Raw genomic sequence first — 223,057 nt, forward strand, 5'->3', positions numbered from 1 at the left:
CTGGCCGCCTTCCACCGTCACATTCCCATCGGTCATGTCGAGGCTGGCCTGCGCACCGGCAACCTGCAGCAACCCTGGCCCGAGGAAGCCAACCGACGCTTGACCGGCGTGCTCGCCGACCTGCACTTCACCCCCACCCGCGACTCCGACGCCAACCTGATCCGCGAAGGGGTGCCGCCCGAGCACATCGCGGTCACCGGCAACACGGTGATCGACGCCCTGCTGTGGATGCGCGACAAGCTGAACAAGGACAACTGGCGCCCCGCCGACGACTCCCCGCTCAATGTGCTGCGTGACGACCAGCGCATGGTGCTGATCACCGGCCATCGCCGAGAGAACTTCGGCAGCGGCTTCGAACGCATCTGCCTGGCCCTGGCCGAACTGGCCCTGCGCTACCCGGACGTGCAGTTCCTCTACCCGGTGCACCTCAACCCGCAGGTGCAGCACGCGGTGTACAGCGTGCTCTCGGGCCGCGACAACATCCATCTGGTCGCGCCCCAGGACTACCCGCACTTCGTCTGGCTGATGAACCGCGCGCACATCATCCTCACCGACTCCGGCGGCGTGCAGGAAGAGGCCCCCGCGCTGGGCAAGCCGGTGCTGGTGCTGCGCAAGGTCACCGAGCGCCCCGCGGTGCTCAAGGGCGGCACGGTCAAGCTGGTCGGCACGCTCACCGAGCGCATCGTCCAGGAGACCAGCCAGTTGCTCGACGACCCGGTTGCCTATGAGCGCATGGCCCAGGTCTACACCCCGTTCGGCGACGGCCACGCCAGCGAGCGCATCGCCGAACGCCTGAGCCGCTGGTTCGCCGAGCAATCCGCCGCACGGGACAACGCATGAGCCTGGCCTTCATCGATTTCCTCACCTACGTCCTGTTCGGCCTGAAGATCCTTGCCATCATCCTGGCGACACTGATGTTCCTGCTGGGCCTGGACGATCTGTTCATCGACCTGTGCTACTGGGGCCGCAAGCTGATCCGACGTTTCCGCATCTACGACAAGTTCGACAAGGCCGACGAAAAGCGCCTGTTCGAAGTGCCGGAAAAGCCCCTGGCGATCATGGTGCCGGCCTGGAACGAGGTCGGCGTGGTCGGCGAGATGGCGCGCCTGGCGGCCTCGACCATCGACTACGAGAACTACCAGATATTCGTCGGCACCTACCCCAACGACCCACAGACCCAGGCCGACGTCGACGCCGTGTGCCTGCACTACCCCAACGTGCACAAGGTGGTCTGCGCCCGCCCCGGCCCCACCAGCAAGGCCGACTGCCTGAACAACATCATCGACGCCATCCTGCGTTTCCAGCAGGACGCGCGCATCGAGTTCGCCGGGTTCATCCTGCATGACGCCGAGGACGTCATCTCGCCCATGGAACTGCGCCTGTTCAACTACCTGCTGCCGAACAAGGACATGATCCAGATCCCGGTGTACCCCTACGCCCCGGAATGGAAGGGCTTCACCGCCGGCCACTACGTCGACGAGTTCGCCGAGAACCACGGCAAGGACGTCATCGTGCGCGAGGCGCTCACCGGCCAGGTACCCAGCGCCGGGGTCGGCACCTGCTTCAGCCGCCGGGCGATCAGCGCGCTGCTGGAGGACGGTGACGGCATCGCCTTCGATGTGCAGAGCCTCACCGAAGACTACGACATCGGCTTCCGCCTCAAGCAGAAAGGCATGAAGTGCATCTTCGCCCGCTATTCCATCACCGACCCGGCGCTGGCCCTCAAGCAGGAGTGGCGCCCCGGCATGAGCCGCGAGTTCGCCCAGGTGATCTGCGTACGCGAGCATTTCCCCCGTGACTGGCAGCACGCTATCCGCCAGAAATCGCGGTGGATCGTCGGCATCGTGTTCCAGGGCACCAGCAACCTCGGCTGGAGCCGCAAGGGCGCGCTCAACTACTTCCTCTGGCGCGACCGCCGCGGGCTGTTCGCCTACCTGCTGAGCTTCCTGGTCAACCTGTTGCTGCTGGTGCTGCTGGCCATGTGGCTGGTCACGGTGATCGCGCCGGAGTCGTGGCGGTTCATGTCGATTCTCAGCGACAGCACGCTGCTCAGCACCTTGCTGTGGCTCAACGGCCTGCTGCTGTTCAACCGCCTGTTCCAGCGGTTCTGGTTCGTCACCCGCTACTACGGCGTCTTCGAAGGCCTGCTCTCGGCACCACGGATGATGTGGAGCAACTTCGTCAACTTCTTCGCCAACCTGCGCGCCCTGCGCCAGGTGATGGAGATGGGCGATTCGCGGCGGGTGGCCTGGGACAAGACCACCCACGAGTTCCCTGCCCTCGCCGCGCCGGCACGCACCCCGCTGGGCCATCGCCTGGTGGAGAAAGGCCTGATCAGCGAAGAACAGCTGGAGCAGGCCATCACCAGCCCGGTACGCCGGCGCCTCGGCCGCGAGCTGCTGCTGCGCGGCTGGCTCACCAGCGAACAGCTGGTCGAGACCCTGGCCGAGCAACTGGACCTGCCCTGGGCACCGCTCAATCCGTTCAAGATCGCCCCGGCGCTGATCGCCAAGCTGCCGCGCAAGCTCGCCACCCACTACGGCGTGCTGCCGGTGGACGAAGACGGCGACACCCTGGTGCTGGCCAGCGAAAGCCCGGTCAGCCAGGTCTCGCTGGGGGTCATCAGCCGCCAGCTCAAGCGCCCGGTGCGTGCCCGCCTGGCACCGCAGGGGCGCGTGACCCTGGGCCTGCGCTATCACTACCCGAGCCCTTGGCAGAAACCCGAGACCCGGGAAATGCTTGAGGTACTCGAACGCCATCAGGACGATGCCGCGCTGCTGGAGAGGGTCGGTACCCACCAGGTGATGCTCGGTTCGCTGCTGCAGGTGCGCGGCATGGTGCCGGTGACCCTGTTCAACCAGGCCCTGATCGACTTCAACCCTGAGCAGCAGAGCCTGGGCGAACACCTGATCGCCCGCGGCATCATCACCGAGGAGGTGCTGCAGCAAGCCCTCGCCGAGCAGGCCAGCGAACAGCAGGCCGCCTACGACCTGACCCGGGAGGTGGCATGACGCCCCGTCTTTCCCTGACCATCGCCAGCCTGCTGCTGTGTTCCTCCGCCCTGGCCGCGCCGACCAAGCCGATGACCGACTTCCAGCGCTTCACCAGCTACCCGTTCATGGAGCGTGGCTACCGGGAGGCGCAGAAAGACAACTGGGCCGAGGTCGAGCGCCTGACCCGCCACGTACTGGGGCGCGTGCCGAACAACAACGAGGCCCGCGCCCTGCTGGCCGAAGCCCTGGCCCATCAACGGCGGTACAAGGAAGCCCAGGCCATTGCCGAAGACCTCGACGACAACCCCGAACACGCCGATGCCCTGCTGGAGCTGCGCCTGACCTGGATCGAACAGGACCCTCCGGCCGCGAGCCAGGTGGAGGCCTGGCTCGCCGACAGCCAGGGCCAGCAGCGCGTGCGCCTGTGGCAGGCCTACAGCGTCAGCCTGGCCAAGTTCGGCGGCGCGGCCAAGGCCCTGGAGTGGCTGAACCATCTGCCGGTACGCGACGATGGCATGGTGTTGCGCATGACCCGGGCCAACTTCGCCGAGCAGTTGCGCAACTGGGGAGAGACCATCGATCAGTTGCAGCCGCTGGCCGACCAGGGCCAACTGCCCCCGCAGGACTGGCAGCGCCTGGCCAATGCGTATATCCAGCAGGTCGATGAAAAGGGCCTGAACACACTCCTGGCCAGCGCACCTTCCCAGGACGCGGCGACCCGCGCCCGCCTGGCCATGGCCAACCGCGCCATCGCCATGGGCCACAACCAGCAGGCCGAGCGCTGGCTGCAGAGCCTGCCCGCCGAGCAACTGCAACACCCTGAGCAGCGCCAGCAGCTGTGGGAGCTGGCCCGTGAAGGCGATGATGCACCGCTGGTGCGGCAGCTGAGCAATGAACTGCAACGCCCGTGCCTGGAGACCGTCGACTGGCTGTCCCACAAGGACCTGAAGCTGGCCCGCGAGCAACTCGGCCAATGCCAGGCCCGCGACAATCCGCGCAGCTATGCCATCCTCAGGCAACGCCTGTATGGCGACCCCACGCAGCCTGCGCAACCGCGCACCGCGGCGCAGTGGGAGCAACGCTACCGACAGACCGGCGATCTCGCCGCCTTGGAGCAAGCCAGCTTCATGCTGCTCGAAAGCGGCCAGAGCGAGCGCGCCCGGCAGCTGCTCGACAACGCCTACGCGCGTCGCCAAGGCAGGCTGACGCCCTCGCTGCTGCAACGCCTGGGCAATCTCTATGCGCGCAACGACGGCCCGCTGGACGGTCCACGCATGCTTGCCCTGGTGCCACGGGTCGATGCCGTCACCCGTGGCCAGTTACTGGGCCGCCTGGCCGAAGCCGGCCAGTGCGACGCCGTGCGCAAGGCCATCCCGGCCACCCCGGTCGAAGCCGGGCAGTATCGCGCCCTGGGGCGCTGCGCCATGCCTGATCAGCCAGGCGAAGCGGTGGTCTACTACCAGGCCGCCGAACGCCTGGGCGATAGCGGCAGTCGCCTGCCCCTGGCCTACGCCCTGGAAGCCTCCGGCGACTCCCACGCGGCGCTGCCGATCTGGAACAGCCTGCCGGCCAGCGCCTGGACCGACAATGCGCGCCTGACCGCCGCCCGTGGCGCGCTGAACGCCGGTGACGCCGACGCCGCCCGCCGCCACTGGGATGCGGCGGCGCACCAGAGTGCCGACGACTGGGCGCTGGGCGCCGCCATTGCCCAGCGCCAGGGCGACCCGCAGCAGGCACTGGCCTTCCAGCGCGAAGCGCTGCGTCATGCCCCGCGCGCCGATCACTACTACGCCGCCGCCGGCACCGCCCAGCAGGCCGGCGACAGCGCCCAGAGCAGCGCCTGGCTGGCCGAGGCCGTGCGCCTGGCGCCGGACCAGCCGCGTTACCGCGCCGACTACGGCATGCGCCTGGCGGGCTCGGCGGACAAGCAGCAACGCCGCCAGTCCATACCCTACCTGGAGCGTGCCACCCGCGACTTCCCCGAGGACTACCGCCTGGGCGAGACCCTGGCCCTGCGCTATGACGAGGTCGAGGACAGTGCCTCGGCCCGCCGCGAGCTGCGCCGGGTACTGGACGTGGAGCGCAACCTGGTCGACGGCGACGATGAGTACGGCAGCCTGGAGGCGCGCAAGTACCGCCAGCGCCGCGCCCATGAAGCCCTGTCGCGCCGCGACAGCATCACCCTGGCCAGCACCTGGTCGCCCGCCGGCACTTCGACCAACGACAAGTTCCTCGACAGCGGCGAACGCAGCGGCACCTCGCGCCGGGCCCGCTCGCAGAACGTGCAGCTGGCGATGTGGGACCACGCCCTGGGCGAGGAGCCCAGCCGCAATGGCAGCACCCTGTCGGTCTACGGCCGCGTGCTGTTCGGTGGCCAGAGCCGCACCGACTACGCGCAGAGCATGGGCACCGGTGTTGGCCTGCGCTACAAGCCGCTCGGCCAGGCCAACCTCAACCTGTACGCTGAGCTTTATCACCAGCGCCAGATCGACAGCACGCACTACAGCGGCCTGAGCCTGGGCGAACTGCTCAGCCCGGCCAAGGTCGGCGGCAACTGGGGCGACCTGCGTCACAACGCCGAATCGAGCAACGACCTGCTGCTGCGCGCCACGGCTTCGTTCCTGGACCAGGGCAAGTACCGCAACGACTGGCGTATCGACGAGGACGACTGGGACGAGCGCTTCCTCTACCTCGACGCCGCCTGGTGGACCCGTGCCGGCGACCATGCCTGGCTGTCGCGCTTCCAGCAGGGCCATGCGTGGAAACTGCCCAGCCAGTCGCCGCAGACGATCATGCCCTACGGCTTCCTCGAGTTTTCCAGCCAGGACCCGAGCAACGACTGGCGCCAGGACGCCCGCGCCGGGGTCGGCGTGCGCTGGCAGTGGTGGTTCGACGACGACCGCTACAACGCCTATCGCGGCTCGCTGAAAGTACGCGCCGAGTACCAGCAGGCACTGGGCGGCAACCTCTACGAACGCGGCAACGGCGTGCTGCTGGGTGTGGAGATGAACTTCTGATGCGTAGCTTCCTGGCTCTCTGCCTGCTGATCCTGTGGCTACCCGCCCAGGCCGACCAGCGCCTGTTCTACCAGCCGCTCAACCGTGACGCGAACGTTACCCCGGCGCAGTGGCAAAACCTGTGGCGAGCCACCGTGGCCCAGGGCGGCAAGACCCTGATCGTGCAGTGGAGCGCCTACGGCGACAGCGACTTTGGAGGCTCCGAGGGCTGGCTGGCCGGGAGTCTGCGCGAAGCGCGGGCCCAAGGCCTCGAGCTGGTGCTGGGCCTGTACATGGATCCTGCCTACTACCAGCGCCTCGAACAGCTCGACGGCGAAGGCCTGAACAGTTACTTCAAGGCGCAGCTGGGACGCTCGCTCACCCAGTACCAGCAGCTCAAGGCCGAATGGGCGCTGCCGGTGGCCGGCTGGTACCTGCCCATGGAACTGGACGACCTGCACTTTCGCGACCCGGCCAGGCGCGATGCGCTGCACAAGCAATTGCAGGCTTTCAACCGGCAACTGGACAAGCCCCTGCATATCAGCGCGTTCAGTGCCGGTCAGCTGTCGCCACGGGTCAATGGCGCGTGGCTGGAGCAGTTGGCCAGCCTTGGCCTGAACGTCTGGTGGCAGGACGGCGCCGGCACAGGCCGCCTGGCGCCGCTGGTACGCCAAGGCTACGAACAGGCCCTGCCCTGCCGGGTGGGCATCGTGCGCGAGGCGTTTCACCAGGTCAGCAAGCCTGGCCAACCGTTCCGCGCCGAACCTGCGCAGCCGGCGCTGAGCGGAGGCTGCCACGCCGAAGCCGTGTTCGCCCTGCGCTATCGGCCCTGGGCCAGAGGGACGCTTTCCAGGGATTGAAACCAGCCGCCTGAACGGATCTCTTCGCGAGGCCGGCAAGAACAGCACAATAGCCGAGGGCATCCTCCAGCATGTACAAGACCCTCGAAGCCCACATCCGCCAACAGGTCGCCCCCGCCGCCCTGCGCGCCGAGTTCCGCCAGCACGAATTCGAGGCCATGCGCCGTTTCTGCCTGCTGATCTTCTGTATCGGCATCACCATCTGGCTGGTCTTCGACCTGATCGTCAGCTACCTCGGCGGCCAGGGCTTCACCTGGCTGTCCGGAGTATTCATCGCCCTGCTGTGCAGCCTCACCGTGGTCCTGGGTTTCACCCGCAGGAGCCAGCATTTCGACGTGCTCAACCTGCTGTTCGTGGCGGTGATCACCCTGGCCATGCGCCTGGTGATCGAGGGCATCCCCATCGCCCTGCGCCCGGTATGGCTGGTGCTCGGGGTCTCCACCGTGCTGTACACCGTGTCGGTGCTGCCGGTGCGGCGCTGGTCGTTCTTCTGCGCCATGGGCATCACCTGGATCATGCTCAACCCCTTCTTCCACACCCGCATCGAAGCCCTGGAGCTCGAAGGCGCGATGCTGATCAGCTACGCGGTATGCCTAAGCGGCCTGGTGATCTACAGCTACCTGCGTATCCGCCAGGCCAAACTGCACAACTTCTACCTGACCAAGGTACTGCTGGAGCAGGCCTATATCGACGCGTTGACCGACATCCCCAACCGTCGCTCGTTCATGGCCAAGGCCGAAAAGCAGCTGCAACAGGCCGGCGAACAGTACCTGGCGATGATCGACATCGACAATTTCAAGCAGGTCAACGACCGCTTCGGCCATGACATCGGTGACGAGGTGCTCAAGCGCGTGGCAGCGCACATCAAGGCAGCGATGATCGGCTACGAGATCGCCCGGCTGGGCGGCGAGGAATTCGCGATCTTCTTCCAGGGGCTGGATGAAACAGGCGCCGAGCAGCAAGTTGCGAGGCTGTGCCAGCGGGTGCGCGAGGACCTCGGGGCACACCCGGTGACCATCAGTATCGGCCTGGCCCGGATCGATAGCGGCGATACCCTGAGCACGGCGCTGATCCGGGCGGACCAGGCACTGTACGAAGCCAAGCATACGGGCAAGGACCGCGTCGTCCGGTGGACTACCCGGCTGGCAAGCGAATCCTGAACTGCGCCCCGCCCAACGCCGATTGCGCCACCGTCAGCGTGCCGCCCTGCCCTTCGATGGCCCGCCGGCTGATCGCCAAGCCCAAGCCGAAACCACCCGTGTTGCGATCGCGGCTGCGGTCCAGGCGGTAGAACGGCTGGAAGATCCGCTCACGCTCCTCGACCGGAATGCCGATGCCGTCGTCCTCGACCGTCACCAGGCAGGCGCCATCCTCTTCCAGGCGCAGGCGCAGCAGCAGGCTTTCGTCGCAGTAGCGCATGGCGTTGCGCACCAGGTTCTGTACCGCGCGGGCAGTCAGTCGCGGATCGAGGACGAAGCGTGGCAGGTCGGCGTCGCATTGCACCTCCCACTGGATGCCGCGATCGTCGAGTTCTTCGGCGAAACCACCGAGCACGCTGTCCACCAGCTCGAGCAACGACACCTCGACCCGCTCGCGGGCCTGGTCGGCGCTTTCCAGGCGGCTGTAGGACAGCAGCTCAAGCACCAGCTCGTCCAGCTCGCGCACATGGCCCACCAGCCCCAGCAGGCGTTTGCGGCTGGCAGGTGGCACCTCGTCGAACAGCAGCACCAGGCCGAAGTCCAGGCGGGTCAGCGGTGTGCGCAGCTCGTGGGACACCGCGTTGAGCAGTTCACGCTGCTGGTTGACGTGGCGCTCCAGGTCGCTGGCCATGGTGTCGAATACTCCGGCCAGCTCACCAATGTTCGAGCGCGGCGAGATATGCGTGCGCTCGGACATCTCGCCGCGCCCCAGGCGCCGGGCGGTGTCCTTCAGGCGCTCGAGGTCGCGCCAGTGCGGCCATACCCACAGCAGCAGGCAGCCAAGCATGGCCGCGCCGATCAGCACGGTCACGCCCCAGGACAGCACGTTGATGTCCAGCGGGTCGTCCGGCGAGTGCAGGCGCACCAGCCAGTCCTGGTCCAGCGGCGCCAGCGCCGTTTCGTAGTAGCCCCAATCGGCCATGCGCACCACATACAGGCCATGTTCGAGCCGGGCCTTTTCCTCGCTGCTCAGCTCGGCGTCGTCCATGCGCAGCAAGCGCACCTCCAACGGCTTGAACGCCGCGGCCAGTTCCTTTTCCACCGTCGGCCATTGCTCCCGCGGGGCCTGCCGGAACTGACGCACGATCAGGGTCTGCACGCCCTTGGCCTGGTCGAGGTTGTAGGCCATGAAGCGATCGTGGAACAGCCCGACGATGGCGTCCGGGATCAGCAGCAAAGCACCGGCATAGGCGACGATGATCACCAGGTACAACCGCACCAGGATCTTCAGCATGGCGTATCAGTACTCCCACTCGACGCGGCTGAACAGGTAGCCCTTGCCCCATACGGTCTTGATCTTGCGCGCCTCGCCGGCGCTGTCGTCGAAACGTCGGCGCAGCTTGGAGATGGCCACGTCCACCGAACGGTCGGTGCCGTTGAACTCGATACCGCGCAATTGCTGGAGTATGCGGTCACGGCTCATCACCTCGCCGGCGTTGCGCGCCAGCACCACCAGCAGGTTGTACTCGCCGCTGGACAGCTCCACTTCTTCGCCGCGCCAGTTGACCGTGCGCTCGGCCAGGTCGATGCACAGGCCGCCGATCTGGATCAGGTCGCAATCCAGGCGCGGCTCGTTGACGCTGCTGCGGCGCAGCAACGTGCGCACCCTGGCCAGCAGTACGCGGGGTTCGCACGGCTTGGTAACGTAGTCGTCGGCGCCCATCTCCAGCCCCAGCACCTGGTCGTGGCTGTCGTCGCGGGCGGTCAGCATGAGGATCGGCAGGCTCTGCGTCTCCTGGCGCAGCAGGCGGCATACCTGCAGGCCGTCCAGGCCCGGCAGCATCAGGTCGAGGATCACCAGGTCCGGTTTCTGCCGGCGGAATTCGTCCAGCACATGGTCGCCGCGGGCAATCACCCGGACATGGAAATCATTGCGTTGCAGGTAGCTGGCGATCAGTTCGGACAACGCGCTGTCGTCTTCGACCAGGAGAATGTTCGGCATAAGGGGATTTGACGAAAGATTGAAGTAAGGCAGGATATAGAATCCCGGGCGGGCCACCGCCGATTGTTCACACTTTTTCACACACGCCCAACACAGCTTAACAGCCGCCACCCGAACGGCTGCTTTAGCATACGCTGGATCAAACCTGGAAGATCCGTATGTCCACGCTCCGTGCTTTGCGCCTGCGCCCTCTGGCGCTGCTGGCGCTGATGACCCTTTCCCTGGCCGCTTGCAACGACGCCGCCGAGCAGGAAGAAAAGGCCCCGCCCTCCCAGGTCCGGGTCGAAACCCTTGCCGTGCAGCCACTGGCCATCAGCACCGAACTCAGCGGCCGCATCCTTGCCCCACGCACCGCCGAGGTGCGCGCCCGGGTGGCCGGGGTGGTGCTCAAGCGGGTGTACCGCGAAGGCAGCGACGTCAAACAGGGCGATGTGCTGTTCCTGATCGATCCGGCGCCGTTCAAGGCCGACTTCGACAGCGCCCGCGCCACCCTGGCCAAGGCCGAGGCGACGCTGTACCAGGCGCGCCTGCAGGAGCAACGCTACCGCGAACTGGTCGACGACAAGGCCGTCAGCCGCCAGGAGTACGACAACGCCCGGGCCGCCTTCCTCCAGGCCGATGCCGCGGTCGGCGAAGCCAAGGCGGCGCTGGAACGCGCGCGCCTGAACCTGGGCTACGCCACCGTCACCGCACCGATCTCCGGGCGCATCGGCCGCGCCCTGGTGACCGAGGGCGCGCTGGTCGGCCAGAGCGAGACCACGCCGCTGGCCACCATCCAGCAGTTGAACCCGATCCACGCCGACGTCACCCAGTCGACCCGCGAACTCAACGCCCTGCGCCGCTCGCTGCGTGCCGGCGAGCTGCAGCAGGTGGGCCGCGACCAGGTCAAGGCCACGCTGATCCAGGACGATGGCAGCGCCTACCCGCTGGCCGGCAAGCTGTTGTTCTCCGATATCAGCGTCGACCCGAGCACCAACCAGATCACCCTGCGCAGCGAGTTCCCCAACCCGGACCTCGACCTGCTGCCCGGCAGCTATGTGCGCGTGCGCCTGGACCAGGCCGTGCAGCCCCAGGGCATCAGCGTGCCGCAACGCGCCATCCTGCGCGACAGCGCCGGTGTGCCCAAGGTGCTGCTGGTCGACCAGCAGGACCGCATAAGCGAACGCCAGGTGACCCTGGGCAGTGCCCAGGGCGACCGCTGGATCGTCAGCGAGGGCCTGGCCCCGGGTGACCGCGTGGTGGTCGAGGGCCTGCAACACGTGAAGGCCGGCGACCAGGTGCAAGTCGACGAACAACCAGGCGCCACCGCAGTCGCCCAACACAACGGCCAATGAGGGCCTGATCCATGCCGCAGTTCTTCATCGACCGCCCGGTGTTCGCCTGGGTGGTGGCCTTGTTCATCCTCCTGGTCGGCGCCCTGGCCATCCCGCAGTTGCCGGTGGCCCAGTATCCCGACGTGGCCCCGCCGCAGGTGGAAATCTACGCCGTCTACCCCGGCGCTTCGGCGGCGACCATGGACGAGAGCGTGGTCAGCATCATCGAGCAGGAGCTCAACGGTGCCGACAACCTGCTCTATTTCGAATCCCAGAGCAGCCTGGGCAGCGCCACCATCACCGCCAGCTTCCAGCCCGGCACCAACCCGGACATGGCCCAGGTGGACGTGCAGAACCGCCTCAAGGTGATCGAGTCGCGCCTGCCGCGCCCGGTCACCCAGCAAGGCCTGCAGGTCGAGAAGGTGTCCACCGGTTTCCTGTTGCTGGCCACCCTCACCTCCGAGGACGGCAGCCTCGACGAGATCGCCCTGTCGGACATCCTCGCGCGCAACGTGATGAACGAGATCCGTCGCCTCAAGGGTGTCGGCAAGGCGCAGCTGTATGGCTCCGAACGGGCCATGCGCATCTGGATCGACCCGGCCAAGCTGGTTGGCTTCAACCTCACGCCCAACGACGTGGCCGAGGCCATCGCCGCGCAGAACGCCCAGGTCGCCCCCGGCAGCATCGGCGACCTGCCGAGCCGACCGACCCAGGAGATCACCGCCAACGTGGTGGTCAAGGGCCAGCTGAGCACCCCCGAGGAGTTCGCCGCCATCGTCCTGCGCGCCAACACCGACGGCTCCACGGTCACTGTCGGTGACGTGGCGCGGGTCGAGATCGGGGCCCAGGAATACCAGTACGGCACCCGCCTCAATGGCAAGGCCACCAGCGCCTTCAGCGTCAAGCTGTCGCCCGGCGCCAACGCCATGGAAACCGCGACCCTGGTCAAGCAGAAGCTCGACGAGCTGGCGCGCTACTTCCCGGCCGGGGTGAAGTACGACATCCCCTACGACACCTCGCCCTTCGTCAAGGTCTCGATCAAGCAGGTGATCAACACCCTGCTCGAGGCCATGGTGCTGGTGTTCGCGGTGATGTTCCTGTTCCTGCAGAACTTCCGTTACACGCTGATTCCGACCCTGGTGGTGCCGGTGGCGCTGATGGGCACCTTCGCGGTAATGAACGTGCTGGGCTTCTCGGTTAACGTACTGACCCTGTTCGGCATGGTTCTGGCCATCGGTATCCTGGTGGACGACGCCATCGTCGTGGTGGAAAACGTCGAGCGGATCATGGCCGAGGAAGGCCTGCCGCCCAAGGAAGCCACGCGCAAGGCCATGGGCCAGATCAGCGGCGCCATCGTCGGCATCACCCTGGTGCTGGTGGCGGTATTCCTGCCGATGGCCTTCATGCAAGGTTCGGTGGGGGTGATCTACCAGCAGTTCTCGGTGTCGATGGCGGTGTCGATCCTGTTCTCGGCGTTCCTCGCCCTGAGCCTGACCCCGGCCCTGTGCGCCACCCTGCTCAAGCCGCTGGAGAAAGGCGAGCATCATGAGCGCAAGGGCTTCTTCGGCTGGTTCAACCGCCGCTTCGAAGGCATGAGCAACGGCTACCAGCGCTGGGTGACCCACGCCCTGGCCCGCAGCGGTCGCTACCTGCTGGTGTACGCCGCGCTGGTCGGCGTGCTGGTGTACGGCTTCAGCCAGCTGCCCACCGCCTTCCTGCCCACCGAGGACCAGGGCTACACCATCACCGACATCCAGCTGCCGCCGGGCGCCAGCCAGGCACGCACCATCGAGGTCGGGCAGCAGATCGAGGCGCACAACGCCGAAGAGCCCGGCGTGGCCAACACCACGCTGATCCTCGGCTTCAGCTTCTCCGGCAGCGGGCAGAACGCGGCGCTGGCCTTCACCACGCTCAAGGACTGGTCCGAGCGCGGTGGCGACGACAGCGCGCAGTCGATCGCCGAGCGCGCCACCATGGCCTTCACCCAGCTCAAGGACGCCATCGCCTATGCGGTGTTGCCGCCGCCGGTGGACGGCCTGGGCGAGTCGACCGGTTTCGAGTTCCGCCTGCAAGACCGCGGCGGCATGGGGCACGCGGGGCTGATGGAAGCCCGCGACCAACTGCTGGACGCGGCGCGCAAGAGCAAGGTGCTGGTCAACGTGCGCGAAGCCTCGCTGGCGGAAAGCCCTCAGGTCGAGCTGGAAGTGGACCGCCGCCAGGCCAACGCCCTGGGCGTGTCGTTTGCTGATATCGGCGCGGTGCTCGACACCGCGGTGGGCTCGAACTACGTCAACGACTTCCCCAACCAGGGCCGCATGCAGCGGGTGGTGGTGCAGGCCGAAGGCGACCGGCGCAGCCAGGTCGAGGACCTGCTGAAGATCCACGTGCGCAACAGCAGCGGCAAGATGGTGCCCCTGGGCGCCTTCGTCAGTGCCCGCTGGCAGTCCGGCCCGGTGCAGCTGACCCGCTACAACGGCTACCCGGCGGTGTCGATTTCCGGCGAGCCGGCGGCCGGCTATAGCTCGGGCGAGGCCATGGCCGAGATCGAGCGCCTGGTGGCGCAGCTGCCGGCAGGTGCCGGCCTGGAGTGGACCGGCCTGTCGCTGCAGGAACGCCTGTCCGGCAGCCAGGCGCCACTGCTGATGGCACTGTCGCTGCTGGTGGTGTTCCTGTGCCTGGCCGCGCTGTACGAAAGCTGGTCGATCCCCACCGCGGTGCTGCTGGTGGTACCACTGGGCGTGCTCGGCGCGGTGCTCGCGGTGACCCTGCGCGGCCTGCCCAACGACGTGTTCTTCAAGGTCGGCCTGATCACCCTGATCGGCCTGTCGGCGAAGAACGCCATCCTGATCATCGAGTTCGCCAAGGACCTGGTGGACCAGGGCGTCGATGCGGCGGACGCGGCGATCCAGGCCGCGCGTCTGCGCCTGCGCCCGATCGTGATGACTTCGCTGGCGTTCATCCTCGGCGTGGTGCCGCTGGCCATCGCCAGCGGCGCCAGCTCGGCCAGCCAGCAAGCCATCGGCACCGGGGTGATCGGCGGCATGCTCAGCGCCACCTTCGCCGTGGTGTTCGTGCCGGTGTTCTTCGTCGTGGTGATGCGCCTGGCCGGGCGCGGCAAGACCAAGACGGCGCAGGTGGCCAGCCACCAGGCCTGACTGGACAAGCCCTGCGGTAAATGGGAGGGTTCCCGGCATTGACTGCCCGGAACCCTTTTTCATGCCCGACGTTCTTCCCCCCTGCTCCATCCTCATTCTTGCCGGCGGCCGTGGCCAGCGCATGGGCGGACGCGACAAGGGGCTGGTGCCCTGGCGCGGCGAGCCGTTGGTGGCGCATGTGCAACGCGCCGTGCGGGCATTGAGCGATGACCTGGTGATCTCCTGCAACCGCAACCAGACGGCCTACGCGATCTACGCCGACCAGCTCGTCACCGACACCGAAGCCGACTTTCCCGGCCCGCTGGCCGGCGTGATCAGCGGGCTCAGGGCAGCCCGGCACGAGTGGATGGTAGTGCTGGCCTGCGATGCGCCGCGCATCGACCGGGCGCTGGTCGAGGACCTGCTGCGCCTGGCCGTGGCGCATGACAGCGCGGCCATGGTGCGCCAGGGTGGGTATTGGCAGCCGATGTTCAGTGTGTTGCCCCGGCGCGTGCTGTCATTGCTGGAGCAAGCCTGGCAGGCAGGTGAGCGGAGTTTGCAGAAGGCCTTGCTGCAGGCGAATGTGCAGGGGTTGGCGTGTGCCGAGGACGATGCGCGGTTGAGCAACTTCAACAGTCCGGACCTGTTGCGCGATTAACGCTCGCCTGTTCGGGCCCTTCCCCGGGGCAAAAAAAGGCCCCAAGGCAGGGACACCTGGGGCCAAGCGGTTGGATTTCCCAACCAAAGGAGGCATTTCAACCTTGGGCCGGCCAGCCACCGCCCAAGGCACGGAACAGATCGACCAGTGCCAGCTGGCGCTGGGTGCTGGCCTGGATGAACGCCGCTTCGTTGACATAGCCGTTGCGCTGCGCGTCCAGGTAGCGCAGGTGGTTGTCCACCCCGCCCTCATAGCGCGCCTTGGCCAGCGCCACGGTCGCCCGGCTGGTGTCGGCCAGGGCACGCCGCGCGGCTTCCTCGCGACGCAAGGTATCGGTGGCGGCCAGGGCGTCGGCCACTTCGCGGAAGGCGCCCTGGATCGTGCCTTCGTAAGCGGCCACCGCCGAATCCTTGCGCGCCTCGGCCAGGCTCAGGCCGGCCTTGTTGCGCCCCGCGTCGAACAGCGGCAGCGACAGTTGCGGCATGAACGTCCAGCTACGCGAGCCGCCGTCGAACAACCCGGACATCTGCGCGCTGGAGGTGCCGAAACTGCCGGTCAGGCTGATCCGCGGGAAGAACGCCGCCCGCGCCGCGCCGATATCGGCATTGCGCGCCCGCAGCCGGTGCTCGGCGGCGAGGATGTCCGGGCGGCGCTCGATCAGCGCCGACGGCGCGCCTGGGGCGATGTCCTGCAGGACCATCGGCGCCTGCGCCCGCTCGGCGGGAATCGACTTGGCCGCCTCGGCACTGCCCAGCAGCAGTACCAGGGCGTTGTAGGCCTGGCGCTGCTCGCGCACGATGCCTTCCAGCTCGGCCCGTGACTGCTCGACCAGCCCCAACGCTTCCTGGTGGTCCAGCGCCGTGGCCGTGCCGGCGCCTCGTCGCTGGCCGACCAGGGCCAGCGAGTCCTCGCGGCTGGCCAGGGTTTGGCGAGTCAGCGTCAGGCGCCGTTCGGCACCGTCCAGGGTCAGGTAGGCCTGGCTGACATCAGCGATCAGCGCGATGCGCGCGGCACGGCCGACTTCCTCGGTGGCCAGGTACTGCTCCAGCGCCGCATCGCTCAGGCTCTTGACCCGACCGAACAGGTCCACTTCGTACTCTGGCAGCGACAGACCCACCTGGTAACTGCTGCTGACCCCTTCCCTGCCGCTGTTCGACAGGTCCGCCGGCAGGTGCTGGCGGTTACCGGAGGCACCGGCGTTCAGGCCTGGTACCCGATCGGCCCGCTGGATACGGTACTGCGCTCGGGCCTGCTCGATGTCGAGCAGGGTCTGACGCAGGGAGCGGTTGTTGTCCAGTGCCGTGGTGACCAGTTGGCGCAAGGCCGGATCGACGATGAACGCCTGCCAGTCCAGCTGCTCCACCGACTTGCCATGATGGCCGGCGGCATCGCCCCAGGCAGCCGCCACCGGCGCCTCCGGGCGCTGGTAGGTCGGTGCCAGGGAGCAGCCGACCAGGGTAACGGCCAGCGCGAACGGGAGTGCACATTTAGCCATGACCATCACTTCGTCACCTCGACAGCGTGTTGCACAGGCGCCGGCTTGCGCTTGAGCAGCTTCAGCACCCAGACGAAACAGATCGGCACGAACACCACACCCAGCAGGGTGGCGCTGAGCATGCCGCCAATCACCCCGGTACCGATGGCGCGCTGGCTGGCCGCGCCGGCGCCAGTGGCGATGGCCAGTGGCACCACGCCGAGGATGAAGGCCATGGAGGTCATCACGATCGGGCGGAAGCGCAGGCGTGCGGCCTCAATGGCGGCGTCGCTCAAGCTGTAGCCCTTCTCCCACAGTTCCTTGGCGAACTCGACGATCAGGATGGCGTTCTTCGCCGCCAGGCCAATGATGGTGATCAGGCCGACCTTGAAGTACACATCGTTGGGCATGCCGGTGAGCAATACCGCCCAGACCGCGCCCAAGGCGCCGATCGGCACGATCAGCATCACCGTCAGCGGGATCGCCCAGCTCTCGTACAGCGCCACCAGCAGCAGGAACACCACCAGGATGGCCAGGGCGAACAGGCCGGCGGCCTGGCCGCTGGAGACCTTCTCCTGGTAGGACAGGCCAGTCCAGGCATAGCCGATGCCGGGTTGCAGCTCGCCGACCAGGCGCTCCATCTCTGCCATCGCCTGGCCAGTGCTGTAGCCGGGGGCGGCGTCGCCGGCGATACGAATCGACGGGTAGCCGTTGTAGCGCACCAGTTGCACCGGCCCTTCCTCCCACTGAGTAGTGGCGAAGGCACTGAACGGCACTTGCTCGCCGCGGGCGTTAGGTGCATACAGGCGCAGCACGCTTTCCGGGGTCATGCGCTCGCCCTGCTCGGCCTGCACCACCACGCGCTGCTGGCGCCCGGCATTGGTGAAGTCGTTGATCACCGCCGAACCGAAGGCGGTGGCCAGGGTGCTGTTGATCGACTCGAAGTTCACCCCCAGGGCGCGGGCCTTGTCGCGGTCGATCTTGACGCGCAACTGTGGTGCTTCTGCCAGGCCTTCCATCATCGCGTACAGGAACACCGGGTTGCCGTTGGCGCGGGCCAGCAACTGGTCACGGGCCGCCAGCAACGCTTCACGCCCCAGGCCACCACGGTCCATCAAGCGCAGGGCGAAACCGCCTGAGTTGCCCAGGCCGTCGATCGGCGGCGGCATGACCGCGGTGATGGCACCGTCGCCGTTGGCCGCGAAGCGCTCGTTGGTCGCGACGATTTCGTCTGCCGCCGATTGGCCCTTACCACGTTGCGACCAGTCCTTGTAGGTCGGGAAGGCCAGCGCGGCATTCTCTCCCTGGCCCGAGAAACTGAAACCGGTCACCACGATCGAGTTGGCCACTGCCTCGCGAGACATCAGGAACTGCTCGAGCGCTTCGGCGGTATGGTCAGTGCGCACCCGGCTGGCGCCAGGCGGCAGTTGCACGTCGACGATGCCGTAGCCGAGGTCCTCGGCGGGCACGAAGGCCTCCGGGACGCGCAGGTAGGAATAACCCAGCACCACCAGGATGCCGACATAGGCGAGCATCCAGCGCCCGGCACGGGCCACCAGTGCACTGTTCATCAGCGAATAGCGCTCGGTCACACGGGCGAAGCCGCGGTTGAAGGCACCGAAGAAACCGCCTTTCTCGTGGTGCCCATGGGCCACGGGTTTGAGCAGCGTGGCGCACAACGCCGGGGTGAAGGTCAGGGCCAGGAAGCCGGAGAACAGGATCGACACCGCCAGCGACACCGAGAACTGCTGGTAGATCACCCCCACCGAACCGGACATGAACGCCAACGGCAGGAACACCGCCGCCAGCACCATGGTGATACCAATGATCGCCCCGGAAACCTGCCCCATCGCCTTGATGGTCGCTTCCGCCGGCGACAGCCCTTCCTCGGCCATCAAGCGCTCGACGTTCTCCACCACGACGATGGCGTCGTCCACCAGGATACCGATGGCCAGCACCATGCCGAACATGGTCATCATGTTCACCGAGAAACCCAGCAGCTTCATGACCATCAGCGTGCCCAGCAGGCACACCGGCACCACGATCGACGGGATCAGGGTGTAGCGCACGTTCTGCAGGAACAGGAACATCACCAGGAACACCAGCACCATGGCTTCGATCAGGGTGTGGATCACCTTCTCGATGGCCACGTCGACAAAGCGCGAGGTGTCGTAGGGCACCGAGTATTCGACGCCCTCCGGGAAGAACTGCGACAGCTCGGCCAGGCGCTCCTTGACCAGGGTCGCGGTTTCAATGGCGTTGGCGCCCGGTGCCAGCTGCACTGCGGCGACGACTGCGGGCTTGCCGTCCAGGCGTGCCGAGAGGTTGTAGTTCTCGCTGCCGATGGCCAGGCGCGCGACATCGCCAAGGCGCACGCTGGAGCCGTCCGGGTTGGCGCGCAGGACGATGCCGGCGAAGGCCTCGGGGGTTTCCAGGGTGCCCTGCACGGCCAGGGTCGCGGTCAGTTCCTGCTCGCTGGCACCAGGCGTGCTGCCGAAACTGCCGGCGGGTACCTGGACGTTCTGGCCACGAATGGCGTTGCCGATGTCGTCGATGGACAGGCCGTAGCCCACCAGCTTCTGCGGATCGACCCAGACCCGCATCGCCGCCTCGGAGGCGAAGAACTGCAGCTTGCCCACGCCGGTGACGCGCAGCAGCTCGTTGTTGATGTTGCGCGCGGCATAGTCGGCCAGGCTGGTGACGTCGTCACGGCCACCGGTGGCACTGGTCAGGGCGTACATCAGCAGGAAGCCGGAACTGGCCTGCTCGACCTTCAGGCCTTGGGTCAGCACCGCCTGGGGCATGCGTGCCTCGGCCTTCTTCAGGCGGTTCTGCACGTCGACCTGGGCCATGTCCGGGTCAGTACCGGGCTGGAACGTCACCATCACTTCGGCCACGCCGTTGGAGTTGTTGGTGGACTCGTAGTACAGCAGGCCCTTGGCGCCGTTGAGCGACTCCTCGATGATGCTGGTCACCGACTCGACCATCACCTTGGCGGACGCGCCCGGGTAGACGGCATTGATGGAAATCTGTGGCGGCGCCACGCTGGGATACTGGGCCACCGGCAACGCCGGGATCACCAGCAACCCGGCCAGGGATATGAACAGCGCCACGACCCAGGCGAAGTTCGGCCGATTGATGAAGAACTTGGACATCTCGCTACCCTCGCCTTAGTGTGCCGCGGCCTGTTGCGCCTGGGCCGGCTGCACCGGCATGCCCGGGGCAAGGCCGGCCGGGCCGCCGACGATGACCTGGTCACCGGCGCGCAGGCCCTCGGTAATCTGCCAGCGCGAGCCGTGCATCCCGCCGGTGCGCACGCTGCGCGCCTCGGCCAGGTTGCCGGTGCCGACCACCAGTACCCGCGCTTCGCCATCGCTGCCGCGCTGCACCGCGCGCTGCGGCACCAGGATGGCCTGCTGGTCGGTGCCCTGCGGGGTGCGCACGCGCACGTACATGCCCGGCAGCAGGATGCCGTCGGCATTGTCGAAGCGACCGCGCAAGGTGACCTGGCCGGTGCCACGGTCGACCGCCACGTCGGTGAACATCAGCGCGCCCTGGCGCTGGTAGTCGGTGCCTTCCACCTGGGCGGTCAGCGCCTTGTCGTCGCCAGCGCCGAGCGCGCCGTCCTTGAGGGCCTGACGCAGACGCAGGGCTTCGGCGGCGGACTGGGTGAAGTCGACGTAGATCGGATCGAGCTGCTGGATGCGCGCCATCAAGGTGGCGTCGCCCTGCCCGACCAGGGCGCCTTCGGTGGCCAGGGCGCGGCCGATGCGGCCGGAGATCGGCGCGGTGACCGTGGCATAGCCCAGGTTCAGGCGCGCGGTCTGCACGTCGGCCTGGGCCGAGCGCACGGCCGCCTGGGCGCTGCGCAGCTCGGCGCTGGCGGTGTCGAAGTCCTGCTGGCTGACCGCCTCGATCTTGACCAGCGGCTCATAGCGCTTGACCCGTGCCTGGGCCTCCTGCTGCACCGCCTGGGCCCGCGCAAGGTCGGCCTCGACACGCGCCAGGGCGGCCTTGAACGGTGCCGGGTCGATCTGGAACAGCACATCCCCAGCCTTGACGTCGGCGCCTTCCTCGAAACGTTTGTGCAGGACAATGCCGGCCACCCGGGCACGCACCTCGGCCACCCGCATCGGTTCGACCCGGCCCGGCAGGGTCGAGGCCAGGGCCAGCTGTTCGCTGGCCAGCGTCACGGTCTCCACCGGGAATGCCGTTTCAGTCGCGGCCTGCTGTTCTTCAGCCGCTCCGCAGCCGGCCAGTGCTACCGCCACTGCCAGCCAGCTGACCATCCCTATTGCACGCAAATTGCTCATGAACTCACCCGAGCCGTTAACTAAAATTGGCGCGAATGGTACTTATACATTCGATTTGAGTCAATTTAGTCTCATTTGAAGTTTTTGTGAAATATTGTAATCACCCTTCCGGTCGTCGGCTGAGCGCAGCCTGGCCCCATGGCAGGCGTCAAATGAACACAACCAGCTGAGGAGATCCCCATGACCTTCCATGCCGTGGCCAGCCTCGACCAGCTTGATGAACACCGGCCCATGCGCGTCCAGGCCGGCACCGAGGACATCGTTCTGGTACGCCAGGGCGAGCGGGTGCGTGCCTACCAGGCCAACTGCCCGCATGAGGGCGCGCCACTGGAGCAAGGCGCGGTCTGTGGTGGGTTGCTGATCTGCCCCTGGCACAAGGCCGCCTTCGCCGTGGACGACGGCATGGTGTGCGAGCCGCCGGCGCTGGCCGGTCTGCGCCGGCATGCCGTGCAGGTCAGGGACGGCCAGATATGGGTGGACGAGCAGCCACTGCCCGAGGCTGAAGCGCCCCGCCACAGCGACGCGCGCACCTTCGTCGTGGTGGGCGCCGGCGCCGCCGGGGCGGCCGCCATCGCCACCTTGCTCGACCATGGCTTTGCCGGCCGCCTGTTGTGGGTCGACCAGGAACAGCCGAACGCCTACGATCGCACCGCCCTGAGCAAATTCGTCATCGCCGGGCAGATGCCGGTGGACGAAGTAGCCTCACTGCTCGCGCCAGTCGACCTGCACCGAGGCCAGCTGCAGCGCATTCACGGCAAGGTGCGTGCGCTGGATGCCGGCAAGCGCGTGATCAGCCTGGCCGACGGCCAGCAGTTGAAGTACGACGCCGCCCTGCTGGCCACCGGCGGCAAGCCCAACCGCCCCCAGCTCCCCGGCGTGCAACTGCCCGGTATCTGCGTACTGCGCTCGTGCACCGATGCCGCGCAGTTGCTCGACCTGGCCGAGCCGGGCCAGCCGGTGGTGATCGTCGGCGACGGTTTCATCGGCCTGGAGGCCGCCAGCGCCCTGCGCAAGTACGGCCTGCAGGTGCATGTGGTCACGCGCCACGCCATCCCCCTGGCCCGGCAGTTGGGCGAGCGCATCGGCCAGACCCTGCGCGAGCTGCATGAGCGCAAGGGTGTGCAGTTCCACGGGCCGACCGAGGTGATCGGCTTCGACGGCCACGAGCGCGTCGAGGCCGTGCTGCTGGCCAATGGCGAGCGCCTGGAGACCGCGCTGGTGCTGCTGGGCACCGGCGTCACCCCGGCCACCCGTTTCGTCCAGGGCCTGCCCCTGGCCGAAGACCATTCGCTCACGGTGGACGCGCACCTGCAGGCCGCCGACGGCCTGTGGGCGGCCGGCGATATCGCCACCTTCCCCCTGGCCGGCCGCCCGGTGCGCATCGAGCATTGGCGCCTGGCCCAGCAGCACGGCGTGATCGCCGCCGCCAACATGCTCGGCGAGCGGCGCCGCTACGACGACGTGCCGTTCTTCTGGACCTACCAGCACGGGCGCACCTACGAAGTGCTCGGGCATGCCGGCGGCTGGAACCGTATCGAGTACGTCGGCTCACCGGAACACGGCGACTTCATCGCCCTGCAGTGCCTGGACGACCAGGTCGAGGCGGTGATCGCCAAGGGCTGTTCACGGGCCATGGCCGTGCTGTCGCAGCGCATGAAGCGGCCGCTGTCGAGCCGCGAGGCGCGTGAGCTGATCGATGCCTGGCCAGAGGGATGAGCCATTCGCCAGGGCCTGGAAACGGCGCCTGGCCCGCGCTTTCAAAGCAGGACGGAACTGTGTAAAAGAGGGGAACCCCTCTCAGGATGTCAGAAAAGGATTATCTGCAATGATCTACCGCCCCCTTGGCCACTCCGGCCTGCAAGTCTCGGCCCTGACGCTCGGCAGCATGATGTTCGGTGAACAGACCAGCACCGAAGACTCGCTGCGCATCATCGACAAGGCCTGGGACCAGGGCATCAACTTCGTCGACACCGCCGATGTCTACAATGGCGGTCGCTCCGAGGAGATCGTCGGCGAGGCGGTGGCGCGCAACCGTCACGAGTGGATCATCGCCTCCAAGGCCGGCTATGGCCCGGTCGATGGCCTGCCGAACCGCAGCGGCCTGTCGCGCAAACACCTGTTCAATGCCATCGAGGCCACCCTCACGCGCATGGGCACCGACTACCTGGACATCTACTACCTGCACCGCGAGGACCATTCGGTACCGCTGGAAGAAACCGTGCGCGCCATCGGCGACCTGCTGGCGCAAGGCAAGATCCGCTACTGGGGCGTATCCAACTTCCGCGGCTGGCGCATCGCCGAGATCTGCAACGTGGCGCAAAGGCTCGGCGTGGCCAAGCCGGTGGTCAGCCAGCCGCTGTACAACATCGTCAACCGCCAGGCCGAGCCCGAACAACTCACCGCCGCCGCCTACCATGGCCTTGGCGTGGTGCCGTTCAGCCCGCTGGCCCGTGGCGTGCTCAGCGGCAAGTACGCGCCAGGCTCCACTCCCGACGAAGGCAGCCGTGCCGGGCGCCAGGACAAGCGCATCATGGAAGTGGAATGGCGCCAGGAATCGCTGGCCATCGCCCAGAAGATCCATGCCTATACCGAGGCCAAGGGCGTGGGCATCGTCGAGTTCGCCATCGCCTGGGTGCTCAACAACCGCCTGGTCAGCTCGGCCATCGTCGGGCCGCGCACCGAGGCGCAGTGGGACACCTATGCCGGTGCGTTGGAGGTCAAGGTCACGGCGGAGGACGAGGCCTTCATCGATTCGCTGGTGACGCCCGGCCATGCCTCGACCCCGGGCTTCAACGATGTCGCCCACTTCGTCAGCGGGCGCCTGGCGCGCTGAACTGGCCTCGGCAACTTCTCTGGGAGCGGGCAAGCCGCTCCCTCAGCGGTGCCCAATGGCGGTCCGCGCCGATTACTGGCATTGTGTGCCTTTCCCAGCGCAAAGGACGCGCTCCATGGCCCTGCACCTCTGGTTGACCTTCTCCTTCGCCTACCTGCTCACCTCGCTGCTCCCCGGCCCGAATGTCCTGCTCACCGTGCGCAATGCCTTGCGCTATGGCCCGTCCGGCATGGGCATGACCCTGTTCGGCAACCTCACCGCGCAACTGCTGACGATCACCGCCGTGGCCATGGGCGTGGGCGCCCTGCTGATCTCGTTGCCCACGGCGTTCCTGCTGCTGAAGCTGGCCGGCGCCGCTTACCTGATCTACCTCGGCCTGCGCCAGTTGCTGGGTAAAAGCGCTCCTACCGCGTCGACGGCGCAGGTGGCCGCGACGCCGCCCCAGACGCAATGGCGGATCGCCGTGGAAGCCTTCCTGGTCTCGGCGAGCAACCCCAAGACCCTGGTATTTTTCTGCGCCTTCCTGCCGCAGTTCCTAGAGCCCGGGCGGCCGATCTTCGGGCAGTTCGCGGCCATGTACCTGAGCGGCTCGCTGATCGTCTGCCTGGTGCATTCCTTCTACTGCTTCACCGCCTGGCGCTTTGGCCTGCGCCTGAAGGCTTCGCCCCTGGCGGCCTGGTTCAAGCGCGCCAGCGGCGCGCTGTTCATTGGCCTGGGCGTGCGTCTGCTCAACACCCGGGCGGTGTAGGCCTCACTCGCTCACCAGCATGGCCAGGGTGGCGATCATCGCCAGCACGGCGAACCCACACGCCACGTAGCCCAGGGCGCCCAGGCCCAGGACCTGGATCGCCGCGCCGCCCAACGCCGCACCGGCGGCGATACCGGCATTGGCCGCCGACACGTTCAAGGTCCCGGCCAGGGCCTGGGCCTTGGCGCCAGCCTGCATCACCCGCACCTGACAGACCGGGAACAGCGCCGTGTAGGCGATGCCCCACAGCACCAGCGCGCCTCCCAGCAGCCATGCCGTACCGAGCAACGGGGTGACCGCGCCCATGCCCAGCGCCAGCATCGCCAACAGCAGCAGGGTCGCCCGCAACGGGCTGCGATCGACGATGCGCCCGGCCAGGCCGTTGCCGAGCATGCCGACCACGCCGAAGCCCATCAGCCACCAGCCCACTTCGCCGGCCGGCACGGCGGCCAGCTGTTCAAGCGTCTCGGCCAGGTAGGTGTAGGCAGTGAACATGGCGGTGAACACCAGCGCCGAGAGCAGCACATGGGCGATGAAACGGCGGTCCTTGAGGATTACCGTCTGCCGCTCCCCCGGCGCACGGGCGGGTGCCGCCGGCACAGTCGGCAGCCACGCCCACATCAACAGCGCCACCAGCAGGCACAGCCCGGCGAGCAAGGCGAAACTGCCACGCCAGCCGACCAGCCCGGCGGCCAGCGTGCCCAATGGAATGCCGAAGACAAATGCCGCAGTGATGCCCAGGTACACCCGTGACACCGCCCAGCCCTCGCGCCCCGCCCCGGCCAATTGCCCGGCGCTTTCGCTGGCGGTGCCCCAATACACCGGCAAGGCCAGCGCGGCGATAAAGCGTGCCAATGCCAGCACCCAGATGTTCGGCGCCAGCGCCGACAGCGCGTTGGACGCGGCGAACACCAGCAGGATGGCGATGAACAGCCCCTTGCGCGGCATTGCCGACAGCCAGGCGGTCAGCGGCGGCCCGAACAGCATCACGGTCACGGCGAACAGCGTGACCAACTGGCCCGCGCCCGCGACCGACAGGCCAAGGTCGCGGGCCAGCGCCGGCAGCAGGCCGAGAATCAGAAATTCGGTGGTCAGTACCGCGAAGCCGCCGATGGCGAACAGGCCGATGGACAACCCCGTACGCGGCGCTGGGCGCGTGAGGGTGGCGTGGGTCAGGCTGGAAGTGGACATCGGCTGCGATCCTGGTTGAATGGCAGGCCAGCTTAATCTGGAAATATGTTCCTATTACTGGTAGTTATTCCTTTATCAAGTGAATCAGATTCATTAATAAAAGGCCTCGCCATGTCTGCCTCGGAACGCCTCAAGGACATCGACTTCTTCGTCAGCGTGGCCAACGCTGGCAGCTTCATCGCCGCCGCCGAACGCATGAACCTCACCAGTTCCGCCGTGAGCAAGGGCGTCGCGCGCCTGGAGAAACGCCTGCAGGTGCGCCTGTTCGAACGCACCACCCGGCGCCTGGCTCTGACCGACAGCGGCGCCGACTACTACCGCGCGTGCACCCGCGTGCTGGCGGACATCGAGGAAGCCGAGCTGGCCCTCAACGACGAACACCAGACGCCCTGCGGCAAGCTGCGTATCGACCTGCCGGCCACCTTCGGCCGTCTGCACGGGCTCCCCGCGGTACTGGACTTCGCTGCGCGGCATCCACGGCTGCAACCGCACATTACCCTCTCCGATCGCTTCGTCGACCTGGTCGAGGACGCCATCGACATCGTCGTGCGCATCGGCGGACCACAGACCTGGCAGCCAGGCATCGAGCACCGTTACCTGGGCAGCCAACGCCTGGTGTTCTGCGCCGCCCCCGCCTACCTGGCCCGCCACGGCACGCCCCACGACCTGCAGCAACTGCAGGCCCAGGGCTGCGTGCTTTATGCCTGCGCAGACGGCAGCACGCCGGCCCTGCACTTTGCCGGCGCCCGCCCGGGCCTGACGCAGCTGCGCGGCATGCCCGGGCACCTGGCCATCGGCGATGCCGAAGGCCAGGCGCTAGCTGTCAGCGCCGGGCACGGCATCGCCCAGCTGCCGACCTGGCTGGTGCAGCGTCAGCTCGATGAAGGGACGCTGCAGCAGGTACTGCCGGCGTATGCGATGGAGGGATTGCCGATCAATCTGGCCTGGCGCCGCAACCGCGGACACCTGCCCAAGGTGAGCGCGATGGTCCAGGCCCTGGCCGAGCGTCTGGGGCCGCTGATTCAGGGCTGACCCAGGTCAAGCGCCACTGCCGATACTCACAGGAAGGTAAATACCTGCCCCGCCGCCAACCGCGACTTGCTCAGCCCGGCATTGAAATCCTCCTCGCTGCGATAGCCCAGGCTGAGCAGCACCACGCTGGTGTAGCCCTGCTCGCGCAGGCCCAGTTCGGCGTCCAGGGCCTTGGCGTCGAAGCCTTCGATCGGCGTGGCGTCCAAACCGTGGGCGGCGGCGCCCAGCAGCGCGGTGCCCAGGGCCAGGTAGACCTGCTTCTCCATCCAGTGCTGCAGGTCCTTGAAGTCATGGCGGTGCAGGTCAACATAACCGCGGCGGGTCTGGTCCTGGACTTCGCGGGCCTGCTCGTTGCGGAAGCGGCCATCGGCGGCTTCCTGCCCCAGCACCGCCTGCAAGTGGGCTTCGGTCATGTTGGTACGGGCCGCGAACACGATCACATGGGAGGCATCGCGCAGCTTCGGGCTGTTGTAGGCGAATCGCGCATCGGTGGCCTTGGCCAGGCGCGCCTTGCCTTCGGCGCTGTCGGCCACGACGAAGTGCCAGGGCTGCGAATTGACCGAGGACGGGCTGTGGCGCAGCTGCTCGAGCAACGCGTCGATGGTGGCCTGGGGAATTTTGCGGCTGGCGTCGTAGGCCTTGGTGGTGTAACGGCGTTTGGCGAGGGCAACGGTGTCCATCTAGGGCAATTCCTCAAGGGTTCGTGAATGAATGGCATCTTATCTTCCCGACCGCAAAGAAAAACCAGCACAATGCAGCAACACTTTCATCCCTGGAGTGAAAATGCTGCGCATCAACGACCTCGAACTGTTCGCCCGTGCCAGCGCCCTCGGCAGCTTCACCGCCGCAGCCCACGAGGCCGACCTGCTGCCCGGCCAGGTGGCCGCGGCGATCAAGCGCCTGGAACGCGAGCTCGATGTGCGCCTGTTCGCCCGCACCACCCGCAGCCTGCGCCTGACCGCCGAAGGCGAGTTGTACCTACCCACCGCCCAGCGCGTGATCGATGCCCTGCGCCAGGGCCGCGAAGACCTGCATGGCAGCCACAGCTGCCTGCGCGGCGTGTTGCAGGTGGCGGCGCCCTCGGACATGGGCCGCAACCTGCTGCGGCCCTGGCTCAGTGCATTTCGCCGCGAGCACCCGGGGTTGGGCCTGCGCTTCTTCCTCTCCGACCAGTTGGCCGACCTGTACCGCGACCCGGTGGATGTCGCCATCCGCTACGGCCAGAACGAGGACGCCAACTACATCGCCCTGCCCCTGGCGCCGTGGAACCGCCGGGTGCTGGCGGCCTCGCCGGACTACCTGGCACGCCATGGCCGCCCGCTGACCCCCGAGGACCTGCAGCAACACGACTGCCTGCTGTACCTGCAGCAAAGCCGGGTGTACGACAAATGGCGCCTGGGCAACCGCACCGTGCAGGTGCGCGGGCCGCTGTTCAGTGACGATGCCGACGTGGTGCGGCGCTGGGCGCTGGAAGGCGAAGGCATCGTCTACAAGTCGTGGCTGGATGTCAGCGCCGATGTCGCCGCCGGCGAGCTGGAGCTGCTGCTGCCCGAATACCCCGGCGAACTGACCCCGGTGACCCTGGTGTGCCCGCACCGCAAGCAGCTCACCCCCGCCGTGGCCCAGTTGCACCTGTGGCTGCGCGAGCGTTTCGCCGCGCTGCGCCCGGACGACATGTTGCAGCCGTTGTCGCCGGGCGTATAGTGCATCCACCCCCGACCGCAAGGAGCTGTCATTCATGCCGAGCCTGGAATTTCTCGTCACCGCGCTGATCATCGTGCTGATCCCCGGCAGCGGGGTCATCCTCACCGTATCGAGCGCCCTGGTGGCCGGGCGACGCGCCTGCCTGTGGACCGCCACCGGCTGCACCCTGGGCATCGTCCCGCACTTGCTGGCCTCGGTGCTGGGGCTCTCGGCGCTGCTGCACACCAGCGCCCTGGCCTTCCAGGGCCTCAAGTTCGCCGGCGTCGCCTACCTGCTGTACCTGGCCTATGCCACCTGGCGCGACCGTGCGGCCTTCGCCGTGGACGCGCACGCCACCCCCGCCGCCGCCAGCCAACTGGTGATCAAAGCCTGCCTGCTGAATATCCTCAACCCCAAGCTGACGCTGTTCTTCCTCGCCTTCCTGCCGCAGTTCATCGTCCCGCAGGCCGGCTCCGCTACCGTGCAGATGCTCAGCCTCAGCGCGGTGTTCATGGCCATGACGTTCGTCGTCTTCGTCCTCTATGGCCTGCTCGCCCACCTGTTCCGCCGCGCCGTGATCGACTCGCCGAAGATGCAGGCCTGGTTGCGCCGCGGCTTCGCCGCCTCATTTGCCGGGCTTGGCCTCAACCTGGCACTGGCGCAGCGCTGATGGCTGCACAATCGTTCTAAACGCCCGGGCCGTTTGTGCGTTAAGGTCATCCATCGACCACCCACACGGCCCGCCTCCATGAGCAACTGGATCGACCTCAGACAGGACGCCGACACCGGCATCGAGTCGGTCCGCGCCCATTTCACCGGCCACGCCTACGACCCGCACTGGCACGACAGCTTCCTGGTCGGGGTGACCGAACAGGGCGTGCAGCAGTTCAACTGCCGCCGCGAGCGCCACTACAGCACGCCCGGCCAGGTGTTCGTGCTCGAGCCTGGCGACCTGCACGACGGCCATGCGCCGACCGTGGAAGGCTTCACCTATTCGACCCTGTACCTGGACGCCAACTGGCTGGAAACCGAACTGCGCGCCCTGTTCGAGCAGGCCCCCTCAGGCGCCCTGCCCAGCTTCGGCACCCTGCTGCACCAGGATCCGCGCCTGGCCGGCGCGACCGCCCGGGCCTTCGAGACGGTGCACTACAGCGACCTGCGCATCGTCCGCCAGACCGCCCTGGACGATCTGCTGAGCTGTCTCACCGGGCACCTGCACTGGCGCAAACGCCTGGACCCCGATCCACGCCTGCCGCTGTGCGCCCAGGTCGCCCGCGACTATCTGCATGCGCACCTGGACCAGGACATCGGCCTGGCCGAGCTGGCACAGGTGTGCGGCGTCGACCGCTTCCGCCTGACCCGGGCGTTCAAGGCAGCCTTCGGCCTGGCGCCGCATGCCTACCTGATCCAGCTGCGCCTGGCCCGCGCGCGGCGGCTGCTGGCCCTGGGCGAAACGCCGGCCAGCGTCGCCACCGCCCTAGGCTTTGCCGACCAGAGCCACCTGGGCCGCTGGTTCCGCCGCGCCTACCGGCTGACCCCGGCGGACTACCGCAAGCGCTGCTCAAACCTTCCAGACTGAAGCCGCGCTGGCCGCGACCATGGTGCTTCGATCACACGGAGCCATGACCATGTCGCACTCGCTGTTGCCCTTCATCCTGTTTGCCCTGGCCGCCAGCATCAGCCCCGGGCCGACCAACCTGTTGATCCTCGCCCACGGTGCCCGGCGCGGCTTGCGCGCCAGCCTGGCACCGATCGTGGCGGCCTGCTGCGCGGCGGCGGCGGTGGTGTGGCTGGTGGGAATGGGGCTGGGCGCGTTGCTGCTGCGCTATCCCCTGGCGCAGTTGGCCATGAGCTGGGCCAGCGCCCTGTGGCTCAGCTGGCTGGCCTGGAAGATGCTGCGCAGCGCCAGCGCCCCCTTGCTGGCGGGCAGCGACGGTGGCCTTGGCCCACTGAGCGCGGCGACCCTGCAGGTGGTCAACCCCAAGGTTTGGGTGACGGCGGTGGCGATGGTCGGCCTGTTCGCCACCCCGGCACTGCCGATGGGCTGGCTGGCCCTGGTGTTCCTGCTGGTCGCCCTGCCCAGCATGACCGCCTGGGCATTGATGGGCATCGGCAGCGCACGCTGGTTGCGCTCGTCGCGGGCCTTGCGCCTGTTCAACCAGGGTCTGGCAGGGTTGCTGCTGGTGTCGGCCTGGTCGGCCTTGCTGGCATGAACGCCGCTCAGGTGCGCCCGGCGCTGGCGGTGCGCAGGCGCATCCCCAGGCGCGGGCCGAACACGTTGATCAACAGGCCCAGCATCACCAGCAGCGCGCCCCAGCCTTGTGCCTCGCTCAGGCGCTCGCCCAGCAGCAGCGCCGCGGAGCTCAGGCCCACCACCGGCACCAGCAGCGAGAACGGCGCCACCTTGCCCGCCGGGTGGCGCGACAACAGTTTGCTCCACAGGCTGTAGCCGACCATGGTGGCGACGAACGCCAGGTACGCCAGGGCCAGCACCGAACTCCAGCCGATGTTGGCCAGGGCATGGCCAATGCGCTCGGGGCCTTCCAGCCACCACGACAGCACCAGGAACGGCAGCGGCGGAATCAGTCCGCCCCAGATCACCAGGGCGACCAGGTCCACTTGGCCGAAACGCCGGGTGATGATGTTGCCCATGCCCCACATGGCGCCGCCGCACAGGGTCAGCAGCAGCGCGACCAGCGGCACGTGGCCGCTGTCCTCGCTACCGATCACCGCCAGGCCGCTGGCGGCCACCAGCAGGCCGAGCACGCTGGCCAGGCGCAGCCGCTCGCCGAGAAACATGGCGGCGAAGCCCAGGGTGAAGAACGCCTGGGACTGCAGCACCAGCGAGGCCAGCCCAGGCGGCATGCCACTGGCCATGGCCTGGAAGAGGAAGGCGAACTGGCCCAGGGAAATGGTTGCGCCATAGGCGATCAGCCAGCGCCACGGCAGGTTCGGGCGCTTGATCAGGAACACCGCCGGGAAGGCCACCAGCAGGAAACGCAGGGCCCCGAGCAGCATCGGCGGCAGGCCGTCGAGCCCCACCTTGATGACCACGAAGTTGACGCCCCAGGCGATGATCACCACCAGGGCGATCAGCAGGTCCTTGAGTGGCATTGCAGGCATTCCTTCTTCAGGCTTGTTATAGACATATTTGGTTACAGCATACGGGCATCACGTCGCCGCGGACCAGCACAGTTGCGTACCAGCCTTGTGTAACAGTCGGCTGTGATGGCCGGCGAAAGCCCGCGATCACCCTGCGCAAGCTTCACTTGACCAGACTTGTATATACATGCTCATATCGGGCTTCGGCCATCCGCCCTGCGTCCCGCCGATAGCCGCCGCCTTTCACAAAAACAACGAAGCGGAGCCTCCCGATGTCCAGCAAACCCGTGATCGAGCGCCGCTCGATCGACTACATCCCCGAGTCTGAGCGCCATGGACGCGTCTACAGCCAATTCACCCTGTGGCTGGGAGCCAACCTGCAGATTACCGCGATCGTCACCGGCGCCCTGGCCGTGGTGCTGGGCGGCGACGTGTTCTGGTCGTTGATCGGCCTGTTGCTCGGGCAACTGGTCGGCGGCGCGGTGATGGCCCTGCATGCCGCTCAGGGTCCGCGCCTGGGGCTGCCACAGATGATTTCCAGCCGCGTGCAGTTCGGCGTGTACGGCGCGGCCATCCCCATGGCCCTGGTGTGCCTGATGTACCTGGGCTTTACCGCCACCGGCACGGTGCTGTCCGGCCAGGCCATCGGCCAGTTGCTGAGCATCAGCGACAGCGCCGGCATCCTCATCTTCGCCGGGGTGATCGTGCTGGCAACCCTGGCCGGCTACCGGGTGATCCACTGGATCGGCCGGGTGGCCAGCGTGCTGGGGATCATCGCCTTCGTCTACCTGTTCAGCCGCATCCTGATGCTGGCCGATATCGGCCAGCTCCTCGACAACCGCCACTTCAGCTGGGCCAGCTTCCTGCTCGCGGTGTCGCTGGCAGCCTCCTGGCAGATCGCCTTCGGCCCTTACGTGGCCGACTACTCGCGCTACCTGCCCAGCCACACCTCGCCGCTCAAGACCTTCCTCGCCGCCGGCCTGGGCTCGGTGCTCGGCGCCCAGGCCTCGATGATCCTCGGCGTGTTCGCCGCGGCCATCGCCGGTGGCCAGTTCTCCGGCCGCGAGGTGGCCTATATCGTCGGCCTGGGCGGTGCCGGTACCACGGCGGCGCTGCTGTACTTCTGCATCGCCTTCGGCAAGGTGACCATCTCGACCCTCAACAGCTACGGCAGCTTCATGTGCATCGCCACGATCATCAGCGGCTTCCGTGGCCACCTGCAGATCAGCCGCGTGCAGCGCCTGGTGTTCGTGCTCGGCATCGTCGGCGCGGCGACCCTGGTCGCGCTGCTCGGACAGCACTCGTTCCTCAGCGCATTCAAGTCGTTCATCCTGTTCCTGCTGACCTTCTTCGTGCCCTGGAGCGCGGTGAACCTGGTGGACTACTACTTCATCACCAAGGAACGCTATGACATTCCGGCACTGGCCGACCCGGATGGCCGCTACGGGCGCTGGAACTGGCCAGGCATCGGCGTGTACACCTTCGGCGTGCTGGTGCAGATGCCGTTCATCGACACCAAGCTGTACACCGGGCCCATGGTCGCGCACCTGGGCGGCGTGGACGTGTCGTGGCTGATCGGTTTGGTGGTACCCAGCGTGCTGTACTACTGCGTGGCGCGCCGTCGGGCGGCCCAGGCACCGGCAAGCATCATCGTGCCGCAGACCCATTGAGCTGAACGCCCTCAAGCCTGGGAGTGGCGCAGCGCCGCTCCCAGGCTGCATCTGGCCAAAACAGCGCTGTCATCTTTCAGTCAGATCTCTGTCGTAATCTGCGGTGCAACTCTGTGCCACAGGTCTCCGGCATGCCTCGCCTGCTTCCCCTACTGCTGTGCCTGCTTGCAAGCCTGGCTTGCGCCGAGCCGGCGCAACTGCGTATCCAGGGCTCCAACACCATCGGCGCCGCGCTTGGCCCAGCCTTGGTGCGGGGCCTGTTGCAAGCGCAGGGCGCGAGCGCCATCGAGCGCCAGCCTGGTGTCTCCGCCAACGAGACCACGCTTCACGCTGTCGATCGCAACGGCCTGCCCTTGCGCATCGACATCGCCGCCCACGGCACCAGCACCGGCTTCGCCGCGTTGGCCCGGGGCGAAGCGGACCTGGCCGCGGCCTCGCGACCGATCAGTGACAGCGAGGTGCAACAGTTGCAGGCCCTGGGCAACCTGCGCGGCGCGGGCTCTGAGCAGGTCATCGCCCTGGATGGCGTGGCGGTGATCACCCATCCGGACAACCCCCTCGCGCAACTGACCACCGCGCAATTGGCACAGGTGTTTTCCGGGCAGTTGCAGCGCTGGGAACAGCTGGGCGTGCCCGGTGGGGCGATCCACCTGTATGCCCGCGACGACCGCTCCGGCACCTTCGAGACCTTCAAGGCCCTGGTGCTTGCCCCGCACAACCAGGCGCTGGCCCCCCAGGCACGCCGCTTCGAATCCGCCGATGTGCTGGCCGCCCAGGTCATGGCCGACCGCCAGGCCATCGGCTTCAGCGGCCTGGGCACGGTCCACCAGGCCAAGGTGCTGGCGGTGGCCGAGGGTGACGCGCCTGCCCTGCTCCCCAGCCGCGCCTTGGTGGCCAGCGAAGACTACCCGCTGTCGCGTCGCCTGTTCTTCTACCTGCCCGCCCACGCCACGCCCCAGGCCAGGGCCCTGGCGGAGTTCGCCCAGAGCCCCGCCGGACAGGCGATCGTCGCCGACCAGGGGTTCGTCTCCCAGCAGATCAAGCCACAGCCGGTACCGGCCCAGGCCGACATGCCGCCGCGCTACCGGGCACTGGCCAGCGAAGCGCAACGCCTGAGCGTCAACTTCCGTTTCCAGGAAGGCAGCGCCAGCCTCGACAACAAGGCCCTGCGCGATGTGCAACGGGTCGGCGACTACCTGCGCCAGGCCGGCAAGCTGCAGGGCAAGGTGGTGCTGGTGGGCTTCGGCGACCCCAAGGAGACACCCGGCCGCGCCGCCCTGCTGTCGCGGCTGCGGGCCATGGCGGTACGTCGCGAATTGGCCCGGGCCGGGGTCCAGGCCAGGGACGTGACAGGCATGGGCGACGAACTGCCGGTAGCCGACAACGATCTGCAACAGGGGCGCCTGCGCAATCGCCGCGTCGAGGTGTGGGTGTACTGACCCGCTCAGCGCCCATCGGGCAGTTCGACCCGGGCCACCAGCCCGCCGCCCACGCGATTGCGCAGGGTCAGCTCGCCGCCCTGCTCGCGCACGCTGGCACGGGCGGCCGATAGGCCGAGGCCGACGCCGCCGGTGTCGCGGTTGCGCGAGCCCTCCAGTCGGTAGAACGGCTCGAACACCTGCTGTAGGGCCTCCTCGGGAATGCCCGGACCACTGTCGCGCACCTCGATGACGATCAGGTGGGCCGCGCGGCGCAGCGTAACCTGCGGATCACGGGCATACTTCATGGCGTTTTCCAGCAGGTTGACGATAACCCGCTTGGTCGCCAGCGGACGGCCGTCATGCACCAGGTGCGCCGGGCCCGTGAAGGTGACGGCGAGCTGCTGGTCGCGGTAGTCGTCGACCAGGGTCTGCAACAGCTCCGACAGGTCGTAGGCCGTGCGCTGCTCCAGCTGCGTGCCTTCGCGGAAGAACGCCAGGGCTTCGTTGATCATGCTCTGCATTTCTTCGACATCGCGGATCAGCTTGTGCTTGTGGTCCAGGTCTTCCATGAACTCGCTGCGCAGGCGCATGCGTGTCAGCGGGGCGCGCAGGTCGTGGGAGATGGCCGCCAACATGTGGGTACGCTCGCGAATGAAGTGCTGGATCTGCGCCTGCATGGTGTTGAAGGCGATGATCGCCTGACGGATCTCCTCGGGGCCTTCGATGGCGATAGGCGGCGCCTGCAGATCGCCGCCGAAGCGCCGCGCCGCATTCGCGAAGCGTTGCAGCGGCGCGGCCAGCTGCCGGGTGGCAAGCCAGGCCACCAGCAGGGTCGCCACCAGCCCCAGCCCGATGACCACCGCCAGCCGCGCCGGAGCGCCCATGCCCCAACTGCGCTCCGGCGGCACGAACAGCAGCCAACTGTCATCATCCAGCCCGACCAGCGCCACATAGTGCGCATCGGCGCTGCCAGCAGGCCAGTCGCCCGGGTTGTACACTTCGATCGGGCGTGCAGGGCCCAGCAGTTGCGCCATCGCCGGCACCTGCCCGGAATTTAGCGGCACGCCCGGACCGGGCAAGCCGAAGTCTGCCCGTCGTGTGCTCCACCTTACCCGCAACGTCGGCGTGCTCGCCGCCTCGGCCAGTTGCCCACGCAACGCTGGCGGCGCGGTCTCGATCATATGGGCGGTCACGGCGAGCTGATCGAGCAGGCCGGTGCGCTCGATGGGCGGACGCGCCCAGCTGCCGGCAAGCTGGACGAACAAGGCGTTGAACGCCAGCGAGGCCAGCAACGCGACGAAGATGGTCAGGGCGATCCGTTTGCGCAAGGTATCGCGGCCCAGCAGACGACGGATCACGAGCGGGTAACCTTGGCAGTGAACAGGTAGCCGCCATTGCGCACGGTGCGGATCAGCTCCGGGCGCTTGCTGTCGGGCTCGATCTTGCGCCGCAGCCGGCTGACCTGCACATCGATGCTGCGGTCGTAGGCGTCATGGCCGTGGCCACGGGTCAGGTCGATCAACTGCTCGCGGGTAAGGATGCGCTGGGGATGTTCGAGGAACACCACCAGCAGGTCGAACTCCGCGCCGGACAGCGGGATCATCACCTGCTCGGGCGAGCGCAGCTCGCGGCAGGTGACGTCCAGGTGCCAGCCGGCGAAACCGATCACCGGCCTGGCCGCCTCGCCGCGCGGGGCCTGCTCGCCGGCACGGCGCTGCACGGCGCGCAGGCGGGCCAGCAGTTCGCGCGGGTCGAAAGGCTTGGTCAGGTAGTCGTCGGCACCCAGCTCCAGGCCGATGATGCGGTCGCTCAGCTCGGCCATGGCGGTGAGCATGATGATCGGCACCCCGACCTGCGCACGCAGCTTCTGGCACAGGCTCAGGCCGCCCTCGCCCGGCAGCATCAGGTCAAGGATGATCGCGTCCGGGCGCTGGCGCTCGATGGCCGCCCACATCGCCTGGCCTTCGGCGGCCAGGTCCACCTCGTAGCCCTGCTGGACGAAGAACTTTTTCAGCAGGGCAAGGATTTCCACATCGTCATCGACGATCAGCAGTCTACTCACGGTGGTTCAGGTCCGGAAAAAAGGCGTATCTAAAACCATTGCGCCGCCCGGGTCATTTATTTCAATCGGGCAACATTTCGTCACGAGTGACACGATTCGGACATCACCTGGCAAACATTACCCTGCACCCTGCGGGCCTTCCATTCGCCGAGGGCTCCCCATGAAGATAGCCGACAGCCGCAACAACACTGATGTTCAAGAAGGTTCCGCCCCCCTGATCCTCAGCCAGCGCCACACCAGCCGCGGCCAGACGGGCTCACTGATCGTGCAGCAGGAGAGCCTGGGCCTGGCGGACGACCTGGGCTACATCACCCTGCGGCGCTACTTCGAGCATTACGATCCGGGCTGTGGCGAATGGGTCGAATACAGCCATACCGTGCCCATCCGTGAGCTGATCCACTGGCTGATGGCGCATGGCAAGTTGCGGATCCAGGCCTCGCAGGACGCGCCCCCGACCCAAGCCTGGCAAGCCGCCGCGCAAGAGGAGCGCCGCCCATGAGTCGGCGGTATCTGCTGACCGTCATGCTGACCAGCACCCTGAGCCTCTCGGCATGCAGCAGCAACAAGCCGGCACCGGCCGGTTTTCTCAAGGACTACGGCCTGCTCACCCCGCACCAGGCGCCGTCTGGCGGTACCGTACTGAGCTGGGCCGACCCCAAGTGGCCACGGGGGCGCTATATCGAGGTCTACCTGGCGCCCAGCAGCTTCTACCCGACACCCGAACCGAGCCCGCGTATTCCCCAGGCCACCCTCGCCTCGATCAGCCACTACTACGACGCGGTACTGCGCAAGGAAATAGGCAAGGTGATGAAGGTGGTGGATGCCCCCGGCCCGAACACGCTGGTGATCAGGCCAGCCATCACCCGCATCAGCGCCGATGCACAAAGCCTGCGGTTCTACGAATGGCTGCCGATCACCCTGGTCGCGGCGGGGGTGAGCAGCGCCGCGGGGATGCGTGACCGGGACAGCGAGATCGCCACCGAACTGTCGTTCGAAGCCGGCACCAGCGGGCGAGTAGTGGGCGAAGCGATGCTCGCAGGCACTGGCGTGCCGCTTGAGAACGACCGCCAGGTGATGACGGCCGACAACGTCAAGGCCGTGCTCGATGGTTGGGGCGTCGACCTGCGCCAGGCATATGCGGCGCCCCTCAGATAACGTGCCGCGTCGACTCAGGCCTTCAACGTGGCCATGTCGATGACGAAACGGTATTTCACATCGCCCGCGATCATCCGCTCGTAGGCCTGGTTGATGTTGCGGATGTCGAGCATCTCGATATCGCAGCTGATCCCGTGCTCGGCACAGAAGTCGAGCACCTCCTGGGTTTCGGCGATGCCGCCGATCAGCGAGCCTGCCAGGACCCGGCGCTTCATCACCAGGTTGGCCGCATGCAGCGGCGGGTCGAGCGGCTCGATCAAGCCGACCAGGATATGCACACCGTCGAACCTCAACGTCTCGAGGTAGGGGTTGAGGTCGTGCTGGACCGGGATGGTGTCGAGCAGGAAGTCGAAACGGCCGGCCGCGGCGCGCATCTGTTCGGCGTCGGTGGACACGATCACTTCATCGGCACCCTGGCGCCTGGCCTCCTCGGCCTTGGCCGCGGAACGGGTGAACAGCGTGACATGCGCCCCCAGGGCCTTGGCGAACTTGATGCCCATGTGGCCCAGCCCGCCCATGCCCAGCACGCCGACCTTGTGCCCCGGGCCAACGCCATGGTGCTTGAGCGGCGAGTAGGTAGTGATGCCGGCGCAGAGGATCGGCGCCGCGCTGGCCAGGTCGAGGCCTTGGGGAATGCGCAGGACGAAATCCTCGCTGACCACGATGCTGCTCGAGTAGCCGCCCATGGTATTGCTGCCATCGACCCGGTCGGGGGTGGCGTAGGTCATGGTCGGGCCTTCCAGGCAGTATTGCTCGACGCCCTGGCGGCAGGCTTCGCAGTGACGGCAGGCATCGACCATGCAGCCGACACCGACCAGATCGCCCACCTGGTAGCGGCTGACCTGCGCGCCAATCGCAGTGACCCGACCGACGATCTCGTGACCCGGCATCAGCGGATAGACGGCGATGCCCCACTCGTTGCGGGCCTGATGGATATCGGAGTGACACACGCCACAGTAGAGGATCTCGATGGCGACATCGTCGGCCCGCGGGCTGCGACGCTGGAAGCTCATGGGGGCCAGGGGGCTGGTGGGGGACTGGGCGGCGTAGCCGATGGCGGTGTACATGCGGACCTCTCTCAGGTGAAACGGTTCAGGCGGCGCATTTTGCGCAGCCTGGCCCGCCCCGGCCACGGCCGATTCTCCGGCATGCATGCCTGATTCTCCTGACCTGCCCGCTCCCCTCTGGCGCCAGCCAGCTAATCTGCGAAGATGCCAGTGTCCGATTCTCTGCCCGGTTTCGCCATGCACCTGACTTGCCACGTGGATGCCAATGCCAAGCTCTGCTCACTGATCCGCAGCCTCGCCACGCGCCCCGGGTTCGTGCCCACTGCCCTGCCCCAGGTCCAGGTCCTGACCTGGGACCACTACGTGGCCAGCAGCCCGCAGATCTACGAACCCAGCCTGATCATCGTCGCCCAGGGCAGCAAGCTGGCGCGCCTGGGCCCGCGCACCCTGGAGTACGGCGCCGGGCATTACCTGGTGCAGGCGCTGTCGGTGCCCTTTCTCTGCGAAACCTTCGCCACACCCCAGGCGCCGCTGCTGGGCGTGGCGGTGGACATCGATCGCGCCATGCTCGGCGAGCTGGTGCAAGCGATGAACCTGGGGCCGGATGCCGCGGTTCAGGTACAGACCCCGCAGTCGATGACCTCGGCGGCGCTGGACGCGGCCATGCGCGAGAGTGTCGAGCGCCTGCTGCGGTGCCTGCAGGACCCGCTGGACGCCAGGGTGCTGGGGCCGGCGCGAGTGCGCGAGGTGCTCTACACCGCGCTGCGCGGCCCCCAGGCCGGGGTGCTGCGGGCACTGGTCGAACAACAGGGACATTTTGCCCGGATCGCCTCGGCCCTGGCCTACCTGCGCGAGCACTACGCCGAGCCGCTGGGGGTGGATGAACTGGCCGGCCGGGCGAACATGAGCGTGTCGACCTTCCATGAGCACTTCAAGCGCTGCACCGACCTGGCGCCGATGCAGTACCTCAAGCGCCTGCGCCTGCTCAAGGCGCAACAGATGCTGATCGGCGAAGGCCTGGGCGTGGCCCAGGTGGCGCATCGGGTCGGCTACCAGAGCACCTCGCAGTTCAGCCGCGAGTACAAGCGCCAGTTTGCCCGCAGCCCTGGCGAGGAGCAGACGTACCAGAGCCTGCCGGCTTGATTGCTGGCCTGCGCCGCGCCGGCAGTTACTGACGCAGGACCATCGCCTCGATGGTCGCCTGCAATTCGCGCTTGGCGGCCTCGGCGGCCAATTCGCCGGCCGCCGCCGCCAGGGACAGCGCCTCCGCCGCCCCCACCAGCACCCACAGGCCGGCCACGCCGATATCGCCACCCGGTGCGAACGGCGCCAAGGCTTCCCGGCATTTGTCCATGAACGGCCCTTCATAGCCGCGCTTGAGCGCCTCGAGCTCCGGCGAGCCGGCCAATGCCGCACTGACACCGGGGATCTCGCGCCCTTGGGTCGCCACGCAATCCACATAGGCCTCGGCGATTACCCAGGCCCGCCCCGGCAGGTCCGCCGGACAACCGGCCAGGGCCCTGTCGAGCATCGCCGTCTGGCGTGCGTCGTACTCCTGGTACAGCGCCAACAGCAATCCGTTGCGGGTTTCGAAGTGGTCATACACCACCGGCTTGGTCACCCCGGCCTGCTCGGCCAGACGCCCCAGGCTCAGGGCATCGGTGCCTTCTTCGCGCACCAGCTGCCAGGCCACATCCAGCAGCTGTCGGCGACGCTCCTCGCGGGACAGGCGTTTGCGCGGCGCGCTCTTTTCCTCGCTTGACATCGATTACCTACCAAAAGTAACTTACTAAACGTAACTTACTGGGAGTATATAACGCTCCCGAGGCCCTCGCATCCTGATTCTGGAGATTCTGCCATGCATGCCCTGATCGTCATCGGTCACCACGACACCGACTCCCTCACCCATGCCCTTGCCCAACAGGTTGCCGAAGGGTTGCGCGCGGCCGGTCACACCAGCGAGTTCGCCGACCTGGCCCGTGAAGGTTTCGACCCCCGTTTCAGCCTGGCCGACCACGCCGTGCACCGCCGCCTGGGGCCGCCGCCGGCCGATGTGCTGGCCGAGCAGGCGCGCATCGAACGCGCCGACACCGTGGTGCTGGTCTATCCCATCTACTGGTGGTCGCTCCCGGCCCTGCTCAAGGGCTGGGTCGAGCGTGTGTTCAGCAATGGCTGGGCCTTCTACCAGGCCGCGGACGGTAGTACCACAAAGCGCCTGCACGGTTTGACCGCGCACCTGATCGGCGTTGCCGGGGCCGATGCCGGCACCTTCGAGCGCCACGGCTACGGCGAGGCCATGCGCGTGCAGATCGAGCACGGCATCTTCGATTACTGCGGCGCTCAAGTGTTGAGTTCGACGTTGCTGGACGACAGCGAAGGACAGGATCCGGCCCGGCATCTGCGAGCCGCACACGCTTTGGGAGAAGGGTTGTTCACTCGCGAGGAACGGCGCGAACCGGCAAGCGTGGAATGAGGGCGGGAAGGCGCGGGCCAGCCCGCGCCAGGTGACAGCGTGCGGGCAATCAGCCGCAGTTGACGCGGGTCACCACACCCTTGTCATCGACATTCAGGTTCAATCGCTCGGAGCGGTATTCCAGGGTGATCACATCGTGCGGCTTGAGGATGCGTGCCATCTGCGAGCCGCTGGCCTTGCGCGCCTGCTCCAACAGCTCGGCGCTGGCCGGCTTGCCGACGGTGAAATCGGCGCCACTGGCTTCGCAGCGGCCGTCATTGCCGGCCGGGGCGGCAGGGGCGCTGGCGCCCGAAGAGCCACCAGTGCTGCAACCTGCCAGGACGGTAGCCACCAGCAGGGTCGCCAGGGAAGCGCGGGTACGGAACATGAATCCTCCTAAATCGATCCGGGAACTGCCTTATGCGACAGTTTCACCAACGTTTTGTTGCAAAACCAGAGATTCTGCCTGACTCGGCCAGGGGATGCGAAACGCAATCGTCACCGGATTTTGCACCGAACCGCTGGTTCGGCCAAACGCAGGGCTTATGCCTAAGTCGCAGATCCGGTTGCGCAAAGGCATGATTTACTGCAAGAAGTGGAGCATGAAACACCTCCCCTTCGAACGCCAGGACGCGGTATTCGACCTATCACCCAGGCCCAAGCGAGAACCGCCCCATGAGCAGCCACAGCATCGACGCCGATATCAAGGTCAAGTGGGACGAAGGCCAGAGCGCCTACAGCCCGGGAACCCCCGAGGAGCTATTGCTGATCGCCATCGACCTGCTGGTACGTGATCGTGGCAGCGAGGCGGCGCGTAGCTTCATCGACCAGGTGTTCGAGCGCTACGCGCACCACGACACTATTTCAATCGGGCCAGGCGGGCGCTGAGCAGGTCGAAGAAGCCCTGGGCATCGCCCTCCTCGATCCACATCACATTGGCCGGCTGCTTGAGCACGCCGTACCAGTCGGCGATGGTCTGGCCGAAGGTCGGGCCTTCACGGCTGTCGACCACCATGTGCACCTGGCGGCCCTTGAACAGCTCGGGCTTGAGCAGGTAGGCGATGACGCTGGCGTCGTGCACCGGGCCGCCGGGCATGCCGTAGTTGTCCATGTCGAACTTGATGTAGGCGTTGAGGATGTCCACCACCAGCTTGCTGGCATTGTTGTTGACCGCGGCGAGCTGCTTGAGGCGCGCGTCGCTGGTGAGCACCTTGTGGGTGACGTCCAGCGGCAGGTAGGTGAGTTTCACACCACTGGCCAGCACCACCTCGGCGGCATGCGGGTCGGCAAACAGGTTGAATTCCGCCGCCGGGGTGATGTTGCCGCCGTTGAAGTGGGCGCCGCCCATCACCACCACTTCCTTGATGCCGTTGACGATCTCCGGCTTCTGGATCAATGCCAGGGCCAGGTTGGTCTGCGGGCCGAGCATGGCGACGGTGATGCTGTGAGGCTCGGCGGCGCTCAGGGTGTCGATCAGGTACTGCACGGCGTTGCCCTGGGCCAGCGGTTTTTTCGGCTCGTGGACCTGGACGCCGGTTAGGCCTTCCTCGCCGTGCACGTTGGCGGCGTAGATCGGCGTGCGCACCATCGGCCGCCCTGCCCCGGCGTACACCGGGATCTCTTCGCGGCCAGCCCACTCACGGGCCAGGCGGGCGTTGCGCGAGGTCTTCTCCAGGCGCACGTTGCCGGCCACGGTGGTGATGGCGCGGATCTTCAGTTCCTCGGGCGAGGCCATGGCCAGCAGCAGGGCGACGACGTCGTCGGCGCCGGGGTCGGTGTCGATGATCAGGTCGCGGGGCGCGGCCATGAGGGAAGTCGCGGCCAGCGCGGACATGAGGACGGCTCCTTGGAGCAGGTTCTTGAGGGACATTCAGCACTCCTTGTTGCTAGGGGGATGGATTCACAAGGGGCCGCTTCGCGGCCCTTTCGCCGGCAAGCCGGCTCCCACAGCGGCAGCCCGAGGTTGCGCCCGACCTGTGGGAGCCGGCTTGCCGGCGATCGAGGGCGCAAGCCCTCGCATTCGGTCTAGAAAGTGACGCCAGCCACCAGGGCAATATTGCTGTATGGCTTGCACTCCCCGGTGCGCACCACGGCCCGGGCCTGGCGACACAGGGTCTTGAAGTCGGCATGGCTCAGCACCTGGCGCTGGCCCAGCTCACCGCCCGCGTGCAAACGCTCGACCTCGGCCAACCCGGGCGGCAGGGCCTGGAACACTTCATCGGCCAGCACATGCCGTTCGACCTGCATCTCGCTCAGTACCACGCGCAACACGCTGGCAAAATCCGGGATACCCGGCGTCAGCGCCAGGTCGATCAGCTCGACGCCTGGCGGCACCGGCAGGCCGGCGTCGCCGATCACCAGGATGTCGCCATGGCCGAGCCCGGCAATGGTCCGCGACAGGGCGATATTCAGCAGCGGCGTCTTCTTCATGGCGCCAGCTCCTTCAACAGGGGAATGGACGGCTGCGCGCCGACCCGGGTCACCGACAATGCGGCGGCGCGCTGGCCGAAGCTGATCGCCTCGTCTTCCGACAAGCCCCGCGCCAGGCCGGCAGCAAAGCCGCCGACAAAGGTATCGCCGGCCGCCGTGGTGTCCACCGGCTGCACCCGTGGGGCCGGGAAGTGCCGGCTGCCGCTGGCGTCGACCAGCAAGGCGCCATCGCCGCCAAGGGTGACGATCACCTTCCCCGCCCCCAGTTGGCGTAGCCGCTCGGCCGCGCGACGGGCACTTTCCTGGTCGTTGACCCGCACCCCGGCCAGGGCCTCGGCTTCGCTCTCGTTGGGGATCAGGTAATCGATGTAGGCATACCACTCCGCTGGCAGCGGCCCGCTGGCCGGCGCCGGGTTGAGGATCACCGTGCGGCCCAGCTCGCGGCCGCGGGCCAGGGTCCAGGCCACGGTGGTGCTCGGCACCTCCAGCTGGCAGATGATCACTTCGGCGCGCTGCAGCAGTGCATCGAAACGGCTCACCGACTCGGGGCTGAGCAGGCCGTTGCCGCCGGGGATCACGACAATGGCGTTCTGGCTGGCGGCATCCACCACGATCAGCGCCACGCCGCTGGACACACCCGGGCACACGCTCACACCCTGGCAATCGATGCCCTCGGTGAGCAGCGCCTGGCGCAGTTGCTGACCGTAGGCGTCGTCGCCGACGTTGCCGACCATCGCCACGCTGGCGCCCAGTCGGGCCACGGCCACCGCCTGGTTGGCGCCCTTGCCGCCGGGCGCGGTGAAGAAACTGTCGCCGGTCAGGGTCTCGCCTCCCCGGGGCAGGCGCTGGGCGCGGGCCACCAGGTCCATGTTGAGGCTGCCGACCACTACCACCTTGGCATCCATGGGCATTCCTTAACGGTAATCGTTGAACAGGTCCGGGCGTGGCCCGGTGGATTCACGCAACACGATGCGCGGGGCGACGATGCGCTGTTCGGCGGCGCCGTCGCGGCGCGGCGTGACGATGCGCGACAGCAACAGCCCGGCGGCGCTCTCGCCCAGCTCGCGGATCGACTGGCCGACCGTGGTCAGCGCCGGGTACACGTAGCGGCTCAGTTCGATGTCGTCGAAACCGATCACCGACAGCTCGCCGGGCACGTCAATATTGCGTTCGGCGGCGGCACGCAGCACGCCGAAACCGATCATGTCGTTGCCGGCGAAGATCGCCGTGGGCCGCTCGCCATCGAGCAGGCGCGCCGCGGCGGCATGCCCGCCGAGGCTGGTGAAGTCGCTGTGCAGCACATGGCCCGGGGCAACGCGCACGCCGCCCTCGGCCATCGCCCGGCGGAACCCGGCGAGGCGCAGCTGGCTGACCCCGGTGTCCACCGGGCCGCCGATGGTGGCGATCTCGCGATGCCCGAGCTCGAGCAGGTGGCGGGTGGCCAAGTAGGCGCCCTGCTCGTGGTCGATCCGCACCAGGTCGGCCTCGACGCCTTCCAGGGCACGGTCGACGATGACCATCGGCGTGCGCACGCCGCTGAGGCTGTCGAGCAGGTCCTGGTCCTCGCCCACCGAGGCGACGATCAGGCCGTCGATGCGCTTTTCCAGCAGCACGCGCAGGTAGCTGCGCTGCTTCTGCGGGTTGTCATCGGAGTTGCACAGGATCACGCAGTAGCCGTTGCGCTCGCAGGCGTCCTCGATACCCCGGGCCAGCTCGGCGAAATACGGGTTGACGCTGTTGGGCACCAGCAGGCCGATGGTGGCGGTGCTGCGGGCCTTCAGCGAACGGGCCACGGCGCTGGGCACGTAGTCGAGCTCGGCAATCGCCGCCTCGACCTTCAGCCGCACGTGCTCGCTGACCGGGCGAGTCTTGTTCAGTACATGGGACACGGTGGTGTAGGAAATACCCGCAAGTGCCGCGACGTCTTTGATGGTTGCCATGGTTTCAGTTCCGCCGGTTCGCACGCCGGCTGCGATAAGTGTCGAGTACCACGGCGATGACGATGACCGCCCCGGTGATGATGCGTTTGGTCGGCTCAGAGGCGCCGATCTGGGCCAGGCCGGCGGCCAGCACCGAAATGATCAGCACGCCGAAGAAGGTGCTGATGACCGAGCCGCGCCCGCCCATCAGGCTGGTGCCGCCGATCACCACGGCAGCGATCACCTGCAGCTCCATGCCCGAGCCGGCATTGGGGTCGGCGGCCTCCAGGCGCGAAATCTGGAACAGCGCGGCAAGACCGGCGAGCACGCCCATCAGGGCGAACACCAGGATCTTGTAGGGGCGTGGGTCGATGCCGGCCAGGCGCACGGCCTCTTCGTTGGTGCCGATACCGATCAGGTAGCGGCCGAACACGGTACGGGTCAGCACCAGTTGGGCCAGCACGATCACCAGCAAGGCGATGATGAAGGCCGGGGAAATACCGAAGGCGATCGGGTTGGAGAACCAGGCGAAGGCATCGCCGATGTACGCGGTGCGCGAATCGGTGAACTGATACGCCAGGCCACGGGCCATCTCCAGCACGCCCAGCGAGACGATGAACGACGGGATGCGCCAGGCCACGGTGATGCTGCCGGTGACGGTGCCGGCCAAGGCCGCCACGGCCATGCCGAGCAAGGCGGCGGGCAGCACGCCCCAGCCCCAGCCGAGGATCGCCACGCTGACGGCCGAGGCCGCCAGGGCCAGTACCGAGCCGACCGACAGGTCGATGCCGCCGATGATCAGCACGAAGGTCATGCCCACCGCCAGCACCATCAGGTCGGGGATCTGGTTGGCCAGGGTGCTGAAGGTGGCATAGGACAGGAAATGGCTGCTCAGCAACGAGAACAGCACGATCATCGCCAGCAAGGCGCCGGCCAGGCCCAGGTAGGTGCCCAGGCCGAAATAGGTGCCGCTGCGGCGCACTGGCGCGGCGCCCGAGGTATTTGTTGTGGTTTTCATGCGTCCATCCTGGGGGCTGCGTCGTGCAGCAGGGCATCACGTTTCTGGTAGCCGGCGAAGGCGGCGGCAAGCAGTTGGTCCTGGGTCCAATGATCGCGCTCGAAGGTGTCGATCAGGCGGCCGGCGCTGAGCACGGCGATACGGTCGCAGATCAGCATTAGCTCGCGCAGGTCGCTGGACACCACCACCAGGGCCTTGCCCTGGCGGGCGAGCTCGGCGAGCAGGCCGTAGATGTCGAACTTGGCACCGACGTCGATGCCGCGGGTCGGCTCGTCGAACAACAGTACCTGGCAGTCGCGCTCCAGCCAGCGGCCGATCACCACCTTCTGCTGGTTGCCGCCGGACAGCTCGCCCACGGCCTGGGCGGGGCTGGCGCTGCGGATGCGCATGGCGCCGATCTGGCGCTCGGCCAGCTCACGCTCGGCGTCGGCGTCGAGCACGCCGGCACGGGACACGGCGCCGAGGTTGCCCAGGGCAATATTGGCGCTGATCGACTGGCTCAGCAGCAGGCCTTCGCCCTTGCGGTCCTCGGTAATCAGCGCAATGCCAGCCTTGACCGCCGCCTTGGGCGAATCGATGGTCACCGGTACCGGCGGCTGGCCGAGGGCGACCTGGCCGCTGTCGGCGCGGTCGGCGCCGTAGATCAGGCGCAGCAGCTCGGTGCGCCCGGCACCGATCAGGCCTGAGATACCGAAGATCTCCCCTGCCCTGACCTCGAGCGACACCTCGCGGACCTTGTCGCCACGGCTGAGCCTGTCGATCTTGAGCAGCGGCGCACCGATCGTGCGCTGGCCCAGGTCGATATGCTCGCCCAGCTCGCGGCCGACCATCAGGTTGACCAGTTGCTCGCTGTTGTAGCGCTGGATCGGCTCGGCGCACACCAGCTTGCCGTCGCGCAGCACGGCGATGCGCTGGGCCACCTGCTGCAGTTCTTCGAGGCGGTGGGAGATATACACGATGGCCACGCCGCGCTGGCGCAGGCGCTCGATCTGGGTGAACAGCAGTTCCACCTCGCGGGCGGTGAGCATGGCCGTGGGTTCGTCGAAGATCAGTACATGGCAGTCGCCGATCAGGTTGCGGGCGATCTCGACCATCTGCTGGTGGCCGATGCCCAGCTCGCCGACGGGGGTGTCCGGGTCGATGGCATCCAGGCCGACCTGGGCCATGGCCGCGGTGGCCAGCTGGCGCAGGCGCTTCTGGCTGATCCAGCCGAGGCGGCTGGGCAGGTTGTCGAGGAACAGGTTCTCGGCCACGGTCAGCGTCGGCAGCAGGTTGAGTTCCTGCATCACCATGCGCACGCCGAGACGCTCGGCCTCGGCGCGGCTGCCGGGGGCGTAGGGCTGGCCGCGGTAGAGCATCTGCCCGGTGGTGGGGATCTCCAGGCCGCTGATCAGCTTGGACAGGGTCGACTTGCCCGCGCCGTTCTCGCCGGTCAGGGCCAGCACCTCGCCGCCGCGCAGCTCGAGGGTGACATCGCCGAGCACGGGCTGGGCGTAGGTCTTGCCCAGGCCGCTGACGGCTAGCACGGTTTCATTGGCCGGTACTGACATGGCCATTCTCCTAGATAGACATACCCCCCTGTAGGAGCGGCTTCAGCCGCGATCACCCGCGAAGCGGGTGCCAGGCACCGCAGTGCCTGCATCGCGGCTGAAGCCGCTCCTACAGAGACCACTTTGTCACTTGGTAATCAGCTTGACCGGGGTCTGGATGACATTGTCGGCATCCACGCCGGGCTGCTCGCCCTTGAGCATCTTCAGCGCCGCCTGGATGCCGAACACCGCCTGCTCGCTGGCCGCCTGGTCGAGGGTGGCGAGCACGCGCCCGTCCTTGAGCATCGGCTCGATGGCCTTGATGTTGTCGTAACCGACCACCTGCACCTGGCCGGTCTTGCCGGCTGCGCGCACGGCCGAGACGGCGCCCAGGGCCATGCTGTCGTTGCCGGCCAGCAGCGCCTTCAGATCGGGGTATTCGTTGAGCATCGAGGCGGCAACGGCGTTGCCCTTGTCGATCTCCCAGTTGCCGGATTGCACCGAGACGATCTTCATCTGCGCGGCTTCCATGGCGTCCTTGAAACCGGCGGTGCGCTGCTGGGCATTGGTGGTGGTCGGCACGCCTTCGATGATGCCGACCTGGTCACCGGCCTTGAGCTTTTGCTGGGCCAGGTAGTCGCCGACCATACGTGCGCCCTTGCGGTTGTCCGGGCCTACGAACGGCACGCTGATGCCCTTGCTCTTGAGGGTTTCGGGATCGAGGCGATTATCGATGTTGATCACGATCACGCCCTTGTCCATGGCCTTCTTCACCGCCGATACCAGCGCCTTGGAGTCGGCCGGGGCGATGACCAGCGCCTTGGCGCCCGAGTTGACCATCTGCTCGACGATACGGATCTGCTCGCCGGTATCGGTCTCGTTCTTGATGCCGTTGGCGACCAGCTCGAATTCGCTGGCATGGGTTTTCTGATAATCCTTGGCGCCGTCTTCCATGGTGCGGAAGAACTCGTTGGCCAGGGATTTCATCACCAGGGCGACCTTGGGCGCCTCCTCGGCGTGGGCGGCAGGCAGGGAGAACATCAGCGACGACAGAACGGCGAGGGCCAGCGGACGGCCGGAAAACGGCAGCTTCATGGAAATGACTCCGAATCTTGTGGTTTTTATCGGATCGCAAACGTTTGCGGTGACTAACTATGTAAACAGGCCCCGCTTTTGTCAAATCCATTGCGTAGGCAGCCACGGCTACGCCGGTCGGATTATCCGCAATTTGTCCGAAAAACCGAACACATTTCCTTCGCTTGTTCGGTCAGCCGAACACCACGGGATCAGCTTGACCCCATGGTCGCTTCGAGTACCCCCAGTCGCAACAGGGGTTTCCAGATGAAATTCGACGAACGGTAGTTGCTGGTACGAAATCTGCCTTTACCCCAGTGCGACATAACGCACATCTCACCCAGGAAGAGAGAAGCAGTAATGATGAAATCCGCTATCAAGACCTTCGCACCGAGCGCCCTGGCGCTGCTGTTGGTACTGCCGACCGGCGTTTCCGCCAAGGAAGCCGCGCAACAACAGAAACTCGCCAACGTGGTCATCCTCGCCACCGGCGGCACCATCGCCGGCGCTGGCGCCAGCGCCGCCAACAGCGCCACCTACCAGGCCGCCAAGGTAGGCATCGACAAGCTGATCGCCGGCGTGCCAGAGCTGAAGGACCTGGCCAACGTGCGCGGTGAGCAGGTGATGCAGGTCGCCTCGGAAAGCATCGGCAACGACGACCTGCTCAAGCTGGGCAAGCGCGTCGCCGAACTGGCCGACAGCAAGGACGTCGATGGCATCGTCATCACCCACGGCACCGACACCCTCGAAGAAACCGCCTACTTCCTCAACCTGGTGGAGAAGACCGACAAGCCGATCATCGTGGTCGGCTCGATGCGCCCGGGCACCGCGATGTCCGCCGACGGCATGCTCAACCTGTACAACGCCGTGGCCGTGGCCAGCAGCAAGGAAGCCCGCGGCAAGGGCGTGCTGGTAACCATGAACGACGAGATCCAGTCCGGCCGTGACGTGAGCAAGGCGGTCAATATCAAGACCGAAGCCTTCAAGAGCCAGTGGGGCCCGCTGGGCATGGTGGTCGAGGGCAAGTCGTACTTCTTCCGCCTGCCGGCCAAGCGCCACACCGTCAACTCCGAGTTCGACATCAAGACCATCAGCAAGCTGCCAGCCGTGGATATCGCCTACGGCTACGGCAACGTGACCGACACCGCCTACAAGGCGCTGGCCCAGGGTGGCGCCAAGGCGATCATCCACGCCGGCACCGGCAATGGCTCGGTATCGTCGCGCGTGGTGCCGGCGCTGCAGGAGCTGCGCAAGGAAGGCGTGCAGATCATCCGTTCGTCCCACGTCAACCAGGGCGGCTTCGTGCTGCGCAATGCCGAACAGCCTGACGACAAGAACGACTGGGTCGTGGCGCATGACCTGAACCCGCAGAAGGCGCGGATCCTGGCAATGGTCGCAATGACCAAAACCCAGGACAGCAAAGAGCTGCAGCGGATCTTCTGGGAATACTGATCGGCATGCACCTCGGGCTGGTGTGTTGAACATACCGGCCCCTCGCGGGGCCAGCCCGCTCCCACAAAGTCGCCGCAAACTTGTGGGAGCGGGCTGGCCCGGCGATGCCTTCGATGGAACCAATCCCTCTACCACGGTCTTATACGGCTTTCATCCTACCTGCTGTTGCGAAATGGCTTACAGTGAAATACTGTATGTACATACAGCAAAACAAGGAACAGCCCCGTGGCCAAACCCGCCCCAGCGTCGCCAAGCAGTTATGAACTACTGGGTCAGCGCATCCAGAAGATCATCAACAGCCCCACCGCCCAGCGCAGCCGCGCCGCCCTGATCTTCCGCCTGGAGCACGAATCGCCCGACGACTGGGCCACGCTGCTCGAGGAAATCGCCGAGAACGACAACGTCACCCTCGCCCACCGCGACGATGGCGGCGTGCAGGTGTTCTGGACCGTGCCGAAGGAAGACTGATTGCACATGAGAGTTTCGCTTTTCGCTGCCTGCCTGCTGCTGCTCACCCCCCTCGCCCACGCCGACGCCCCGCGCACCTTCCAGGAGGCCAAGAAGGTCGCCTGGAAGCTGTACGCGCCGCAGTCCACCGAGTTTTATTGCGGCTGCAAGTATCAGGGCAACAAGGTCGACCTGGCGTCCTGCGGCTATGCGCCGCGCAAGAACCTCAACCGTGCCTCGCGCATCGAGTGGGAGCACATTGTCCCGGCCTGGCAGATTGGCCATCAGCGCCAATGCTGGCAGGATGGCGGACGCAAGAACTGCTCGCGCAACGACAAGGTCTACCAGCGGGCCGAAGCCGACCTGCACAACCTGGTGCCGAGCATCGGCGAGGTCAACGGTGACCGCAGCAACTTCAGCTTCGGCTGGTTGCCCGAGCAGCATGGCCAGTACGGCAGTTGCCTGACCCAGGTCGACTTCAAGGCCAAGAAGGTCATGCCACGCCCGTCGATCCGCGGGATGATCGCGCGCACCTATTTCTACATGAGCAAGCAGTACGACCTGCGCCTGTCCAAACAGGACCGCCAGTTGTTCGAGGCCTGGAACAAGACCTACCCGCCGCAGGCCTGGGAGCTGCAGCGCAACCAGCAGGTGGCATGCGTGATGGGGCGCGGCAACGCCTTCGTCGGCCCGGTCAACCTCAAGGCCTGCGGCTGAAGGCGCTCAGGCCAGCGTCTGCAGGTAGGCGCTGGCCTGCTGGTACCGGCACAGCCGGGCCACATCGGCCGGGCCTGGGCAAGGGATGCGCGAAAGGTCGCTGTTGTCGGCCAGGTCCGCCAGCTTCACCTGGCGCGCCAAGGGGTCCACACCCAGGCGAATGACGAACGCCTCGTAGCTCTCGCCCTCGCGCCGGCTCAGCGCCAGCAGCGCGGCGAGGATCTTCAGCGGGAAGCCTTCACGGGCGAGGTCGGCCAGGGTCAGCGGCGTGTCTTCCAGCACATCGTGCAACACCGCGACGATGCGCTGCTCGGGGGTGATCACCCGCCCCATCACCCGCAGCGGGTGAAGGATGTAAGCCGCCCCGCCTTTGTCGAACTGCCCTTCGTGTGCCTTGATGGCCATCGCGATGGCCCGCTCCAGCGTCGCCATGAGGCGCTCCCCCACTCAACCCGCGCACTAGACAGCATAGCCGTTGCGCCACGGGCGTGTTCACCCAGCGCCAGCGCGTCATGCCGGCGAGCTTGCGCCCCCCGCCAAAGCTTTTGCCAGCCTTAGGTTTTTTAAGGCTCATGAGCACAAATTTACTAATTTCTCGATACCCGCCCACCCCGCATCATCGCTCCAACAAGAACGCGTCGCCCCTTGCCGGCACGCACCCGGGCCTCCCCCGATGCCCCACCTTGCCTTGGAGTCAGTCATGACCAGTGCAGCCAATTCGGCACCCCTCATCGAGAAACACACGATCGGCTACGTGCCGCCGCAAGACCGCCATGGAAAGGTAAGGGATCTGTTCACACTGTGGTTCGGCGGCAACATCGCGCCGCTGCCCATCGTCACGGGCGCGCTGGGCGTGCAGTTGTTCCACCTCAATCTGGTATGGGGCATCGTCGCCATCCTGGTCGGCCATCTGCTCGGCGGCGTGCTCATGGCCCTGCATTCGGCGCAGGGCCCGCAGATGGGCATCCCGCAGATGATCCAGAGCCGCGCCCAGTTCGGCTCGCTCGGCGCCCTGCTGGTGGTGGTGATCGCCGGGGTGATGTACATCGGCTTCTTCGCCTCCAACATCGTCCTGGCCGGCAAGTCGCTGCATGGCGTGGTCGAGACGGTGCCGGTGTCCGTGGGCATCGTCATCGGTGCATTGGGCTCGGGCATCATCGGTATCATCGGCTACCGCTTCATCCACGTGCTCAACCGCATCGGCACCTGGGTGCTGGGCATCGGTATCGTGGTCGGCTTCGGTTACATCTTCAGCCACGTGCAGAGCGACGATTTCCTCACCCGTGGCGGCTTCAACCTGGCCGGCTGGCTGGCCACCGTGTCCCTGGCGGCGCTGTGGCAGATCGCCTTCGCGCCCTACGTATCGGACTACTCGCGCTACCTGCCGGCCGACGTGAAGGTTTCCTCGACCTTCTGGACCACCTACCTGGGCTCGGCCCTGGGCTCGAGCCTGTCGTTCATCTTCGGCGCGGTGGCGGTGCTGGCGATCCCTGCCGGGATGGACACCATGGACGCGGTCAAGCTTGCCACCGGCACCCTCGGCCCACTGATGCTGGTGCTGTTCCTGCTCAGCGTGATCAGCCACAACGCCCTCAACCTGTACGGCGCGGTGCTGTCGATCATCACCCTGGTACAGACCTTCGCCTACCGCTGGATCCCCACTGCCAAGAGCCGCGCCGTGCTGTCGCTGCTCGTCCTGGCGGCCTGCTGCGTGGTGGCGGTGTTCGCCTCGGCGGACTTCATCGGCCACTTCGTCGACATGGTGCTGGTGTTGCTGGTGGTGCTGGTGCCGTGGACGGCGATCAACCTGATCGACTTCTATGTCATCCACAAGGGCGACTACGACATCGACTCGATCTTCAAGGTCGACGGTGGCATCTACGGTCGCTACAACCCCCAGGCGCTGATCGCCTATGCGGTGGGTATCGTGGTGCAGATCCCGTTCATGAACACGCCGCTGTATGTCGGGCCGGTGTCCGCACACATCAACGGCGCCGACCTGTCGTGGCTGGTGGGGCTGGCGATCACCTCGCCGCTGTACTGGTGGCTGGCCAGTCGCGATAGCGCATATCGTCGTCGGCAGGTGGGTGCGAAGCTGGCGGCGGGCATCTGAAACCGCCGGGCTGACAATTGACAAGAGGACCCGCTGCGGCGGGTCTTTTGCCATTTTCAGGCATACCCACCAACCACCAAGAATCATCCTACATGGCAAGCGGACTCAGCTGACTACTCGAGGCAAAACCCCTTGGCGAGCATACGCACTTCCCACACAAGGAGTGTCCCATGCAAAAAATGTCTGCCCCTGATTTCACGATCCTGCGCAAGAACCGCAAGCTGATCGCCGCTATCGCCATTCCGGTACTAACCCTCGGTACCCTCGCCGCGCTGTTCAATGAAGTGTTCTTCTACAACGAAGCAGGCCAGATGACCCACGTACGCACGATCTTCGGCGAGGAAAAGGTGGTCGAAGACGTTGGCTACGCGACCAAGTGGTTCGGCCGCAGCACGGTCTGGCGCCGTACCATCGGCGTCCAATCCGCCCTGCGGGTGGACAACCAGGAGGACAGCCGCAGCGGGCAACCCTCGGTGATCCTGGAGAACCTGCCGATTGTGTTTCTCGGCAATGTCGATGCCAAGGCCGAATTCAGCACCCAGTTCCGCCTGCCGTCGGGCGATGCCTTCCTGAAGATTGCCCAGGAATACCGCACCCCCGACAACTTTCTGCAACGCGCCCTGCTGCCCGCCGTCAAGGAAACCCTGCAAGCCACGGCCTCGCTGATGAGCGCCGACGACTACTACGCCGGCAACCGCAGCCATTTCGGCGCCGAATTCGAGAATCAGCTGCGCAACGGCCTGTACCTGACCAGCCGCAAGGAGATACGCGTGCAACGCGACAACCTGCCGGCACAGACCGCCATACTCCAGTCGGGCACCGACCAGGGCAGCTTCGGCGACAACTCCGCGACCCGCTTCGTCATCGAGAAAAAACTCGACAAGGACGGCCAGGAACTGCGCAAGCAACAGCAGTTCCGCCTGTTCGGCGTCGAGGTCGTCGATGCCCGGGTGACCCACATCGACCCCAACCCCCAGTACCAGGAACGCATGGTGAGGGTGCAGCAGGCGCTGGCGGAGCTGGCCGTGGCCCGACAGAACCGGCTCAAGGAAGAGGAAGAGAAGGAACTGGTCTCCGCCCGCGGCGCTAAAGACGTCGAGGCCAAGCGCCAGGAGAGCCTGCGCCAGCAGATCGAACGCACCACCGAAGCCGAGACCGAGAAGCAGCTCACGCTGATCAATGCCGAGCGTGAAAAACGCCGGGCCGAGATCGACAAGCAAACGGCCGAGTTGCTCCGTGACAAGGCCAAGGTGAATGCCGAAGCCACCAAGATTACCGCCGACGCGGAAGCCCACGCACGCGAGGCCTCGCTCAAGGCCGACGGTGCCCTGCAGACCAAGCTCGACGCCCTTGTGCAAATCAACCGCGCCTGGGCCAACGCAGCAGCCCAGGCGCCGGTGCCCAGCGTGATGATGGGAGGATCCGACGCGGGCCTCGGTCGCCAGGACGAGATGAGCAAACTGATGAGCGTGCTCGCGACCAAGGCGGCGAAGGATCTGGTGCTCGATCTCAAGACGCCTTGAGTAAACACGCCCCGCATTGGTACCTGGAACTCTACCAATGCTGGGCGCGCTTGTCGGACCGACATGAGCATCTACGATGGGCAACGTTCGCACAACACGGCTAGTACAAGGAGACAATCAGGCGTGCTTGAACTGCACCAGGAGAGCAACGAAAGCCATCCAGATAAAAGCGGTAAGGAGGCAATACATACCCAGCTTCATGCGCCTTTTCAGGTAGACCGGAAAATCACGACTATCCTCCGGGTCCAGCCAACCCTGACGAATGCCTAACGCGGGCCAAAACATCCCGGCCGTCATGGCACTCACTGTCATCAGTCGAAACTTTAACGTCAGCGCGCCACCATTTCTCAGTTCCTCGCGAAGACCTTCACTTCGCTGCAAAGCTTCGCACATCACCCGGAAATGGCGCGAGCCTGCGATATGCAACTCAATTGCAAGCCCGGCCAGCCCAATAACGAATGGAGTGAGTAGCAACGCTATCCTCAGTTCTACAGGCCACCAACTCAAGTCAATCATAATCAACTTCGTATAATAACTCGCCTGCCCCTTCTCCTAGAAATTCCCCAAACTTCCCTGCACCAAGAGAAGAAGCACCGATTACTGCAATGCCACAGGTGGCCCGCCCCCAAGGTCCAAAACCACAGACTGCTTTAATGGCAAGTTTTCCAACAGTTCCGCCGACCATACCTCCCGCGACTCCTCCTAAAAAGCTGCCTGTTTCGGTAAACCGGACACGTTTACACTCTTCAGTTTCTCCCGCACGGCAAGCTTCGTAAATCTTCATGTAAGAGGACGTCGCCCCCAAGCCCACTGCCACATGCCCCCCATACTTCAAATATTTCGACATCTTCGCCACTTCATCCAAATGCGTCGCATACCCCGGTATCGCTCCCGGCGTGCCAGCCTTGGACCAGTGATGGACGAGGCTTTTAGTAGAGATATTCAAGCTCTTACGCAGGCTTTCATGACCACCGAGGTTCAAGTATTTGCCTAGAAATGCACTACGTAGCTGAGCATTCAATTGCTGATAGAGCGCTCGACGTGATTCGAAGAATTGCGGGCTATTGAGATGACCATGCAAGGTGAACTCGCGCTGATGCAGGCTTTCCAGCCCTTTGAGCGTATCTCCCACCTGCCCCAGCCCACGTGACAGCATGTCCTTGCCCACGCCCATGGATTGACTCGCACCATTGAGCACTCCAGCGATCTCGCCAATGTGCTGCATCATGAAGTTGGCCTCCTGCTCGTCGAGCTCGGCCAGTGCTTCCCGCGCCCGCTGCGCCGCAGCCATCAGGTCAGCTTCCTCGCGGGTGCAGGCGTGGTGGTTGTCGGGGTCACCTAGGACAAAGATTTCACCAGCCTTGAAACCTTGGTCGAAGGTAGGGTTCAGGCGCTGGATGCGTGCAATAGGCAGTGTGCTGTCCTGCGCCAACAACTGCGCCAGTACCTGAGGGCCGGACATGCTGCGGGGAACGATATGAAAACCGGGTTCCAACCCGACTTGCGCAGACGCGATGGCGCCAGGCATCTGTGCGTTGGCTTGGGCATGGAGAGTGCGGGCGCCGGGGACCGTCGCCGCGTTTGTCTGCCTGCCATGCATGAGATGACGGCATGGCGCCATTCCACCCAAAGGAGCAACCACCCTGTTACTGCCGTTCGGGCAGCCACAGGCAACCAGTGAACCATCCATCGCCAGTGGCTGACCGTCGGAAATCCACCCGAGGTAACCCTCTACAACGACGCCAGGTTGGCAGCAGAGCGGACATTCGGTAGTCGAGTCCCCGACCCGCAGGACCTTTCGCCCATCACAGATGTAACCCTCACCGCTGGCAATGCAGATTGCACCCGTGGTGGTGACATCGCCATCTACTGCCTGGCCTTTCCCGTCAAGACTGACGCGATACATGAGCAGGTTCCTTTTGCGCTGAAAGCTCAAGAACCTAACAAATGAAGTTCGCCCTGTTACCCGAGAAAAAGTGAAAGAGACATTTCCTACTTTGACTAGAGAAAAGTCTTAAAACCAACCCTGTAACCAGCCTGTTCAGGCGTGCAGCCTAACCTGAGCGGGCTGGTCACAATGCCCTTCAGTGCCCGCTACGCAACATTTCCTTCGGCACATACTTGCCAATTTCATACTTGCCGATCGCCGCCCGGTGCACCTCATCCGGCCCGTCGGCCAGGCGCAGGGTGCGCTGCATCGCGTACATGTAGGCCAGCGGAAAATCACCGCTCACCCCTGCCCCGCCATGGATCTGGATGGCCCGGTCGATCACCTTCAGTGCCACGTTCGGCGCCACCACCTTGATCTGGGCGATTTCGCTGCGGGCCACCTTGTTACCGACAGTGTCCATCATGTAGGCGGCCTTCAGGGTCAGCAGCCGGGCCATGTCGATCTCCATCCGCGAGTCGGCGATCTTGTCGACGTTGCCACCCAGCCGCGCCAGCGGCCGGCCGAACGCGGTGCGCTCGACCGAGCGTTTGCACATCAGTTCCAGGGCGCGTTCGGCCATGCCGATCGAACGCATGCAATGGTGGATGCGCCCAGGCCCGAGGCGGCCCTGGGCGATCTCGAAGCCACGGCCTTCGCCAAGGAGCACGTTTTCGTAAGGCACCCGCACGTTCTCGAACAACACTTCGGCATGGCCGTGTGGCGCGTCGTCGTAACCGAACACCGGCAGTGGGCGGACGATCTTCACGCCGGCCGCGTCGGTGGGCACCAGGATCATCGAGTGCTGTTGATGACGCTGGCCGTCGGGGTTGGACAGGCCCATGAAGATCATCACCTTGCAGCGCGGGTCGCAGGCGCCGGAGGTCCACCACTTGCGGCCGTTGATCACCCACTCGTCACCGTCGCGCACGGCGGTGGCGGCCATGTTGGTGGCATCCGAAGAGGCCACGTCGGGCTCGGTCATGGCGAACGCCGAGCGGATCTCGCCACGCAGCAGCGGCTCGAGCCACTGGCGCTTCTGCGCCTCGCTGCCGTAGCGCACCAGCACTTCCATGTTGCCGGTGTCCGGCGCCGAGCAGTTGAACGGCTCGGGCCCCAGCAGCGAACGGCCCATGATCTCGGCCAACGGCGCGTACTCAAGGTTGCTCAGCCCTGCGCCATATTCGGATTCGGGCAGGAACAGGTTCCACAGCCCTTCCTCGCGGGCCTTGGCCTTGAGCTCCTCCATGATCGCGGTAGGCTGCCAGCGGTCGCCCTCGGCAACCTGGCGCTCGAACACCGGCTCGGCCGGGTAGACGTATGCATCCATGAATGCGCTGACGCGCTCGCGCAGTGCCTGGACCTTGGGCGAATAGGCGAAATCCATCGGGGCTACCTTCCGTCAATGAAGAACATGGACCTGAGCCTAGAACAGCCACCCTTCATCCACCTAGTCTATTTTCTTCGTGTATAAACATTCATAACCAATATATGATCGATCCATAACTCCAACAAAGAGCGGCGCCCATGAACCTCAGCAAGGTCGACCTCAACCTGTTCATCGTCTTCGACGCGATCTACACCGAAGCCAACCTGACCCGCGCCGGGCAGATCGTCGGCATCACCCAGCCGGCGGTGTCCAATGCCCTGTCACGCCTGCGCGAGACGTTCAACGACCCGCTGTTCGTGCGCACCGCCCAGGGCATGGTGCCCACGCCCATGGCCCAGAACATCATCGGCCCGGTACGCAACGCGCTGTCGCTGCTGCGCACCTCGGTACAGGAAAGCCGCATCTTCACCCCGCTGCAGGCGAGCAAAACCTTCCGCATCAGCATGACCGACCTCACCGAGGCGGTGATCCTGCCGCCGCTGTTCCAGCGCCTGCGGCGGCTCGCCCCGGCGCTAGTGATCGAGAGTTTCCTGTGCAAGCGCCGCGAAACTACCAAGGAACTGGCCGCCGGACGCCTGGACTTCGCCGTCGACGCGCCGCTGAACACCGACCCGCAGGTGCGTCACGTCAAGCTCATGCAGGACCGCTACGTCTGCGCCATGCGCCCCGGCCACCCCCAGGCCGACAGCAAGCTGACCCTGGACAACTACCTGGCCATGACCCACATCCATATCTCCAGCCGCCGCAACGGCCTGGGCTATGTGGACCTGGCCCTGGGCAAGATGGGCGTGCAGCGCCGTGTCGCCCTGCGTTCGCAGCACTACCTGATGGCCTCCCAGGTACTGCAGCAGACCGACATGGTCATGACCGTGCCCGAGCGTTTCGCCCGCCGCCACCAGTTGCGCCACCAACCGCTGCCGGTGGAGGTACCGGCGCTGGAGACCCACCTCTATTGGCACGAAAGCACCGACCAGGACCCAGCCAACCGCTGGATGCGCGAGCAGATCATCGAATTGTGCGAGCGGGTGGTGGCCCAGGACGGCCAGGAGCAGGCAAGCCCGGCAATCGCATCGGCCTGAGTCGCCTACACTGTCGGTGATTGCCTCTGAACCCAGGAGCCACTCATGGACGACAGCCAACACGGCAAGCCACCGACCTTCTGGCAGATGCTGCAGAGCATCCTTGCCGCGGCGTTTGGCGTGCAAAGCGGCAAGAACCGCGCCCGCGACTTCACCTACGGCAAGGCCAGCCATTTCATCGTGATGGGAACAGTGTTCACGCTGATCTTCATCTTCGTGCTGATCGGCCTGGTGCAGTTGGCGATGCACCTGACGGCGCGCTGATCGCAGGGTAAATCCGCCAATACTGCTTGCCAAAACGCAATCCGCCCGCGGATATCCCTTCCGCGGGCGGTTCAGGTGTTTCTCACGGTCTTGAGCAGTTATCCGCTATTGATGGCTGACCCAGTACACCGCGGTGACCACCACCAGCACGATCAGACACAGGATCGCCCAGGCATCGACACTGCTGTCAGCTTTGCGGACCTTGGTAGAGTTTCCCATTGCATTGCCTCTTGTAGTGGTTATGGGAATGCACTTCACAAGCAGCAGTTAAGTCCAGCAATGCCCTTCGCTCAAGCAGGGTCTTTCAATACTCGACGGGTGACGTGAGAAACGGGTAGCGGAAATCCGCCGGCCGCCCTTCGGCACTGAAACGGTGGAAGTCGATACCGTGGCCATCCTGCTCCAGCAGCTTGAGCCAGCGCCTGGCCTTGGCCGGGTCGATCAGTTGCAGCGCGGGCGCGCTGTGCTCGCGCTGGCCGTCGCGGTCCACCGCCAGCCCCTGGGCATCGTCATGCAGCATGACCATGGCCCAGCCACCCAAGGTGAAATGCCCACCCATGAGCACGCTCAAACGCCCGTCGATTCGCGCGCGCAGGGCCTCGGGCGAGCTGTTGACCGCGCTGAACAGGGCATCGCGCCCCGGCACCTTGCCCAACGCCTCGAACGCCTGCATGGCACCGAACGCCATCTGGTCGTTGGCCGACCACACCAGGCGGGTGTCGGGGTAGCGCTCGAGCAGCATCTGCGCCTGTTCGAAGGCACGCTGGCGGCTCCAGCCGCCGTACACCACCTGGCGCAGGCGCACCTGGGGGAACTCGGCCAGTGCCCGGCGCATGCCCTGCACGCGCAACTGCGAGGCCGGCGTGGTCTTGACCCCGGCGAAGGCCAGCAGGTCGACCGGCCCGGCTGCGGCGGGCAATTGCGCCGCCAGCGCCTTGAGCATCTGGTAACCCGCCTCCTCGTCGTTGCTGACCAATGTGCCGAGCACTTCAGGATACTTGTCCGGCTGCGCCTGGACGCTGTGTGCCTGGCTGTCGGTGAGGCCGTTGTTGACCAGGAACAGCTTGACCCCGGTCCCCCGCGACAGGCGGATGATCTCGGGGGCGATATACAGTTCGTTGACCAGCACCAGGTAGTCTGGACGCTGCGGTCCTTGCAGCGCCTCCCGAGCCTGGTTCAGCGCAAGGTCGGCGCGACGCTCGCTGTACTGCACGCGCAAGGTCATGCCCAGGTCGCTGGCGGCGGCCTGCATGAAGCGTGAATAGTCGACCCAGAACGTTTCATCGGAATAGCCCGGGTTGAGAAATACCACCGAAGCGGCCTGCGCGCTCGCTGCCAGTGGCAGGCTCAGGCACAGGCTCTGGCACAAGGCCTTGAGCATGCTGTTACATCCCTGCGAAGCAAACCCCGGATTATAGCCCTGCGATGTACCGCAGCGGACAAATGCCAGTCAGTCTCACTTAGTCCAAATGGTTCTTTTCATATGCAAAAACATCACTTTAGCGCATAAACCCACTCTGCTATCGTTCCTCCGCTCCGCCCCGGAGTGCGCGGCCGTGCGCGCGATTAGCTGCATGCAGCCTGAGACAGGACTTATATGTACGTATACGACGAGTACGATCAGCGGATCATCGAGGACCGCGTCAAGCAGTTCCGTGATCAGACCCGCCGCTACCTGGCCGGTGAGCTGAGCGAAGAAGAATTCCGCCCTCTGCGCCTGCAGAACGGCCTGTATATCCAACGTTTCGCGCCGATGTTGCGAGTCGCCGTGCCCTATGGCCAGCTGAACGCACGTCAGACCCGCATGCTGGCGAAGATCGCCCGCGACTACGACAAGGGCTACGCGCACATCAGTACGCGCCAGAACGTGCAGTACAACTGGCCGGCGCTCGAAGACATCCCCGAGATCCTCGCCGAGCTGGCCACCGTGCAGATGCACGCGATCCAGACCAGCGGCAACTGCCTGCGCAACGTCACCACCGACCAGTTCGCCGGTGTCGCCGCCGACGAGTTGGTCGACCCGCGCCCGTGGTGCGAGATCGTCCGCCAGTGGACCACCTTCCACCCGGAATTCGCCTACCTGCCACGCAAGTTCAAGATCGCCGTCAACGGTTCGAGCGACGACCGCGCCGCCATCGAGGTGCACGACATCGGCCTGGAGCCGGTGCGCAACGCCGCAGGCGAACTGGGCTTCCGCGTATTGGTCGGTGGCGGCCTGGGCCGTACCCCGGTGATCGGCGCGTTCATCAACGAGTTCCTGCCCTGGCAGGACCTGCTCAGCTACCTGGACGCCATCCTGCGCGTGTACAACCGTTACGGTCGTCGTGACAACAAGTACAAGGCGCGGATCAAGATCCTGGTCAAGGCCCTCACCCCGGAAGTGTTCGCCGAGAAGGTCGAGGCCGAGATGGTCCACCTGCGTGGCGGCAACACCACCCTGACCGAGGCCGAAGTACAGCGCGTCGCCCGCCACTTCGTCGACCCCGAGTACCTGGCCCTGGACAACACCGACTTCAGCGCGCTGGACGCCGAGCACCCGGGCTTTGCCCGCTGGCGCTCGCGCAACACCCGCGCGCACAAGAAGCCGGGCTATGTTGCCGTGACCCTGTCGCTCAAGCCCACCGGCGTCGCCCCGGGCGACCTGACCGACAAGCAGCTGGACGCGGTAGCCGACCTGGCCGAGCGCTACAGCTTCGGCTACCTGCGCACCTCCCACGAGCAGAACATCATCCTCGCCGACGTCGAGCAGCGTCAGCTGCACGCGCTGTGGCTGGAACTGCGCGAGCAAGGCTTCGCCACCCCGAACATCGGCCTGCTGACCGACATCATCTGCTGCCCGGGCGGTGACTTCTGCTCGCTGGCCAACGCCAAGTCGATCCCGATCGCCGAATCCATCCAGCGCCGCTTCGACGACCTGGACTACCTGTTCGACATCGGCGAGCTCGACCTGAACATCTCCGGCTGCATGAACGCCTGCGGCCACCACCACGTCGGCCACATCGGCATCCTTGGCGTGGACAAGAAGGGTGAGGAGTTCTACCAGGTCTCGCTGGGCGGCAATGCCGCGCGCGACGCCAGCCTGGGCAAGATCCTCGGCCCCTCCTTCGCCCAGGACGACATGGCCGACGTGATCGAGAAGCTGATCAATGTGTACGTCGAGCGGCGCACCGAAGACGAGCGCTTCATCGACACCTACCAGCGGATCGGCATCGACCCCTTCAAGGAACGCGTCTATGCAGCGAATCATTAAGAACAACCAGATCGTCGACGAAACCTGGCACCTGCTGCCCAAGGACGTCTCGATCGACGAACTGACCAACTGCGACGACTACATTGTGCCGCTGCAGCTGTGGCGCGACCATCCGAGCCTGCTCAAGGCCCGCGACGGCGGCCTGGGCATCTGGCTGGACAGCGACGAAGAAGCCGAGGAAATCGGCGAGCACGTCGAGCACTTCCAGGTGATCGCCCTGAACTTCCCGGCCTTCACCGACGGGCGCAGCTACTCCAATGCGCGCCTGCTGCGTGACCGCTACAAGTTCAAGGGCGAGCTGCGCGCCATTGGCGACGTGCTGCGCGACCAGCTGTTCTACATGGCCCGCTGCGGTTTCGACGCGTTCGCCATCCGTCCCGACAAGGACCCGGAAGACGCGCTGCAGAGTCTGAAGGACTTCTCGGTGACCTACCAGGGCGCCACCGACGAACCGCTGCCGCTGTTCCGCCGCCGCTGATCGTCGCCTGCCGCATTGAACGGCCCGCCTTATGGCGGGCCGTTTCATTTGCGGATCGGCTGCGCGCTAGCGCAACGGCACATAGATATCCGTCTGCCACTGCTCCAGCGGCGTCTGCGGGTAGATGCTCAGGTAATGGAAGAACAACGGGTGATCGCGCAGTTCCTCACCACTTCCCGGCAGCCAGTCGCGGTAGATCGGGTAGATCGTCTCGCCGATGTGGTCCGGAGAGCCGACATGGCGCACCACTGCGCAGCGCCCAGCGGGCAGGCTCGACTCGCAGACGCCTTGAGCGTTCGGCGCCACGGCCTCATGGATTTCCCCGCAGATGGCAAAGCGGAAGTCTTCCGGCGCGGTAGTGTCCGGATTGTTGTAGGGGATGCCGAAGCTGCGACTGCTGGCCACGGGCGATTGCCCGCTGCTCATGCGCCAGTCGATGAACCGGCGCACGGATTCGCTGACCTGGCTCGGCGGCCCCCGATGTTCGAGCGCGGCAAGGCGCACGGCGGCGAAATCGACGATTCGTACCTGCATGGTGATGCTCCTGGAAAAATGAGGAATGGCAAACACCGTATTCCATACCTGCCAGTCCGGCCGGCGGCGAAACGCGCTGGGCGCATGCCCGAAGGCCCGCCTGAACGCCCTGCTGAATGCCTCGGGGCTTTCGAACCCAGCCGCCAGGGCCGCGTCCAGCACCGAGTGTTCGGGCTGGCCGAGCAACCGATGCGCGGCACGGCGCAGGCGCATCAGTTGCACATAACGGGCAACCGGGACGCCCACATAGGCACTGAACTGACGATGAAAATGAAACGCCGAAAAATGTGCCACGGCGCTCAAGGTCTCCACCGACAGGTCACCTTCGAGGTTGTCCTCGATATAGGCAAGCACGGTCTCGAACCGCTGCTGGTAAAGGGCATTGACTGACAAATCAGGTTGCTCCTGGAAATACGGCAGGCCACAGCTTCGTCGATCCTGCCATGACCCCGCCTAGCCGGACTTGCTCAATCACAACATTCTCAGGTAGTCCTGGCCTGGCCGCGATCACTAGCAAAGCCGGTGCTATCCAGCGTATCTGCCGCACGCGTGTACGCCATTATTGTCACGCTCTGATCACAACCCAACCTCGCATTCATGACTCCAGCTCAAAGGACCTTGTTTTGCCGAGGCCTTAATCAATCCCGCCGAACCGCGCACACTGCACGCATTCACTCGACAGGAGCACATCCATGAGCATTCCATCCTTTGGCCTGGGTACCTTCCGCCTCACCGGCCAGGCCGTCATCGACTCGGTCAGTGCTGCGCTGGAGCTGGGCTACCGCGCCATCGACACCGCGCAGATCTACAAGAACGAAGCCGAGGTCGGCCAGGCCATCGCCGAGAGCGGCGTGCCGCGCGACGAATTGTTCATCACCACCAAGATCTGGGTCGACAACTACGCCGCCGACAAACTGATCCCCAGCTTGAGCGAGAGCCTGGCCAAGCTGCGCACCGAGCATGTCGACCTGCTGCTGATCCACTGGCCGGCCCCTGGCAATGGCGTCGAGCTGCCCGAATACATGCAGGCCCTGGCCGAGGCCAAGCGCCAGGGCCTGACCCGCCAGATCGGCATCTCCAACTTCAACATCGAACTGACCCGCCAGGCCATCGCCGTGGTCGGCCAGGGCGAGATCGCCACCAACCAGATCGAGCTCAGCCCGTATCTGCAAAACCGCAAGCTCACCGCCTTCCTCGCGGAACAAGGCATCACCACAACCTCCTACATGACCCTGGCCTATGGCAAGGTCCTGAAGGATCCGCTGCTGGCGCAAATCGCCGCCAAGCACAAGGCGACAGTGGCCCAGGTGGCCTTGGCCTGGGCATTGCAACTGGGCTACGCGGTGATCCCTTCATCGACCAAGCGCGAGAACCTGGCCAGCAACCTGCTCGCCCAGAGCCTGCGCCTGGACGCCGACGACATGACGCGCATCGCCACCCTGGAGCGCGACGGCCGTGAAGTCAGCCCGGACGGCCTGGCACCGGCCTGGGACTGATATCCTTCGGGCATGGAGGCCCACCTCCCTGATTTCAACCGCTTTTTCGGAGCTCCCAATGAGCACGCTTTCCCCCGGACGGGTACTGTTCGCCCTGGCCATCGGCGCCTTCGGCATCGGCACCACCGAGTTCACCCCCATGGGCCTGCTGCCGGTGATCGCCGACGGCGTCGGCGCCAGCATTCCCAGCGCCGGCATGCTGATCACCGCCTATGCCATCGGCGTCATGGTCGGCGCGCCGATCATGACCTTGCTGTTCAGCCGCTTCGGCAAGCGTGCCGCGCTGATGATGCTGATGGGCATCTTCACCCTCGGCAACCTGCTGTCGGCGCTGTCGCCGGACTACTACACCCTGCTTGTCTCGCGTCTGATCACCAGCCTCAACCATGGCGCCTTCTTCGGCCTGGGCGCGGTGGTGGCCGCCAGCGTGGTGCCCCGGGACAAGCAGGCCAGCGCCGTGGCCACCATGTTCATGGGCCTGACCATCGCCAACATCGGCGGCGTGCCGGCCGCCACCTGGCTCGGCCAGCAGGTCGGCTGGCGCATGGCCTTTGCCGGCACCGCGGTGCTGGGCCTGATGGCCATCGCCGCCCTGTGGTATGCGCTGCCCAAGGGTGAGCGCGGCAACGTGCCCCATGTCCGCAAGGAGCTGGCGGTAATCGCCCGCCCCAACGTGCTGCTGGCCATGGCCACCACCGTGCTCGGCGCAGGCGCCATGTTCACCCTGTACACCTATGTCGCACCGGTGCTCGCCGAGCTGACCGGCGCCTCCGCCAGTTTCGTCACCCTTGGCCTGGTGCTGATTGGCGTCGGCTTCACCTTGGGCAACAGCCTGGGTGGCAAGCTGGCCGACTGGTCGCTGGACGGTGCCGCACGGATCTTCCTCGGCGCACTGGCGGCGATCATGCTGCTGATGCCGCTGGTACTGGGTAGCCATGTCGGCGCGGCGCTCGCGCTGCTGGTCTGGGGGGTATTCACCTTCGCCGTGGTTCCGCCGCTGCAGATGCGGGTGATGATCGCCGCGGCCGAAGCGCCGGGGCTGGCGTCGTCGATCAACGTCGGCGCGTTCAACCTGGGCAATGCCGTGGGCGCGGCTCTGGGTGGCGCGGTGATCAGACTGGACCTGGGTTACGCGGCGGTGCCGATGGCCGGTGGCCTGCTGGCGGCGGCCGGGTTGCTGCTGGTGTGGCTGGGCGGGCGTGGCAAGGCCACCGACGAGGCCTTGGGCAAGCCGGCCTGAGACAGCCGAAACAAACTAGAACGCCGCCATCCCCAAGGGATGGCGGCGTTCTAGCGTTGCAACCGCAGGCGGTCAGGCCGGGGCCGAAGTGCGGATCAAGTGATCGAAGGCGGCCAGCGAAGCCTTGGCGCCCTCGCCCACGGCAATGACGATCTGCTTGTATGGCACCGTGGTCACGTCACCGGCGGCGAACACACCCGGGATGCTGGTCTGGCCCTTGGCGTCGACGATGATCTCGCCGCGCGGCGACAGCTCCACGGTGCCCTTGAGCCAATCGGTGTTGGGCAGCAAGCCGATCTGCACGAAGATGCCTTCCAGCGCCAGGTCATGCAGCGCCTCGGTGCTGCGGTCCTTGTAGCGCAGGCCGGTGACCTTTTCACCGTCGCCGACCACTTCGGTGGTCAGCGCGCTGGTGATCACCTTGACGTTCGGCAGGCTGTGCAGCTTGCGCTGCAACACGGCGTCGGCACGCAGCTGGCTGTCGAACTCGATCAGGGTCACCTGGGCAACGACACCGGCCAGGTCGATGGCCGCTTCCACGCCGGAGTTGCCGCCACCGATCACCGCCACGCGCTTGCCCTTGAACAGCGGGCCGTCGCAGTGTGGGCAGTAGGCCACGCCGCGAGCGCGGTACTGCTGCTCGCCTGGCACGTTCATTTCACGCCAGCGGGCACCAGTGGCCAGGATCACGGTCTTGGCCTTGAGCGAGGCGCCGCCGGCCAGGCGCACTTCGTGCAGGCCGCCGTCGCTGGCCGGGATCAACGCTTCGCCGCGCTGCAGGTTCATGATGTCGACGTCGTATTGCTTGACGTGCTCTTCCAGCGCCGTGGCCAGCTTCGGCCCTTCGGTTTCCTGCACCGAGATGAAGTTCTCGATGGCCAAGGTGTCGAGCACCTGGCCGCCGAAACGCTCGGCCGCAACACCGGTACGGATGCCTTTGCGCGCGGCGTAGATCGCTGCGGCAGCACCGGCCGGGCCACCGCCGACCACCAGTACGTCGAAGGCGTCCTTGGCGTTGATCTTCTCGGCCTGGCGGGAGCCGGCATTGGTGTCGATCTTGCCAAGAATCTCTTCCAGCCCCATGCGGCCCTGGCCGAACACTTCGCCGTTCAGGTAGATGCTCGGCACGGCCATGACCTTGCGGGCTTCGACTTCATCCTGGAACAACGCGCCGTCGATGGCGACGTGGCGGACATTGGGGTTGAGCACCGCCATCAGGTTCAGCGCCTGGACCACGTCCGGGCAGTTCTGGCACGACAGCGAGAAGTAGGTCTCGAAGGTGAACTCGCCTTCCAGCGCCTGGATCTGCTCGATCACTTCGGCACTGGCCTTGGAGGGATGGCCACCGACTTGCAGCAGCGCCAGCACCAGGGAGGTGAATTCGTGGCCCATGGGGATACCGGCGAAGCGCAGGCTGATATCAGACCCTGGGCGGTTCAGCGAGAACGAAGGGCGACGGGTGTCGGCGCCGTCCGCGCTGAAGGTAATCAGGTTCGACAGGCCGGCGATTTCCACCAGCAGGTCGTGCAATTCGCGGGACTTCGCGCCGTCGTCGAGGGAGGCAACGATCTCGATCGGCTGGGTGACCCGCTCCAGGTAGGTTTTCAGTTGCGATTTAAGCGTGGCGTCCAACATACGGGCGATTCCTTTTTCAAAACTCGGATACAAAAACGCCCAGGCGAGGTCGCCCGGGCGTTTTTACGGGGCGGTAACTGCTTCAGCTTTGGCGGCTGTCTACCGCCCGCGATTGGCGCATGGTCGGATTTTCGTTCGAGAAGTGCCTGCGCGGCGATCAGGCAAGGCGAAAACAGGCGAGGAAGCGGAGTTGACAGGTTGTCAATGAGCATTCCGAGCCTGTTTTCAACGCAGCATGGTCGTCGCGCAGGCGCTTATCGGGCGAAAATTAGATCTTGCCGACCAGGTCGAGCGACGGTGCCAGAGTGGCTTCGCCTTCTTTCCACTTGGCCGGGCAGACTTCGCCTGGGTGAGCGGCAACGTACTGGGCAGCTTTGACTTTACGCAGCAGCTCGGCAGCATCGCGGCCTACACCACCGTCGTTCAGTTCGACGATCTTGATCTGGCCTTCCGGGTTGATCACGAAGGTACCGCGATCGGCCAGGCCGGCTTCCTCGATCAGCACGTCGAAGTTGCGCGAGATGACGTGGGTCGGATCACCGATCAGTGGGTACTTGATCTTGCCGATGGTGTCCGAGGTGTCGTGCCAGGCTTTGTGGGTGAAGTGGGTGTCGGTGGACACGCCGTAGATTTCCACGCCCAGTTTCTGGAACTCGGCGTAGTTGTCGGCCAGGTCGCCCAGCTCGGTCGGGCAGACGAAAGTGAAGTCGGCCGGGTAGAAGAATACGACCGACCACTTGCCTTTCAGGTCGGCTTCGCTGACCTGGACGAACTCGCCGTTGTGGTAGGCGGTGGCGTTGAACGGTTTGACCTGGCTGTTGATGATAGGCATGAGAGACGCTCCTTCATGGATTGAATTTCAATGGGTTGAAATCAGTTGACGGAGAGAATCCTAACCGCTGGTCCCGTTAAAGGCTCATTGGCAAAGCTCATGCTCGCGATTGGTTTTGGCTATAAGGCGGGATTATTAATAGAAGGGATTGGGCTGAGCAAAGGATTGCGCGGGGTCAAAAGCATCGCGGGGCAAGCCCGCTCCCACGCCCGGCGATACCTGGCGTGGGAGCGGGCTTGCCCCGCGACAAGGCGTATCAGCGAGTGACGGTACGCATGGTCACGAATTCTTCGGCCGCGGTCGGGTGCACGCCGATGGTTTCGTCGAACTGCTGCTTGGTCGCCCCGGCCTTCAGGGCGATACCCAGCCCCTGGATGATTTCGCCGGCATCCGGGCCGACCATGTGGCAACCCAGGACCTTGTCGGTCTCGGCGTCGACCACCAGCTTCATCAGGGTCTTCTCCTGGATGTCGGTGAGGGTCAGCTTCATCGCCCGGAAGCGGCTCTCGAAGATCTGCACCTTGTGCCCGGCGGCCAGCGCCTGCTCCTCGGTCAGGCCCACGGTGCCGATCGGCGGCTGACTGAACACCGCTGTCGGGATGTTCTGGTAATCGACAGGACGGTACTGCTCAGGCTTGAACAGACGTCGGGCCACGGCCATGCCTTCGGCCAGGGCCACCGGCGTCAGTTGCACCCGGCCGATCACATCGCCGATGGCCAGTATCGAAGGCTCGGTGGTCTGGAACTGCTCATCGACTCGGATAAAACCACGCGGATCCAGCTCCACCCCGGTGTTTTCCAGGCCCAGGTTGTCCAGCATCGGCCGCCGGCCGGTGGCGTAGAAGATGCAATCGGCCACCAGCTCGCGACCATCCTTGAGGGTGGCCTTGAGGCTGCCGTCATCGAGTTTGTCGATGCGCTGGATATCGGCGTTGAACTGAAGGTCCATGCCGCGCTTTTCCAGTTCTTCCTTCAGGTGCGTGCGCACCGAGCCGTCGAAGCCGCGCAGGAACAGGTCGCCGCGATACAGCAGCGTGGTAGCGGCGCCCAGGCCCTGGAAGATGCCGGCGAACTCCACGGCGATATAGCCGCCACCCACTACCAGCACGCGACGTGGCAATGCCTTGAGGTAGAAGGCTTCATTGGAGGTGATCGCCAGTTCCTTGCCGGGGATATCGGGCACCTGTGGCCAGCCACCGGTGGCGATCAGGATGGTGGCCGCCGTGTAGCGCTGGCCCTCGACCTCCACTTCATTGGCGCCGGTGATCCGGGCATGCCCCTGCAGCAGGGTGACGCCACTGTTGACCAGCAAGTTGCGATAGATGCCGTTGAGGCGCTCGATCTCGCGGTTCTTGTTGGCGATCAGCGTACCCCAGTCGAAATGCCCCTCCTCGAGGGTCCAACCGAAGCCCGCGGCCTGTTCCAGCTCGTCGGCCACATGGGCGCCGTACACCAGCAGTTTCTTCGGCACGCAGCCGACGTTGACGCAGGTGCCCCCCAGGTAACGGCTCTCGGCCACCGCCACCCTGGCACCGAAGCCCGCGGCGAATCGCGCCGCGCGCACACCGCCGGAACCGGCACCAATCACGAACAGATCAAAATCGTAGGCCATGCATTCAGTCTCCTAGGCAGGCGCCCAGCATAGCGCCGTTGCCTGCCACAGACAAAAAAGCCACCCCGAGGGGCAATGCCAGTCAGTTAAGCGTTAGGGGCCGCTTTGCGGCCCATCGCCGGCAAGCCGGCTCCCACAATTGCTGCGCAGGACTCAAGAATTGCGCGGTCCCTGTGGGAGCCGGCTTGCCGGCGATGGGCTGCAAAGCAGCCCCAGTGACGCTAACTAACAAGTATTACCCCGAGGGGTGGCTTCTGGACCTGCCGGGCGAACTCAGTACGCCTTGCCGGTCTTGTAGAAGTTCTCGAAGCAGAAGTTGGTCGCCTCGATGTAGCCTTCGGCGCCACCGCAGTCGAAACGCTTGCCCTTGAACTTGTAGGCGATCACGTTGCCTTCGGCGGCCTGTTTCATCAGCGCGTCGGTGATCTGGATCTCGCCGCCCTTGCCTGGTTCGGTCTGTTCGATTTTCTCGAAGATATCCGGGGTCAGGATGTAACGGCCGATGATGGCCAGGTTCGACGGTGCGTCTTCCGGCTTCGGCTTCTCGACCATGGAATCCACGCGGAAGATGCCGTCCTTGATCTCTTCACCGGCGATAACGCCGTACTTGTTGGTTTCCTGCGGGTCGACTTCCTGGATGGCAACGATCGAGCAGCGGTACTTCTTGTACAGCGCGACCATTTGCGCGAGCACGCCATCACCTTCGAGGTTGACGCACAGGTCGTCAGCCAGTACCACGGCGAACGGCTCGTCACCGATCAGCGGGCGGCCGGTGAGGATAGCGTGGCCCAGGCCTTTCATTTCGGTCTGGCGGGTGTAGGAGAACGAGCACTCGTCCAGCAGACGACGGATGCCGACCAGGTATTTTTCCTTGTCGGTGCCCTTGATCTGGTTTTCCAGCTCGTAGCTGATGTCGAAGTGGTCTTCCAGGGCACGCTTGCCACGGCCGGTGACGATGGAAATTTCATTCAGGCCGGCGTCCAGTGCTTCTTCAACGCCATACTGGATCAGTGGCTTGTTGACCACCGGCAGCATTTCCTTGGGCATGGCTTTGGTAGCGGGCAGGAAACGAGTGCCGTAACCGGCTGCCGGGAACAAGCATTTCTTGATCATATACGTCCTTAACAAGGGCTTTGCGTACGAAATTCGGCGCAGTCTAATCAGGCGGCGGTCACCTTACAATGCCCCCCCGCAGCGGCCGATGCCATCATAGAGACATTCCAGTGTAGTTAGTTCCGCAAGGGCATGGATATTAAGCGCCCGACGGCTTGCCACAGAGCCGGCCCGCACCCGTGAAACGACCATGGCTGCGGGCTTGGCCTTTCATCGGATCGGCTCAGCCACCAACGCCCTGCCCGATCAACACGCCATCGACTTTCTGCCCATACAGGTTGACCCCATCGTTGGCATGGAACTTCAGCCGGGTCTTCTCGATCGAGCCCTCGACCAGGCGCGGATCCTGCGGCCGCTCATGGCGATTGATCCAGGCTGCCACGTCCCAGGCCTGCTGGTCGCTCAGGCTGCCGGGCTTGCCCAATGGCATGTTGTACTTGATGAACGACGCCGCCGTGTTGATCCGGTGCATGCCGGCCCCCCAGTTGTACGAGTCCTTGCCCCACAGCGGCGGCATCACGTACTCCCCGGCCACCTTCTGCCCTTCGCCGTTGCCGCCGTGGCAGATCGCGCATTGTTCGTCATACACCTGCTTGCCGCGCTTGAAGTCGTAGCCATCCTTGGGCTTCGGCACTTCCGGGTAGCCGCGACCGGCGATCTCCACCCCCGTCGGCGCCTGGGTCGACAACCAGTAGGCATAGACGCTCAGCGCAGTCATCTGCGGGCTATCGGCCGCCGGCGGCTTGCCATTCATGCTGAAGCTGAAACAGCCCTGGATGCGTTCGGCGAAGGTGTTGACCTTGTCGTTTTTCTTGCGATACGCCGGGTACATCGGATAGGCGCCCCAAAGCGGCGCGGAATGGAACAGGCGGCCCTGGTCGAGATGGCAGTTGCTGCAGTTCAAGCCATTGCCAACGGCTTCGGGCATCAGCCTGCGGGTATCGACGAACAGCGCATGCCCTTCACGGACCATCTTGCCGAAAGCGTTGTCCGGAATGGCGCTTTCCGCGGGCGGTACGAATTGCGGAGCCGCCTGCACGCCCGGCACCTTGAGCTGGGACTGGTCTTCCATGGCGATAGGGGTGGCCTGGGCAGCGCCCATGGCCAGCAGCAACAGGCTTGGCATAAGGGTTTTCATGGCTTGGCCTCCTGGCTTGCCGGCTGTGCGAAGTAGTCGGCAACCGCCTTGACCTCGGCATCGGTCATCGCTTTGGCGACATCCACCATCAGCTGGTTGGGGTCGTTGCTGCGGCTGCCATCGCGCCAGGCGTTGAGCTGTGCCACCAGGTAGCCGGCCGGCTGCCCGGCCAACGGTGGGAAGTGCTCGCCGACACCGCTGCCACCCGGGCCATGGCACTGCACGCAACCGGGAATCTTGCGGCTCCAGTCGCCATAGATGGCCAGGCGGGCCACCGGATCAGTGGCAATCTGCTGGCGGCGCGTGTCAGGTGCGGTATCGGCCGGCAGCTTGGCGAGGTAGGCGCTGATCGCTTCGATTTCCGCATCGTCCAGGGCCTTGGCCAGGGGCTCCATCACCGCCTGCTTGCGGCTGCCACTGCGAAAGTCCTGCAATTGCTTGCTCAGATAACCGGCAGGCAAGCCGGCCAAGCGGGGAAAGCCGGCGGCGGCGATGCCTTTGCCGTCCGGGCCATGACAGCCGAGGCAAGCCATGGCGGCGGGATTCTGCCCGCCCTGATTGAAGATTTTCTGGCCGTCGGCAGCGTGCGCCGAGGGCCAGGCCAAGATCAGCAGGCTGCCGATCACGACATGGCTCAGGGGTTTCATCACGGAGGCTCCATTTCCTTGTTATAAGCTTAGGCTCAAACGATATAAGCCCAGAAATACTAGGCCTATTCCCCGGCCTGCGACAACGTGCCGCCGGGAAGGAAAATGGCAATACGCCAGCTAATTACCGATTAACTGAGCTGGATCAAGAACCGGAGATGCATTGGGTTGCGGCAGTGCGCACATCGCCCAGGCGCAGCGGGAAGTTGTTCAACCGCTCATAGACCTTGATCGCGCTGCCGCTGCCGCGCTTGTCGATATCGAGCAACGCCGCCGGGCCCACGCCAGCCGACAGCTTCTGCGGCACGGTCAGGCGCAGGTTTTCCCCGCGCACCTCCTCTTGCAACGGATCGCGCGTTTCAGCCAGCTTGCGCTTCACGCAGTCAGCGTATTCACGTGGCGTCTTGCCAGAGATCACGTCCAAGGTGGCGTGGGACTGCTCGAGTTCCGTCACGCTGACACAGCCTCCCAATGCCAGCACCGCTGCCGCTATTACCCATTTCATGCACACACTCTCCAACTTCAAAGTCATCCTCTGACCACGTCCAGGCGTTTTTGCTCCCACGTCTGGCGGAAATCTCCTTGGCTTGGTCAGCCCGGGCGCAAGTGTAACCTCACATCGTGATATCTTTCGCGTTTGCAGAAACAATCCTTGCGGAGCGCCCCATGAAATTCGTACACCAGCGCGAACACCTGAACGAGGACGATATCGTCGTCATCGAGTGTTCCCAGCGCTGCAACATCCGCCTGATGAACGACGCCAACTTCCGCAGCTTCAAGAATGGCGGCCGGCATACCTACCACGGCGGCCACTTCGAGAAATTCCCGGCGAAGATCACCGTTCCCAGCACCGGTTTCTGGAACATCACCATCGACACCGTGACCACCCGCCCGATCTCCGTGACGCGCAAGCCAACCCTGACCCACAAGATCAAGATCATTCGTCGCTCGTCGTCGAAACTCGGATGAGGCCAGCATGACCCAGACCATCAAGTACGTGATCAAGTACAAGCTCGACGGCGAACGCCGCTGGGATTTCGCCCTGATGCCCGACGCCTCCCTGGAGCAGGCGCAGGAAGCCCTGCGCAAGATCCATGGCGACGACGCCGACAAGATCAGCGACATCCAGGTCAGCAAGGCCCTGTAGCTACTCTGGCCCACCGCACTCAAGGAGTCGCCCATGAGCACCTGGCAAGACCGCCGCATCCTCGATCTGCTTGGTATCGAGCTACCCATTCTCCAGGCGCCCATGGCCGGCGCCACCGGCTCAGCCATGGCCATTGCCGTCGGTAAAGCCGGGGGCCTGGGCGCCCTGCCCTGCGCCATGCTCTCCAGCGAGCAGCTGCGTGGCGAAATCGGCGCCTTCCGCGCCGCCTGCCAGGGTCCGCTCAACCTGAACTTCTTCTGCCATCAACCGCCGACGCCAGACCCTGAGCAAGACGCTCGCTGGAAACAGGCGCTAAAGCCCTTCTACGAGGAAGTCGGCGCGGACTTCGAGGCGCCGACGCCGGTGTCCAATCGCGCGCCCTTTGACGAACAAAGCTGCAAGCTGGTGGAGGAACTGCGCCCGGAAGTGGTCAGCTTCCACTTCGGCCTGCCAGCGCCGGCGTTGCTGCAGCGGGTCAAGGCGGCAGGCGCCAAGGTGCTGTCCAGCGCCACCACGGTGGAGGAAGCGATCTGGCTGGAACAGTACGGCTGCGACGCGATCATCGCCATGGGTTATGAAGCCGGCGGCCATCGCGGCATGTTCCTCAGCAACGACATCACCAGCCAGATCGGCACCTTCGCCCTGGTGCCGCAGATCGTCGACGCGGTGAGCCTGCCGGTGATCGCGGCAGGCGGCGTGGCCGATCACCGCGGCCTGCTCGCCGCCCTGGCCCTGGGCGCCTCGGCCGTGCAGATCGGCACCGCCTACCTGTTCTGCCCCGAAGCCAAGGTGTCACCTGCGCACCGCCGCGCCCTGGACAACGCCCCCGCCAGCGATACCGCGCTGACCAACCTGTTCACCGGCCGCCCGGCCCGCGGCATCAACAACCGCCTCATGCGCGAGCTGGGCCCGATGAGCGCCCTCGCCCCGCGCTTCCCGTTGGCCGGCGGCGCGCTGATGCCGCTGCGCGCGATCACCGACCCGCAAGGCAACAGTGATTTCAGCAACCTGTGGTCCGGGCAGGCATTGCGCCTGGGAAGGCCTATGGGTGCAGAGGCACTGACCCGCGAAATTGCAGGCGAGGCCCTGAAGCGGATTGTCCGGTGAACGCGACACGTTCATAGAGAGGCCCTTGCCGCAATAACCCGGCGTGCGGCGGTATACTCGCCAGCTTTCGAACCTCGCCCGGGAAACCGTTATGCAGCAAGTCCTGCTCATCGTCGATGTGCAATCCACCTTCAGCCCTTCCGAGAAACTGGTGGACGGCATCCGCGTGTTGTCCGCGCACATCCCCACGATCGCCTCGGTCGAGCTGCACGACGAGCAGGTCACGCCGTTCCAGCGCCAGCTCGGTTGGCACCCGGCCAGCGAGGACGTGGCCCTGGTCGAGGCGGACAAGGTGTTCGTCAAGCATGGCTATGGCCAGACCGCCGAGACGCTCGACTACATCAAAAGCCTCGGCGTTGAACGCGTGCTGGTCTGCGGGCTGCAGACCGAGACCTGCGTGCTGGCCGCAGGCTTCGCCCTGTTCGATGCGGGGCTCACCCCGACACTGGTCACCGACCTGACCATGGGTTCCTCGCTGGACCGCTCCGGGCAGTTGGGCATCGACCTGTGGAAACACCATTTCGGTCATGTCACCACCGCCGCCGAGGTGCTGGCCGGGCTGCACGATCAGCGAGATGTTCCAAGCCCCTCGAATACGCAGTGATCGTTGTGCAGCCAGCCCGGCCTGGCTTCGCCCGTTATCCGCAGCGCAAGCTCGCGCCTGACGTCTCAGGCGGCCATGGAGTCAAGGGCACTCGCAGGTGGAAGGCCCGAACACAGGCCCCGCGCAAGGGTCTTTGCCCGGGCCGAACACCGGGCATGACGCCTGGGCCGTCACGGAAAAGCCCCACAGCAGCAGTACAGCCAACATGACTTTCTTCATGGGTAACCTCCTGGTCAATGATTGATGCTTCCCTGCACTTTCGCTGTGATCAGCGCTCGCACACGCAGGTCGTCGGGCCCAGCACCGGGCCGGCACAAGGGTCCTCCCAGGGTCCCAGTACCGCGCAATCGGCCTGCGCCGTCATCGAGCACATCCACAGCAGTATCGCGCCAGCCAGCATTTTCCTGTTCATCCAACCCTCCTTGGGCCTATCCCTGACGATCCTTCCCCAACGGGCGACAACCGCTCGCCGGGCCCGCAACAGCTAAGACCAGCCCCGCTCATTGCGCCACTGTGGTTCATCGTCGCACCAGGGCCACGGCTCAGTGCGTCGGCGCCTTGCGCCAGGCGCAGCACACGGTCGCCAGCACGATCAATGCCGCCCCCGCGGCCATGCGTGGTGATGGCTGTTCAGCGAACAACCACCAGGCACCGGCGATGGCATACACCGGCTCCAGGGCCAGGATCATGCCCGCCGTGCGTGCCTCCAGGCCGTCGAGGCTCTTGACGAACAGGAACTGCGCAAGCCCGGTGCAGAACACGCCCAGCAAGGCGAGGTTGACCCAGTCGGCGCCATCCAGGCGGGCTCCTTCCAGGTGGTTGAACGCAAGCGGCGCCACCAGCAGTGCCACCACCAGGTTCTGCCAGAACGCCACCTGCATCGCGTTCATGCCAGCCGGGCGACGGCGGTTGGCCACCGCCAGCAAGGCGAACGACAGCCCCGAGGCCAGGCCCCACAGCAAACCCTGGGTGCCACTGTCGAGCAGATCGAACGACGGCACCACGAGTACCAGACCTGCCGTGACCATCAGCAGCAACAGCGTCTCGACGGCACCAATGCGTTCACGGAACACCAGCACATCGATCAGTGCGATAAAGGCCGGGAAACTGGCAAAGCCCAGGGTGGCCACCGCCACACCCCCGGCCTTGACGGCCACGAAGAAGGTCAGCCAGTGCGCCGCCAGCAATGCGCCAGTCAGCACCAGTACCGTCAGATTGCGCCGCTTCAACGCATCGAGCAGGCGGGTACCCTTGAGCCCGGCGACAAAGCCCAGGGCAATGAAGGCGAAGGTGGCGCGGCCAACGGTGATCAGGCTGGCATCGGCCTGGATCAGCGCGCCGAGGATGCCGGTCAGGCCGAACAGGATCGCCGCGAGATGGGCGACAAGCAATGCATTGCGATGGCCGCCCGATGTATCGGCGGCGGAAACGGAAGTAGCGATCATGGCAGTCAAGTCTCACAAACGCGCACGTCGCTGCCGTGGCCGGCCGCGTGTGCGTCATGGGTTTTTGGGGCTGTAGTTGTGGGGCGCCGCAGCGTTGGAATTGTGAGGCGAGGCTGCTTACTCGAATCTGTTGCGCCAGCCAGCCCTTGGCGCGGGGTTGACCGATGGATCAATTATTCAGATCCAAGAGCCACGCAAGCAGATTGGCGCAGACAGGTGCTTGTCTGATTGCGACGTATCATGCGACGGGAAACGACAAAGACAATGCGCGCCTACAGAGAACTCCGTTGCAAATGAAAAGGGCCGCTTTACGCGGCCCTTGGCATTCAAGACGTGATCAGCTGTTTAACCCGGCCGCCCTCGCCCGTGCGGCGTGCAGCTTCTTGTAGCTCTCGACCAGGCGCAGGTGGCGGTCCAGCCCCTCGAGCTTCATGCTGGTGGGGGTCAAGCCATGGAAACGCACGCTGCCGTCCACCGAGCCCAGCACCGCGTCCATCCGCTCGTTGCCGAACATGCGGCGCAAGTTGGCCTCGTAGTCGGCCATCTCCAGCTCATCGTCCAGCACCACCTCCAGCACCACGTTCAGCGCCTGGTAGAACAGCCCGCGCTCGACGGTGTTGTCGTTGAACTGCAGGAACATCTCGACCAGCTCCTTGGCGTCCTCGAAGCGCTGCAGCACCAGGTGAATCAGCAGTTTCAACTCGAGGATGGTCAGCTGGCCCCACACCGTGTTGTCGTCGAACTCGACGCCGATCAGCGTGGTGATGGTGGTGTAGTCGTCGACCTCGGCATTGTCCAGACGCTTGAGCAGCAGCTTCAGCGAGCGGTTGTCCAGCTTGTGCAGATTGAGGATGTCGGAACGGAAACCCAGCGCCCGGTTGGTGTTGTCCCAGATCAGGTCCTCGACCGGGTAGATCTCCGAATAACCCGGCACCAGGATGCGGCAGGCGGTGGCGCCAAGGTCGTCGTACACGGCCATGTACACCTCCTTGCCCAGGTCCTCGAGGATGCCGAACAGCGTCTGCGCCTCCTGCTGGTTGGAGTCCTCGCCGTGGCCCGAGAAGTCCCACTCGACGAACTCGAAGTCGGCCTTGGCGCTGAAGAAGCGCCACGACACCACGCCGCTGGAGTCGATGAAGTGCTCGACGAAGTTGTTCGGCTCGGTCAGCGCAAGGCTGTCGAAGGTCGGCTGCGGCAGATCGTTCAGGCCCTCGAAGCTGCGGCCCTGAAGCAGTTCGGTGAGGCTGCGTTCCAGCGCCACCTCGAAGCTCGGATGGGCACCGAACGAAGCGAACACGCCGCCGGTGCGCGGGTTCATCAGGGTCACGCACATCACCGGGAACTCACCTCTCAGCGACGCGTCCTTGACCAGCACCGGGAAGCCCTGCTCCTCGAGCCCCTGGATGCCGGCGACGATGCCCGGGTACTTGGCCAGTACCTCCTGCGGCACGTCCGGCAGGCACAGCTCGCCTTCGAGGATCTCGCGCTTGACCGCCCGCTCGAAGATCTCCGACAGGCACTGCACCTGGGCCTCGGCCAGGGTGTTGCCGGCGCTCATGCCGTTGCTCAGGTACAGGTTCTCGATCAGGTTGGACGGGAAGTACACCGTCTCGCCGTCCGACTGGCGCACGAACGGCAGCGAGCAGATACCGCGCTCCTTGTTGCCCGAGTTGGTGTCGTACAGGTGTGAACCGCGCAGCTCGCCGTCGGGGTTGAAGATCTCCAGGCAGTAATCATCGAGGATCTCGGCCGGCAGCGCGTCCTTGGGCCCAGGCTTGAACCACTGCTCGTTGGGGTAGTGCACGAACGCGGCGTTGGCGATGTCCTCGCCCCAGAACTGATCGTTGTAGAAGAAGTTGCAGTTCAAGCGCTCGATGAACTCACCCAGCGCCGAGGCCAGCGCCGCTTCCTTGGTCGCGCCCTTGCCGTTGGTGAAGCACATCGGCGACTGCGCGTCGCGCACGTGCAGCGACCAGACGTTGGGCACGATGTTGCGCCACGAGGCGATCTCGATCTTCATCCCCAGCTCAGCCAGCAGGGCAGACATGTTGGCGATGGTCTGCTCCAGCGGCAGGTCCTTGCCGGGGATGTAGGTGGTGGTGTCCGACACCGGCATCAGCAATGCCTGGGCATCGGCGTCGAGGTTGTCGACCTCCTCGATGATGAACTCGGGGCCGGTCTGCACCACTTTCTTCACGGTGCAACGGTCGATGGAGCGCAGGATGCCCTGGCGGTCCTTCTCGGAAATGTCCTCGGGCAGCTCGACCTGGATCTTGAAGATCTGGTTGTAGCGGTTCTCGGGGTCGACGATGTTGTTCTGCGACAGGCGGATATTCTCGGTCGGAATGTCGCGGGTCTGGCAGTACAGCTTGACGAAGTACGCCGCGCACAGGGCCGACGAGGCCAGGAAGTAGTCGAACGGCCCCGGGGCCGAGCCGTCGCCCTTGTAGCGGATCGGCTGGTCGGCGATCACCGTGAAGTCGTCGAACTTGGCTTCGAGACGGAGGTTGTCGAGAAAATTGACCTTGATTTCCATGCGAGGGGGTACCAGGAAGCGGGGCGGAAAATGGCGGGTATTATCCGGGATTCGCCGGCGAATGTCTTGGCATACCGCCGGACGAGCCGCAACGGGTCGCGCGGGCATCTTTCATGGCTTCGCCAGCCGCTACTCCGCCCGAAAGCTCCAGACGATCTCGACCACCCGCGAAGCCAGCACCAGGTAAAGCAAACACAGGATCACCTGCAGCGCCGTGTGATAAGGCAGTTTGGCCAGCCGGTGCAAGGTATCGCTGACATTCAGCAGCAACAACAGCGCCGATACCAGGATCAGCCCCCAGCCAGTAAAACTGGACACCCACAAGCCCAGCAGGATCTGCTGGTCACCGTGAATCGCCTCGGTGCCTGCGGCGAACAGCAGCGCGCACACCAGCAGGTTCTTCAAGTTGTCGAACACCTTGGCGCTGAGGTCGGCGTCGAGCAGTGCCAGGTACTTTTGCCAGAGTCTGCGCATGGGCCTCTCCTACGGATACAGGTGATGTACGCAAGTCTAGGCTCTGTACGAAATGTATCTGCACTCGCCCATACTGCGTTGAAACGGGGCTCGGAATGCTCATGTACTCCAGTACAGTCGGGCGCGACCCCGGCCGTTCCTCCCCCCGTTTCGCCTTGTCTGGCCTTCGCGCAGACACATTTCGTACAGACCCTAGAAGTGATTGGCCAAGTGCACGCTACCCATGGCGCTCGCAAAAGCCGACCAGGCTCACTACCCTTGGCCAACACACGACTGACAGGGATAACGGGAGTGCCATGCCCCATCACCAACAGCTCCACCAGGCGGGCTACGCCCTGCTCCGCCAGGCGATCCCGGCACAATGGCTGGACGAGCTGCGTCGGGTGTTCGAGGCCGGGGTGAAACCCTCGGAACACTGGCCAGTGCCCCGCGCCCGGGACTGGCGCCATGCGCAACTGGATGGCGCAGCAGCGGTCCACGCCGTTTGCCGCTTGCCGCATGTGCTGGCAGCGGTTGGCGCGTTGATCGGCGAACGGTTCTTCCTCTACCAGGTCGAGGGGCGCGCCCCCGTTGCCGGGGGTGGCCATCAGCGCCTGCACCGTGACCTGTCGGCGCAGCGCCCGGGCGACACGGTGGGGGTGATGGTCTACCTGGACGATTACGGCCCGGACAACGGAGCCACCCGTATCGTCCCCGGCAGCCATCGCCCCGCCCCGGACGCGCCACCTTTCGACTTCAGTGACGAATCACGCAGCGTCCAGCTTGCCGGGCGAGCGGGCGACGCCCTGGTGTTCGATGTCGACCTGGTACATGCCGGCAGCCTGAACGCCAGCGGTGCACCGCGCCGCGCACTGCTGATCGGTTATGCCGCCGACCCGCTGTATGCCGTGTTTCAGGAAACCGCGCATCTGCGTGGCGTCCAAATGGACACGCAGCAACGCTTCGAACCCTCGGACTACCCGTTCACGACGCCATGACCTGGCGCTTGGCGTTCTTCTTGACGATGGCCTTCATCCGCACCGCCGCGCGCTGCACGGTCGCCATCTTTTCCGGGCGCTTCATGCCGCGCCATTTGCGGATCTCGTCCCGGGTCCGGCCACAGCTGACGCACAGCTCGCTGTTGAGTTGGCATAGCGAAACGCAAGGGTTGTCGATGTCTTTGGCCATGGCACACTCCACTTTTGGGGGCGCATCATACTGGCTTCGGTCCACAGGGTGCATGCGCCTTCGCCTACCTGACCGCTATACAATACCGCCCCACCGCCTGAACGGAATCAAGCCATGCCCGCTGCCCTGAAACGCCCTACCCCTGCGCCACTGCTTGCGCCAGGAGAAACCGTCTTGCTGTTCGACGGTGTATGCAAGCTGTGCAACGGCTGGGCGAAATTCGTGATCCGCCATGATCGCCATCAACGCATCCGCCTGGCCACGGTGCAGTCAGCGCAAGGCCAGGCGCTGCTCGCCTGGGCGGGCCTGCCGATAACGGCGTTCGACACCATGGCGGTGATCCGTGACCAGAACTGCTGGGTACGCTCCGCGGCGTTTTTCGAAATCGTCCGGCAACTGCCCGGCGCCTGGCCGCTGCTGCGGGTACTGCGTATATGCCCGCAGGGGCTACGGGACTGGCTGTACGATCGCGTGGCATTCAATCGCTATCGCCTGTTCGGCAAGCACGACCAATGCCTGCTACCGAGCCCAGACCACCAGCGACGCTTTCTCGAGGACCAGCCATGAACCGCCTGCGCCAGGTGCACTGGCTGGCGCGCGCCAGCCTGGCGTTCATCTTCGCCTACCACGGGCTGGTGCCCAAGCTGCTGTTTCTCAGCCCCGATGAGCAGTTGTTGTTGCAGGCTCACGGACTCGGGCATGCAGCCTGGCTGTCACAAATTGCCGGCGTAGCTGAACTGGTACTCGCCGCACTGCTGCTGATGCCGAGCCTGGCCTGGCCGTTGCTGGTCGCCGCGGGCGTGCTGCTTGGGCTGCTGGTGGATGTGGCGGTGATGCAGCCGTCGATGCTGGTGGACGCCTTCAACCCGGTCTCGCTGAACGTGGCAGGCATGGCACTGTGCGCCGTGGCGTGGACCTCAAGGCAGGGCCCTACCCCTGACGGCTAACGAAGCGCCCTGCGCAGCAGTCGGAACTGCAGGCCCTCAGCAAGGAAACCGCCCCATGGCCGTACTGCTCGCTGCCTTCATCACCCTGTTCATGCTGCTCGCAGGCGCAATGGTACAGTCGTCGGAAGGCCGCAGTGCCGCACCTTCACCTGGCAACATTTGGACGCAAAATGTTGGCGCATATCTTCGCCCGCATCGCTAGAATGGCCGCCTGGCGTGTGCTGCGTGCGCCCGGGAGCCTTCCCGAATACGGAGAACATTCATTTGTTTTCCGTGAGATCCGTCCATGTTGCACGCATGCCCCCATTCCCCATGGCCCTTCCTGCCCCGTGTCTTCACGGCGTGGGTTGCTGCGCCGCATTCCCCATCCTTCTTCTCGCCCTTCGCCGCAGTGGCCCGTCCAGTCCGGAGCCAGCGTCTCGCCGTGTCCGTTGCCCGCCGCGCCACTGCCATTGCGAGGGTGATGCCATGAACGAGGACCGTTACATGACTGCACCCCTTCCAACCCTCAAGCCGCGCTCGATGCTGCGTCACCTGCTGGCCACCGAAGCGGCCGGCGGCGTATTGCTGATGTTCACCGCCGCGCTGGCCATCGTCATCGCCAACAGCCCCTGGGCCAATGCCTACCAGCACCTGCTGCACCTGCCCGTCGGCCCGGTACTGACCGACAAACTCGGCCCGATGACCGTGCACATGTGGATCAACGATGGTCTGATGGCGATCTTCTTCCTGCTGGTGGGCCTGGAGATCAAGCGCGAGCTGGTCGACGGCCGCCTGGCCAGCTGGGAGCAACGCCGCCTGCCGGCACTGCCGGCACTGATGGGCATGGCCGTGCCGGCGCTCATCTACCTGGCGGTGGCTGGCGGTGAACCCGGGCTGTCCAACGGCTGGGCGATCCCCGCCGCCACCGACATCGCCTTCGCCGTCGGCGCCCTGGCCCTGCTCGGGCGACATGCGCCGCTGTCGCTCAAGGTGATGCTGGTGTCGGTGGCGATCATCGACGACATGGGCGCGGTGGCGATCATCGCGGTGTTCTACACCTCGTCGCTGAACCTGCTGGCACTGGCCGCTGCCGCCGGCATCATCGCCATCCTGCTGGCCTGCAACCGCCTGCGCGTGGTCAGCCTGTGGCCCTACCTGATCGGCGTGGCCGCGCTGTGGTACGTGACCCTGCTGTCAGGCGTGCACGCCACCATCGCCGGTGTGGTCGGCGCCCTGTTGATCCCGTACAGCACAGGCAGCAGCGAGGCCCGCGAGGCCAGCCCGCTGCTCAAGCTGGAGCATGGCCTGGCGCCGTGGGTCGGTTTCCTCATCGTGCCTGCTTTCGGCTTTGCCAACGCTGGCGTCTCGTTCGGCGACCTGGGCCTTGACGACATCTTTGCCCCGCTGCCGCTGGCCATTGCCCTGGGCCTGCTGCTGGGCAAGCAGCTCGGCGTGTTCGGTGGCGTGCTGCTGGCGGTCAAGACCGGCCTGGCCAGCAAACCCCAAGGCGCCAGCTGGCTGCAGATCTACGGCGTGGCAATGCTCTGCGGTATCGGCTTCACCATGAGCCTGTTCATCGGCGAACTCGCCTTCCCGGGCCAGGCGGAGAAGATCGATGCGGCCAAGATCGGCATCTTGTTGGGCTCGTTGCTGTCGGCAATCATTGCCTGCCTGATCCTGCGATTTGCGCCCAAGCAGGCCGCTTGAAGTAGCCCCACGGCCCGCGCCTGCTCGACAGCTCAGTGGCTGTCGAGCAGGCACAGAAAGGTGTCGCGGACCTTCACATTGTCACTGTGACCGACATTGAAACGCATGAATGCCCGGGCATCGGCCTGGGCGCTCAGCAAGGTGCCAGGTGACAGCACCAGACCATGCTGCAAGCCGCTCATGGCGATGGCCTCGCCATCGACACAGGCGGGTAGCCGGGTCCACAGGAACAGCCCCTCCCCTTGGCACGACGCCACCTCGCACCCTGCCTCGCGCAACCAGCCAGCTACCCGCCCACTGGCCTCATGCAGCCGGTCGACGACCCTGCGCGTATGCCGCTCATAGCTCCCCTCGGTCAGCAGGCGATGAATCACCTGTTCGGTCAGCTCGGACGTCACACCGCCGCACTTCATCTTGAGCAGCGTCAGTTGCCCCGCCAGTTCGGCGCCCACGGCCAGGTAACTGACGCGACAATTGGCAGTGAGGGTCTTCGAGTAGCCGCAGACATAGCTGACATTGTCCAGGCCACCCACCCCTGCCAGGCGGGGCGTGCGTTTATGCTGGATATCGCAGTACAGATCATCCTCGATGACGTGCACCCCATAGCGCTGGCACAGCTCCAGCAGGCGGTGGACCTGCAATGCCGAAAAGGAATGCCCAGTCGGATTGTGCAAGGCACTGTTGGTCAGGTAGACCCGCGGGCGATGGGCAATCAGCAGTTGCTCGAAAGCCACGAAATCGATGCCTTCCACCGATCGCGCCACGCAAACCGGGCGGGCGCCGTGGTAATGCAGGTTGGCGCGGAAGTTGAAATAGCACGGGTCGTCGACCAGAACGCTGTCCCCCCTGCGCAGGATCAGGCGCAACAGCATGTCCACGCCTTGCATGGTGTTGGCGGTGGTGACGATCTGCTCGACCGGGACATCGATGCCCAAGGTGCCGAGCTTGAGGCGCAGCCATTGACGCAGCGGCAGGTAGCCTGCCGCCGAGCCATACTCTCCCATGCGCAACTCGCTGGCCCGCAGGCACCCGCGCATGGCCTTGAGCAGGGTATCCACGGGCATCCATGAGGGCGGCAGGAAGCCGCAGCCGGGGCGCAACATGCCGTTGTCCGTCAGCAGTGCGTGACGGAGCACGCTCACCGGGTCCTGGGGCAGCAGATTGCGCACAGCCTCCGTGCCCATGACCTGGGCATCGCGTGCCACATAGTGGCCAGCGCCCTGGCGCGATACCACCAGCCCGGTGGCGCGCAGTCGGTCCAGGGCTTCCACCACCGTGGACTTGCTCACCCCCAACAGCTCGGTCAACTCGCGAATGGGCGGCAACCGCACCCCCGGGGCCAAAGCCCCATGCCCGATGGCTTTGCTAAAACCCTCGGCAATCTGCTGCACCAGCGGTTGTCCCGGCTGGAGTTCGATGGCGGCGATCACCGCGCGCTGTCGCTGCATTGTACTGGTCGTCCCGGCAGTAAAGTTCAGAGGTTTCCATCCGAAGTTGCCCTGCCCCTGCGGCCAGCGCCTTTCTACTATGCATCGGCATCCGGCTTGCGCCTAGCGCATACCGCCCCGAGGCCATGAAGAGACCGAGAAGCGCCCTATGTCCCGTGAAGCACAGTTTGCCGCGATACTTGATCAGCTGGGTTACTCCTTCGAAGCAGGGTTGAAACTCGGTGGTGACTACGCCGCCACCGTGCGCCATGAAGGCGTTGTGTACGTCAGCGGGCAGATCCCGCGCATTGACGAAGAGGTGATCCACCCCGGCCGGGTGGGGAGCGAAGTCAGCCTGAAGGATGCACGCACCGCGGCCATGGTCAGCGCCCTGCGCTGCCTGGCATTGGTGCGTGAACAGGTTGGCTCGCTGGATAACATCCGCGCCATACTGCGCATGACCGTGTTCGTGCAGTCGGCCGAAGCGTTCACCCGGCAGAGCGAGGTGGCCAACGGTGCTTCGCAGGTCTTGTACAGTGTGTTTGGCGAAGCCGGCGCTCATACACGAACTTCGGTCGGCGTGCTCAGGCTGCCGAAGAATGCCCCCGTGGAAATCGACCTGATCGCTGCGGTGACGTGATGCCCCAGGCATGGCGTGCTATCGCACGCCTCAGCCGCGCACCACCGATACCCCGCCATCCACCACCATCGCCGACCCGGTCATGAAGCTTGATGCGTCCGAGGCCAGGAACAGTGCCGCCTCGGCGATTTCCTCCGGCCTGGCCAGGCGTTTGAGGGCGTGCAACCCTTCGACATGGGCCTGGGCCTCGGGGCTGCTCATCACACTGCGGCCCATCGGCGTGTCGGTACCGCCCGGCAGCAACGCATTGGCGCGTATACCCCGGGCGCCCTGCTCCGCCGCGATGACCTGGACCAGGCCGACCAGGCCCGCCTTGCTGGCCGCATAAGCAGCCATGCCCGGCATGCCCACCGTGTGGCCGACGAAGGTCGAGGTGAAGATCAGCGAGCCACCGCCACGGGCCAGCAGTGCCGGAATCTGCGCCTGCGCGCAGAGGAAAGCGCTGGTCAGGTTGGTATGCAAGGTGTGTTGCCAGGCGTCCAGCGTCAGCTCGGGAACGGCAGCCAACTCACCGAGGGTGCCTGCATTGTTGAAGGCGATGTCCAGGCCACCGAAGCGCGACACCGCCGTGTCCACCAGTTCCCTGGCCAGCGCCGCATCGGTGATGTCACCGGCCACCGTAAAGACCCGGCCGTGTCCGGCTGCCGTGATGTCCGCCGCCAACTGCTCGAGCTCGGCCTGGCGCCGCGCTGTGAGCACCAGATTGGCGCCGTGCCGGGCGAACAGTTTCGCCGCCGCACGGCCGATGCCGGAGCTGGCACCGGTGATGATTGCCACTTTGCCTGCCAGTTGCATGATCTGTACCTCGTCCTGAAGGTGATTTGCAGGGTGCGCGGGTACTATCGGGTGCGGTACGGGGGGATGCTCTCCGTTTCTTGCGGACTGTGGTCAGCCGACAGCAAGATGAAGATTCGACGAGTCAGGGGGAGCACTGGTCAAGGGCGAGGCGCCTCCGCAAGCTTACGTGCAGTCATCGAACCCATGCCCAGACATCTGCGGCACCACTACCGACACCTCGCGACGAACTGCCGCGAGATGGCCGGGGTACAGTAATGCAAGACTTGTACTCGCTCTTTCTTTTGTATCGCCCACTCCTTACATGACAGGTGCGACCGTCTGTCCGACCAAAGCCTCCCTGGATGGCTGTTGCAGCAACCCGCGCGGCAAGCGGAAGCCTTTGAACGGTCGTTGAGTAATTGGGTTGAAGGCCTTCTCTGCGCTGAGCCGGTAGCGCATTACACCATCACCAGTCCTGAAACTCAGATCCACACTGGTCGCCGTCCGCCCATTGAGCGAACCGCGACTAAGCAGGCGAAACATGGACCATGGCCCTCGGTACTCCAGGCTGCTACTGTTGCCGTTATGCCTGAGCAGCGTCAGGTTGCTACGCACATGTTGCCCAAGCGTATTGGGCCAGATGATGCCGGTGATCTGGCTCGTGCCATGGGTGTAGGAAATCAACTGACCGTCCAGATCCAGCAGGCTGGTGCGCTGGTTCGCACTCAGCCCTAACGGCTCGATACTGAACTGCACACTCAAGTTGCCGCGCTGATCGAAGAACGTTTCGCGAATGCGGTCTGCCACTTCCAACTGCTCGATCACATCGCTGCGGATCAGGGACTGCCCCTGCTGGCCGGTTTGCAGGGCTTCGAGGTTGTCCTTCAGGAACACCTTCAGATACTGCTCATTGAACTGCTTCAGCCGGCCTTTCGGCCCGAAGAACGCCTCGAAGTCATCCAGGGACGCGTCGGGCGCCCTGGCCACGAAGGGGTATCGACCTGCCAGGCGCTGCTGGAAGAAGCTGTACACCTCGGCGTCCCAGCGCCGTTCCAACTCGCGCAGGGCTTCAACGTTCAATACCTGCGCCGTTTGATCAGCCAACTTTCGGACCTGGTGGTTGATCGGCTCAGGCAAGCTGGTGGATACCCGTTGCAAGGTACCGATGGGGTCATGCCCGGTCATCGAGAAACGCTTATGCACGGCCTGCAGTGCAGCCTTGCCTCGGTCCGGGCTATCCTGCACCACCTTGGCGTAGTCGTGCACGGCTGCGATAGCAGCCAGGGTTTCATCGTAGTAGCTAGGCTTTTCTGCCGTTACCTGCAGCATCGCGCTCAGCCCGGAAAAGGCCCTTTGAATAGTCCACGCCTGCTGATGTTCAGGCTTGATACTTGTCAGTGGCACTGTCTTGGCTTCATCTGCCAGCTCAACAACGCCAGTCGATGAGAGCGACGTGTTGTCCCTTACCGTATCGAGCAATCGATGCAACGGCGCAGCAGGCCCCGTCAACTGCTGCAGGATCGCGACACCATGGTCCAGGTCACGGAAATCAGCCACGCTGAAAGCGTTGAGGGCACGGCGCCAACTGTCAATGTAATCGGCGCTGTATAAGTTGCGCAGCCGTTCGCTCAGCGCCTCCCTGTCGGCATCCGAATAATCGAGCTGGCTACGCTCGCCCAGCGCCCATTGGTCAATCATCGCCAAATCGGCGAAGCGCTGACTGCGTGGCTCGAAGTACTCCTTGAAACCTTTGGCAGTGAGCATCGGTGCTAACAGCACATAATTACCCTTCCTGGCGCCCATGGACGGCTGATACACCACGTCGAAGGCAGGCCCAACCTGATGACGCAAGTCCAGCCCGGCGTGCAACTGCTCCCCGGCCTGTTGTTTCAGGCCGGCATAAACCCGCTCGGGTAGCGGCACCTTGCGCAGCGCTGCCTGCGCCACGGCGACCCGTTGGCTGTACTGCGGCAGGTCGGTATCGGCGTAGGCCAAGGCGTACTTAAGGTGCCGCATGAGGTCGCGCTGCAGTTGCCCCTGGCCAGGGAATTTCTGCTGCCATTGTCGGGCCATCCACTCCTCAACCCATTCAGTGCGGCGGTTCTGACGGTCTTCCAGCATGCGGTAAACCCTGAGGGCAGCCATTTGCTGCTCACTGCCTGGCGGCGCCGCATCCATGGCATCGATCACACCACTGGCCAAGGCCGGCAGGAACCGCTTGGAGAGCAAGCTGAGATATGCCTCATCGACACGCGGGCCTATAGCGCGCCCCTGATACAGGCCAAAATCGGAAACACCCGGCCATGCAGCGCGGTAGTCGCCAAAAATCGATACCGCATCGCGAATCTGGTCCAACGGCTCCAGCAGATTGCGTCCGGTAGGATCCAGACGCTGGTCCACCTCGTGATGGCTGTACTCCCTGCTTTTGGCAAGCACGTTGGCGGCTTTGTCGCCATTGATGTCGAAAAAGCGCTGCCAGCCGGCGATGGCGACACAAAAAGCCAGCATGCCGATCCCTGAGCCCACCCACAGGAGTTGGCGCTTGCTGCGTGCCACCTTGATGTTATCCCCAGCAAGTCCGGCTTCCTTATAGATGACGCGCCCGAACGCATGCTGGATGAAGTACGGCAGCGCCTTGGTTTGCGCCTTGCCCTCGAGCAGAGGGAGCTTCGTTTTGTAGGGCTGCGCGGCCTCGCGCACGAACGCATTGAACATGTCACCTTGCTGGATGACCGAGGACCAGTACACTCCGCGTACCAAGGCTGGCGTGGTGTAGCGATCACTGGCCAGCGCTTCCTTCAGGAACTCCAGCAGTATTGGGCGCAAGCCGATCAGTTGGGCATGCAATGAGAACAGGCGCGCGCGCTGCGGAGCACTGTCCAGCGCATCGAGCCGATCCACCACCTGCTCGAACAGCTGGCCGATCAACTGTTCATAGTGATCGCCATACTCCTCCAGCCAAGCGTCGAACGTGCCGATCGCGTCCAGCTTGAACGTGAAACCGAGCATTTTTTCCCGCATGGAGACGGAGAGCCCGGCATAGAGCTGGTCGAACCCGTCCAACAGGTCGAACTTGGTCAGCACCACATACAGCGGCAGCCGCGAACCCAATTGACTACTGACCTCGTACAGACGGGTGCGCAACACATGCGCCAAGGCAATGCGCTGCTCGGGTGTGCCATGCAATAACGCGGGTAAGTCGACTACCAGCAATATGCCATTTAGGGCTCTCTGGCTGCGGCTGCGCAACAACCAGTCCAGCAGGTGCTGCCACAGCCTGGCCGAGGTTGCGGGCGGCACTTGCTGTGTGGCTGATTCGTCGACGGGCGAGCCTGCCAGCGACTCCTGCCTGATGAATGCCCCTGGCGGGTCGATGATCACCGCATCATTGCTGACCCACCAACCTATCGGAAAGGCCAGCGCTTGGACCTGCCTGCCCCGAGCCTGTGCCTTGTCGATGCGGGTCAGGGAAAAGCATTGTTCTGTGCGATCGATGAAGCTGGTCTTGCCCGCATGCTGGTCGCCTATCACCAAGTACCAGGGCAATCGATACAACGCACGTCGCCCGCCTGCACCATCGAGAAATCGCGAAAGTCCTTGGTCCAAGGCTTTCTCTTGCGCCTGAACCAGCGGCAATACGCTGTCCAGCTCAGCGGCCACCGCCTGCTTGCGCTCAGTCTGCAGACGAACGTATCGCCTGCGCAGCACTACTAGCCAACACAACATCGGCACCAGCACGAGCACCAGGCTGGCCAAGCTGCGATGCGCCATGCTGGCCAGCGGGTGCTGTTCACGCCACGTCCACTGCGGTCCGAGCCACCAGATGGCGACCAGCATCAGCACGGTACCCAGCACAAGCAGCAGCGGCATGGCCACGCCGATCCGAGTCATCAGGGGCAAGCCCCAACGTTTCAATAGCTTCCATAGTTGATTCATGGGGGCCTAGTCCTTGTTCTGATCAGCCAACACATGAGCAGAGGCATACTGTTGCAGTCGTTGAAACACCTCTGGCTCCCAAACGGCGGCCGTGGTGTGCTGCATGGTCCGTGCGACGCTGGCGCAAAGGTCCTGAGCCAGCCAGGACACGCCTCGCGCTGCCAAGAAATCGGCCGCAATGACGGTGGTATGGCAGCGCTCACGCGGAGCACGAAGGTCCGCCTGCAAGGCCTGCAACTTGAGCAAAACCGGCTCTACCCCACCTGCGTCCAACTGACCGGCCAACTCTTCGCGCAGGCCTGCGAACTCGTGGGCAGATTTGGCTTGCATTTGCCCAGCTGCGCCTCTGAGCCAAACCATGCTTTGATCGTCCACGAACGACCTGCCGTCGCTGAAACACAACTGCTGGAGCGCGGGCATGCGTTGGACGAATCGGGCAGTCGCTGCGCGGATTGCCTCAGCTACCTCCCCCATCGCCAGCCGTGTCGCCGCACTGGCCGCGAGGAAACTGCCGCGCACCCAAAAGGGGCAAGCCGTCACGCTCTTTTCGATCCGCTGAAGCAACGCCGCGTCGATCGCGGTGCCAGCAATCGCCTCTTCATAGTCGCTGGCGATATCCAGCGGCACCGCCATCAGTTCCGTGCGATTGCCTTGCTTGATTTGAGGCGCTGCCTGGATATGGGCCCACAGGCCGAATCGACGTAGCTGGTAGCCCGTCGGGTCGTAGGGGTCTTGTTGATTGATCATCTCGGCCATGGCCAGCACGGCCCGTCGTGATTCGCGCTCGTTGCCTAACGACACACGAGGCATTGGGGTGGCAATGACCTCGGCCAGCGGTGCAGACCTGGCTGCCGCCGACGACTTCGCCGCAGCAGGCTCGCCAGCACCGCTCGCCTGCTCCGCCTGCTTGCGCAGCAGTCGATCTACATCATTCAGAAAGGCACCATCCAACTGAGCAACGGCTTGCTGCTGTTGCAGTCGCTGCAATGCCTCTTGAGCTACGGCCGCATGGGCAGCACGCAGCATCTTTGGCAATCGCATCAACGATGGAGAGGCCCGTTCTGAAATTATCCTGGACCATGAAAAGAAACTTCCGAGATTCTCCTCACTGCACGCAGAAATCAAAGCTTGGCACAACGAGCACTACGGACCAAAGCTCATATCAGCCGAGCAGGCCCTATCATTTGGTGTAACCAATGTGGACACCAAGTGGCATCATAACAACCATTGGGCACCGCCAAACTGGACCGCTATCACGCATAACGAAGTAGTCACGCCTCAACCAAGCGCTGAGTTCACAGTTCTTTTACCGGGCTTCGCAATAGGAACAAGCGAGTGGTCAGGAAGTTCGAGCAGCCTTCGTAACGATGGAGGAATGGACGTATTTCCGATCACTCCCGCCGCCTACGTTGTGGGCGCCGGCTTGATTCTGCATTTCAAGCACACGCTGCCCCACCAAAACCACGTCTCACTGCATCTCGCCTACAGCGCCAATCAAGGGCTGGACGAAGGCACTGAGATTCATTCGAACTTCCGTCTCGAGCGCTGATCATGGCAACTATATGGCTATTTAACTCAACCTCATGCTCAGGGTACGAACCCGCCATTGGTGGACAGCTATTAAACGTATCCAAAAACTCTTTATGCCTACGCAACCCATGGGTAACAGACTCTGTATTCATGGGAAAACTTTACTGCGCAATGATTATTGGATTAATGATCGGCTTCTACCCATTTCTATTTTCTAGCGTCAGCTGGAAGGATTTTTTACTTGAGCCCATACTAATGACTGGAATGGTGCTTATGCCTTTCACCTTCCTACCATTTCTATTTTACCGAATATGGTTCATCAAAGGCTTATCAAGCGTTTGCTTCAACCGCTCAACAAAAAAAATCTACTACCAACGTTTTAAGAAGGTATTCGTCTTCGAGTGGCACAATACTGGAGGTGGTCTTTTCAGGCGCACAGAGTTTGGTGGATCATCTTTCACCACCTCCTATGCACTCGCATTCGCACCCCGTCGAAAAGACGGCAGCCTCCATCAAAAAGATTGCCTCTGGGTAGACAGCAACGAACCCACCGAATCCGGCATCAAGCACGTCGCCGAAGTCTGGGAGTACCTCCGCCAGTTCATGAACCACGGCCCGGCCAAACTCCCACCTCCCGGCGAACCCAACTGGTGGTACCGACCGCTTCATGCCATCTGCCTGACCCCGGCAGAAGCCTGGCGCCACTACGCCCCCTGGCGAACCGGCGAGCCCGGAGAAATGCAGGGCAAGAAGAACTGGCAACTGCCGTTCTGGGCCGTGTTGTTCCCCTACAACCTCGGCCTTGCCCTCTGCTGGTACGGCGTATGCCGCCTCTTCAATGTCCGGGCTGCACCGCCTCCACCAGAGGCCTTCGAGCAAGCCCCAGTACGCTCAACCAAAAGGCAGCGTAAATGACCGACGGCTCTGCCAACAGCGCCACCTTCGGCCCGTCCTGCAGCTCACGCGTACCCATCCTGCCCCCTATTGAGTTCTGGGCAGCAAGGAGCATTTTCGGCAATCGTAAAAACGATGGAGAGGTGCATACCGAAATCGTTCTGGATCATGAAAAAAAACTTCCTACATTCCCTTCTCTGCAAGACGAACTTAAAGCCTGGCATGATGTGCATTACGGACCAAGGCTAATATCCGCAGAAGAAGCGCGATCCTTTGGCATGACCGGGGTCGACAGTGGCTGGCATGAAAATAATTATTGGGCACCAGCGAACTGGACCGCTATCACCTATAACGAAGTCACCACCACACAACCCACCGTGGAATTCACAGTATTTCTACCGGGTTTCATCGTAGGCACAAGCGAATGGTCAGCTAGCTTGAGCAGCCTTCGAGAAGACGGAGAAATGGTCGTCTTTCCACTTGCTGCTGTTTGCTACGTCATAGGTGCCGGCTTAATTCTGAATTTCAAGAACACGATAAACAATCAAAATCATGCCTCACTGCATTTAGCCTATAGCTCCAATCAAGGTTTGAATGAAGGAAATGAGGTTAATTCAATTTTTCGTCTCGAGCGTTGATCATGGCAGTTAGATGGATATTTAGCATAAACTCAAAATCCGGAAATGAAGCCGCAATTACTGGGCAACTAGTAAATTTACACAATAACACATTATGCTTACGGAACCCCTGGGTAACAGACTCCGTATTTATGGGGAAAATCTATACTGCACTAATCCTCGGAGGAATGATTGTTGTCTACCCAGAGCTACTATCAATTAAGTTATTAAACATCGACACTTCCGATCTTGCCTTCATAGCCATGATGACAATTTCACCCTTAATTTTTCTCCCCTTTCTGCTTTACCGAATCTATTTTATAAGGAACCTCTCTGGATTCTACTTCAACTGCTCAACCAATAAAATTTACTATCAGCGCGGCAAAAAACTCATAACTTTTAATTGGAAGAACTTATACGGAGGCGTATTCGAACGCACTGAATTCGGCGGCTCATCCTTCAGCACCAGTTATGCACTCGCCTTCGCCCCACCTCGGGAGGATGGCAGCCTGCACCAAAAAGATTGCCTATGGGTCGACAGCAACGAACCCACAGAATCCGGCATCAAGCACGTCGCCGAAGTCTGGGAATACCTTCGCCAGTTCATGAACCACGGCCCGGCCAAACTCCCTCCTCCCGGCGAACCCAACTGGTGGCACCGGCCGCTTCATGCCATCTGCCTGACCCCGGCGGAAGCCTGGCGCCATTACGCTCCCTGGCGAACCGGCGAGCCCGGAGAAATGCAGGGCAAGAAAAACTGGCAACTGCCGTTCTGGGCTGTGTTGTTCCCCTACAACCTCGGCCTTGCCATCGGCTGGTACGCCGTGTGTCGCCTGTTCAATGTCCGGGCAGCACCGCCTCCGCCAGAAGCCTTCGAGCAAGCCCCTGTTCAACCAAAAAAAGGAAACCGCAAATGAAACCCATCGTACTCGTAGGCCATCGTCATAGTTGCCCTATCCATGGCGAAGGCACCGTAGAAACAGGCGCAAGCGCAGCATTCGTGGATGGCAGGGCAATAGCACGCGTCGGCGACCGAATCAGTTGTGGCGCTATCATCGAAACCGGTGCTGGCAGCACGATCATCGAGGGACAACCGGCGGCAAGGGAGGGAGACACCACCAGCCATGGCGGAACCTTGGTCGAGGGTGACCCGGGTTGGCTGATTGATTGACAGCAAAGCCGGCAGATGGCTTTGACAAGAACGAAAAAAGACGCCGAGGCGTCTTTTTTCGAGAGCTCAAAGAATTTTATAGAATTCTTTGAGCCAATATTTGGAGCGGGAAACGAGACTCGAACTCGCGACCCCGACCTTGGCAAGGTCGTGCTCTACCAACTGAGCTATTCCCGCGTCGTGATGGGTGCCATTCTAGCGATTTACAGAACGGCGTCAACCCCTTGATTCAAAAAAACTTTTACTTCTGCTCCGAACCTTCGCGCAGGTGCGGCCAGGCGGCCACCAGGTAGTGCACCATCGACACCAGGGTCAGCCCCGCCGCCACCAGCAGCAAGCCGTAGCCCAGCACCACCCAGAAGGTCAGCAGCGGCGGGTTGGCCAGCAGGATCACCAGCGCCAGCATCTGCGCGGCGGTCTTCCACTTGCCCAGGTTCGACACTGCCACATGGGCGCGAGCGCCGAGTTCGGCCATCCACTCGCGCAGCGCCGAGACCACGATCTCGCGACCGATGATCACCGCCGCCGGCAGCGTCAGCCAGAAGTTGGCATGCACCTGCACCAGCAGCACCAGGGCCACGGCGACCATCAGCTTGTCGGCCACCGGGTCGAGGAAGGCGCCGAACGGGGTGCTCTGCTGCAGCCGACGCGCCAGGTAGCCGTCGAGCCAGTCGGTGGCGGCGGCGATGGCGAACACCGTGCTGGCGGCCATGTAGCTCCAGTGATAGGGCACATAGAACAGCAGGATGAAGATCGGGATGAGCAGGACGCGTAGAACGGTGAGCAGGTTTGGAATATTCATCGGTACGACTGGCTGCGAGTTGAACCCGGCATTCTACTCGCTATGCAGGCTGGCATAAATCGACTCGGCAAGCTTTTTACTGATGCCGGGGGCCTTGGCGATCTCGTCGACACTGGCGCGGTTGAGCTCCTGCAGGCCGCCGAAATGTTTCAGCAAGTCGCGACGGCGCTTGGGCCCGACCCCGGCGACGTCCTCCAGGCTCGAGGTGCGCCTGGCCTTGCCGCGCCGGGCGCGGTGGCCGGTGATGGCGAAGCGGTGGGCTTCGTCGCGGATCTGCTGGATCAGGTGCAGGGCCGGCGAGTCGCCCTTGAGGGTGAACTCGTGGGCCACGTCGTTCAGGTAGAGGGTCTCGAAACCGGCCTTGCGGGTCACGCCCTTGGCCACGCCGAGCAGGGTGAGATCGGTAAGGCCGAGCTCCTGCATCACCTCGCGGGCCATGTTCAGCTGGCCCTTGCCGCCGTCCACCAGCAGCACGTCGGGCAGCTTGCCCTCGCCGTCCTTGATCCGCCCGTAACGGCGCATCAGCGCCTGGTGCATGGCGGCGTAGTCATCGCCGGCAGTCACGCCTTCGATGTTGAAGCGGCGGTAGTCGGATTTGAGCGGGCCTTCCGGGCCGAACACCACGCAGCTGGCCACGGTGGCCTCACCGCTGGAGTGGCTGATGTCGTAGCACTCCAGGCGCTGCGGCACTTCGTCCAGGCCCAGTACCTGGGCCAGCGCCTCGAAGCGGGCGGCCATGTGCTGGCGGTTGGCCAGGCGGGCGTTGAGGGCCTGCTCGGCGTTGGTCACCGCCAGTTGCTGCCAGCGCGCCCGCGTGCCGCGCACACGGTGGCTGATGCTCAGCTCGCGGCCGCGCAGGGTCTGCACCGCCTCGCTGATGGCGGCGAAGTCGTCATGCACCACGTTGACGATCAGCTCGCCCGGCAGCTCGCGCTCGGCGTTGCCGAGGTAGTACTGGGAAAGGAACGCGGCCATGACCTCGGCCACCTCCTCCTCGATGCCCACCTGGGGAAAGAAGTTCTTGCTGCCCAGCACCCGGCCGCCACGCACGCTGATCAGGTGCACGCAGGCGCCGCCCGGGTTGACGAAAGCCGCCACCACGTCGACATCACCGGAGCCGCCTTCCATATACTGCTGGTCCTGGACGCGGCGCAACAGGGCGATCTGGTCGCGCAGCTCGGCGGCCTTCTCGAAATTCAGGGCCATGGCGGCCTTTTCCATCTCGGCGTTGAGCTCGTTGCCCAACTGCTGGCTGCGACCCTCGAGGAACATCACCGAGTGACGCACGTCCTCGGCGTATTCCTCGGGCGTCACCAGGCCCACGCACGGCCCCTTGCAGCGTTTGATCTGGTACTGCAGGCACGGGCGGGTGCGGTTGGCGTAGTAGCTGTCTTCGCACTGGCGCACCGAGAACGCCTTTTGCAGCAAGCTCAGGCTCTCGCGGATGGCACCTGCGCTGGGGTACGGGCCAAAGTAGCGGCCCTTGGCTTTCTTCGCGCCGCGATGGATACCCAGACGTGGGAATTCCCCGTCAGACAGGAATACGTACGGGTAGGACTTATCGTCACGCAGCAGGATGTTGTAGGGCGGGCGCCATTCCTTGATCAGCGTCTGCTCGAGCAGCAGCGCCTCGGTTTCGTTGGCGGTGATGGTGGTCTCGACCTGGGCGATACGCCCCACCAGGGCAGCCGTCTTCGGCGCAAGACCGGTCTTGCGAAAATAGCTGGCCAGGCGCTTCTTGAGGTTCTTGGCCTTGCCCACGTACAGCAGGCGGGCCTCGCCGTCGAACATCCGGTAAACGCCCGGGCGACCGCTGCAGGTCGCCAGGAACGCACTTGCATCAAAAGGTTGGGACATGAGGTGTGCTTAAAGACTTGCGTCGACCATACCGTGACGGACGGCCAGCAAGGTCAGTTCGACGTCGCTGGTGACCGAGAGTTTTTCGAAGATTCGATAACGGTAAGTATTGACGGTCTTGGGCGACAGACACAACTTGTCAGAGATGATCTGCACCTTCTGGCAGCCGACGATCATCAGCGCAATCTGGATTTCCCGCTCGGACAGCGCATCGAACGGCGACCCCTGGGGCTGGAACGACTTGAGCGCCAACTGCTGGGCGATCTGCGGGCTGATGTAGCGCTGGCCGGCGAAGGCCAGGCGGATGGCCTGGACCATCTCATCGAGCCCGGCGCCCTTGGTCAGGTAGCCTGCGGCCCCCGCCTGCAACAGGCGGGTGGGAAACGGATCTTCCTCGCACACGGTCACCGCGACCACCTTGGTGTCCGGGTGACTGCGCAACAGTTTGCGCGTGGCCTCCAGGCCGCCGATCCCTGGCATCTTCACATCCATCAGCACCACGTCCGGCTTGAGCTCGCGGGCCAGTTTGAGGGCGGACTCGCCAGAGTCCGCCTCCCCCACCACCTGCAGCCCGTCGATGTCGGCCAGCATGCGTGTGATGCCGGTACGCACCAGATCGTGATCGTCGACCACCAGGACCCTAATCAAGCAGACACCTCGTCAGTGGGGCGATTGGATCCCGCCACCTTAACAAAATTTTTCACAACGAACCTAGCGCAAAGCGTCATGGAAATATGCCTGCCGGTCAGGCCGGCGCATGCGCAACCCTTCATGGCCACCTTCTTCACCCGCGAGGCGGTTGAGCAGGTGCCACACCGCAGCCTGGTCGGCCGACGGCAGGCGGCGAAAGGCGCCTAGCAGGCGGTTCTCATCCGAGGTCAGGCTGTCCAGGGGCGCTGGGGTGTGCACGCCACTGAGCACATACAGCGCATCCACGCCGCGGCTTGCGACCGCCGCGAGATAGTCCATGCGCGGCGTGCGTTCGCCGCTCTCGTATTTGCCCTGGGCGTTGGGCTCGACACCGCCGATATCGCCAAAAATGCGCTGGGTCAGGCCCAGGCGTTCGCGCTCTTCTCTGAGTCGCGGACCAAATCCGTTCATCTGCTTGCCTCCTTTGCATGAATGGAAGACGGGTGCATCCCGCACCCGAGTGAATGTCTGCACAATCGTCCGGCACTATGCCAATTGGATCCAATCGTTGCAAGCCATCATTGCGCCACGCCCTGGATCAGGGGGGACAGAAGACATGCCACCACAGTGGGTTCAGCACTGCCGTCTGCAGGCTTTGCATCGCCCGCGCAAGGGTTTGCCGGCGATGGCGGACAACACGAAAGAACCTGAATGACATTAATCGGCCAGCAGAAAAACGTGCGGGACACGCCACTGCAAGAATCACGGAAAACCACCGTTTTGACGCCATTATGTCGACACCAATTAGATAATCATTTTTTTGACGCCCAACTTACATCAAACTTTAACTCATTGTTTTTAAAGGATTTTTTAACTAACAAAACAAACTTTAAGAAAATTCCAAACAAACTAACCAACAACGCTTGCCGCACTATCAGAAAACTCCTTAGGATGTAAAAAGACCACCACGAAACAGCCTGCACCGCTACCTATCTAGCGCGGCTTGATCCTGCGCGTCTGGCATTTGCATAACTTCTTGAACTGAGTATCTCGGCCGGCCTTGCGCCGCGCCTGGGGAGAGGGATCTATGAACATCAGTATCTTCGGACTTGGCTATGTGGGGGCGGTCTGCGCCGGTTGCCTGTCGGCGCGTGGGCATCAGGTGCTGGGGGTGGACGTCGCCCAGGCGAAGATCGACATGATCAACCAGGGCCGCTCGCCCATCGTCGAGCCGGGCCTGGAGCAACTGCTGCTCGACGGCGTGCGTCAGGGGCGCCTGCGCGGCACCACCGATGTGCAGGCGGCGATCCTCGCCACCGAGCTGTCGCTGCTGTGCGTCGGCACCCCGAGCAAGGCCAATGGCGACCTCGACCTGGTGTACATGGAGGCGGTGTGCCGCGAGATCGGCGCGGCCCTGCGCGACAAGGCCAGCCGTCACACCGTGGTGGTGCGCAGCACGGTACTGCCGGGCACGGTGAAGAACGTGGTCATCCCGCTGCTCGAGCAGGCCTCGGGCAAGCAGGCCGGGCGCGACTTTGGCGTGGCGGTCAACCCGGAGTTCCTGCGCGAGAGCACGGCGATCCAGGACTACGACTTCCCGGCCATGACCGTGATCGGCGAACTCGACAGTCGTTCCGGCGACCTGCTCGCCTCGCTGTACCAGGGCCTGGACGCGCCGGTGATCCGCAAGTCGATCGAGGTCGCCGAACTGATCAAGTACACCTGCAACGTCTGGCACGCCACCAAGGTCAGCTTCGCCAACGAGATCGGCAACATCGCCAAGGCCTCGGGGGTCGATGGCCGCGAAGTGATGGACGTGGTCTGCCAGGACTACAAGCTCAACCTGTCGCGCTACTACCTGCGCCCAGGCTTCGCCTTTGGCGGTTCATGCCTGCCCAAGGACGTGCGCGCCCTCACCTACCGCGCCAGCCAGTTGGACGTGGCGCATCCGCTGCTCGGCTCGATCATGGCCAGCAACCGCAGCCAGGTGCAGACCGCCTTCGACCTGGTGACCCAGGCCGGCAAGCGCCGCATCGCCCTGCTGGGCCTGGCCTTCAAGGCCAACAGCGACGACCTGCGCGAGAGCCCGTTGGTGACCCTGGCCGAGCAGTTGATCGGGAAAGGTTACGAGCTGCGTATCTTCGACGCCAACGTCGAGCATGCACGGCAGTTCGGCGCCAACCGCCAGTACATCGAGCAACAGATCCCTCATGTCAGCGCCCTGCTGCGCAGCGACCTGCAACAGGTGATCGATGAAGCAGAGGTGATCGTGGTGGGCAACAACGACGAACGCTTCGTGCAGGCGCTCGACGCCGGCAAGCAGGTGATCGACCTGGTCGGCTTCATGGCCGGCGGCAGCAACGCCCAACACCACGGCATCTGCTGGTAAGGCACGCCGATGCCCGCCCCTGCGGCGGGCCCCGACCCAAGGAGCTACAGCGCCATGGAACGACAACGACAGCGGCCTCTCGCGGCCCCGGGCTATCTGCGCGCAGCGGCCACCTTCTGTGCCTGGGCAATGCTCGCCGGGCTCATCGCGCTGGCCGCGCAGATGGTCGCGCCACAGTACCTGGACCCAGGCCATCACCAGTTCATCTTCATCATCGGCACCCTGGGCATGTGGCGCTACGGCAATGCCATCGTCCACTACCTGCGCGGCATGTACTTCCTGCACTGGCGCTTCCCACGCCTGCGCCGACAGGTCGAGCGCCTGGGCGACGCGGCATTGCCAGCGCACATGTTCATGGTGGTGACCAGCTTTCGCATCCCCACCCACACCACCTTCAAGGTGTACCAGTCGGTATTCCAGGAGGTGCAACGACTCAAGGTGCCGTGCACGGTGATCGCCTCGATCGTCGAGAAAGGTGACGAGCAGTTCATCAAGGACATCATGCGTGACGAGGTGCAGGGCCGCGACGATATTCGCCTGGTCATCATCCGCGCCCGCGGCACCGGCAAGCGCGATGGCCTGGCCCACGCCTTCCGTGCCCTGTCGCGGCAGATGCCGCTGGAAGATGCGGTGGTCGGCGTGGTCGACGGCGACACCATGATGCTGCCCGGCTGCGTCGAGCGGGCAGTCAAGCTGTTCGCCGTGCTGCCCGACGTCGGAGGCCTGACCACCAACGAGTTCTGCGAGGTCGAGGGCAGCCGCTGGATGCGCCAATGGCACTCGATGCGTTTCGTCCAGCGGCACATCAACATGTGCTCGATGGCCCTGTCGCATCGGGTGCTGACCCTGACCGGGCGGCTGTCGTTCTTCCGCGCCGGGGTGATGACCGACCCGGCGTTCATCCGCGACGTCGAGGCGGACTTCCTCGAGCACTGGCGCCTGGGCCGCTTCCAGTTCCTCACCGGCGACGACAAGTCCAGCTGGCTGAGCCTGATGCGCGCCGGCTGGGACACCTTCTACGTGCCCGACAGCCACACCCTGACCGTCGAGCACCCACCCAGCGACAGCTTCTGGGTCGCCACCCGCCAGCTGATGTTCCGCTGGTACGGCAACTCGCTGCGGCAGAACTTCCGCGCCACCGCCCTGCTCGGCCGCGCGCGCCTGGGGCTGTTCACCCTGTACGTGCTGCTCGACCAGCGGGTGTCGATGTGGACCTGCCTGATGGGCCTGACCGCTTCGGTGGTGGCCGGCCTGGTGTTCGGCATCCAGTACTTGCTGGTGTACCTGTTCTGGGTGCTGATCTCGCGCAGCCTGGTGACCGTGCTGTTCATCTTCGCCGGGCACCCGGTCAGCCCGATGTACCCCTTCGTTCTCTATTACAACCAGATCGTCGGCTCGCTGATGAAGGTCTACGCGATGTTCCACATGGACCAGCAACGCTGGACGCGGCAGAAGACCACCCTGGCCACCGGCAGCGTCGACTTCGATGCCAGCCTCAACCGCTGGTCCTCGAAGGCGATGCTGTGCTCCTCGATCGCCATCTTCTTCGGGGTCATCACCGTGCTTCTAGAACTCACGCAACGTTAAGGAAAGGCGCCTGCACATGAGTACTTCCAATACCCCCGCGGCCCCGGCCAACATCGTCCACGAAGCCATCGACGAGCGTCAGTACGTGCGCACCCGCATGAACGCCCGGGTACGCCTGACCGGCGCCGGGCGCGAGCCGCTCGAGGCGGACCTGGCCGACATCTCGCTGGGCGGCATCGGCCTGCTGCACGAAGCGCCGTTGACCATCGGCGCGCTGTACGACGCCTCGATCCAGCTGCGCCTGAACCAGGTCGACCTGGCGATCGAAGGCAAGGTGCGCATCGTCTCCCAGCGCGGCAAGGAGGTCGGCGCGCAGTTCGTCGACCTCGACGCGCAGAAGCGCGACATCCTGCGCTACCTGATCGGCGCCTACCTGTCGGGCGAGGTTGCCGACATCAACGGCCTGTTCAACGTGATGCAGCGGGAAAACTACATCAAGGCGCGCAAGCACCAGCAAGCCCACGCGCGCACGCCGGGCGAGCGCCTCAAGGCCATCGCCGGCACCGCGCTGTACACCGCTGCCGGCCTGGCCGCGCTGGGTTTCGTCGGCTACAAGGGCTACCTGCTGTTCTTCCGCATCCCGGCACTGCAGGCCACGGTGGCGAGCAACGCCCAGGTCATCAGCATGCCGGACAACGGCTACGTGAAGTACCTGCTGCCGGCCGACGCCACCGAGGTGCGTGCCGGCCAACCACTGGCGAACATCTCCACCCAGCTGGCCACCAGTTTCACCAGCCCGGCGGACATGAAGGCCCTGGCCGACCTTGCCCCGGGCGACCTGCAGGCATTATTGGGCCGCGCCAGCGTCGAGACGGTGATCAACAGCCCGTGCGACTGCCAGGTCTGGTACCCGTCGCAACCGCTGGACGGCTACGGCTACAAGGCCGCGCCGATGATGCACCTGCTGCCCAAGGGCGAGGCCATGTTCGTGCGCGCCAACGTGCCGTTCGACAAGCTCGCCGATGTCAGCCGCGTGCGCTCGGTGGACATGCAAGTGTTCGGTCTCGACCAGCACTTCAGCGGCAAGGTGGTGGACGCCCGCTCCGACGAGCTGAACCACAACCTGGCGCTGACCATCCAGCCGGACAGCCCGCTGCCAGCAGCGGCCTACCAGAAGGCCGTGGCGGTCGACCTGTACCTGGGCCTGCCGTTCGGCAGCGGCAACTGAGGGCAGCTCATGAACGCCAAGAACGCCCCGCGCCTGTTGCTGGCCGGCTTCGGCCTGGTCTGCGCCGGCAGCGGCTGGGCCGGGCAGAGCCTGGAGCAGATCCGCTACGCGCTGTACAAGGACCCGGGCGCCGACGTCACGAGCGACCTGCGCGCCCTCGCCGAGCGTGGCGACCTGGCCTCCAAGCAATTGCTTGGCGATGTGCTGGCCAACAGCGACAGTGCCAACCGCCAGGACATCGTGAGCCTGTACCAGGAGGCCTTCGCCGACGGCCACGGCCAGATCCCGGCGCTGGCCTCGCTGGCGCGCCTGCTCGACCGCACGCCGCGCCTGCAGCGCAGTCACGAAGCATGGGTGCGCCAGGCCCTGGCGCGCTACCCCAACGACCGTGACCCGCGCAGCACCAGCACCAGCCTGGAGGTGTTCCTGGTCTATCCGCAGCTGTTCCCCGGCGAGCGCGCCGCCGAACTGCTGGCGCTGTACGAACAGAGCTGCCTGCTCAACTGCCGCCCTGAGCTGTATCGCGCCGTGGTCGCCGAGCGCCAGGGCGACCGCGCCGCAGCCGAGCGCTGGTACCAGCAGGCGGCACGCATCGACCCACGCGGCATCGAGCGCTACTACCGCTTCCTCGGCGAGCGCCAGGACCCGGCCTTCCTCGCCTTCGCCCGCAGCCTGGAGCCGGAGATGGCCAGCCTGCCGGTGGAGGTCGTGCAGCGCATCGGCGCGCTGCTGGACAGCATCCATGGCACCACCCGCGCCGAACTGGACGCCGAACGCGAGCAGCGCCAGAGCCGCGCCATGGGCGCCAAGGTCGTGCCGACGGCCGAGCAACTGGCCCGCGACAAGGCCGACGACCAGTTGCGCGTCGACGGCATCGCCGAAGCCCAGCGCTGGCTGGACAACGCCGTCGCCCGTGGCTACCTGCCGGCGCTGGTGGCCAAGGCCAACTTCATGATCTCCAATCCCACCGAGCACAACGCCGAGCAGGCCCAGGCACTGATCACCCAGGTAAGGGCCAAGGACCCGACCCGCGCCAAGGCATTGGATGCCCAGTTCTACATGGTCAATAACTGGCTGACCCTGGACCCGTACAAGGCCCATGCACTGATCGACGAGCTGATCGCCGCCCACTACCCGGACGCCCGCCTGCTGCTGGGTGACCTGTACAGCAAAGGCGGCCTCGACCAGCCCGACCAGGAGCGTGCCCTGGCCATCTGGCGGCAACAGGCCGAGCAAGGCTCGACCGCCGCCTGGTACCGCATGGCCACCGTGCACCTGCGCGGCCGGGCCATCTGCCACGACCCGGTCAAGGCCTATACCTACGCCCGCATCGCCCTCGACCTCGGCGAGACCCGCGCCCGTGGCCTGATCAAACGGCTGGACAAGACCTTGCCCAAGGATGACATCGAGCGCGCCCTGGCCGTGCGCAACGATCTGTTGAAGGAGCCCACCCTGTGAAAGCGCACCCACCCCTGCTCGGCGCCCTGCTCGCCCTGGCGCCGCTGACGGTGCTGGCAGCCGAGGAAGTCACCGGCCCCGAGGCCGACAGCAGCGCGCCGATACGCGTCGCGACCGTTGACGGCAGCGAGCCGGTGATCACCTCGGAGTTCTTCAACAAGCTCACCCTGCAGACCGGCTACGGGCCGCAGGACTCCCAGGTCGGCCGCGACCGCGAGAGTTTCTACAGCCTGCGCTACGAGCCGTCGTTCGCCTGGTACTCGCCGGAAAAACGCTGGGCCAGGTGGATGGTCTATGGCCGCTTGTGGCTGAACTACGACTCCAGCCAGTCGAGCAACCTGGCCAACGAGTCGACCAACAACAATGCCCGCGAACAACCCGAGGGCTGGTACGCCGAACTGCGCGAGCTGTACGTCAAGCGCAACCTGATCGGCGACGACCCGCGCTTCTCACTGTCGTTCGGCCGCCAACGTTTCGCCGACGACTACGGCATCTGGTGGGACGACAGCCTGGAGTCTGTGCGCTTCGACTATCAGGACACCTTCTCCGACGCTTTCATCGCGCTCGGGCAGAAATTCCACAACTACAACACCGACGTCAATTCGCTGGCCGCGAGCGAAGAGCGCACGCTGTACCTGATGGGCCAGTACGCCTATCGCTGGAGCCCGAACAACCAGGTCGGCGTGCGCCTGATGCAGGAGAACGACCGCAGCGACCACGATGTCGAGGATCGCTACGACTTCAAGGGCTGGCGCTACGGACTGTTCTTCAAGGGCGACAACCTGCCCCTGGCCACCGACTACCACCTGGAACTGGCGGCCCTGGACGGCAAGATGGACAACACCGCCGGCAACGGCGTCACCAGCACCGGCCACGCCAGCAAAGGCTGGGCGGCGCTGGGCGAGGTCGGCAAGCGCTTCGAGACGCTGCCCTGGACCCCGCGCCTGGCGTTGCGCGGCGGCCTGACCGACAAGCCGGACGACGACAACGACGGCTTCCGGCTCAACCCGATCCAGTCCGACCGCATCACCCGCCAGGGCTCGTACAGCACGCGCCTGACCAGTGCGTTCGTCGCCCTCGACCTGCGCAACCTGAGTTACTACGGCTTCGCCCTGGAGACCCGCCCCACCGCGCGCAGCGCCCTGGACCTGCGGGTGACCCAGCTCAACCTGCGCGACGAGGGCGGCGCACTGCCGATCCGCATGGCCGCCGATGCCCGCGCCCGACGCCAGAGCGAACTGAACGCCGGGCTGCACGGCAAGGGCGACAACGTCGGGCAGATGATCGACCTCAACTACTACTGGAAGATGTTCCCGGTAGCCCTCGACGGCAAGCGCCTGGACGTCAACACCCTGGTCAGCGCCAGCTACCTCAACGCAGGCAGCGCGCTGGACAGCGGTGACGACTACCAGCTGAGTGTCGGCGTGGTGATCAGCTACTAAGGACGGGCCAGCATGATCTTCGCCTCCAACGTATTCCTGTTCCTCTACCTGCCGCTGTTCCTGGCTATCTACTACCTGGCCCGGCCGCGGTGGCGCTCGCTGGTGATCGTTGCCGCCAGCTACGTGTTCTACGCCTGGTGGCGCCCGGACTTCCTGCTGCTGTTCGTCGCCATCACCGCCTGGAACTACGCGTTCGGCCTGGGCATCAAGGCACGCCTGGACGCCGCGGACAAACCTTGGGCCCTGCGCCTGCTGTGGTTGGGCGTGGCCGGCAACCTGGCGACGCTGGGCTACTTCAAGTACGCCAACTTCGGCGCCGAGATGCTGGCCCTGCTGCTGGCGCCGCTGGGCATCGACACCTGGACCTTGGAGAACATCTTCCTGCCGCTGGGCATCTCGTTCTATGTGTTCCATGCGCTGAGCTACATCGTCGACATCTACCGCAAGGACGCGACGCCCACGCGCAGCTTCATCGACTTCGCCGCCTTCGTCGCGCTGTTCCCGCACCTGGTGGCGGGGCCGATCCTGCGCTACAGCCAGCTGGCCCCGCAGTTGCGCCAGCGCAGCCACTCGCTGGAGCTGTTCTCGCTGGGCGTGTGCCGGTTCATGCTCGGTTTCATCATGAAGGTGCTGATTGCCGACCGCCTGGCGCCGATCAACGTGCTGTTCATCGGCGAAGGCAGCCTGCAGTTCAGCGATGCCTGGTTCGGCCTGGTGGTGTCGACCCTGCAGCTGTACTTCGACTTCGCCGGCTACAGCCACATGGCCCTGGGCCTGGCGCTGATGATGGGCTTTCGCTTCCCGGAAAACTTCAACCAGCCTTATGTGTCGCAAAGCATCACCGAGTTCTGGTCGCGCTGGCACATGACCCTGGCGCATTTCCTGCGCGACTACGTCTACATGCCCCTGGTGCGCAAGCGCGTGGCCGGCGCCCTGCCGGCGCTGGTGTGGACCATGCTGCTGTCGGGCCTGTGGCACGGGGCGAGCTTCGCCTTCATCTGCTGGGGGCTGTTCTTCGGCATCGGCATGGTGCTGGAGCGCAAGTTCGGCCTGGCCACCAAGGTCAGCACGCCGTACCGCCTGGGCCGCAACCTGCGCACCGCGCTGCTGATCATCCTGAGCATGCCGCTGTTCTTCACCATGGACCTGCGCCACAGCCTCGACATCTACCGGGCGCTGCTGGGCCTGAACGGCTTCGGCTCGCTGGAGCTGTACGTGCTCGGCGCCTCGAAGATGGCCATGGCCTTCGCCCTGGTGGCAGTCGCCTGGCTGATCCTGGCCGGGATCAACAACGTGCGCTTCTACGCCGGCAACCAGGACGGCTACTTCATGCGTCATGTCGGGGTGCTGCACAGCCTGCTGCTGTGGGCGGGCTTCCTGCTGGCGCTGAGCAGCCTGGCGGCCAGTTCGTTTTCGCCGTTCCTGTATTTCCAGTTCTAGGAGAGTGCCGTGTACCCGGTGATGAAGACGGCCAGCAAGGCCAACGGTGTGATCTTCGCCCTGGCGTTGGCGGCGATGTTCGTCTACTCGCTGCCGCCAGTGCTGAGCTTCGCCCGCGCCCAGACCGACAGCTGGAACCTGTTCGTCGACGGCAAGCTGTTGCGCAAGTTCGAGCAGGTCTACGACAAGCGCTTCTTCCTGCGCGAACCCTCCGTTCAACTGTGGGCCGACGCACGCTTCCAGCTGTTCGGCGAGGGCACACAGGGCGTGGTGCTGGGCAAGGACGGCTGGCTCTACACCAGCCAGGAATACCGCGTGCCCAACGACCTGGACGCCAACCTGGCGAGCCAGCTGGCGCAGATCGCCAAGGTCGGGCAGCAACTGGCCGAGCATGGCAAGCACCTGGTGCTGCTGCCCTTGCCGATGAAGCTGGATATCTATGCCACCCATGCCGAGCGCGCCTTCGACCCACGGGTGGCCAGCCTCTATGACCGCTTCGTCGCCGACCTGCAACTGCGCCGCCTGGATGTGGTGCCGCTGCGCGACGCCTACCTGCGCAACCTGGCAGGTCCGCGCCTGTTCCTCAAGTCCGACACCCACTGGAGCCCGGACGGCGCGCGGCTGTCGGCCTATGAACTGGCACGCCAGCGCCCGCGCCTGCTCGGTGACCAGGTGTATGTCTCGCACAAGGCCGGCGACAAGACGGTCAAGGGCGACCTGATGAACTACCTGCAGTTCGACCATGCCCGCCTGGCGCCACAGTTCGGCGCCAATCCGATCGAACTGTACGAAACCCTCAAGGCCGCCCAGAGCAGTGACGAGCTGTTCGCCGAGCAGACGCAGAGCCTGCTGCTGGTGGGCACCAGCTACAGCAAGATCGACGATTGGAACTTCGTCGGTTTCCTCAAGGAAGCGCTCAACCGTGACCTGTTGTCCGTCGCCGTAGAGGCCCGTGGGCCGTTCGAGGCGATGAACCAGTTCCTCGCCAGCGACCAGTTGCACAACCCGCAGATCGACACCGTGATCTGGGAGTTTCCCCTGCGCACCCTGCTTGCCCATCGCCCCGGCGCGCTTGCCCGTGACGCCCAGCCCGCGCATTTCTGACGCCCCAAGGAGAACCTGATGAAGCTTTCGCCCCTGTTCACCGCCCTGGCCCTGACCGCCGCCAGCCACACCGCCCTGGCCGCCGAAGGCAATGCCGACCTGTACGACGCCGTGGCCCCGGCCGACTCGGCCTTCGTGCGCGTGCTCAACCTGTCCGACAGCAGCATCGATGTGGCCCTCAGCGGCAAGCTCAATGCGCAGAAGGTCGCCCCGGGGCAGCTCAGCGGCTACCGCTTCGTGCCGGCCGGGGTACACCGGATCGGCATCGGCGCCACGGCCATCGAGCCGACCCTGGCGGCCAACGCTGCCAGCACCGTGGTGTACGACGGCAAGCAGCTGCAAGTGATCGCCGACCAGTACGTCAATGAGCCGAAGAAGGCCCAGGTGGCCTTCTACAACCTGACCCCGGCCCAGGCCACGCTGCGCACCGCCGACGGCAAGCACGAGGTGGTCAAGGCCCTGACCAAGGGCCAGACCGGCGCGCGCATGGTCAACGAAATCAAGATCGACTTCGCCGCCTATGTCGGCGGTCAGGAAGTGGCCAGCTTCGACGAGTTGTTTCTCAAGAAAGGCCGCTCCTACAGCTACGTGCTGCTGCCAGGCAATCGCAGCCTGAGCCTGGCCAACAGCATCGACCCGACCGAGTGACACACCGCCGCAAGGATGACTGGCCCATGAACACCTTCCTCCCCCTTGGCCTGGCGGCCACCCTGGCGCTGATGGCCCTGCCCGGCCAGGCCGCCGAGCCCGCCCGGCCCGGCTGCGAGAACCTGCAGTGCATGGTCTGCCCGGCCCTGGCCGAACCGCAGCACTATGCCGAAGGGCGCATGAAGCTGATGCGCCAGATCGTCCCCGGCAAGGAGCGCTGGCTGTTCCGCTCGATGGTCGACCTGACCAACGACTTCGGCATTCCCGCGCCCATGCGCCCGGAGTTCGCCCGGCTGATGGACGCGTTCCACCGCCAGGGTATCCAGGTGGCCATGGCGGTCCAGCCGACCCGCGGCCTGATGCACCGCGACAAGCTCTACGCCGACCAGTTGCATGGCTTCGACTTCGAACGCGCCAGCCGCAACCTCGACACCTACCTGGGGCAGCTGCGCCAGGGCGGCGCGGTGGTGGCGCCGATGATGCAACTGGTGCGCCAGCCACCTCAGGGCGAATACTTCTTCCGCCGCGACCACCACTGGACCCCGGCCGGCGCCGAGGCCACGGCCAGGTTGATGGCCGAGGAGATCCGCCGCCAGCCGTTCTACAGTGGCTTGAGCAAGAAACGCTACAGCACCGAGCCCGGCGTGATGGTACCCAAGGACGGCACGCTGAACCTGGCCCTGAGCTACATCTGCGGCAACAACTACGGGTTCCAGTACGTACGCGGCTACCAGACCGTGCCAGTGGCCGATAGCAGCGATGCGCTGTTCGACGAAGCGCCCGACCCCGAGGTAATCCTGGTCGGCGACAGCAATGCCGCGGCCCGCGAGGACGAGAGCAAGCAGTTCAACTTCGACGGCTACCTGAAACAGTACCTGCAGGCGGATGTGCTCAACTACGCACTGCCCGGCGTGGGCGAGGACGGCTCGCTCCTGGAATATCTGCTGTCCGCCGACTACAAGCCCGAGGCGCCGCCCAAGCTGATCGTCTGGGAACTGCCGGCCAACTACCGCCTGGACTCGCCGTTGATGTATCGCCAGTTGGTGCCGGCGATACACGGCGGCTGCAAGGCTTCCAGGGAGCTACTGGGCACGAAACTGCAGCGGCCGGCACTGCAGGTCGGCGAGCGCATCGAACTGCTGAGCAATGCCGGCAGTGCCCGGCAGGCGGTGTCCAAGGGCTTTCTCGACATCCGCCTGAGCGACAGGAACGTCAAGGACTTCTACATCATCGTCTATTACGACAACGGCGCCCGCGACAAGGTGTGGTTCCGTCGCGAGGCGGCGGTTGGTGGCGGCCAGTACTACCTGGAGCTGAGCCGGGCGCCCGAGTTCGCCGGCGCCAACCTGCTCTCGGTATTCCTCGAGCCAACCAAGGCCGGCACCGCCGCCACTGATGTGGAGACGCGCCTGTGTCTGTGAAATCGATAATAGGGGCTGCTGCGCAGCCCATCGCCGGCAAGCCGGCTCCCACAGGGGAATGCGCGACACTTGTGGGAGCCGGCTTGCCGGCGATGGGCCGCAAAGCGGCCCCAGGGTTGCTCCTGCTACTTGCAATCGCCCTGCTGCCCCTCCCCACCCACGCCGCGCAAACCATCTGGCCCGCTCGCGCCACCGCGCAGTCGGCCCTGATCGCCGACTACCAGAGCCTGACCTGCAGCAAGCAACCGCCACCACCCTATACCGGCAGCCTGCACCTGCAGAGCAAGTACGATCAACGCGACGCCAGCAAGTCGACCTTGCGCGCCGCGCCCGACGCCGACAGCGAGCGCATTGCCCGGCAGGTCAAACAGTTCATCGCAGGCGTGATCCAGGCCGGCAAGCGCTTCCAGAAGGCGAAGAAGCCCCAGGAGGCCAACATGGCCCTGGCCTGCCAGGAGCAGTGGCTGGAGCATTGGGCGCAAGCCGGTGCCCTGCTCGATCCGGATGCCAGCAACACCGGCATGGCGGCGCGCAAGTGGGCGCTGGCGGCCATGGCCGGCGCGGTGCTGCTGACCCAGGCGGCCGCCGACGGCAAGGTCCGCCTCACCCCCGTGCAACACCATTGGTTCAGCCAGCTTGGCGAACAGGTGATCCGCGAGTACGACCCGCGCCGCCAGTCCACCACCGTGTACTTCAACAACCACGACTACTGGGCCGCCTGGGCGGTGGCCGCCGCCGGCATGCTGGTGGGCCGCGACGATTTCATCCGCTGGGCCGACGGCAACCTGCGCCGGGGCCTGGCCCAGGCCGTGCGCAGGGGCGACCAGGCCTACCTGCCGCTGGAGGTGGCGCGCAGCAGGCTGGCTGCCAACTACAGCCAGTACGCCCTGGTGCCGCTGGTGCTGTTGAGCGAATCGGCGCGCGCCAATGGCCTGGCCTGGAGCGACGACGACCAGCGCATCCTCGACCAACTGGCCAGTTTCGCCGCCCGCAGCGTGCTCGCCCCGGACACCCTGCCCGAGCTCAAGGGGCAGCGCCAGGCTGAAGTCGCGCCGTACAAGCTGGCCTGGCTGATCCCGTTCCTCGCCCGCCGGCCCGGGCACGCCCTCGCCCGCCAGCTGTACGACAGCGAGGACGGCGAGGTGGACAACTACAGCCAGATCGGTGGCCTGCTCAAGCCGGCCTACCCCACCCTGCCTTGATCAAGGACGTTCCCATGGCACCGTTCAGCCGCTTTTCCCTCTCCTGCCTGGCCGCCCTGCTGCTAGCGACGACCGCCCAGGCCGCGCCGGTGATGGACACCCTGCCCCAGGCGCAGCACCAGCAACAGCTGGACCAGCTGCGTCGCCAGGTCCGCCAGGCCGTAAGCTTCGAACAGGCCCGTCGAGCGCCTCCCGCAGGCCGCGCCAGCGTGAGCCTGCAACCGATGTTCTCGTCCCAGGCCGGCAGCTGGCCGTTCGAGCCGTTCGTCAACAATGGCCTGTTCCGCGCCATCGCCGGTTACCAGGCACACCACCCGCAGGCCGTGGTACTGCGTGGTGGCAGCATCACCCTGGCGCAACTGCATGACGCGCTGCGCGATCCGCGGGTACTCAGGCCCTACAAGGATGGCTACCTGCTCAGCTACCCGCTGATGATCGGCGCAGATGCCGGGCTGCTGCTCGAGGGCGCCCATCTCTACCTGTACAGTTTTTCCGGCACCGCGCTGATCAACCAGGGCTGGTTGGGGCTGGAGCGTTCGACACTGGAAAGCGTGGCCGGCGACAAACCGGGCAACACCGATCGCGCCTGGCGCCCCTTCGTGGTGGCCTGGGCCGGCAGCCACACCCAGGTGATCGGCTCGACGCTCCGACGCCTGGGCTACAACGCCAACCTGTCCCGGGGCCTGAGCACCGCGCTGAGTACCCAGCAACCCGCTGGTGCGCGCCCCGCCACGCTGCTGATCGAAAGCAGTCAGTTCAGCGAATTGTCCAGCGCGGTGGAGCTGCAACACAGCCAGGCGACCATCGCCGGCAGCCGCTTCGAAGGCTCGCAGCAATACGCCATCGATGCCCGCGACAGCCAGTTGCACCTGCATGACAACCAGGTGCGGGGCATCGACAACAACAGCGGCGTGCGCCTGCGCGGCCAGACCCGGGCGCTGGTCGAAAATAACCTGATCCTTGGCGCCGCCAAGGCCGCCATCGAAATCAGCGACCAGCGCGGCGCCGTGTGGCTGGCGGGCAACCGTATCGGCGACAGCCGGGGCAACGGCATCCAGCTGCGCAACCTGGCGCCCACGCCCGAGGCGCCGCTGCTGATCGACGACAACCTGCTGGCCAGCAGCCAGGGCAGCGCGGTGGACGCCAGCGAGGTGGCGGCCCTGGCCCTGGTCGGCAATCGCATCGGCAACACCCCGGAGTACGCCGTCAGCCTGCGCAATGCCACGCCCCTGCCGGGCCCGCTGCTGCTCAGCGGCAATCGCCTGGGACAGGTGGGCAAGGCGGTGGTGCGGGTCGAGGGACTGCGGGAGGTCGAGTTGGGGAACAATGCCTTCGACGGCAAGGCACTGCTGCAGAACCTGCTGGCCGGTGACCTGCTGGCGCTGCAGGGGCAAGTGCTGGAGGCGACGCTGGTCCAGGGGCGGATGGTGCGGCTGCGTCAGTAGTAGCTCAGGCGACCGGGCGCTGCATCCGCACGAAACACTCGTCCATGCCCACTTCAACGAAGCCCCGGCGCTGGTACAGACGCCGCGCCGGGTTGCTGGCGAACACCATCAGCCGCAGCCATGGCAGCCGGCGTTGCGCCGCCCAGGCGGCCAGTTCTTCCAGCACCCAGCCGCCCACGCCGCGGCCACGATATTCGGGCAACAGGTGCAACTCGCGAATGAACAACGCCTGGCGATCCTGGCTGAGGCTGCAGAACCCCAGTACCTGTTCGTCCTCGACCACCAGCCACTGCTCGCGCCAGCCCCAGGCCTCGTCGAAGGCTTCCTCGATCCACAGCAGGTCGAACTCGCGGTAGTACGGCAACATGGCGCGGCGGGTAAGGTCGCGGGCAAACGTCAGGTAGTCATTGCTGGCGGGAATCAGTTCAAGGGGCATAGCACACCGGTGAACTGGCCGGGCCACGGCGCTCCAGCTCATCCTCCAGCCACCGGGCCAGGACCTGGGCATTGTTGTGCTCGGTATCCTTGCCAGCGTAGAGCAAGGTCAAATCGCCTTTACCGGCCAGGTCCAGTAACGGATACCAGTGCTCGGGGTGGGCGGCCAGTTCCTGCTGATAGCGCTGGACAAAGGCTGCAAAGTCCAATTCACCGGCGTGAAATGCCTTGCGCAGTGCATCGGAGGGCGCGACTTCGCGCAACCACTGCCCATGCAAGTCTTCCTTGCGCTTGTTGCGGGGCCACAGGCGATCGACCAGCACGCGCTGGCCATCCTGCACCTCGACGCTCTCGTAGACGCGTTTGCAGCGAATCATCAGGTACTCCTGCGACATCGTTCCCCTACAAGCCTAGGGCCTTCATTGATCGAGGTCACGGCCCAGTAACGAATTGTTTCTATGCTGTATACCTTCGGCACCACCGCCCGACGCCAACCGGAGCCCTCATGGCAACCCCGTCACTGGCCAGCCAGCCCGACCTGAGCCTGCGCACCCCAGGCCCACCCCTTGCCCACAAACCCGGACGCGCCACCCTCACCTTGTTCTTCGGCCTGCTGCTGGCGGGCCTGGCCTACACCTTCTGGAGCCTCAAGCAGGACGTCAGCGCCAGCGGCACCGTCGTCACCACCGTCACCCCTTTCCTGTTGCTGGGCCTGGCCCTGCTGATCGCCCTGGGCTTCGAGTTCGTCAATGGCTTCCACGACACCGCCAACGCCGTGGCCACGGTGATCTACACCCATTCACTGCCAGCTTCGGTGGCGGTGGTGTGGTCGGGGTTGTGCAATTTCCTCGGAGTGCTGCTGTCCAGCGGCGCGGTGGCCTTCGGCATCATCGCCCTGCTGCCGGTGGAGCTGATCCTGCAGGTCGGCTCGTCGGCCGGTTTCGCCATGGTCTTCGCCCTGCTGCTGGCGGCGATCATCTGGAACCTCGGCACCTGGTGGCTGGGGCTGCCGGCCTCGTCCTCGCATACCCTGATCGGCTCGATCATCGGCGTGGGCGTGGCCAATGCATTGATGCACGGGCGTGACGGCACCAGCGGCGTGGATTGGGCCCAGGCCAGCAAGGTCGGCTATGCCCTGTTGTTCTCGCCGTTGATCGGCTTCGCCTGCGCCGCCCTGTTGCTGCTCGCCCTGCGCGCGCTGGTCAAGCGCCGCGAGCTGTACCAGGCACCAGAAGGCCAGACGCCGCCGCCCTGGTGGATCCGCGGCGTGCTGATCCTCACCTGTACCGGCGTGTCCTTCGCCCACGGCTCCAACGACGGGCAGAAAGGCATGGGCCTGATCATGCTGATCCTGGTCGGCACCCTGCCGATGGCCTATGCCCTGAACAAGACCATGCCCAACGAGCAGGCCCTGCAGTTCTCGGCCGTCGCCGAGGTCACCCGCCAGGCCCTGGTACGGGCCGCCCCCGCGCCCGCCCCGGCCGATCCACGCCAGGTGCTGACCGCGTTCGTCGCCACCCCGAAAGCCAGCCCCGAGCTGCTGCCGGCGCTGGCCGCGCTGACTGGCATGATCGGCGAGGAGGTCAAGGGCTATGGCTCGCTCAAGCGCGTGCCGGCCGAGGCCATGGCCAACGTGCGCAACGACATGTACCTGGCCAGCGAAGCCATCCGCCAGATCGACAAGCACCAGCTGGCCCGCTACGACGCCGATACCGCCCGCCATGTGCAGTTGTTCAAGCGCCAACTGGACGACGCCACCCGCTATATCCCGCTGTGGGTCAAAGTGGCGGTGGCCATCGCCCTGGGCCTGGGCACCATGGTCGGCTGGCGGCGCATCGTGGTGACGGTGGGCGAGAAGATCGGCAAGACCCACCTGAGCTATGCCCAGGGCGCCTCGGCCGAGGTAGTGGCGATGTGCACCATCGGCGCGGCGGATATGTTCGGCCTGCCGGTATCGACCACCCATGTGCTGAGCTCGGGGGTGGCCGGGACCATGGTGGCCAACGGCTCGGGGATTCAACGCAAGACGCTGGTCAACCTGCTGATGGCCTGGGTGCTGACATTGCCGGCGGCGATGGTGCTGGCGGGTTGCTTGTACTGGCTGTTGAACCAGGTCCTCTGAGGATGTGCGACGGGGGCTGCCGCGCAGCCCCCCACGAGGTCATGCCGGGATCTTCAGGCCTCGCTGCACGGCCGGGCGCTCGAGGAACCGCGCCAGCACCCGCTGCACTTCCTTGAACGTGTCGAATTCCACCAACTCCCGCGCGTTGTAGCGCTCCACCAGGTTACGCACCCAGGGGAAGATGGCGATATCGGCGATGCTGTATGCATCGACCATCCACTCCCGCCCTTGCAGGTGGCGGTCAAGCACCGCCAGCAGTCGCTTGGACTCATTGACGTAACGGTCTCGCGGACGCTTGTCCTCGTACTCCTTGCCCGCGAAGAAATGGAAGAATCCCACCTGGCCGAACATCGGCCCGATGCCCCCCATCTGGAACATCAGCCACTGCAGGGTCTGGTAGCGCTGGGCCGGGTCCTGGCTCAGCAACTGGCCGCTCTTCTCGGCCAGGTACTGCAGGATCGCCCCCGACTCGAACAATGGCAACGGTTGGCCCCCCGGCCCGTTGGGGTCGAGGATCGCCGGGATCTTGTTGTTGGCGCTCAGGGAGATGAACGCGGGGCTCAACTGGTCTTCGGTTTCGAAGCTGACCTTGTGCACCTCGTAGGGCAGGCCGATTTCCTCGAGCATGATCGAGACCTTGACCCCGTTGGGCGTGGCCAGCGAGTACAGTTGCAGACGCTCGGGGTGTCGCGCCGGCCATTTGCCGGTGATGGGGAATGCGGAAAGTTCGGTCATGGGGGTGCCTTCGCGTTGGGAGCGTTCAATCTAGATGATCTTCGGCCATCCTGACCATCACCCAGTCGCGGTGCCGCTCGTCGCCACAAGGGAAGATCGCCTCTCCCACCTTGCGAAAGCCGTTGCGCTGATAGAAACCGATCGCCCGGGCGTTCAGCTCATTGACTGTCAGGCGCGCCTGGCCATCGACCTGGGCCAGGGTGGTGGCGAGCAACAATTGCGCGGCGCCGGTGCCATGGGCGCAGGGTAGTACATAGCAGCGGGAGATTTCCGCCAGTTGATCGGCTTCGGCAATACCCAGCTTGCCGGGCGCCAGGTCGAGCATGCTGTAGCCCAGCACCTGGCCATCCCGTTCGACCACCAGCAACCGCTTGTGCGGGTGCTCCAGGTGCGCCTGGAAATGTTCGGGCTGGAGATGGTGGGCGATGTAGTGCTGCTGGGCGCTGACCGCGCTATCGGGCGGGCTGGCCAGGGCGAAGGTCGCTTGGCCGACGAGGCTCAGGGCCACGCAATCTTCGTCACAGGCCGGGCGAATCTGGTAGGGCATGGCAACATCCTGTCGGGCAGCCGGGTCACGTTCGACAATGCCAGCCCCACCCCATCGGTGCAAGTTCAGGCGTCGCCATGGGCCTGGCGCTTGAGCTTCTCGGTATCGACCCGCACGAACACCGAATCGGCGGTGACCGTCAGTACATCCCCGGCCCAGACCTCGCAGATCACCCGGGTCTTGCGCCCCAGCTCGCCCTCGACCCGGGCCTTGAGCAGCAGTTCGACGCCCATGGGCGTGGGCTTGAGGTAGGTCAGGCCAAGCTGGCCGGTGACACAGTCGATACGCGGCAGGCTGCCAGGTTCGCGGCCTTCGGCACGGTAGTGACAGGCCATGGCGGTCCAGTTGGAATGGCAATCGACCAGCATAGCCAGCAGGCCACCGTAGACCAGGCCGGGCCAGCCGGTGAAGGTCGGGTCGGGGGTATGCCGGCACGACAGGTGGATGCCGTCGGCGTCCCAGTGGCTCTGCACATGCAGGCCGCTGGGGTGGGAACAGCCGCAGCCGTAACAGATGCCTTCGGGGGCGGCGAGTTGTTGCAGGGACATGGCTTGCTCGGTCATACGCGTCCTTGGCTTGTTGGTGTTGGATAAGGAGGCTGGCTACCGATGGTAGCGCCCTGCGCGGCCTGCGCCAATCCACGCGGCCTGTCCGCAGACAACGCTGGCCTGACGACAACCGCTCTGAACCGCGATTCAGCCACACTCGGCCCGCCCATCCAGACGATTGACTCCCTGCCCGTTCGGTGGTCAGATGCGCGCCAGTTTCAGGTGCCCTGCGCCGCCGCGCGCAAGGTGAAACGGGAAGCCGGTGAGTCGATACCACGACAAGTCCGGCGCTGCCCCCGCAACGGTAAGCGAGCGAACCCTTCGACAGACCACTGTGCACACGCATGGGAAGGTGAAGGCTTCACGACCCTCGCAAGCCCGGAGACCGGCCTGAGGCTTCACTTGGCAACCCGCGGTGGGCGGGCGCAGGCCGGTATTCGCGTGCGCGCCTGCGCGCGCTTCGCCGTTGCGTGTTTTCCACCGGGATCCATTCTTTCCTGCAGCAGTGGAACGACATGTCCCGTATCAACAAGCTTCACACCCTGGCGGCCTGCCTGGCCGTGTCCCTGCCGGCTCTGGCCGACGAGCAGCCCAGCCCTGCGCTCACCCTGCCCTCCACGGCGATCACCGACAGCCGCGACCCGCAGACCGTCGACCTGGCCACCCCCACCCAGGCCGGTTCACGCCTGAACCTCAGTGCCCTGGAAACCCCGGCGAGCACCAGCAGCATCACCGCCGCGCAGATCCAGCAGCGCAACAACACCACGGTGCAGGATGCCGTGACCCGCTCGCCGGGCATCACCTTCATCGGTACCCCTGGCGATGGCGGCACCGGCTTGTCGGCGCGCGGTTTCACGGGCCAGAGTTCGGTGATGACCCTGTTCGACGGGTCGCGCCTGTACGCCGGCGCCGGCACCCTCACCTACCCGGTCGATCCCTGGATGGTCGAGCGTATCGATGTGATCCGTGGGCCTGCCTCGGTGCTGTATGGCGAAGGCGCCACCGGGGCAACGGTCAACGTGATTCCGAAAAAGCCCTTCAGCGGTGATATCCGCAACCACCTGCGCTTGGGCTACGGCTCCTGGGACCGCCAGCAACTGGGGCTGGACAGCGGCGGCAGCCTGAGCGAGCGCCTGAGCTACCGCGCCACCCTGAACCAGCAGGCGGGCAACGGCTGGGTCGACCGCACCGATTCGCGCAGCCTGGCGTTTTCCGGCGCGCTGCGCTTCGATGCCAGTGACGACCTGAGTTTCACCTTGTCCCACGAACGCGGCGACGCACAACCTGCCAACTACTACGGCACGCCGCTGATCGACGGCCATCTGCGCAGCAGTGTGCGCAACAAGAACTACAACGTCAGCAATGACCAGCAGCGCTACCACGATGAGTGGACACGGCTGACCAGCGACTGGAACATCAGCGACAGCATCAGCGCCAGCAACCAGCTGTACTACATCAAGAGCCGTCGCCACTGGCGCAATGCCGAGGAATACGCCTGGGATGCCGGAGTGATCCAGCGCGGCAGTTTCCTGGAGATCAAGCACAACCAGGAGCAGATCGGCGACCGCCAGAGCTTCACCTTCGATCACTCGCTGTTCGGCCTGGCCAGCAAGACCGTGGTGGGCGCCGAGTACAACAAGATCCGCTTCAACATCGACAGCAACTCGCCCTACGATGATGGCTACACCGACCCGCTCGACCCTTGGCGGCCGGCGCCCGGCGGGTTCCACAGTGCCGATCCGACGCGCCCGCAGACGCTGTCGAAAACCAGCACCTTCTCGCTGTTCGCCGAAAACCGCACGCAACTGACCGAGCGCCTGTCGCTGGTCACCGGCATACGCCGCGACCAGAACCACATCGACCGCAACGACCTGGTGAAGGACACTCGTGAAGACCAGAGCCTGCGTGGCGGCAACTGGCGCGCCGGCCTGGTGTACGCGCTGACTGACGATCTGTCCGTGTACGGCCAGTACTCCACCAGCGAGGATGGTGTCGGTGACCTGCTGACCCTGCGCCCGGAGCAACGCCTTGAACTGACCGAAGCCAGGCAGACCGAATTCGGCCTCAAGCAACGGTTCTGGGACGGACGCGGCGAGTGGACGTTGGCGGCCTACCACATCGTCAAGAAGAAGCTGCCGGTGTACGACGTGGTCTCCAAGCGCAGCCAGCAGGCAGGCCAGCAGACCTCCGATGGCCTGGAGGCAAGCCTGGAGCTGGCTCTGGGCAATCAATGGCAACTGTCGGGCAACGCAGCCTTGGTGCGCGCCAAGTACGATGATTTCACTCAACTCAGCCGAGGCGTTTCCTACGACCGGTCTGGCAACCATCCGCAGGACGTCCCACGTCGTACCGCCAACCTGTGGCTGAGCAAAGGCTTCGGGCAAAGCGTCGACACCGGCATCGGCCTGCGCTACGTAGACGCCCGCTATACCAGCGCCGCCAATGACCAACGCGTGCCGGGCTACACCGTGGTCGATGCCAACATCGGCTGGCAGGTGCTACCCGACGTGCGCCTGGGCCTGCAGGTGAACAACCTGTTCGATCGCGAGTACGCCCAGTCGAGCTACAGCGGCGAACAGTGGCTGCTGGGCGCGCCGCGCTCGTATTTCGCCACGGTGGACTACAGCTTCTAGGTCGGCCAGGTAACAGCGTCGGAGCGGGCTTGCCCCGCGATGCGGCTGATGCTGCAATCGCGGGGCAAGCCCGCTCCACAAGAACCTAGGCCTGACGACCATCGCGTCGTGCTTGAACATCATCGCGCCAACTGCTCGACTAGGGCCTACGCCCCGTCCACAAGCAGCGCGCCATGACCGACATCCCGCAGATTCCCGCAGCGCCCGTGCACGCGCTTGACCAGCCGCGCACCTTGCTGTTCCTCGCCTACCCGCAGATGGGCCTGCTCGACCTCAGCGGCGCGCAGACGGTGTTCTGGGCCGCGACCAAGGCCCGCGCCGCGCGCGGCCTGCCCGGCTACCGGGTGGTCACCGCCAGCCTCGAAGGGGGCCTGGTGGCCACCGCCGAGGGCCTGGCCGTCGCCACCGAGCCACTGGCGCCCTGGCTGCACGAGCCCTTCGACACGCTGGTCGTGCCCGGTGCCCCGGAGATCGTCCGCACCCTCCCCGACCACACCGAACTGGTCGCCTGGCTGGCCCAGGCCGCTCGACGCGCCCGACGTACCGCCTCGGTGTGCAGCGGCACCTTCCTGCTGGCCGCCGCCGGCCTGCTCGATGGCCGCCGGGCCGCCACCCACTGGGCGATGTGCGATGCCCTGCACCGACGCTTCCCGGCCATCGAAGTGGATGCCGAATCGATCTTCGTGCAGCAGGATCAGGTGTGGACTTCGGCCGGCGTCAGCGCCGGCATCGACCTGGCGCTGGCCCTGGTCGAGGCCGACTGCGGCCGCGAGGTGGCCATGCAGGTGGCCCGCGAATTGGTGGTGTTCCTCAAGCGCCCCGGCGGCCAGGCGCAGTTCAGCGAACTGCTCAAGGCCCAGGGCGAGGACAGCGACGCCTTCGAGACCCTGCACCTATGGCTCAGCGAGCACCTGGGCGACCCGCGGCTGACGGTCGAGCGGCTGGCCGAGCAGGCGCGCATGAGCCTGCGCAACTTCACCCGGGTGTACAAGCACAAGACCGGCCGCACCCCGGCCAAGGCCATCGAGGTGTTCCGCCTGGAGGCGGCGCGCCGCTTGCTGGAAAACTCCGACCAGCATATCGAGCAGGTCGCCCGCCAGTGCGGGTTCGGCAGCGAGGAGCGCATGCGTCTGGCGTTCCAGCGTCACCTGGCGGTGACCCCGCGGGACTATCGGGCGCGCTTCGCCCGCAGCGTGCCGCTGGCCGAAATCCAGGGTTCTTTGGCCTAGGGGCAAACCGAGGGGGCGCTTAGCATCTGCAGCACGCCTGTCGGGCCGTAATCCAGGCTCACTCACTAGGCGTACCCTTTTTCCACTGCCGCAGCGACAACATCGATAATCGCGGCATCCAGGAGCCCCTCATGAAACAGATCCTGATCATTGGCGCAGGCTTCGCCGGGCTGTGGAGCGCCCTCGGCGCCGCCCGCCTGCTCGACCTGCACAAACGCGACGACGTGCTGATCACCGTGCTCGCGCCCCAGGCGGAGCTGCACATCCGCCCACGCTTCTACGAACCCGACGTACACACCATGGCCGCTCCCTTGCAGGCGGTGTTCGACGCGGTCAACGTGCGCTTCGTCAAAGGCACGGCCTACCACATCGACCAGGCCAGCCAGCAGGTGGCCTATCGTCAAGCGGGTGGTATCGAGGCCAAGCTGGGTTACGACCGCCTTATCATGGCCTGCGGCAGCCTGCTCAACCGCCCGGCGCTGGAAGGCTTCGACCAGCACGCCTTCGATGTCGACAAGATCGACTCGGCCACCCGCCTGGAAGAACACCTCAAGTCCCTGGCCGCCCGCCCCGACAGCCCCGCACGCAATACCGTGGTGGTGGCCGGTGGCGGCTTCACCGGCATCGAGACCGCCACCGAGCTGCCTAGCCGGCTGCGGGCGATCCTGGGCGACAAGGTCAAGCCGCGCATCGTCGTGGTCGACCGCGGCGCGAAGATCGGCGCCGCCCTCGGCGACGGCATCCGCCCGGCCATCGAACAGGCATCGGCGGCGCTGGGGATCGAGTGGATCTGCGGCGCCACGGTGGCCTCGGTGGATGGCGGCGGCGTGCTGCTGGACAACGGTGAACGCATCGCCGCCAACACCGTTGTCTGGACCGTGGGCTTCAAGGCCAACCCACTGACCGAGCAGATCAGCGGCGAACGCGACCGCCAGGGCCGCCTGCATGTGGATGGCGACCTCAAGGTCATCGGCAACCCGGCGGTGTACGCCGCGGGCGATGTCGCCTACGCTGCCTGCGACGAGGCCGGCAACTACGCGGTGATGTCCTGCCAGCATGCCATTCCGCTGGGCCGCTACGCCGGCAACAATGCCGCCGCCGAGCTGATCGGCGTGGCGCCGATGACCTACAGCCAGCCCAAGTACGTCACCTGCCTGGACCTGGGCGCCTGGGGCGCGGTGTACACCGAAGGCTGGGAGCGCACCGTCTCGCCGCCGACGGACAAGGCCGAGGCCAAGCAGCTCAAGCAGCAGATCAATTCGGTGTGGATCTATCCGCCGGCGGCCGACCGCGCGGCAGCGCTGGCGGCGGCCGATCCATTGATCCCGGTGGCCTGACGGAACATCTGCGCGCGCCTACAGGGCATCTCGAGTACCGACGATGATGCCCTGCTCACGCAACTGTCTCAGCATCTGCAGCCCTTGCTGCAGGTGCTGATTCCCCAGCGCCCGCAAGCGCTCGCGCCCGGTGCCGGGCAAGCCCACCAACAGCTGCCAGGCCAAAGGCGCCAACCGGGCGAAACGCACCTGCAGGTCGGCGTCGCGGTACACCAGCAACAAGGTGGGCTGCTCCGGCGCCTCGTCGGGTTGATACTCGGGACCGATGCGCTCCACCGGCCAGCGGTAGGCCAGAACCCGGGCCACGCACGACAGCAGCGGCTCGCCGGCCAGCAGGTCGCCGTGCGGTTCGTGCGGCGGATCCTCGGCGTCGCTCAGGTACAACTGCGCTTCGATCCATTCGTAGTGCGCCAGCTCCAGCTGCCAGGGAGCGTCCGGCGCGATGCCCTGCAGGTAGTCGATGAAGGCTTCGGCTACTTCGGTGAACAGTGGCGTCTGGCTACGGTAATGGGCGTAGAAGTCACGCACCCGGGCATGCCAGCGCTGATCGCCAAGGGTCCGGCGCATCACCGGAAAACTGCCGGCCAACAGCCCTTCGATGGCGCCGTAGAACAGTTCGCGGTAGACCTTCAGGCGCCGCGCCTCGATACCGGGCGGCGGCGGGTTGCCGACCGGATCGCGCAGGTGGCGGGCCAGGGTGAACTGCTGGTGGCGCAGGGTTTCGGTCATGGTCTTACGCTCCATGGGCACGTTGCACATCGCGAATGCGCGCCGTCTCGGCCAGCAACTCGGCCAGCGGCGGGTAGTTGAAGTCGCGCTCGAGCACGGTGGGTTGCGCGCCGAAGCGCTGGCAGGCGTCGGCGAACAAGGCCCAGACATCCTCCTTGACCGGCGCGCCGTGGGTGTCGACCTTCAGGTCCGGCGCCTCGTCATAGTGACCGGCCACGTGCATGCCCACCACCCGCTCGCGGGGAAGACCGGCGAGGAAGGCCCGGGCGTCGTAACGGTGGTTGCAGGCGTTGACGAAGACGTTGTTGACGTCCAGCAGCAGGTCGCAGTCGGCTTCGTCGAGCACGGCGCGGACGAAATCCAACTCGGCCATCGCCTGGTACGGCGCGGCGTAGTAGCTGATGTTCTCCACGGCGATGCGCCGGCCAAGGATGTCCTGGGCCTGGCGGATGCGGGCGGCCACATGGTGGACGGCCTCGTCGGTGAACGGAATCGGCATCAGGTCATAGAGGTGACCGTCGTCGCTGCAATAGCTCAGATGCTCGCTATACATCCGCACCTGGTGGCGGTCGAGGAACTGTCGGGTGCGCTGGAGGAAGCCGAGGTCCAGCGGCGCGGTACCACCCAATGACAACGACAGGCCATGACAGGCGATGGCAAAGCGTTCGGCCAGGCGCGCCAGGCCCTGGCCGAAGGCGCCGCCGACACCGATCCAGTTCTCCGGGGCGCACTCGAGGAAGTCCACCGCGCCCGCCTCCATGGCCAGCAGGTCGGGCAGCAGGCCGCGGCGCAGGCCGAGACCGGTGTGCAAGGTGTGTTGGGGCATGATCGGAGGGTTCCGTATGGCAGGGATCGGCATCGCGGGGCCAGCCCGCCCCCACAGGGCAGATCCCGGTGGGAGCAGGCTGGCCCCGCGACAGGCTTCAGGATTTGCCGGTCAGGTGGCTGAACAGCCCGTCGGGCATCGCCTTGCCATTGGCCTTGTAGATCGCCGCCAGGTGATCGTGGGCCTCCTGCTCGGAAATGAAGCCATCGTGGTTGCGGTCGATCTTGTCGAAGTCGGCCGCCCGGTCCTTGGCCACTGCCAGGAACTCCTCGCGCGAGACCTTGCCATCATGGTTGCTGTCGGTGCGGGCGAACGAGGCGTCGCCGCACTTGCCCTCACCGCACTTGCCCTCGGCACCGGCCTTGGCGCTGGCGCCACACTTGCCCTCGCCACATTTGCCTTCGCTTTGCGTGGCCTTGCCGCCGGCACCGCACTTGCCCTCGCCGCACTTGCCTTCGCCAGGGGTCTTGGCAGCGGCCAGCTGGTAGCCCTGGGCCAACGGTTCTACCGCGAAGGCGCTGTTGCCAAGGACCATGCCGCCGAGCAGGGTGGCGCCAAGCAGGCCGAGGGTTTGACGGGTCGTTTTCATGGTGTCGCTCCACTGTGGTTGGAAAGTGGAGCCATTGAGCCGCAGCGGTGTGTCGTCGATGTATCGAAGCGGGCGTGGTTTTGTATGGCAGTGGGTCGAGGCGAGGCGCAGATACACAGGGATACAAGAACGGCCTTCTGCTGGCGCAGAAGGCCGTGACAGAGGCGTCAGTCTTCCAGTGGCTTGGGCGGCGCGGCAGGTTTGGCGGGTTTGCTCGGTTTGGCCTTGCTGTCCTTGGCCTTTGGTTCGGCTGGCGCAGCGGCTACCGGCTCCGGCGCTGTCACTGCCTGCTCACTGGCCGGCAGCGCATCGACCGCCTTGAAGATCACCTGCGGGTCGAGCTTCTCGCCGCTGTCATCGTCCTTGAGCACATGGCGTTCGCCGTCCTTGCCCACCAGGATTACCTTGGTGCCCTTGCTGGCGCCAAGTTTGAGCTCGCGAATCAACGCCATGGTGGTCTGCTGCTCGAGGTTCTTGTCCTCGCGCTTGCCCATCATGCTGGCGACGCTGTACAGCACCAGGCCACGCTCCTTGAATCCGGCCTGTGTAGCGGGATCGTTCAGTGCCTGTTCCAGGCCACGCAGGGTCGGGTCGGCCGAACTCGGGGCAATGACCACCAACGGCCTGGCCTTGCCCAGTTCCTTGGCCAGCGGGGCATCGCTGTCGGCGGCGTGCAAAGGGCCGGCTACAGCGAGCAAGGTGGCGAGGGTCAGTGACCGAACGAGCATGCGCATCTCCTTATTCTCTCGATAAACCAAAGACTGCAGATCAGGGAGAAAGATCCGGGCCGGGAGCCTAAACCAAGTGTTCATCCATGTGCTTGGGTCAAAGGTAACCAGCGGTTTCCGCAACCCTCGCAGATCTTGCTGACACCCTTTACGGAATCACCACTCCCGACCTTGAGCATAGTCCAAAGCCATCAAGGCCCAGGACATCTCAGCGTACGAAGATTTCCTGCTCCACGGCCATCTCCAGGGCATGGTGGGTGAGATCAAGCATCAGCGTATGCTGGGCCTGCATACGCGCCTCCTGTAACGTTTCGAACTGCTTGATGCGCTCCGCCTCCGACATTTCATCCTCCTTGATCAAGGCCTCCACACGTGCGCGATAGGGTGTGTCAATAGCCTCGAAACGTTCAGGATAGACATGACGCAGTTGCTGTTGCCAAAAGTCCCTGTCAACCAGCGACAGCGCAAGTGTTTCGCTGTCTTCTGCCGCCAGCACGCGGTCACGCGCCCTGCCGACCTGTGGGGCGCCGATACCCGCCAGGTTGCGAAACAGCATCCGGTTGATGCGCAGGGGTAAGTCGAGACTGTCACGCAGCGCCAGTCGATAGGCCAACAGCACCTCGATCTCATCCGGCTCCGCCCCCGCCGCCCGCCGCGCCTGAACGTCCTCCAGGGCGATACGGTCGACCGCGTCCAACCGCCACAGCTGACGTCCAAGATGCAACAAGGCGCGTTCGCGATTGCCCACCACACTATCCTGACTCGCTCTCCATACCAGCAGACGCACTTCCAGATCACTGAAGCGCAAGGTGGCACTGTCCTGGCAGGTGACATCCCGGGCATCGCTGAAAAGTGTTTCGCGCAACTCGGTATCTGTACCCATGGCGTTGAGCATATCCAATACCCTGAAGGCAAGATCGCGGGCGCCGGCAGGGCTGTCGAAGTCCGCCGTCGCCGACAGCCCGTCGAGCAACTGGAAGAATGCATCGCCGCTTTCGCTACCCTCCACCATCGCCCAGGCCGACCCCAGTTCGTCGCGGTACGCATCATCGATCGCATCGAGCCAGCGCATTCGCGGCAATGTTTCAGCTTCGGCCACTGTCGCCGACGATCCGGCACTGGCCATGGCGGCCCGCAACCGTTGTAGCTGGTCGGCGGAGAAAGGGTTGCCCTGTAGCCATACCCGCCCGCGAGTCCATGGCCGGGCCTGGTAGAAGGTTTCGGGCAATTCGGTGACGATGTTGTTGCGCAGATCGAGCGTAACCAGCCGAGGGCACTCCAGTGTGCCGTGAGGCAACGAGTTCAGCCTGCAGTAACTCAGGCGCAATTCACTCAGCCGCGCCATTGCACCCACCGAGAACGTACGTCCGAGTGGATTGTGGGAGAGATTCAAATAGGTGAGCGCTTCGCAACCGGCGAGCACCGTGCTTTGGCCAGGGTCGAGCACGATCTGGTTATTGTAGAGGTCCAGGCATTCCAGATAACGCATGTGCTGCAACTGCGTTGGCAGACGGGTCAATCTATTGCCCGGAAGTTCCAGCACCCGCAGGTTGGCAAATGCCTGGAGAAAACTGTCGGGCACAGCCTCCAGTTCCATGCCGCGCAATGACAGGATGGCGACACGTTCAAAACGGATTTGCTCCGGCAACTCTGGCAAGACACCCGGCCTGGCGCCCATCTGGCTCCACCACAGCTCAATCGGCGGGAGTCGCTGAACGGGCTCTTCGAACGTGCTGCGCCGCCAGCACCTGATGAGCGCGTCACGGAAAAAACGTCGCTGTTCGCGAACCTCCCCACGTGGAGTACTCCTGACCCAACGTTCCATGTGCTGGCTCAGCAGTTCCGACTGCACACGCGTCGCGTCCAGGACCTCCTCGACGTGCCGACCCGAGGCTTGAACCGCCTGGATCCAAAGGCCAATCTCTACCTGGTCCAGAGCGGGAAACAGCCTATGCACCCTGTCGACCAACGCCTGAGGCCTGCCTCGCCGCCATCCCCTTCCCGGCATACGGCCGCTCAACAGATATCCGTAGCGGCCGTCCTCCAGGCGCGACGGCATGCGTACTCCCGGTTTCGCAGGCGACAACAGGCGCTCGACAGCCTGGCGATCAGCCAGAGCGCGCCGCAGCACCACCTGCCGCAGGCCTGCCGCGAAGGGGCGGGAAAGCCCCATTGCCGCAAGCTGGGCATCGTCATAGGCACTGGTCATCACCTCGAACAACTCGCCGGGTTCCCCCAGAGCACCGCCCTGCTGATCCAGACGCAGAAACCGGCCGTTGAGGTGGAGAAGCCTGGTCGTCGTGGCAAGCTCATCCTGACCGATTGCCACCGGCCCACCGACATGCTCGTCGAACAAGCGCCAGCGTACGTCAGTGGACGCACCCGACAGTCCATCGAGCAACCCGATCGCCACGCGTGCGAGATCCGCCGATTGCGGCATGGCGTAATGCAAGGCCTCCAGTACCCGCACCGTACGGATCCGCGCGACGCTGGCCCTCGCGCGCTCGGCAAGCCGCAAAGGTATCCGACCGGTCTCGAGCAGGCGCCGGTAATCGCCGGCATCGGCGGACTCAAGCAATGCCTGCGCCGCTCCCCGATGCAAGCCCGGAAACACTCGTCGCAGCGTGGCGGTGACGGTTGTATCGGACTGTTGTGCACTGTCGTACATGCGCTGCAACAACAACCGCCTGAGTGACCCGACCTGCTCCGCCAGCGCCGCGCCCTCAAGCCCGGTCGCCCCCGTCAGCAGCCGAACGTGCTGCAGCAGATAGCGGTCTTCGCTGGCCTGGCCGGTTTGCAGAGCATCGATCAACCGCTGGATCCGAGCGTCTAGTCGCAGGCGCAGGACGCTGTCGCAGAGCCAAGGGTCTGGCGCCTGATCGGCCATGTGCAGAGCGCGCAGATTCTCTGCATCAATACCATTGATTTTCAGCACCGCATCAATCCTGGCATCGTCCAGTTCGTGAAATGGCCAGCCCAATCGACGAAACATCGAGCGCGCATCCACCCACAGTGAGGGTTGGCTACTGGCCAACCGCCAAGCACCGGCTCCATTGCCGCACAACGCGGGGCCGAAACCCGCCCGGGGTCGCAACTGCCACGTCCCGTCCAGGCCATGTGGCTGCACTGGAAAATGCTGACCGTCCATTTCCACCCAGGCTTGCCCGGCGTGCCTGAAGACGCCATTGGTATCCCTACTGGCGGCCAGCGGAGGTGCCTCACTGCAATAGGAAGTCGGATCCTGATTCCACAATTTCACTCCACCATCCTCAAGCGGCGCTGGCACCAGACTGTCCACCAGCACCGAACGCGCCCATGCCTGACGCGCTATCGACACGCCCGCACCGGTCGCCGCCATCACGGCGATATCCCGCAGTACATGCGTCAAATGATCGAGGGCCGCAGACGTGTCGCCTTCATGCCAATCTTCCACACCATGGAAAACCTCGGTGAGCAGATCCCAGGCAAAGACCGCAAGCAGCGCGGCGCCAACCACAGGGACGAAGAACCCCGCCAGAGCGACAAGCATCCATCCCTCAGCGGCAAGGCGCCGGTCATGGGCCCGCTGCACCTCCCGGTCGATCTGCGCAACGGGGGGCGCAATCATTGCGGCATCATCCTTGATCTGCGCGATGCGCGCCGCCGCCAGTTGGTCGAACAGCGGCTGTGCCATGGGGCGCATGTGTACCTGGAGGTCGCGGGTAGCCCAGATCGCCACATCCCGGTACAACTCGATGACGGTCGAAAAGAAGCGCTGGCTGTCGCGGCGCCTCAGAAAACGGCTGAAGAACTTCAGGTAGGCGCCATCGCGCAAGTGGCGCCCCAGCCGCTTGCGGCTAAGGTGCTCCAGGTCGGGATGGGCACTCCAGGGGCCGTGTGGGTCGCCCGGGATGTAGCAGAGGATGCGCTTGCTGGTATTGCGCAACCAGCCTTGATCAACGACGTCGAACACGATGATCTGCTCCAGCGCGCACTCCAGCACGCGCAGTTGCTTGACAACCACCGGCGCCCCGTCCAGGGCCTGCGGCTCGCCATTGCGGCACACGCGCAGAAGCAGGTCGAGCTCGGCGGCACTGAGGATGCCGTCGGCATTGGCCTTGTACACATCGACGACAAACGTGGAATACAGCAACCGCGCCAGCAACTCGCGCATGCTTTGCTCACCGGGCGGGTCAAGGACTGCGTCCAGGTGGCGCTGGTAGCGTGCGCCAGCATCCAGTTCGCGGCATAACCGGGCAAACCCGATCGCGCTGGGTTGGTCAAGACGCCCCCCGGTCCCGTCGAACAGGCCGTTGCCACGCGGTTGACCGGTAGGCATGGACTCGCTGGCGACGAAATTGCGCAGTGTGGCTTCCAGCAGCGGTACCTGCGCATAGTCAGTACCCGAAACCGGAACCCGGGTGGTGAAGTACTGACCGCGCAACGGCACCGGATACCCTTGGCGAAACCACAGGGTGCCGACATCGACCCCTGTGGCGAATCGTTTGTCGAAGGCATCCTGCAGGGCCGCACCGACAAACGCTTCGATCCCCTGCACACGCCCCCAGCGCGCCTGCAGCCGTTGCCGGCAGTCAAGGCTGGTCTTGAGCGCGGCGCTCAATTCCGCCAGAGGGGCATCGCCAAGCCCGTGCAACCACTCAGGCAGCCGCTTGGCGATCAGGCCATCCTGGAATGCCTGTTCGAGCCTGAGCGTATCGTCGCTTTGCGCAACCCCTGAATCGCTGTCGGTGGGCATGCGTGGTCTCCTTGTGCTGGAGGCCACAGCTTAGGGACTGCTGCCTTGCGCCTCGCACTAGCCGGCTACCACCGCACTCAGAACAGCGCCAGTTGACGATCGATCAGCGCCGCGAAGTCATCGGCGACAAAGGGCAGGATGGCATCGGCCACCGGTTGCAGCTGGCGGGTCAGGTAGTGGTCGTAGTCCAAGGGCGCCTGGCGGTTCTCCAAGGGCTCCGGGCCGGCCGTGGTGATGACATAGCTGATCCAGCCGCCACGCTGGTACTGCAACGGGCGCCCGAGGCGGGCGTTGTACTCGTCCGCGAGCCGCGCCGCGCGCACATGCGGCGGCACGTTGCGCTGGTAGTCGGCCAGCGGCCGGCGCAGGCGCTTGCGATAGACCAGCAATTCATCCTGTTCACCGGCCAGGGTGCGCTCGGTATAGCCGCGCACATAGTCGCGATACAGCTGGCCCCGAAATACCCGGCCATAGAGCTCCTGCTGGAACTGTCGGGCCAGGGGCGACCAGTCGGTGCGTACAGACTCCAGGCCCTTGTAGACCATCTCCTCGCTGCCGTCGCCACGTCGTACCAGGCCGGCATAGCGTTTCTTGCTGCCTTCGTCGGCGCCACGGATAGTCGGCATGAGAAAACGCCGGTAGTGGGTTTCGTATTGCAGCTCCAGGGCGCAGTCCAGACCCAGGGTCTCGGCCAGGTGGCGGCGCCACCACTGGTTGACCTCGGCCACCAGCTCGCGGCCGATGCGCGCAGCGCCCTCTTCATCGTGGGCGCTCTTGAGCCAGACGAAGGTGGAGTCGGTATCGCCGTAGATCACATCAAAGCCCCGCGCTTCGATCAGTGCCCGGGTCTGGCGCATGATCTGGTGCCCGCGCATGGTGATCGACGACGCCAGGCGCGGGTCGAAGAAGCGGCAGCCGCTGGAGCCAAGCACGCCGTAGAAGGCGTTCATGATGATCTTCAGCGCCTGCGACAGCGGCGCGTTGCCATCACGCTTGGCCGCCTCGCGGCCCTGCCACACCCGTTCGACAATCGCCGGCAGGCAATGCTGGCTGCGCGAGAAACGCCCGCCACGAAAGCCCTCCACCGAATGTGTGTCGTCCGGCTGGCGCAGGCCCTCGACCAGGCCCACCGGGTCGATCAGGAAGGTGCGGATGATCGAGGGATACAGGCTCTTGTAGTCGAGCACCAGCACCGAATCGTACAGGCCGGGCCGCGAATCCATGACGAAGCCGCCTGGGCTGGCCTCGCCCTCAACACTGCCCAGGTTGGGCGCGACATAACCCAGGCGGTGCATGTGCGGGATATACAGGTGGCAGAACGCGGCCACCGAACCGCCGCTGCGGTCCACGGCAAGGCCGGTGACCGATGAACGTTCGAGCAGGAACTCCAGCAGCCGGGTATGGGCGAAGATCCGCGTGACCAGTTCGCAATCCTTGAGGTTGTAGCGGGCCAGGGCCGGCTTGTCCTCGGCGAACCGACGGTTGATCTCGTCCATGCGCTGGTAGGGCGTGTCGATGGCCTTGCCCTCGCCGAGCAACTGTTGCGCGACGCTTTCCAGGCTGAACGAGGGGAAGCTCCAGGTCGCCGAGCGCAGGGCCTCGATACCGTCGATCAACAACCGGCCCGGCGCCTCGGCGAAGAAATGGCTGCGGCTGCCATGCTCGCGCAGGTGCAGCGGCGCGCCGTCGCGACCCAGGCACAGCGGCACCTGCAGGCGCTGGGCATGCTCGTGCAGCAGGCGCAGGTCGAATTGCACCAGGTTCCAGCCGATGATCGCATCGGGGTCGTGGCGGGCCAGCCACTGGTTGAGGCAAGTGATCAGTTCGGCGCGGTCGCCGCAGTAATGCAGGTCGAAGTCTATCTCGCCGGCCTCGCCGTTGGCCGGCCCGAGCATATAGACCTGACGCTGGCCGCAGCCTTCCAGGGCAATGCTGTACAGCTCGCCACGCTCGCTGGTCTCGATATCCAGCGACACCAGGCGCAAGGTTGGGCGATAGTCGGGGTCGGGCTTGAGCTGGGCATCGAGCAAGGTGCCCTGGTCGTCGGCGCGGCCATCGAAACGCACCGGCGCGGTGATGAAGCGCTCCATCAGGTAGCGCTCCGGCGGGCGGATATCGGCTTCGAACACCTCGATGCCCGCGCCGCGCAAGCGTTTTTCCAGGGCGATCAGCTGGCGGTGCTGGCGGCAGTACAGGCCCATGACCGGGCGCAGGTCGAAGTCGCGCAGTTGCAGCGGCTTGAGTTCGACGCCCTGTTCATCGGCCAGCAGCAAGCGGGCATGTTCGGCCTGGGCGGCGGGCAGGAAAGCCACCGAGGGCTGCGGGGCCAGGCGCACGCGCCGTGGCCCCTGGTCGGTGGCCAGCCAGAACTCCACGCAGGTGCCTTCGGGCGTGTCATGCCAGTGGCGGGTCAGGACGAAGCCTTGTTGCAATTGCACTGCGGGGGACCTCGGATCGCTGCTTTGTTCGCACCTGCTGATTGTAACTGTCCTGTCGTCAGAAATGCTGCCTCGCGGATACGGACGTCGGGCTAGCGGGCGCCGGCGGCGAACCCGGCTCGGCGTCCGCCCAGCACCAGCAACCATGCCAACCCCACCAGTGCCAGCACCACCGCGCCAAACGCCCCGACCCCGGCGCCCACCAGCAACAGCCCACCGATGATGCCACCCAGGGCGATGGCGCTGTTCCACACGGTCACCAGCATCGACTGCGCCACGTCGCCGCCCTCGCCCGCCGCATCGGCGCAGGCCGTTTGCAGCAGCGTCGGCGCGCCGCCGTAGGTCAGCCCCCACAGCGCCACGCTGACATGCACCAACCAGGGTGCGCCTTGCACCTGCCCCAGCACCAGGGTCGCCAGGGCGAAGCCGGCCAGGCACAGCAACACCAACCCGCGCAGATGCCGATCGACCCCCAGGCCGACCAGGGCGATGCCGGCCAGCGAGGCCAGGCCGAAGGTCATCAGCACCTGGCCCACCGCGTCGGCCATGCCCGCCGCGGCCAGCAGCGGCACGATGTAGGTGTAGAGAATGTTATGGCCAAGTATCCACGCCAGGATCACCAGCAGCACCCGCGCCACACCCGGGGTGCGCAACACCGCCAGGGCCGCGGGGCGCTTGCCCGCAGCCTGGCCGGGAAAGTCCGGTACTGCCCGCACCACCCAGGCGGCCAGCAGCAATGCGGCCAGGGTCACCATCACGAAGGTGGCCCGCCATCCCATCAATGCCCCCAGCCAGGTACCGATGGGCAAGCCCAGCGACAAGGCGATGGGCTGCCCCAGCATCGCCACTGCCATGGCCTTGCCCTGCTGTACCGGTGCCACCATGCGCCGCGCATGACCGGCGATCAGGCCCCAGGCCAGGCCGGCGGCGGCACCGGTGCAAAAACGCAGGAGCAAGGTGAGCGTGTTGTCCGAGGACACCGCAGTCAGCCCGTTGAAAAGGATGAAGCCGCCAATGGCCAGCAGCAGTGCCCGGCGGCGCCACCAGCCTTGGGTCAGGGTCACCAGCGGGATGGCCGTGAGCAACGACCCCAAGGCGTAGGCGGTGACCCATTGCCCGGCCATGGCCTGGCTGATCTGCATGCCGTCGGCGATCTGGTCGAGCAGACCGGCCGGCAGGGTCTCGCTGAGGATGGCGATGAAGCCGGTCAGGGCCAGCGCCAGCAAGCCGCTCAGGGGCAGGCGCGTGGCACTGGCGGGGGATGCGCCGGCGCAGGCCGCCGGGGAAGGTGAATGCATGATGGTCTCCGGTTTGTCGAACAGGCAGGCATCTTGCGCCGCTGGGGTATTGCGGAAAAAGCCGGGTACAATTCCGCTCAGTCAGGACACCAACGTCCGCAATCGGAGCACAGCATGGACAGCCTCAGTGGCTTCATGGTCTTCATTCGGGTCGCCGAAGCCCGCAGCTTCGTCGCCGCCGGCCAATCGCTGGGGATCAGCGCGTCAGCCGTGGGCAAACGCGTGGCCCGGCTGGAAGAGAAACTGGGAGTGCGCCTGTTCCACCGCAGCACGCGCAGCATCACCCTGACCGCCGAGGGCACGCTGTTCCTCGAGCGCAGCCGGCGCATCCTGGCCGAGATCGAGGCCACCGAGCAGGCACTTTCCCAGGCCAGCGGCGCGCCACGCGGGCGCCTGCGGGTGAGCCTGCCGCAGGTGACCGGGCTGGTGATGCCGGCGCTGGCCGAGTTCATGGCGCGCTACCCGGAGATCGAACTGGACCTGGACTTCAGCGACCGCATGGTGGATATCGTCGGCGAGGGTTTCGACGTGGTGATGCGCGGCGGCCAGCCGCTGGATTCAAGGCTGAACGCCAAGTTCCTCGGGCACTTCCAGCATCGCCTGGTGGCGTCCCCCGAGTACCTGCGCGAACGCGGCACGCCACAGCACCCCCGCGAGCTCGGCGGGCACAGCTGCCTGCACTATCGCTTCCCCAGCAGCGGCAAGCTGGAAACCTGGCCACTGCGCCGGGAACACCCCGAACAGGACTACGCCATTCCCATCTCGATGGTCTGCAACCATGTCGAGACGCGCATCTGCTTCGCCCTCAACCACCGTGGCATCACCTGCCTGCCGGACTTCAGCGTGCGCCGGGAGCTGGCGGCCGGCAGCCTGGTCAGCGTGCTCGACCCCTTCATGGAGCGGCGCGGCAGCTTCTACCTGCTGTGGCCCTCGGGGCGGCAGATGCCGCCCAAGTTGCGGGTGTTCATCGACTTCATGCTCGAGCGGGTGCTGCCGGCCACCGACCTCAGCCGTACAGGTAGCTGATGTCCTTGTGCGACAGCGGCGGCACCTGCGCCACCAGGTAGTCGCGCAGCTTGTGCATCTGGTGGGCCTTGGGGCTGGACTTGAGCCAGGTCATGTAATAACCGTCACCGGTGGCCACGGCGTGGGGGAACGGCGTGACCAGGTTGCCGGCGGCAAGGTCGCCGCTGGCCAGCACCAGGTCGACCACCGAGATGCCCAGCCCCTGCTGGGCGGCTGAAATCCCCTGGTCGAGGGTGTCGAACACCTGGCCCTGGTCGATGCTGATGTCCAGCGCGTCCATGCGCGCCAGCCAGCGTCGCCAGTCGCGACGGTCCGGCGAGGGGTGGAGGAATTCGCAACCGGAGAGCACCGACAGTTCCGGCCGCGCCTGCTCGAGATAACTTGGGTGACACACCGGGATCAGCCATTCATCGAACAGCTTGAGGCTCTCCACATCCGCCGCGAAGCGCCCGTTGCCCAGCAGGATGGCGCAGTCATAGGGTTCGGAATAGAAGTCCACCGCATCGATGTCCATCCACACGCTGGACAGCTGCACCGAACAGCTGTTGTCGACCTTCTTGAAACCGTCCAGGGCCCGCAGCAGCCAGCGCACGGTGAGCGTGGACGGCGCCTTGAGCCGCACGCCGTAGCGATCCTGGCGCAACAGCGCGCAGGCATTCTCGATGATCTTGAAGCCGACCTTGAGTTCCTGGGCCAGCAGGCGGCCAGGCTCGGTCAGGCGCAGCTTGGGGCCGCGGCGCTCGAACAGGTCGCAGCCGAACAGGGCTTCGAGGGTCTTGATGTGGTGGCTGACCGCGCCCTGGGTAAGGGCCAGTTCCTGGGCCGCGCGGGTGAACGAACCATAGCGCGAAGCCACTTCGAAGGCGCGCAAGGCGTGCAAGGCTTGAATCCGTTCCGACATGGCGCCTTCCAGAGCATGAGTGAAGCTAATAGTAGGTCATAGATCCAGGCGTTTTACAACGCAGGACCCATCTCCGAAAATGCCGGTAAATAACAATTATATATAACCAACCTGCACGGATATGACGAAAAAGTTCTATTAACGCTGCATTCGGATCTACCTGGGGAAATCATGTTTACGGGTTATGGAATCTGCTACCGCCTGGATGCGCTAGAGCTAGCCGACGAACATGTCCAGAACCGCCACCACTGGACACACAAGACCATAGAACACTTCAAGGAAACCCTGGCCAACCCTGACTTTCCCTGCCTGTTCGGGCGCAAGGCAGTCACGGCGCGCACCTGCCATATCGTCTTCGCCCGCGCCGCACGGCTGGCCGAGGATATCGCCGGGGGCCTGGCCGACTACATCGCCACCATCACGCCGATCCCGCTCAAGCAGCGTATCGGCAACCCGTTGCTGGTGTTTCTCGAAACGGCCGCCGACTCCTCGCTCGAGGCGCAGCAGGCGCTGGCCTGGGATGTGCTGCGCGAGGTCCACGCCCGTGACACGCTGCCATGGCCCGAGGAGATCCCGCAGGACCCGCATGACACACGCTGGTCATTCTGCTTCGCCGGCATGCCGCTGTTCATCAACATGAGCTTCCCCGCCCATCGCCTGATGAAAAGCCGCAACCTGGGCCCGCACATCGCCTTCGTCATCAACCCGCGGGAGAGCTTCGACGAGGTTGCCAGCGCCGGTACCGAGAGCGGCCAGCGCATCCGGGCGCGGATTCGCGAGCGGGTGCGCCACTACAACGACGGCGTCATGCCCCAGACCCTTGGCTTCTTCGGCCAGGACGACAACTTCGAATGGAAGCAGTACCAGTTGCAGGAGCCCGGCTCGCCAAGCCCGGCACGCTGCCCGTTCCATACCCACGCAACAGCTGAACCCCTTACCGAGAACTGAACGTGAATACCGCACTGACCGCCACCTATGCCCTCACCGTCCTGCTGCTGATCGCCACGCCCGGCCCGGTGGTGGCCCTGATCGTCAACACCGCCGCCGCCTCGGGCTCGCGCAAGGCCCTGTTCACCGCGGTCGGCACCAACTGGGCCTCACTGGTGCTGATCGGCGCGGCCGCCTGGATCATCCTGACCAGCGCGGCCATCGACAAGGCCTGGCTCAGCGGCATGAGCCTGCTGGGCTGCCTGTTCATCGGCTACATCGCCCTGGGTACCCTGCGCGAAGCGCTGCAAGCCCCGGCCGAGGGCGCCACCCAGGCCGCAACCGGCGTGCAGCCGGGCCGTGGCGGCCTGCTGCAGGGCTTCATGGTCGGCATCTCCAACCCCAAGGACATCATCTTCTTCATCGCCTTCTTCCCGCAGTTCATCCAGATCACCGAGTCGTTCGGCAAGAGCATGGTGGTGCTGTCGCTGCTGTGGATCGCCATCGATTTCGCCGTGCTCAGCCTGTACATCTTCGCCATCGGCAAGATCGCCTCGCCGCGCAGCAACCGCCTGATCAGCCTGGCCTCGGGCGTCGCCCTGCTGCTGATCGCCGCGGTCGGCCTGGCCTACAACATCAGGGAACTGGCCGCCTGAGCCTGCCCTCACACCAAGGAGCGCCCATGACACCGACCGACAGCGCCACCCCCGGCAGCATGGGCACGCCCGACCCCCTGGCAGAGGATTACCAGCGCTTCCTGCAACTGGGCAGCCGCCGGGCGCCGCACACGCTGTACGTGCATGAGCGCGGCTACCGTTCCGGCACCATCAACACCGACGCGCTGGGCATGCGCTACAGCCATTGCGCCGGCAAGCGCTTCTCGGTGGCCGAGCGCGGCGGCGCGGCGCGGGTCAACCTGCTGGTGGGCGGCTCCACCGCCATGGGCATCGGCGCCAGCTCCGACGAGCACACCGTGGCCTCGTACCTGTCGATGCTGACCGGTGAGATCTGGCTGAACCTGACCGGTTGCGGGCTCAATGCCACGCAGGAACTGCTGATGTTCCTCACCCACCAGCACCGCTTCGGCCAGATCGGCCATGTGGTGGTGCTCAGCGGCCTCAACTCGCTGGCACAGGAGGCCCTGGCCGAGGTATTGGCCGGCGCGCAGGACCCGCATCGGGCACAGGCCTACCAGGACTTTCTCAATCGCTTCAACGAAGGGGTGCAAGCCACCGGCGAGGCACGCCGCGAATCGCTCTGGCAGCGCCTGGGCCAGGTCCTGGCGCCTGCGCGACAACCGCGCTGGCCGGACATCGAGCCGCTGTCCAGCCCCGACAAGCGTCTGATCCGCGCCGCCGATTGCGTCGGCCGGACCCTGCGTCAATGGGATCGCCTGCTGGCCGACGGCCACACCACCCTCACCTTCATCCTCCAGCCACTGCTACCCTGGTGCCGCGAGGTCGTGCCCAGCGCCGAACAGGCCATGCTCGGCGAGCTCGAGCGCCAGCCGTCGAATTTCGATCGCCTGCTCGGCGACACCTTCGACAGCCAACTGCACATGGCTTTCTTTCGCCGTATCAAGAACCAGGCCGAGCCGGTGCCGTGCTATGACATGAACAGCATGCTCAGCAGCTCGCCGGTCTTCAGCGAACACCTGTTCGTCGACCGCCTGCACTTCAACGACCTGGGCAACAACGCGCTGGCCAAGGTGATCACCGCCAAGCTGGGGCTGGCCCAGGAAAGACAGGCCCTGCGCAAGGTTGCGCCGATCAAGCTGGTCTGATGGCCGTACGCCGGGCTTTCGGCGAAGGGGCGCGGATGGATAGAATACGCTGTCGTCGCTCCTGATTTGCCCGAGGCAACCGCGTAACTGCCATGATCATCCCAGCCGTCCCTTCGTTTCCAGCCCACCGTCAGGGTCGCAGCCATCGCGCCGGCCTTACCGTGGCGATGCCGTTGCTGCTGGCCGCCGTCGGCGCTCAGGCCCTGGAAGTGAACATCGACCCCCATGCCGACCTGCTCTACCGCCAGGCATTGCCCCTGCTGGAACAGGCCGACAACCAGGACGACAGCGCCAGCCCGCTGCGCACCGCCATTGGCGACCCCGAGCTCAGCCGCCAGGGCCAGGCCATGGCGCACACACTGCCCACGGCCGTGGCGCTGCTGAAAAAATCCGTCGCCCTCGGCCACCCGGTGGCCCAGTATCGCCTGGCGCTGTACTACACCACCTATTTGCCGGCCAACCAGATCGCCGAGGCCGCCTGCCCCTTGCTCGAGGCCAGTCTCAAGCAAGGTTTTGCCCCACCGGCGCTGGCCATCGCCCACTGGTGCACGCCCTACAATGCCAGCCCGGCCTACCGCGAGGCCCTGGAGGCAGTCCCGAGCATGGCCACCCTGTATGCCGCCTACTATCCGCAGCCGGCCACCCGCCTGGCCTGCAATCGCAGCCGGCCGCAGGGCCTGCAGCTGCAGTGGGGACGCCAGCGCGACTACCAGGCCGAGATCTACCGGCTGCTGGGTGAACTCGATCCGCGCCAGCATCAGACCTTTCTGCAGAAGGCGGTGGAGATCAATGGTTGCGCGGCAGCGCAGCAGCGTCTGACCAGTACCCGCTGAGCGCCACTACACAGCGATACATAACACCGCCCTCCTCGACACACTGTCGATACCCCGCCAGCACAGACTTCCGGCCAGCACAGCGCGACGGCAACCCGCCGTCGCCGAGCACGCCGGAAACCCTGCCCATGAAAGCGTTACCACTGCCCTCTGGCTGGAAGCTGTTCCACGCCCTCGCGGCCCTGACCCTGCTGATGACCGCTGTGGTGCTCGTCACCCATCCGCTGGGGGCCGACGGCCTGCGCAGCGCCATTCGCGCCACGGCACGCAGCTCTTTCGCACTGTTCCTGCTGACCTTCCTGGCCTCGACGCTGGTCACCCTGCTCCCCGGCCAGGCCAGCCTCCAGTTGCTCCGTGAACGGCGCTACCTGGGCCTGGCCTTCGCCTTCTCGCATACGGTCCATGGCGTGCTGATCTACCTGTATGCGCAACGCTACCCGGAGTTGTTCTGGGCCGGGCGCAGCGCCGTGGCGAACATCCCGGGCGCGGTGGGTTACGTGTTCATCCTGTTGCTGGCCCTGACCTCGTTCAAGGCACCGATGCGCCTGCTCGGCCCACGCCTGTGGAAAGGCCTGCACAGCACCGGCACCTGGGTGCTGGCGGCGGTGTTCTGCCTGTCGTTCTACAAGCGCACCCCCATGGGCGGTTGGTACCCGCTGGCGTTCGCCCTGATGTTCGCCGCCATCACCCTCAAGCTCATCGCCAAGCAGGCCCAACGCTCACGCCGGGCCGCCACTGCCCTGTCGCACTGACACAAGGAGATCACCATGCTGACAAACACCCTGACTCGCCCGTTCATAGCCCTCGACCGGGCCGGCAGCTGGAGCGCCGACCTGCCGCTGCGCCTGTTCCTGGCCTGGGAATTCTTCGAATCGGGCCTGGAGAAGTTCAATGGCGCCAACTGGTTCGCCGACCTGCAAGGCAGTTTTCCGTTCCCGTTCGACCTGCTGCCGGCGGGCCTGAACTGGCAACTGTCGATGTGGGCCGAGCTGCTCTGCCCGCTGCTCCTGCTACTCGGCCTCGGCACCCGCCTGGCGTCGGCAGTGTTGATGGTGGTGACAGTAGTGGCGATAGCGGCAGTGCACTGGCCAAGCCAGTGGTCGAGCCTGGCGGAACTGGGGCGGGGGTATGCGATCAGCGACCAGGGGTTTGGCAACTTCAAGCTGCCGCTGATCTACCTGGTGGCGTTGTTGCCACTGCTGTTGAAAGGCTCTGGAAGGTTGAGCCTGGACCACTGGCTGTGGCGTCGGCGTTGAAGCATCGCGGGGCAAGCCCGCTCCCACAGTGATGCTTGCGTGGGAGCGGGCTTGCCCCGCGATAGAGGTTCACGCAGTCTCGGCCTCATCGCGCCGGTGCGCCCACTGGTACAACGCCGGCAGCACCAGCAAGGTCAGCGCCGTCGACGACAGGATCCCGCCGATCACCACCGTCGCCAGCGGTCGCTGCACCTCGGCACCGGTGCCAGTGGCCAGGGCCATCGGGATGAACCCGAGCGATGCCACCAGCGCGGTCATCAGCACTGGCCGCAAGCGGGTCAAGGCGCCCTCCTCGACTGCGGCACGCAGGCCGCGCCCTTCCTCACGCAGGTTGCGGATGAAGGCGATCATCACCAGGCCGTTGAGCACCGCCACCCCGGAAAGCGCGATAAAGCCCACGCCCGCCGAGATCGACAGCGGAATGTCGCGCAGCCACAGCGCCAGCACGCCACCGGTGAGGGCGAAAGGAATCCCGGTGAACACCAGCAGACCGTCCTTGAGGTTGTTGAACATCATCAGCAACAAGGCCATGACCAGCAGCAACGACACCGGTACCACCACGCGCAGGCGCTCGGCCGCCGATTGCAACTGCTCGAACTGGCCGCCCCAGCGGGTCCAGTAGCCCGGTGGGATCTGCACCTGGTCGATCAAGGTCTGCGACGCCTCCTCGACGAACGAGCCCAGGTCACGTCCACGCACGTTGGCACTGACCACCACCACGCGTTTGCCGTCTTCGCGGCTGACCTGGTTAGGACCCAGCTGCAGGTTCAGCGTGGCCACCTGGGACAACGGGATGAAGCCGATCTGCGCGGCCCCCGCGGCGGCACTGGCCGGCACCGGGATCAGCAGGCTCGACAGCCCGTCGACATCGGTGCGCAGCGCCTCGGAGAGGCGTACCACCATGTCGAAGCGACGGTCGCCTTCGTACAGGGTACCGGCGGTACGGCCCCCCACGGCGATGGCAATGGCATCCTGCACATCGCCCACGTTCAAGCCGTGGCGGGCGGCCTTGTCGCGGTCGATATCGATGGTCAGCACCGGCAAGCCGGTGGTCTGCTCGACCTTCACCTCGGACGCCCCCGTCACTTGCTGCAAGCTGGCGGCGATCTGCGCGGCGGTGCGGTTGAGCACCTCCATGTCATCACCGAACACCTTCACCGCCACATCGCTGCGCACCCCGGAAATCAGCTCGTTGAAGCGCAACTGGATCGGCTGCGACAGCTCGTAGTTGCTGCCCGGCACGCTGGCCGCCGCCTGCTGCACCTCGGCAATCAGCGCGTCCCGCGACTTGCCCTGGTCCGGCCACTGCTCGCGCGGCTTGAGCATCACGTAGGCGTCGGAAATGTTCGGCGGCATCGGATCGGAGGCGATCTCGGCGGTGCCGGTGCGGGCGAACACTCGCTCGACTTCCGGCACCCGCTCGATGATGGTCTTCTCCAGGCGCTGCTGCATGTCCACCGACTGCGACAGGCTGGTGCCCGGCACGCGCAGGGCCTGCAGGGCGAAGTCACCCTCGCTGAGGCTGGGGATGAACTCGCTGCCCATGCGGCTGGCCAGCACACCGGACAGCAGCACCAGGGTGGCTGCGCCGGCAAAGGCCAGGTTGCGCCGGCCCAGCACCCACTCCAGCACCGGGGCATAACGACGGCGGGCGGTGCGCATGACCACGCCCTCTTCTTCCTTCACCTTGCCGGTGACGAACAGCGCGAGGGCCGCGGGGACGAAGGTCACCGAGAGGATCATCGCCCCCAGCAGCGCCATCACCACGGTGAAGGCCATGGGGTGGAACATCTTGCCCTCGACCCCGGTCAGGGCAAAGATCGGCAGGTACACCACCATGATGATCAATTGCCCGTAGATCAGCGGCCGGCGCGCCTCGCGGGCGGCGGCAAACACTTCGTGGAAGCGCTCGGAACGGGTCAGCATGCGGCCATGATGCTGCTGGGCATGGGCCAGGCGGCGAATGGCGTTCTCGACGATCACCACCGCGCCGTCGACGATGATGCCGAAGTCCAGCGCACCCAGGCTCATCAGGTTGGCGCTGACCTTGTTGCTGAACATGCCGGTAAAGGTGAACAGCATCGACAACGGGATGACCATGGCGGTGATCAGCGCGGCGCGGATGTTGCCCAGGAACAGGAACAGCACCGCGATGACCAGGATCGCGCCTTCGATGAGGTTCTTCTTCACCGTGGCGATGGCCTTTTCCACCAGGTTGGTGCGGTCGTACACGGTGATCGCCACCACGCCCTTGGGCAGGCTGCGGTTGATCTCCTCGAGCTTGGCCGCCACCGCCTGGGACACCGTGCGGCTGTTCTCGCCGATCAGCATGAACACCGTGCCCAGCACCACTTCCCGGCCGTTCTCGGTGGCGGCGCCGGAGCGCAGCTCCTGGCCCAGGCCGACCTGGGCCACGTGGCTGACGCGGATCGGCGTGCCGTCGACGCTGGAGATGACGATGCTGGCGATGTCCTCGGCCGAAGCCACCTGGCCTGGGGCGCGGATCAGCAATTGCTCGCCGTTGCGTTCGATATAACCGGCGCCGACGTTGGCGTTGTTGCGCTCCAGGGCGGCGATCAGGTCGTTGAGGGTCAGCTTGTAGGCAGCCAGGCGCTTGGGCTCCGGGGCGATCAGGTACTGCTTGGCGTGGCCGCCGATGCTGTTGACCTCGGCCACGCCAGGCACATTGCGCAGCTGCGGCTTGATGATCCAGTCCTGGATCACCCGCAGGTCGGTGGCGGTATAGGGTGTGCCGTCGTCCTTCAGCGCGCCTTCCGTGGCCTCGACCGTCCACAGGAAGATCTCGCCAAGGCCGGTGGAGATCGGCCCCATGGCCGCCTCGATGCCCTCGGGCAACTGCTCGCGCGCCACCTGCAGGCGCTCGTTGACCAGTTGCCGGGCGAAGAAGATATCGGTGCCGTCATCGAAGATCACCGTCACCTGCGACAAGCCCGAGCGCGACAGCGAGCGGGTCTGCTTCAGGCCCGGCAACCCGGCCATGGCGGTCTCGATGGCGAAGGTGATGCGCTGCTCGGTCTCCAGGGGTGAATAGCCCGGCGCGGCGGTGTTGATCTGCACCTGCACGTTGGTGATGTCGGGCACGGCGTCGATGGGCAGCTTCTGGTAGCTGTGGATGCCCACGGCGGCCATCAGCACCACGGCGAGCATCACTACCAGGCGCTGCTCGATGGCGAATTGGATCAGGCGTTCGAACATGGAAGGCGTCCCCGGTCAGTGGCTGTGTTCGGCCGAGCCTTTGCCCAGCTCGGACTTGAGGACGAAGCTACCGGCGGCGGCCACTTCGGTACCGGCGGCCAGGCCTTCACGGATCTCCACCTGGCCGGCATCACGCCGGCCGGGCTTGACCGGGCGGGCCGCGAACCCTTCATCGGTGCGGGCGAACACCACGGTCTGCTCTTCCCAGGTCTGCAGGGCACTTTCCGGCACCACCACCGCGGCGTCGAAGCGCTCGACGGTGACCGCGATATTGACGAACAACCCGGGGCGCCAGGCGCCATTAGGGTTGGCCAGGGTGGCGCGCACGGTGGCGGCGCGGTTCTGCTCGCCGAGCAGGCTGCCGACGTAGTTGACCTTGCCCTCCACCTGGGCGCCGAGGTCCGGCGCGCTGACGGTGACGCCACGGCCACTGACCACCTTGTCCAGGTCACGCGGGGCCACGGCGAAGGTGGCCCAGACCCGGCTCAGGTCGGATAGCGTGAAGGCATTGCTGGTCTCGTCCACCACCTCGCCCACGGTCAGGTGCTTTTCCACCACCACTGCGTCGAACGGTGCGCGCAGCTCGTAGCGGTTGCCCTTGCCGGCCGGCGCCACCGCGGCGACCTTCTGCCCGGCGTTGGCGGCGGCGATCTCGGCCTCCTGCAGCGCCTGGCGGGCCAGCAGGTAGTCCTGCTCGGCACTGATGCGCTCCTGCCACAGCTGTTTTTCACGCGTGAAGGTCAGCCGGGCCAGCTCCAGGCGCCGTTGCGCGGCCTGCTGCTCGCTGCGCAGCTCGGAGATCTGCTGGCTGGCGATCACCGCCAGCACCTGGCCGCGCTTGACCGCCTGGCCCAGCTCGGCCTGCACCGACTCGACCACGCCAGGAACCCGTGGCACCACATGGGCGGTGCGGTCTTCGTCGAAACGGATTTCGCCGGGGAAGCTGATGGCAGTGCCCAAGGTGCGCGGACCGGCGGTGGCCAGCTGCACGCCGGCGGCGCGGATCTGCTCGGCAGTCAGGTGCAGTTGGCCCTCCTCCTCGCCATGCCCCTCGCCTGCGGACTCGCCGTGGTCGTGTCCGTCGTCCTTCTCTTCGTCATGGCCGTGGCCGGCTTCACCGTGGTCGTCGTGCTGGGCCTGACCGCTGCCGGCCTTGCCGAGGGTGCCGGTCCAGGCCGCGCCACCGAGGCCGATAACGGCCAGGGCGGCGGCGAGGATGGCGAGCTTGCGTGGGTTGGTCATTGTTGCTCCTGCTTGAAATGTCGTCTGTCAGATCGCCGGCAAGCCGGCTCCCACAAGGGTTGACGCGGATTTCTGTGGGAGCCGGCTTGCCGGCGATAGGGCTGCGCAGCAGCCCCCGTTCACAGTCCTGTCGGAAGCTCGCCGTAGATCCGCTCCACCTGCGCCCGGGCATCGGTCGCCTGGGCCAGCGCGTCAAGGTAAAGCCCGCGCGCCTCGATCAGCGTGCGCTGGGCATCGAGCACATCGAGGAAGGCGAACTTGCCCATCTCGAAACCTCGGGTGGCGGTGTCCACTGCCTGCTGGGCGGCGGGCAGGATGGTGCGGTCATAGGCCTGCACCTCGCCCATGGCCGTGCCCCACTGCTCCAAGGCACTGCGGGTTTCGCTGCGCAGGCGCAGTTCGACGGCATTGCGCAGATCGCGGGCCTGGTCGGCGCGGCGCGCGGCGGCCAGTACGTTGCCCTGGTTGCGGTCGAACAGCGGCAGCGGCATGGACAACCCCACCACATTGACCCGCTCACGCTCCTCACGGCTGTACTGGCTGCCCAGGCTCACGGTCAGGTTGGGGATGCGCTGTGCCTTCTCGGAGCCCAGGCTGGCATCGCCACGCTCGATCTGCGCCGCGGCCAGGCGCCATTCGGCGGTCTGCTCGACCGTGGCCAGCAGGCGTTCGGCCTTGGGCGCCGGGCCTGGCGAGAGCGAGCTGGCGTCGAGTCGGTCGAAGCGGGCCTCGGCGCTGCCGGTCAGCCGCGCCAGGGCTTGATTGGCCACCGTGCGTTCGGTTCGCGCCCGGCGCACCGCCGCCTCGGCTTGGGCCAACTGCACCTGGGCGCGGGTGGCCTCCACTGGCGAGGACTGCCCCGCGCGCACCCGCCCCTCCACCACCCGCAGGCCGCGTCCGGTCAGCGCCTGCGATTGCTGCGCCAACTCCAGCGCGGTCTGCGCCCGCAAGGCGGCATGGAAAGCCTGGATCACATCGGCGCGCAGGCTGTTGCGCTGGCGCTCGAGCTCCAGACGGGCGACCGCCTGGCCGGCATCGGCGACCTCGATCCGCGCACCGCGCTTGCCGCCCAGCTCCAGGGCCTGGCTGAGGGTCACGGTGGTCGTACTGGTGTCACGGCGGGTGTCCTCGACCTCCCACGACAGCTCGGGGTTGGGAATCAGCCCGGCCTGACGGCGCTCGCCTTCGGCGATGCCGATCTCGCGGCCGATGGCGGCGAAGTCCGGGTTCTGGGCAAAGGCGGCGTCGAGCGCCTGGTCCAGGCTCAGGCCCTCGGCGCCGGCAGGGCCGGCCAGCAACAGGCAGAGCAAGGCGATCTTGCGGGGGATGGGCACGGCGGAAGTCCTCGTCGACAAGCGGCGGAATGCTTTGGCGAGGGACTTTAGGGAGCCTTGGTTATCTGGGGGGTGGCGTGAAGATTACAATTCTGTAATCGAGCGCTCGGGCGTTCCACGGGGGACTTGGCAGCGCCTGGCGGATCAGAAGCCCTTGCCATCAGACCAATCCCGAAATACTGTATGAATACTCAGTATTCAGCGGACCACCCCATGCAACTCATCGCCAAACTCGGCATCCTCGCCGACGCCGCCAAGTACGACGCGTCCTGCGCCAGCAGCGGCGCGCCCAAGCGCAGCTCGCGCGGCCGCGACGGCCTCGGCGCCACCGATGGCATGGGCATCTGCCACAGCTACACCCCCGATGGCCGCTGCGTGTCGCTGCTCAAGGTGCTGCTGACCAACTTCTGCCTGTACGACTGCCAATACTGCGTCAACCGCCGCTCAAGCAACGTGCCCAGGGCACGCTTCAGCCCCGAGGAGGTGGTGCGCCTGACCCTGGACTTCTACCGGCGCAACTGCATCAGCGGCCTGTTCCTCAGTTCAGGCATCATCCGCTCCGCCGACTACACCATGGAGCAACTGATCCGGGTGGCGCGCCTGCTGCGCGAAGAACACGCCTTTCGTGGCTATATCCACCTCAAGACCATTCCCGACGCCGACCCGCTGCTGATCGAGGAAGCCGGGCGTTTGGCCGACCGGCTGAGCGTGAACATCGAACTGCCCACCGACGCCAGCCTTCAGCGCCTGGCCCCGGAAAAGCGCGCCAGCACCATCCGCCAGGCCATGGGTGTGATCCACCACGGCCAGCAGGCCGTCGCCGGCGAGCCGCGCGCGCCACGCTTCACCCCCGCCGGGCAGAGCACCCAGGTGATCGTCGGCGCCGACGCCACCGACGACAGCACCTTGTTGCGCAACGCCGAGTCGCTGTATCAGGGCTATGGGCTCAAACGGGTCTACTACTCCGCCTTCAGCCCGATCCCCGACAGCCCCTCCAGCGTGCCCCTGGCCGCACCACCGCTGCTGCGCGAACACCGCCTGTACCAGGCCGACTTCCTCTTGCGCGGCTACGGCTACAAGGCCGGTGAACTGCTGGGCGAGGCCGGCAACCTGGCTTTGGACATCGACCCCAAGCTGGCCTGGGCGCTGGCCAACCGCGAGGTCTTCCCGCTCGACGTCAACCGCGCCGAGCCGGCGTTGCTGGCACGCATCCCCGGTATCGGCCTGCACAGCGTGCAGCGCCTGGTCGCCCTGCGCCGGGAGCGGCGCATCCGCTACGACGACCTGATCCAGTTGCGCTGCGTGCTGGAGAAGGCCCGCCCGTTCATCGTCACCAGCGACTACCGCCCGGCCCAGGCCGAGCTGCGCAGCGGCCTGCTGAGGGCCCGCCTGCGTGAACCCCAGGCGCCTGTGCAGATGGGGCTGTGGGGATGATCGCGCTGGATTGCGGCGATGATTTCACCATCTGGCGCGACCAGGCCCGCCAGCTGCTCGGCCACGGCATCGACCCGGCCACGGTGACCTGGAGCCAGACCTGGATGGATGACTTGCTGGCCGTGCCCACGCCCCTGCCCGCAGGCCCCGGCCCGTTCCACGCCCGCGTGCCGGCGGCGCTGCTGACCCAGCTGGAACAGGCCGGGCGCTACCGCGGCGAGCAACGCTGGAACCTGTTGTACGAGGTGCTGTGGCGCGTCGCCCATGGCGATCGCACCGCGATGCTGGCCGGCGACCGCCTGGGCAGCGAGCTGCAACGGCGCATTCGTCAGGTCGGCCGCGAGGCTCATCACCTGCATGCCTTCGTGCGCTTCGTGCCACTGCCCGAGGCGCTGGCCGAGCAGTTGCAACTGGACCTGGTGGCCTACCACGAGCCCGCGCATGACATCCTCGACAGCGCCAGCGCGCACTTCGCCGAACGCCTGGGCCGCCAGCGCTGGCTGATCGCCACGCCCCACGACGGCATCCGCTACGACGGCGCGCAACTAGACTACCGCCGCCAGTGCCCGCAAGACTGGCGGCAATGGGCGCGCAACGCCGACGACCCCGGGGCCGAACTGTGGCTGGCCTACTACCGACACACCTTCAACCCCGCCCGGCTCAACCCCGGCGCGTTGCGCCAGCATCTGCCCGGGCGCTTCTGGCGTCATCTGCCCGAGGGACCGCTGATCCCCGAGCTGGTGGGCCAGGCACGGCACGGCAAGCAACGCGACGGCCAGGCGCTGGAAATAGGCAGGCAACAAGGTAAACGGATTGGCGCAGGTGGCACCGATCGATAGGTGTGGCTGTGGGCAAACCAATCCATTCGAATGGAAAAATGTGAAAATTTCATCATTTTCAATTCATACGCCCTGTTCTTGATCGGGTAATCCCGACATACTTATTGCTAATCGTTCTCATAAGCACTAGTAATAAGGATAAAGCTCGGCATGTCATCGCTCCCCTCGACCCACCGTTTCGCGCCCACCCGCAACCTGCTGGCCATGGCCATCTGCATGGCGACCCTCCCCCCCGCGCTGGCAGCCGAACAGGCCCCCGCCGTGATCGAACTGGGCGCCACGGCCATCGACGACAGCAGCCTGGGCAGCACCACCGAGGGGTCGAAGTCGTACACCACTGGCGCCATGTCCACCGCCACCAAACTACCGCTGACCATGCGCGAAACGCCTCAGGCGGTGACGGTAATCACCCGCCAGCGCATGGACGACCAGGGCATGACCAGCATCAACGACGTCGCCAGGTACACCCCGGGCCTGTTCCTCAACCAGTCCAACGGCCCGGGCCGGCAGACCTACAAGGCCCGTGGCTTCGACGTCGACAACATCATGTACGACGGCATCCCCAGCGCCTACACCGGCTGGGTGGTCGGCGCCCAGCCGAACCTGGCGATGTTCGACCGGGTGGAAGTGGTGCGCGGCGCCACCGGCCTGGTCACCGGTTCCGGCACGCCCTCGGCGGCGATCAACCTGGTGCGCAAGCGCCCGCTGGCGGAGCAGAAAGTCACCCTCACCGGCGCCGCCGGCAGCTGGGACAACTACCGCGGCGAACTGGACGCCTCCAGCCCGCTCAACGACAGTGGCACCCTGCGCGGCCGCGTGGTGGCCTCGTACCAGGACGCCAACGGCTTCCGTGACGGCCAGCAGGAGGACCACGGGCTGTTCTACGCGATCACCGAGGCCGACCTGGGCGAAGACACCACCCTCACCCTCGGCCTCTCCCACCAGAAGGACAAGACCAACGTGTTCTGGGGCGCGATCCCCACCGCCCTCGACGGCCATCACCTGGACCTGCCGCGCTCCTACAACCCGGCCACCGACTGGGAGGTCAAGGACCAGGAGATCAATACCCTGTTCGCCGAGGTGCGCCAGCGCCTGGCCAATGACTGGAAGCTGCAGGTCAACGCCACCTACAGCGAGCAGAACGCGCTGTTCCGCGGCTCCTACCAGTCGCGCTGGGACCTGGCCAAGCCGCTGAGCCGCACGGTCTACCAGTCGGCCCACGACGAGAACCAGCTGGGCCTGGACACCTTCGCCAGCGGCCCGTTCGAGGCATTCGGGCGCACCCACGAGCTGGTGGTCGGCGCCAGCAAGCGCATCTACGACATGAGCGAGCGCAACTACAGCCCCTACGACATGGACTACCCCATCGACGGCGGCAAGCCCGACTTCCTGCACACCAGCAGCAGCCGCTACCTGATCAACCAGGAAGGCGTGTACACCACCACCCGCCTGAGCCTGGCCGACCCGCTCAAGCTGATCCTCGGCGGGCGCCTGGACTGGTACGACTACGACAAGCGCGGCAGCAACGACGGCGACTACAAGGTGACCCGCAACGTCACCCGCTATGCTGGCCTGATCTACGAGCTGGACGAACATCACTCGGTCTACGCCAGCTATACCGATATCTTCCAGCCACAGGACAGCCAGGACAGCAGCGGCACGCCGGTGCGGCCGATCGAAGGCAAGAACTACGAGGTAGGCATCAAGGGTGAATACTTCGATGGCGCGCTCAATGCCAGCCTTGCCGTGTTCCGTATCGACCAGGAAAACCGCGCGGTCGAGGTGGACGACAAGAGCGTCTGCCGAGCGGGCCAGTTCACCTGCTACGAAGCCTCCGGCGAGGTGCGCAGCCAGGGTATCGACTTCGAGGTGCAAGGCGCGCTGACCGAGCAATGGCAGATCGGCGCCGGCTACACCTACGCCCGCGTGCACACCACCAAGGACGCCAAGAACCCCGCCAACGTCAACAAGCCGCTGTCCTCCGACACCCCCGAGCACCAGCTCAAGCTGTTCACCACCTACCGCTTCCAGGGCCCGCTGGAAAAACTGCGTGTTGGTGGCGGCGTCACCTGGCAGAGCCGCATGTACAACGATTTCAGCGTGGCCGACGGCAGCCGCTACCGCCTCGAGCAAGGCGCCTATGCAGTGACCGACCTGATGGCCGGCTACGCGGTCAACCAGCACCTGGACCTGCAGCTCAATGCCAACAACGTGTTCGACAGGAAGTACTACTCGTCGATTTCCAGCTCGGTGAACTACGGGGGTGACACCTTTGGCGATCCGCGCAACCTGATGCTGACCGCCAAGTACAGCTTCTGACCTGCTCAGGCGCAGGGATGCGCCTGAAATCCTGGTTGAACGCGGATGTTGTGGGTGCTGCGTTACGCCGCCCCCACAAATCCAGGCCCGCGCTCTCTTTCTTCAGGCATGCACCCAGCGTCGATGCAGCGCCCGCGCCAAGGCATCGAGCATGAACCCCAGTGCGCCGATCAGCAGCACCATCGCCATCAGTTCCGAATAGGCCAGCCGGTCACGGGTGTCGAGGATGAAATAGCCAAGCCCGGCACTCACCCCGAGCATTTCGCACGGCACCAGCACGATCCACAGGATGCCGATGGCCAGGCGCACGCCGGTCAGCACATGGCCGATCACCCCGGGGATGATCACCTTACACAACGTCTCCCAGCGCGTGGCGCTCAGGCTGCGGCTCAACTGCAGCCAGCGCGGGTCGAGCTGGCGCACCCCGGCGGCGGTGTTGAGCAGGATCGGCCACAGCGCGGCGAAGGCCAGCAGGAAGTAGATCGGCTGGTCGCCCACGCCCATCAGCATCACCACCACCGGCATCCACGACAGCGGCGAGATCATGCGCAGGAACTGGAACGCCGGCGTGGTCGCCGCCTCCAGGTGGCGATAACTGCCCACCAGCAGGCCCAGCGGCACGCCGATCAGCAGCGCCAGCAGCAGGCCGACGAGGATGCGCTCGAGGCTCACCCAGATATGCCCGTAGACCTCGCCCTGCCCCAGCAGCTCGATCAGGCTTTGCAACGTGGCCTGGGGCGCGAAGCGCGCCGACAGGCCATCGGCGGCGCCGAACAGGCGCACCCCCGCCCACCACAGCAACAGCAGCGCCGCCAGGCCCGCCAGGCCCAGGGTGCCATGCACGAAATGCCTGCGCATCAGACCGCGAACTCCTCGCTACGCTGGAAGTTCTCGGCAATGCCGAACGCCGCCGGGCCACCCACCGCGGCAATGGCGTTGCGCACGAAGCGATCGTCCACCAGGTCGCGGGCGGTCTGGGCCGGGTCGAGGGCGGCAAGGAAATCGCTCTCGCCGACGATCAGGGTGTTCTTCAGGCGCTTGACCAGCTCCTCGGTGTAGCTGGGGAACGGGTAAGGCTGGAAGTCGATGCGTTTCTCGTCCCACTGCTGGTGCTGGATCGCGCCGCTGGCGATGTAGCCGGCACGGTCATCGGCCGATGGTGCCAGCACCTTGGTCAGCACCGCAGGTTCGTGCGGGGTGTACTTGTTGGGGCCGGCCTTGGACAACAACGCCGCGGCCTCGGCGCGGTGCTCGCGGGTCCAGTGCTGGGCCTTGACGATGGCGTTGACCACCTTCTGCGACCACTCCGGGCGACTGTTCAGGTCATGCTCGTGCATGAACACCACACAGCAGGCGTGGTTGCGCCAGACGTCGCCGGTGAAGCGCTGCACGCGGCCGACCTTGAGGTTCTCGGCTAGGGCGTTGAACGGTTCGGCAACGATATAGCCGGCGATGCGCTTGCTGGCCAGGGCCGGCGGCATGTCCGAAGGCGGCAGCACCAGCAGGTTGACTTCGTTGTCCGCCAACTGCGCGGTGGCGGGCTTGGACACAGGCTTCAGGCCGTTGTCGGTGAGCATCTGCTGCAGCACCACGTTGTGGATCGAGTACCAGAACGGAATGGCCACAGTCTTGCCGCCGAGCTGCTTCATGTCGGTGATGTCCGGGGCCACGGTCAGGCCCGAGCCGCCGACGTGGTTCCAGGCCACGACCTTGGCCGGCACCTTGCTGCCGTAGCGCGCCCACACGGTCATCGGCGACAGCAGGTGGATGACGTTGACCTGCCCGGAGATGAATGCCTCGATCACCTGGGCCCAGCTGCGCAGCAGCACCGGGCGCTCGGCCTTGATGCCCTCGGCCTCGAACAGGCCGTTGTTGTGCGCCACCAGCAGTGGCGTGGCATCGGTGATCGGCAGGTAGCCGATGCGCACCGGCGCGTCCGGCTCGGCGGCGGCGCGGGCCTGCAGGCTCGCCAGCAACGGCACGGCGCCGGCGGCGGTGAGCATGGCGCTGAGCTTGAGAAAATCGCGACGGGACGTGGTGGAACAGCAGTCATCCATGCACATGGACAGCCTCCGAGGGCAAGGGGGATGGGGTGGGTTCGGCTGTGCGGCTTGCCCGCCGAAGGGTCTTGAGGATTTCGATACGCAGCGCGCCCAGCTCCTCGACCCGTTGCGCGCGGGGCTGCGGCAGGTCGATGTGCCACTGGCCGAGGGTGCGCGCCGGGTGGTTGCCCAGTAGCAGCACGCGATCGGACAGCAGCAGGGCTTCGTCGATATCGTGGGTGATCAGCACGGCGGCGGTATTGTGGGTGGCAATCAGTTGCAGCAGCAGTTGCTGCATGTCGGCGCGGGTCACCTCGTCAAGCGCGCCGAACGGCTCGTCCAGCAACAGCACCTCGGGCTGGCGCGCCAGGCAGCGGGCCAGCGCAGTACGCTGGGCCATGCCGCCGGACAACTGCGCCGGGTACTGGCCACGGGCGTGGGCCAGGCCCACCGCTTCGATGGCGTGGTCAATACGCGCGCGCCGCTCGGCCGCCGGCAGCTTGGGCTGGCGGGCGAAGTCGAGGCCGAAGGCGACGTTCTTCTCCAGGCTCAGCCACGGCAGCAGGCTCGGGTCCTGGAACGCCACCGCCAGGCGCGGGTGCGGCCCCTGCAGCGGCTCGCCACGCAGCTGCACGCTGCCGCCACGGGCCTGCTGCAGCCCGGCCAGCACCCGCAACAGGCTGGACTTGCCGACCCCACTGGGGCCAAGGATGGTCACCACCTCGCCCGGCGTCAGCGCCAGGTCGAACTGCTCCAGCACCGCCTGCCAGCCACCGTCGCGCGGGTAGCCCAGGCTGATGTCACGGGCTTCGAGCAGCACTTCGGTCATGCGCTGGCCGCCTGGCGTTGCAGTTCGGCGCGCAGTTGCACCAGGCTCGGGGTGACGATCGGCACGAACGCCGATTCGCGCCAACGCCGGGCGAAGCCTTCGCCATAGGCCGTCAGGTAGGCCTTGCCACCGCTGGCCTGAAGCTCCAGCTGCACGGCGTCGGCGGCGCATTCGGCGAGGGTGATGCGCAACTTGAACAAGGCAGCCGGTTGGCCCTGGAAGCGCCCGTCGAGCAGGCCCTGCTTGAGCTCGCCGACGGTATTCTCCAGGCGCTCCTTGAGCACCTGGCGGGCCTCTTCGAGGAACGAGCCACGGCCCTGCAGGTGCTCCTGCACTTCATCCAGCGCTCGCCGGGCCAGGCCCATGGCCATGCCGCACTGCAGCGCCAGGAACGCCGGGCGCACCTTGGGCAGGAACTCGCGGGCGTTGTCATGCAGCAGCCAGTCGCGGGCCAGTGGCACCTGGTGGAACGCCAGCGCCGCGGTGTTGCTCGACTGCAGGCCCATCAGTTGCAGATCGTCGGAGCGCTCCAGGCCCGGCGCGTTGGAGGGAATGGCAACCACGAACGGTGCGCCGCCGGCGTCATCCTCGATGGCCGCCGCCACCACGAAACCGCGCTTGCGCAGGTTGGTCACCCAATGCAGCCGGCCTTCGAGGTTCCAGCCATCGGCCGCGAGGCGGCCACGCACCTGTAAGGCCTCGATGCCGGAGAGAAACTTCATGGCATTGGACAGGCCGGTGGCCCCGGCGAGTTCGCCCTTGAGCAGGTCGGGCATCAGCCGTTTGCACAGCTCCCGGTTGGGGCTTTGCAGCAAGTATTCGATGAAGGCGCGCTGGCCCCAGCAGACGAAGGCCGCGGCCAGCGAACGGCTGGCGATGGCGGCGATGGCCTCGACCGCCTCGCTGACGTCGCCGCCCGTGCCACCCAGGGCCGGATCGACGCCGATGCGCAGCAACTGCGACTCGGCGATCTGCGCCAGCACCAGGTGCGGATCGCACTGGCCCTGGTCAATGGCCTCGGCATTGGCATCCAGCCATTGTCCAAATGCATGGTCAAGCATGTCCCTAACTCCTTGTGAAACGCCGGGCGCGCCGGCATCAGGCCTCGGTCAGGCCGAAGGCTGCCAGCGGTATTTGCCAAGCTCGTCGTTGAGCGGCGTCTGGGCGAACACATTAGCAAAGTTGCACAGGGTTGCGAGGCTCACACCGAGAATCACTTCCAGCGCGTTGCCTTCGCTGAAACCGGCTTCACGGAAGGCCTGGTAGGTGGCGTCGCCGACGTTGCCGCGGGTGGCGATCACTTCACGGGCGAACGCGGCCAGGGTCTCGTAGCGGGCGTCGGGCAGCTCGCCGCGGGCACGCAGGGCATCGACCACTTCCTGGGGCAGCTTGGCCTTGTTCAGCGCCACGGCGGTGTGGCCGGCGACGCAGAAGTCGCAGCCGTGCTGGGTGGCGGCGATCAGCTGCACCACTTCGCGCTCGGCCAGGGTCAGCTCGGACTTGCCGTTGAGCGCCGAGACGGTGACGTAGGTTTCCAGCGCCGCCGGGGCGTTGGCCAGGATGCCCAGCAGGTTGGGGATGAAGCCGGAGTTCTTCTGCGCGTTCTCGAGGAACGGGCGGGCGGCTTCCGGAGCGGTCTGCAGGCTGTGTAGAGTAATGCGCGCGGACATGGAGTGGTCTCCTTTGATGTAGGTCGCTACAGTCTGTTGGTTATAAGAAGTAGCATCCATATTCATCAGTCGCCTTTCCTTGCTCCAGAGTCCTTGCATTAGATGATTTCTTCCAGCCCCCTCGTCGATTGGTTATTAGAGAGCCTGGAGCTCGATGCCAGCCTGTTCCATGTGGGCCGCTACTGCGGCGGCTGGCATGCCAGCACCCAGGGCCTGGGCCGGGCCAGTTTCCACCTGGTGGTGCAGGGTCATTGCTGGCTGCACATCGACGGCCAGGCGCAGCCGCTGCGCCTGGAGAGCGGCGATGCGGTGTTCCTCTTGCGTGACCTGGCCTATCGATTGTCCAGCGACGAGGATGCTTCCGACGCCTGTGCCCAGCCGCGCCGGAGCATGCAGGCGCTGGACCTGGAAGCCGGGGACGGCGTCGGGCTGGTGTGCGGTTTCTTCCACTTCCGATCAGGGTTGTCGTCGCTGATCGTCGACGGGCTGGCGGACTGGATCCTGCTGCGCGCCAGCGACCCCGCTGGCAGCGCGGCGCGGGCGCTGTTCGGGCTGATCCTCGAGGAATGCCGGCGCCCGCAGCCGTCCCAGACGCTGCTCGAACGCCTGACCCACCTGTTGTTCCTCTATGTGCTGCGCCAGCAGGCACACGACGGCCAAGCGCTGGGCGGGCTGGTCGCCCTCGCCCGCCAGCCGGCCTTCGCCGGGTTGCTGGAGCGCTTGATCGATGCACCAGGCCAGGCCTGGACGCTGGAGGCCATGGCGGCCTGCGCGGGGCTGTCGCGCTCGGCGTTCTTCAAGCGCTTCAACGAACTGGCCGGGCAATCCCCCGGGCAGGTGCTGCTGGCCCTGCGCATGCGTCATGCCTGCCAGTTGCTCAAGGCCGGCAATACCGTCGAGCAGGTAGGCGCGCAGGCCGGGTATCAGTCGGTGGCGGCATTCACCCGGGCCTTCGCCAAGGCCGTCGGGGTGCAGCCGGGGGCGTACCGCAAGCAGCACGAAGGACGCGCGGGATAAGGGCCGTTCAACGTCGCCGCTGCATCCAGGCAGCCCCAAGCCCGCTGAGGCAGATCACCGCGATACCGACCAGGCTGGTATTGTCCGGCACCTGTGCGAACACCACCGACCCCAGCAACCCGGCGAACACGATCTGGCAATAGCTGAACGGCGCCAGCAACGCTGGCGCGGCATGGCGGAACGCCTGGGTCAGCAGCAGGTGCGCGGTCATCCCGCAGCCGCCCAACGCCAGCATCAGCGGTACATGCGGCCACTGCGGCGTCTGCCAGAAGAACGGCACCAGCGCCGTCATGATCAGGGTGTTGCACACGCCCGCGTAGAAGTTGCTGGTGGTCGGGCTGTCATGGGCCGCCAGCTTGCGCGTCAGCAACTGATAGAAGCAAAAACCCAGGGCCGAACCGAAGGGAAACAGGATTGCCGGGGTGAACATCGCGCCGCCCGGGTGCACCACCACCAGCACCCCGACGAAGCCCATGACCACCGCCAGCCACTGTCCCGGGGTCACCCGCTCCCCGAGCAGCGGCACCGACAATGCGGTGACCAGCACCGGGGCGAGAAAGTTGACCGAGGTCGCCTCCGCCAGCGGCAGGTACTGCAGCCCGGCGGTGAACAGCAGGCTGGTGCTGAGCAGGCTCAGCGCACGCAAGGTCTGCAGCAATGGCCGGCGAGTGCGCAGTACCGCCAGGCCAGCCTTGGGCAGGAAAATCCCGGCCATCAGCAAGGTGTGCACCAGGTAACGGACCCACACCACCATGATGACCGGGTAGATCCCGCCGAGGAATTTCGACAAGCCGTCGTGGCTGGCGAACAGGAAGGTGGCCACCACCACCAGGGTGATACCGCGCAACGGCTGGTTGACTCCGGACAACGGTGTACTGGAACTCATGGGGCTCTCGGGCGATTGCCCCGGCATGGCGCCCGGGCATGGGCGGATTCTAGAAGAGAAGCCAGAGGGTGGACAAAGCATTGTGGTCCAATCAGTACATTCTGTTCGCTGATCGGCCACTTTCCCACATCCCTTCGCTGCCAGCGAGGGCGCAAACCATGCTGGTGCTCGCCCCGTCAGTGCAATCGCTGGGTCACCAGGAAGTTGCGCAACGACGGCTCGTCATCCAGGACAATCTCCCGCACCGGCCGTGGCAGGTCGGCCAGTACCGCCTGACAGAACGCCAGGGCCGGGGCATCCTCGCCGTAGCAGCGCACCAACCAGTCGCCTTGACCCTCGCACAGCGTGCGCCGCGCTACCGCCAGGCCGACGCCCTGGCGGCGATATTTCTTGAGCACGAACAGGTCGGCCAGCTCCCAGGCGTCGATGCCGGGCAGTTCACTGCGCTCGATGAGCAGGAAGCCGGCGATGAAACCGTCCACCAGTATCAGGCTGGCGCTCCAGCCCGGGGTTTGCCAGTAGCGGGTGAAGTGCGGCTCGTGGAGGTAGAAGCGCCCATCCGCCTCGACATCTTCCTGCTCCCAGTCAGAGGACTCGTAGGCGTAGAACTGGTAGAGGTTGCGCACCAGGTCGGCATGCTCGGGGCCGGTCTGGAGCAGTTCGACTGGGAGGGTCATGGAACGGGCTCGATGAATACGGGAGCGCGAGTCTACCTGGGCGCTCAGGCGTTTGCAGCGGGGCGGCGGTGCATCCATCCTCGCGGCGGGTCGCCACGACGATGGATGCGAGCTTGGTCACGCCTGCGGCAGGGCCGCCACCGCGTCCACTTCCACCAGCATGCCGTCCAGCGCCAGGCGCGGCACCGGGATCAAGGTGCAGGTCGGGGTCATCCGGCCGCCCCAGGCACGCTCGGCCTCGGCCACCCACTGGCGCAGCCGTGCCTCGGAATGGTCAACCACCAGCAGGGTGAGCTTGCACACGTGCTCGAGCGTTGCCCCACGGGAAGCCAAGGCGATCTTCAGGTTCACCAGGGCCTGGCGCGCCTGCTCGTCGAAACGTGCCGACAACTTGCCCTGCAGGTCCTCGCCGCCCTGGCCGGCGATATACAGCAGGCGGCTGCCGGCGCGTACCTCGGCGACGTGGGAATAGGCATTGCCACTGGGGTCGTAGAGGCCTTCGGGGTTGCTCAGGGCAAAGGCGGCTGGCTGGGTCATGGTATCGCTCCATCGATGGAAAGAGCGGCCGAGTATCAAACCTCAGGTTAAGTCGAGGTCAAGCCCCGCCTGCCGCACCTTGGTCGGCGCCTATTTTTCCTGCAGCACCGCCCTGCCCTTCACCGCGCGCGGCCCACGCCAGGCCCAGAACAACAGGCCCGGGAACGGTGCATAGACGACGAAAACCACCCACAACATCTTGCGCTCGGCGCGCCGGTCACTGCCGATGATGTGCCAGATGGCCCAGATTTCCAGGAGGATGACGACGAGCGCGACAACGAACCAGATTGTTCCGATTTCCATGAGTCTTCTCCTATTGGCTGTACTGGCTTGGGTTGTCGCGCGCGCCGAGGGTTCACTCGGATCTTGTCCGCCCCGCGGCCCACTGGCACAGTGACCACCGACCGCCCTGCACCGCACCATGGGAGCCCTAATGCCATTCGATCCGACGCTGCTTGCCCAGGCCCGCCACGTGGTGGTGTTCACCGGCGCCGGAGTGTCCGCGGAAAGTGACATCGCCACGTTTCGCGACAAGCTGACCGGCCTGTGGGCACGCTTCGATCCGGCGCAGCTGGCCAGCGCCGAGGGTTTTCGCGCCGACCCGGCGCTGGTCTGGGGCTGGTACCAGATGCGCCGCGCCGGGATCGCCAAGGCCGAGCCCAATGCGGGTCACCTGGCCATCGCCGCGCTGGCCGCGCAGGTGCCGCAGCTGACCCTGATAACGCAGAACGTCGACGACCTGCACGAACGCGCCGGCAGCCGTGCCGTGCTGCACCTGCATGGCCGGCTGGATGCCTTTCGCTGCCTGGACTGCGCACGCCCGGCGGATGAGCCCGTGGCACTGCCCGAGACGGCCGCTCAGGGCTGCCGCATGGAACCACCGCGCTGCGCTTGCTGCGCCGGGCCGCTGCGCCCCGGTGTGGTGTGGTTTGGCGAGATGTTGCCCGAGGCGGTGCTGGAGCAGGCCTTCGCCGCCGCGCGGCAGTGCGATGTACTGCTGTCGGTAGGCACCTCAGGCCTGGTACAGCCGGCGGCCTCGATACCTGGCATGGCACTGGCGGCGGGGGCGACGGTGGTGCATGTCAATCCGCAGCCTGTGCCCTGCGAACATCCGCGGGCGTTCATGTTGCCCGGCAAGGCGGGTGAGGTGCTGCCGCAACTGCTGCGTCAGGCCTTCGCCTGAGCTACCGGGCAGACCGGTTCAGCGGCCAGCCTGTTCCAACGCAGCCTTCAGGGCATCGGCATCGGCGTAGCTGTTGCGCGCTGCCACCACGCCGTTATCCAGCGCCAGCCACAGCACCTTGCCTTCGTCCCCGGCATAGCGGCTGGCGACCCGGCCGTCGCGGTCGAGCAGTACCCGGTAGCTGTAGTCGCGCATGGCCGGGATGGCGAACAGCTTGCTGATCAGCGCCGGCATGCGCTGGATATCCGCGACGAACACGGCATGCCGCGCCTCCAGGTAGCCTTTGGGCTGTTCGGCCAGGGCCGCCTTGACCAGCTTGGCACCGTCCATGTCGCGGGCGACCAGCAGGACCTGGGTGTCGGCCCCCAGGCTGTATGGCTGGTCGTACTGGTCGAGCAAAGTCCAGGGCGCGAGGGTTTCGCCAGGTTGCGCGGCGTGGGCCACGAGCGCCAGCAGGCTGAGCAGAAGTGCGGCGGCGTATTTCATGAGGGTCCGGTCCGAATAGTGAGGGCCGTCAGCATAGCCCAACCCGCCGTGCTTGACAGGCTCAACGCAACTGCCCGGCAATCAGCCCCACGGCAATCAGGATCATCACCCCACCGGACAACCGGCCCACGGCCTGCGCCGCGGCAGGTCGGGTGCGCAGCACGGCCTTGGCACCGTAGCCGACCATCAGGTAGATCACCAGCGAACTGCCCAGGTGCACCAACCCCAGCAGCAGGATCTGCAGCGGCAACGGCCAGCTCGACTGCGGGTCGGTGAACTGCGGCAGCAAGGCCAGGAACAGCAGGAATACCTTGGGGTTGAGGCCGCTGACGCACAGGCCCTTGAATGCCCAGCGCGGCCCCGAGTCCTGCCCACCACCCGCGCCCGCCTCGGGCACCGCCGGGCTCAGCAGCAGGTTGCCGCCCAGCCACAACAGGTACACGCACCCTGCCAGGGTCAGCAAGGTCAACGCCAGCGGGTGACCGGCGATCAGGCTGCCGACCCCGGCAGCGACCACCAGGGTGACGAGCAGATGCCCGGACAACATGCCCGCCACCGCCGGCACGACCCAACGCCCGCGCATGCCGGCCGAGATGGCGTAGGCCCAGTCGGCACCGGGGGTAATCACGAACAGCAGGGAAACGGCCCAGAACGCCGTCAGTACACTCATGGCCATTTCGAGCCTTCCTTTCACACAGGTTTCGGTGAAAGAAAGACTACGGATATCGCTCAGGGATTTTCTTTCGTATATTCCCCGGAACAAGCCGAACAATGGAAGAATCTTCCCCATGGATCGAACTGATCGCAAGATCCTTGCCGAGCTGCAAAAAGACGGCCGCCTGTCGGTGACCGAACTGGCCGAGCGCGTGGGCTTGAGCCTGTCGCCCTGCCACCGGCGTCTCAAGGCGCTGGAGGACACAGGCGCCATTCTCGGTTATCACGCCCGCCTGGCCCCGGCGGCCCTGGGTTTGAATTTCGCCGCGCTGGTGTTCGTGACCCTGCGCGAGGTGACCCGCCAGCCGGTGGCGGACTTCGAGGCGGCGCTGGCGGAGATCCCGCAGATCGTCGAGGCCCAGCGCCTGTTCGGCGACCCCGACTACCTGCTGCACGTGGTGGCCAGGGACCTGCCGGCCTTCCAGAAGCTGTATGACGAGCAACTGACCAGCATTCCCAATGTGAAGCGCCTGAGTTCGACGCTGGTGATGAAGGAAGTGATTCAGGACCGGCTGCTGCCGATGTGACCCTGCGCCGCTGGCCGAGTACGGCCTACAGGCAGGTGGCGGCTGCCGCGCGCCGGCGCAGGGCCATGCCGTCGTTTTTCTGCGCGTAGTAGTCCACTCGCGTGCCGCCGGCCTGGGCGTAGACGTCGACGAACGACTCGGCCTCGCGGGTGTACACGGTGAAGCCACCTTGCTTGCGGGCCTCCAGGTAGCCGCTGGCGTCGACCCCGAAGGTGTTCTCTTCCTGCCAGCTGAACTGAATGCACTGGGCCACCAGATCCGGCGTCTTGTGCGAATCCAGCTGCGCGGTGGGTGCGCCGCCGCGCGCCGCCTCCATGGTCGACGATGCACAGCCCGCCAGCAGCAGCGCCACGGTGATCGGCAGAATTGCTCGCATGTTCCATCCTCGGGACAAAAAAAGAAGGTGACTCTAGCATTGCCCAGGCACCAGGTGAATCGCCGTCGCCGTTCATCGCCGCCGCAATAAAATCTTGCGCGACAAAGAACCAAATCGATCGCCTCGTGTCTCAGGAGGTACCGCGTAAACCCTTGCGGATCAAGGACCTATAACGTGATGAAACGCCTTGCAAGCCTTTCCATGGTCGCCACCCTGCTGCTGCTCGGCGGCTGCTACAGCAACCATTACCACGATGATGACGATGGCTGGCGCGACCGTGACCGCGGCCACCGTCACCACCATCGCCATGACCGCGACGATGACGACCGCCAGTACCGTGACCGTTACTACCGCTGAAGCGTCCTTGCAACCCTGACTCGCCGCGAGCATGCGGCAATCTACCCCTGATGACTCCCCTGAGGTTCATAACATGCGTCTGACTCTGCCTTCCCTCGCCCTCGGCCTGCTGCTCTGCCAGGGCGCTTTCGCCGGTGACGGCACCGCGGCCATCGGCGGCGGCCTGGGTGGCGCCCTTGGCAACGTCGTGGGCAAACAGATCGGCGGCAGCACCGGTGCGGCCATCGGCGCCGGCCTCGGTGGCGCGGCCGGCAGCGCGGTGGGCGCGCGCAAGGGCAACCGTACCGAAGCGGCCATCGGCGGCGGCCTGGGCTCGGCGGGCGGTTCGCTGATCGGCGGCAAGCTCGGCGGCTCCAACGGTTCGACCATCGGTGCCGGCCTGGGCGGCGCGGCCGGTGGCGCCATCGGCAACCACATGGGCGACAACAACCGCAAGCACAAGCGTCGCCACTGATCCAAACGCTCGAAGGCTCGAAGCGAAACAACAAAAGGCGGCTGCCCCTAAGGGACAGCCGCCTTTTGTTTTGGCGCGATTTCAGCGCTAGGCGACGCTCTGCAGAAATTCATGAATCAAAGGAATGACGGCAATCCAATAAATCGTTTGCGGATACCCCCTGCACGCTTCGATATTCACGCCATCGAATCACAGGCGCCGCGCACATGAATCAGCCAAGCATCAGCCAGTCCATTGCCATCGTTCACCCAATCACGCTTTCCCATGGTCGCAATGCCGAAGTCTGGGATATCACCGGCAAGCGCTACATCGACTTCGTCGGCGGCATCGGCGTGCTCAACCTGGGCCACTGCAATCCGGCGGTAGTCGAAGCGATCCAGCAGCAGGCCACGCGCCTGACCCACTACGCCTTCAACGCGGCGCCCCACGGCCCCTACCTGGAGCTCATGGAGCGCCTGCGTGAATTCGTCCCGGTCAGCTACCCGTTGGCCGGCATGCTCACCAACAGCGGCGCGGAAGCGGCGGAAAACGCGCTGAAGGTCGCCCGCGGCGCCACCGGCAAGCGTGCCGTCGTCGCCTTCGACGGCGGGTTCCATGGCCGCACCCTGGCCACCCTCAACCTCAATGGCAAGGTTGCCCCCTACAAGCAACGCGTCGGGGAACTGCCTGGCCCGGTCTATCACCTGCCGTACCCCAGCCCGGACACCGGAGTGAGCTGCGAACAGGCGCTCAAGGCCATGGAACGCCTGTTCAGCGTGGAGTTGGCGGTGGAGGACGTGGCGGCGTTCATCGTCGAGCCGGTGCAGGGTGAAGGTGGTTTCCTCGCCCTTGATCCGAGCTTCGCCCAGGCCCTGCGCCGCTTCTGCGACAGCCACGGGATACTGATCATCGTCGACGAGATCCAGTCCGGTTTCGGCCGCACCGGGCAGCGTTTCGCCTTTCCCCGACTGGGTATCGAGCCGGACCTGCTGCTGCTGGCCAAGAGCATCGCCGGTGGCATGCCCCTGGGCGCGGTGGTCGGCCGCCGGGAGATCATGGACTCGCTGCCCAAGGGCGGCCTGGGCGGCACCTACTCGGGCAATCCGATCGCCTGTGCGGCGGCCTTGGCGAGCCTTGCGCAGATGACCGACGACAACCTCGCCACCTGGGGCGAACGCCAGGAACAGGCCATCGTCGCACGCCATGCGCGCTGGAAAGCTGCAGGATTGTGCAGCTCGCTCGGCCGCCTGACCGGGGTCGGCGCCATGCGCGGGCTGGAGTTTGTCAACGGCGATGGCAGCCCGGCACCGGCGCAACTGGCCAAGGTGCTGGAAACGGCGCGTGCCAAGGGGTTGCTGCTGATGCCCAGTGGCAAGGCGCGACATATCATCCGCCTGCTGGCGCCGCTGACCATCGAGGCCGAGGTGCTCGAGGAAGGGCTGGACATCCTCGAGCAGTGCCTGGCTGAACTGGGGTAAGGCTTACAGGCCCAGCTCTTCGGGGGTGGGCATGTCGCATTCGAAGGCGATCCAGCCGCCTTCGAGTTCGGCATGGCCGTTGACGATCAGGCCGTAGTAAGTAAGGCCATTTTCCAACGTGACGCAGATGTGCGTGGCGCCTTTTTCCGGTGCCGCGAGCGTTCCGACGAAATGCACCTTCTTCAGCACTTCGGTTACCGCCTCGAGGCCCACGCGCATGTTGCTGTTCTCCGAAGCCTCGGTGTCGCCCCCACGGTCTTCGGCGCTGACGGTCACGGTGGCGATGTAGGGGTATTTGCTGCTCAAGCGGGGTTACCTCGGGGTATGGGGCTGGAAATGGGTGACAAGAGTACGGCAGACGCTCGGGGTTGTCTCTACCGGCTCATCGCGGGGCAGGCCCGCTCCCACGGGAGGCCCTGCGACCTGGCTGACATGGCCTCGCGGGCGCCGATCTGTTAGGGTGCCCGCCGATGCACGCCACACCACGCGAGGATACCGAGTGAGCGCCGAACAACCCCTGATCGCCGACCTGTTCGAGGTCGACAAACGCCTGACCCTCAAGCCCGTCGTGGACTTCAACGCCTACCTGCGCAACGCCTTCGGCGACGGCCCCTGCCGCTGCCACCGCTGCGTCGAGGGCAATGGCGACGAGAGCAGCTACAGCCACCGCCACAGCTTCGAACTGGAAGGCCGCACCCTGCACCGACGCTTTGCCAGCACCGCCGGCAGCGACGTGTTGATGGTGCTGAAGAAGGCCTGGCTGTCCTACACCAAGGCCGAACTGATCACCGTCGGCGCGCTGGACATGGCTACCCTCAAGGCCTTCACCGACGCAGCCCTGCACGAACGCCTGCTGGCCCTGTTGCCGGCCAGCGGCCTGGCGCGTGAAGCCGAGGGCCAATGGCAGCTGCAGGTGCTCGCCGACTGACGGTCGCCCCGGCAGGATTCTCCCGCTCTGCTACCTTGGGAGAATCCTCACCCGCAGGTGACCCGCCATGGCCCGCACGACTCCCATCGAGCTGTACCGCAATATCGGCATTGTCGCTCACGTGGATGCCGGCAAGACCACCACCACCGAACGGATCCTGTTCTACACCGGGGTCAACCACAAGATGGGCGAGGTGCACGACGGCGCCGCGACCATGGACTGGATGGCTCAGGAGCAGGAGCGCGGCATCACCATCACCTCGGCGGCCACCACGGCCTTCTGGCAGGGCTCGACCAAGCAGTTCGAGCACAAGTACCGCTTCAATATCATCGACACCCCCGGCCACGTCGATTTCACCATCGAGGTGGAGCGCTCGCTGCGCGTGCTCGACGGCGCGGTAGTGGTATTCAGCGGCGCCGACGGGGTCGAGCCGCAATCCGAGACGGTGTGGCGCCAGGCCAACAAGTATCATGTGCCGCGCCTGGCCTATATCAACAAGATGGACCGCCAGGGCGCGGACTTCCTACGCGTTGTGAAGCAGATCGACCAACGCCTGGGCCACCACCCGGTACCGATCCAGCTGGCCATCGGCAGCGAGGAAAACTTCATCGGCCAGATCGACCTGGTGAAGATGAAAGCCATCTACTGGAACGACGCAGACAACGGCACCAGTTACCGCGAAGAAGAGATTCCCGCCGAACTGCAGGCACTGGCGGACGAATGGCGCGCGCACATGATCGAAGCCGCCGCCGAGGCCAATGACGAACTGACCGTGAAATTCCTCGAAGGTGAGGAGCTGACCATCGACGAGATCAAGGCCGCCCTGCGCCAACGCACCATCGCCAACGAAATCGTCCCGACCATCCTCGGCTCGTCATTCAAGAACAAGGGCGTGCCGCTGATGCTCGACGCGGTGATCGACTACCTGCCCGCCCCGTCCGAAATCCCGGCGATCAAGGGCACCGACCCGGACGATGAAGAGAAGCACCTGGAACGCCACGCCGACGACAAGGAGCCGTTCTCGGCGCTGGCCTTCAAGATCGCCACCGACCCGTTCGTCGGCACCCTGACCTTCGCCCGGGTATATTCGGGAGTGCTCAGCTCGGGCAATGCGGTGCTCAACTCGGTCAAGCGCAAGAAGGAGCGCATCGGCCGCATGGTGCAGATGCACGCCAACCAGCGCGCCGAGATCAAGGACGTGTGCGCCGGCGATATCGCCGCACTGATCGGCATGAAGGACGTGACCACAGGCGACACCCTGTGCGACACGGACAAGCCGATAATCCTCGAACGCATGGACTTCCCCGACCCAGTGATATCCGTGGCAGTGGAGCCGAAAACCAAGGCCGACCAGGAAAAAATGGGCATCGCCCTGGGCAAGCTGGCCCAGGAAGACCCTTCATTCCGTGTGCGCACCGATGAAGAGACCGGCCAGACCATCATCTCCGGCATGGGCGAGCTGCACCTGGACATCATCGTCGACCGCATGCGCCGCGAGTTCAACGTCGAAGCCAATATCGGCAAGCCGCAGGTGGCCTACCGCGAGAAGATCCGCAACACCTGCGAGATCGAAGGGCGTTTCGTGCGCCAATCGGGCGGGCGCGGCCAGTATGGCCATTGCTGGATCCGCTTCGCCCCGGGCGACGAAGGCAAGGAAGGCCTGGAGTTCGTCAACGAGATCGTCGGCGGCGTGGTGCCGCGCGAGTACATCCCGGCGATCCAGAAAGGCATCGAGGAGCAGATGAAGAACGGCGTGCTCGCCGGCTACCCGCTGATCAACCTCAAGGCGGCGGTATTCGACGGCTCGTACCACGACGTCGACTCCAACGAGATGGCCTACAAGATTGCCGCCTCCATGGCCACCAAGCAGCTGTCGCAGAAAGGCGGCGCGGTGCTGCTGGAACCGGTGATGAAGGTCGAGGTGGTGACGCCCGAAGAGTACCAGGGCGATATCCTCGGCGACCTGAGCCGGCGCCGGGGCATGATCCAGGATGGCGACGAGACCCCGGCCGGCAAGGTGATCCGTGCCGAGGTGCCGCTGGGCGAGATGTTCGGCTACGCCACCTCGATGCGCTCGATGACCCAGGGCCGGGCGAGTTTCTCGATGGAGTTCACCCGCTACGCCGAGGCGCCGGCTAGCATTGCCGATGGCATCGTCAAGAAAAACCGCGGGGAGTAAACCTTTCTCCTATAACGGCCCTATCGCCGGCAAGCCGGCTCCCACAGGTACTGCACAGTTCTTGAGTGCAGTGACAATCCTGTGGGAGCCGGCTTGCCGGCGATAGGGCCGGTGCAGGCAACCATTGCGTTCAATGCTGCTCCCCTGCCCGCTTCAACAGCTTCTTGCAGCGCTCGGAAAGATGCACCACCCGCAACTGCTTGCCCGCCTTGGCATAGCGCTCACGCAGGGTCTTCAGCGCCGCTACCGCCGAATAATCGACAAAGCTCAGGTGCTGGCAATCCAACGTGACCTTGGCCGGGTCGTTGGCCGGGTCGAACTGGTTGAGAAACGGTGTGGTCGAGGCGAAGAACAGCGTGCCGTGCACCTGGTAATGCTTGCTCCCCTCGGCGTCCTGATGACTGTCGGCATACAGCTCACGGGCGTGCTGCCAGGCAAAATTGATGGCCGCGATGACGATACCGAACAGCACCGCCGTGGCCAGGTCGGTGAACACCGTGACCACGGTCACGGCGATAATTGCCAGCACATCGCTCACCGGCACCTTGTGCAGCACCCGCAGCGACGCCCAGGCGAAGGTCTGCTGGGCCACCACGAACATCACCCCGACCAGCGCCGCCAGCGGAATACGCTCGATCAACGGCGACAGGAACAGCACGAACAGCAGGATCATCACCCCGGCCACCACGCCCGACAGTCGGCCACGGCCATTGGAGCTGAGGTTGATCACGGTCTGGCCGATCATCGCGCAGCCGCCCATGCCGCCGCACAGGCCCGAGACCATGTTGGCCGCGCCCAGGGCCACGCATTCGCGGTCCGGGTAACCGCGGCTTTCGGTGACCTCGTCGGTGAGGTTGAGGGTCAGCAGGGTTTCCAGCAGGCCGACCATGGCCATCAGCACCGCGTAGGGCGCGATGATCTTCAAGGTCTCGAGGTTCCAGGGGATGTCCGGCAGCGCCAGGGTCGGCAGGCCACCGGCGATGTGCGCCATATCGCCGAGGGTGCGGGTTGGCAGCCCCAGCAGATAGACCAGCAGACCGACGCCGAGGATCGCCACCAGCGCCGGCGGCACGGCGCGGGTCAGCCTGGGAAGCACATAGACCACCAGCATGGTCAACGCCACCAGGCCGATCATCAGGTACAGCGGCGCGCCGCTGAGCCAGTGCTCGCCTTCCTTGAAGTGCTCCAGCTGGGCCAGGGCGATGACGATAGCCAGGCCGTTGACGAAGCCGAGCATCACCGGGTACGGCACCAGGCGCACCAGCTTGCCCAGGCGCAGCGCGCCGAACAGGATCATCACCACCCCGCCCAGCAGCACCGTGGCCAGCAGGTACTGGACGCCGTGCTGCACCACCAGGGCGACGATGACCACCGCCATCGAACCGGCGGCGCCGGAGATCATCCCCGGGCGGCCGCCGAACAGCGCGGTCAGGGTGCAGATGATGAAGGCGCCGTACAGGCCCATCAGCGGGTTGAGGTGGGCCACCAGGGCGAAAGCGATGCACTCCGGTACCAGGGCGAACGAAGTGGTCAGGCCGGCGAGCAGGTCGGCGCGTAGGCGTGCGGGTTTCATGGAGGTCCTGTAAGCAGCCCCGGCATTACGCTGCGTGGGAGCGTAATGCCGAGGGAATGAGCTTGAAATCGAGGGCCGCGATGTTACGGAATTTGCCTGACTGCAACCACTGAAAAGCCGACCTGTGCATGCCGCTGTGATCCACGACCAGCAAGATGCCGACAAATTTGCCATCATGTCCATTCCACCCGCGGAGATCATGGACATGCCGCTACGCCCCCTCCTCGCCTCGCTGCTGCTGGCCGCCAGCCTTACCGCCCAGGCCGCCACCGAGGTCATTCCCCTGCAACACCGCAACAGCGCCGAACTGCTGCCCGCTGCCCAGTCCTTCCTCGGCAAGGACGGCAGCGTCAGCACCTTCGAGGACAAGCTGATCGTCAACGCCAGCCAGGAACGCATCGACGACCTGCGCGCCCTGCTGCAACAGCTCGATACCGCGCCCAAACGCCTGCTGATCAGCGTCGACAACAACGACAGCAACTTCCAGGACAACCGCGGCAACGCCCGCGTGATCCACTACGGCACCGCCAACCGCGAAGGCGGCATGCAGCAGGTGCAGGCCAGCGACGGCCAGCCGGCGCTGATCCAGGTGGGCCAGAGCATCCCCGTCACCAGTAGCTCTACCGACGGCTACGGGCGCATCCAGAGCAACACCGAATACCGCAACGTGACCCAGGGTTTCTACGTCACGCCACGCCTTAGTGGCGACACGGTTCGCCTGCAAATCAGCACCAATAATGATCGAATGAGCCAGGAACGTGCCGATGTAGTGAAAGTGCAGAGCACCGACACGACCGTCACCGGCAAGCTCGGCGAGTGGATCACCCTGGCCGGGTTCAACCAGCAGAGCCAGTCCGAGCGCAGCGCGTCAAGCCTCAGTTACAGCACCCAGCGCGGTGAAAACATGACTTTGCGGGTCAAAGTCGACCTTCTCGACTGACCCCAGGCAATTCAAGGCCTCGACCAAGGGCCTTGAAACTGACCGCCAAGTCGCATTAGACCAAAGATGTAGTAAGCCGAAAAAGGCACTACAAAATGTTTGACAGGCTCTTTTCGCCAAGGGCATGATGGCCTCGCTCCCGCTAATCAGAGGCCCTGGCAAGGGTCTTCGAGGTGCGCTCCTCCCACCGTGGAGGCACCTCGTGTCCATACGGCCCACAAGGCGGTTCGACGGGATTGCGACTGCAACGAAGAAGTTGTCCCGAGGGACGGAAGCGCATCACCGCAGTTCTGGCAATCGCGTCGCACCGCAGCAAGGCATCCACGAGCCAACCTGCAGGGCACACCTTCGCCTGGCCTGCCCACCCTTCCCCTTCGCACTTCCCCGTTCGCCGCCGCACTCCCCCGGACAGCACAGCCTGGCCCTCTGACCCGCGTATCCGAGCATCAGCACAATTACACTCAAGATCGATGCGACGAGGTTTATTTCCATGGCACTGACACGCGAACAGCAAATTGCAGCCCTCGAGAAAGACTGGGCCGAAAACCCGCGCTGGAAAGGCGTGACCCGTACCTACACCGCCGCCGATGTCGTTCGCCTGCGTGGCTCGCTGCAACCGGAGCACACCCTGGCTCGCCAGGGCGCGGAAAAACTGTGGAAGCTGGTCACCCAAGGTGCCCACCCGTCCTTCCGCCCAGAAAAAGATTTCGTCAACTGCATGGGCGCCCTGACCGGCGGCCAGGCAGTGCAACAGGTCAAGGCCGGCATCCAGGCCATCTACCTGTCCGGCTGGCAGGTTGCCGCCGACAACAACTCGGCCGAGTCGATGTACCCCGACCAGTCGCTGTACCCAGTCGATTCGGTACCGACCGTGGTCAAGCGCATCAACAACTCGTTCCGCCGCGCCGACCAGATCCAGTGGAAAGCTGGCAAGAACCCGGGTGACGATGGCTACATCGACTACTTCGCCCCGATCGTGGCTGACGCCGAAGCCGGTTTCGGCGGCGTGCTGAACGCCTACGAACTGATGAAGAACATGATCGAAGCGGGCGCCGCCGGCGTGCACTTCGAAGACCAGCTGGCCTCGGTGAAAAAATGCGGCCACATGGGCGGCAAGGTACTGGTACCGACCCAGGAAGCCGTACAGAAGCTGGTGGCTGCCCGTCTGGCCGCCGACGTTGCCGGTGTACCGACCATCATCCTGGCCCGTACCGACGCCAACGCCGCCGACCTGCTGACCAGCGACTGCGACCCGTACGACCAGCCGTTCGTGATCGGCGACCGTACCCGTGAAGGCTTCTACAAAGTCCGCGCCGGCCTCGACCAGGCGATCTCCCGCGGCCTGGCCTACGCGCCGTATGCCGACCTGATCTGGTGCGAAACCGCCAAGCCGGACCTGGACGAAGCCCGTCGCTTCGCCGAAGCGATCAAGAAGGAATACCCGGACCAACTGCTGTCGTACAACTGCTCGCCTTCCTTCAACTGGAAGAAGAACCTGGACGACGCCACCATCGCCAAGTTCCAGCGCGAACTGTCGGCCATGGGCTACAAGCACCAGTTCATCACCCTGGCCGGCATCCACAACATGTGGCACGGCATGTTCAACCTGGCGCACGACTACGCCCGCAACGACATGACCGCCTACGTGAAGCTGCAAGAGCAGGAATTCGCTGACGCCAGCAAAGGCTACACCTTCGTGGCGCACCAGCAGGAAGTCGGCACCGGCTACTTCGACGACATGACCACCGTGATCCAGGGTGGCGCTTCGTCGGTTACCGCACTGACTGGTTCGACCGAGGAAGAACAGTTCCACTGAGTCTGATGAACTGAACAGGACGCCCAGGTTCCGCAAGGTTCCTGGGCTTTCCTCCTTTTGTAGGAGCGGCTTTAGCCGCGATGCAGGCAACGCGGTATCTGGCACCCGCTTCGCGGGTGATCGCGCTTCAAGCCGCTCCTACAGCAATCACGTCGCATCAGCAAAGTTGCAGATCAGGTCTAAGCTTGTGGCTACCCCATAGCAAGGATTGCCCATGCCCCGCCCTGGCCACCTGCTCACCATCGCCGTCGCAGCCGCCACCTGCTATCTATATGCGCTGGCGAGCGACAACGCCCTGCTTGGCCTGCTGGTCAAACCCATTCCGGTACTGGCCCTGATCGCCTGGCTGGGCAGTACGCCCACCACGCCCTACCGTCGCTGGATCATGATCGGCCTAGCCTTCTCGGTGCTCGGCGACATCCTCCTGGCCATCCCCCGCGATCTGTTCGTGTTCGGCCTGGCCGCGTTCCTTTGCGCCCACCTGGCGTACCTTCGCGGTTACTGCAGCCTGAACCAACGCCCGGCCTACCCCTCACTGGCCCTCGCGCTGCTGGTGGGCGCCTCGCTGTTCGGCCTGCTCGCCAGCCACGGCCTGGGCCCACTACTGATCCCGGTGGCGCTGTATGCCCTGGCGATCGGCTGCATGCTCTGGCGCGCCCTGGCCTGTGGCGGTGTCGCCGCACTGGGTGCCTGCGCCTTCGTCTTCTCCGACAGCCTGATCGGCATCGACCGCTTCGTCAGCCCGTTCGCCGCTGCCAAGTACCTGATCATCCTGTCCTACTGGCTCGGCCAGTGGCTCATTGCCGCGTCGGTCAGCCGCAGCGCAAACCACAAAGTATTGATCCAGAGCGGTACGCGCAGCGCCGGAAGCTGCTAGAACGAGAGTTTTTCGCATTTGCAAGTGGGCAGATCGGCAGATGAACTTTGCAAGGCGCAGAACAGCTAAAACAATACAGCCCAGGTTAAATGATATTAATTATCATTACGCAATTAGCCAGTCATTACGCGGGGTAAGAAACATAATTAACAAATCCGCGTGCAATGCCCGAAACTCAAGGCTTTCAGCCAGTTACGAAAGATTTTTGTTCTTAAAACTACGAATAAATTTGCAACGGAAATTTTACTTGCACTGGGTTTACCCATAAAATCAGCGTGATTGATTCAGCTGCGACATTTGGTCACTGCGTCTGCGACACCACGTCGCCGCTCTACTTATTTCAGACTGCAGAGCTGGGTCTCTGTATAAGGATTTCTAGCATGTCCGATTCGGCAGGACTCATCGCCCACAACTGGGGCTTTGCCATCTTCCTCCTGGGTGTCGTCGGCCTGTGTGCCTTCATGCTCGGCCTGTCCAGCCTGCTCGGTAGCAAGGCCTGGGGTCGCGCCAAGAACGAACCCTTCGAATCCGGCATGCTGCCCGTCGGCAGCGCCCGCCTGCGCCTGTCCGCCAAATTCTATCTGGTCGCGATGCTGTTCGTGATCTTCGATATCGAAGCCCTCTTCCTGTATGCATGGTCTGTGTCCGTCCGCGAAAGCGGCTGGACCGGATTCGTCGAAGCACTCGTTTTCATAGCAATTCTGTTGGCAGGTCTTGTCTACCTATGGCGCGTCGGGGCGCTCGATTGGGCTCCCGAAGGTCGCCGCAAGCGGCAAGCGAAGCTGAAACAATGAGGCTTTGGCATGCAATACAATCTCACCAGAATCGATCCGGACGCACCTAACGAGCAGTATCCGGTCGGTGAACGGGAAACCGTCACCGATCAACTGCTGGAAGACCAGGTCCACAAGAACATCTACATGGGGAAACTCGAGGATGTGCTGCGTGGCGCGGTCAACTGGGGTCGCAAGAACTCCCTCTGGCCGTACAACTTCGGCCTGTCCTGCTGCTACGTGGAAATGACCACGGCCTTCACGGCACCCCACGACATCGCCCGCTTCGGCGCCGAAGTCATCCGGGCCTCGCCGCGTCAGGCCGACTTCATGGTCATCGCCGGTACCTGCTTCGTGAAGATGGCGCCGATCATCCAGCGCCTGTACGAGCAGATGCTCGAGCCCAAGTGGGTCATCTCCATGGGTTCGTGCGCCAACTCCGGCGGCATGTACGACATCTACTCGGTCGTTCAGGGGGTCGACAAGTTCCTCCCCGTGGACGTGTACGTGCCTGGCTGCCCGCCGCGCCCCGAGGCGTTCCTGCAAGGCTTGATGCTGCTGCAGGAGTCGATCGGCCAGGAGCGACGCCCGCTTTCCTGGGTTGTTGGCGATCAAGGCATCTACCGTGCCGAGATGCCCGCCCAGAAAGACCTGCGTCGCGAACAGCGTATCGCGGTAACCAACCTGCGCAGCCCCGACGAAGTCTGATCCAGCGACCTGCCGCCCGCTCCCCCAGGAGCCGGCGGCCTGGCTTCATTCTTAACGTTGACCCAAAGCGACCGAGACCATGACAGCGGACAACGCTATTTACATTCCGCCTTACAAGGCTGACGACCAGGATGTGGTCGTCGAACTGCACAACCGATTCGGCGCCGACGCTTTCGTCGCCCAGGAAACCCGCACCGGCATGCCGGTACTGTGGGTAAAGCGTGCCCAGCTCAAGGAAATCCTCACCTTCCTGCGCAACGTCGCCAAGCCGTACAGCATGCTGTACGACCTGCACGGCGTCGACGAGCGCCTGCGCACCCAACGCCGCGGCCTGCCGGCCGCCGACTTCAGCGTGTTCTACCACCTGCTGTCGGTCGAGCGTAACAGCGACGTGATGATCAAGGTGTCGCTGAGCGAAGGCGACCTGAACCTGCCGACCGTCACCGGTATCTGGCCCAACGCCAACTGGTACGAGCGTGAAGTCTGGGACATGTTCGGCATCGACTTCGCCGGCCACCCGCACCTGAGCCGCATCATGATGCCGCCGACCTGGGAAGGTCACCCGCTGCGCAAGGACTACCCGGCCCGCGCCACCGAATTCGACCCCTACAGCCTGACCCTGGCCAAGCAGCAGCTTGAAGAGGAATCGGCACGTTTCAACCCGGAAGCCTGGGGCATGAAGCGTTCGGGCGCCAACGAGGACTACATGTTCCTCAACCTCGGCCCCAACCACCCTTCGGCCCACGGCGCCTTCCGTATCGTCCTGCAGCTGGACGGCGAAGAAATCGTCGACTGCGTCCCGGATATCGGCTACCACCACCGTGGCGCCGAGAAGATGGCCGAGCGTCAGTCGTGGCACAGCTTCATCCCCTACACCGACCGTATCGACTACCTCGGCGGGGTGATGAACAACCTGCCGTACGTACTGGCGGTAGAGAAGCTGGCCGGCATCCAGGTGCCGCAGAAGGTCGACGTGATTCGCATCATGCTCGCCGAATTCTTCCGCATCACCAGCCACCTGCTGTTCCTGGGTACCTATATCCAGGACGTCGGCGCCATGACCCCGGTGTTCTTCACCTTCACCGACCGCCAGCGCGCCTACACCGTGATCGAGGCGATCACCGGTTTCCGCCTGCACCCGGCCTGGTACCGCATCGGTGGCGTCGCCCACGACCTGCCGCGCGGCTGGGACAAGCTGGTCAAGGACTTCGTCGAATGGCTGCCCAAGCGCCTCGACGAATACACCAAGGCCGCCCTGCAGAACAGCATCCTCAAGGGCCGTACCATCGGCGTTGCCGCGTACAACACCAAAGAGGCCCTGGAATGGGGCACCACCGGTGCCGGCCTGCGTTCCACCGGTTGCGACTTCGACCTGCGTAAAGCCCGCCCTTATTCCGGCTACGAGAACTTCGAATTCGAAGTACCGCTGGCCCACAACGGCGATGCCTACGATCGCTGCATGGTCCGTGTCGAGGAGATGCGCCAGAGTATCCGCATCATCGACCAGTGCCTGCGCAACATGCCGGAAGGCCCGTACAAGGCGGACCACCCGCTGACCACGCCGCCGCCGAAAGAGCGCACCCTGCAGCACATCGAGACCTTGATCACCCACTTCCTGCAAGTCTCGTGGGGCCCGGTCATGCCGGCCAACGAGTCGTTCCAGATGATCGAGGCGACCAAGGGCATCAACAGTTACTACCTGACGAGCGATGGCGGCACCATGAGCTACCGCACCCGGATCCGTACCCCGAGCTACCCGCACCTGCAGCAGATCCCTTCGGTGATCAAAGGCAGCATGGTCGCGGACCTGATCGCGTACCTGGGCAGTATCGACTTCGTTATGGCTGACGTGGACCGCTAAGCATGAACAGCACGCTTATCCAAACCGACCGTTTCGCCCTGAGCGAAACCGAGCGCTCGGCCATCGAGCACGAGATGCACCACTACGAGGACCCACGCGCGGCGTCCATCGAAGCCCTGAAGATCGTGCAGAAAGAGCGCGGCTGGGTGCCGGACGGCGCCATCTACGCCATCGGCGAAGTGCTGGGCATCCCCGCCAGCGACGTCGAGGGCGTGGCCACCTTCTATAGCCAGATCTTCCGCCAGCCGGTCGGCCGCCACATCATCCGCGTATGCGACAGCATGGTCTGCTACATCGGCGGCCATGAATCGGTGGTCAGCCAGATCCAGAGCGAGCTGGGCATCGGCCTCGGCCAGACCACCGCGGACGGGCGCTTCACCCTGCTGCCGGTGTGCTGCCTGGGCAACTGCGACAAGGCCCCGGCGCTGATGATCGACGACGACACCTTTGGCGACGTGCAACCTGCCGGCGTCTCCAAGCTGCTGGAGGGTTACGTATGACCATCACTTCCTTCGGCCCGGCCAACCGCATTGCACGCAGCGCCGAAACCCACCCGCTGACCTGGCGCCTGCGTGACGACGGCGAGCCGGTCTGGCTGACCGAGTATGAGTCCAAGAACGGCTATGCCGCCGCGCGCAAGGCGCTGGCCGACATGTCCGCCGACGACATCGTGCAGAGCGTCAAGGACTCCGGCCTCAAGGGCCGTGGCGGCGCGGGCTTCCCCACTGGCGTGAAGTGGGGCCTGATGCCCAAAGACGAATCCATGAACATCCGCTACCTGCTGTGCAACGCGGATGAAATGGAGCCGAACACCTGGAAGGACCGCATGCTGATGGAGCAACAGCCCCATCTGCTGGTCGAGGGCATGCTGATCAGCGCCCGCGCCCTGAAGGCCTACCGTGGCTACATCTTCCTGCGTGGCGAATACACCACCGCGGCGAAGAACCTCAACCGCGCCATCGATGAAGCCAAGGCCGCCGGCCTGCTGGGCAAGAACATCCTCGGTTCCGGTTTCGACTTCGAGCTGTTCGTGCACACCGGTGCCGGGCGTTACATCTGCGGTGAAGAAACCGCGTTGATCAACTCCCTCGAAGGCCGTCGCGCCAACCCGCGCTCCAAGCCGCCCTTCCCTGCCGCCGTCGGCGTGTGGGGCAAGCCGACTTGCGTGAACAACGTCGAGACCCTGTGCAACGTGCCGGCCATCGTCGCCAACGGCAACGACTGGTACAAGTCGCTGGCCCGCGAAGGCAGCGAGGACCACGGCACCAAGCTGATGGGCTTCTCCGGCAAGGTGAAGAACCCCGGCCTGTGGGAGCTGCCGTTCGGCGTCACCGCCCGCGAGCTGTTCGAAGACTACGCCGGCGGCATGCGCGACGGCTTCAAGCTCAAGTGCTGGCAGCCAGGCGGCGCCGGTACCGGTTTCCTGCTGCCCGAGCACCTCGACGCACAAATGTATGCCGGTGGCATCGCCAAGGTCGGCACCCGTATGGGTACCGGCTTGGCCATGGCGGTCGACGACAGCGTCAACATGGTGTCCTTGCTGCGCAACATGGAAGAGTTCTTCGCCCGCGAATCGTGCGGCTGGTGCACCCCTTGCCGTGACGGCCTGCCGTGGAGCGTGAAGATGCTGCGCGCACTGGAAAACGGCCAGGGCCGCGCCGAAGACATCGAGACGCTGTTGGGACTGGTCAACTTCCTCGGCCCAGGCCGTACCTTCTGTGCTCACGCACCAGGTGCCGTCGAGCCGTTGGGCAGTGCCATCAAATACTTCCGGTCCGAATTCGAGGCCGGTGTCGCACCCGCTAGCGCGGCCGACACCCTGCGCCCGAACCTGGCCAAGCCGATCGTGGTCGGCGCATAACAAGATGAAACAGCGGATGGTCCGTGCCATCCGCCAGCCTGCTGGCCGGCCCGAACGAATCGAGGCCGGCCGCAAGCTCACCGATTTCCATTAGCCACGCCCGCTCACGCGGGCCAACGAAGAACTTTGAACAATGGCCACTATCCACGTAGACGGCAAAGCGCTCGAAGTCAACGGTGCAGACAACCTGTTACAGGCGTGTCTGTCACTCGGCCTCGACATCCCTTATTTCTGCTGGCACCCGGCGCTTGGTAGCGTCGGCGCCTGCCGGCAGTGCGCGGTCAAGCAGTACACCGACGAGAACGACACCCGTGGTCGTATCGTCATGTCCTGCATGACCCCTGCCTCCGACGGCACCTGGATCTCCATCGAAGACGAAGAGTCCAAGGCGTTCCGCGCCAGCGTCGTCGAATGGCTGATGACCAACCACCCGCACGACTGCCCGGTGTGCGAGGAAGGCGGTCACTGCCACCTGCAGGACATGACGGTAATGACCGGCCACAACGAGCGCCGCTACCGTTTCACCAAGCGTACCCACCAGAACCAGGACCTCGGCCCGTTCATCGCCCATGAGATGAACCGCTGCATCGCCTGCTACCGCTGCGTGCGCTACTACAAGGACTACGCCGGCGGCACCGACCTGGGCGTATACGGCGCCCACGACAACGTGTACTTCGGTCGCGTCGAAGACGGCGTGCTGGAAAGCGAGTTCTCCGGCAACCTCACCGAGGTCTGCCCGACCGGTGTGTTCACCGACAAGACCCACTCCGAGCGCTACAACCGCAAGTGGGACATGCAGTTCGCCCCGAGCATCTGCCATGGCTGCTCCAGCGGTTGCAACATCAGCCCCGGCGAGCGCTACGGCGAACTGCGCCGCATCGAGAACCGTTTCAACGGCTCGGTGAACCAGTACTTCCTGTGCGACCGTGGCCGCTTCGGCTATGGCTACGTCAACCGCAAGGATCGTCCGCGCCAGCCACACCTGGCCGATGGCACCAAGCTGTCCCTCGACGCCGCCCTGGACAAGGCCGCCGACCTGCTGCGCGGCCGCACCATCGTCGGTATCGGCTCGCCACGCGCCAGCCTCGAGAGCAACTACGGCCTTCGCGAACTGGTCGGTGCCGAGTACTTCTACTCGGGCATGGAAGCCGGTGAGCTGGCCCGCGTACGCCTGGCCCTGAACGTGCTGAACGACAGCCCGCTGCCGGTCCCGACCCTGCGCGACATCGAAGACCACGACGCCGTGTTCGTGCTCGGCGAAGACCTGACGCAGACCGCTGCCCGTGTCGCCCTGGCCGTGCGCCAGGCCACCAAGGGCAAGGCCGAGGCCATGGCCGACGCCATGCGCGTACAGCCTTGGCTGGACGCCGCAGTGAAGAACATCGGCCAGCACGCGCTGTACCCGTTGTTCATCGCTTCGCTGGCTGAAACCAAGCTGGATGACGTGGCCGAAGAGTGTGTACACGCCGCTCCCGCCGACCTCGCCCGCATCGGTTTCGCCGTGGCCCACGCCATCGACCCGAGCGCGCCTGCCGTTGCCGGCCTGGACGACGAAGCCAAGGCCCTGGCCCAGCGCATCGCCGACGCCCTGGTCGCTGCCCAGCGCCCACTGGTCGTCGCAGGTACCTCGCTGGCGGATCCTGCGCTGATCGAAGCCGCCGCCAACATCGCCAAGGCCCTCAAGCTGCGCGAGAAGAACGGTTCGCTGAGCCTGGTCGTGCCTGAGGCCAACAGCCTCGGTCTGGCGATGATGGGCGGTGAGTCCGTCGACGCGGCGCTGGACGCCGTGATCAGCGGCAAGGCCGACGCCATCGTCGTGCTGGAAAACGACCTGTACGCCCGCGTACCGGCCGCCAAGGTCGATGCAGCCCTGGCCGCGGCCAAGGTGGTGATCGTCGCCGATCACTCCAAGACCCCGACGGTCGACCGCGCCCACCTGGTGCTGCCGGCCGCCTCGTTCGCCGAAGGCGACGGCACCCTGGTCAGCCAGGAAGGCCGTGCCCAGCGCTTCTTCCAGGTGTTCGACCCACAATACCTGGACAGCAGCATCCAGATCCACGAAGGCTGGCGCTGGATGCACGCCCTGCGTGCGACTCTGCTCAACAAGCCGGTGGACTGGACCCAGCTGGACCACGTCACCAGCGCCTGCGCCGAAGCCGCCCCGCAACTGGCCGGCATCGTCAACGCAGCGCCAAGCGCCGCGTTCCGCATCAAGGGCATGAAGCTGGCCCGTGAGCCGCTGCGCTACTCCGGCCGTACCGCCATGCGCGCCAACATCAGCGTGCACGAGCCACGTACCCCGCAGGACAAGGACACCGCGTTCGCCTTCTCCATGGAAGGCTACTCGGGTTCGGCCGAACCGCGTCAGCAGGTGCCGTTCGCCTGGTCGCCGGGCTGGAACTCGCCGCAAGCCTGGAACAAGTTCCAGGACGAAGTCGGTGGCCACCTGCGTGCCGGTGACCCGGGCGTACGCCTGATCGAGTCGCAAGGGGATCGCCTGAGCTGGTTCAGCGCCATCCCGGGCGCGTTCAACCCGGCTCGCGGCACCTGGACCGCGGTACCGTTCTTCCACCTGTTCGGCAGCGAAGAGTCCTCCTCCCGCGCCGCCCCGGTGCAGGAGCGCATTCCGGCCGCCTACGTCGGCCTGGCCAAGTCCGAAGCCGACCGCCTGGGCGTCAACGACGGCGCGATGCTGAGCCTGAACGTGGCCGGCGTGTCGCTGCGCCTGCCGCTGCGTATCAATGAAGAACTGGGCGCTGGCCTGGTTGCGTTGCCCAAAGGCCTGGCCGGCATTCCGCCCGCCATCTTCGGTGCAGCCGTCGAAGGCCTGCAGGAGGCAGCACAATGAGCTGGTTCACCCCCGAAGTGATCGACGTGATCATTCAGGTCGTCAAGGCCATCGTGGTGCTGCTGGCCGTGGTGGTCTGCGGCGCGCTGCTCAGCTTCGTCGAGCGTCGCCTGCTGGGCTGGTGGCAGGACCGCTACGGCCCGAACCGCGTCGGCCCGTTCGGCATGTTCCAGATCGCCGCCGACATGCTGAAGATGTTCTTCAAGGAAGACTGGAACCCGCCCTTCGTCGACAAGATGATCTTCACCCTGGCGCCTGTGGTGGCCATGAGTGCGCTGCTGATCGCCTTCTCGATCATCCCGATCACCCCGGGCTGGGGCGTAGCCGACCTGAACATCGGCCTGCTGTTCTTCTTCGCCATGGCCGGCCTGTCGGTCTACGCCGTGCTGTTCGCCGGCTGGTCGTCGAACAACAAGTACGCCCTGCTCGGCAGCCTGCGCGCTTCGGCGCAGACCGTGTCGTACGAAGTGTTCCTGGGCCTGGCGCTGATGGGCGTGGTGGTGCAGGTGGGTTCGTTCAACATGCGCGACATCGTTGACTATCAGGCCCAGAACCTGTGGTTCATCATTCCGCAGTTCTTCGGCTTCTGCACCTTCTTCATCGCTGGCGTCGCCGTGACCCACCGTCACCCGTTCGACCAGCCGGAAGCGGAACAGGAACTGGCCGACGGCTACCACATCGAATACGCCGGCATGAAATGGGGCATGTTCTTCGTCGGTGAGTACATCGGCATCATCCTCATCTCGGCGCTGCTGGTGACCCTGTTCTTCGGTGGCTGGCACGGCCCGTTCGGCATCCTGCCGCAAGTACCGTTCCTGTGGTTCGCGCTGAAGACCGCGTTCTTCATCATGCTGTTCATCCTGCTGCGCGCCTCGATCCCGCGCCCACGCTATGACCAGGTGATGGACTTCAGCTGGAAGTTCTGCCTGCCGCTGACCCTGATCAATTTGCTGGTGACCGCTGCGATCGTGCTCTACAACACGCCAGCCGTCGCGGCCCAGTGAGGATTTGACCCATGTTCAAGTATATCGGCGACATCGTTAAGGGCACCGGCACCCAGCTGCGCAGCCTGGCAATGGTGTTCTCCCACGGGTTCCGCAAGCGCGACACCCTGCAGTACCCCGAAGAACCCGTGTACCTGCCGCCGCGCTACCGTGGCCGCATCGTCCTCACCCGCGACCCCGACGGCGAGGAGCGCTGCGTGGCGTGCAACCTCTGCGCGGTGGCCTGCCCGGTCGGCTGCATCTCGCTGCAGAAGGCCGAGACCGAGGACGGCCGTTGGTACCCCGAGTTCTTCCGCATCAACTTCTCGCGCTGCATCTTCTGCGGCCTGTGCGAAGAGGCGTGCCCGACCACCGCGATCCAGCTGACTCCGGATTTCGAAATGGCCGAGTTCAAGCGTCAGGACCTGGTGTACGAGAAAGAAGATCTGCTGATCTCCGGCCCCGGCAAGAACCCTGACTACAACTTCTACCGTGTTGCGGGTATGGCGATCGCTGGCAAGCCGAAGGGCTCTGCACAGAACGAAGCCGAGCCGATCAACGTGAAGAGCTTGCTCCCATAAGGACAGAAAGATGGAATTCGCTTTCTACTTCGCATCCGGTGTCGCCGTTGTCTCCACGCTGCGCGTGGTGACCGGCACCAACCCGGTGCACGCCCTGCTCTACCTGATCATTTCGCTGATCTCCGTGGCGATGATCTTCTTCTCCCTCGGTGCACCCTTCGCCGGTGCCCTGGAAGTGATCGCCTACGCCGGTGCCATCATGGTGCTGTTCGTCTTCGTGGTGATGATGCTCAACCTCGGGCCGGCCTCGGTCGCCCAGGAGCGTGGCTGGCTCAAGCCGGGTATCTGGGCGGGGCCGGTGATCCTCGCCGCCCTGCTGCTGCTGGAGCTGCTCTACGTGCTGTTCGTCACCCCGTCGGGCGCCGCCATCAGCGGTACCACCGTCAGCGCCAAAGAGGTCGGCATCAGCCTGTTCGGCCCTTACCTGCTGGTGGTCGAACTGGCCTCGATGCTGCTGCTCGCGGCAGCCGTCACCGCCTTCCACCTGGGCCGCAACGAGGCGAAGGAGTAAATCATGGGTGCTATCCCTCTCGAGCATGGTCTGGCGGTCGCCGGCATCCTGTTCTGCTTAGGTCTGGTTGGCCTGATGGTCCGCCGCAACATTCTCTTCGTGCTCATGAGCCTGGAAGTCATGATGAACGCCGCTGCCCTGGCGTTCATCGTCGCCGGTGCCCGTTGGGTCCAGCCCGACGGCCAGGTGATGTTCATTCTGGTGATCAGCCTGGCAGCCGCCGAGGCCAGCATTGGCCTGGCGATCCTGCTGCAGCTGTATCGCCGCTTCCACACTCTCGACATCGATGCTGCCAGTGAGATGCGCGGATGAACCTTATCTTCCTGACGTTCGTATTCCCCCTGATCGGCTTCCTGCTGCTGTCGTTCTCGCGTGGGCGGTTCTCGGAGAACCTGTCGGCGCTGATCGGCGTCGGCTCGGTCGGTCTGTCGGCGGCCACCGCCGCCTACGTGATCTGGCAGTTCAACGTCGCCCCGCCTGAGGGCGGCGCGTACAGCCAGCTGCTGTGGCAGTGGATGTCGGTGGACGGCTTCGCGCCGAACTTCACCCTGTACGTGGATGGCCTGTCGGTCACCATGCTGGGCGTGGTCACCGGCGTGGGCTTCCTGATCCATCTGTTCGCTTCCTGGTACATGCGTGGCGAAGCCGGCTACTCGCGCTTCTTCTCGTACACCAACCTGTTCATCGCCAGCATGCTGTTCCTGGTGCTGGGCGACAACCTGCTGTTCATCTACTTCGGCTGGGAAGGCGTGGGCCTGTGCTCGTACCTGTTGATCGGTTTCTACTACAGCAACCGCAACAACGGCAACGCGGCACTCAAGGCGTTCATCGTCACCCGTATCGGCGACGTGTTCATGGCCATCGGCCTGTTCATCCTGTTCGTCCAGCTGGGTACCCTGAACGTGCAGGAACTGCTGGTGCTGGCACCGCAGAAGTTCCAGGCCGGTGACACCTGGATGGTCCTGGCCACCCTGATGCTGCTGGGTGGCGCGGTCGGTAAATCGGCCCAGCTGCCGCTGCAGACCTGGCTGGCCGACGCGATGGCAGGCCCGACCCCGGTTTCGGCACTGATCCACGCCGCCACCATGGTGACCGCGGGCGTGTACCTGATCGCCCGTACCAACGGCCTGTTCCTGCTGGCGCCGGATGTGCTGCACCTGGTTGGCGTCGTGGGCGGCGTGACCCTGGTCCTGGCCGGTTTCGCCGCCCTGGTGCAGACCGACATCAAGCGTATCCTCGCCTACTCGACCATGAGTCAGATCGGCTACATGTTCCTGGCCCTGGGCGTCGGCGCCTGGGACGCGGCGATCTTCCACCTGATGACCCACGCCTTCTTCAAGGCCCTGCTGTTCCTTGCCTCGGGTGCGGTGATCGTTGCCTGCCACCATGAGCAGAACATCTTCAAGATGGGCGGCCTGTGGAAGAAGCTGCCGCTGGCCTATGCCAGCTTCGTGGTCGGTGGCGCCGCCCTGGCCGCCCTGCCGATCCTGACCGTGGGCTTCTACTCCAAGGACGAGATCCTCTGGGAAGCCTTCGCCAGCGGCAACAGCGGCCTGCTGTACGCCGGCCTGGTCGGCGCGTTCATGACCTCGCTGTACACCTTCCGCCTGATCTTCATCGCCTTCCACGGCGAAGCCAAGACCGAAGCCCATGCTGGCCACGGCATCAGCCACTGGCTGCCGCTGGGCGTGCTGATCGTGCTGTCGACCTTCGTCGGCGCCTGGATCCACCCGCCACTGGCAGGCGTGCTGCCTGAAAGCGCCGGCCACGCCGGAGGCGAAGCCAAGCACTCGCTGGAAATCGCCTCGGGCGCCATCGCCATCGCCGGTATCCTGCTGTCGGCCCTGCTGTTCCTGGGCAAGCGTCGCCTGGTTACCGCGATCGCCAACAGTGGTATCGGTCGCGTCCTGTCGGCCTGGTGGTTCGCCGCCTGGGGCTTCGACTGGATCTACGACAAGCTCTTCGTCAAACCTTACCTGCTGATCAGCCACATCCTGCGCAAGGATCCGGTTGACCGCAGCATCGGTCTCATTCCTCGCCTGGCTCGCGGCGGTCACGTCGCCATGAGCAAGACCGAGACCGGCCAGCTGCGCTGGTACACCGCTTCGATCGCCGTCGGTGCCGTACTGGTACTCGGTGCCGTGGTAGTGGCCGCGGTATGACCATGAATCTTGCGACTTTGCCAAAGGAAACCAACCCGTCATGATTTTGCCTTGGCTGATCCTGATCCCCTTCATCGGCGGCTTCCTGTGCTGGCTGGGTGAGCGCTTCGGCTCCACCCTGCCGCGCTGGATCGCGCTGCTGACCATGTCCCTGCTGCTCGGCATCGGCCTGTGGCTGTGGGCGAACGGCAACTACACCCTGGCCCCGGCGCCGGGCGCCGAACCGGCCTGGGCCCTCGAATACAAGGTCGAGTGGATCAAGCGCTTCGGCATCAGCATCCACCTGGCCCTCGACGGCCTGTCGCTGCTGATGATCCTGCTTACCGGCCTGCTCGGCGTGCTGTCGGTGCTGTGCTCGTGGAAAGAGATCCAGCGCCACGTCGGCTTCTTCCACCTCAACCTGATGTGGATCCTCGGCGGCGTGGTCGGTGTGTTCCTGGCGCTCGACCTGTTCCTGTTCTTCTTCTTCTGGGAAATGATGCTGGTGCCGATGTACTTCCTCATCGCGCTCTGGGGTCACAGCTCGGCCGATGGCAAGAAGACGCGGATCTACGCGGCGACCAAGTTCTTCATCTTCACCCAGGCCAGCGGCCTGATCATGCTGGTGGCGATCCTCGGCCTGGTGCTGGTCAACTACAACAGCACCGGGGTGATCACCTTCAACTACAGCGACCTGCTCAAGGCCGAGCTGCCGGCTGGCATCGAGTACATCCTGATGCTGGGCTTCTTCATCGCCTTCGCGGTGAAGCTGCCGGTGGTGCCGTTCCACTCCTGGCTGCCTGACGCCCACGCCCAGGCGCCGACCGCCGGTTCCGTGGACCTGGCCGGTATCCTGCTGAAGACCGCGGCCTACGGCCTGCTGCGCTTCGCCCTGCCGCTGTTCCCGAACGCCTCGGCCGAGTTCGCGCCGATCGCCATGACCCTGGGCCTGATCGGTATCTTCTACGGTGCCTTCCTGGCCTTCGCGCAAACCGACATCAAGCGCCTGATCGCCTTCTCCAGCGTCTCGCACATGGGCTTCGTGCTGATCGGCATCTACTCCGGCAGCCAGCAAGCCCTGCAAGGCGCGGTGATCCAGATGCTGGCCCACGGCCTGTCGGCCGCCGCGCTGTTCATCCTGTCCGGCCAGCTGTACGAGCGCCTGCACACCCGTGACATGCGCCAGATGGGTGGCCTGTGGCACCGCATCGCGTATCTGCCAGCCATCAGCCTGTTCTTCGCCGCCGCCTCGCTGGGCCTGCCGGGTACCGGCAACTTCGTCGGCGAGTTCCTGATCCTGATCGGCAGCTTCGCCCACGTCCCATGGATCACCGTGATCGCCACCACCGGCCTGGTGTTCGGCTCGGTGTACTCGCTGATCATGATCCACCGCGCCTACTTCGGCCCGGCCAAGGCCGACACCGTGCTGGCCGGCATGGACAGTCGCGAGCTGATCATGGTGCTGGGCCTGGCTGGCCTCTTGATCCTGCTGGGCGTGTATCCGCAGCCGTTCCTCGACACCTCTGCCGCCACCATGAGCGGTGTGCAGCAGTGGCTCGGTTCCGCTTTCACTCAACTCGCTTCGGCCCGGTAAGAGCGCTATGGAATTCACCACTCAACACTTCATCGCATTGGCGCCGATGCTGATCACCACCATCACCACGGTGGTGGTGATGCTGGCGATCGCCTGGAAGCGCAACCACTCGCAGACCTTCCTACTGTCCACCGTGGGCCTGAACCTGGCCTTGCTGTCGATCCTGCCGGCACTCAAGGTTGCACCGCTGGCGGTCACTTCGCTTGTGACCATCGACAAGTTCGCCTGCCTGTACATGGCGATCATCCTGGTGGCCACCCTGGCCTGCGTCACCCTCGCCCACGCCTACCTCGGCGAAGGCTCCAAAGGCTTCCCGGGCAACCGTGAAGAGCTGTACCTGCTGCTGCTGATGTCGGCACTGGGTGGCCTGGTGCTGGTCAGCGCCAACCACCTGGCCGGCCTGTTCATCGGCCTGGAGCTGCTGTCGGTGCCGGTCTACGGCCTGGTGGCGTATGCGTTCTTCAACAAGCGCTCGCTGGAAGCCGGCATCAAGTACATGGTGCTGTCGGCCGCCGGTTCCGCCTTCCTGCTGTTCGGCATGGCGCTGCTGTATGCCGACGCCGGCGCCCTGACCTTCGACCAGCTGGGCAAAGCCCTGGCCGCCACCAGCATGCCGAGCCTGCTGGCGCAGCTGGGCCTGGGCATGATGCTGGTGGGCCTGGCCTTCAAGCTGTCGCTGGTACCGTTCCACCTGTGGACCCCGGACGTGTACGAAGGCGCCCCGGCGCCGGTGGCCGCGTTCCTGGCCACCGCCAGCAAGGTCGCGGTATTCGCCGTGGTCGTGCGCCTGTTCATGCTCTCCCCTGCCGCCAGCAGCGGCGTGCTGAGCACCGTGCTGGCAGTCATCGCCGTGGCGTCGATCATCATCGGCAACCTGCTGGCGCTGACCCAGAGCAACCTCAAGCGCCTGCTGGGTTACTCGTCCATCGCCCACTTCGGCTACCTGGTCATCGCCCTGGTCGCCAGCAAGGGCCTGGCCCTGGAAGCCATGGGCGTGTACCTGGTCACCTACGTGATCACCAGCCTCGGCGCCTTCGGCGTGATCACCCTGATGTCCTCGCCGTACGCCGGCCGTGACGCCGATGCCCTGTACGAGTACCGCGGCCTGTTCTGGCGCCGTCCGTACCTGACCGCTGTACTCACCGTGATGATGCTGTCGCTGGCCGGTATCCCGCTGACCGCAGGCTTCATCGGCAAGTTCTACATCATCGCCACCGGCGTCGAGTCGCACCTGTGGTGGCTGGTCGGCGCCCTGGTGATCGGCAGCGCCATCGGCGTGTACTACTACCTGCGTGTCATGGTCACCCTGTACCTGGTCGAGCCGAACCTGCGTCGCCACGACGCCCCGCTGAAGTGGGAACAGCGCACCGGCGGCGTGATGCTGCTGGCCATCGCGATCCTTGCCTTCGTGCTGGGCGTGTACCCGCAGCCGCTGCTGGAGATGGTGCAGCAGGCTGGATTGCAACTGATCGGTTGATCGGCTGACAGCAACACAAGACACCCCGCCTCGGCGGGGTGTTCTTTTTTGGGGCTGCGTTGCAGCCCCATGGCTATTACAGATCGACCACTGTGCTTCGTCTGCCCTTTGCAGCGTCAGACTCCCGCACCCGATCTGGAACCCCGTCCCCATGCGCCCCTCCCTGCCCTACTCCCTGCTGGCCCTGTTCGTCGCCGGCACCGCCCAGGCCGCCAACCGCGTCGAACTCGACCAGGTGCTGATCCAGGACCATCAACAGTCCGAGCTTGAAGCCGCCGCCGATCACCTGCGTGAAATCCCCGGCGCCAGCAACCTGGTGGACATGGACAAGGTGGGCCAGGGCCGGGTGGCGACCAATCAGGATGTGCTGGCCTACCAGCCGGGAGTGTTCGCCCAGTCGGCGGGCAACGACGGCATCAAGCTGTCGATCCGTGGTTCGGGCATCAACCGCGCGCCGGGTGCCCACGGTTCGGGGGTCTACACGATGTTCGACGGCCTGCCGCTGACAGGTCCCGGCGGCACGCCCTATGAGCTGTTCGAACCGCTGTGGCTGAGCCGCGCCGAAGTGCTGCGCGGTGCCAACGGCTTCGACCAAGGCTCGCTGGCGCTGGGCGGCGCGATCAACTACGTGACCCACACCGGCTACGATGCCGCGCCCTTGCAGGTGCGCTACGAAGTCGGCAGCCGTGGCTACCAGCGCCGGCACATCAGCTCCGGGCAGGTGCTGGGCAACCTCGACTATTACGTAGCGCTTACCGACGCCGAGTACGACGGCTTCCAGCGGCACAGCAGCGGCAGCGCCAAGGGCATCGCCGCCAACGTCGGTTACCGCTTCAACCCGAACCTGGAGACGCGCTTCTACCTGCGCTACCGCGAGACCGAGAACGACCTGGCCGGGCGCCTGACCAAGGACCAGATCAAGCACGATCCACGCGCGGCAAACCCGGCCTACCTGGCCCGCGATGACAGCCGCCCGCAACCGGGCAGCACCTGGGTCGGCAACAAGACCACCTTCTTCCTGGATGACGACTCGCGCCTGGAGGCGGGGCTGGTCTATCACGACTACCCGATGGACCTGCGCGAAGGCCCGATGCGCCTGAAGGTCGCCTACACCGATGTCAGCGGCACGCTGAACTACTTGCGGCGTGACACCCTGTTCGGCCATGAGAGCAAGACCACCCTGGGCTGGCGCACCACCAAGCACCTGCCCAACAGCGGCGCCTCGCAGTTCGCCCGCCCCGGCGGCGACAATTTCGGGGCCCGCACCCGCGACTTCAGCTACCAGGGCTCGGACACTGTGTTGCATGCAGGCAACGATCTGGAGCTGATTCCAAACCTGTGGCTGACCACGGGCCTGGCGATGATCTACACCCGGCGCGAGAGCGACGTGACCTACCCGGCCACGGGCGGCAAGGTCAGCCAGCACGACTGGGACTATGCGCCCCGGGTGGGCTTGCGCTACGACATCCGCCCGGACCTGCAGGTCTACGGCAACCTCAGCCGCTCGGTGGAGCCGCCGCACCCGTGGTCGCTGGTCTGGAGCGCACCGGTAAACAACCAGCCGATGAAGATGCAGAACCAGACCGCCACCACCCTGGAACTGGGTGCCCGCGGTGATTCGGCGCTGGGGCGCTGGGACCTGGCCTGGTACTACGCCCAGGTACGTCATGAGCTGCTGAACGTGGAAGTCGTGCAAGGCTTGCCGTTCAAGGAGTTCAACGCCAGCCCCACCGTGCACCAAGGCATCGAAGCCGGCCTGGACAGCCTCCTCTGGGAACACCCCGGCACCGGCAAGCTCAGCCTGCGCCAGGCCTACACCTTCAGCGATTTCCACTACCGCGACGACGACAAGTTCGGCGACAACCGCCTGCCCGGCATTCCCATGCATTATTACCAGGCCGAACTGCGCTACGACTGGCCGAGTGGTTTCTACGCCGGAGTCAACACGCAGATGGCGTCCAGGGTGCAGGTGGACTACGCCAACAGCTACCATGCCGACGCCTACGCACTGCTCGGCGCACGCCTGGGCTGGGATTCGCCCAAGCGCGACTGGCAGACCTGGCTCGACCTGCGCAACCTGACCAACAAGCGTTACGCGGCGACGGTGACGCCGGGGTACAACGATGCCGGGCAGGACATCGCCCGCTCGACGCCGGGGGAAGGGTTCGGGGTTTATACCGGGGTTTCCTACAGCTTCCGTTGACCCCGGGGGGCGCCTTGCGCCCCATTCAAGACGGCAACTGCACCTGCGGCTTGGTCGAGGCGAAGATCGCCCAGCTGGAAATGAACAGCGCCGCGATCAACGGCCCGATCACAAACCCGTTGAGCCCGAACACCGCCAATCCGCCCAGGGTCGAAACCAATACCAGGTAATCCGGCATGCGCGTGTCCTTGCCCACCAGGATCGGCCGCAACAGGTTGTCCACCAGGCCGATCACCAGCACCCCGAACGCCGTCAGCACGATCCCCTTCCACAGCGCCCCGACCAGCAGGAAGTACACCGCCACCGGCGCCCAGACGATCCCCGCGCCCACCGCCGGCAGCAAAGACAGGAACGCCATCAGCACCGCCCACACCAGCGCGCTGGGGATATCCAGTATCCAGAAGATCAAGCCACCCAGCGCGCCCTGGGTGATCGCCACCAGCAGGTTGCCCTTGACCGTGGCCCGCACCACGCGCTTGAACTTCAGCTGCAGGCGGCGTTTCTGCTGCTCGGGCAGTGGCACCGCCTGGCGCACCTTGCGCGCCAGCTCCGCCCCCTCGCGCAGGAAGAAGAACAGCAGGTACAGCATGATGCCGAAGCTCACCAGGAACTCGAAGGTGCCCTGGCCGAAGCTGAACGCCTGGCCGGCGAGGAACTGGCTGCCTTGGGTCGCCCACTTGGTGATCTTGTCGCGCAGGCCATCGAGGTTGCCCATGCCCATGCGGTCGAGGAAATGCTGGGCATAGGCCGGCAACATGTCCTTGCCCCGTTCGATGTAGCCGGCGATATCCAGCTGGCCGCTCTCGATGCGCTGGTACAACGCCGCCCCCTCCTGCACCAGCAGGGCGCTGATGATGATCACCGGCAGCACCGCCACCAGCAGGCAGGTGGCCAGGGCCACCGCCGTGGCCAGGTTGCGTCGCCCGCCACAGCGCAGCAACAGGTGGCGTTGCAGCGGTGCGAAGAGGATACCGAGGATCACCGCCCAGAAGATCGCGCCGGAATACGGCAGCATGATCCAGATGAAAGCGATAGTCACCAGGGCCAACAACACGGTCAGGGCTTTGTTCTGCAGTACGGTTTCGTTCATCGGCGTTCCTCGAGGGCTCAACCATTTAGTGCACTGCGCATCGGTAAAAGTGCCGTTGATCCAGATCAATACCTGCACGGCGCCGCCGCCTTAGCATCCGCACCTTTTGCCCGGTGCGCACCATGACCTCTCTCGCCACGCCCGAACTGCTCGCCCCCGCCGGCACCCTCAAGACCATGCGCTACGCCTTCGCCTATGGTGCCGACGCGGTCTACGCCGGCCAGCCGCGCTACAGCCTGCGGGTGCGCAACAACGAGTTCGATCACGCCAACCTGGCCCTCGGCATCCAGGAAGCCCAGGCCCAGGGCAAGCGCTTCTACGTAGTGGTCAACATCGCCCCGCACAACGCCAAGCTCAAGACCTTCCTCAAGGACCTGGCGCCAGTGATCGAGATGGGCCCGGATGCGCTGATCATGTCCGACCCTGGGCTGATCATGCTGGTTCGCCAGCACTTCCCGCAGATGCCCATCCACCTCTCGGTGCAGGCCAACACGGTCAACTGGGCCAGCGTGAAGTTCTGGCAGGGCATGGGCCTGACCCGGGTGATCCTGTCGCGGGAGCTGTCGCTGGAAGAGATCGGGGAGATCCGCCAGCAAGTGCCGGAGATGGAGCTGGAGGTGTTCGTGCATGGCGCGCTGTGCATGGCTTACTCCGGGCGCTGCCTGCTGTCGGGCTACCTGAACAAGCGCGATGCCAACCAGGGCACCTGCACCAATGCCTGCCGCTGGAAGTATGAGGCGTCTCCAGCCACCGAGAACGCCACCGGCGACATCGTCCGCGAATTCGAACCCACACTGGGCATCGGCACGCCCACCGACCAGGTGTTCCTGTTGCAGGAGTCCAACCGCCCGGGCGAAGAAATGCCGGCATTCGAGGACGAGCACGGCACCTACATCATGAACGCCAAGGACCTGCGCGCCATCCAGCACGTCGAGCGCCTGGCACAGATGGGCGTGCATTCGCTGAAGATCGAAGGCCGTACCAAATCGCACTTCTACTGCGCCCGCGCCGTGCAGTCCTACCGCCAGGCCATCGACGACGCGGCGGCCGGGCGGCCATTCGACCGCGGTTTGATGGTCAACCTCGAATCCCTCGCCCAGCGTGGCTACACCGAAGGTTTCCTGCGCCGCCACGTGCACGACGAGTACCAGAACTACCAGCGCGGCAACTCGGTGTCCGAGCGCCAGCAGTTCGTCGGCGAGCTGACCGGGGTGCGCGTGGACGGCCTGGCCGAAGTGAAGGTGAAGAACCGTTTCGCCGTGGGCGACCATCTGGAACTGATGACCCCGCGCGGCAACTACCACTTCGACCTGCACCGCCTGTGCGACCGTCAGCAGCAGGCCATCGAGGTGGCGCCGGGCGATGGCCATGTGGTCTACCTGCCGATCCCCGAGCAGGTGTCCCTGGAGTTCGGCCTGCTGATGCGCGACCTGGAAGGCGCCGAGGCCGCTGCCTGACAAATCTGTAATCCGCGCCTCAGGTGGCTGACAGGCGCTGGCGGCAAGGATGGTGGCAATTTTGTAGCGAGAGCACGCCATGCCACCGACTCCAACCCGCCGCACCTTCGTCAAGGGCCTGGGCGCCGCCACCGCCCTGGCCGGCCTTGGCCTGTGGCGCCCGCTGGCCCAGGCAGCAGAGGGGCGCTTGCCGCTGCACGACCTGAGTGGCCAGCAGTTCGAACTGTTCATCGGCCAGACCCCGGTCAACATCACCGGTCGCCCGCGCACCGCGCAGACCATCAACGCCAGCCTGCCCGGCCCGCAGCTGCGCTGGCGCGAGGGCGACACCGTCACCCTGCGCGTGCGCAACCGCCTGGACCAGCCCACCTCGATCCACTGGCACGGCATCATCCTGCCGGCCAACATGGACGGCGTGCCGGGCCTTAGCTTCGCCGGCATCGAACCGGGCGGCGACTACCTCTACCAGTTCACCCTGCGCCAGAGCGGCACCTACTGGTACCACAGCCACTCCGGCTTGCAGGAGCAGGCCGGCGTGTACGGCGCCATCGTCATCGAGCCCCGCGAACCTGAGCCGCACAGGTACCAGCGCGACCATGTGCTGCTGTTCAGCGACTGGTCGGACCAGGCGCCGGAAGCGTTGATGGCCACGCTGAAGAAACAGTCCGACGCCTTCAACTACCACAAGCGCACGGTGGGTGACTTCATAAACGATGTCGCCGAAAGCGGCTGGCGCAACACCCTCGACAACCGCTGGGCCTGGGCGAAGATGCGCATGAGCCCCACCGACCTCGCCGACATCAGCGCCGCCGGCTACACCTACCTGCTCAATGGCCAGCCACCGGACGGCAACTTCACCTGCCTGTTCCAGCCCGGCGAGACCGTGCGCCTGCGCCTGATCAACGCCTCGGCGATGACCTATTTCGACTTCCGCATTCCTGGCCTGAAACTCACAGTGATCGCCGCCGACGGCCTGCCGGTGACCCCGGTGACCGTGGACGAACTACGCATCGCCGTGGCCGAAACCTATGATGTGCTGGTCACCGTGGGCGACCTGCCCGCCTACACCCTGTTCGCCCAGAGCATGGACCGCACCGGCTTCGCCCGTGGCACCCTGGCCCGCACCGCTGGATTGCAAGCTCCGGTACCCGAGCCGGATCCACGCCCGGTGCTGAGCATGGACGACATGGGGCATGGCGGCATGGGCGAGATGGACCATTCGAACATGCCGGCGATGGACCACGGCAGCATGGCGGGCATGGACCACTCGGCCATGGCCGGCATGACCATGATGCAAAGCCACCCCACCAGCGAGACCGACAACCCGCTGGTGGACATGCAGACCATGGCCCCCCGCGCCAACCTCGCCGATCCCGGCATCGGCCTGCGCGGCAATAGCCGCCGGGTGCTGACCTACGCCGACCTGCGCAGCCCCTACCCCGACCCGGACGGGCGTGAGCCGTCACGGGACATCGAACTGCACCTGACCGGGCACATGGAACGCTTCGCCTGGTCGTTCGACGGCATCAAGTTCAGCGATGCCGAGCCGCTGCGCCTGAAGTATGGCGAGCGGGTGCGCATCACCCTGGTCAACGACACCATGATGACCCACCCCATCCACCTGCATGGCATGTGGAGCGACCTGGAAGATGAACAAGGGCGCTTCCTGGTACGCAAGCACACCCTCGACATCCCTCCCGGCAGCCGGCGCAGCTACCGTGTGACCGCCGACGCCCTGGGCCGCTGGGCCTACCACTGCCACCTGCTCTACCACATGGAGACCGGCATGTTCCGCGAGGTACGGGTCGATGAATGAGAACCGCAACCGCAGCATCGTCACCAGTGTCGCGCTGCTGGCCTTGCTGGCCAGTGAACGGGCCCTGGCCGCAGGCATGGACCACATGAACCATGGCGCCATGCCAATGGACCACGGCCAGATGAACCATGGCAGCATGCCCATGGACCACAGCCTGATGAACCACGCGGCGACGCCCCCCGACCAACCACGCACACCCCTGCCGGTGATCACCGACGCCGACCGCCGCGCCGCCTTCCCGCCCCTGCCGGGGCATCAGGTGCACGACCGAGCAACCAACTGGGCAGTGATCGTCGACCAGCTGGAGTACCAGAACTTCGAAAACAGTAGCGCCCTTAACTGGAACGCCACCGCCTGGGTCGGCGGCGATATCGACCGCCTGTGGCTGCGCAGCGAGGGTGAACGCGAACAGGGCAAGACCCACAAGGCCGAGCTGCAGGCCCTCTGGGGCCATGCCATCAGCCCCTGGTGGGAGCTGGTCGGCGGTGTGCGCCAGGACTTCAAGCCCGCCAGCGGCCAGGCCTGGGCAGCCTTCGGCATCCAGGGCACGCCGCTCTACGGCCTGGAGCTGGAAGCCACCGCCTACGCCGGCGAGCGGCAGCAGACCGCGCTGCGCCTGGAGGCCGGTTACGCTATGCTGCTGACCAATCGCTGGATCCTCGAGCCGACCGTCGAAGCCAACTTCTTCGGGCGCAACGACGCCGGGCGCGAACAAGGCGCGGGGCTGGCCGAAAGCGAGGTGGGCCTGCGCCTGCGCTACGAGATCACCCGGGCATTCGCGCCCTATGTCGGGGTCAGCTTCAACCGCCTGCACGGCAACCGCGCCGAGCAGGCCCGAGAGAATGACGAGGACAGCGGCCAGACCCGATTGGTGGCCGGGGTCCGCCTGCGCTTCTAGCCACCCGGTCAATGAATCATGCTGTTTCACAGGAGCTCCACCATGCTGCGCAAACACCTGCTCACTCTCGGCCTGCTGGCCATCACCGGCCTGGCCCAGGCCGCCGAGACCATCGACGTCTACCGCGACCCCAACTGCGGCTGCTGCAAGGAATGGATCAAGCACCTGAGCGACAATGGCTTCACCGTCAACGATCATGTCGAGCCGAACATGAGCGCGGTCAAGCAGCGCCTGGGCGTGGCGCCTCGCCTGGCCTCGTGCCACACCGGGGTAATCAACGGCAAGTTCGTCGAAGGCCATGTGCCGGCCGAGCAGGTGCGCCTGCTGGCCAACCGCGCCGACCTCAAGGGCCTGGCCGTGCCCGGCATGCCCATGGGCTCGCCAGGCATGGAGATGGGTGACCACAAGGACGCCTACCAGGTCATCGGCGTGACCCAGGACGACCGGGACACCGTGGTCGCCAACTACTGATGCTCAGCCTCTGGGCGCTGTTCCTCAGCGCCTTCGGCGCCGCGACCCTGCTGCCACTGCAATCGGAGGCGGTGCTGGTAGGGCTGCTGCTGCGCGACCCGCAAGCCTGGGCCACCCTGCTGCTGGTCGCCACGCTCGGCAATGTGCTGGGGTCCATCGTCAACTGGCTGTTGGGCCGGGCCATCGAGCACCTGCGCGACAAGCGCTGGTTCCCGTTCAGCGCCCGCCAGCTGGAGCGCGCCCAGCAGCGCTACCAGCGCTGGGGGCAATGGTCGTTGCTGCTGAGCTGGATGCCGGTGATCGGCGACCCGCTGACGCTGATCGCCGGGATCATGCGCGAACCCTTCTGGCGCTTCGTGCTGCTGGTCACCTTGGCCAAGGGTGGGCGCTACATCGTCGTGGCGATGATCACCCTGGGCTGGTTTCATACCGGGTAACACCTTTCACGACGGCTAACCGCCAGCGGCTGCTACAGTCGCTCTTTTCCCAACTGGACGGAGTGCTGCCATGCTGCGCGCAACTGCCCTGGCCCTAGCCTGTCTCATCACCGGCGCGGCCATCGCCGCCGAGCCGCCAACCTACGGCAAGCAACTCGAAGGCTTCGCCTACCCGTACCCGTTGCAGCACTTCGACTTCCAGTCCCAGGGCCAGGCCTTGCAGATGGGATACATGGACGTGCCCGCCAAGGGCAAGGCCAACGGCCACAACGTGGTGCTGATGCACGGCAAGAACTTCTGCGCCGCCACCTGGGAAACCACCCTCGATGCACTGAGCCAGGCCGGCTATCGGGTCATCGCCGTGGACCAGATCGGCTTCTGCACCTCGAGCAAACCCGCACATTACCAATACAGCTTCCAGCAACTGGCCGACAACACCCATGCGTTGCTGGCCAGCCTGGGGGTGGACAAGGCCATCGTACTCGGCCACTCCACCGGCGGCATGCTCGCCACCCGCTACGCCCTGATGTACCCACAACAGGTGGAACGCCTGGCCATGGTCAATCCCATCGGCCTGGAAGACTGGAAAGCCCTGGGGGTACCCTATCGCACCGTGGATCAATGGTACGCCCGGGAGCTGAAGCTCGACGCCGAGGGCGTGCGCAATTATGAGCGCGCTACCTACTATGCCGGGCGCTGGAAGCCCGAGTACGAGCGCTGGGTGCAGATGCTGGTGGGGCTGAACAAGGGCCCGGGGCACGAGACGGTGGCATGGAACTCGGCGCTGATCTACGACATGATCTTCACCCAGCCGGTGGTGCACGAGTTCAAGGACCTGAAGATGCCGACGCTGTTGCTGATCGGTGACCAGGACACCACGGCCATCGGTAGCGATATCGCCCCGCCCGAGGTGAAGGCCCTGCTGGGCAGGTACAAGACCCTGGGACCGCAGGTGGCCGGGTTGATTCCCAAAGGTGAACTGGTGACATTCGAAGGGCTCGGGCATGCCCCGCAGATCGAGGAACCCGGACGGTTCCACAAGGCGCTGATCGACTGGCTGGGGCGCTGAGGCCCCAGGCCAGTGCTGACGCTAGTGTGGTGTTTTGCAAATACCACCAGTCAGTTGTGCCCCCCCCGACTAGGCCCCGAGAGCCACAGGCAGCGCCTCGAGTTGGCGAACGGCGGAGCTGCACCTCCTCTCCAGCGTATCCGTCATTGCGATTGCCCGGAAACCTGCAAGCGGCGTGGGTTCCTGCTTCAGATGTCCGAAAAGATCGCCGAAGGTATGGGTCTGCCCCAGCGCGGTGTGCTTCAGCACCATCGCGGCGATCTTCTGCTCGGGCACACTGCCCTGCCCGGCCAGCAACTCGAAATGCCCGAACAGTCGAGACAGCGGGCCCACAGGATCCTGCAGCGACTTCATCGCCGCGTGGAAGTCATCGAGCTTCGGTAGATTGCCGACAGCGCCGAAACCGAACTTCACCTCCTTCAATACCTTGGCCGGATCAATACCACCATCGGCCGGTACCTCGGTTGGCGCAACGCGCTCGATGGCCTGCGCCTGGACCGCATCGCCCTGGCCACTGGCGACCAGTGCCGGCCCCGTGGCCTGCGCTGCGCCGCTTTCCTCTTCGATCGTGCTTGCCGCTGGCGGCGCAGGCCGTTGCGCAAACCGCTCGATGAACTGTGTTTCGACATCCTTGACGAAGGTGACCACTGCGGCGGCCCCCACCTGATCAGGGTCAGGGAACTCGGCAAATCGCGCGGCAAGGAACCCTACTGCCTCGAGGACCTTGCCAGCGGCCTGTCGATCATTGCGCATCAGTTCGATATTGGCCGGGGACTGCGATTCGATGAACGAAAAGCCGTTGCTGATATCGAGCTTGTTGATGCCTGTGTCTACCCGCAACTCGGCGACGAGTTGCCCAAGCATGGCGACATTCGCGAACAGGCAACTGGTGTTGCGCATGATATTGCTGCCAGTCAGCTGCTCTGTGTAAGTGGCCATGAACTGTTCAAGCGAGAGCTTTTCCAGCTTGGCCGTTATTCCACTGGCTTGCGACCTCATGACCTCAGGCAGCCCCTTGGCCATCCCCTCGTTCAACGAACTCATCACACCCGGCGCCGACGTCGTAGCCTGTTTGGCAACCGTCGCCATACTTGTGCGAAAGCCAAGAAATTCGGCAATGGCAATGAACAGCCGCATCAGGATGCCATGTTTCTGCGGTTCCTCGTGACGGGCCAGGCGCTGCGCGGACTCCGTGGTCTTGACCTGTGCGCAATCACTGCACTCGTTGAGTGGGTTCAGGCTGGCACCAAATACCCAACCTGTGGAAACCGATTCAATCACTCTGCAAACCTCTATCAAAGTACTGGTAAAAAGGACCGCGTCCGCAGTCGATATGCATGCTTCTCGACGTGCTCAAGCCATCACGCCCGCAGCCCTGAACCCCTGGTTGTCGTTACGCAGGATCTCCTGGATGAGCTGGCGCACCTGGTCGATCACTTTCGCTAGGTCATCGGTGTAGCGCTGGAACAGTTCCTTCTGGTTGCCGGCAACCGTCGCCTCAAGCTCCTGCTCCTTGGCCCACACGTCCTGCAGCGACTTGATGGCATGGGCGATGCCAGTCCCGAACGCAGCCCCACTTTGCGCCACACCATTGAGCGTGTGCAGGGTGGTGTTGCGGGTATCGATGCCATTCTGCAGATGCTTGACCTCGATACGATTCAAGTCGATCTGCTTTTTCGCAGCCGCAGTCAACTCGCCAGGCTGACCATGCCTGGCGGCATGGCTGGCCTGTTCCAGGCCCTTGATCGTGCGCGCGTCTCCCAGGTTCCGGAGCATGCCAGTGGTGCCACTGGCCAATGTGAACATGCCCAACGCACCACTGACGGCTGCCGAGGCGAACAGCGCATTGCTGGCGGTTCTCATCCAGCCGATCTGCTCCTTGCTGGCCTGCACGCTGACCTCCGCCTGGGTTCTGCGCCCTTGCGCGTTACCGTCGCGCACCTGCATGGCAGCGCGGAGAATGGCCAGCAGGCTCTGAAGATCCTGGCTGCAGGGCGTCGCCTGTGGCGCATCCAGGCCGACCTGCCCTGGCCGTTCGCCGGTCATCGCTTGCGCTGCCGGACTGGGCATGGCCAGCATCGCCCACAAGGGCTTCGCGGCACTCCGCCCCTCGATGAGCGATGACGGGGAGTCCAGGGCGGGCAAATGATCGATGTTGGTAATAGACAGGCTCATGATTGCTCCTTGATCAAGCGATGACGTTTCGACATGCGATATCCACGCAGGCTTTGTGGCGTGCGCTCAGCATTTCCAACAGTTGCTCGAAGCGTTGCTGCTTCTTTGCGAGTAATTGTTCAAGTTCCTTGGCCAGTTGCTCGAGATAGCCGTGGCCCTGCTCCAGCACCAGGCGCATTTCGGCCAGTTGCGCCTCGCTGCGCAGCGCCAGCCCTTGCATGACCGAACTGGCCGCCTCACCCGCGCCCGACAGCGTGGCGGTCGTCATGCTGGCACCGGTCAAGGTCATCTGCAGCTTGGCCTGGGTGCCCGCGCTGGCAACCGAAGAGCTCCCGCTGGAGGCCACGCTCTGGATTTTCTGGCCCAGCGAAAGGGCAACCTGTGCAGCCTTGCCACTCACCTTGCCGGCCAGTTTGGCCGCGACCACTGCAAGGCTGCCGCCACAGGTCAGCACCACCGAGGCAAGCGCCAGGGCGACTTCCACCGCCATCAGCGCAGGCCCGAGGTACTTCATCACCTCTTTGCAGATGTGCCCGTCCTCGGCCGCCTGGTTCAACGACATGGACACTACCCCCATGACGCCACCAGCGATCATCAGCGCGCCCGCCACGGCGCCGAGGCCTGTCGCGACCATCACCGTGCCGACTACGATGGACACGATGGCCGCCGCCCAGCCAAAGACCTTGGCAAAAACGCTCGCCGTGCCGGCGTCCTGATGGCGCTGGGTCACCTCTGCCATTTTCTGCGCGTTGAGCGCCATCTGCTGGCGGTTCTGTTCGGTCATCTGCCGAACCTGCTGCAGGTTGAGCTCGGTCTGGCGGGTGCCCAACCGGCTCAGCAGTTCAGTGAGGCGGATATCCAGTTCGGCATCGGAGATCTCTCCGGCGAGCTGCCCGAGTATCAATGCCCCGACATCGGGTACCGTGGCCAATACCGGCTGCATGAGGCGCCCGGGGTCAACACTTCTATCGAGCAGGCCGTGAAGGTGCCGTCCTGTTGCCAAGGATTCCTGAATCAGCGGAGGGTCCAACCTGACACTACGATCAGGCCGCGATGGCGTATCTACCGAGGCCATACCAGTATCGCCTGGCAAGCGGACGGCAGTGCCCGCCACTGGCGTTTCAATCTCGCTTGCAGCCGCGATCACCCGTGGTTCAGCGGCGAAATGTTCAGTTCGCATGGCGCGTAACCTCCATCTGTCGCAATGCCTCAAGCAGCGCCTGCGCCCTTTTCGCCAGGCCGCCATGTTCACCGCTCTCTGCCAGGGCCTGCGCCTGTTCGTAGCCGCTGCGCGCCGAAACCAGGTCACCCAGATGCTGCTGGCATTCAGCGGCATGCAAGCAGAAGCGTGGGTCCTGCGGCGCGAGCATTGCGCCGTATGCGTAGGCCGGCAACGCCTCCTGATAACGCTCCAACCCCTGGTAGCTGGCTGCCACCCCGAGAAATGCCCGGGCGTCGTAGTGGTCGAGCGCCACCAGCCCCTTGAACATGGTCAAGGCATCCTCCAACCGCCCCGCCTGGTAGAAGCCGAATGCCTGGGCATAGAGCGTTTCAAGCTGTGCCGCGCCAACCCCGCGCAACATGGCGAACGTGCCGCCCTCGGCGAAGAAGCTTTCAATCGCCTCGACCTCGATGGCATCGGCGCCTGTCTGTAGTGCTGCAGTCATCAATCACCTCAGTTCTGCATAATCTTCGACAGCATCGAGAACCACGTCTCGACGAACTTCATCATCACCTCGGTGGAGGTGGTGTACCGCGACCCCACGTCATTGAGCAGGGTGGTCTGCTCGGTCACCTTGTCGTTGACGATACGGGTGCGATCGCTCAATGCCTGGGAGAAGTTGGCCAACGGGTTGTTGTCCTTGTTCCAGGCGTATTGCGATTTCAGGTCACTCATCGGTCCGCTGACCTTGTGCAGAAGGCGCTCACTGCCATCGGGCGAAATGCCGGTGGGCGTGCCTGCCAGGAACTGTCGAACCGTCACGGCTGCATTGCCGTACGAAGCAAGTAATCGGCGTTCGGGGCTGGTTTCCCAGGAAGACGCATCCAGGTCGTACAGCTTCGGGTCCAAGAGGTTGAAGCGCGAGTCTTCAAGATCGAAGGTGCCCTTGTCCGCCATCACCACATTGACCTTGGACTGGATCACGCTGAAGATCTTCAGCTCCGCGGTGAGGCACTTCAGTTGCTCGCTCAGCTCGGAACGCTCGGTTTTCTGCTTGCGCATGCGCAAACCCATCGCCGCCATCACCAGCTCGTCCATGCGTAGCCGTTCGCCCAGGTTCACAAACTGCACGGGTGCGCCCGGCAACCATGCCGCGTAGGCTTCCAGCAACTGGATCAGCGCATCGACAGGCTGGTCGGACAGCGGATGCGGCAGCAGGCTGTCGAAGTAGGATCGGCTCTGCGCCAATCGCGCCTGCCCCTCGGGGCCCAGCAAGGTCTCGATGACCTGTCGCCGGTGCTCGCGGCTCAAAGGCAGGCCTTGATCATCCGCAGCCGTGATCGCTTTCTGGTCGAGAAACCACTCCACCCTCTGGATGTCGACCCAGATCTGCGGGGGTGCCACGCGATCGACAGATGGCAAGGGGGCTGGGCGATTGAATGCGTCGATAGAGCTGTTCATCATCTGTTTCCAGTTGGCTGGGTACCCCGTCTCGAGGTGAGGCTGGCCATGACCAGGCTGAGGTACCGACAGATGAAGTCTATGGAGAAGATGACGGCCGTTCCGTCAGGCTCGGCCGCGATTTTGTAGTTCAGGGGTACGGTTTCTGACGCCAGAATGGCGTCAGCCTATGCGTCCCAGTGGCTGGATGTTGATCTGCGTGGTGAGTTCCTGAAAGGACAGCACAGGCAGGTCGGAATAAACACCTTCGACCAGCTTGCGCACATAGCGCCGGATGTCCATGGACACTACCAGCACGGGTCTTGTCTGGGCTTCATGCAGGTTGCCCAGCGCAGCCTTGACCTGGGCAAGAAAGGCATCGCTCTGAGCAGGTTCCAGGGCCAGGTAGCTGCCGGCGCTGGTCTGGCGGATGCCGTTGCGGATCATCTCCTCGACCGCCGGGTCCAGGAGGTAAGCAGGCAGCAGGTTTTGGCCACTGGCGTACTTGTAGCAGATGTAGCGTTTGAGGCTGCTGCGCACATATTCGGCCAGCTGCACCACGTCCTTTTCCTTCTGCCCCCATTCGACCAGGGCCTCGAGGATCGAGCGCATGTTGCGGATCGAGATGCCCTCGCTCACCAGCCGCTGAAAGACCTCGGTGATTCGCTGCAACGGCAGGATCCGCTGTACCTCCTTGACCAGCTCGGCATAGCCCTGCTCCATCTGCTCCAGCAGGTAGCGGGTCTCCTGGATGCCGACGAAATCCCCGGCGTATTCGCACAAGACATGGGACAGGTGCCAGGCGAGCACCTGGTCGACCGCCAGGAAGGCACAGCCGGCACGCTCCAGGCGATCACGCAGGTCCTGCTCCACCCAAAGGCTCGCACGCCCAGGCAAGAGCGCTTCGCCTTCTACGTAGGGCACGCCGACAAGCTCCAACTGGCTGAGCTTCTCCTGAACCAGAAGACATCCAGGCATCAGCTTGCCTCGCGCCACCGGCACTTCCTGCAACAGGATGCGGTACTCCCCAGGGCCGAGCGCGCTGTTGAAGCGCAGGCGGATACCAGGGAACGGCACGCCATGGTCCAGGTAGAGCGCCTGGCGGACCCGCGTCAGTTCATCGTTCAACGAGGCGGCCTCCAGGGCGGCTTGCAACCCGCTGTCGACATCGATGAGCAAGGGCACCGTCAGGGCAAAGGCCTGCGGATCGGCGCCCGCCTTCGCCTTGCCAGCGGGCTTCAGCGCGGGCGCGCCGGCGCCATTGGCCAGCAACGCCGGCAGGCCGCCGCTGTTCTGCTGGCCTGCCTCTTCGACGCGCCGCTGGCGGATCGCCCACCAACCTCCGCCGCCGACCAGCAACGCGAGAATGAAGAACGTGACTGTCGGGAAGCCCGGGATGAGCCCGAACAACCCCAGCAGGCCACCACCGATCAGCAGCGCCTTGGGCTGCGCCATGACCTGGCTGCCGATATTCGCCCCCAGGTCATGGGCGCCTTGACCGTCGCGGGTGACGATGATTCCCGCGGTGATGGCGATCAACAACGCCGGCACCTGGCTGACCATGCCGTCGCCGACGGTGAGCACCGCGTAGAGCTGCAGCGCATCTCCCGCGCTCATGCCCTTCTGCATCACGCCGATGGCCAGCCCTGCCAGCAGGTTGACGATGATGATCACCAACCCGGCGATGGCATCACCCTTGACGAACTTCATCGCGCCATCCATGGCACCGAACATCTGGCTGGCCTTCTCCACCTCGCCACGGCGTTCACGGGCCTCGTTGACGTCGATGACCCCGGCGCGCAGGTCGCCGTCGATGCTCATCTGCTTGCCCGGCATGGCGTCGAGGGAAAACCGCGCGCTGACTTCCGCCACCCGCTCGGCGCCCTTGGTGATGACCAGGAACTGCACGATGGTGATGATCAGGAACAGGATGCAGCCCACCACCAGGTTACCGCCCACCACGAAGTCGCCGAAGGTCTGCACGATCTGCCCGGCATCGGCCTCCAGCAGGATCATCCGCGTGGTACTGATCGACAGCGCCAGGCGAAACAGCGTGGTGACCAGCAGCACCGAGGGGAACACCGAGAAATGCAGCGGCGAGACCACGTACACCGACATCATCAGCAGCACCACGGCGATGGTGATGTTCAGGGCGATCAGCAGGTCCAACAGCAGGGGCGGCAGCGGCAGGATCATCATGAACACTACCGCCAGCAACATCACGGCCAGCATCAGGTCCTTGCGCGCGCCGATCTGGCCGAGTATCCGGGTCAGCTGCTTCATGGGCGTGCCTTGCGACGCTGGTACTCGGCATAGGTGGCCTGGGCCTGCTCCAGTCGGCCGGCCATTTGCTGCGCCTGGCTCAGGCACAGCCACAAGAGCGGCCGCAACTCGCCCGCTTCACGCAGCGCCAGGCACTGCCGCTCGGCCCTGGCCCAATCGCCCAGCTCCAGCGCCACCACCACGGCGGCCCGACACCCGCCGCGATGCTCGGGATCGGCGCGCAACAGCACCTCCAGCAACACCCGCGCCCGCTCGGGCTTACCACATTGCAGATGCAACCAGGCCAACAGCTGCACGACATCCTGCTGTTCGTTCGACAATTTCATGTGTTCACACCTTGAGCAGGAAGTTAACGCAGCACTCCAGCGTGCGCCGGTCGGCCAGCAGCGCTTGCACCAGTACCGCCGCCTCTGGGTCCCCGGGAATCTGCGACGCAAGCAGCTGTTCCATCAACGAGCCCAGCGCATGGGTGAAGCTTTGCGGGTCATACAGGCTGCGCAGTTCATGCTCGGGCCTGGCGTACGCCAGCCGCAGGCGTGCCGCCTGATGCTGCGGGTACAGCTCACGCAAGTGCGCCTGCATCGGCTGCCCCGGCCCAGGTAAAGCCTCGCATCCCGGCGGGGCAAGCGCCGCGTCGGCTGGCGCCCACGGCAGCCAGAAATCATGCACCTGCCCGGCCGGCTCGATGACGCTCATGCCGCCAACACCTCGGTGCGTACCCGCGTCAGCAAGCGATAGGCCCGATGCAAGGCCTGCTCGCTCACCCCGTGTTCGTCAAGGCCTGCCAGCAGCACCAGACGATCGTCGGCAAGCAGCCCACAGCGCAGCAGGCAACCGCAGGCCTGGTGTTCGTACACCTGCCTGAGCGCACACTGCATGGCGCGCTCAAACATCGCCCCGTGCACGGAAAATTCCAGCCACAGCGTCAACTGCCCCGCTCGCCGTTCGAGCTGCAGAACGTCGACACCTGGCAGCTCCAGGCGCAGCAACGGTTCCTGCGGGTGTGCGGGCGCCACACCCAGGTCGCGACAGAACCGGGCAACGGCTGCCGTGCAAAAGTCCATGTTCATGCCTCCCGCGCGCCGCACAGCAACGCCTCCTCATCGTCGACGGCCTGGTCCATGGCCAACTGCCAGATCGCCAACAGGTGTTCGCGTTGCGCCTCGTCGCTGAAGACTTGCACAGGCAGCAGACGGAAGATCCGCTGCAACTCCCGCAGGCACTGGATACGCTGCACCTGCGGGCCAAGCGGCAACGCCGCGAGCAGGCGCTGGATGTCCTGCACCGTCGCCCAGCGTTTATCGATCAACGCCAGCAGGTCGCCGACCAGGTCAGAAGGTCCGTACGCCACTGGACTCTCCGGCAAGCTGGCGGAACAGTGCGACAGTGTCGCCTTCCAGTTTCTTGAGCGCCTGCACCAGCTTCATGTCGCTGACGACCTGTTGCAGCCGGTTGTTGTCCAGGCTCGAGGACGGCCCATTGATATGGCTGGCCAGGCCGTTGAGCATGAACTGCGCGATATCGCCGATGGCGGCATCGCCAAAGCGCGCCCGCAGCTCATCCCAGGCATGCCTGAGCCCGCGATAGTCGCACAGGAAATCGCAGTACACGCCGCGCAGCGCCGCCACTTCGGCCACCCCCTGCGCCTGCGTCGCCTGGGCCAAAGGACCGATCTCGATGCCCAGCTCGATCGCCTGGCCGTGACGCTGCGTCATGCTTGCCATGGCCTGGTCCAGTTTGTCGACCACACCATGCGCATCGGCCGACGTGCCCAGCGCATCGCGGGCATAGGCCAGCGCCAGGTAGCGATGACAGGCTTCAGCGGAAAATCCATCCAGGCGGGCGTCCAGCTCGCCCGGGGTCAACTGGGGGTGCTGACGCAGCCAGGTCACCAGTTCATCCAGTGACCGACGCTGCACATCCGGCACCTTGGCCAGTATGGCCTCGGCTTCCTGGCCGGCGCGCAACCCCAGCTGGCGCGCATCGGTCACGCGACTGCGGGTACTGAGCCGCGCGTTGGCCAGTGACGAGAACGCCATGGAGACCTCCTCCGCCATGCTGGCCTGCTGCGCCATCGGTGCCACCTGCCGCGCTTGCAGGGCCGGCTGCCCCTGCGCCTCCCAACCGGGCAGCATGGCCAGCACCGGTTCACTGCGTAAAAAGCCGACGCCTTCGCTCATCCCCACCTCGTCGTCGCATCAAAGAATGAGCGCCATGCTAGAGGCAAGCTCAGCGCCCCACTGTTGTCGCTGGCCGCTTCTTTTTAGCCTGTCGCCAGGCGCGACAGTGGCCGACCGAGAACTAAAAACATGCGCCTCACAGTGAAATCCGCTGCGCAGCAGGCTACCTAGAATGGCGCCCATCATTCGCGCCGCAACCTTGCCCATGCCGCCATCGCTGCTCCAGACTCCCCAGGCCCTGCTGGCCGCCGTGAACAACGCCACCTTGGTGCAGGTCAACGGCAAGGTCACCCAGGTCACCGGCACCCTGATCCGCGCCTTGGCGCCCGGTGTGCAGGTCGGCGAGCTGTGCCGGCTGCGCAGGCCGGGTGGGCAGCCTGAACTGCTGACCGAAGTCATCGGCCTGCAGCAGGACCAGGCGTTGCTCGCCCCGCTGGGCGACATGCAGGGGCTTTGCACGCGCACCGAGGTCTGCCCCACCGGCGGCATGCACCGCATAGGGGTGGGCGAGCACTTGCTGGGGACGGTGCTGGATGGCCTGGGCAACCCACTCGACGGCAGCCCGCCGGCTACACCAGAAGCCTGGTACCCCGTGCATCGGGACGCGCCATCGCCACTGAGCCGCAAACTGGTCGATACCCCCTTGAGCCTGGGCGTGCGCTGTATCGATGGCCTGCTCACCTGCGCCGAAGGGCAGCGCACAGGCATCTTCGCCCCCGCCGGTGGCGGCAAGAGCACCCTGCTGGCCACGCTGCTGCGCAACGCCGAGGCGGACGTGATCGTGCTCGCCCTGATCGGCGAGCGCGGCCGCGAGGTACGTGAATTCATTCATCACGAACTCGGCGAACACGGCCTGCGCCGTGCGGTGCTGGTGGTCGCGACCTCTGACCGTCCGGCCATGGAACGCGCCCGGGCGGCCTTCGTCGCCACCAGCGTCGCCGAATATTTCCGCGACCAGGGCGGCAAGGTCCTGCTGCTGATGGATTCCCTGACCCGCTTCGCCCGGGCCCAGCGGGAGATCGGCCTGGCCGCGGGCGAACCGCCGACTCGGCGCGGCTTCCCGCCTTCGGTGTTCGCCCAGCTGCCGCGCCTGCTGGAGCGCGCAGGGCAATCGGCCAAGGGCTCGATCACCGCGCTTTACACGGTGCTGGTGGAAGGCGACGACCTGAACGAACCGATCGCAGAGGAAACCCGCTCGATCCTCGATGGCCATATCGTCCTGTCCCAGGCCTTGGCAGCCGCCAACCACTACCCGGCCATCGACGTGCTGCGCTCGGTCAGCCGGGTCATGCACCAGGTGGTCAGCCCCGAACACCGTACCGCCGCCGGGCAACTGCGCGAATGGATGGCCCGGTATGAGGAAGTCGAACTGCTGCTCAGGATCGGTGAATACACGCAGGGCCAGGATCCGCTCGCGGACCAGGCCATCGGCAAACGCGAAGCCATCCGCGCCTGGCTGTGCCAGCCTTCCGACGAGAACGTCTCGCTGCGACACAGCCGCGAGCAACTGCTGGAGATCACCCGATGCCCCTGATCGCCCTTGCGAAAATCAAGCAACGCAGACTCCAGCGGGCCGAGCGTGAAGCGCGAAGCCAACTGGCCCTTCTACAGGCGGCAGAGCAAGCCGAGGCAAAGGCCGTCGACGCACACCTGGCGTTTCAACGCGGGTCCCGCGAAGAACAACAGCGCCTGTTCGCCACGCATGTCGGCCAGTTGATCGACTGTCGCGCCTTGGAGCACTGGCGCCAGCAGGTCGCTCTGCTCGGTGAGCGCGAAGCGAGCCTGCACGGGCAAGTCGTTGCCTGCGAGGAGGCACTGGCGCGCCGGCACACGGCACACCAGCAGGCCCAAGCGCAGCTCGCCCAGACTCGGCAAAAAAGAGACAGCTTCGTCCAACTGCGGGACGAGGCGCACCAACGCGCCACGTGGCTGGTGGAATACAGGCAGGAGCAGGAGTTGGAGGAGCACTGTTTACACGGTGGCCTGCAACCATGAAGACCTTGCCTGTGCCTGCATTGTCGACCCCCTCGACTGACACGCCTCGCTCGCCTGTGCGCAACAGCCAGCGGCTGTTGTTCGAACAGCTGCTGCTAGCACCACCAGAAAGGCAGGGCATGCCTCGGGAATCTGGCCATCTGGGCCTTGGCTACCCGTTGCTGCCTACTACGCCCCGGGCGGACCACTATCCACCTGTGCCTGGCCCCCCCGCGCTGAACGAGGATGTTGGCAGCCATCCGCTCGCCCCGACGACACCCGAAGAAATCGAGGCGCCCGGGCCGACGGTCCAGAGCGTGCCCGAGGCCATGCCTCGAGACATTCGCGAGCACGCCGACAACCTGCCAGGTCGCCTGCAATCACATGAAAGCGCCGTACCAGCCCCGGTTCATGCCGTGACCTGTGAACGTGCAGTGGTAGACAGGGTAATGTCCTCCCCAGGCATCACACTCACCGAAGACCTGCAGACACTGGTAGATCGCCTGCAACTGCAAGTGCTCGGTTGCAAGGCCGACAACCGTGAACTGACCCTGCTGCGTGCTCGGTTGCCGCAGCTGGGACCTGTCGAGGTGCACATGCGCCATGTCGGCGCAGGCTTGCAGGTGGAGATCCAGGCCGCGCCAGCGAGTCTGCGGCAACTGCAGGTGGCTTGCGCGGACCTGCTCGATCGCCTGCAACGGCTTGATCCTGCGCAGCAGGTCAACCTCGGTTTTGCCGCCAACGGCGGCGGCGAGCAAGGTTCACGCAACCGGCGCCACGTGCTCGACGAGTGGTGGCCCGAACCATGAACCCAGCGAGTTTCCCATCAGCTTCCCAACAGGAGCTGCACCTGCAGCGGCTGCTGAGTCATCGCCAGCGCAGCTATGTCGACGCAGAGCGCCAAGCCTTGCTAGGCATCGCCGCTTGCGAGGACGATCCCGATCTGGCCGTGCTGGTTGATTGGCAAGGCGTGTCGGCGCGCCTGCTGTGCCGTCGGCAGCAACTGGCGCAATGGCTGGCGCCGCAATTGCAGGACGCCGACTTCGCCAGCCTGCCGGCGCCATTGCAACTGGCGTTGCTGCAACGGGACAGCCCTTGGCTTCCTGGCCTGCAATGCCTGGGCATCGAACCGGCAGGCGGCTATCAGGGCAGGCCCTGCCTGCAAGTATCGCTGAAGCATGCCGCAAGCGCCCTGACCTGTTGGGTGATAGGCGATTACGAGCGCCTGCTGGCCACATTGCCGCGGCGCCCGTTGCGCGAACGCCTGAACATCGCGCTGGACCTCTCGCTGCAATGGCGCCCCCTCGAACTGTCGCTGCACGAGCTGCGTGGCCTCGGCATGGGCGACATCCTGCTGCTGCCCGTCGCCGCGCCAATGCCACCCCGGTTGCTCGGCGTGCTCGACGGCCACCCTTGGGCAGAACTGCTGCTCGACGACACACATCTGGAGCTAGTCCGCATGCACGATTCGTTACCGCTGCCTGATACCGCACTGGGGGAACTGGAGCAATTGCCGATTGCGGTCAGTTTCGAGGTCGGTCGCCAGACCCTCGACCTGCACACGCTGTCGACCCTGCAGCCAGGCGCCCTGATCGAGCTGCACAGCCCGCTGGCAGCCGAGGTGCGCATTCTCGCCAACCAGCGCTGTATCGGCAGCGGCCTGCTGGTGCGCATCGACGGCCGCCTCGGGGTGCGCGTGACCCGGCTGCTGGAAAACGACCCGACATGATCCAGTTGCCGGACGAACTGAGCCTGATCCTCGGCCTGGCGCTGCTGTCGCTGGTCCCCTTCATCGCGGTCATGGCCACCTCGTTCCTGAAGATGACCGTGGTCTTCTCGTTGCTGCGCAATGCCTTGGGTGTGCAGCAGATCCCACCCAACATGGCCCTGTATGGCCTGGCGATCATCCTCAGTATCTACGTCATGGCGCCGGTGGGCATGGCCACCTACGACTACCTGAACGCCCATCAGACGGCCCTCGGTGATGCCCACTCGGTCGAACGTTTTCTCGACGAAGGCCTGGGGCCGTTTCGCACGTTCCTCGACAAACATGTCAACGAACGCGAGCGCGCCTTCTTCCTCGACAGCACTCGTCAGTTGTGGCCCAACCACTACGCCGAACAGGTCGACGGCGACAGCCTGCTCGTCCTGCTGCCCGCGTTCACCATCAGCGAACTGACCCGGGCCTTCGAGATCGGTTTCCTGATCTACCTGCCGTTCATCGCCATCGATCTGATCATTTCCAACATCCTGCTGGCCATGGGGATGATGATGGTGTCGCCAGTGACCATCTCGCTGCCGTTCAAGCTGTTGCTGTTCGTCCTGCTCGATGGCTGGGGGCGCCTCTCCCATGGCCTGGTGCTGAGCTACGGGGGCTGAGATGAGCAGTACCGAAGTCCTGCACTTCGCCAGCCAGGCGTTGTGGCTGATATTGATCCTGTCACTGCCGACGGTGCTGATGGCCGCGCTGGTGGGCACCCTGGTGTCGCTGGTCCAGGCCCTGACCCAGGTGCAGGAACAGACCTTGGGCTTCGTCGCCAAGCTGGTCGCGGTGGTCGTTACCCTGTTCGTCACGGCCGACTGGATGGGTAGCGAGCTCTACCGCTACACCGATCTGGTGCTCGAGCGGATCTTGTGGGTGCGATGACTGTCCAGGCACTGGAACAGGCCCTGCTGAACTTCAGCCTGATCCTGCCCAGGCTGTTCAGCTGCTTCATTGTGCTGCCGATCCTCGGCAAGCAGGTACTGGGCGGCGCATTGGTACGCAATGGCGTGGCCTGCTCGCTGGCGCTGTTCATCTACCCCAGCGTGGCAGGCACGCTGCCGCCAGGCCTGGATGGTCTGCAACTGGGGCTGCTCATTGGCAAGGAAGTGCTGCTCGGCTTGCTGCTCGGCTTCATCGTGTGCATCCCGTTCTGGGCGCTGGAGGCCTGCGGCTTTCTCATCGACAACCAACGCGGCGCGACCCTGGCGTCCACACTCAACCCGTTGCTGGGCAGCCAGACCAGCCCCACCGGAGCGCTGCTGCTGCAGACCCTGGTCACCCTGTTCTTCACCGGTGGCGCCTTCCTGGGACTGCTCGGCGCATTGCTGGGCAGCTACGCCAGCTGGCCGGTGGCAAGCTACTACCCACAGCTCGGCGACCAGTGGAACGCGTTCTTCCTGGCCCAGTTCGACTACCTGATGACCCTGTGCATACTGTTCGCCGCCCCCCTGCTGATCGCCATGTTCCTCGCCGAATTCGGCCTGGCACTCATCAGCCGTTTCGCGCCGACGCTGAACGTGTTCATCCTGTCCATGCCGATCAAGAGCCTGGTCTGCAGCGCGTTGCTGGTGCCCTACCTGTACCTGCTGATGGCGCAGGCCCAGGATCAGGTATTCAGCGCGCTGCATGCGGTGCGCCTGCTCGGCCCCTTGCTGGAGCAGCCATGAGCACGGAGAAGACCGAGCATCCCACTCGGGCCAAATTGCGCGATGCACGACGTAACGGCCAGGTGGTCAAGAGCAAGGAACTGGTATCCAGCGTGCTGATCCTGAGCCTGGCCGTGTTGCCCCTGAGCTTTCCCGACTATTTCCTCAGCCACCTGCGAGCGCTGATGCTGCTACCCGAGCCCCTGCTCCACCTGCCGTTTCGCCAGGCACTGGAGCTGATACTGCAGCAGTTGCTGCACGAACTGCTGTGGCTCACCCTGCCGTTCCTGCTGACCACGTTGATTGCCGCCAGCGCGGGCAACCTGCTGCAGACCGGCGTGGTGTTCAGCACGCAATCGCTCTCACCCGACCTGAAGAAGATCAGCCCGGTGGAGGGGATGAAGCGAATCTTCTCGGTCAGGAACCTGCTCGACTTTTTCAAATCCTTGCTCAAGGTGCTGTTGCTCGGCGCACTGGTGCTCGGCCTGCTCAGCGACAACCTGCACGCGTTGCTGCGAGTCCCGCTGTGCGGCATCGGCTGCATCCTGCCTGTGCTGGGCAACCTGCTGGGCCAACTGATCGGCGTCTGTGCCGTTGGTTTCATGGCGATTTCAGCGGCCGACTACGGCCTGGAGCGCAGGCAGCATCATCGGCAGTTGCGCATGAGCAAGGATGAGGTCAAGCGTGAGCACAAGGAGCAGGAAGGCGCGCCGGAGCTCAAGCGCGAGCGGCGCAAACGCCACCGTGAGCTGCAGCAAGGGACGTTGCGGGCGGACGTCAGGCGTTCGTCGGTCATCGTCACCAACCCGACCCACATCGCCGTGGGCCTGCGCTACGAGGCCGGGGAAACCCCGTTGCCGCTGGTCACCCTGAAGTACACCGACGAGCAAGCCCTGCGGGTGCGCCGAATCGCCGAGGAAGAAGGCGTGCCGGTGCTGGAACGCATCCCCCTGGCACGGGCGCTGTTCGCCGACAGCCTGGAGGAGCAATACATCCCTGGGGAGCTGATCCAGCCGGTCGCCGAGGTGATCCGCTGGTTGCAGGCGCAAGAGAAGACGCCGCCGGTCTAAACAGGTTTTGACCGTTTCTGCAGGACTTGGGGCCAGGTGCTATACCAAGATCCCACGCTGCGGCAATGGCCGGCGCACGGGCAAAATGTCCTCCCGCACAGATGGTCGAGCAGCCTGACGAAGCTGCGCCCAGAAGACCAGGAGCTGCGCATCGCGCTCCTGGTCATCGCGGATAGCCCGCGCAGCGGCGGCCAGCACCGTTTCATGGCCATGTTCGAGCGGGGTCATGCGGATCCAGCCTCATTATTGGAAACTCCTTGCAACAACGCCCGCTGCAAAGCGCTCAACTGCCCCTCGATGCTGGCGTCGATGACGCAGCCTTCGGTTTCCAACCTGCAACCGCCGCGAGCAAGTCGAGCATCACCGCAGATTTCCAGGGGGCCCGTGTCGGGAAACTGCTCGAGAATTGCGTCGATACGCAGGCGGACCTCGGGCACCTGGTCAGGGCGCACGTGCAGAACCAATGCCTCCCGAGGCTGGACCTGCGCCAACGCCTGGCGCGTGGCGGCCAGCGTCAGCTCAATGTCCGGGTAGGTCCCCAGCACCTTGCCCACCGCCTGGTACACCACCTCACTCAGCTGCCGGTCTGCCCGGCGATAGAACTCGTCACAGCGCAATCGCACAGTGTGCACCAGCGCAGCCTGCTCGACCGCGGCCATTTCCAGCCCGACCTCCCGCCCAAGCCGATGCTGCGCCTCGAGCACCGCATCGGCCTGGGCATCGATGTCGCTGGCACGCTGGCGGGCGCTTTCGGTCAATGCGCCGGCCTCGAGAAAGCGCTGGTAGTCGGCGCCGCGCAACACGGTACAGCCTGGTTCGACCATCGGCCGGCAATCGTTCAGTTCAATAAATGGCAACATTCCGGGCTCCTGTCTCGGGCCACTTTCAGGCAAAGGATGCGCGCCAGGGCGCGCTGATCGTCGCTCATCGGCCAGGTCGGCAATGCCCCGGTGCCAGGCAGTCGCAGGGCCAGGCGCCGGGCAAAACCGGGATCGGTACAACCGCAGGCCTGGAGCCAGAACGACAGCCCCTGCACGGGCAGCTCCACCTCCAGCGCGCCGCTTGGCAGCGCCTGCTGCCAACCTGGCGGCCATGGACCGATGAGCAGCCGCCATTTCTCCAGGCAATAGCGCAGGCCCTGATCGCCGATAGCGTGGCGCAAACGCGTCTGGTCGGCTCGGTCGAGCAGTCGCACAATGGCCTGGCCATGCAACAAGCTGCCAACAGTGGCCAGAACACGTTCGAATGCTGGCTGCGGATAAAGGGCCAGCCCACCCAGCCGCTCCGGTATTTCAAAGGGTTCGGCCAGGTCCAGCACCGACAGCAACCAACCATTGATCGAGCTGTCCCGACGCCAGTGTGGCAAGGCCTGGGCCACCTGCCGCAACGGTTCAGGGCAATGAGCCTGGTGCAGGTACCGCGCCGGGCAGTAGCGAAGCTGAAACGGGGTCATGCTCATGCCCGCTGGCGCCACCACAGGTACTGCGCGAGATTGCTCAGTACCAGCACCCCCAACAATGTCCCAATCAGCGCAAGAAGACGCAGGCGCGACCCTTCCATCACGTGAATCGACAACAGCGTCGCATGACGCTCCCCGGGCCACAGCTGGCGAGCCTGCGTTGAAGGCACCAGCACCACACTGATGCGGTCGTAGTCGAGGCCTTCGATGCTGTTGCTCAACAGCTGTTTCATCTGCCCGATGTACAGGTCCAGCGCCGCGTCCGCCGCATGCTTGATGAAGATCGACGCCGAGGCCGCACGGGCCGTTGCGCGCAGGCTGTCGCGGGGCTCCGGCAACACCACATGCACCCGCGCCACCAGCACGCCATCGATTTCCGACAGGGTGCGCGACAACTCCTGGGACTTCACATAGGCCAACCGCGCGTGCTCCTCCAGCGGCGACGAGATCAGGCTGTCCCGGGGAAACACATCACTGACCGTGGAGAACATCTCCCGGGGGTAGCCCTGGCGCTTGAGCGCGGCTACCGCGTGGCCGATGTCGGCCTCGCCGATCAGGATCTTCACCTTGCCGTCCTTGTCCTGCGCCTTCACCGCATCGATGCCCTCGGCATCCAGCACCGCGAGCATTTCGTTGGCTTCGCGCTGGCCGAGGCCCAGGTACAGCTCGACCTTGCACCCGCCCAGCAGCAGTACCGTCACAAGCAGCAAGCACTGCCATGGATTCTTCACAGGGCACCTACTGGGCTTTCATCAGGGTTTCGATGTTCTGCGTGGTGCGTCCCACGCCCTTGGCAATCAGCTCGACCTGCAGGTTGGTGCGTATCAGTGCCCAATGGGCATCCATCAACGCCACCGGATCACCCACGCCCGAGACCAGGCTGGCATGCGCGCCCTGTCTGGCTTCGGCATGTTGCTGGCCGAGCTGTGCGACTTTGTGCAACAACCCCTCCTCGGAGCTGCCGGCACTACTGGATAGCGCCTGCTCGAACTCGGCCACCTGGCGGGAGTCGACGTCCGGTGCCGCCAGGGACTGCAGGTCGATGACCACACGGGTCACCTCGGCAATGCCGCTCATGTGTCGCTCTCCACTGTGAAGGAATCGTTGAGCAGGTCCATCGCCATGGCGAGCACTTGCAGACGCTGTTGCTCTGCCAATGCCGGGCCCCGCCTCTGCTCCGGGGCGCCTGGTGCCTGCTCGATCAGGCAGGCCTGAAATGCAGCAGCGTCCCGATCCGCAGGAACGGGCTGCGGGATCGAAGCTGTTTGCGCACTCGTCGACAGCGACAGGGTCAACCCGTTCATGCCACCACCTGGGCACGCATGCCCTCGGCAAACCGGATCAGATCGCCATCCTCGCTCTGCGCCATGCGCTCAAGCCGCCGTTCCAGCGCCGCCATGTAGCCAAGCTGGCGTTCGCACAGCGCCAGCCACGGGTCGAGGGATGGCCAGGGCGCCTGGTTGCCTTCTGCCAGGGCCTCCTCGCAGCGTCCCGCCCCCATCAGGCCGGCGATACGTATCGCACAGGCGGCTTCCATGGTTTGCGGCTGCCGGGCAAGCCAACGCGCAATCGCCATTGCTTCGTCATGGTGATGGTGCTCGACACCCAGCAAGCCCAGGCGCGCCATCAGATTGTTCAGCGAGTACTCCATGCTCAGAACTTCTGCAGGATGCTGCTGATGGTGTTCTTGAAGGTCTGGCCCAAGGTCGCATCGACCTGGAACACGTTGGACCAGATGTTCGAACGGTGGCGCATGTCGGCCAGCAACGCGGGGTCGTCGCTTTTCTCGTTGAGTTTGCTGAGCGACTCGAGGACGGCCTTGTTGGCCTCTCGCGCCTGCTTGACCATGCCTTCGTGGACCATGGCCATGGTGTTGCTGGTGCCGTCGTGGAATCCGCTGCTGATGCCTGTCATTTCAATGTTCCTTCAGTTTTTCCAGGATGTTCAAGGCCGCTTCAAGGGCCGTTCGCTCGTCGTGCAACGCCTGGAATGCCGTGGGCGGCAAGGGGCGCGACATCTGCTCGGCGCGAGCTTGCCGCGCTTGCTCCAGCACCCTGTGCATCCAGGCGCGTGCTTGTGGGTCACGTGTTTCCTGCAACAGCTCATCCATCATTGATGGGGCGCTCCTTGAGATTGATCGAGTAGTCCTGCCCACCCTTGCGCAAAGTGATCGCCTGACCATCGATCTCCAGGATGCGGATACCGGAAGGCATCAGCGCGCCTACCGGATAACGGCGGTTGTCCGTCAGCGTCACGTAGGGCACGCGCCCCAGTGACACCGCACGCAGCGGGAAATCGAGTTTCCCGGGCACAGCGGCCCTGCCCTCATCGACCAGCTTCAACAGCGGATGCTCGCCGAATGCCTGGCGGAACTGGCGTTGCAGGTTGAGGAAGTCCTGATGCTGGCGGTCATGCAGTGCCCCACGCAGTACCAGGGTGTCACCGCGGTCCTCCAGGGTCAGGGCATCTTCCAGGCGCCATTCGCGCAGCAGTTGGGCCAGGCGCGTCCGGGCCTGTGGAACGGGCAGGCTGTGTGGCACGACCTGGGGAGCGGCTGTGTCCGCTTTGCCCTGGGCTTCAGCCTCTGGAATCAGCAGTCGCCAGAGCAGCGCCAGCAACAGCAGCACACCGCCGCCCGGGATCATGAACCAGCCAGCCCGCAATCCGGGCCGGGGGACCGACTCGGGAAGCCGCTCGGCAAATACCCCGCCCTCTGTGCAGAATGCCCAGCACAACGGACCACAACGCTGGATGGCCAGTGCCTGCAACTCGACATCCGCCGTTACCGTCACCCCGGCCTGCGTAGGCGGTTCGGTGGCCCCCCATTCCAGCAGGCGTACTCCGCCAGGCTCTACCATCAGCACCAGGTGAATGGCGGCGATCCCCGCGTCCACCAGCACCAGATCGGCTTGCGCCGGGTCGGCGCCGATGACTAGCCGGCCGGGCGCCAGGGACACTTCGGCCCCCGCATTCAGGCCACTGTAGACCCGCAGCTTGCAACTCATCTCAAGAGCGCTCATCACGGGCAGGGCCTGCCTTCAAACCATTGCCGACACTTGCAAGCCCAGAATCGATCAGCTTCGGTTCGATCAAAAACAGCCGAACCGATCGGCGTGTGCTGCTGGACTGATAGCGAAACAACGCCCCCAGGAACGGAATGTCCCCCAGCAGCGGCACCTTGCGCAGGCTTTCACTTGTCTCGTCGCGGTGGATGCCGCCGATCACCAGGCTTTGCCCCAGGTCGACCCGGGCCAGCGTGTCGATAACCGTGCGACTGATCGTGGGTATGCCATCGGGGCCCGTGCTGTTTGGCTTCTGGCTGCCGTCCTCGATATGCAGGCTCAGGCTGATTTCCGGCCGCTCCGCACTGCGGATCAGGCGTGGGGTCATCTTCAACAGGGTGCCGTAGGTGATCGCCTTGAGCTCGGCGACGCGTTCGCCCAGCACCCGGACATAATAGGTTTCGCTGTGGTCCAGCACCGCCAGGGTGTTTTCCTGGGTCAGCAAGGTCGGCCGCGACACCACCTGGGCGCGCCCTTCTCCCTGCATGAGCATCACCTTGGCCAGCAGCCGGTCCACACCCCGGCTGTCGACCAGGCTGCCGGCCAGCGTCCCTTGCGCCTGGCCTGCGCTGGTGCGGATGTCGATCAGCTGGTGCTTGCCAGTGCCAATGCCGACCTGCCACTCCACCCCCAGCTCAGCCAGATGCTCGGCGTTGATGTCCAGGATCGTCAGCCCAACCTCGATGCGTGCTGCCGGCCGGTCCAGCGCCGCCACCAGGCGCCGGTACATGGGCATGCGCTCGGCGTGGTCACGCACGATGATGGCATTGAGCGACGCTTCGGCCTGGACAACGGCCTGACCGGAGCGTGCTGGCGCCCCCTGCGCCACAGCCTGGCCTTCGACCGCCCGCACATCGGCGTTCGTCAGCACCCGAGAGAGGAGCGTGGCCACACCGGGTACCGCCACCTTCTGGTCGCGGTAGTCGATTGCACGATCCTCGGCGACCGCATGCCTGAGCGCGATCACTTCGACGCTCAGGCTGCCACCGCGTTCGTCCTGCAACACGGCCTGCTGCTCCATGGCCTTGGCGGTCTGCTCGACGCGGTCGAGATAACGCGGCGGGCCCGAGACATACACCAGCCGCCCACCCGCCGCGGCGCGCCAGGCGAAGCGCGAAGTCCAACCGCCACCCTCCTGCAGGGCGGCGCGCAATTGTGGCTCGCGCACTTTGTCCAGGTGGACAAGCCGGGTCTGCAGTTCGCTGGACTTGTCGACATGAAGCACCGCGCCGTCGTAGTACCAAGCCAGGTTGAACAGCACGGCGACCTGTTCGAGAAACGCCTCGGGGTCCGGCTGCTCGAACGTGGCGCTCACCTGGTCCCTGACCTTGTCACTGACCACCACCGCCCCCTGGTAGTTGGCGGCGAAGTTGCCCAGCACGTCACGCAGGCTCTCGCCCTGGGCAACGTAGTGGAATGGCTCCTGGGGCCAATCCAGTGGCTCGCCCTGGGCCGCAAGGCTGGCCAGCAGCGCCGTCAAGCCGACGGCAAGCGACCTCAAGGCAGCCATACGCGAGCTCCTCCGTGGGTCACAGGCACTGGATCAGCCTGTTGCTCGCACAGGAGGGCGAGCAGGCCGACCTGAGCACCCAGCACGTGATCCAGGATGTCAAGATTGGCCTGGGGCAGGTCTACCTGTGCCTCAAGCAGCGGCTCTCGCGCAGGTGTCAGCACCAGCCTCTGCGGACAATGCTGCGCCCACCCCGTCAGCATGCTCATCAGGCGGCGCAAGACATGCAGGTCGAGTTTGTCGCCTTGGCCGGCCAGCGACGACAGCGAACTGCGAATCAACAGTTGTGAGCCTTGTAGCTCGAGGTACAGGGTGTGCCCCTCGATGCACAGGTGGTAGTCACCGCGCTCATTGGCCAGCCAGGGCGGCATGCCCAGTTGTCGGGCCAATCGGTTCAAAAGTGTGTTCATACGGGCATCGTCCATGCAGCTTGAGGGGCACAAAGGTTGTCAGCCACGGCGGGCATCGCTGGGGGTACGGCCGAACCGTCGGCGGTAGCTCTGGCTGAAATACGACTGGCTGGAAAAGCCGCTTTCCATGGCGATGTCGACAATGCTCATGCGCGTGTTAAGCAGCAGATGGTGCGCGTGGACGATCCTGCGCTCGGTGATCCAGGCCCGTGGCGAGCAGTTGTAGAGGGTGTTGAACAAACTCTTGAACGCCGTCAGGCCCAAGCCGAAGGCCTGGGCGTACTGGTCCAGGTGCCACTCGCGCAGATAGTGCTGTTCCATGAATGCGTGCAGGCGATCGACATTGCGATTGCCCTGTTGCCGCAATGCTGCCAGCAAGCTCCGCCCCTGCGGCCCGAAGATGAGCAGCAGCAACAGCTCCTCCAGGCGCAGCATCGCCAGCATCGACGAAGTGCCTTCGCCACCGAGCGCCGACAGGCGAGTCACGCACTCCTGTGCCATCGCGCAGGGTCGAAGCCGGAGGGTATTCAAACCTTCCTCGTCACGGCGTTCGAGGTGCGCAAGGTCTTTGCCATGACGCTGAACGAACGCCTGCACGAAATTCACGTCCAGCGGCAGCCACAGCACTTCGCAGGCCTGCCACTGGGTCGCCACCAGGTAGGTGCCACGCTTGACGAACAGCAGCTCGCCTGCCTTTAGGTGAATGATGTCGTCCTTTTCGCGAAGCGCCAGCTCACCCGCCATCACTGCGTAGAAGCCTTCGTGCCCCTGGGACGCGAACCCCGCCCCGACAACATCCAACTGCCGACCTTGCACACACCAGCCCTCAACTGGAGAAATCCCTATCACGTGAGGCCCTGCTTCCCGTAGGACCCTTTACGCATCGTCGGGCAGCAGATCGTGCAAGATTCGAATGACCGTGCAGCCCTTGCTTCCGCGATGCAGACAGGGGGCACAGACTACGGCGCCTTCCCACGAATGAACGCAGGGATTGTCCTAACCAAGAAGGGGGCTATTCGCCATAACTTGTAAGAATTTCATCAGGCCTGTAAGGCAATACGAAGCACGCCGTTGCCGAACAGCAGGAAGCCCAGCAACTAAAAAATGGCGACTACACCCGCTATCTTGCACGTTATGCACTGACTACCGTGGCAAGCCCTTTGATCGAGAGCTCGCCATGTCATGCACGAACTATGACTATGCATTGACCCAGCTGTACGCTGCCCTGAAGCTGGAGCCCCCCTTGACCTTCGAGCCGGTGATCAGCCTGCGCGTGGGGTCTTTTGTGTGCAACGTTACCGAGCACCCGGCGGACCACTTGCTGATGTTCATCGAACTCCCCGCAATCGACGACATACGCTGGGGTGAACAGAACCTGTTCTGCCAGGATACCTGCAAGCCTGTGATCGGTGTCGACCCGCTCACCGGCATGCAAATACTATGGAATCGCCAGCCCCTGGTGCAGCTGGACCGCGCCATGGTGCATCACCAGCTCGAGCAACTGGTGCAGGCCGCCCACGATCTGGCAGGTGACGAAACAGCCTGAACGCCGCTCAGCGCGGCCCCCAGACCTGCGCCTCACTCCAACCCAGCGCGGCAAAATCCGCGGATCGCAGTGAGGCCTCCTCTTCGCAGAAGAATTCGTCCAACTGCGGTGGCCTGATCGCCGTGTCGCTGAGCATCGCGTGCACCTGGCCACGATGGTGGATCTGGTGCTCGAACAGGTGTGACAGCAAGCGCAAACGTTGCTCCTGTTGCACCCGGTCCGGTCGCACGATGCTC

General features: G+C 65.1%; 216 protein-coding genes, 1 tRNA gene, 1 pseudogene and 1 riboswitch (2 of these 219 cut by a window edge). Of the genes and pseudogenes, 114 read left to right on the forward strand and 104 right to left on the reverse strand.

Going from position 1 to position 223,057, the window contains the following annotated elements:
* From wecB to AAHK21_RS25510, 5 genes are all read left to right on the forward strand, one after another.
* Nucleotides 1-840: the 3' portion of a non-hydrolyzing UDP-N-acetylglucosamine 2-epimerase gene (gene wecB / locus AAHK21_RS25490; RefSeq protein ID WP_367858752.1), read on the forward strand. The gene continues 315 nt to the left of window position 1, outside the view; 840 of the gene's 1,155 nt are visible here — the last part of the coding sequence; the start codon falls outside the window, past its left edge; it ends in the stop codon at nt 838-840.
* Nucleotides 837-3,011 (forward strand): cyclic di-3',5'-guanylate-activated glycosyltransferase NrfB, encoded by a 2,175-nt coding sequence (gene nrfB / locus AAHK21_RS25495; RefSeq protein WP_267301222.1) that lies wholly within the window; start codon nt 837-839, stop codon nt 3,009-3,011. Before wecB ends, nrfB begins: the two co-directional genes overlap by 4 nt.
* Nucleotides 3,008-6,010: a phage receptor gene (locus tag AAHK21_RS25500; RefSeq protein ID WP_367858753.1), complete on the forward strand. Its 3,003-nt coding sequence runs from the start codon at nt 3,008-3,010 to the stop codon at nt 6,008-6,010. Before nrfB ends, AAHK21_RS25500 begins: the two co-directional genes overlap by 4 nt.
* On the forward strand, nt 6,010-6,849 hold the full coding sequence (locus tag AAHK21_RS25505; RefSeq protein ID WP_367858754.1) for a DUF4434 family protein: 840 nt from the start codon (nt 6,010-6,012) through the stop codon (nt 6,847-6,849). Before AAHK21_RS25500 ends, AAHK21_RS25505 begins: the two co-directional genes overlap by 1 nt.
* Before the next feature lie 71 nt (nt 6,850-6,920).
* Nucleotides 6,921-8,009, forward strand: coding sequence for a diguanylate cyclase (locus AAHK21_RS25510; RefSeq protein WP_367858755.1), 1,089 nt, complete (start codon nt 6,921-6,923; stop codon nt 8,007-8,009).
* Here the strand turns inward: AAHK21_RS25510 and AAHK21_RS25515 are convergent.
* Together AAHK21_RS25515 and AAHK21_RS25520 are read right to left on the reverse strand one after the other, a co-directional pair.
* Nucleotides 7,984-9,282 carry an ATP-binding protein gene (locus tag AAHK21_RS25515; RefSeq protein ID WP_367858756.1) on the reverse strand — a complete coding sequence of 433 codons (1,299 nt, stop codon included), beginning with the start codon at nt 9,280-9,282 and terminating at the stop codon, nt 7,984-7,986. The genes AAHK21_RS25510 and AAHK21_RS25515 overlap by 26 nt on opposite strands.
* A gap of 6 nt (nt 9,283-9,288) precedes the next feature.
* Entirely contained in the window at nt 9,289-9,990 is a 702-nt protein-coding gene (locus AAHK21_RS25520; protein ID WP_038706350.1) for a response regulator transcription factor, read from the reverse strand.
* A 158-nt stretch (nt 9,991-10,148) separates the two neighbouring features.
* Between AAHK21_RS25520 and AAHK21_RS25525 the strand changes: the two genes are divergently transcribed.
* From AAHK21_RS25525 to mobA, 3 genes are all read left to right on the forward strand, one after another.
* Nucleotides 10,149-11,324 (forward strand): efflux RND transporter periplasmic adaptor subunit, encoded by a 1,176-nt coding sequence (locus AAHK21_RS25525; RefSeq protein WP_038706351.1) that lies wholly within the window; start codon nt 10,149-10,151, stop codon nt 11,322-11,324.
* A gap of 11 nt (nt 11,325-11,335) precedes the next feature.
* Entirely contained in the window at nt 11,336-14,458 is a 3,123-nt protein-coding gene (locus tag AAHK21_RS25530) for a multidrug efflux RND transporter permease subunit (RefSeq protein ID WP_367858757.1), read from the forward strand.
* 61 nt (nt 14,459-14,519) lie between these two features.
* A complete protein-coding gene (mobA, locus tag AAHK21_RS25535; RefSeq protein ID WP_367858758.1) occupies nt 14,520-15,095 on the forward strand; it encodes a molybdenum cofactor guanylyltransferase MobA in 576 nt (191 codons plus the stop codon).
* Nucleotides 15,096-15,192: 97 nt separating this feature from the next.
* On the opposite strand, the gene AAHK21_RS25540 is transcribed toward mobA, so the two are convergent.
* From AAHK21_RS25540 to AAHK21_RS25550, 3 genes are read right to left on the reverse strand one after another with little or no spacing between them, the layout of a single operon-like run.
* Complete coding sequence (locus AAHK21_RS25540; protein ID WP_367858759.1) at nt 15,193-16,596, reverse strand: efflux transporter outer membrane subunit; 1,404 nt, start codon at nt 16,594-16,596, stop codon at nt 15,193-15,195.
* Nucleotides 16,596-19,724, reverse strand: coding sequence for a multidrug efflux RND transporter permease subunit (locus AAHK21_RS25545; RefSeq protein WP_367858760.1), 3,129 nt, complete (start codon nt 19,722-19,724; stop codon nt 16,596-16,598). Before AAHK21_RS25545 ends, AAHK21_RS25540 begins: the two co-directional genes overlap by 1 nt.
* A 15-nt stretch (nt 19,725-19,739) precedes the next feature.
* Entirely contained in the window at nt 19,740-20,882 is a 1,143-nt protein-coding gene (locus tag AAHK21_RS25550; RefSeq protein WP_367858761.1) for a MexC family multidrug efflux RND transporter periplasmic adaptor subunit, read from the reverse strand.
* Nucleotides 20,883-21,062: 180 nt separating this feature from the next.
* Between AAHK21_RS25550 and AAHK21_RS25555 the strand changes: the two genes are divergently transcribed.
* The 3 genes from AAHK21_RS25555 to AAHK21_RS25565 all read left to right on the forward strand — a co-directional run bounded on the left by AAHK21_RS25555 (nt 21,063) and on the right by AAHK21_RS25565 (nt 24,463).
* Nucleotides 21,063-22,598, forward strand: coding sequence for an FAD-dependent oxidoreductase (locus tag AAHK21_RS25555; protein ID WP_367858762.1), 1,536 nt, complete (start codon nt 21,063-21,065; stop codon nt 22,596-22,598).
* Between the two features lie 109 nt (nt 22,599-22,707).
* Nucleotides 22,708-23,715, forward strand: a complete 1,008-nt coding sequence (locus tag AAHK21_RS25560; protein WP_258600518.1) for an aldo/keto reductase — start codon at nt 22,708-22,710, stop codon at nt 23,713-23,715.
* A 115-nt stretch (nt 23,716-23,830) separates the two neighbouring features.
* The gene (locus tag AAHK21_RS25565; protein WP_367858763.1) at nt 23,831-24,463 is read left to right on the forward strand and encodes a LysE family translocator; all 633 of its coding nucleotides are present in this window, start codon (nt 23,831-23,833) and stop codon (nt 24,461-24,463) included.
* 3 nt (nt 24,464-24,466) lie between these two features.
* Here the strand turns inward: AAHK21_RS25565 and AAHK21_RS25570 are convergent, their stop codons facing one another.
* Nucleotides 24,467-25,654, reverse strand: coding sequence for an MFS transporter (locus AAHK21_RS25570; protein WP_367858764.1), 1,188 nt, complete (start codon nt 25,652-25,654; stop codon nt 24,467-24,469).
* Between the two features lie 111 nt (nt 25,655-25,765).
* Here AAHK21_RS25570 and AAHK21_RS25575 point away from each other — a divergent pair, with 111 nt between their 5' ends.
* A complete protein-coding gene (locus AAHK21_RS25575) occupies nt 25,766-26,686 on the forward strand; it encodes a LysR family transcriptional regulator (RefSeq protein WP_367858765.1) in 921 nt (306 codons plus the stop codon).
* A 26-nt stretch (nt 26,687-26,712) separates the two neighbouring features.
* Here AAHK21_RS25575 and AAHK21_RS25580 read toward each other — a convergent pair whose 3' ends face one another.
* A complete protein-coding gene (locus AAHK21_RS25580; protein WP_046855177.1) occupies nt 26,713-27,366 on the reverse strand; it encodes an oxygen-insensitive NAD(P)H-dependent nitroreductase NfsB in 654 nt (217 codons plus the stop codon).
* 103 nt (nt 27,367-27,469) lie between these two features.
* On the opposite strand from AAHK21_RS25580, the gene AAHK21_RS25585 reads away from it, so the two are divergent.
* The 4 genes from AAHK21_RS25585 (at nt 27,470) to AAHK21_RS25600 (ending at nt 30,582) form a co-directional block, all read left to right on the forward strand.
* Nucleotides 27,470-28,390 (forward strand): LysR family transcriptional regulator, encoded by a 921-nt coding sequence (locus AAHK21_RS25585; RefSeq protein WP_102682842.1) that lies wholly within the window; start codon nt 27,470-27,472, stop codon nt 28,388-28,390.
* A gap of 34 nt (nt 28,391-28,424) precedes the next feature.
* Complete coding sequence (locus AAHK21_RS25590) at nt 28,425-29,039, forward strand: LysE family translocator (protein WP_367858766.1); 615 nt, start codon at nt 28,425-28,427, stop codon at nt 29,037-29,039.
* 78 nt (nt 29,040-29,117) lie between these two features.
* Nucleotides 29,118-29,948, forward strand: coding sequence for an AraC family ligand binding domain-containing protein (locus tag AAHK21_RS25595; protein WP_367858767.1), 831 nt, complete (start codon nt 29,118-29,120; stop codon nt 29,946-29,948).
* 49 nt (nt 29,949-29,997) lie between these two features.
* Nucleotides 29,998-30,582 (forward strand): LysE family translocator, encoded by a 585-nt coding sequence (locus AAHK21_RS25600; RefSeq protein ID WP_367858768.1) that lies wholly within the window; start codon nt 29,998-30,000, stop codon nt 30,580-30,582.
* Between the two features lie 7 nt (nt 30,583-30,589).
* Here AAHK21_RS25600 and AAHK21_RS25605 read toward each other — a convergent pair whose 3' ends face one another.
* A complete protein-coding gene (locus AAHK21_RS25605; RefSeq protein ID WP_367858769.1) occupies nt 30,590-31,483 on the reverse strand; it encodes an EamA family transporter in 894 nt (297 codons plus the stop codon).
* Nucleotides 31,484-31,743: 260 nt separating this feature from the next.
* Here AAHK21_RS25605 and AAHK21_RS25610 point away from each other — a divergent pair, with 260 nt between their 5' ends.
* Complete coding sequence (locus AAHK21_RS25610) at nt 31,744-33,141, forward strand: cytosine permease (protein WP_217866387.1); 1,398 nt, start codon at nt 31,744-31,746, stop codon at nt 33,139-33,141.
* Nucleotides 33,142-33,272: 131 nt separating this feature from the next.
* A complete protein-coding gene (locus AAHK21_RS25615) occupies nt 33,273-34,580 on the forward strand; it encodes a phosphate ABC transporter substrate-binding/OmpA family protein (RefSeq protein WP_367858770.1) in 1,308 nt (435 codons plus the stop codon).
* Between the two features lie 5 nt (nt 34,581-34,585).
* Here AAHK21_RS25615 and AAHK21_RS25620 read toward each other — a convergent pair whose 3' ends face one another.
* Nucleotides 34,586-35,920, reverse strand: a complete 1,335-nt coding sequence (locus tag AAHK21_RS25620; RefSeq protein WP_367858771.1) for an ATP-binding protein — start codon at nt 35,918-35,920, stop codon at nt 34,586-34,588.
* Nucleotides 35,917-36,624, reverse strand: coding sequence for a response regulator (locus AAHK21_RS25625; protein WP_367858772.1), 708 nt, complete (start codon nt 36,622-36,624; stop codon nt 35,917-35,919). Before AAHK21_RS25625 ends, AAHK21_RS25620 begins: the two co-directional genes overlap by 4 nt.
* 160 nt (nt 36,625-36,784) lie before the next feature.
* Here AAHK21_RS25625 and AAHK21_RS25630 point away from each other — a divergent pair, with 160 nt between their 5' ends.
* Together AAHK21_RS25630 and AAHK21_RS25635 are read left to right on the forward strand one after the other, a co-directional pair.
* Nucleotides 36,785-37,123: a hypothetical protein gene (locus AAHK21_RS25630; RefSeq protein WP_367858773.1), complete on the forward strand. Its 339-nt coding sequence runs from the start codon at nt 36,785-36,787 to the stop codon at nt 37,121-37,123.
* Nucleotides 37,120-37,779, forward strand: coding sequence for a DUF3313 domain-containing protein (locus tag AAHK21_RS25635; RefSeq protein WP_367858774.1), 660 nt, complete (start codon nt 37,120-37,122; stop codon nt 37,777-37,779). Before AAHK21_RS25630 ends, AAHK21_RS25635 begins: the two co-directional genes overlap by 4 nt.
* Before the next feature lie 14 nt (nt 37,780-37,793).
* Here the strand turns inward: AAHK21_RS25635 and AAHK21_RS25640 are convergent, their stop codons facing one another.
* Nucleotides 37,794-38,846, reverse strand: a complete 1,053-nt coding sequence (locus AAHK21_RS25640; RefSeq protein WP_367859034.1) for an NAD(P)-dependent alcohol dehydrogenase — start codon at nt 38,844-38,846, stop codon at nt 37,794-37,796.
* 177 nt (nt 38,847-39,023) lie between these two features.
* Here AAHK21_RS25640 and AAHK21_RS25645 point away from each other — a divergent pair, with 177 nt between their 5' ends.
* Nucleotides 39,024-39,929 carry an AraC family transcriptional regulator N-terminal domain-containing protein gene (locus tag AAHK21_RS25645; protein WP_367859035.1) on the forward strand — a complete coding sequence of 302 codons (906 nt, stop codon included), beginning with the start codon at nt 39,024-39,026 and terminating at the stop codon, nt 39,927-39,929.
* Nucleotides 39,930-39,954: 25 nt separating this feature from the next.
* Here the strand turns inward: AAHK21_RS25645 and AAHK21_RS25650 are convergent, their stop codons facing one another.
* Nucleotides 39,955-40,551 carry a TetR/AcrR family transcriptional regulator gene (locus tag AAHK21_RS25650; RefSeq protein ID WP_367858775.1) on the reverse strand — a complete coding sequence of 199 codons (597 nt, stop codon included), beginning with the start codon at nt 40,549-40,551 and terminating at the stop codon, nt 39,955-39,957.
* Nucleotides 40,552-40,644: 93 nt separating this feature from the next.
* On the opposite strand from AAHK21_RS25650, the gene AAHK21_RS25655 reads away from it, so the two are divergent.
* Nucleotides 40,645-41,259: an NAD(P)H-dependent oxidoreductase gene (locus AAHK21_RS25655; protein WP_367858776.1), complete on the forward strand. Its 615-nt coding sequence runs from the start codon at nt 40,645-40,647 to the stop codon at nt 41,257-41,259.
* A gap of 49 nt (nt 41,260-41,308) precedes the next feature.
* On the opposite strand, the gene AAHK21_RS25660 is transcribed toward AAHK21_RS25655, so the two are convergent.
* Nucleotides 41,309-41,626 (reverse strand): I78 family peptidase inhibitor, encoded by a 318-nt coding sequence (locus tag AAHK21_RS25660; RefSeq protein ID WP_046855162.1) that lies wholly within the window; start codon nt 41,624-41,626, stop codon nt 41,309-41,311.
* Between the two features lie 287 nt (nt 41,627-41,913).
* On the opposite strand from AAHK21_RS25660, the gene AAHK21_RS25665 reads away from it, so the two are divergent.
* The gene (locus AAHK21_RS25665) at nt 41,914-42,126 is read left to right on the forward strand and encodes a hypothetical protein (RefSeq protein WP_023632517.1); all 213 of its coding nucleotides are present in this window, start codon (nt 41,914-41,916) and stop codon (nt 42,124-42,126) included.
* On the opposite strand, the gene AAHK21_RS25670 is transcribed toward AAHK21_RS25665, so the two are convergent.
* From AAHK21_RS25670 to AAHK21_RS25700, 7 genes are all read right to left on the reverse strand, one after another.
* Nucleotides 42,098-43,108, reverse strand: a complete 1,011-nt coding sequence (locus AAHK21_RS25670) for a nucleoside hydrolase (RefSeq protein WP_046855160.1) — start codon at nt 43,106-43,108, stop codon at nt 42,098-42,100. The genes AAHK21_RS25665 and AAHK21_RS25670 overlap by 29 nt on opposite strands.
* A gap of 155 nt (nt 43,109-43,263) precedes the next feature.
* Nucleotides 43,264-43,668, reverse strand: coding sequence for a D-ribose pyranase (rbsD, locus tag AAHK21_RS25675; protein WP_110704609.1), 405 nt, complete (start codon nt 43,666-43,668; stop codon nt 43,264-43,266).
* Entirely contained in the window at nt 43,665-44,573 is a 909-nt protein-coding gene (gene rbsK / locus AAHK21_RS25680) for a ribokinase (RefSeq protein WP_046855158.1), read from the reverse strand. The genes rbsD and rbsK overlap by 4 nt, the downstream gene beginning before the upstream one ends.
* A 9-nt stretch (nt 44,574-44,582) precedes the next feature.
* The gene (locus tag AAHK21_RS25685; protein WP_102682860.1) at nt 44,583-45,608 is read right to left on the reverse strand and encodes a LacI family DNA-binding transcriptional regulator; all 1,026 of its coding nucleotides are present in this window, start codon (nt 45,606-45,608) and stop codon (nt 44,583-44,585) included.
* Between the two features lie 4 nt (nt 45,609-45,612).
* Entirely contained in the window at nt 45,613-46,605 is a 993-nt protein-coding gene (locus AAHK21_RS25690) for an ABC transporter permease (RefSeq protein ID WP_046855156.1), read from the reverse strand.
* Nucleotides 46,602-48,155, reverse strand: coding sequence for a sugar ABC transporter ATP-binding protein (locus AAHK21_RS25695; protein ID WP_367858777.1), 1,554 nt, complete (start codon nt 48,153-48,155; stop codon nt 46,602-46,604). The genes AAHK21_RS25690 and AAHK21_RS25695 overlap by 4 nt, the downstream gene beginning before the upstream one ends.
* Before the next feature lie 126 nt (nt 48,156-48,281).
* A complete protein-coding gene (locus AAHK21_RS25700; RefSeq protein WP_046855154.1) occupies nt 48,282-49,229 on the reverse strand; it encodes a sugar ABC transporter substrate-binding protein in 948 nt (315 codons plus the stop codon).
* Between the two features lie 342 nt (nt 49,230-49,571).
* Between AAHK21_RS25700 and AAHK21_RS25705 the strand changes: the two genes are divergently transcribed.
* The 3 genes from AAHK21_RS25705 to AAHK21_RS25715 all read left to right on the forward strand — a co-directional run bounded on the left by AAHK21_RS25705 (nt 49,572) and on the right by AAHK21_RS25715 (nt 51,824).
* Nucleotides 49,572-50,660 carry an asparaginase gene (locus tag AAHK21_RS25705; RefSeq protein WP_367859036.1) on the forward strand — a complete coding sequence of 363 codons (1,089 nt, stop codon included), beginning with the start codon at nt 49,572-49,574 and terminating at the stop codon, nt 50,658-50,660.
* 225 nt (nt 50,661-50,885) lie between these two features.
* A complete protein-coding gene (locus AAHK21_RS25710) occupies nt 50,886-51,128 on the forward strand; it encodes a DUF1654 domain-containing protein (protein WP_046855153.1) in 243 nt (80 codons plus the stop codon).
* Nucleotides 51,129-51,134: 6 nt separating this feature from the next.
* Nucleotides 51,135-51,824, forward strand: coding sequence for an endonuclease (locus tag AAHK21_RS25715; RefSeq protein WP_046855152.1), 690 nt, complete (start codon nt 51,135-51,137; stop codon nt 51,822-51,824).
* A 6-nt stretch (nt 51,825-51,830) separates the two neighbouring features.
* Here AAHK21_RS25715 and AAHK21_RS25720 read toward each other — a convergent pair whose 3' ends face one another.
* On the reverse strand, nt 51,831-52,256 hold the full coding sequence (locus AAHK21_RS25720) for a bifunctional (p)ppGpp synthetase/guanosine-3',5'-bis(diphosphate) 3'-pyrophosphohydrolase (RefSeq protein WP_023631215.1): 426 nt from the start codon (nt 52,254-52,256) through the stop codon (nt 51,831-51,833).
* A gap of 268 nt (nt 52,257-52,524) precedes the next feature.
* Between AAHK21_RS25720 and AAHK21_RS25725 the strand changes: the two genes are divergently transcribed.
* Nucleotides 52,525-53,937 carry a cytosine permease gene (locus AAHK21_RS25725; RefSeq protein WP_367858778.1) on the forward strand — a complete coding sequence of 471 codons (1,413 nt, stop codon included), beginning with the start codon at nt 52,525-52,527 and terminating at the stop codon, nt 53,935-53,937.
* Between the two features lie 170 nt (nt 53,938-54,107).
* Nucleotides 54,108-55,460 (forward strand): SPFH domain-containing protein, encoded by a 1,353-nt coding sequence (locus tag AAHK21_RS25730; RefSeq protein WP_367858779.1) that lies wholly within the window; start codon nt 54,108-54,110, stop codon nt 55,458-55,460.
* Nucleotides 55,461-55,577: 117 nt separating this feature from the next.
* Here AAHK21_RS25730 and AAHK21_RS25735 read toward each other — a convergent pair whose 3' ends face one another.
* The 3 genes from AAHK21_RS25735 to AAHK21_RS25745 all read right to left on the reverse strand — a co-directional run bounded on the left by AAHK21_RS25735 (nt 55,578) and on the right by AAHK21_RS25745 (nt 58,774).
* Nucleotides 55,578-55,976 carry a hypothetical protein gene (locus AAHK21_RS25735; RefSeq protein ID WP_367858780.1) on the reverse strand — a complete coding sequence of 133 codons (399 nt, stop codon included), beginning with the start codon at nt 55,974-55,976 and terminating at the stop codon, nt 55,578-55,580.
* Nucleotides 55,969-57,366 (reverse strand): PAAR domain-containing protein, encoded by a 1,398-nt coding sequence (locus AAHK21_RS25740; RefSeq protein ID WP_367858781.1) that lies wholly within the window; start codon nt 57,364-57,366, stop codon nt 55,969-55,971. Before AAHK21_RS25740 ends, AAHK21_RS25735 begins: the two co-directional genes overlap by 8 nt.
* A 178-nt stretch (nt 57,367-57,544) precedes the next feature.
* Nucleotides 57,545-58,774: an acyl-CoA dehydrogenase gene (locus tag AAHK21_RS25745; RefSeq protein WP_367858782.1), complete on the reverse strand. Its 1,230-nt coding sequence runs from the start codon at nt 58,772-58,774 to the stop codon at nt 57,545-57,547.
* A 140-nt stretch (nt 58,775-58,914) separates the two neighbouring features.
* On the opposite strand from AAHK21_RS25745, the gene AAHK21_RS25750 reads away from it, so the two are divergent.
* Both AAHK21_RS25750 and AAHK21_RS25755 read left to right on the forward strand, forming a co-directional pair.
* Nucleotides 58,915-59,856, forward strand: coding sequence for a LysR family transcriptional regulator (locus AAHK21_RS25750; protein ID WP_367858783.1), 942 nt, complete (start codon nt 58,915-58,917; stop codon nt 59,854-59,856).
* A gap of 45 nt (nt 59,857-59,901) precedes the next feature.
* Nucleotides 59,902-60,120, forward strand: coding sequence for a DUF2970 domain-containing protein (locus AAHK21_RS25755; RefSeq protein WP_094011402.1), 219 nt, complete (start codon nt 59,902-59,904; stop codon nt 60,118-60,120).
* Between the two features lie 304 nt (nt 60,121-60,424).
* Here AAHK21_RS25755 and AAHK21_RS25760 read toward each other — a convergent pair whose 3' ends face one another.
* The gene (locus AAHK21_RS25760) at nt 60,425-61,501 is read right to left on the reverse strand and encodes an ABC transporter substrate-binding protein (protein WP_367858784.1); all 1,077 of its coding nucleotides are present in this window, start codon (nt 61,499-61,501) and stop codon (nt 60,425-60,427) included.
* Between the two features lie 216 nt (nt 61,502-61,717).
* Here AAHK21_RS25760 and AAHK21_RS25765 point away from each other — a divergent pair, with 216 nt between their 5' ends.
* Both AAHK21_RS25765 and AAHK21_RS25770 read left to right on the forward strand, forming a co-directional pair.
* The gene (locus tag AAHK21_RS25765) at nt 61,718-63,370 is read left to right on the forward strand and encodes a nitrite/sulfite reductase (RefSeq protein WP_046855144.1); all 1,653 of its coding nucleotides are present in this window, start codon (nt 61,718-61,720) and stop codon (nt 63,368-63,370) included.
* On the forward strand, nt 63,354-63,848 hold the full coding sequence (locus AAHK21_RS25770) for a DUF934 domain-containing protein (protein WP_367858785.1): 495 nt from the start codon (nt 63,354-63,356) through the stop codon (nt 63,846-63,848). Before AAHK21_RS25765 ends, AAHK21_RS25770 begins: the two co-directional genes overlap by 17 nt.
* Nucleotides 63,849-63,914: 66 nt before the next feature.
* Here AAHK21_RS25770 and AAHK21_RS25775 read toward each other — a convergent pair whose 3' ends face one another.
* Nucleotides 63,915-64,775 carry a GyrI-like domain-containing protein gene (locus AAHK21_RS25775; RefSeq protein WP_367858786.1) on the reverse strand — a complete coding sequence of 287 codons (861 nt, stop codon included), beginning with the start codon at nt 64,773-64,775 and terminating at the stop codon, nt 63,915-63,917.
* 299 nt (nt 64,776-65,074) lie between these two features.
* Between AAHK21_RS25775 and dkgB the strand changes: the two genes are divergently transcribed.
* The gene (gene dkgB / locus AAHK21_RS25780) at nt 65,075-65,878 is read left to right on the forward strand and encodes a 2,5-didehydrogluconate reductase DkgB (protein WP_367858787.1); all 804 of its coding nucleotides are present in this window, start codon (nt 65,075-65,077) and stop codon (nt 65,876-65,878) included.
* Nucleotides 65,879-65,936: 58 nt separating this feature from the next.
* Nucleotides 65,937-67,118 carry an MFS transporter gene (locus AAHK21_RS25785; RefSeq protein ID WP_367858788.1) on the forward strand — a complete coding sequence of 394 codons (1,182 nt, stop codon included), beginning with the start codon at nt 65,937-65,939 and terminating at the stop codon, nt 67,116-67,118.
* 72 nt (nt 67,119-67,190) lie between these two features.
* On the opposite strand, the gene ahpF is transcribed toward AAHK21_RS25785, so the two are convergent.
* The 7 genes from ahpF to AAHK21_RS25820 form a co-directional block, all read right to left on the reverse strand.
* On the reverse strand, nt 67,191-68,753 hold the full coding sequence (ahpF, locus tag AAHK21_RS25790) for an alkyl hydroperoxide reductase subunit F (RefSeq protein WP_367858789.1): 1,563 nt from the start codon (nt 68,751-68,753) through the stop codon (nt 67,191-67,193).
* Between the two features lie 268 nt (nt 68,754-69,021).
* A complete protein-coding gene (ahpC, locus tag AAHK21_RS25795) occupies nt 69,022-69,585 on the reverse strand; it encodes an alkyl hydroperoxide reductase subunit C (protein ID WP_023631141.1) in 564 nt (187 codons plus the stop codon).
* A 256-nt stretch (nt 69,586-69,841) separates the two neighbouring features.
* Complete coding sequence (gene gorA, locus AAHK21_RS25800) at nt 69,842-71,197, reverse strand: glutathione-disulfide reductase (protein WP_367858790.1); 1,356 nt, start codon at nt 71,195-71,197, stop codon at nt 69,842-69,844.
* Between the two features lie 273 nt (nt 71,198-71,470).
* Nucleotides 71,471-72,310, reverse strand: coding sequence for a UTP--glucose-1-phosphate uridylyltransferase GalU (gene galU, locus AAHK21_RS25805; protein WP_367858791.1), 840 nt, complete (start codon nt 72,308-72,310; stop codon nt 71,471-71,473).
* Nucleotides 72,311-72,533: 223 nt separating this feature from the next.
* The gene (locus AAHK21_RS25810; RefSeq protein WP_367858792.1) at nt 72,534-73,448 is read right to left on the reverse strand and encodes a c-type cytochrome; all 915 of its coding nucleotides are present in this window, start codon (nt 73,446-73,448) and stop codon (nt 72,534-72,536) included.
* Nucleotides 73,445-74,095, reverse strand: a complete 651-nt coding sequence (locus AAHK21_RS25815; RefSeq protein WP_023631138.1) for a cytochrome c — start codon at nt 74,093-74,095, stop codon at nt 73,445-73,447. Before AAHK21_RS25815 ends, AAHK21_RS25810 begins: the two co-directional genes overlap by 4 nt.
* A gap of 145 nt (nt 74,096-74,240) precedes the next feature.
* Entirely contained in the window at nt 74,241-74,600 is a 360-nt protein-coding gene (locus tag AAHK21_RS25820) for a hypothetical protein (RefSeq protein ID WP_367858793.1), read from the reverse strand.
* 161 nt (nt 74,601-74,761) lie between these two features.
* Between AAHK21_RS25820 and AAHK21_RS25825 the strand changes: the two genes are divergently transcribed.
* From AAHK21_RS25825 to AAHK21_RS25840, 4 genes are all read left to right on the forward strand, one after another.
* Nucleotides 74,762-75,064, forward strand: a complete 303-nt coding sequence (locus AAHK21_RS25825; RefSeq protein WP_046855131.1) for a DUF1883 domain-containing protein — start codon at nt 74,762-74,764, stop codon at nt 75,062-75,064.
* Between the two features lie 7 nt (nt 75,065-75,071).
* Entirely contained in the window at nt 75,072-75,242 is a 171-nt protein-coding gene (locus AAHK21_RS25830) for a hypothetical protein (RefSeq protein WP_094011390.1), read from the forward strand.
* 33 nt (nt 75,243-75,275) lie between these two features.
* On the forward strand, nt 75,276-76,349 hold the full coding sequence (locus AAHK21_RS25835) for an NAD(P)H-dependent flavin oxidoreductase (protein ID WP_367858794.1): 1,074 nt from the start codon (nt 75,276-75,278) through the stop codon (nt 76,347-76,349).
* A gap of 91 nt (nt 76,350-76,440) precedes the next feature.
* The gene (locus tag AAHK21_RS25840; RefSeq protein ID WP_367858795.1) at nt 76,441-76,953 is read left to right on the forward strand and encodes a cysteine hydrolase family protein; all 513 of its coding nucleotides are present in this window, start codon (nt 76,441-76,443) and stop codon (nt 76,951-76,953) included.
* 81 nt (nt 76,954-77,034) lie between these two features.
* Here AAHK21_RS25840 and AAHK21_RS25845 read toward each other — a convergent pair whose 3' ends face one another.
* From AAHK21_RS25845 to AAHK21_RS25865, 5 genes are all read right to left on the reverse strand, one after another.
* Nucleotides 77,035-77,172 carry a hypothetical protein gene (locus tag AAHK21_RS25845; protein WP_231867481.1) on the reverse strand — a complete coding sequence of 46 codons (138 nt, stop codon included), beginning with the start codon at nt 77,170-77,172 and terminating at the stop codon, nt 77,035-77,037.
* A gap of 49 nt (nt 77,173-77,221) precedes the next feature.
* Nucleotides 77,222-77,365, reverse strand: a complete 144-nt coding sequence (locus AAHK21_RS25850) for a hypothetical protein (RefSeq protein WP_023630030.1) — start codon at nt 77,363-77,365, stop codon at nt 77,222-77,224.
* Between the two features lie 130 nt (nt 77,366-77,495).
* Entirely contained in the window at nt 77,496-78,398 is a 903-nt protein-coding gene (locus AAHK21_RS25855; protein ID WP_367858796.1) for a DMT family transporter, read from the reverse strand.
* A 337-nt stretch (nt 78,399-78,735) separates the two neighbouring features.
* Entirely contained in the window at nt 78,736-80,934 is a 2,199-nt protein-coding gene (locus AAHK21_RS25860) for an OsmC domain/YcaO domain-containing protein (protein WP_367858797.1), read from the reverse strand.
* Between the two features lie 129 nt (nt 80,935-81,063).
* Nucleotides 81,064-81,408, reverse strand: a complete 345-nt coding sequence (locus AAHK21_RS25865) for a hypothetical protein (protein ID WP_023630028.1) — start codon at nt 81,406-81,408, stop codon at nt 81,064-81,066.
* Nucleotides 81,409-81,704: 296 nt separating this feature from the next.
* On the opposite strand from AAHK21_RS25865, the gene AAHK21_RS25870 reads away from it, so the two are divergent.
* Nucleotides 81,705-82,385, forward strand: coding sequence for a phytanoyl-CoA dioxygenase family protein (locus AAHK21_RS25870; protein ID WP_367858798.1), 681 nt, complete (start codon nt 81,705-81,707; stop codon nt 82,383-82,385).
* Here AAHK21_RS25870 and AAHK21_RS25875 read toward each other — a convergent pair.
* Nucleotides 82,372-82,575, reverse strand: a complete 204-nt coding sequence (locus AAHK21_RS25875) for a DUF1289 domain-containing protein (protein WP_367858799.1) — start codon at nt 82,573-82,575, stop codon at nt 82,372-82,374. The two genes, AAHK21_RS25870 and AAHK21_RS25875, sit on opposite strands and share 14 nt — an antisense overlap.
* Nucleotides 82,576-82,689: 114 nt before the next feature.
* Between AAHK21_RS25875 and AAHK21_RS25880 the strand changes: the two genes are divergently transcribed.
* From AAHK21_RS25880 to nhaA, 4 genes are all read left to right on the forward strand, one after another.
* Entirely contained in the window at nt 82,690-83,142 is a 453-nt protein-coding gene (locus AAHK21_RS25880; RefSeq protein ID WP_367858800.1) for a thiol-disulfide oxidoreductase DCC family protein, read from the forward strand.
* Nucleotides 83,139-83,522, forward strand: coding sequence for a DoxX-like family protein (locus AAHK21_RS25885; RefSeq protein WP_367858801.1), 384 nt, complete (start codon nt 83,139-83,141; stop codon nt 83,520-83,522). The genes AAHK21_RS25880 and AAHK21_RS25885 overlap by 4 nt, the downstream gene beginning before the upstream one ends.
* A gap of 55 nt (nt 83,523-83,577) precedes the next feature.
* Entirely contained in the window at nt 83,578-83,724 is a 147-nt protein-coding gene (locus AAHK21_RS25890) for a hypothetical protein (protein ID WP_367858802.1), read from the forward strand.
* 284 nt (nt 83,725-84,008) lie between these two features.
* On the forward strand, nt 84,009-85,211 hold the full coding sequence (gene nhaA, locus AAHK21_RS25895; RefSeq protein WP_367858803.1) for a Na+/H+ antiporter NhaA: 1,203 nt from the start codon (nt 84,009-84,011) through the stop codon (nt 85,209-85,211).
* 32 nt (nt 85,212-85,243) lie between these two features.
* Here nhaA and AAHK21_RS25900 read toward each other — a convergent pair whose 3' ends face one another.
* A complete protein-coding gene (locus tag AAHK21_RS25900) occupies nt 85,244-86,659 on the reverse strand; it encodes a PLP-dependent aminotransferase family protein (protein WP_367858804.1) in 1,416 nt (471 codons plus the stop codon).
* A 148-nt stretch (nt 86,660-86,807) separates the two neighbouring features.
* On the opposite strand from AAHK21_RS25900, the gene AAHK21_RS25905 reads away from it, so the two are divergent.
* A complete protein-coding gene (locus tag AAHK21_RS25905) occupies nt 86,808-87,278 on the forward strand; it encodes a RidA family protein (protein ID WP_046855121.1) in 471 nt (156 codons plus the stop codon).
* A 30-nt stretch (nt 87,279-87,308) separates the two neighbouring features.
* Here AAHK21_RS25905 and AAHK21_RS25910 read toward each other — a convergent pair whose 3' ends face one another.
* From AAHK21_RS25910 to tssA, 3 genes and pseudogenes are all read right to left on the reverse strand, one after another.
* Nucleotides 87,309-88,073: an SDR family oxidoreductase gene (locus AAHK21_RS25910; RefSeq protein WP_367858805.1), complete on the reverse strand. Its 765-nt coding sequence runs from the start codon at nt 88,071-88,073 to the stop codon at nt 87,309-87,311.
* Between the two features lie 300 nt (nt 88,074-88,373).
* Nucleotides 88,374-91,991, reverse strand: coding sequence for a type VI secretion system membrane subunit TssM (gene tssM / locus AAHK21_RS25915; protein ID WP_367858806.1), 3,618 nt, complete (start codon nt 91,989-91,991; stop codon nt 88,374-88,376).
* A 6-nt stretch (nt 91,992-91,997) separates the two neighbouring features.
* Nucleotides 91,998-93,002: pseudogene (gene tssA / locus AAHK21_RS25920) on the reverse strand (type VI secretion system protein TssA); the annotation flags it as partial.
* Between the two features lie 364 nt (nt 93,003-93,366).
* Between tssA and AAHK21_RS25925 the strand changes: the two are divergent.
* Genes AAHK21_RS25925 through AAHK21_RS25945 form a run of 5 tightly spaced genes read left to right on the forward strand, consistent with a single transcriptional unit; the run spans nt 93,367 to nt 96,203 of the window.
* Nucleotides 93,367-93,540: a hypothetical protein gene (locus AAHK21_RS25925; RefSeq protein ID WP_367858807.1), complete on the forward strand. Its 174-nt coding sequence runs from the start codon at nt 93,367-93,369 to the stop codon at nt 93,538-93,540.
* A gap of 2 nt (nt 93,541-93,542) precedes the next feature.
* Nucleotides 93,543-94,436 carry a DUF6708 domain-containing protein gene (locus AAHK21_RS25930; protein WP_367858808.1) on the forward strand — a complete coding sequence of 298 codons (894 nt, stop codon included), beginning with the start codon at nt 93,543-93,545 and terminating at the stop codon, nt 94,434-94,436.
* Nucleotides 94,433-95,053, forward strand: coding sequence for a hypothetical protein (locus AAHK21_RS25935; RefSeq protein ID WP_367858809.1), 621 nt, complete (start codon nt 94,433-94,435; stop codon nt 95,051-95,053). Before AAHK21_RS25930 ends, AAHK21_RS25935 begins: the two co-directional genes overlap by 4 nt.
* A gap of 2 nt (nt 95,054-95,055) precedes the next feature.
* Nucleotides 95,056-95,949: a hypothetical protein gene (locus tag AAHK21_RS25940; protein ID WP_367858810.1), complete on the forward strand. Its 894-nt coding sequence runs from the start codon at nt 95,056-95,058 to the stop codon at nt 95,947-95,949.
* Complete coding sequence (locus AAHK21_RS25945) at nt 95,946-96,203, forward strand: PAAR domain-containing protein (RefSeq protein ID WP_082120393.1); 258 nt, start codon at nt 95,946-95,948, stop codon at nt 96,201-96,203. Before AAHK21_RS25940 ends, AAHK21_RS25945 begins: the two co-directional genes overlap by 4 nt.
* 101 nt (nt 96,204-96,304) lie before the next feature.
* Here AAHK21_RS25945 and AAHK21_RS25950 read toward each other — a convergent pair.
* The 5 genes from AAHK21_RS25950 to AAHK21_RS25970 all read right to left on the reverse strand — a co-directional run bounded on the left by AAHK21_RS25950 (nt 96,305) and on the right by AAHK21_RS25970 (nt 99,963).
* Nucleotides 96,305-96,380 (reverse strand) — tRNA-Gly (locus AAHK21_RS25950).
* A gap of 64 nt (nt 96,381-96,444) precedes the next feature.
* A complete protein-coding gene (pgsA, locus tag AAHK21_RS25955) occupies nt 96,445-97,005 on the reverse strand; it encodes a CDP-diacylglycerol--glycerol-3-phosphate 3-phosphatidyltransferase (RefSeq protein WP_038706385.1) in 561 nt (186 codons plus the stop codon).
* A gap of 33 nt (nt 97,006-97,038) precedes the next feature.
* Entirely contained in the window at nt 97,039-98,862 is a 1,824-nt protein-coding gene (gene uvrC / locus AAHK21_RS25960) for an excinuclease ABC subunit UvrC (RefSeq protein WP_367858811.1), read from the reverse strand.
* Between the two features lie 9 nt (nt 98,863-98,871).
* The gene (uvrY, locus tag AAHK21_RS25965) at nt 98,872-99,510 is read right to left on the reverse strand and encodes a UvrY/SirA/GacA family response regulator transcription factor (protein ID WP_023631421.1); all 639 of its coding nucleotides are present in this window, start codon (nt 99,508-99,510) and stop codon (nt 98,872-98,874) included.
* A gap of 63 nt (nt 99,511-99,573) precedes the next feature.
* On the reverse strand, nt 99,574-99,963 hold the full coding sequence (locus AAHK21_RS25970; protein ID WP_046855102.1) for a helix-turn-helix domain-containing protein: 390 nt from the start codon (nt 99,961-99,963) through the stop codon (nt 99,574-99,576).
* 616 nt (nt 99,964-100,579) lie between these two features.
* On the opposite strand from AAHK21_RS25970, the gene AAHK21_RS25975 reads away from it, so the two are divergent.
* The 11 genes from AAHK21_RS25975 to AAHK21_RS26025 all read left to right on the forward strand — a co-directional run bounded on the left by AAHK21_RS25975 (nt 100,580) and on the right by AAHK21_RS26025 (nt 114,796).
* Entirely contained in the window at nt 100,580-101,881 is a 1,302-nt protein-coding gene (locus AAHK21_RS25975) for a nucleotide sugar dehydrogenase (protein ID WP_367858812.1), read from the forward strand.
* A gap of 54 nt (nt 101,882-101,935) precedes the next feature.
* Complete coding sequence (locus AAHK21_RS25980) at nt 101,936-103,468, forward strand: glycosyltransferase (protein WP_367858813.1); 1,533 nt, start codon at nt 101,936-101,938, stop codon at nt 103,466-103,468.
* Nucleotides 103,469-103,484: 16 nt separating this feature from the next.
* Entirely contained in the window at nt 103,485-104,636 is a 1,152-nt protein-coding gene (locus AAHK21_RS25985) for a PilZ domain-containing protein (RefSeq protein WP_367858814.1), read from the forward strand.
* Between the two features lie 9 nt (nt 104,637-104,645).
* Nucleotides 104,646-106,094 (forward strand): sel1 repeat family protein, encoded by a 1,449-nt coding sequence (locus AAHK21_RS25990; RefSeq protein ID WP_367858815.1) that lies wholly within the window; start codon nt 104,646-104,648, stop codon nt 106,092-106,094.
* On the forward strand, nt 106,091-107,536 hold the full coding sequence (locus AAHK21_RS25995; protein WP_367858816.1) for an alginate export family protein: 1,446 nt from the start codon (nt 106,091-106,093) through the stop codon (nt 107,534-107,536). Before AAHK21_RS25990 ends, AAHK21_RS25995 begins: the two co-directional genes overlap by 4 nt.
* Nucleotides 107,537-107,548: 12 nt before the next feature.
* Nucleotides 107,549-108,976, forward strand: a complete 1,428-nt coding sequence (locus AAHK21_RS26000; protein ID WP_198755763.1) for an MBOAT family protein — start codon at nt 107,549-107,551, stop codon at nt 108,974-108,976.
* A gap of 9 nt (nt 108,977-108,985) precedes the next feature.
* Complete coding sequence (locus AAHK21_RS26005; RefSeq protein ID WP_367858817.1) at nt 108,986-110,080, forward strand: alginate O-acetyltransferase; 1,095 nt, start codon at nt 108,986-108,988, stop codon at nt 110,078-110,080.
* An 18-nt stretch (nt 110,081-110,098) separates the two neighbouring features.
* Complete coding sequence (locus AAHK21_RS26010) at nt 110,099-110,728, forward strand: alginate O-acetyltransferase AlgF (RefSeq protein ID WP_046855095.1); 630 nt, start codon at nt 110,099-110,101, stop codon at nt 110,726-110,728.
* 26 nt (nt 110,729-110,754) lie between these two features.
* Nucleotides 110,755-112,149, forward strand: a complete 1,395-nt coding sequence (locus AAHK21_RS26015; RefSeq protein ID WP_367858818.1) for an alginate biosynthesis protein AlgX — start codon at nt 110,755-110,757, stop codon at nt 112,147-112,149.
* A gap of 92 nt (nt 112,150-112,241) precedes the next feature.
* On the forward strand, nt 112,242-113,351 hold the full coding sequence (locus tag AAHK21_RS26020) for a polysaccharide lyase (protein ID WP_367858819.1): 1,110 nt from the start codon (nt 112,242-112,244) through the stop codon (nt 113,349-113,351).
* Between the two features lie 14 nt (nt 113,352-113,365).
* Nucleotides 113,366-114,796, forward strand: coding sequence for a right-handed parallel beta-helix repeat-containing protein (locus AAHK21_RS26025; RefSeq protein WP_367858820.1), 1,431 nt, complete (start codon nt 113,366-113,368; stop codon nt 114,794-114,796).
* A gap of 4 nt (nt 114,797-114,800) precedes the next feature.
* Here AAHK21_RS26025 and AAHK21_RS26030 read toward each other — a convergent pair whose 3' ends face one another.
* The gene (locus tag AAHK21_RS26030) at nt 114,801-115,232 is read right to left on the reverse strand and encodes a GNAT family N-acetyltransferase (RefSeq protein ID WP_367858821.1); all 432 of its coding nucleotides are present in this window, start codon (nt 115,230-115,232) and stop codon (nt 114,801-114,803) included.
* Nucleotides 115,222-115,608 (reverse strand): DUF488 domain-containing protein, encoded by a 387-nt coding sequence (locus AAHK21_RS26035; protein ID WP_111532316.1) that lies wholly within the window; start codon nt 115,606-115,608, stop codon nt 115,222-115,224. The genes AAHK21_RS26030 and AAHK21_RS26035 overlap by 11 nt, the downstream gene beginning before the upstream one ends.
* A gap of 128 nt (nt 115,609-115,736) precedes the next feature.
* Between AAHK21_RS26035 and AAHK21_RS26040 the strand changes: the two genes are divergently transcribed.
* Nucleotides 115,737-117,353 carry an inorganic phosphate transporter gene (locus tag AAHK21_RS26040; RefSeq protein WP_038706394.1) on the forward strand — a complete coding sequence of 539 codons (1,617 nt, stop codon included), beginning with the start codon at nt 115,737-115,739 and terminating at the stop codon, nt 117,351-117,353.
* Between the two features lie 39 nt (nt 117,354-117,392).
* Here AAHK21_RS26040 and AAHK21_RS26045 read toward each other — a convergent pair whose 3' ends face one another.
* The 3 genes from AAHK21_RS26045 to AAHK21_RS26055 form a co-directional block, all read right to left on the reverse strand.
* Complete coding sequence (locus AAHK21_RS26045; RefSeq protein ID WP_102684117.1) at nt 117,393-118,088, reverse strand: glutathione S-transferase N-terminal domain-containing protein; 696 nt, start codon at nt 118,086-118,088, stop codon at nt 117,393-117,395.
* Between the two features lie 25 nt (nt 118,089-118,113).
* Nucleotides 118,114-118,635 (reverse strand): N-acetyltransferase family protein, encoded by a 522-nt coding sequence (locus tag AAHK21_RS26050; protein WP_367858822.1) that lies wholly within the window; start codon nt 118,633-118,635, stop codon nt 118,114-118,116.
* Nucleotides 118,636-118,700: 65 nt separating this feature from the next.
* Complete coding sequence (locus tag AAHK21_RS26055) at nt 118,701-119,198, reverse strand: PaaI family thioesterase (RefSeq protein ID WP_367858823.1); 498 nt, start codon at nt 119,196-119,198, stop codon at nt 118,701-118,703.
* 188 nt (nt 119,199-119,386) lie between these two features.
* Nucleotides 119,387-119,592: riboswitch (cobalamin riboswitch) on the forward strand.
* Between the two features lie 106 nt (nt 119,593-119,698).
* On the opposite strand from AAHK21_RS26055, the gene AAHK21_RS26060 reads away from it, so the two are divergent.
* The 3 genes from AAHK21_RS26060 (at nt 119,699) to AAHK21_RS26070 (ending at nt 124,382) form a co-directional block, all read left to right on the forward strand.
* The gene (locus AAHK21_RS26060) at nt 119,699-121,816 is read left to right on the forward strand and encodes a TonB-dependent receptor (RefSeq protein WP_367858824.1); all 2,118 of its coding nucleotides are present in this window, start codon (nt 119,699-119,701) and stop codon (nt 121,814-121,816) included.
* 173 nt (nt 121,817-121,989) lie between these two features.
* Nucleotides 121,990-123,045, forward strand: coding sequence for a GlxA family transcriptional regulator (locus AAHK21_RS26065; protein WP_367858825.1), 1,056 nt, complete (start codon nt 121,990-121,992; stop codon nt 123,043-123,045).
* 131 nt (nt 123,046-123,176) lie between these two features.
* Nucleotides 123,177-124,382 carry an NAD(P)/FAD-dependent oxidoreductase gene (locus AAHK21_RS26070; RefSeq protein WP_367858826.1) on the forward strand — a complete coding sequence of 402 codons (1,206 nt, stop codon included), beginning with the start codon at nt 123,177-123,179 and terminating at the stop codon, nt 124,380-124,382.
* Between the two features lie 18 nt (nt 124,383-124,400).
* Here AAHK21_RS26070 and AAHK21_RS26075 read toward each other — a convergent pair whose 3' ends face one another.
* The 7 genes from AAHK21_RS26075 to AAHK21_RS26105 form a co-directional block, all read right to left on the reverse strand.
* A complete protein-coding gene (locus AAHK21_RS26075) occupies nt 124,401-125,111 on the reverse strand; it encodes a DUF2063 domain-containing protein (protein WP_367858827.1) in 711 nt (236 codons plus the stop codon).
* 4 nt (nt 125,112-125,115) lie between these two features.
* Nucleotides 125,116-125,937, reverse strand: coding sequence for a DUF692 domain-containing protein (locus tag AAHK21_RS26080; RefSeq protein ID WP_367858828.1), 822 nt, complete (start codon nt 125,935-125,937; stop codon nt 125,116-125,118).
* A 97-nt stretch (nt 125,938-126,034) separates the two neighbouring features.
* Nucleotides 126,035-126,526: an EF-hand domain-containing protein gene (locus AAHK21_RS26085; protein WP_110733818.1), complete on the reverse strand. Its 492-nt coding sequence runs from the start codon at nt 126,524-126,526 to the stop codon at nt 126,035-126,037.
* Between the two features lie 167 nt (nt 126,527-126,693).
* Nucleotides 126,694-127,254 carry a DUF4174 domain-containing protein gene (locus AAHK21_RS26090; protein ID WP_046855081.1) on the reverse strand — a complete coding sequence of 187 codons (561 nt, stop codon included), beginning with the start codon at nt 127,252-127,254 and terminating at the stop codon, nt 126,694-126,696.
* 208 nt (nt 127,255-127,462) lie between these two features.
* Nucleotides 127,463-131,989, reverse strand: coding sequence for an NEL-type E3 ubiquitin ligase domain-containing protein (locus tag AAHK21_RS26095; RefSeq protein WP_367858829.1), 4,527 nt, complete (start codon nt 131,987-131,989; stop codon nt 127,463-127,465).
* A 77-nt stretch (nt 131,990-132,066) separates the two neighbouring features.
* Nucleotides 132,067-134,427, reverse strand: coding sequence for a DNA polymerase II (locus AAHK21_RS26100; protein ID WP_367858830.1), 2,361 nt, complete (start codon nt 134,425-134,427; stop codon nt 132,067-132,069).
* A gap of 92 nt (nt 134,428-134,519) precedes the next feature.
* On the reverse strand, nt 134,520-135,725 hold the full coding sequence (locus AAHK21_RS26105; RefSeq protein ID WP_367858831.1) for an MFS transporter: 1,206 nt from the start codon (nt 135,723-135,725) through the stop codon (nt 134,520-134,522).
* A 114-nt stretch (nt 135,726-135,839) separates the two neighbouring features.
* Here AAHK21_RS26105 and AAHK21_RS26110 point away from each other — a divergent pair, with 114 nt between their 5' ends.
* Nucleotides 135,840-136,751 carry a LysR substrate-binding domain-containing protein gene (locus AAHK21_RS26110; protein ID WP_367858832.1) on the forward strand — a complete coding sequence of 304 codons (912 nt, stop codon included), beginning with the start codon at nt 135,840-135,842 and terminating at the stop codon, nt 136,749-136,751.
* Here AAHK21_RS26110 and AAHK21_RS26115 read toward each other — a convergent pair.
* Entirely contained in the window at nt 136,732-137,652 is a 921-nt protein-coding gene (locus AAHK21_RS26115; protein ID WP_367858833.1) for a LysR substrate-binding domain-containing protein, read from the reverse strand. The two genes, AAHK21_RS26110 and AAHK21_RS26115, sit on opposite strands and share 20 nt — an antisense overlap.
* A 171-nt stretch (nt 137,653-137,823) precedes the next feature.
* Between AAHK21_RS26115 and AAHK21_RS26120 the strand changes: the two genes are divergently transcribed.
* From AAHK21_RS26120 to AAHK21_RS26145, 6 genes are all read left to right on the forward strand, one after another.
* Complete coding sequence (locus AAHK21_RS26120; RefSeq protein WP_046855075.1) at nt 137,824-138,600, forward strand: YqcI/YcgG family protein; 777 nt, start codon at nt 137,824-137,826, stop codon at nt 138,598-138,600.
* Between the two features lie 2 nt (nt 138,601-138,602).
* Nucleotides 138,603-139,235 carry a LysE family translocator gene (locus tag AAHK21_RS26125; protein ID WP_367858834.1) on the forward strand — a complete coding sequence of 211 codons (633 nt, stop codon included), beginning with the start codon at nt 138,603-138,605 and terminating at the stop codon, nt 139,233-139,235.
* A 26-nt stretch (nt 139,236-139,261) separates the two neighbouring features.
* Nucleotides 139,262-140,362 carry a hypothetical protein gene (locus AAHK21_RS26130; RefSeq protein WP_046855073.1) on the forward strand — a complete coding sequence of 367 codons (1,101 nt, stop codon included), beginning with the start codon at nt 139,262-139,264 and terminating at the stop codon, nt 140,360-140,362.
* A gap of 167 nt (nt 140,363-140,529) precedes the next feature.
* Nucleotides 140,530-141,195, forward strand: coding sequence for a sel1 repeat family protein (locus tag AAHK21_RS26135; protein WP_367859037.1), 666 nt, complete (start codon nt 140,530-140,532; stop codon nt 141,193-141,195).
* A gap of 128 nt (nt 141,196-141,323) precedes the next feature.
* Nucleotides 141,324-141,947 (forward strand): ferric reductase-like transmembrane domain-containing protein, encoded by a 624-nt coding sequence (locus tag AAHK21_RS26140; protein WP_367858835.1) that lies wholly within the window; start codon nt 141,324-141,326, stop codon nt 141,945-141,947.
* A gap of 15 nt (nt 141,948-141,962) precedes the next feature.
* Nucleotides 141,963-142,451, forward strand: a complete 489-nt coding sequence (locus AAHK21_RS26145; protein WP_367858836.1) for a DoxX family protein — start codon at nt 141,963-141,965, stop codon at nt 142,449-142,451.
* A gap of 69 nt (nt 142,452-142,520) precedes the next feature.
* On the opposite strand, the gene AAHK21_RS26150 is transcribed toward AAHK21_RS26145, so the two are convergent.
* The 3 genes from AAHK21_RS26150 to AAHK21_RS26160 form a co-directional block, all read right to left on the reverse strand.
* Nucleotides 142,521-145,667 carry an efflux RND transporter permease subunit gene (locus AAHK21_RS26150; RefSeq protein ID WP_367858837.1) on the reverse strand — a complete coding sequence of 1,049 codons (3,147 nt, stop codon included), beginning with the start codon at nt 145,665-145,667 and terminating at the stop codon, nt 142,521-142,523.
* 15 nt (nt 145,668-145,682) lie between these two features.
* Complete coding sequence (locus AAHK21_RS26155) at nt 145,683-146,909, reverse strand: efflux RND transporter periplasmic adaptor subunit (RefSeq protein WP_367858838.1); 1,227 nt, start codon at nt 146,907-146,909, stop codon at nt 145,683-145,685.
* A 119-nt stretch (nt 146,910-147,028) separates the two neighbouring features.
* The gene (locus AAHK21_RS26160; protein ID WP_367858839.1) at nt 147,029-148,243 is read right to left on the reverse strand and encodes a TolC family protein; all 1,215 of its coding nucleotides are present in this window, start codon (nt 148,241-148,243) and stop codon (nt 147,029-147,031) included.
* A 213-nt stretch (nt 148,244-148,456) separates the two neighbouring features.
* On the opposite strand from AAHK21_RS26160, the gene AAHK21_RS26165 reads away from it, so the two are divergent.
* From AAHK21_RS26165 to AAHK21_RS26175, 3 genes are all read left to right on the forward strand, one after another.
* On the forward strand, nt 148,457-149,677 hold the full coding sequence (locus AAHK21_RS26165; protein ID WP_367858840.1) for a putative DNA modification/repair radical SAM protein: 1,221 nt from the start codon (nt 148,457-148,459) through the stop codon (nt 149,675-149,677).
* Nucleotides 149,674-150,516 (forward strand): TIGR03915 family putative DNA repair protein, encoded by an 843-nt coding sequence (locus AAHK21_RS26170; RefSeq protein ID WP_367858841.1) that lies wholly within the window; start codon nt 149,674-149,676, stop codon nt 150,514-150,516. The genes AAHK21_RS26165 and AAHK21_RS26170 overlap by 4 nt, the downstream gene beginning before the upstream one ends.
* Nucleotides 150,517-150,666: 150 nt before the next feature.
* The gene (locus tag AAHK21_RS26175) at nt 150,667-152,835 is read left to right on the forward strand and encodes a TonB-dependent siderophore receptor (RefSeq protein ID WP_367858842.1); all 2,169 of its coding nucleotides are present in this window, start codon (nt 150,667-150,669) and stop codon (nt 152,833-152,835) included.
* 102 nt (nt 152,836-152,937) lie between these two features.
* On the opposite strand, the gene AAHK21_RS26180 is transcribed toward AAHK21_RS26175, so the two are convergent.
* From AAHK21_RS26180 to AAHK21_RS26200, 5 genes are read right to left on the reverse strand one after another with little or no spacing between them, the layout of a single operon-like run.
* Nucleotides 152,938-153,693 (reverse strand): ABC transporter permease, encoded by a 756-nt coding sequence (locus AAHK21_RS26180; RefSeq protein ID WP_367858843.1) that lies wholly within the window; start codon nt 153,691-153,693, stop codon nt 152,938-152,940.
* Nucleotides 153,693-154,898 carry an ABC transporter substrate-binding protein gene (locus tag AAHK21_RS26185; RefSeq protein WP_367858844.1) on the reverse strand — a complete coding sequence of 402 codons (1,206 nt, stop codon included), beginning with the start codon at nt 154,896-154,898 and terminating at the stop codon, nt 153,693-153,695. The genes AAHK21_RS26180 and AAHK21_RS26185 overlap by 1 nt, the downstream gene beginning before the upstream one ends.
* The gene (locus AAHK21_RS26190; RefSeq protein ID WP_367858845.1) at nt 154,885-155,706 is read right to left on the reverse strand and encodes an ABC transporter ATP-binding protein; all 822 of its coding nucleotides are present in this window, start codon (nt 155,704-155,706) and stop codon (nt 154,885-154,887) included. The genes AAHK21_RS26185 and AAHK21_RS26190 overlap by 14 nt, the downstream gene beginning before the upstream one ends.
* Complete coding sequence (locus AAHK21_RS26195; protein ID WP_023633026.1) at nt 155,703-156,767, reverse strand: acyl-CoA dehydrogenase family protein; 1,065 nt, start codon at nt 156,765-156,767, stop codon at nt 155,703-155,705. Before AAHK21_RS26195 ends, AAHK21_RS26190 begins: the two co-directional genes overlap by 4 nt.
* Before the next feature lie 48 nt (nt 156,768-156,815).
* Complete coding sequence (locus AAHK21_RS26200) at nt 156,816-157,376, reverse strand: carboxymuconolactone decarboxylase family protein (protein ID WP_367858846.1); 561 nt, start codon at nt 157,374-157,376, stop codon at nt 156,816-156,818.
* 102 nt (nt 157,377-157,478) lie between these two features.
* Between AAHK21_RS26200 and AAHK21_RS26205 the strand changes: the two genes are divergently transcribed.
* The gene (locus AAHK21_RS26205) at nt 157,479-158,393 is read left to right on the forward strand and encodes an AraC family transcriptional regulator (RefSeq protein ID WP_367858847.1); all 915 of its coding nucleotides are present in this window, start codon (nt 157,479-157,481) and stop codon (nt 158,391-158,393) included.
* A gap of 7 nt (nt 158,394-158,400) precedes the next feature.
* Here the strand turns inward: AAHK21_RS26205 and AAHK21_RS26210 are convergent, their stop codons facing one another.
* The 4 genes from AAHK21_RS26210 to AAHK21_RS26225 all read right to left on the reverse strand — a co-directional run bounded on the left by AAHK21_RS26210 (nt 158,401) and on the right by AAHK21_RS26225 (nt 160,796).
* The gene (locus AAHK21_RS26210; protein ID WP_367858848.1) at nt 158,401-159,279 is read right to left on the reverse strand and encodes a DMT family transporter; all 879 of its coding nucleotides are present in this window, start codon (nt 159,277-159,279) and stop codon (nt 158,401-158,403) included.
* Nucleotides 159,280-159,455: 176 nt separating this feature from the next.
* Nucleotides 159,456-159,956 carry an acetyltransferase gene (locus AAHK21_RS26215; RefSeq protein ID WP_046855057.1) on the reverse strand — a complete coding sequence of 167 codons (501 nt, stop codon included), beginning with the start codon at nt 159,954-159,956 and terminating at the stop codon, nt 159,456-159,458.
* A 117-nt stretch (nt 159,957-160,073) separates the two neighbouring features.
* Nucleotides 160,074-160,493: a RidA family protein gene (locus AAHK21_RS26220; protein ID WP_367858849.1), complete on the reverse strand. Its 420-nt coding sequence runs from the start codon at nt 160,491-160,493 to the stop codon at nt 160,074-160,076.
* Between the two features lie 90 nt (nt 160,494-160,583).
* A complete protein-coding gene (locus AAHK21_RS26225) occupies nt 160,584-160,796 on the reverse strand; it encodes a PLDc N-terminal domain-containing protein (protein ID WP_031315336.1) in 213 nt (70 codons plus the stop codon).
* A gap of 130 nt (nt 160,797-160,926) precedes the next feature.
* Here AAHK21_RS26225 and AAHK21_RS26230 point away from each other — a divergent pair, with 130 nt between their 5' ends.
* Nucleotides 160,927-161,676 (forward strand): NAD-dependent deacetylase, encoded by a 750-nt coding sequence (locus AAHK21_RS26230; RefSeq protein ID WP_367858850.1) that lies wholly within the window; start codon nt 160,927-160,929, stop codon nt 161,674-161,676.
* A gap of 18 nt (nt 161,677-161,694) precedes the next feature.
* Here AAHK21_RS26230 and AAHK21_RS26235 read toward each other — a convergent pair whose 3' ends face one another.
* On the reverse strand, nt 161,695-162,162 hold the full coding sequence (locus AAHK21_RS26235; protein WP_367858851.1) for an FAD/FMN-containing dehydrogenase: 468 nt from the start codon (nt 162,160-162,162) through the stop codon (nt 161,695-161,697).
* Nucleotides 162,163-162,223: 61 nt separating this feature from the next.
* Nucleotides 162,224-162,838, reverse strand: a complete 615-nt coding sequence (locus AAHK21_RS26240; protein ID WP_367858852.1) for a LysE family translocator — start codon at nt 162,836-162,838, stop codon at nt 162,224-162,226.
* A gap of 112 nt (nt 162,839-162,950) precedes the next feature.
* Between AAHK21_RS26240 and AAHK21_RS26245 the strand changes: the two genes are divergently transcribed.
* On the forward strand, nt 162,951-163,403 hold the full coding sequence (locus AAHK21_RS26245; protein WP_046855052.1) for an Lrp/AsnC family transcriptional regulator: 453 nt from the start codon (nt 162,951-162,953) through the stop codon (nt 163,401-163,403).
* A 25-nt stretch (nt 163,404-163,428) separates the two neighbouring features.
* Here the strand turns inward: AAHK21_RS26245 and AAHK21_RS26250 are convergent, their stop codons facing one another.
* On the reverse strand, nt 163,429-163,779 hold the full coding sequence (locus AAHK21_RS26250) for a hypothetical protein (RefSeq protein WP_046855051.1): 351 nt from the start codon (nt 163,777-163,779) through the stop codon (nt 163,429-163,431).
* A gap of 177 nt (nt 163,780-163,956) precedes the next feature.
* On the opposite strand from AAHK21_RS26250, the gene AAHK21_RS26255 reads away from it, so the two are divergent.
* The 3 genes from AAHK21_RS26255 (at nt 163,957) to AAHK21_RS26265 (ending at nt 166,047) form a co-directional block, all read left to right on the forward strand.
* Nucleotides 163,957-164,136: a hypothetical protein gene (locus tag AAHK21_RS26255; protein WP_046855050.1), complete on the forward strand. Its 180-nt coding sequence runs from the start codon at nt 163,957-163,959 to the stop codon at nt 164,134-164,136.
* A 73-nt stretch (nt 164,137-164,209) separates the two neighbouring features.
* A complete protein-coding gene (locus tag AAHK21_RS26260) occupies nt 164,210-164,590 on the forward strand; it encodes a glycine zipper domain-containing protein (protein WP_046855049.1) in 381 nt (126 codons plus the stop codon).
* A gap of 206 nt (nt 164,591-164,796) precedes the next feature.
* A complete protein-coding gene (locus AAHK21_RS26265) occupies nt 164,797-166,047 on the forward strand; it encodes an aspartate aminotransferase family protein (RefSeq protein ID WP_367858853.1) in 1,251 nt (416 codons plus the stop codon).
* 3 nt (nt 166,048-166,050) lie between these two features.
* On the opposite strand, the gene AAHK21_RS26270 is transcribed toward AAHK21_RS26265, so the two are convergent.
* Nucleotides 166,051-166,353, reverse strand: coding sequence for a hypothetical protein (locus AAHK21_RS26270; protein WP_046855047.1), 303 nt, complete (start codon nt 166,351-166,353; stop codon nt 166,051-166,053).
* A gap of 193 nt (nt 166,354-166,546) precedes the next feature.
* On the opposite strand from AAHK21_RS26270, the gene AAHK21_RS26275 reads away from it, so the two are divergent.
* Both AAHK21_RS26275 and fusA read left to right on the forward strand, forming a co-directional pair.
* Nucleotides 166,547-166,975, forward strand: coding sequence for a hypothetical protein (locus tag AAHK21_RS26275; protein ID WP_046855046.1), 429 nt, complete (start codon nt 166,547-166,549; stop codon nt 166,973-166,975).
* A gap of 67 nt (nt 166,976-167,042) precedes the next feature.
* A complete protein-coding gene (gene fusA, locus AAHK21_RS26280) occupies nt 167,043-169,154 on the forward strand; it encodes an elongation factor G (protein ID WP_367858854.1) in 2,112 nt (703 codons plus the stop codon).
* Nucleotides 169,155-169,284: 130 nt separating this feature from the next.
* On the opposite strand, the gene AAHK21_RS26285 is transcribed toward fusA, so the two are convergent.
* Nucleotides 169,285-170,727, reverse strand: a complete 1,443-nt coding sequence (locus tag AAHK21_RS26285; protein ID WP_367858855.1) for a SulP family inorganic anion transporter — start codon at nt 170,725-170,727, stop codon at nt 169,285-169,287.
* Nucleotides 170,728-170,902: 175 nt separating this feature from the next.
* Between AAHK21_RS26285 and AAHK21_RS26290 the strand changes: the two genes are divergently transcribed.
* The 17 genes from AAHK21_RS26290 (at nt 170,903) to AAHK21_RS26370 (ending at nt 191,901) form a co-directional block, all read left to right on the forward strand.
* Complete coding sequence (locus tag AAHK21_RS26290) at nt 170,903-171,667, forward strand: secretin N-terminal domain-containing protein (protein WP_367858856.1); 765 nt, start codon at nt 170,903-170,905, stop codon at nt 171,665-171,667.
* A gap of 490 nt (nt 171,668-172,157) precedes the next feature.
* Nucleotides 172,158-173,483, forward strand: coding sequence for an isocitrate lyase (gene aceA, locus AAHK21_RS26295; RefSeq protein WP_046855043.1), 1,326 nt, complete (start codon nt 172,158-172,160; stop codon nt 173,481-173,483).
* 214 nt (nt 173,484-173,697) lie between these two features.
* Nucleotides 173,698-174,360, forward strand: coding sequence for a lysoplasmalogenase (locus tag AAHK21_RS26300; protein WP_367858857.1), 663 nt, complete (start codon nt 173,698-173,700; stop codon nt 174,358-174,360).
* A 380-nt stretch (nt 174,361-174,740) separates the two neighbouring features.
* Nucleotides 174,741-175,154 (forward strand): NADH-quinone oxidoreductase subunit A, encoded by a 414-nt coding sequence (locus AAHK21_RS26305; RefSeq protein ID WP_011534614.1) that lies wholly within the window; start codon nt 174,741-174,743, stop codon nt 175,152-175,154.
* Nucleotides 175,155-175,163: 9 nt separating this feature from the next.
* On the forward strand, nt 175,164-175,841 hold the full coding sequence (locus AAHK21_RS26310) for an NADH-quinone oxidoreductase subunit B family protein (RefSeq protein ID WP_008096180.1): 678 nt from the start codon (nt 175,164-175,166) through the stop codon (nt 175,839-175,841).
* Between the two features lie 79 nt (nt 175,842-175,920).
* Complete coding sequence (gene nuoC / locus AAHK21_RS26315; protein WP_217869188.1) at nt 175,921-177,702, forward strand: NADH-quinone oxidoreductase subunit C/D; 1,782 nt, start codon at nt 175,921-175,923, stop codon at nt 177,700-177,702.
* Nucleotides 177,703-177,704: 2 nt separating this feature from the next.
* Nucleotides 177,705-178,202, forward strand: coding sequence for an NADH-quinone oxidoreductase subunit NuoE (gene nuoE / locus AAHK21_RS26320; protein ID WP_012313767.1), 498 nt, complete (start codon nt 177,705-177,707; stop codon nt 178,200-178,202).
* Nucleotides 178,199-179,563: an NADH-quinone oxidoreductase subunit NuoF gene (gene nuoF / locus AAHK21_RS26325; protein ID WP_046855040.1), complete on the forward strand. Its 1,365-nt coding sequence runs from the start codon at nt 178,199-178,201 to the stop codon at nt 179,561-179,563. Before nuoE ends, nuoF begins: the two co-directional genes overlap by 4 nt.
* Nucleotides 179,564-179,696: 133 nt before the next feature.
* Entirely contained in the window at nt 179,697-182,411 is a 2,715-nt protein-coding gene (gene nuoG / locus AAHK21_RS26330; RefSeq protein ID WP_367858858.1) for an NADH-quinone oxidoreductase subunit NuoG, read from the forward strand.
* A complete protein-coding gene (gene nuoH / locus AAHK21_RS26335) occupies nt 182,408-183,415 on the forward strand; it encodes an NADH-quinone oxidoreductase subunit NuoH (protein ID WP_367858859.1) in 1,008 nt (335 codons plus the stop codon). Before nuoG ends, nuoH begins: the two co-directional genes overlap by 4 nt.
* 11 nt (nt 183,416-183,426) lie before the next feature.
* A complete protein-coding gene (gene nuoI, locus AAHK21_RS26340) occupies nt 183,427-183,975 on the forward strand; it encodes an NADH-quinone oxidoreductase subunit NuoI (protein WP_003251442.1) in 549 nt (182 codons plus the stop codon).
* Between the two features lie 10 nt (nt 183,976-183,985).
* Complete coding sequence (gene nuoJ / locus AAHK21_RS26345; protein ID WP_023631348.1) at nt 183,986-184,486, forward strand: NADH-quinone oxidoreductase subunit J; 501 nt, start codon at nt 183,986-183,988, stop codon at nt 184,484-184,486.
* A gap of 3 nt (nt 184,487-184,489) precedes the next feature.
* Nucleotides 184,490-184,798, forward strand: a complete 309-nt coding sequence (nuoK, locus tag AAHK21_RS26350) for an NADH-quinone oxidoreductase subunit NuoK (protein ID WP_023631349.1) — start codon at nt 184,490-184,492, stop codon at nt 184,796-184,798.
* A complete protein-coding gene (gene nuoL / locus AAHK21_RS26355; RefSeq protein WP_023631350.1) occupies nt 184,795-186,648 on the forward strand; it encodes an NADH-quinone oxidoreductase subunit L in 1,854 nt (617 codons plus the stop codon). Before nuoK ends, nuoL begins: the two co-directional genes overlap by 4 nt.
* A gap of 40 nt (nt 186,649-186,688) precedes the next feature.
* The gene (nuoM, locus tag AAHK21_RS26360) at nt 186,689-188,221 is read left to right on the forward strand and encodes an NADH-quinone oxidoreductase subunit M (RefSeq protein WP_038706425.1); all 1,533 of its coding nucleotides are present in this window, start codon (nt 186,689-186,691) and stop codon (nt 188,219-188,221) included.
* Between the two features lie 7 nt (nt 188,222-188,228).
* Nucleotides 188,229-189,698, forward strand: coding sequence for an NADH-quinone oxidoreductase subunit NuoN (gene nuoN / locus AAHK21_RS26365; RefSeq protein WP_102685131.1), 1,470 nt, complete (start codon nt 188,229-188,231; stop codon nt 189,696-189,698).
* A gap of 151 nt (nt 189,699-189,849) precedes the next feature.
* On the forward strand, nt 189,850-191,901 hold the full coding sequence (locus tag AAHK21_RS26370; RefSeq protein WP_367858860.1) for a TonB-dependent receptor family protein: 2,052 nt from the start codon (nt 189,850-189,852) through the stop codon (nt 191,899-191,901).
* A gap of 25 nt (nt 191,902-191,926) precedes the next feature.
* Here the strand turns inward: AAHK21_RS26370 and AAHK21_RS26375 are convergent, their stop codons facing one another.
* The gene (locus AAHK21_RS26375; protein WP_367858861.1) at nt 191,927-192,991 is read right to left on the reverse strand and encodes an AI-2E family transporter; all 1,065 of its coding nucleotides are present in this window, start codon (nt 192,989-192,991) and stop codon (nt 191,927-191,929) included.
* Between the two features lie 122 nt (nt 192,992-193,113).
* On the opposite strand from AAHK21_RS26375, the gene yegQ reads away from it, so the two are divergent.
* From yegQ to AAHK21_RS26405, 6 genes are all read left to right on the forward strand, one after another.
* Nucleotides 193,114-194,448 carry a tRNA 5-hydroxyuridine modification protein YegQ gene (gene yegQ / locus AAHK21_RS26380; protein ID WP_367858862.1) on the forward strand — a complete coding sequence of 445 codons (1,335 nt, stop codon included), beginning with the start codon at nt 193,114-193,116 and terminating at the stop codon, nt 194,446-194,448.
* A 79-nt stretch (nt 194,449-194,527) separates the two neighbouring features.
* On the forward strand, nt 194,528-196,264 hold the full coding sequence (locus AAHK21_RS26385) for a copper resistance system multicopper oxidase (protein WP_367858863.1): 1,737 nt from the start codon (nt 194,528-194,530) through the stop codon (nt 196,262-196,264).
* Nucleotides 196,257-197,162, forward strand: coding sequence for a copper resistance protein B (locus AAHK21_RS26390; RefSeq protein ID WP_367858864.1), 906 nt, complete (start codon nt 196,257-196,259; stop codon nt 197,160-197,162). The genes AAHK21_RS26385 and AAHK21_RS26390 overlap by 8 nt, the downstream gene beginning before the upstream one ends.
* A 42-nt stretch (nt 197,163-197,204) precedes the next feature.
* Complete coding sequence (locus AAHK21_RS26395; protein WP_046855031.1) at nt 197,205-197,633, forward strand: DUF411 domain-containing protein; 429 nt, start codon at nt 197,205-197,207, stop codon at nt 197,631-197,633.
* Nucleotides 197,633-198,070, forward strand: a complete 438-nt coding sequence (locus AAHK21_RS26400; RefSeq protein ID WP_367858865.1) for a YqaA family protein — start codon at nt 197,633-197,635, stop codon at nt 198,068-198,070. The genes AAHK21_RS26395 and AAHK21_RS26400 overlap by 1 nt, the downstream gene beginning before the upstream one ends.
* Before the next feature lie 70 nt (nt 198,071-198,140).
* On the forward strand, nt 198,141-199,139 hold the full coding sequence (locus AAHK21_RS26405; protein ID WP_367858866.1) for an alpha/beta fold hydrolase: 999 nt from the start codon (nt 198,141-198,143) through the stop codon (nt 199,137-199,139).
* 69 nt (nt 199,140-199,208) lie between these two features.
* On the opposite strand, the gene AAHK21_RS26410 is transcribed toward AAHK21_RS26405, so the two are convergent.
* The 11 genes from AAHK21_RS26410 to AAHK21_RS26460 form a co-directional block, all read right to left on the reverse strand.
* A complete protein-coding gene (locus tag AAHK21_RS26410) occupies nt 199,209-200,420 on the reverse strand; it encodes a hypothetical protein (RefSeq protein ID WP_367858867.1) in 1,212 nt (403 codons plus the stop codon).
* Nucleotides 200,421-200,492: 72 nt separating this feature from the next.
* Nucleotides 200,493-201,314 (reverse strand): hypothetical protein, encoded by an 822-nt coding sequence (locus tag AAHK21_RS26415; RefSeq protein ID WP_367858868.1) that lies wholly within the window; start codon nt 201,312-201,314, stop codon nt 200,493-200,495.
* 13 nt (nt 201,315-201,327) lie between these two features.
* On the reverse strand, nt 201,328-202,494 hold the full coding sequence (sctE, locus tag AAHK21_RS26420) for a type III secretion system translocon subunit SctE (RefSeq protein ID WP_367858869.1): 1,167 nt from the start codon (nt 202,492-202,494) through the stop codon (nt 201,328-201,330).
* On the reverse strand, nt 202,484-202,981 hold the full coding sequence (locus AAHK21_RS26425) for a SycD/LcrH family type III secretion system chaperone (protein WP_367858870.1): 498 nt from the start codon (nt 202,979-202,981) through the stop codon (nt 202,484-202,486). Before AAHK21_RS26425 ends, sctE begins: the two co-directional genes overlap by 11 nt.
* An 8-nt stretch (nt 202,982-202,989) precedes the next feature.
* Nucleotides 202,990-203,937 (reverse strand): virulence-associated V antigen, encoded by a 948-nt coding sequence (locus AAHK21_RS26430; RefSeq protein ID WP_367858871.1) that lies wholly within the window; start codon nt 203,935-203,937, stop codon nt 202,990-202,992.
* Between the two features lie 162 nt (nt 203,938-204,099).
* Nucleotides 204,100-206,199 carry a type III secretion system export apparatus subunit SctV gene (gene sctV / locus AAHK21_RS26435; RefSeq protein ID WP_367858872.1) on the reverse strand — a complete coding sequence of 700 codons (2,100 nt, stop codon included), beginning with the start codon at nt 206,197-206,199 and terminating at the stop codon, nt 204,100-204,102.
* Nucleotides 206,196-206,525 carry a tetratricopeptide repeat protein gene (locus tag AAHK21_RS26440; RefSeq protein ID WP_367858873.1) on the reverse strand — a complete coding sequence of 110 codons (330 nt, stop codon included), beginning with the start codon at nt 206,523-206,525 and terminating at the stop codon, nt 206,196-206,198. The genes sctV and AAHK21_RS26440 overlap by 4 nt, the downstream gene beginning before the upstream one ends.
* Before the next feature lie 4 nt (nt 206,526-206,529).
* Nucleotides 206,530-206,895, reverse strand: coding sequence for a hypothetical protein (locus tag AAHK21_RS26445; RefSeq protein ID WP_367858874.1), 366 nt, complete (start codon nt 206,893-206,895; stop codon nt 206,530-206,532).
* On the reverse strand, nt 206,892-207,263 hold the full coding sequence (locus AAHK21_RS26450; RefSeq protein ID WP_367858875.1) for a hypothetical protein: 372 nt from the start codon (nt 207,261-207,263) through the stop codon (nt 206,892-206,894). The genes AAHK21_RS26445 and AAHK21_RS26450 overlap by 4 nt, the downstream gene beginning before the upstream one ends.
* A gap of 2 nt (nt 207,264-207,265) precedes the next feature.
* Complete coding sequence (locus AAHK21_RS26455; RefSeq protein WP_367858876.1) at nt 207,266-207,550, reverse strand: TyeA family type III secretion system gatekeeper subunit; 285 nt, start codon at nt 207,548-207,550, stop codon at nt 207,266-207,268.
* Nucleotides 207,531-208,379 (reverse strand): HrpJ domain-containing protein, encoded by an 849-nt coding sequence (locus AAHK21_RS26460; RefSeq protein ID WP_367858877.1) that lies wholly within the window; start codon nt 208,377-208,379, stop codon nt 207,531-207,533. The genes AAHK21_RS26455 and AAHK21_RS26460 overlap by 20 nt, the downstream gene beginning before the upstream one ends.
* Before the next feature lie 172 nt (nt 208,380-208,551).
* Between AAHK21_RS26460 and sctN the strand changes: the two genes are divergently transcribed.
* From sctN to sctU, 8 genes are all read left to right on the forward strand, one after another.
* The gene (gene sctN / locus AAHK21_RS26465; RefSeq protein WP_367858878.1) at nt 208,552-209,913 is read left to right on the forward strand and encodes a type III secretion system ATPase SctN; all 1,362 of its coding nucleotides are present in this window, start codon (nt 208,552-208,554) and stop codon (nt 209,911-209,913) included.
* The gene (locus AAHK21_RS26470; protein WP_367858879.1) at nt 209,904-210,374 is read left to right on the forward strand and encodes a YscO family type III secretion system apparatus protein; all 471 of its coding nucleotides are present in this window, start codon (nt 209,904-209,906) and stop codon (nt 210,372-210,374) included. Before sctN ends, AAHK21_RS26470 begins: the two co-directional genes overlap by 10 nt.
* A 119-nt stretch (nt 210,375-210,493) precedes the next feature.
* Complete coding sequence (locus tag AAHK21_RS26475; protein WP_367858880.1) at nt 210,494-211,162, forward strand: type III secretion system needle length determinant; 669 nt, start codon at nt 210,494-210,496, stop codon at nt 211,160-211,162.
* Complete coding sequence (sctQ, locus tag AAHK21_RS26480) at nt 211,159-212,082, forward strand: type III secretion system cytoplasmic ring protein SctQ (RefSeq protein WP_367858881.1); 924 nt, start codon at nt 211,159-211,161, stop codon at nt 212,080-212,082. The genes AAHK21_RS26475 and sctQ overlap by 4 nt, the downstream gene beginning before the upstream one ends.
* Nucleotides 212,079-212,732 carry a type III secretion system export apparatus subunit SctR gene (gene sctR / locus AAHK21_RS26485; RefSeq protein ID WP_367858882.1) on the forward strand — a complete coding sequence of 218 codons (654 nt, stop codon included), beginning with the start codon at nt 212,079-212,081 and terminating at the stop codon, nt 212,730-212,732. Before sctQ ends, sctR begins: the two co-directional genes overlap by 4 nt.
* Nucleotide 212,733: 1 nt before the next feature.
* Entirely contained in the window at nt 212,734-213,000 is a 267-nt protein-coding gene (sctS, locus tag AAHK21_RS26490) for a type III secretion system export apparatus subunit SctS (protein ID WP_102684882.1), read from the forward strand.
* The gene (gene sctT, locus AAHK21_RS26495; RefSeq protein WP_367858883.1) at nt 212,997-213,785 is read left to right on the forward strand and encodes a type III secretion system export apparatus subunit SctT; all 789 of its coding nucleotides are present in this window, start codon (nt 212,997-212,999) and stop codon (nt 213,783-213,785) included. The genes sctS and sctT overlap by 4 nt, the downstream gene beginning before the upstream one ends.
* Entirely contained in the window at nt 213,782-214,834 is a 1,053-nt protein-coding gene (sctU, locus tag AAHK21_RS26500) for a type III secretion system export apparatus subunit SctU (protein WP_367858884.1), read from the forward strand. The genes sctT and sctU overlap by 4 nt, the downstream gene beginning before the upstream one ends.
* 39 nt (nt 214,835-214,873) lie before the next feature.
* Here the strand turns inward: sctU and AAHK21_RS26505 are convergent, their stop codons facing one another.
* From AAHK21_RS26505 to AAHK21_RS26565, 13 genes are read right to left on the reverse strand one after another with little or no spacing between them, the layout of a single operon-like run.
* Complete coding sequence (locus AAHK21_RS26505) at nt 214,874-215,062, reverse strand: hypothetical protein (protein WP_367858885.1); 189 nt, start codon at nt 215,060-215,062, stop codon at nt 214,874-214,876.
* On the reverse strand, nt 215,059-215,694 hold the full coding sequence (locus tag AAHK21_RS26510) for an HrpE/YscL family type III secretion apparatus protein (RefSeq protein ID WP_367858886.1): 636 nt from the start codon (nt 215,692-215,694) through the stop codon (nt 215,059-215,061). Before AAHK21_RS26510 ends, AAHK21_RS26505 begins: the two co-directional genes overlap by 4 nt.
* Nucleotides 215,673-216,287, reverse strand: a complete 615-nt coding sequence (locus tag AAHK21_RS26515) for a SctK family type III secretion system sorting platform protein (RefSeq protein WP_367858887.1) — start codon at nt 216,285-216,287, stop codon at nt 215,673-215,675. Before AAHK21_RS26515 ends, AAHK21_RS26510 begins: the two co-directional genes overlap by 22 nt.
* Nucleotides 216,288-216,289: 2 nt before the next feature.
* Nucleotides 216,290-217,024, reverse strand: a complete 735-nt coding sequence (gene sctJ, locus AAHK21_RS26520; protein WP_367858888.1) for a type III secretion system inner membrane ring lipoprotein SctJ — start codon at nt 217,022-217,024, stop codon at nt 216,290-216,292.
* Between the two features lie 7 nt (nt 217,025-217,031).
* Nucleotides 217,032-217,370, reverse strand: coding sequence for a type III secretion system inner rod subunit SctI (sctI, locus tag AAHK21_RS26525; protein WP_367858889.1), 339 nt, complete (start codon nt 217,368-217,370; stop codon nt 217,032-217,034).
* A complete protein-coding gene (locus AAHK21_RS26530; protein ID WP_367858890.1) occupies nt 217,367-217,597 on the reverse strand; it encodes a hypothetical protein in 231 nt (76 codons plus the stop codon). Before AAHK21_RS26530 ends, sctI begins: the two co-directional genes overlap by 4 nt.
* Nucleotides 217,594-217,944, reverse strand: coding sequence for a YscG family type III secretion system chaperone (locus AAHK21_RS26535; RefSeq protein WP_367858891.1), 351 nt, complete (start codon nt 217,942-217,944; stop codon nt 217,594-217,596). The genes AAHK21_RS26530 and AAHK21_RS26535 overlap by 4 nt, the downstream gene beginning before the upstream one ends.
* Before the next feature lie 2 nt (nt 217,945-217,946).
* Nucleotides 217,947-218,207, reverse strand: coding sequence for an EscF/YscF/HrpA family type III secretion system needle major subunit (locus AAHK21_RS26540; protein WP_367858892.1), 261 nt, complete (start codon nt 218,205-218,207; stop codon nt 217,947-217,949).
* A gap of 1 nt (nt 218,208) precedes the next feature.
* Complete coding sequence (locus AAHK21_RS26545; RefSeq protein WP_367858893.1) at nt 218,209-218,406, reverse strand: EscE/YscE/SsaE family type III secretion system needle protein co-chaperone; 198 nt, start codon at nt 218,404-218,406, stop codon at nt 218,209-218,211.
* Nucleotides 218,396-219,298 carry an EscD/YscD/HrpQ family type III secretion system periplasmic domain-containing protein gene (locus AAHK21_RS26550; protein ID WP_367858894.1) on the reverse strand — a complete coding sequence of 301 codons (903 nt, stop codon included), beginning with the start codon at nt 219,296-219,298 and terminating at the stop codon, nt 218,396-218,398. Before AAHK21_RS26550 ends, AAHK21_RS26545 begins: the two co-directional genes overlap by 11 nt.
* 1 nt (nt 219,299) lies before the next feature.
* Complete coding sequence (sctC, locus tag AAHK21_RS26555) at nt 219,300-220,865, reverse strand: type III secretion system outer membrane ring subunit SctC (protein WP_367858895.1); 1,566 nt, start codon at nt 220,863-220,865, stop codon at nt 219,300-219,302.
* On the reverse strand, nt 220,853-221,275 hold the full coding sequence (locus tag AAHK21_RS26560; RefSeq protein ID WP_367858896.1) for a CesT family type III secretion system chaperone: 423 nt from the start codon (nt 221,273-221,275) through the stop codon (nt 220,853-220,855). The genes sctC and AAHK21_RS26560 overlap by 13 nt, the downstream gene beginning before the upstream one ends.
* 39 nt (nt 221,276-221,314) lie before the next feature.
* A complete protein-coding gene (locus AAHK21_RS26565) occupies nt 221,315-222,076 on the reverse strand; it encodes a helix-turn-helix transcriptional regulator (RefSeq protein ID WP_367858897.1) in 762 nt (253 codons plus the stop codon).
* Nucleotides 222,077-222,452: 376 nt separating this feature from the next.
* Here AAHK21_RS26565 and AAHK21_RS26570 point away from each other — a divergent pair, with 376 nt between their 5' ends.
* Entirely contained in the window at nt 222,453-222,821 is a 369-nt protein-coding gene (locus AAHK21_RS26570; protein ID WP_367858898.1) for a CesT family type III secretion system chaperone, read from the forward strand.
* Nucleotides 222,822-222,828: 7 nt separating this feature from the next.
* Here AAHK21_RS26570 and AAHK21_RS26575 read toward each other — a convergent pair whose 3' ends face one another.
* On the reverse strand, nt 222,829-223,057 hold the end of the coding sequence (locus AAHK21_RS26575) for a DinB family protein (protein ID WP_367858899.1). It continues 356 nt past the right edge of the window; only the last 229 of its 585 coding nucleotides appear in the window; its start codon lies beyond the right edge, outside the window — the gene reads right to left on this strand; it ends in the stop codon at nt 222,829-222,831.

Origin of the sequence: Pseudomonas sp. TE50-2, assembly GCF_040813665.1 — a bacterium.
GTDB classification, from domain to species: domain Bacteria; phylum Pseudomonadota; class Gammaproteobacteria; order Pseudomonadales; family Pseudomonadaceae; genus Aquipseudomonas; species Aquipseudomonas soli.

What these genes read in the sequence shown, in the direction of transcription:
- ahpC (WP_023631141.1), bottom strand. Translation starts at nt 69,585, where the DNA reads ATGCCTATCATCAACAGCCAGGTCAAACCGTTCAACGCCACCGCCTAC.
- AAHK21_RS26375 (WP_367858861.1), bottom strand. Translation starts at nt 192,991, where the DNA reads ATGAACGAAACCGTACTGCAGAACAAAGCCCTGACCGTGTTGTTGGCC.
- AAHK21_RS26475 (WP_367858880.1), top strand. Translation starts at nt 210,494, where the DNA reads ATGCCTCGGGAATCTGGCCATCTGGGCCTTGGCTACCCGTTGCTGCCT.
- AAHK21_RS25860 (WP_367858797.1), bottom strand. Translation starts at nt 80,934, where the DNA reads ATGGAAATCAAGGTCAATTTTCTCGACAACCTCCGTCTCGAAGCCAAG.
- AAHK21_RS25910 (WP_367858805.1), bottom strand. Translation starts at nt 88,073, where the DNA reads ATGCAACTGGCAGGCAAAGTGGCAATCATCACCGGTGCCAGCTCCGGC.
- AAHK21_RS26550 (WP_367858894.1), bottom strand. Translation starts at nt 219,298, where the DNA reads ATGAGTTGCAAGCTGCGGGTCTACAGTGGCCTGAATGCGGGGGCCGAA.
- AAHK21_RS25715 (WP_046855152.1), top strand. Translation starts at nt 51,135, where the DNA reads ATGAGAGTTTCGCTTTTCGCTGCCTGCCTGCTGCTGCTCACCCCCCTC.
- AAHK21_RS25705 (WP_367859036.1), top strand. Translation starts at nt 49,572, where the DNA reads ATGAAATCCGCTATCAAGACCTTCGCACCGAGCGCCCTGGCGCTGCTG.
- AAHK21_RS26020 (WP_367858819.1), top strand. Translation starts at nt 112,242, where the DNA reads ATGGGCCGCAAAGCGGCCCCAGGGTTGCTCCTGCTACTTGCAATCGCC.
- mobA (WP_367858758.1), top strand. Translation starts at nt 14,520, where the DNA reads ATGCCCGACGTTCTTCCCCCCTGCTCCATCCTCATTCTTGCCGGCGGC.
- AAHK21_RS25890 (WP_367858802.1), top strand. Translation starts at nt 83,578, where the DNA reads ATGGCCGTACTGCTCGCTGCCTTCATCACCCTGTTCATGCTGCTCGCA.
- AAHK21_RS25985 (WP_367858814.1), top strand. Translation starts at nt 103,485, where the DNA reads ATGAGTACTTCCAATACCCCCGCGGCCCCGGCCAACATCGTCCACGAA.
- AAHK21_RS25975 (WP_367858812.1), top strand. Translation starts at nt 100,580, where the DNA reads ATGAACATCAGTATCTTCGGACTTGGCTATGTGGGGGCGGTCTGCGCC.
- ahpF (WP_367858789.1), bottom strand. Translation starts at nt 68,753, where the DNA reads ATGTTGGACGCCACGCTTAAATCGCAACTGAAAACCTACCTGGAGCGG.
- AAHK21_RS26570 (WP_367858898.1), top strand. Translation starts at nt 222,453, where the DNA reads ATGTCATGCACGAACTATGACTATGCATTGACCCAGCTGTACGCTGCC.
- AAHK21_RS25580 (WP_046855177.1), bottom strand. Translation starts at nt 27,366, where the DNA reads ATGGACACCGTTGCCCTCGCCAAACGCCGTTACACCACCAAGGCCTAC.
- AAHK21_RS26370 (WP_367858860.1), top strand. Translation starts at nt 189,850, where the DNA reads ATGCGCCCCTCCCTGCCCTACTCCCTGCTGGCCCTGTTCGTCGCCGGC.
- AAHK21_RS25510 (WP_367858755.1), top strand. Translation starts at nt 6,921, where the DNA reads ATGTACAAGACCCTCGAAGCCCACATCCGCCAACAGGTCGCCCCCGCC.
- AAHK21_RS25610 (WP_217866387.1), top strand. Translation starts at nt 31,744, where the DNA reads ATGTCCAGCAAACCCGTGATCGAGCGCCGCTCGATCGACTACATCCCC.
- sctR (WP_367858882.1), top strand. Translation starts at nt 212,079, where the DNA reads ATGATCCAGTTGCCGGACGAACTGAGCCTGATCCTCGGCCTGGCGCTG.
- nuoN (WP_102685131.1), top strand. Translation starts at nt 188,229, where the DNA reads ATGGAATTCACCACTCAACACTTCATCGCATTGGCGCCGATGCTGATC.
- AAHK21_RS25700 (WP_046855154.1), bottom strand. Translation starts at nt 49,229, where the DNA reads ATGAAGCTGCCGTTTTCCGGCCGTCCGCTGGCCCTCGCCGTTCTGTCG.
- AAHK21_RS25555 (WP_367858762.1), top strand. Translation starts at nt 21,063, where the DNA reads ATGACCTTCCATGCCGTGGCCAGCCTCGACCAGCTTGATGAACACCGG.
- AAHK21_RS25875 (WP_367858799.1), bottom strand. Translation starts at nt 82,575, where the DNA reads ATGGCCAAAGACATCGACAACCCTTGCGTTTCGCTATGCCAACTCAAC.
- AAHK21_RS25935 (WP_367858809.1), top strand. Translation starts at nt 94,433, where the DNA reads ATGACCGACGGCTCTGCCAACAGCGCCACCTTCGGCCCGTCCTGCAGC.
- AAHK21_RS25615 (WP_367858770.1), top strand. Translation starts at nt 33,273, where the DNA reads ATGCCTCGCCTGCTTCCCCTACTGCTGTGCCTGCTTGCAAGCCTGGCT.
- AAHK21_RS26120 (WP_046855075.1), top strand. Translation starts at nt 137,824, where the DNA reads ATGTTTACGGGTTATGGAATCTGCTACCGCCTGGATGCGCTAGAGCTA.
- nhaA (WP_367858803.1), top strand. Translation starts at nt 84,009, where the DNA reads ATGACTGCACCCCTTCCAACCCTCAAGCCGCGCTCGATGCTGCGTCAC.
- AAHK21_RS26240 (WP_367858852.1), bottom strand. Translation starts at nt 162,838, where the DNA reads ATGGCCATGAGTGTACTGACGGCGTTCTGGGCCGTTTCCCTGCTGTTC.
- AAHK21_RS26110 (WP_367858832.1), top strand. Translation starts at nt 135,840, where the DNA reads ATGGACAGCCTCAGTGGCTTCATGGTCTTCATTCGGGTCGCCGAAGCC.
- AAHK21_RS26235 (WP_367858851.1), bottom strand. Translation starts at nt 162,162, where the DNA reads ATGAAATACGCCGCCGCACTTCTGCTCAGCCTGCTGGCGCTCGTGGCC.
- AAHK21_RS26055 (WP_367858823.1), bottom strand. Translation starts at nt 119,198, where the DNA reads ATGACCGAGCAAGCCATGTCCCTGCAACAACTCGCCGCCCCCGAAGGC.
- AAHK21_RS26250 (WP_046855051.1), bottom strand. Translation starts at nt 163,779, where the DNA reads ATGCGAGCAATTCTGCCGATCACCGTGGCGCTGCTGCTGGCGGGCTGT.
- AAHK21_RS26165 (WP_367858840.1), top strand. Translation starts at nt 148,457, where the DNA reads ATGCAACTCATCGCCAAACTCGGCATCCTCGCCGACGCCGCCAAGTAC.
- AAHK21_RS25855 (WP_367858796.1), bottom strand. Translation starts at nt 78,398, where the DNA reads ATGATCGCTACTTCCGTTTCCGCCGCCGATACATCGGGCGGCCATCGC.
- AAHK21_RS26255 (WP_046855050.1), top strand. Translation starts at nt 163,957, where the DNA reads ATGAAACGCCTTGCAAGCCTTTCCATGGTCGCCACCCTGCTGCTGCTC.
- AAHK21_RS26115 (WP_367858833.1), bottom strand. Translation starts at nt 137,652, where the DNA reads ATGTCGGAACGGATTCAAGCCTTGCACGCCTTGCGCGCCTTCGAAGTG.
- AAHK21_RS25515 (WP_367858756.1), bottom strand. Translation starts at nt 9,282, where the DNA reads ATGCTGAAGATCCTGGTGCGGTTGTACCTGGTGATCATCGTCGCCTAT.
- AAHK21_RS26070 (WP_367858826.1), top strand. Translation starts at nt 123,177, where the DNA reads ATGAAACAGATCCTGATCATTGGCGCAGGCTTCGCCGGGCTGTGGAGC.
- AAHK21_RS25590 (WP_367858766.1), top strand. Translation starts at nt 28,425, where the DNA reads ATGCCGAGCCTGGAATTTCTCGTCACCGCGCTGATCATCGTGCTGATC.
- fusA (WP_367858854.1), top strand. Translation starts at nt 167,043, where the DNA reads ATGGCCCGCACGACTCCCATCGAGCTGTACCGCAATATCGGCATTGTC.
- AAHK21_RS25840 (WP_367858795.1), top strand. Translation starts at nt 76,441, where the DNA reads ATGCAGCAAGTCCTGCTCATCGTCGATGTGCAATCCACCTTCAGCCCT.
- nuoE (WP_012313767.1), top strand. Translation starts at nt 177,705, where the DNA reads ATGAACAGCACGCTTATCCAAACCGACCGTTTCGCCCTGAGCGAAACC.
- AAHK21_RS26230 (WP_367858850.1), top strand. Translation starts at nt 160,927, where the DNA reads ATGCCATTCGATCCGACGCTGCTTGCCCAGGCCCGCCACGTGGTGGTG.
- AAHK21_RS25830 (WP_094011390.1), top strand. Translation starts at nt 75,072, where the DNA reads ATGACCCAGACCATCAAGTACGTGATCAAGTACAAGCTCGACGGCGAA.
- AAHK21_RS26395 (WP_046855031.1), top strand. Translation starts at nt 197,205, where the DNA reads ATGCTGCGCAAACACCTGCTCACTCTCGGCCTGCTGGCCATCACCGGC.
- AAHK21_RS25605 (WP_367858769.1), bottom strand. Translation starts at nt 31,483, where the DNA reads ATGCCACTCAAGGACCTGCTGATCGCCCTGGTGGTGATCATCGCCTGG.
- AAHK21_RS26470 (WP_367858879.1), top strand. Translation starts at nt 209,904, where the DNA reads ATGCCCCTGATCGCCCTTGCGAAAATCAAGCAACGCAGACTCCAGCGG.
- AAHK21_RS26195 (WP_023633026.1), bottom strand. Translation starts at nt 156,767, where the DNA reads ATGCTTGACCATGCATTTGGACAATGGCTGGATGCCAATGCCGAGGCC.
- nuoK (WP_023631349.1), top strand. Translation starts at nt 184,490, where the DNA reads ATGGGTGCTATCCCTCTCGAGCATGGTCTGGCGGTCGCCGGCATCCTG.
- AAHK21_RS26265 (WP_367858853.1), top strand. Translation starts at nt 164,797, where the DNA reads ATGAATCAGCCAAGCATCAGCCAGTCCATTGCCATCGTTCACCCAATC.
- AAHK21_RS25520 (WP_038706350.1), bottom strand. Translation starts at nt 9,990, where the DNA reads ATGCCGAACATTCTCCTGGTCGAAGACGACAGCGCGTTGTCCGAACTG.
- AAHK21_RS25770 (WP_367858785.1), top strand. Translation starts at nt 63,354, where the DNA reads ATGCAGCGAATCATTAAGAACAACCAGATCGTCGACGAAACCTGGCAC.
- AAHK21_RS26225 (WP_031315336.1), bottom strand. Translation starts at nt 160,796, where the DNA reads ATGGAAATCGGAACAATCTGGTTCGTTGTCGCGCTCGTCGTCATCCTC.
- AAHK21_RS26285 (WP_367858855.1), bottom strand. Translation starts at nt 170,727, where the DNA reads ATGAAACCCGCACGCCTACGCGCCGACCTGCTCGCCGGCCTGACCACT.
- AAHK21_RS25665 (WP_023632517.1), top strand. Translation starts at nt 41,914, where the DNA reads ATGAGCAGCCACAGCATCGACGCCGATATCAAGGTCAAGTGGGACGAA.
- AAHK21_RS25600 (WP_367858768.1), top strand. Translation starts at nt 29,998, where the DNA reads ATGTCGCACTCGCTGTTGCCCTTCATCCTGTTTGCCCTGGCCGCCAGC.
- AAHK21_RS25660 (WP_046855162.1), bottom strand. Translation starts at nt 41,626, where the DNA reads ATGTTCCGTACCCGCGCTTCCCTGGCGACCCTGCTGGTGGCTACCGTC.
- AAHK21_RS26145 (WP_367858836.1), top strand. Translation starts at nt 141,963, where the DNA reads ATGCTGACAAACACCCTGACTCGCCCGTTCATAGCCCTCGACCGGGCC.
- AAHK21_RS26170 (WP_367858841.1), top strand. Translation starts at nt 149,674, where the DNA reads ATGATCGCGCTGGATTGCGGCGATGATTTCACCATCTGGCGCGACCAG.
- AAHK21_RS26095 (WP_367858829.1), bottom strand. Translation starts at nt 131,989, where the DNA reads ATGCCCACCGACAGCGATTCAGGGGTTGCGCAAAGCGACGATACGCTC.
- AAHK21_RS26310 (WP_008096180.1), top strand. Translation starts at nt 175,164, where the DNA reads ATGCAATACAATCTCACCAGAATCGATCCGGACGCACCTAACGAGCAG.
- AAHK21_RS25730 (WP_367858779.1), top strand. Translation starts at nt 54,108, where the DNA reads ATGCAAAAAATGTCTGCCCCTGATTTCACGATCCTGCGCAAGAACCGC.
- AAHK21_RS25765 (WP_046855144.1), top strand. Translation starts at nt 61,718, where the DNA reads ATGTACGTATACGACGAGTACGATCAGCGGATCATCGAGGACCGCGTC.
- AAHK21_RS25825 (WP_046855131.1), top strand. Translation starts at nt 74,762, where the DNA reads ATGAAATTCGTACACCAGCGCGAACACCTGAACGAGGACGATATCGTC.
- AAHK21_RS26400 (WP_367858865.1), top strand. Translation starts at nt 197,633, where the DNA reads ATGCTCAGCCTCTGGGCGCTGTTCCTCAGCGCCTTCGGCGCCGCGACC.
- AAHK21_RS26440 (WP_367858873.1), bottom strand. Translation starts at nt 206,525, where the DNA reads ATGAAATTGTCGAACGAACAGCAGGATGTCGTGCAGCTGTTGGCCTGG.
- AAHK21_RS26535 (WP_367858891.1), bottom strand. Translation starts at nt 217,944, where the DNA reads ATGGAGTACTCGCTGAACAATCTGATGGCGCGCCTGGGCTTGCTGGGT.
- AAHK21_RS26200 (WP_367858846.1), bottom strand. Translation starts at nt 157,376, where the DNA reads ATGTCCGCGCGCATTACTCTACACAGCCTGCAGACCGCTCCGGAAGCC.
- AAHK21_RS25595 (WP_367858767.1), top strand. Translation starts at nt 29,118, where the DNA reads ATGAGCAACTGGATCGACCTCAGACAGGACGCCGACACCGGCATCGAG.
- AAHK21_RS26045 (WP_102684117.1), bottom strand. Translation starts at nt 118,088, where the DNA reads ATGACCGAACTTTCCGCATTCCCCATCACCGGCAAATGGCCGGCGCGA.
- AAHK21_RS26150 (WP_367858837.1), bottom strand. Translation starts at nt 145,667, where the DNA reads ATGTTCGAACGCCTGATCCAATTCGCCATCGAGCAGCGCCTGGTAGTG.
- AAHK21_RS26025 (WP_367858820.1), top strand. Translation starts at nt 113,366, where the DNA reads ATGGCACCGTTCAGCCGCTTTTCCCTCTCCTGCCTGGCCGCCCTGCTG.
- AAHK21_RS26155 (WP_367858838.1), bottom strand. Translation starts at nt 146,909, where the DNA reads ATGACCAACCCACGCAAGCTCGCCATCCTCGCCGCCGCCCTGGCCGTT.
- AAHK21_RS26040 (WP_038706394.1), top strand. Translation starts at nt 115,737, where the DNA reads ATGGCAACCCCGTCACTGGCCAGCCAGCCCGACCTGAGCCTGCGCACC.
- AAHK21_RS25880 (WP_367858800.1), top strand. Translation starts at nt 82,690, where the DNA reads ATGCCCGCTGCCCTGAAACGCCCTACCCCTGCGCCACTGCTTGCGCCA.
- AAHK21_RS26130 (WP_046855073.1), top strand. Translation starts at nt 139,262, where the DNA reads ATGACACCGACCGACAGCGCCACCCCCGGCAGCATGGGCACGCCCGAC.
- AAHK21_RS26175 (WP_367858842.1), top strand. Translation starts at nt 150,667, where the DNA reads ATGTCATCGCTCCCCTCGACCCACCGTTTCGCGCCCACCCGCAACCTG.
- nuoI (WP_003251442.1), top strand. Translation starts at nt 183,427, where the DNA reads ATGTTCAAGTATATCGGCGACATCGTTAAGGGCACCGGCACCCAGCTG.
- AAHK21_RS26305 (WP_011534614.1), top strand. Translation starts at nt 174,741, where the DNA reads ATGTCCGATTCGGCAGGACTCATCGCCCACAACTGGGGCTTTGCCATC.
- AAHK21_RS26050 (WP_367858822.1), bottom strand. Translation starts at nt 118,635, where the DNA reads ATGCCCTACCAGATTCGCCCGGCCTGTGACGAAGATTGCGTGGCCCTG.
- AAHK21_RS25725 (WP_367858778.1), top strand. Translation starts at nt 52,525, where the DNA reads ATGACCAGTGCAGCCAATTCGGCACCCCTCATCGAGAAACACACGATC.
- AAHK21_RS25750 (WP_367858783.1), top strand. Translation starts at nt 58,915, where the DNA reads ATGAACCTCAGCAAGGTCGACCTCAACCTGTTCATCGTCTTCGACGCG.
- uvrC (WP_367858811.1), bottom strand. Translation starts at nt 98,862, where the DNA reads ATGTCCCAACCTTTTGATGCAAGTGCGTTCCTGGCGACCTGCAGCGGT.
- nuoH (WP_367858859.1), top strand. Translation starts at nt 182,408, where the DNA reads ATGAGCTGGTTCACCCCCGAAGTGATCGACGTGATCATTCAGGTCGTC.
- AAHK21_RS26245 (WP_046855052.1), top strand. Translation starts at nt 162,951, where the DNA reads ATGGATCGAACTGATCGCAAGATCCTTGCCGAGCTGCAAAAAGACGGC.
- AAHK21_RS26405 (WP_367858866.1), top strand. Translation starts at nt 198,141, where the DNA reads ATGCTGCGCGCAACTGCCCTGGCCCTAGCCTGTCTCATCACCGGCGCG.
- dkgB (WP_367858787.1), top strand. Translation starts at nt 65,075, where the DNA reads ATGAGCATTCCATCCTTTGGCCTGGGTACCTTCCGCCTCACCGGCCAG.
- AAHK21_RS25930 (WP_367858808.1), top strand. Translation starts at nt 93,543, where the DNA reads ATGGCAACTATATGGCTATTTAACTCAACCTCATGCTCAGGGTACGAA.
- AAHK21_RS26090 (WP_046855081.1), bottom strand. Translation starts at nt 127,254, where the DNA reads ATGCTCGTTCGGTCACTGACCCTCGCCACCTTGCTCGCTGTAGCCGGC.
- AAHK21_RS26210 (WP_367858848.1), bottom strand. Translation starts at nt 159,279, where the DNA reads ATGAGTTCCAGTACACCGTTGTCCGGAGTCAACCAGCCGTTGCGCGGT.
- AAHK21_RS25760 (WP_367858784.1), bottom strand. Translation starts at nt 61,501, where the DNA reads ATGCTCAAGGCCTTGTGCCAGAGCCTGTGCCTGAGCCTGCCACTGGCA.
- galU (WP_367858791.1), bottom strand. Translation starts at nt 72,310, where the DNA reads ATGATCAAGAAATGCTTGTTCCCGGCAGCCGGTTACGGCACTCGTTTC.
- AAHK21_RS25810 (WP_367858792.1), bottom strand. Translation starts at nt 73,448, where the DNA reads ATGAAAACCCTTATGCCAAGCCTGTTGCTGCTGGCCATGGGCGCTGCC.
- rbsD (WP_110704609.1), bottom strand. Translation starts at nt 43,668, where the DNA reads ATGAAGAAGACGCCGCTGCTGAATATCGCCCTGTCGCGGACCATTGCC.
- AAHK21_RS25565 (WP_367858763.1), top strand. Translation starts at nt 23,831, where the DNA reads ATGGCCCTGCACCTCTGGTTGACCTTCTCCTTCGCCTACCTGCTCACC.
- nrfB (WP_267301222.1), top strand. Translation starts at nt 837, where the DNA reads ATGAGCCTGGCCTTCATCGATTTCCTCACCTACGTCCTGTTCGGCCTG.
- AAHK21_RS26540 (WP_367858892.1), bottom strand. Translation starts at nt 218,207, where the DNA reads ATGACAGGCATCAGCAGCGGATTCCACGACGGCACCAGCAACACCATG.
- AAHK21_RS25845 (WP_231867481.1), bottom strand. Translation starts at nt 77,172, where the DNA reads ATGAAGAAAGTCATGTTGGCTGTACTGCTGCTGTGGGGCTTTTCCGTG.
- sctS (WP_102684882.1), top strand. Translation starts at nt 212,734, where the DNA reads ATGAGCAGTACCGAAGTCCTGCACTTCGCCAGCCAGGCGTTGTGGCTG.
- nuoL (WP_023631350.1), top strand. Translation starts at nt 184,795, where the DNA reads ATGAACCTTATCTTCCTGACGTTCGTATTCCCCCTGATCGGCTTCCTG.
- AAHK21_RS25870 (WP_367858798.1), top strand. Translation starts at nt 81,705, where the DNA reads ATGCCCCATCACCAACAGCTCCACCAGGCGGGCTACGCCCTGCTCCGC.
- tssM (WP_367858806.1), bottom strand. Translation starts at nt 91,991, where the DNA reads ATGAATCAACTATGGAAGCTATTGAAACGTTGGGGCTTGCCCCTGATG.
- AAHK21_RS25655 (WP_367858776.1), top strand. Translation starts at nt 40,645, where the DNA reads ATGCATGCCCTGATCGTCATCGGTCACCACGACACCGACTCCCTCACC.
- AAHK21_RS26185 (WP_367858844.1), bottom strand. Translation starts at nt 154,898, where the DNA reads ATGTGCATGGATGACTGCTGTTCCACCACGTCCCGTCGCGATTTTCTC.
- AAHK21_RS26065 (WP_367858825.1), top strand. Translation starts at nt 121,990, where the DNA reads ATGACCGACATCCCGCAGATTCCCGCAGCGCCCGTGCACGCGCTTGAC.
- AAHK21_RS25550 (WP_367858761.1), bottom strand. Translation starts at nt 20,882, where the DNA reads ATGAGCAATTTGCGTGCAATAGGGATGGTCAGCTGGCTGGCAGTGGCG.
- AAHK21_RS25500 (WP_367858753.1), top strand. Translation starts at nt 3,008, where the DNA reads ATGACGCCCCGTCTTTCCCTGACCATCGCCAGCCTGCTGCTGTGTTCC.
- AAHK21_RS26010 (WP_046855095.1), top strand. Translation starts at nt 110,099, where the DNA reads ATGAAGCTTTCGCCCCTGTTCACCGCCCTGGCCCTGACCGCCGCCAGC.
- AAHK21_RS25540 (WP_367858759.1), bottom strand. Translation starts at nt 16,596, where the DNA reads ATGGTCATGGCTAAATGTGCACTCCCGTTCGCGCTGGCCGTTACCCTG.
- sctQ (WP_367858881.1), top strand. Translation starts at nt 211,159, where the DNA reads ATGAACCCAGCGAGTTTCCCATCAGCTTCCCAACAGGAGCTGCACCTG.
- AAHK21_RS26460 (WP_367858877.1), bottom strand. Translation starts at nt 208,379, where the DNA reads ATGAGCGAAGGCGTCGGCTTTTTACGCAGTGAACCGGTGCTGGCCATG.
- AAHK21_RS25640 (WP_367859034.1), bottom strand. Translation starts at nt 38,846, where the DNA reads ATGTACACCGCCATCGGCTACGCCGCCCAGTCCCCCACCAGCCCCCTG.
- AAHK21_RS26080 (WP_367858828.1), bottom strand. Translation starts at nt 125,937, where the DNA reads ATGCCCCAACACACCTTGCACACCGGTCTCGGCCTGCGCCGCGGCCTG.
- AAHK21_RS26215 (WP_046855057.1), bottom strand. Translation starts at nt 159,956, where the DNA reads ATGACCCTCCCAGTCGAACTGCTCCAGACCGGCCCCGAGCATGCCGAC.
- AAHK21_RS25635 (WP_367858774.1), top strand. Translation starts at nt 37,120, where the DNA reads ATGAGTCGGCGGTATCTGCTGACCGTCATGCTGACCAGCACCCTGAGC.
- AAHK21_RS25970 (WP_046855102.1), bottom strand. Translation starts at nt 99,963, where the DNA reads ATGAACGGATTTGGTCCGCGACTCAGAGAAGAGCGCGAACGCCTGGGC.
- AAHK21_RS26545 (WP_367858893.1), bottom strand. Translation starts at nt 218,406, where the DNA reads ATGATGGATGAGCTGTTGCAGGAAACACGTGACCCACAAGCACGCGCC.
- AAHK21_RS26530 (WP_367858890.1), bottom strand. Translation starts at nt 217,597, where the DNA reads ATGAACGGGTTGACCCTGTCGCTGTCGACGAGTGCGCAAACAGCTTCG.
- sctN (WP_367858878.1), top strand. Translation starts at nt 208,552, where the DNA reads ATGGCGCCCATCATTCGCGCCGCAACCTTGCCCATGCCGCCATCGCTG.
- AAHK21_RS26205 (WP_367858847.1), top strand. Translation starts at nt 157,479, where the DNA reads ATGATTTCTTCCAGCCCCCTCGTCGATTGGTTATTAGAGAGCCTGGAG.
- AAHK21_RS26085 (WP_110733818.1), bottom strand. Translation starts at nt 126,526, where the DNA reads ATGAAAACGACCCGTCAAACCCTCGGCCTGCTTGGCGCCACCCTGCTC.
- rbsK (WP_046855158.1), bottom strand. Translation starts at nt 44,573, where the DNA reads ATGGATGCCAAGGTGGTAGTGGTCGGCAGCCTCAACATGGACCTGGTG.
- AAHK21_RS25630 (WP_367858773.1), top strand. Translation starts at nt 36,785, where the DNA reads ATGAAGATAGCCGACAGCCGCAACAACACTGATGTTCAAGAAGGTTCC.
- AAHK21_RS25530 (WP_367858757.1), top strand. Translation starts at nt 11,336, where the DNA reads ATGCCGCAGTTCTTCATCGACCGCCCGGTGTTCGCCTGGGTGGTGGCC.
- AAHK21_RS25695 (WP_367858777.1), bottom strand. Translation starts at nt 48,155, where the DNA reads ATGTCAGTACCGGCCAATGAAACCGTGCTAGCCGTCAGCGGCCTGGGC.
- AAHK21_RS25835 (WP_367858794.1), top strand. Translation starts at nt 75,276, where the DNA reads ATGAGCACCTGGCAAGACCGCCGCATCCTCGATCTGCTTGGTATCGAG.
- AAHK21_RS25525 (WP_038706351.1), top strand. Translation starts at nt 10,149, where the DNA reads ATGTCCACGCTCCGTGCTTTGCGCCTGCGCCCTCTGGCGCTGCTGGCG.
- AAHK21_RS25785 (WP_367858788.1), top strand. Translation starts at nt 65,937, where the DNA reads ATGAGCACGCTTTCCCCCGGACGGGTACTGTTCGCCCTGGCCATCGGC.
- AAHK21_RS25570 (WP_367858764.1), bottom strand. Translation starts at nt 25,654, where the DNA reads ATGTCCACTTCCAGCCTGACCCACGCCACCCTCACGCGCCCAGCGCCG.
- AAHK21_RS25645 (WP_367859035.1), top strand. Translation starts at nt 39,024, where the DNA reads ATGCACCTGACTTGCCACGTGGATGCCAATGCCAAGCTCTGCTCACTG.
- AAHK21_RS25685 (WP_102682860.1), bottom strand. Translation starts at nt 45,608, where the DNA reads ATGGCAACCATCAAAGACGTCGCGGCACTTGCGGGTATTTCCTACACC.
- AAHK21_RS25690 (WP_046855156.1), bottom strand. Translation starts at nt 46,605, where the DNA reads ATGAAAACCACAACAAATACCTCGGGCGCCGCGCCAGTGCGCCGCAGC.
- nuoG (WP_367858858.1), top strand. Translation starts at nt 179,697, where the DNA reads ATGGCCACTATCCACGTAGACGGCAAAGCGCTCGAAGTCAACGGTGCA.
- AAHK21_RS25815 (WP_023631138.1), bottom strand. Translation starts at nt 74,095, where the DNA reads ATGAAACCCCTGAGCCATGTCGTGATCGGCAGCCTGCTGATCTTGGCC.
- AAHK21_RS25560 (WP_258600518.1), top strand. Translation starts at nt 22,708, where the DNA reads ATGATCTACCGCCCCCTTGGCCACTCCGGCCTGCAAGTCTCGGCCCTG.
- AAHK21_RS26430 (WP_367858871.1), bottom strand. Translation starts at nt 203,937, where the DNA reads ATGAACAGCTCTATCGACGCATTCAATCGCCCAGCCCCCTTGCCATCT.
- AAHK21_RS26515 (WP_367858887.1), bottom strand. Translation starts at nt 216,287, where the DNA reads ATGACCCCGTTTCAGCTTCGCTACTGCCCGGCGCGGTACCTGCACCAG.
- AAHK21_RS26075 (WP_367858827.1), bottom strand. Translation starts at nt 125,111, where the DNA reads ATGACCGAAACCCTGCGCCACCAGCAGTTCACCCTGGCCCGCCACCTG.
- AAHK21_RS26000 (WP_198755763.1), top strand. Translation starts at nt 107,549, where the DNA reads ATGATCTTCGCCTCCAACGTATTCCTGTTCCTCTACCTGCCGCTGTTC.
- AAHK21_RS25670 (WP_046855160.1), bottom strand. Translation starts at nt 43,108, where the DNA reads ATGTCCCTCAAGAACCTGCTCCAAGGAGCCGTCCTCATGTCCGCGCTG.
- gorA (WP_367858790.1), bottom strand. Translation starts at nt 71,197, where the DNA reads ATGGCCTACGATTTTGATCTGTTCGTGATTGGTGCCGGTTCCGGCGGT.
- AAHK21_RS26505 (WP_367858885.1), bottom strand. Translation starts at nt 215,062, where the DNA reads ATGACCCCGCTCGAACATGGCCATGAAACGGTGCTGGCCGCCGCTGCG.
- AAHK21_RS25575 (WP_367858765.1), top strand. Translation starts at nt 25,766, where the DNA reads ATGTCTGCCTCGGAACGCCTCAAGGACATCGACTTCTTCGTCAGCGTG.
- AAHK21_RS26560 (WP_367858896.1), bottom strand. Translation starts at nt 221,275, where the DNA reads ATGAACACACTTTTGAACCGATTGGCCCGACAACTGGGCATGCCGCCC.
- sctT (WP_367858883.1), top strand. Translation starts at nt 212,997, where the DNA reads ATGACTGTCCAGGCACTGGAACAGGCCCTGCTGAACTTCAGCCTGATC.
- AAHK21_RS26425 (WP_367858870.1), bottom strand. Translation starts at nt 202,981, where the DNA reads ATGACTGCAGCACTACAGACAGGCGCCGATGCCATCGAGGTCGAGGCG.
- AAHK21_RS26300 (WP_367858857.1), top strand. Translation starts at nt 173,698, where the DNA reads ATGCCCCGCCCTGGCCACCTGCTCACCATCGCCGTCGCAGCCGCCACC.
- AAHK21_RS25900 (WP_367858804.1), bottom strand. Translation starts at nt 86,659, where the DNA reads ATGCAGCGACAGCGCGCGGTGATCGCCGCCATCGAACTCCAGCCGGGA.
- AAHK21_RS25740 (WP_367858781.1), bottom strand. Translation starts at nt 57,366, where the DNA reads ATGTATCGCGTCAGTCTTGACGGGAAAGGCCAGGCAGTAGATGGCGAT.
- AAHK21_RS26030 (WP_367858821.1), bottom strand. Translation starts at nt 115,232, where the DNA reads ATGCCCCTTGAACTGATTCCCGCCAGCAATGACTACCTGACGTTTGCC.
- AAHK21_RS26385 (WP_367858863.1), top strand. Translation starts at nt 194,528, where the DNA reads ATGCCACCGACTCCAACCCGCCGCACCTTCGTCAAGGGCCTGGGCGCC.
- AAHK21_RS25505 (WP_367858754.1), top strand. Translation starts at nt 6,010, where the DNA reads ATGCGTAGCTTCCTGGCTCTCTGCCTGCTGATCCTGTGGCTACCCGCC.
- AAHK21_RS26015 (WP_367858818.1), top strand. Translation starts at nt 110,755, where the DNA reads ATGAACACCTTCCTCCCCCTTGGCCTGGCGGCCACCCTGGCGCTGATG.
- AAHK21_RS26260 (WP_046855049.1), top strand. Translation starts at nt 164,210, where the DNA reads ATGCGTCTGACTCTGCCTTCCCTCGCCCTCGGCCTGCTGCTCTGCCAG.
- AAHK21_RS25745 (WP_367858782.1), bottom strand. Translation starts at nt 58,774, where the DNA reads ATGGATTTCGCCTATTCGCCCAAGGTCCAGGCACTGCGCGAGCGCGTC.
- AAHK21_RS26290 (WP_367858856.1), top strand. Translation starts at nt 170,903, where the DNA reads ATGTCCATTCCACCCGCGGAGATCATGGACATGCCGCTACGCCCCCTC.
- AAHK21_RS25650 (WP_367858775.1), bottom strand. Translation starts at nt 40,551, where the DNA reads ATGTCAAGCGAGGAAAAGAGCGCGCCGCGCAAACGCCTGTCCCGCGAG.
- sctC (WP_367858895.1), bottom strand. Translation starts at nt 220,865, where the DNA reads ATGGCTGCCTTGAGGTCGCTTGCCGTCGGCTTGACGGCGCTGCTGGCC.
- AAHK21_RS26140 (WP_367858835.1), top strand. Translation starts at nt 141,324, where the DNA reads ATGAAAGCGTTACCACTGCCCTCTGGCTGGAAGCTGTTCCACGCCCTC.
- AAHK21_RS26105 (WP_367858831.1), bottom strand. Translation starts at nt 135,725, where the DNA reads ATGCATTCACCTTCCCCGGCGGCCTGCGCCGGCGCATCCCCCGCCAGT.
- AAHK21_RS26390 (WP_367858864.1), top strand. Translation starts at nt 196,257, where the DNA reads ATGAATGAGAACCGCAACCGCAGCATCGTCACCAGTGTCGCGCTGCTG.
- nuoJ (WP_023631348.1), top strand. Translation starts at nt 183,986, where the DNA reads ATGGAATTCGCTTTCTACTTCGCATCCGGTGTCGCCGTTGTCTCCACG.
- AAHK21_RS25925 (WP_367858807.1), top strand. Translation starts at nt 93,367, where the DNA reads ATGGACGTATTTCCGATCACTCCCGCCGCCTACGTTGTGGGCGCCGGC.
- AAHK21_RS25850 (WP_023630030.1), bottom strand. Translation starts at nt 77,365, where the DNA reads ATGAACAGGAAAATGCTGGCTGGCGCGATACTGCTGTGGATGTGCTCG.
- nuoF (WP_046855040.1), top strand. Translation starts at nt 178,199, where the DNA reads ATGACCATCACTTCCTTCGGCCCGGCCAACCGCATTGCACGCAGCGCC.
- sctE (WP_367858869.1), bottom strand. Translation starts at nt 202,494, where the DNA reads ATGCGAACTGAACATTTCGCCGCTGAACCACGGGTGATCGCGGCTGCA.
- AAHK21_RS25735 (WP_367858780.1), bottom strand. Translation starts at nt 55,976, where the DNA reads ATGATTGACTTGAGTTGGTGGCCTGTAGAACTGAGGATAGCGTTGCTA.
- AAHK21_RS25885 (WP_367858801.1), top strand. Translation starts at nt 83,139, where the DNA reads ATGAACCGCCTGCGCCAGGTGCACTGGCTGGCGCGCGCCAGCCTGGCG.
- AAHK21_RS25980 (WP_367858813.1), top strand. Translation starts at nt 101,936, where the DNA reads ATGGAACGACAACGACAGCGGCCTCTCGCGGCCCCGGGCTATCTGCGC.
- AAHK21_RS26450 (WP_367858875.1), bottom strand. Translation starts at nt 207,263, where the DNA reads ATGGACTTTTGCACGGCAGCCGTTGCCCGGTTCTGTCGCGACCTGGGT.
- yegQ (WP_367858862.1), top strand. Translation starts at nt 193,114, where the DNA reads ATGACCTCTCTCGCCACGCCCGAACTGCTCGCCCCCGCCGGCACCCTC.
- AAHK21_RS25865 (WP_023630028.1), bottom strand. Translation starts at nt 81,408, where the DNA reads ATGCGCAGACTCTGGCAAAAGTACCTGGCACTGCTCGACGCCGACCTC.
- AAHK21_RS25720 (WP_023631215.1), bottom strand. Translation starts at nt 52,256, where the DNA reads ATGGCGACGCTGGAGCGGGCCATCGCGATGGCCATCAAGGCACACGAA.
- AAHK21_RS25945 (WP_082120393.1), top strand. Translation starts at nt 95,946, where the DNA reads ATGAAACCCATCGTACTCGTAGGCCATCGTCATAGTTGCCCTATCCAT.
- AAHK21_RS26445 (WP_367858874.1), bottom strand. Translation starts at nt 206,895, where the DNA reads ATGAGCGTCATCGAGCCGGCCGGGCAGGTGCATGATTTCTGGCTGCCG.
- sctU (WP_367858884.1), top strand. Translation starts at nt 213,782, where the DNA reads ATGAGCACGGAGAAGACCGAGCATCCCACTCGGGCCAAATTGCGCGAT.
- sctV (WP_367858872.1), bottom strand. Translation starts at nt 206,199, where the DNA reads ATGAAGCAGCTGACCCGGATACTCGGCCAGATCGGCGCGCGCAAGGAC.
- AAHK21_RS26220 (WP_367858849.1), bottom strand. Translation starts at nt 160,493, where the DNA reads ATGACCCAGCCAGCCGCCTTTGCCCTGAGCAACCCCGAAGGCCTCTAC.
- AAHK21_RS26190 (WP_367858845.1), bottom strand. Translation starts at nt 155,706, where the DNA reads ATGACCGAAGTGCTGCTCGAAGCCCGTGACATCAGCCTGGGCTACCCG.
- AAHK21_RS25755 (WP_094011402.1), top strand. Translation starts at nt 59,902, where the DNA reads ATGGACGACAGCCAACACGGCAAGCCACCGACCTTCTGGCAGATGCTG.
- AAHK21_RS26060 (WP_367858824.1), top strand. Translation starts at nt 119,699, where the DNA reads ATGTCCCGTATCAACAAGCTTCACACCCTGGCGGCCTGCCTGGCCGTG.
- AAHK21_RS25940 (WP_367858810.1), top strand. Translation starts at nt 95,056, where the DNA reads ATGGCAGTTAGATGGATATTTAGCATAAACTCAAAATCCGGAAATGAA.
- AAHK21_RS26180 (WP_367858843.1), bottom strand. Translation starts at nt 153,693, where the DNA reads ATGCGCAGGCATTTCGTGCATGGCACCCTGGGCCTGGCGGGCCTGGCG.
- aceA (WP_046855043.1), top strand. Translation starts at nt 172,158, where the DNA reads ATGGCACTGACACGCGAACAGCAAATTGCAGCCCTCGAGAAAGACTGG.
- nuoC (WP_217869188.1), top strand. Translation starts at nt 175,921, where the DNA reads ATGACAGCGGACAACGCTATTTACATTCCGCCTTACAAGGCTGACGAC.
- AAHK21_RS25545 (WP_367858760.1), bottom strand. Translation starts at nt 19,724, where the DNA reads ATGTCCAAGTTCTTCATCAATCGGCCGAACTTCGCCTGGGTCGTGGCG.
- AAHK21_RS25820 (WP_367858793.1), bottom strand. Translation starts at nt 74,600, where the DNA reads ATGAAATGGGTAATAGCGGCAGCGGTGCTGGCATTGGGAGGCTGTGTC.
- AAHK21_RS26135 (WP_367859037.1), top strand. Translation starts at nt 140,530, where the DNA reads ATGCCGTTGCTGCTGGCCGCCGTCGGCGCTCAGGCCCTGGAAGTGAAC.
- sctI (WP_367858889.1), bottom strand. Translation starts at nt 217,370, where the DNA reads ATGAGCGGCATTGCCGAGGTGACCCGTGTGGTCATCGACCTGCAGTCC.
- AAHK21_RS26415 (WP_367858868.1), bottom strand. Translation starts at nt 201,314, where the DNA reads ATGAGCCTGTCTATTACCAACATCGATCATTTGCCCGCCCTGGACTCC.
- AAHK21_RS25905 (WP_046855121.1), top strand. Translation starts at nt 86,808, where the DNA reads ATGTCCCGTGAAGCACAGTTTGCCGCGATACTTGATCAGCTGGGTTAC.
- AAHK21_RS25585 (WP_102682842.1), top strand. Translation starts at nt 27,470, where the DNA reads ATGCTGCGCATCAACGACCTCGAACTGTTCGCCCGTGCCAGCGCCCTC.
- nuoM (WP_038706425.1), top strand. Translation starts at nt 186,689, where the DNA reads ATGATTTTGCCTTGGCTGATCCTGATCCCCTTCATCGGCGGCTTCCTG.
- AAHK21_RS25990 (WP_367858815.1), top strand. Translation starts at nt 104,646, where the DNA reads ATGAACGCCAAGAACGCCCCGCGCCTGTTGCTGGCCGGCTTCGGCCTG.
- AAHK21_RS26510 (WP_367858886.1), bottom strand. Translation starts at nt 215,694, where the DNA reads ATGTTGCCATTTATTGAACTGAACGATTGCCGGCCGATGGTCGAACCA.
- pgsA (WP_038706385.1), bottom strand. Translation starts at nt 97,005, where the DNA reads ATGAATATTCCAAACCTGCTCACCGTTCTACGCGTCCTGCTCATCCCG.
- AAHK21_RS26035 (WP_111532316.1), bottom strand. Translation starts at nt 115,608, where the DNA reads ATGATTCGCTGCAAACGCGTCTACGAGAGCGTCGAGGTGCAGGATGGC.